186 protein-coding genes and 1 pseudogene (2 of these 187 cut by a window edge) are annotated in these 230,686 nt (G+C 31.9%); 70 read left to right on the top strand and 117 right to left on the bottom strand.

The features are described 5' to 3' along the window. Positions 1–297: the 3' end of a class I SAM-dependent methyltransferase gene (locus HSX10_RS05960; protein WP_173587288.1), read on the top strand. The gene continues 468 nt to the left of window position 1, outside the view; 297 of the gene's 765 nt are visible here — the last part of the coding sequence; its start codon lies beyond the left edge, outside the window; the stop codon is at positions 295–297. 14 nt (positions 298–311) lie between these two features. Further along, entirely contained in the window at positions 312–680 is a 369-nt protein-coding gene (locus HSX10_RS05955) for a DUF423 domain-containing protein (RefSeq protein WP_173587287.1), read from the top strand. A 151-nt stretch (positions 681–831) separates the two neighbouring features. Here HSX10_RS05955 and HSX10_RS05950 read toward each other — a convergent pair whose 3' ends face one another. The 16 genes from HSX10_RS05950 to HSX10_RS05875 form a co-directional block, all read right to left on the bottom strand. Continuing rightward, positions 832–1,188 carry a hypothetical protein gene (locus HSX10_RS05950; protein ID WP_173587286.1) on the bottom strand — a complete coding sequence of 119 codons (357 nt, stop codon included), beginning with the start codon at positions 1,186–1,188 and terminating at the stop codon, positions 832–834. A gap of 42 nt (positions 1,189–1,230) precedes the next feature. Further along, positions 1,231–2,106 carry a hypothetical protein gene (locus tag HSX10_RS05945; RefSeq protein WP_173587285.1) on the bottom strand — a complete coding sequence of 292 codons (876 nt, stop codon included), beginning with the start codon at positions 2,104–2,106 and terminating at the stop codon, positions 1,231–1,233. 155 nt (positions 2,107–2,261) lie between these two features. After that, the gene (locus HSX10_RS05940; RefSeq protein WP_173587284.1) at positions 2,262–4,340 is read right to left on the bottom strand and encodes a T9SS type A sorting domain-containing protein; all 2,079 of its coding nucleotides are present in this window, start codon (positions 4,338–4,340) and stop codon (positions 2,262–2,264) included. Between the two features lie 155 nt (positions 4,341–4,495). Further along, complete coding sequence (locus tag HSX10_RS05935) at positions 4,496–6,634, bottom strand: T9SS type A sorting domain-containing protein (protein WP_173587283.1); 2,139 nt, start codon at positions 6,632–6,634, stop codon at positions 4,496–4,498. A 106-nt stretch (positions 6,635–6,740) separates the two neighbouring features. Beyond that, entirely contained in the window at positions 6,741–7,493 is a 753-nt protein-coding gene (locus tag HSX10_RS05930) for a LytR/AlgR family response regulator transcription factor (protein WP_173587282.1), read from the bottom strand. A gap of 100 nt (positions 7,494–7,593) precedes the next feature. Then, entirely contained in the window at positions 7,594–10,506 is a 2,913-nt protein-coding gene (locus HSX10_RS05925; RefSeq protein ID WP_173587281.1) for a sensor histidine kinase, read from the bottom strand. A gap of 298 nt (positions 10,507–10,804) precedes the next feature. Further along, complete coding sequence (locus HSX10_RS05920; protein ID WP_173587280.1) at positions 10,805–11,473, bottom strand: leucine-rich repeat domain-containing protein; 669 nt, start codon at positions 11,471–11,473, stop codon at positions 10,805–10,807. Between the two features lie 95 nt (positions 11,474–11,568). Continuing rightward, on the bottom strand, positions 11,569–12,249 hold the full coding sequence (locus HSX10_RS05915) for a hypothetical protein (protein ID WP_173587279.1): 681 nt from the start codon (positions 12,247–12,249) through the stop codon (positions 11,569–11,571). Positions 12,250–12,261: 12 nt separating this feature from the next. Beyond that, complete coding sequence (locus HSX10_RS05910; RefSeq protein ID WP_173587278.1) at positions 12,262–12,600, bottom strand: hypothetical protein; 339 nt, start codon at positions 12,598–12,600, stop codon at positions 12,262–12,264. 134 nt (positions 12,601–12,734) lie between these two features. Beyond that, a complete protein-coding gene (locus HSX10_RS05905; RefSeq protein ID WP_173587277.1) occupies positions 12,735–13,193 on the bottom strand; it encodes a hypothetical protein in 459 nt (152 codons plus the stop codon). Positions 13,194–13,345: 152 nt separating this feature from the next. Next, a complete protein-coding gene (locus HSX10_RS05900) occupies positions 13,346–15,853 on the bottom strand; it encodes a LamG-like jellyroll fold domain-containing protein (protein ID WP_173587276.1) in 2,508 nt (835 codons plus the stop codon). Between the two features lie 201 nt (positions 15,854–16,054). Beyond that, positions 16,055–17,782: a leucine-rich repeat domain-containing protein gene (locus HSX10_RS05895; protein ID WP_173587275.1), complete on the bottom strand. Its 1,728-nt coding sequence runs from the start codon at positions 17,780–17,782 to the stop codon at positions 16,055–16,057. 103 nt (positions 17,783–17,885) lie between these two features. Further along, a complete protein-coding gene (locus tag HSX10_RS05890; protein ID WP_173587274.1) occupies positions 17,886–18,638 on the bottom strand; it encodes a LytR/AlgR family response regulator transcription factor in 753 nt (250 codons plus the stop codon). Positions 18,639–18,670: 32 nt separating this feature from the next. Next, positions 18,671–21,598, bottom strand: coding sequence for a sensor histidine kinase (locus HSX10_RS05885; RefSeq protein WP_173587273.1), 2,928 nt, complete (start codon positions 21,596–21,598; stop codon positions 18,671–18,673). A gap of 91 nt (positions 21,599–21,689) precedes the next feature. After that, the gene (locus HSX10_RS05880) at positions 21,690–22,670 is read right to left on the bottom strand and encodes an FAD:protein FMN transferase (protein WP_173587272.1); all 981 of its coding nucleotides are present in this window, start codon (positions 22,668–22,670) and stop codon (positions 21,690–21,692) included. A gap of 50 nt (positions 22,671–22,720) precedes the next feature. Further along, the gene (locus HSX10_RS05875; protein ID WP_173587271.1) at positions 22,721–23,098 is read right to left on the bottom strand and encodes a DUF8840 domain-containing protein; all 378 of its coding nucleotides are present in this window, start codon (positions 23,096–23,098) and stop codon (positions 22,721–22,723) included. A 283-nt stretch (positions 23,099–23,381) separates the two neighbouring features. Here HSX10_RS05875 and HSX10_RS05870 point away from each other — a divergent pair, with 283 nt between their 5' ends. Together HSX10_RS05870 and HSX10_RS05865 are read left to right on the top strand one after the other, a co-directional pair. Further along, complete coding sequence (locus HSX10_RS05870; RefSeq protein ID WP_173587270.1) at positions 23,382–24,869, top strand: PAS domain-containing sensor histidine kinase; 1,488 nt, start codon at positions 23,382–23,384, stop codon at positions 24,867–24,869. Further along, entirely contained in the window at positions 24,862–25,254 is a 393-nt protein-coding gene (locus tag HSX10_RS05865; protein ID WP_173587269.1) for a response regulator, read from the top strand. The genes HSX10_RS05870 and HSX10_RS05865 overlap by 8 nt, the downstream gene beginning before the upstream one ends. Positions 25,255–25,437: 183 nt before the next feature. On the opposite strand, the gene HSX10_RS05860 is transcribed toward HSX10_RS05865, so the two are convergent. From HSX10_RS05860 to HSX10_RS05825, 8 genes are all read right to left on the bottom strand, one after another. Then, entirely contained in the window at positions 25,438–26,652 is a 1,215-nt protein-coding gene (locus tag HSX10_RS05860; RefSeq protein ID WP_173587268.1) for a hypothetical protein, read from the bottom strand. A gap of 148 nt (positions 26,653–26,800) precedes the next feature. Beyond that, positions 26,801–28,636 carry an OmpA family protein gene (locus HSX10_RS05855; protein WP_173587267.1) on the bottom strand — a complete coding sequence of 612 codons (1,836 nt, stop codon included), beginning with the start codon at positions 28,634–28,636 and terminating at the stop codon, positions 26,801–26,803. A gap of 248 nt (positions 28,637–28,884) precedes the next feature. Further along, positions 28,885–30,192, bottom strand: coding sequence for an NADH:ubiquinone reductase (Na(+)-transporting) subunit F (gene nqrF / locus HSX10_RS05850; protein WP_173587410.1), 1,308 nt, complete (start codon positions 30,190–30,192; stop codon positions 28,885–28,887). A 4-nt stretch (positions 30,193–30,196) separates the two neighbouring features. After that, on the bottom strand, positions 30,197–30,919 hold the full coding sequence (nqrE, locus tag HSX10_RS05845; RefSeq protein ID WP_173587266.1) for an NADH:ubiquinone reductase (Na(+)-transporting) subunit E: 723 nt from the start codon (positions 30,917–30,919) through the stop codon (positions 30,197–30,199). A gap of 71 nt (positions 30,920–30,990) precedes the next feature. Next, the gene (locus tag HSX10_RS05840; protein WP_173587265.1) at positions 30,991–31,635 is read right to left on the bottom strand and encodes an NADH:ubiquinone reductase (Na(+)-transporting) subunit D; all 645 of its coding nucleotides are present in this window, start codon (positions 31,633–31,635) and stop codon (positions 30,991–30,993) included. Positions 31,636–31,638: 3 nt separating this feature from the next. Next, the gene (locus HSX10_RS05835) at positions 31,639–32,388 is read right to left on the bottom strand and encodes a Na(+)-translocating NADH-quinone reductase subunit C (RefSeq protein WP_173587264.1); all 750 of its coding nucleotides are present in this window, start codon (positions 32,386–32,388) and stop codon (positions 31,639–31,641) included. Positions 32,389–32,390: 2 nt separating this feature from the next. After that, positions 32,391–33,614 carry an NADH:ubiquinone reductase (Na(+)-transporting) subunit B gene (locus HSX10_RS05830; protein ID WP_173587263.1) on the bottom strand — a complete coding sequence of 408 codons (1,224 nt, stop codon included), beginning with the start codon at positions 33,612–33,614 and terminating at the stop codon, positions 32,391–32,393. Next, a complete protein-coding gene (locus tag HSX10_RS05825; protein WP_173587262.1) occupies positions 33,614–34,966 on the bottom strand; it encodes a Na(+)-translocating NADH-quinone reductase subunit A in 1,353 nt (450 codons plus the stop codon). Before HSX10_RS05825 ends, HSX10_RS05830 begins: the two co-directional genes overlap by 1 nt. Before the next feature lie 161 nt (positions 34,967–35,127). Between HSX10_RS05825 and HSX10_RS05820 the strand changes: the two genes are divergently transcribed. The 4 genes from HSX10_RS05820 (at position 35,128) to HSX10_RS05805 (ending at position 40,652) form a co-directional block, all read left to right on the top strand. Then, on the top strand, positions 35,128–36,384 hold the full coding sequence (locus HSX10_RS05820; protein WP_173587261.1) for a type IX secretion system plug protein: 1,257 nt from the start codon (positions 35,128–35,130) through the stop codon (positions 36,382–36,384). A gap of 156 nt (positions 36,385–36,540) precedes the next feature. Continuing rightward, complete coding sequence (gene apaG / locus HSX10_RS05815) at positions 36,541–36,927, top strand: Co2+/Mg2+ efflux facilitator ApaG/CorD (protein WP_173587260.1); 387 nt, start codon at positions 36,541–36,543, stop codon at positions 36,925–36,927. Positions 36,928–37,172: 245 nt separating this feature from the next. Beyond that, on the top strand, positions 37,173–38,801 hold the full coding sequence (gene pruA / locus HSX10_RS05810; RefSeq protein ID WP_173587259.1) for an L-glutamate gamma-semialdehyde dehydrogenase: 1,629 nt from the start codon (positions 37,173–37,175) through the stop codon (positions 38,799–38,801). Positions 38,802–38,945: 144 nt separating this feature from the next. Further along, positions 38,946–40,652, top strand: coding sequence for a T9SS type A sorting domain-containing protein (locus HSX10_RS05805; RefSeq protein ID WP_173587258.1), 1,707 nt, complete (start codon positions 38,946–38,948; stop codon positions 40,650–40,652). An 87-nt stretch (positions 40,653–40,739) separates the two neighbouring features. Here HSX10_RS05805 and HSX10_RS05800 read toward each other — a convergent pair whose 3' ends face one another. Continuing rightward, positions 40,740–41,795, bottom strand: coding sequence for an Omp28-related outer membrane protein (locus HSX10_RS05800; RefSeq protein WP_173587257.1), 1,056 nt, complete (start codon positions 41,793–41,795; stop codon positions 40,740–40,742). A 104-nt stretch (positions 41,796–41,899) separates the two neighbouring features. On the opposite strand from HSX10_RS05800, the gene HSX10_RS05795 reads away from it, so the two are divergent. From HSX10_RS05795 to HSX10_RS05780, 4 genes are all read left to right on the top strand, one after another. After that, positions 41,900–42,385 (top strand): TlpA family protein disulfide reductase, encoded by a 486-nt coding sequence (locus HSX10_RS05795; RefSeq protein WP_173587256.1) that lies wholly within the window; start codon positions 41,900–41,902, stop codon positions 42,383–42,385. A 34-nt stretch (positions 42,386–42,419) separates the two neighbouring features. Continuing rightward, positions 42,420–44,072, top strand: a complete 1,653-nt coding sequence (locus tag HSX10_RS05790) for a DUF6029 family protein (RefSeq protein ID WP_173587255.1) — start codon at positions 42,420–42,422, stop codon at positions 44,070–44,072. Between the two features lie 97 nt (positions 44,073–44,169). Then, positions 44,170–46,068, top strand: a complete 1,899-nt coding sequence (locus HSX10_RS05785; protein ID WP_173587254.1) for a T9SS type A sorting domain-containing protein — start codon at positions 44,170–44,172, stop codon at positions 46,066–46,068. Between the two features lie 107 nt (positions 46,069–46,175). Further along, entirely contained in the window at positions 46,176–46,907 is a 732-nt protein-coding gene (locus tag HSX10_RS05780; RefSeq protein ID WP_173587253.1) for a T9SS type A sorting domain-containing protein, read from the top strand. A gap of 76 nt (positions 46,908–46,983) precedes the next feature. Here HSX10_RS05780 and HSX10_RS05775 read toward each other — a convergent pair whose 3' ends face one another. Next, positions 46,984–49,551: a toxin-antitoxin system YwqK family antitoxin gene (locus HSX10_RS05775; RefSeq protein WP_173587252.1), complete on the bottom strand. Its 2,568-nt coding sequence runs from the start codon at positions 49,549–49,551 to the stop codon at positions 46,984–46,986. A gap of 188 nt (positions 49,552–49,739) precedes the next feature. Beyond that, positions 49,740–50,369, bottom strand: a complete 630-nt coding sequence (rsmG, locus tag HSX10_RS05770; RefSeq protein WP_173587251.1) for a 16S rRNA (guanine(527)-N(7))-methyltransferase RsmG — start codon at positions 50,367–50,369, stop codon at positions 49,740–49,742. A gap of 314 nt (positions 50,370–50,683) precedes the next feature. Between rsmG and HSX10_RS05765 the strand changes: the two genes are divergently transcribed. Both HSX10_RS05765 and HSX10_RS05760 read left to right on the top strand, forming a co-directional pair. Next, positions 50,684–51,784 carry a fatty acid desaturase family protein gene (locus HSX10_RS05765; protein WP_173587250.1) on the top strand — a complete coding sequence of 367 codons (1,101 nt, stop codon included), beginning with the start codon at positions 50,684–50,686 and terminating at the stop codon, positions 51,782–51,784. Positions 51,785–51,802: 18 nt separating this feature from the next. After that, positions 51,803–52,990, top strand: coding sequence for a pyridoxal phosphate-dependent aminotransferase (locus tag HSX10_RS05760; RefSeq protein WP_173587249.1), 1,188 nt, complete (start codon positions 51,803–51,805; stop codon positions 52,988–52,990). A gap of 115 nt (positions 52,991–53,105) precedes the next feature. Here the strand turns inward: HSX10_RS05760 and HSX10_RS05755 are convergent, their stop codons facing one another. The 4 genes from HSX10_RS05755 to trkA all read right to left on the bottom strand — a co-directional run bounded on the left by HSX10_RS05755 (position 53,106) and on the right by trkA (position 57,196). Continuing rightward, positions 53,106–53,360 (bottom strand): hypothetical protein, encoded by a 255-nt coding sequence (locus HSX10_RS05755; protein ID WP_173587248.1) that lies wholly within the window; start codon positions 53,358–53,360, stop codon positions 53,106–53,108. An 804-nt stretch (positions 53,361–54,164) separates the two neighbouring features. Further along, positions 54,165–54,323 (bottom strand): hypothetical protein, encoded by a 159-nt coding sequence (locus HSX10_RS05750; protein ID WP_173587247.1) that lies wholly within the window; start codon positions 54,321–54,323, stop codon positions 54,165–54,167. 12 nt (positions 54,324–54,335) lie between these two features. After that, positions 54,336–55,838, bottom strand: coding sequence for a TrkH family potassium uptake protein (locus tag HSX10_RS05745; protein WP_173587246.1), 1,503 nt, complete (start codon positions 55,836–55,838; stop codon positions 54,336–54,338). An 8-nt stretch (positions 55,839–55,846) separates the two neighbouring features. Beyond that, positions 55,847–57,196, bottom strand: a complete 1,350-nt coding sequence (gene trkA, locus HSX10_RS05740; protein ID WP_173587245.1) for a Trk system potassium transporter TrkA — start codon at positions 57,194–57,196, stop codon at positions 55,847–55,849. Between the two features lie 337 nt (positions 57,197–57,533). On the opposite strand from trkA, the gene ubiE reads away from it, so the two are divergent. Further along, positions 57,534–58,265: a bifunctional demethylmenaquinone methyltransferase/2-methoxy-6-polyprenyl-1,4-benzoquinol methylase UbiE gene (ubiE, locus tag HSX10_RS05735; RefSeq protein WP_173587409.1), complete on the top strand. Its 732-nt coding sequence runs from the start codon at positions 57,534–57,536 to the stop codon at positions 58,263–58,265. A gap of 1 nt (position 58,266) precedes the next feature. Beyond that, entirely contained in the window at positions 58,267–58,983 is a 717-nt protein-coding gene (porT, locus tag HSX10_RS05730; RefSeq protein ID WP_173587244.1) for a type IX secretion/gliding motility protein PorT/SprT, read from the top strand. On the opposite strand, the gene HSX10_RS05725 is transcribed toward porT, so the two are convergent. After that, positions 58,970–59,704, bottom strand: a complete 735-nt coding sequence (locus tag HSX10_RS05725; protein WP_173587243.1) for a TrmH family RNA methyltransferase — start codon at positions 59,702–59,704, stop codon at positions 58,970–58,972. The two genes, porT and HSX10_RS05725, sit on opposite strands and share 14 nt — an antisense overlap. A 206-nt stretch (positions 59,705–59,910) precedes the next feature. Here HSX10_RS05725 and tamL point away from each other — a divergent pair, with 206 nt between their 5' ends. From tamL to rpe, 12 genes are all read left to right on the top strand, one after another. Further along, positions 59,911–62,457, top strand: a complete 2,547-nt coding sequence (tamL, locus tag HSX10_RS05720) for a translocation and assembly module lipoprotein TamL (protein ID WP_367651253.1) — start codon at positions 59,911–59,913, stop codon at positions 62,455–62,457. Between the two features lie 206 nt (positions 62,458–62,663). Continuing rightward, on the top strand, positions 62,664–63,731 hold the full coding sequence (fbaA, locus tag HSX10_RS05715) for a class II fructose-bisphosphate aldolase (RefSeq protein ID WP_173587242.1): 1,068 nt from the start codon (positions 62,664–62,666) through the stop codon (positions 63,729–63,731). Positions 63,732–63,985: 254 nt separating this feature from the next. Next, positions 63,986–64,843, top strand: a complete 858-nt coding sequence (gene accD, locus HSX10_RS05710) for an acetyl-CoA carboxylase, carboxyltransferase subunit beta (RefSeq protein ID WP_173587241.1) — start codon at positions 63,986–63,988, stop codon at positions 64,841–64,843. A 446-nt stretch (positions 64,844–65,289) separates the two neighbouring features. Then, the gene (rpsO, locus tag HSX10_RS05705; RefSeq protein WP_173587240.1) at positions 65,290–65,559 is read left to right on the top strand and encodes a 30S ribosomal protein S15; all 270 of its coding nucleotides are present in this window, start codon (positions 65,290–65,292) and stop codon (positions 65,557–65,559) included. A gap of 193 nt (positions 65,560–65,752) precedes the next feature. After that, complete coding sequence (locus HSX10_RS05700) at positions 65,753–68,002, top strand: polyribonucleotide nucleotidyltransferase (RefSeq protein ID WP_173587239.1); 2,250 nt, start codon at positions 65,753–65,755, stop codon at positions 68,000–68,002. Between the two features lie 232 nt (positions 68,003–68,234). Then, positions 68,235–69,647: a glycosyltransferase family 2 protein gene (locus HSX10_RS05695; protein WP_173587238.1), complete on the top strand. Its 1,413-nt coding sequence runs from the start codon at positions 68,235–68,237 to the stop codon at positions 69,645–69,647. A gap of 296 nt (positions 69,648–69,943) precedes the next feature. Next, positions 69,944–70,747 carry a pyrroline-5-carboxylate reductase gene (gene proC, locus HSX10_RS05690; protein WP_173587237.1) on the top strand — a complete coding sequence of 268 codons (804 nt, stop codon included), beginning with the start codon at positions 69,944–69,946 and terminating at the stop codon, positions 70,745–70,747. Between the two features lie 97 nt (positions 70,748–70,844). Then, positions 70,845–71,624 (top strand): glutamate 5-kinase, encoded by a 780-nt coding sequence (proB, locus tag HSX10_RS05685; protein WP_173587236.1) that lies wholly within the window; start codon positions 70,845–70,847, stop codon positions 71,622–71,624. A gap of 27 nt (positions 71,625–71,651) precedes the next feature. Next, complete coding sequence (locus HSX10_RS05680; RefSeq protein WP_173587235.1) at positions 71,652–72,851, top strand: glutamate-5-semialdehyde dehydrogenase; 1,200 nt, start codon at positions 71,652–71,654, stop codon at positions 72,849–72,851. Positions 72,852–73,072: 221 nt separating this feature from the next. Continuing rightward, complete coding sequence (locus tag HSX10_RS05675; RefSeq protein ID WP_173587234.1) at positions 73,073–73,447, top strand: hypothetical protein; 375 nt, start codon at positions 73,073–73,075, stop codon at positions 73,445–73,447. A gap of 96 nt (positions 73,448–73,543) precedes the next feature. Then, positions 73,544–74,407: a sigma-70 family RNA polymerase sigma factor gene (locus HSX10_RS05670; RefSeq protein WP_173587233.1), complete on the top strand. Its 864-nt coding sequence runs from the start codon at positions 73,544–73,546 to the stop codon at positions 74,405–74,407. 393 nt (positions 74,408–74,800) lie between these two features. Beyond that, positions 74,801–75,463 (top strand): ribulose-phosphate 3-epimerase, encoded by a 663-nt coding sequence (gene rpe / locus HSX10_RS05665; RefSeq protein ID WP_173587232.1) that lies wholly within the window; start codon positions 74,801–74,803, stop codon positions 75,461–75,463. Between the two features lie 51 nt (positions 75,464–75,514). On the opposite strand, the gene HSX10_RS05660 is transcribed toward rpe, so the two are convergent. The 40 genes and pseudogenes from HSX10_RS05660 to gmd form a co-directional block, all read right to left on the bottom strand. After that, positions 75,515–75,934 (bottom strand): CBS domain-containing protein, encoded by a 420-nt coding sequence (locus HSX10_RS05660; RefSeq protein ID WP_173587231.1) that lies wholly within the window; start codon positions 75,932–75,934, stop codon positions 75,515–75,517. A 100-nt stretch (positions 75,935–76,034) separates the two neighbouring features. Beyond that, positions 76,035–78,368, bottom strand: a complete 2,334-nt coding sequence (locus tag HSX10_RS05655; protein WP_173587230.1) for a GumC family protein — start codon at positions 78,366–78,368, stop codon at positions 76,035–76,037. A gap of 1 nt (position 78,369) precedes the next feature. Next, positions 78,370–79,056: a polysaccharide biosynthesis/export family protein gene (locus HSX10_RS05650; RefSeq protein ID WP_254453203.1), complete on the bottom strand. Its 687-nt coding sequence runs from the start codon at positions 79,054–79,056 to the stop codon at positions 78,370–78,372. A gap of 161 nt (positions 79,057–79,217) precedes the next feature. Then, positions 79,218–80,324, bottom strand: a complete 1,107-nt coding sequence (locus HSX10_RS05645; RefSeq protein ID WP_173587228.1) for an MraY family glycosyltransferase — start codon at positions 80,322–80,324, stop codon at positions 79,218–79,220. Between the two features lie 91 nt (positions 80,325–80,415). Beyond that, positions 80,416–81,165 carry a glycosyltransferase family 2 protein gene (locus HSX10_RS05640; RefSeq protein ID WP_173587227.1) on the bottom strand — a complete coding sequence of 250 codons (750 nt, stop codon included), beginning with the start codon at positions 81,163–81,165 and terminating at the stop codon, positions 80,416–80,418. Positions 81,166–81,171: 6 nt separating this feature from the next. Further along, the gene (locus HSX10_RS05635) at positions 81,172–81,717 is read right to left on the bottom strand and encodes a WcaF family extracellular polysaccharide biosynthesis acetyltransferase (RefSeq protein WP_173587407.1); all 546 of its coding nucleotides are present in this window, start codon (positions 81,715–81,717) and stop codon (positions 81,172–81,174) included. Between the two features lies 1 nt (position 81,718). Beyond that, positions 81,719–82,666: a UDP-glucuronic acid decarboxylase family protein gene (locus HSX10_RS05630; RefSeq protein ID WP_173587226.1), complete on the bottom strand. Its 948-nt coding sequence runs from the start codon at positions 82,664–82,666 to the stop codon at positions 81,719–81,721. A gap of 8 nt (positions 82,667–82,674) precedes the next feature. Further along, the gene (locus HSX10_RS05625) at positions 82,675–83,814 is read right to left on the bottom strand and encodes a glycosyltransferase family 4 protein (protein WP_173587225.1); all 1,140 of its coding nucleotides are present in this window, start codon (positions 83,812–83,814) and stop codon (positions 82,675–82,677) included. Then, positions 83,807–84,802, bottom strand: a complete 996-nt coding sequence (locus HSX10_RS05620) for a glycosyltransferase family 4 protein (protein WP_173587224.1) — start codon at positions 84,800–84,802, stop codon at positions 83,807–83,809. Before HSX10_RS05620 ends, HSX10_RS05625 begins: the two co-directional genes overlap by 8 nt. Then, positions 84,786–86,069 (bottom strand): hypothetical protein, encoded by a 1,284-nt coding sequence (locus HSX10_RS05615; RefSeq protein ID WP_173587223.1) that lies wholly within the window; start codon positions 86,067–86,069, stop codon positions 84,786–84,788. Before HSX10_RS05615 ends, HSX10_RS05620 begins: the two co-directional genes overlap by 17 nt. Positions 86,070–86,074: 5 nt before the next feature. Then, entirely contained in the window at positions 86,075–87,244 is a 1,170-nt protein-coding gene (locus HSX10_RS05610; RefSeq protein WP_173587222.1) for a glycosyltransferase family 4 protein, read from the bottom strand. A 1-nt stretch (position 87,245) separates the two neighbouring features. Further along, positions 87,246–88,100, bottom strand: coding sequence for an alpha-1,2-fucosyltransferase (locus tag HSX10_RS05605; RefSeq protein WP_173587221.1), 855 nt, complete (start codon positions 88,098–88,100; stop codon positions 87,246–87,248). 10 nt (positions 88,101–88,110) lie between these two features. After that, positions 88,111–89,358, bottom strand: coding sequence for a glycosyltransferase family protein (locus tag HSX10_RS05600; protein WP_173587220.1), 1,248 nt, complete (start codon positions 89,356–89,358; stop codon positions 88,111–88,113). A gap of 14 nt (positions 89,359–89,372) precedes the next feature. Then, on the bottom strand, positions 89,373–90,644 hold the full coding sequence (locus HSX10_RS05595) for a glycosyltransferase family protein (RefSeq protein ID WP_173587219.1): 1,272 nt from the start codon (positions 90,642–90,644) through the stop codon (positions 89,373–89,375). 13 nt (positions 90,645–90,657) lie between these two features. After that, entirely contained in the window at positions 90,658–91,629 is a 972-nt protein-coding gene (locus tag HSX10_RS05590) for a sulfotransferase domain-containing protein (protein ID WP_173587218.1), read from the bottom strand. Positions 91,630–91,634: 5 nt separating this feature from the next. Then, a complete protein-coding gene (locus tag HSX10_RS05585; protein WP_173587217.1) occupies positions 91,635–92,933 on the bottom strand; it encodes a glycosyltransferase in 1,299 nt (432 codons plus the stop codon). A gap of 18 nt (positions 92,934–92,951) precedes the next feature. Beyond that, entirely contained in the window at positions 92,952–93,464 is a 513-nt protein-coding gene (locus tag HSX10_RS05580; protein WP_173587216.1) for an acyltransferase, read from the bottom strand. A 28-nt stretch (positions 93,465–93,492) separates the two neighbouring features. Continuing rightward, on the bottom strand, positions 93,493–94,437 hold the full coding sequence (locus HSX10_RS05575) for a glycosyltransferase family 2 protein (protein WP_173587215.1): 945 nt from the start codon (positions 94,435–94,437) through the stop codon (positions 93,493–93,495). An 8-nt stretch (positions 94,438–94,445) separates the two neighbouring features. Continuing rightward, entirely contained in the window at positions 94,446–95,597 is a 1,152-nt protein-coding gene (locus tag HSX10_RS05570; protein ID WP_173587214.1) for a glycosyltransferase, read from the bottom strand. After that, positions 95,594–96,484 carry a glycosyltransferase family 2 protein gene (locus HSX10_RS05565; protein ID WP_217363236.1) on the bottom strand — a complete coding sequence of 297 codons (891 nt, stop codon included), beginning with the start codon at positions 96,482–96,484 and terminating at the stop codon, positions 95,594–95,596. The genes HSX10_RS05570 and HSX10_RS05565 overlap by 4 nt, the downstream gene beginning before the upstream one ends. A 96-nt stretch (positions 96,485–96,580) precedes the next feature. After that, positions 96,581–97,513, bottom strand: a complete 933-nt coding sequence (locus HSX10_RS05560) for a hypothetical protein (RefSeq protein ID WP_173587213.1) — start codon at positions 97,511–97,513, stop codon at positions 96,581–96,583. Positions 97,514–97,522: 9 nt separating this feature from the next. After that, a pseudogene (locus tag HSX10_RS05555) lies at positions 97,523–98,970 on the bottom strand (MBOAT family O-acyltransferase). A 285-nt stretch (positions 98,971–99,255) separates the two neighbouring features. Further along, positions 99,256–100,209 carry a glycosyl transferase gene (locus HSX10_RS05550; RefSeq protein WP_173587212.1) on the bottom strand — a complete coding sequence of 318 codons (954 nt, stop codon included), beginning with the start codon at positions 100,207–100,209 and terminating at the stop codon, positions 99,256–99,258. Then, positions 100,190–101,170: a glycosyltransferase gene (locus HSX10_RS05545; protein WP_173587211.1), complete on the bottom strand. Its 981-nt coding sequence runs from the start codon at positions 101,168–101,170 to the stop codon at positions 100,190–100,192. The genes HSX10_RS05550 and HSX10_RS05545 overlap by 20 nt, the downstream gene beginning before the upstream one ends. Before the next feature lie 2 nt (positions 101,171–101,172). Next, positions 101,173–101,991 (bottom strand): hypothetical protein, encoded by an 819-nt coding sequence (locus HSX10_RS05540; RefSeq protein ID WP_173587210.1) that lies wholly within the window; start codon positions 101,989–101,991, stop codon positions 101,173–101,175. A gap of 36 nt (positions 101,992–102,027) precedes the next feature. Continuing rightward, positions 102,028–103,167, bottom strand: a complete 1,140-nt coding sequence (locus HSX10_RS05535) for a glycosyltransferase (RefSeq protein WP_173587209.1) — start codon at positions 103,165–103,167, stop codon at positions 102,028–102,030. Position 103,168: 1 nt separating this feature from the next. Further along, entirely contained in the window at positions 103,169–103,840 is a 672-nt protein-coding gene (locus tag HSX10_RS05530; RefSeq protein WP_173587208.1) for a DUF1919 domain-containing protein, read from the bottom strand. A gap of 9 nt (positions 103,841–103,849) precedes the next feature. Next, a complete protein-coding gene (locus HSX10_RS05525) occupies positions 103,850–104,749 on the bottom strand; it encodes a glycosyltransferase (RefSeq protein ID WP_173587207.1) in 900 nt (299 codons plus the stop codon). A gap of 218 nt (positions 104,750–104,967) precedes the next feature. Continuing rightward, positions 104,968–106,020 (bottom strand): glycosyltransferase, encoded by a 1,053-nt coding sequence (locus tag HSX10_RS05520; protein ID WP_173587206.1) that lies wholly within the window; start codon positions 106,018–106,020, stop codon positions 104,968–104,970. A gap of 70 nt (positions 106,021–106,090) precedes the next feature. Continuing rightward, complete coding sequence (locus HSX10_RS05515; protein ID WP_173587205.1) at positions 106,091–106,891, bottom strand: sulfotransferase; 801 nt, start codon at positions 106,889–106,891, stop codon at positions 106,091–106,093. After that, the gene (locus HSX10_RS05510; protein WP_173587204.1) at positions 106,881–108,164 is read right to left on the bottom strand and encodes an ABC transporter ATP-binding protein; all 1,284 of its coding nucleotides are present in this window, start codon (positions 108,162–108,164) and stop codon (positions 106,881–106,883) included. The genes HSX10_RS05515 and HSX10_RS05510 overlap by 11 nt, the downstream gene beginning before the upstream one ends. 22 nt (positions 108,165–108,186) lie before the next feature. Then, positions 108,187–109,047, bottom strand: a complete 861-nt coding sequence (locus tag HSX10_RS05505; RefSeq protein ID WP_173587203.1) for an ABC transporter permease — start codon at positions 109,045–109,047, stop codon at positions 108,187–108,189. 66 nt (positions 109,048–109,113) lie between these two features. Continuing rightward, the gene (cysQ, locus tag HSX10_RS05500; RefSeq protein ID WP_173587202.1) at positions 109,114–109,923 is read right to left on the bottom strand and encodes a 3'(2'),5'-bisphosphate nucleotidase CysQ; all 810 of its coding nucleotides are present in this window, start codon (positions 109,921–109,923) and stop codon (positions 109,114–109,116) included. Between the two features lies 1 nt (position 109,924). Next, entirely contained in the window at positions 109,925–110,281 is a 357-nt protein-coding gene (locus HSX10_RS05495) for a four helix bundle protein (protein ID WP_173587201.1), read from the bottom strand. A gap of 111 nt (positions 110,282–110,392) precedes the next feature. Further along, positions 110,393–111,649 (bottom strand): sulfate adenylyltransferase subunit 1, encoded by a 1,257-nt coding sequence (locus HSX10_RS05490; protein ID WP_173587200.1) that lies wholly within the window; start codon positions 111,647–111,649, stop codon positions 110,393–110,395. Positions 111,650–111,941: 292 nt separating this feature from the next. Next, positions 111,942–112,847, bottom strand: coding sequence for a sulfate adenylyltransferase subunit CysD (gene cysD / locus HSX10_RS05485; RefSeq protein WP_173587199.1), 906 nt, complete (start codon positions 112,845–112,847; stop codon positions 111,942–111,944). After that, positions 112,844–113,443 (bottom strand): adenylyl-sulfate kinase, encoded by a 600-nt coding sequence (gene cysC / locus HSX10_RS05480; RefSeq protein ID WP_173587198.1) that lies wholly within the window; start codon positions 113,441–113,443, stop codon positions 112,844–112,846. Before cysC ends, cysD begins: the two co-directional genes overlap by 4 nt. After that, on the bottom strand, positions 113,440–113,880 hold the full coding sequence (locus HSX10_RS05475; protein ID WP_173587197.1) for a DUF2061 domain-containing protein: 441 nt from the start codon (positions 113,878–113,880) through the stop codon (positions 113,440–113,442). Before HSX10_RS05475 ends, cysC begins: the two co-directional genes overlap by 4 nt. A 4-nt stretch (positions 113,881–113,884) precedes the next feature. Next, on the bottom strand, positions 113,885–114,832 hold the full coding sequence (locus HSX10_RS05470) for a GDP-L-fucose synthase family protein (protein ID WP_173587405.1): 948 nt from the start codon (positions 114,830–114,832) through the stop codon (positions 113,885–113,887). A gap of 4 nt (positions 114,833–114,836) precedes the next feature. Beyond that, positions 114,837–115,952, bottom strand: coding sequence for a GDP-mannose 4,6-dehydratase (gene gmd / locus HSX10_RS05465; protein ID WP_173587196.1), 1,116 nt, complete (start codon positions 115,950–115,952; stop codon positions 114,837–114,839). An 811-nt stretch (positions 115,953–116,763) separates the two neighbouring features. Here gmd and HSX10_RS05460 point away from each other — a divergent pair. From HSX10_RS05460 to HSX10_RS05440, 5 genes are all read left to right on the top strand, one after another. After that, a complete protein-coding gene (locus HSX10_RS05460) occupies positions 116,764–120,171 on the top strand; it encodes a T9SS type A sorting domain-containing protein (protein ID WP_173587195.1) in 3,408 nt (1,135 codons plus the stop codon). Between the two features lie 210 nt (positions 120,172–120,381). Then, positions 120,382–120,543 carry a hypothetical protein gene (locus tag HSX10_RS05455; RefSeq protein WP_173587194.1) on the top strand — a complete coding sequence of 54 codons (162 nt, stop codon included), beginning with the start codon at positions 120,382–120,384 and terminating at the stop codon, positions 120,541–120,543. A gap of 18 nt (positions 120,544–120,561) precedes the next feature. Further along, positions 120,562–121,689: a hypothetical protein gene (locus HSX10_RS05450; RefSeq protein WP_173587193.1), complete on the top strand. Its 1,128-nt coding sequence runs from the start codon at positions 120,562–120,564 to the stop codon at positions 121,687–121,689. A gap of 42 nt (positions 121,690–121,731) precedes the next feature. Next, complete coding sequence (locus tag HSX10_RS05445) at positions 121,732–122,763, top strand: nucleotidyltransferase family protein (protein ID WP_173587192.1); 1,032 nt, start codon at positions 121,732–121,734, stop codon at positions 122,761–122,763. Between the two features lie 256 nt (positions 122,764–123,019). After that, entirely contained in the window at positions 123,020–123,613 is a 594-nt protein-coding gene (locus HSX10_RS05440) for a hypothetical protein (RefSeq protein ID WP_173587191.1), read from the top strand. A 192-nt stretch (positions 123,614–123,805) separates the two neighbouring features. Here HSX10_RS05440 and HSX10_RS05435 read toward each other — a convergent pair whose 3' ends face one another. The 10 genes from HSX10_RS05435 to HSX10_RS05390 all read right to left on the bottom strand — a co-directional run bounded on the left by HSX10_RS05435 (position 123,806) and on the right by HSX10_RS05390 (position 136,757). Beyond that, a complete protein-coding gene (locus tag HSX10_RS05435; protein WP_173587190.1) occupies positions 123,806–124,663 on the bottom strand; it encodes a zinc-dependent peptidase in 858 nt (285 codons plus the stop codon). A 142-nt stretch (positions 124,664–124,805) separates the two neighbouring features. Further along, positions 124,806–126,110 carry a Glu/Leu/Phe/Val family dehydrogenase gene (locus HSX10_RS05430; RefSeq protein WP_173587189.1) on the bottom strand — a complete coding sequence of 435 codons (1,305 nt, stop codon included), beginning with the start codon at positions 126,108–126,110 and terminating at the stop codon, positions 124,806–124,808. 364 nt (positions 126,111–126,474) lie between these two features. After that, positions 126,475–127,572: a mechanosensitive ion channel family protein gene (locus HSX10_RS05425; RefSeq protein WP_173587188.1), complete on the bottom strand. Its 1,098-nt coding sequence runs from the start codon at positions 127,570–127,572 to the stop codon at positions 126,475–126,477. Between the two features lie 227 nt (positions 127,573–127,799). Next, positions 127,800–128,366 (bottom strand): TetR/AcrR family transcriptional regulator, encoded by a 567-nt coding sequence (locus tag HSX10_RS05420; protein ID WP_173587187.1) that lies wholly within the window; start codon positions 128,364–128,366, stop codon positions 127,800–127,802. Between the two features lie 46 nt (positions 128,367–128,412). After that, positions 128,413–129,831: an efflux transporter outer membrane subunit gene (locus HSX10_RS05415; protein WP_173587186.1), complete on the bottom strand. Its 1,419-nt coding sequence runs from the start codon at positions 129,829–129,831 to the stop codon at positions 128,413–128,415. A gap of 4 nt (positions 129,832–129,835) precedes the next feature. Further along, on the bottom strand, positions 129,836–132,973 hold the full coding sequence (locus tag HSX10_RS05410; protein WP_173587185.1) for an efflux RND transporter permease subunit: 3,138 nt from the start codon (positions 132,971–132,973) through the stop codon (positions 129,836–129,838). 22 nt (positions 132,974–132,995) lie between these two features. Next, positions 132,996–134,129 carry an efflux RND transporter periplasmic adaptor subunit gene (locus HSX10_RS05405; protein WP_173587184.1) on the bottom strand — a complete coding sequence of 378 codons (1,134 nt, stop codon included), beginning with the start codon at positions 134,127–134,129 and terminating at the stop codon, positions 132,996–132,998. 12 nt (positions 134,130–134,141) lie between these two features. Further along, a complete protein-coding gene (locus HSX10_RS05400; RefSeq protein WP_173587183.1) occupies positions 134,142–134,645 on the bottom strand; it encodes a GbsR/MarR family transcriptional regulator in 504 nt (167 codons plus the stop codon). Positions 134,646–134,828: 183 nt separating this feature from the next. Further along, entirely contained in the window at positions 134,829–136,142 is a 1,314-nt protein-coding gene (gene nhaA, locus HSX10_RS05395) for a Na+/H+ antiporter NhaA (protein ID WP_173587182.1), read from the bottom strand. A 210-nt stretch (positions 136,143–136,352) separates the two neighbouring features. Next, positions 136,353–136,757 (bottom strand): DoxX family protein, encoded by a 405-nt coding sequence (locus HSX10_RS05390; RefSeq protein ID WP_173587181.1) that lies wholly within the window; start codon positions 136,755–136,757, stop codon positions 136,353–136,355. Between the two features lie 248 nt (positions 136,758–137,005). Here HSX10_RS05390 and HSX10_RS05385 point away from each other — a divergent pair, with 248 nt between their 5' ends. Together HSX10_RS05385 and HSX10_RS05380 are read left to right on the top strand one after the other, a co-directional pair. Then, complete coding sequence (locus tag HSX10_RS05385) at positions 137,006–138,595, top strand: FMN-binding glutamate synthase family protein (protein WP_173587180.1); 1,590 nt, start codon at positions 137,006–137,008, stop codon at positions 138,593–138,595. Between the two features lie 275 nt (positions 138,596–138,870). Continuing rightward, positions 138,871–141,039 carry an FUSC family protein gene (locus HSX10_RS05380; protein WP_173587179.1) on the top strand — a complete coding sequence of 723 codons (2,169 nt, stop codon included), beginning with the start codon at positions 138,871–138,873 and terminating at the stop codon, positions 141,037–141,039. On the opposite strand, the gene HSX10_RS05375 is transcribed toward HSX10_RS05380, so the two are convergent. Beyond that, the gene (locus HSX10_RS05375; protein WP_173587178.1) at positions 141,036–142,040 is read right to left on the bottom strand and encodes an App1 family protein phosphatidate phosphatase; all 1,005 of its coding nucleotides are present in this window, start codon (positions 142,038–142,040) and stop codon (positions 141,036–141,038) included. The genes HSX10_RS05380 and HSX10_RS05375 overlap by 4 nt on opposite strands. Before the next feature lie 165 nt (positions 142,041–142,205). Between HSX10_RS05375 and HSX10_RS05370 the strand changes: the two genes are divergently transcribed. The 4 genes from HSX10_RS05370 to lspA all read left to right on the top strand — a co-directional run bounded on the left by HSX10_RS05370 (position 142,206) and on the right by lspA (position 147,999). Continuing rightward, the gene (locus HSX10_RS05370) at positions 142,206–144,761 is read left to right on the top strand and encodes a S9 family peptidase (protein WP_173587177.1); all 2,556 of its coding nucleotides are present in this window, start codon (positions 142,206–142,208) and stop codon (positions 144,759–144,761) included. 134 nt (positions 144,762–144,895) lie between these two features. Then, on the top strand, positions 144,896–146,449 hold the full coding sequence (locus tag HSX10_RS05365; RefSeq protein ID WP_173587176.1) for an NAD(P)/FAD-dependent oxidoreductase: 1,554 nt from the start codon (positions 144,896–144,898) through the stop codon (positions 146,447–146,449). Positions 146,450–146,590: 141 nt separating this feature from the next. Then, positions 146,591–147,484 (top strand): ACP S-malonyltransferase, encoded by an 894-nt coding sequence (gene fabD / locus HSX10_RS05360; RefSeq protein WP_173587175.1) that lies wholly within the window; start codon positions 146,591–146,593, stop codon positions 147,482–147,484. A gap of 11 nt (positions 147,485–147,495) precedes the next feature. Continuing rightward, positions 147,496–147,999, top strand: a complete 504-nt coding sequence (gene lspA / locus HSX10_RS05355) for a signal peptidase II (protein WP_217363235.1) — start codon at positions 147,496–147,498, stop codon at positions 147,997–147,999. Here lspA and HSX10_RS05350 read toward each other — a convergent pair. The 3 genes from HSX10_RS05350 to HSX10_RS05340 form a co-directional block, all read right to left on the bottom strand. After that, a complete protein-coding gene (locus HSX10_RS05350) occupies positions 147,996–148,187 on the bottom strand; it encodes a hypothetical protein (protein WP_173587174.1) in 192 nt (63 codons plus the stop codon). The genes lspA and HSX10_RS05350 overlap by 4 nt on opposite strands. Before the next feature lie 253 nt (positions 148,188–148,440). Further along, positions 148,441–149,460 (bottom strand): UDP-glucose 4-epimerase GalE, encoded by a 1,020-nt coding sequence (gene galE / locus HSX10_RS05345; protein WP_173587173.1) that lies wholly within the window; start codon positions 149,458–149,460, stop codon positions 148,441–148,443. Positions 149,461–149,547: 87 nt separating this feature from the next. Continuing rightward, positions 149,548–150,708, bottom strand: a complete 1,161-nt coding sequence (locus tag HSX10_RS05340) for a DegT/DnrJ/EryC1/StrS family aminotransferase (RefSeq protein ID WP_173587172.1) — start codon at positions 150,706–150,708, stop codon at positions 149,548–149,550. Between the two features lie 124 nt (positions 150,709–150,832). Between HSX10_RS05340 and HSX10_RS05335 the strand changes: the two genes are divergently transcribed. The 5 genes from HSX10_RS05335 (at position 150,833) to HSX10_RS05315 (ending at position 160,077) form a co-directional block, all read left to right on the top strand. After that, on the top strand, positions 150,833–152,068 hold the full coding sequence (locus HSX10_RS05335) for a 3-deoxy-D-manno-octulosonic acid transferase (RefSeq protein WP_173587171.1): 1,236 nt from the start codon (positions 150,833–150,835) through the stop codon (positions 152,066–152,068). Between the two features lie 253 nt (positions 152,069–152,321). Next, entirely contained in the window at positions 152,322–152,768 is a 447-nt protein-coding gene (locus HSX10_RS05330) for a hypothetical protein (protein ID WP_173587170.1), read from the top strand. Positions 152,769–152,876: 108 nt separating this feature from the next. After that, positions 152,877–156,170, top strand: coding sequence for a tetratricopeptide repeat protein (locus tag HSX10_RS05325; protein ID WP_173587169.1), 3,294 nt, complete (start codon positions 152,877–152,879; stop codon positions 156,168–156,170). After that, positions 156,139–158,097 carry a transglutaminase-like domain-containing protein gene (locus tag HSX10_RS05320; protein ID WP_173587168.1) on the top strand — a complete coding sequence of 653 codons (1,959 nt, stop codon included), beginning with the start codon at positions 156,139–156,141 and terminating at the stop codon, positions 158,095–158,097. Before HSX10_RS05325 ends, HSX10_RS05320 begins: the two co-directional genes overlap by 32 nt. A 15-nt stretch (positions 158,098–158,112) precedes the next feature. Next, entirely contained in the window at positions 158,113–160,077 is a 1,965-nt protein-coding gene (locus HSX10_RS05315; RefSeq protein ID WP_173587167.1) for a DUF3857 domain-containing protein, read from the top strand. Between the two features lie 5 nt (positions 160,078–160,082). Here HSX10_RS05315 and HSX10_RS05310 read toward each other — a convergent pair whose 3' ends face one another. From HSX10_RS05310 to HSX10_RS05245, 14 genes are all read right to left on the bottom strand, one after another. Next, positions 160,083–161,087, bottom strand: a complete 1,005-nt coding sequence (locus HSX10_RS05310; RefSeq protein WP_173587166.1) for a LacI family DNA-binding transcriptional regulator — start codon at positions 161,085–161,087, stop codon at positions 160,083–160,085. Between the two features lie 77 nt (positions 161,088–161,164). Next, positions 161,165–162,736, bottom strand: a complete 1,572-nt coding sequence (locus HSX10_RS05305) for a T9SS type A sorting domain-containing protein (RefSeq protein ID WP_173587165.1) — start codon at positions 162,734–162,736, stop codon at positions 161,165–161,167. Positions 162,737–163,012: 276 nt separating this feature from the next. Next, positions 163,013–165,370: an MFS transporter gene (locus HSX10_RS05300; protein ID WP_254453201.1), complete on the bottom strand. Its 2,358-nt coding sequence runs from the start codon at positions 165,368–165,370 to the stop codon at positions 163,013–163,015. Between the two features lie 5 nt (positions 165,371–165,375). Next, entirely contained in the window at positions 165,376–166,869 is a 1,494-nt protein-coding gene (locus HSX10_RS05295) for a glycoside hydrolase family 30 protein (RefSeq protein WP_173587164.1), read from the bottom strand. Positions 166,870–166,890: 21 nt separating this feature from the next. Next, a complete protein-coding gene (locus HSX10_RS05290; protein WP_173587163.1) occupies positions 166,891–168,168 on the bottom strand; it encodes a glycosyl hydrolase family 17 protein in 1,278 nt (425 codons plus the stop codon). Positions 168,169–168,182: 14 nt separating this feature from the next. Further along, positions 168,183–171,650: a 1,3-beta-D-glucan phosphorylase, GH149 family gene (locus HSX10_RS05285; protein WP_173587162.1), complete on the bottom strand. Its 3,468-nt coding sequence runs from the start codon at positions 171,648–171,650 to the stop codon at positions 168,183–168,185. A gap of 47 nt (positions 171,651–171,697) precedes the next feature. Beyond that, positions 171,698–172,513 (bottom strand): glycoside hydrolase family 16 protein, encoded by an 816-nt coding sequence (locus tag HSX10_RS05280; RefSeq protein WP_173587161.1) that lies wholly within the window; start codon positions 172,511–172,513, stop codon positions 171,698–171,700. A 30-nt stretch (positions 172,514–172,543) separates the two neighbouring features. After that, positions 172,544–174,412 (bottom strand): Ig-like domain-containing protein, encoded by a 1,869-nt coding sequence (locus HSX10_RS05275; RefSeq protein ID WP_173587160.1) that lies wholly within the window; start codon positions 174,410–174,412, stop codon positions 172,544–172,546. 21 nt (positions 174,413–174,433) lie between these two features. Beyond that, positions 174,434–177,592, bottom strand: coding sequence for a glycoside hydrolase family 2 TIM barrel-domain containing protein (locus HSX10_RS05270; protein ID WP_173587159.1), 3,159 nt, complete (start codon positions 177,590–177,592; stop codon positions 174,434–174,436). A 631-nt stretch (positions 177,593–178,223) separates the two neighbouring features. Further along, on the bottom strand, positions 178,224–179,855 hold the full coding sequence (locus tag HSX10_RS05265; protein WP_173587158.1) for a glycoside hydrolase family 16 protein: 1,632 nt from the start codon (positions 179,853–179,855) through the stop codon (positions 178,224–178,226). Positions 179,856–179,868: 13 nt separating this feature from the next. After that, positions 179,869–181,473, bottom strand: a complete 1,605-nt coding sequence (locus tag HSX10_RS05260; protein WP_173587157.1) for a hypothetical protein — start codon at positions 181,471–181,473, stop codon at positions 179,869–179,871. A 12-nt stretch (positions 181,474–181,485) separates the two neighbouring features. Beyond that, positions 181,486–182,985 (bottom strand): RagB/SusD family nutrient uptake outer membrane protein, encoded by a 1,500-nt coding sequence (locus HSX10_RS05255; protein WP_173587156.1) that lies wholly within the window; start codon positions 182,983–182,985, stop codon positions 181,486–181,488. An 18-nt stretch (positions 182,986–183,003) separates the two neighbouring features. Beyond that, positions 183,004–186,153, bottom strand: a complete 3,150-nt coding sequence (locus tag HSX10_RS05250) for a SusC/RagA family TonB-linked outer membrane protein (RefSeq protein ID WP_173587155.1) — start codon at positions 186,151–186,153, stop codon at positions 183,004–183,006. A 246-nt stretch (positions 186,154–186,399) separates the two neighbouring features. Continuing rightward, positions 186,400–189,171: a helix-turn-helix and ligand-binding sensor domain-containing protein gene (locus tag HSX10_RS05245; protein ID WP_254453200.1), complete on the bottom strand. Its 2,772-nt coding sequence runs from the start codon at positions 189,169–189,171 to the stop codon at positions 186,400–186,402. Between the two features lie 250 nt (positions 189,172–189,421). On the opposite strand from HSX10_RS05245, the gene HSX10_RS05240 reads away from it, so the two are divergent. Continuing rightward, positions 189,422–190,030 (top strand): hypothetical protein, encoded by a 609-nt coding sequence (locus HSX10_RS05240; protein ID WP_173587153.1) that lies wholly within the window; start codon positions 189,422–189,424, stop codon positions 190,028–190,030. Positions 190,031–190,071: 41 nt separating this feature from the next. Here the strand turns inward: HSX10_RS05240 and HSX10_RS05235 are convergent, their stop codons facing one another. After that, positions 190,072–191,316: an NAD(P)/FAD-dependent oxidoreductase gene (locus HSX10_RS05235; RefSeq protein WP_173587152.1), complete on the bottom strand. Its 1,245-nt coding sequence runs from the start codon at positions 191,314–191,316 to the stop codon at positions 190,072–190,074. 106 nt (positions 191,317–191,422) lie between these two features. On the opposite strand from HSX10_RS05235, the gene flxA reads away from it, so the two are divergent. The 24 genes from flxA (at position 191,423) to HSX10_RS05115 (ending at position 215,359) form a co-directional block, all read left to right on the top strand. Continuing rightward, positions 191,423–192,961 carry a flexirubin biosynthesis tyrosine ammonia-lyase FlxA gene (gene flxA, locus HSX10_RS05230; protein WP_173587151.1) on the top strand — a complete coding sequence of 513 codons (1,539 nt, stop codon included), beginning with the start codon at positions 191,423–191,425 and terminating at the stop codon, positions 192,959–192,961. 26 nt (positions 192,962–192,987) lie between these two features. After that, positions 192,988–193,719, top strand: coding sequence for a flexirubin biosynthesis SDR family reductase FlxB (flxB, locus tag HSX10_RS05225; protein ID WP_173587150.1), 732 nt, complete (start codon positions 192,988–192,990; stop codon positions 193,717–193,719). Positions 193,720–193,732: 13 nt separating this feature from the next. Then, a complete protein-coding gene (locus tag HSX10_RS05220) occupies positions 193,733–194,950 on the top strand; it encodes a beta-ketoacyl-[acyl-carrier-protein] synthase family protein (protein WP_173587149.1) in 1,218 nt (405 codons plus the stop codon). An 8-nt stretch (positions 194,951–194,958) separates the two neighbouring features. After that, positions 194,959–195,201 carry an acyl carrier protein gene (locus HSX10_RS05215; RefSeq protein ID WP_092465719.1) on the top strand — a complete coding sequence of 81 codons (243 nt, stop codon included), beginning with the start codon at positions 194,959–194,961 and terminating at the stop codon, positions 195,199–195,201. Positions 195,202–195,217: 16 nt separating this feature from the next. After that, positions 195,218–196,108, top strand: a complete 891-nt coding sequence (locus HSX10_RS05210; protein WP_173587148.1) for a lysophospholipid acyltransferase family protein — start codon at positions 195,218–195,220, stop codon at positions 196,106–196,108. Between the two features lie 6 nt (positions 196,109–196,114). Continuing rightward, on the top strand, positions 196,115–196,552 hold the full coding sequence (locus tag HSX10_RS05205) for a hotdog family protein (RefSeq protein ID WP_173587147.1): 438 nt from the start codon (positions 196,115–196,117) through the stop codon (positions 196,550–196,552). A 7-nt stretch (positions 196,553–196,559) separates the two neighbouring features. Then, entirely contained in the window at positions 196,560–197,006 is a 447-nt protein-coding gene (locus HSX10_RS05200) for an acyl-CoA thioesterase (RefSeq protein WP_173587146.1), read from the top strand. Positions 197,007–197,012: 6 nt separating this feature from the next. Next, positions 197,013–198,143, top strand: coding sequence for a beta-ketoacyl synthase N-terminal-like domain-containing protein (locus HSX10_RS05195; RefSeq protein WP_173587145.1), 1,131 nt, complete (start codon positions 197,013–197,015; stop codon positions 198,141–198,143). Further along, on the top strand, positions 198,140–198,763 hold the full coding sequence (locus HSX10_RS05190) for a 3-oxoacyl-ACP synthase (RefSeq protein ID WP_173587144.1): 624 nt from the start codon (positions 198,140–198,142) through the stop codon (positions 198,761–198,763). The genes HSX10_RS05195 and HSX10_RS05190 overlap by 4 nt, the downstream gene beginning before the upstream one ends. Next, a complete protein-coding gene (locus tag HSX10_RS05185; protein WP_173587143.1) occupies positions 198,763–199,020 on the top strand; it encodes a phosphopantetheine-binding protein in 258 nt (85 codons plus the stop codon). Before HSX10_RS05190 ends, HSX10_RS05185 begins: the two co-directional genes overlap by 1 nt. A gap of 1 nt (position 199,021) precedes the next feature. Continuing rightward, entirely contained in the window at positions 199,022–200,218 is a 1,197-nt protein-coding gene (locus HSX10_RS05180) for a beta-ketoacyl-[acyl-carrier-protein] synthase family protein (protein WP_173587142.1), read from the top strand. Next, positions 200,215–201,243, top strand: a complete 1,029-nt coding sequence (locus HSX10_RS05175; protein WP_173587141.1) for a beta-ketoacyl synthase chain length factor — start codon at positions 200,215–200,217, stop codon at positions 201,241–201,243. The genes HSX10_RS05180 and HSX10_RS05175 overlap by 4 nt, the downstream gene beginning before the upstream one ends. After that, positions 201,237–202,013: a polysaccharide deacetylase family protein gene (locus HSX10_RS05170; RefSeq protein WP_173587140.1), complete on the top strand. Its 777-nt coding sequence runs from the start codon at positions 201,237–201,239 to the stop codon at positions 202,011–202,013. Before HSX10_RS05175 ends, HSX10_RS05170 begins: the two co-directional genes overlap by 7 nt. Continuing rightward, positions 202,006–202,632, top strand: coding sequence for a flexirubin biosynthesis/transport protein LolA2 (gene lolA2, locus HSX10_RS05165; RefSeq protein WP_173587139.1), 627 nt, complete (start codon positions 202,006–202,008; stop codon positions 202,630–202,632). The genes HSX10_RS05170 and lolA2 overlap by 8 nt, the downstream gene beginning before the upstream one ends. Continuing rightward, entirely contained in the window at positions 202,610–203,242 is a 633-nt protein-coding gene (gene lolB2 / locus HSX10_RS05160) for a flexirubin biosynthesis protein LolB2 (protein WP_173587138.1), read from the top strand. Before lolA2 ends, lolB2 begins: the two co-directional genes overlap by 23 nt. A 70-nt stretch (positions 203,243–203,312) precedes the next feature. Continuing rightward, on the top strand, positions 203,313–203,915 hold the full coding sequence (locus tag HSX10_RS05155; protein WP_173587137.1) for a porin family protein: 603 nt from the start codon (positions 203,313–203,315) through the stop codon (positions 203,913–203,915). 4 nt (positions 203,916–203,919) lie between these two features. After that, the gene (locus HSX10_RS05150; protein ID WP_173587136.1) at positions 203,920–204,303 is read left to right on the top strand and encodes an ApeI family dehydratase; all 384 of its coding nucleotides are present in this window, start codon (positions 203,920–203,922) and stop codon (positions 204,301–204,303) included. 25 nt (positions 204,304–204,328) lie between these two features. Continuing rightward, positions 204,329–205,525, top strand: coding sequence for a DUF2062 domain-containing protein (locus tag HSX10_RS05145; RefSeq protein ID WP_173587135.1), 1,197 nt, complete (start codon positions 204,329–204,331; stop codon positions 205,523–205,525). After that, positions 205,518–209,192: an MMPL family transporter gene (locus HSX10_RS05140; protein WP_173587134.1), complete on the top strand. Its 3,675-nt coding sequence runs from the start codon at positions 205,518–205,520 to the stop codon at positions 209,190–209,192. Before HSX10_RS05145 ends, HSX10_RS05140 begins: the two co-directional genes overlap by 8 nt. A gap of 7 nt (positions 209,193–209,199) precedes the next feature. Next, positions 209,200–210,744 (top strand): phytoene desaturase family protein, encoded by a 1,545-nt coding sequence (locus tag HSX10_RS05135; protein WP_173587133.1) that lies wholly within the window; start codon positions 209,200–209,202, stop codon positions 210,742–210,744. A gap of 5 nt (positions 210,745–210,749) precedes the next feature. After that, a complete protein-coding gene (locus HSX10_RS05130; protein ID WP_173587132.1) occupies positions 210,750–212,417 on the top strand; it encodes a C45 family autoproteolytic acyltransferase/hydrolase in 1,668 nt (555 codons plus the stop codon). Continuing rightward, a complete protein-coding gene (flxY, locus tag HSX10_RS05125) occupies positions 212,414–213,703 on the top strand; it encodes a flexirubin biosynthesis putative acyl-CoA ligase FlxY (RefSeq protein ID WP_173587131.1) in 1,290 nt (429 codons plus the stop codon). The genes HSX10_RS05130 and flxY overlap by 4 nt, the downstream gene beginning before the upstream one ends. A 135-nt stretch (positions 213,704–213,838) precedes the next feature. Beyond that, complete coding sequence (locus HSX10_RS05120; RefSeq protein ID WP_173587130.1) at positions 213,839–214,006, top strand: hypothetical protein; 168 nt, start codon at positions 213,839–213,841, stop codon at positions 214,004–214,006. Positions 214,007–214,144: 138 nt separating this feature from the next. Then, positions 214,145–215,359: a site-specific integrase gene (locus HSX10_RS05115; protein ID WP_173587129.1), complete on the top strand. Its 1,215-nt coding sequence runs from the start codon at positions 214,145–214,147 to the stop codon at positions 215,357–215,359. Between the two features lie 4 nt (positions 215,360–215,363). Here the strand turns inward: HSX10_RS05115 and HSX10_RS05110 are convergent, their stop codons facing one another. The 3 genes from HSX10_RS05110 to HSX10_RS05100 form a co-directional block, all read right to left on the bottom strand. Next, positions 215,364–215,861: a hypothetical protein gene (locus HSX10_RS05110; RefSeq protein WP_173587128.1), complete on the bottom strand. Its 498-nt coding sequence runs from the start codon at positions 215,859–215,861 to the stop codon at positions 215,364–215,366. A gap of 161 nt (positions 215,862–216,022) precedes the next feature. After that, positions 216,023–216,439: a BfmA/BtgA family mobilization protein gene (locus HSX10_RS05105; RefSeq protein WP_173587127.1), complete on the bottom strand. Its 417-nt coding sequence runs from the start codon at positions 216,437–216,439 to the stop codon at positions 216,023–216,025. An 888-nt stretch (positions 216,440–217,327) separates the two neighbouring features. After that, positions 217,328–217,861, bottom strand: a complete 534-nt coding sequence (locus tag HSX10_RS05100; protein ID WP_173587126.1) for an RNA polymerase sigma-70 factor — start codon at positions 217,859–217,861, stop codon at positions 217,328–217,330. A 391-nt stretch (positions 217,862–218,252) separates the two neighbouring features. Between HSX10_RS05100 and HSX10_RS05095 the strand changes: the two genes are divergently transcribed. Next, a complete protein-coding gene (locus HSX10_RS05095; RefSeq protein WP_367651252.1) occupies positions 218,253–218,504 on the top strand; it encodes a helix-turn-helix domain-containing protein in 252 nt (83 codons plus the stop codon). A 306-nt stretch (positions 218,505–218,810) separates the two neighbouring features. Here HSX10_RS05095 and HSX10_RS05090 read toward each other — a convergent pair whose 3' ends face one another. The 13 genes from HSX10_RS05090 to HSX10_RS05030 form a co-directional block, all read right to left on the bottom strand. Beyond that, a complete protein-coding gene (locus HSX10_RS05090; RefSeq protein ID WP_173587125.1) occupies positions 218,811–219,512 on the bottom strand; it encodes a M48 family metallopeptidase in 702 nt (233 codons plus the stop codon). Then, on the bottom strand, positions 219,512–222,631 hold the full coding sequence (locus tag HSX10_RS05085) for a type I restriction endonuclease subunit R (protein ID WP_217363233.1): 3,120 nt from the start codon (positions 222,629–222,631) through the stop codon (positions 219,512–219,514). Before HSX10_RS05085 ends, HSX10_RS05090 begins: the two co-directional genes overlap by 1 nt. Before the next feature lie 401 nt (positions 222,632–223,032). Next, the gene (locus HSX10_RS05080) at positions 223,033–223,704 is read right to left on the bottom strand and encodes a hypothetical protein (protein ID WP_173587124.1); all 672 of its coding nucleotides are present in this window, start codon (positions 223,702–223,704) and stop codon (positions 223,033–223,035) included. Continuing rightward, complete coding sequence (locus tag HSX10_RS05075; RefSeq protein WP_173587123.1) at positions 223,694–224,050, bottom strand: hypothetical protein; 357 nt, start codon at positions 224,048–224,050, stop codon at positions 223,694–223,696. Before HSX10_RS05075 ends, HSX10_RS05080 begins: the two co-directional genes overlap by 11 nt. Beyond that, positions 224,050–224,283: a DUF2188 domain-containing protein gene (locus tag HSX10_RS05070; protein ID WP_173587122.1), complete on the bottom strand. Its 234-nt coding sequence runs from the start codon at positions 224,281–224,283 to the stop codon at positions 224,050–224,052. Before HSX10_RS05070 ends, HSX10_RS05075 begins: the two co-directional genes overlap by 1 nt. Positions 224,284–224,290: 7 nt before the next feature. Then, entirely contained in the window at positions 224,291–224,581 is a 291-nt protein-coding gene (locus HSX10_RS05065) for a hypothetical protein (protein ID WP_173587121.1), read from the bottom strand. Positions 224,582–224,598: 17 nt separating this feature from the next. Then, a complete protein-coding gene (locus HSX10_RS05060) occupies positions 224,599–225,936 on the bottom strand; it encodes a nucleotide-binding domain-containing protein (RefSeq protein ID WP_173587120.1) in 1,338 nt (445 codons plus the stop codon). Then, a complete protein-coding gene (locus tag HSX10_RS05055) occupies positions 225,933–226,448 on the bottom strand; it encodes a Pycsar system effector family protein (RefSeq protein WP_173587119.1) in 516 nt (171 codons plus the stop codon). Before HSX10_RS05055 ends, HSX10_RS05060 begins: the two co-directional genes overlap by 4 nt. A 1-nt stretch (position 226,449) precedes the next feature. Continuing rightward, positions 226,450–227,754, bottom strand: coding sequence for a restriction endonuclease subunit S (locus tag HSX10_RS05050; RefSeq protein WP_173587118.1), 1,305 nt, complete (start codon positions 227,752–227,754; stop codon positions 226,450–226,452). After that, the gene (locus HSX10_RS05045) at positions 227,747–228,097 is read right to left on the bottom strand and encodes a VacJ (protein ID WP_173587117.1); all 351 of its coding nucleotides are present in this window, start codon (positions 228,095–228,097) and stop codon (positions 227,747–227,749) included. The genes HSX10_RS05050 and HSX10_RS05045 overlap by 8 nt, the downstream gene beginning before the upstream one ends. 1 nt (position 228,098) lies before the next feature. Beyond that, positions 228,099–229,106, bottom strand: a complete 1,008-nt coding sequence (locus tag HSX10_RS05040; RefSeq protein ID WP_173587116.1) for a virulence RhuM family protein — start codon at positions 229,104–229,106, stop codon at positions 228,099–228,101. A gap of 55 nt (positions 229,107–229,161) precedes the next feature. Continuing rightward, complete coding sequence (locus HSX10_RS05035) at positions 229,162–230,676, bottom strand: type I restriction-modification system subunit M (RefSeq protein ID WP_173587115.1); 1,515 nt, start codon at positions 230,674–230,676, stop codon at positions 229,162–229,164. 1 nt (position 230,677) lies between these two features. Continuing rightward, positions 230,678–230,686, bottom strand: the final stretch of a protein-coding gene (locus tag HSX10_RS05030) for a restriction endonuclease subunit S (RefSeq protein WP_173587114.1). The gene runs 579 nt beyond the window's last position; only the last 9 of its 588 coding nucleotides appear in the window; the start codon falls outside the window, past its right edge; it ends in the stop codon at positions 230,678–230,680.

The raw sequence follows: 230,686 nt of genomic DNA, 5'->3' as shown, positions 1-230,686 counted from the left end.
GCTATGCAGGAATTATACAGAGTAATGAAACCTGGTGGCTATGGTATTTTTCAGATTCCACAAGAATTAGATAGAGCGTTTACTTTTGAAGATAATTCTATTACAGATAGAGATGAGAGAGCTAAGATTTTTGGACAATATGATCACGTTCGTGTGTACGGTCGGGATTATTTTGACAAACTACGCTCTATAGGTTTTAAAGTTGAAGAAGTAGATTATACGGCTACGCTTTCTGATGAAGATATTGAAAAATACTGTTTAGCTAAAGGTGAAATTATTCCCGTAGTTTATAAATAATACAACTTATTAAAATGACGCAACACATTATAATTGCTACAGGTGCTTTATTTGGCATGTTAGCTGTAATATTTGGTGCTTTTGGGGCCCATGCCTTAAAGAAAATTTTATCTACAGATCAATTACATAGTTTTGAAGTTGGTGTAAAATACCAAATGTATCATGCTATTTTTTTATTGGTTTTAGGGTTTAATGCAAGCAATATCACCTCTGCAACATATTGGTGTTTTACTATTGGTATTATACTATTCTCTTTTAGTATTTATGGTTTGGTTATATCTGATGCTAAAAATAAAAAACTTAGGTTTTTAGGACCAATTACTCCAATAGGAGGATTGCTTTTAGTTGTCGGTTGGTTGCTTGTATTGATTAATGCTATTTAAGCTTTCCATAAGGAAATATAATAACTGCTTTTATTTTCTGAATAAATAAAGCTGAGCCCTATAAAGACTCAGCCTTAACTAGATTCTAAATACTAAAAAAACACATGATTACTATCAGCTCTAGTTTTATTTTCCATAGCTCGTTATAACTTTAGGATATTAAATTAACAACAAGCTCTTGTTCTGCTGCACCTCCTAAACCGTCTGATGCAATCACGAGAATTGTATTTTCACCAGATATAAATTGATTATACTCAATTACGTAAGTCAAAGCGTTTAAATCTTCAATTACTAAAAGCCCATTTAAGTAAACAGCATAAACAACATCGTCATCGTCTGGATCTATAGACGCTGTCCAATTAAAAGGTATGCCTATGTTTGTTGCTGCTCCTTCTGTTAATACAAAAGCACTTGGGTTACTATTTTCTTTAGATTGATCATCATCTGCATTACAATTAAAAATTAATAGTGTTAAGCCAATTAAAAGTATAAATTTAAAAATTCTCATAAGTTTTGATGTTATTTAGGTGTTTAAATTTGGCTGTATTGTTTAATGAAAAGGACTATCACAAGACTCTGCTGTTTTAAGACAACTTGCTTTATGCTCATCTAATAATTTCCAACCTCTAAGTGTTTTTTGTCCTTCTGGACTTTGCCAATAGGCATTGTTTTTATCTTTAATATATTTACTGTAAGCGTCTGCCTCTTTTTGCATAGTAGCCAAATCTGCTTCATCTTTAGACGTTAGCGTATAGGCGATTTGTTTTTCACGCATAGCGGTTAAATAATCAGATACCATTTTACGCACATTCTCTTGAGACAGGGCCTTATATTCTGGTGCTTTTCTTGGGTCTGGTCCTGCACTATTATTTAGAGCTATATTTTTTGCTTTATTTAAAAATTTACCGAAACCTTTTTTCTTTTTTTTAGTCTTTGAAGTTGCCTCACCATCTGGCGTTGTACCTTTTAGCACATAAACTCTTCTTATATCACCAAATTCTGTACGGCTGTTAAAATGATCTATAAAAAATATATAGTTGCCAATAGCTACATAACCTTCGTTAAACACATTTTCGTAAATAATATATGTGTTGGGAAACCCAGTAAAAGTTTGTCTGTTTTTTGTAAAATCTGCTATATATTGGCTTCCTTTTTCGTCATTATCATTTTTGTCTATAATAGCTATTCCAGAGTCAATACCTTCATGATTTAATAATTTTACGATAACTTCTTGTGGCTCGTTATATTGACCAACTCTTTCTTGACTAAGATTTATTGACTGTTTCCCTTCGTTATCAGTGCCCACACCTGGATACGCAATGTAAACTGGGTTTTCGCCTTTTGCTTTAATATTTTCAAAAAATGTTTGCTGTGCAAATGTACTTGTGGTTACTAATGCAATAAAAAATAAAATAATGTACTTCATAATAAATTTGGTTTTATAATTATGACACAAAAGTGATAAGCTTTGGTAAAAGGATTTTCAACTTTTTAGTGAATGGTAAGATTTTGTAAATGAATAGCAACAAAAAAAGGAAAGCCTTGATGACTTTCCTTTTTTAGTATAAATAGAACTATGGTTTATTTCTTTATAAAGCGTTTTACGTGTTGGTTTCCATCTAAATCTATAACCTTAATGAGATAAATACCTTCTGAAAGACTAGAAACATCTACAGTTTTAGTATTGGTTTTAATCACCTCTTTTCCTAATAATGAATAGACAGAAACGTTAGCAACATTTGATTCTGTTTTGATATTTATTGTTGATTTTGTTGGATTTGGATAGATTGAAATTTCGTTATTTTGAAATACTACATCTTCTGTGTTTAAGGTGAAATTTGCACATTCTGAATCTAATTGATAAAACTCTGTTACCGCATCTTTCATTGAATTATTTAAACTAAAAGCAGGGTCATCTACAAACACACAAGTTAACATAGGCGAACCAACAGTTTCAATAAACAAATTATTGGATACATTGGTACCTGTTCTTAAATTAATATTAGTTAGCATGTTACCACTTAAATATATGTAATTGATATTTGTATTAGATGATAAATCTAAATTGTTAATGTTATGTACATATTGAGCTTCTAAATATTGTAAGCTTTCGTGGGTTGATAAATCTACATCTGTTAAACTTGTATTGCTAATATTAACTGTAGTTATTGAGCTTAAACCATTAATATTTAATGACGTTAAAGGATTATCTCCAACATGTAATCCTGTTAAATACCTATTAGCTCTAAGATCCATAATTGAGACATTGTTATAACTTAAATCTAAGTTAGTCGCATTTGCGAATGCTTGCAGTCCTGTAATATCTTGAATTCCGCTAGTGCTCAAATAAAGACCTACTGTATAATCTCTAGCTTCCGCAACTTGTATTTCTGAATCTCCATTGCTGTTTATCGATGTATTATTTAATAAACTAGTCCTTAAAGCAATATCAGGTATATTAACATTCGCTGTATCACAATTAAGTGAAAAAATAGTATAAGCATTAATATTAGTCCAGTTTGTATTACTGTAGCTCACATCATCTACCTCAATACAATATAAACCGTAGTTGTTTAGCACATTAAAATTAGCATCACTTATATTAGAATTATTACCATTTTGAATATTTAGAGTTATTAATTGATTGTTATTTGCCTCTAAACTTGTTAAAGCAGTATTACTAGAAACATCTAAATGTTCTAAATTATTATTACTAATATCTAAACCTGATATGTTTACAAATGCTTCTAAACCTGCACTATTGTCAATGTTTAGATTTGCCACATTAATTGCACCTGAATAATTTGTAGCCTCTGCAGGTTGTATTTCTGAATCTGAATTAGTATTTATTGTCGCATCACTTACCAAAGCCGCTTTTAAGTTAGCGTCTGGAATATCTACAACCAAACCTTCATTATATAATGCATTAACTTCAGCGGTAGTAATTCCGCGTTCAAAATAATATATATCATCCATTAGTCCATCGTAGCGGTCATTAGATGTTCTCGCCCCAGTTAGTGCTTCCATAGTATTTGTAGTACCTAACATACCTACTCCCTGCGATCCATCATAAGGAAGAGTTACCTGAACATCATCTTGAACTAAAACATTATCTACATATAATCTTTTGATATATTGTTGATTTGTTCCATCATTTTCCTTGTACATCATGGCAACAACATGATGCCAGTTGCCATCGCTAAAATTCTGATTAGCATATTGAAAATCTAACGTATAACCGCATGAATACCCATAATAACAATCATATGCCGTTATAAATGCTAAACTGGTATTAAAAACAGCTATAGTCCAACCTTCCTCTTGACTATTGCTGTACTGATCGAAAAGCGTTCCTAAGTCTGTAGTGTTAAACCAAAAACTAATAGCAAACTGGTTTCCATCATAACCCGATCTATTTGGCATAATACCCATACTAAAGTGTCCATTATTTAAATCTGTTGCAGAATTTGCATTCCCAAAACGATCCGTTACAAACGTTGGTGTTCCGTAACCATCATTAAGTACTAAATCATAATTAGTACCTGCTTGATTTGTAATATCGCTATTTGTAAAACTATAATGTTTGGTTGCATCTGTGGGAAACTGCGCAAATGCATAACTACTAATAAGCAGTAATAAAAAAAGTAATTTTGTTTTCATAATAAATTTGGTTTTATAATTATGACACAAAAATGATAAGGTATAGGAAAAGAATTTTCAACTTTTTAGTGAATGGTAAGATTTTGTAAATGAATAGTAATAAAAAAAGGAAAGCCTTAATGACTTTCCTTTTTTAGTATAAATAGAACTATGATTTATTCCTTTATAAATCGTTTTACATGTTGATTTCCTTCTAAATCTATAATCTTAACTAGATAAACACCGCTTGACAATCCGGAAACATCCGCTACTTTACTGTTAGATTTTAAAACTTCTTTTCCTAATATTGAATAGATAGAAATCGTTTTAATCTCTATTTGTGTTTCTATTTCTAGAGTTGCTGTTGTTGGGTTTGGGTAAAGGTTGATGCTGTTTTTATTAAAATCTAGATCTACGATGCTTAATGAAGCATCGTACTCATAAACTCCCATATCTACTATGTTATTAACAATTCTTGTATTATAATTTAAATCTGTACCAACGGTTGTTGGTAGGTAAACATTTGCTCCAGCATCTATTGCTGGCGAAGCAGAAGACAACCTAAAATCGTTAGTAGCTTCATCTACAAACAAGGGGTCCATTTGTAAAATAGCTTGTTCATCTGAAATAATAGAAAAATGATTGATATCTAAACTATTACGCACTAATGCATGGTTCGTCATAGTATTGTTATTTACACTCCCTAAAGCATTAGTTATATCTCCTAAACTATTGGTGTTGTTCCAAAAAATGGTATTGTAAATATTAATATGAAGACTGTTATTTGTAGAACCAACAGCAATAACTGGTTCATCATATGATGATGCATTACTACCTAAAAAACTGTTATTAACAAAAGTTGAATTAATTATGTTAGCTTCGTAACCACCACCTGTATCATTCCTCAACCATAAAACAGCTGTTTGCTCATTAGAATCTCCACTTGAGGTATTATTGTGGTATAAACTGTTAATACTAGTAAAATTAATAATTGTACCTCCTGATGGTCTGGCATACAAAACAGAACTTACATCAGCTAAATTATCTGAAAATGTAGAATTTTCGAAAGTAACAGTGACGTCATTTCCTCCATCTAATACAGATATAGCTCCACCAAAGGTACAGATGTTTTTGGTAACTGTACAGTTTCTTAAAACTAGTTGACCAGCACCCGGATTTACAAAAACAGCACTTCCTCGTTTACGCTCTGGCGTTGTTCCATTAGCATTACCACCTGTAATAGTAATACCATCAATTATAACATTGTCTCCAATAACATGTACAATTCTATTTTTATTATCTAATCTAGTTGCATTATTAAAAGTGATGTTGTAATCATCATCTCCATTAATATCACCAGATAAAATTGTTGGGTTTGCCACAATATCACGCTGACCTAGTAATGTTTCTGTACCATTAAAGCCACCATAAATTTTCTGATTATCATCAAGATTAAATGGTGCATTTACTGAGCCTATTTGAACATAAGTATCTCCCTTTAGCCAAAACTCTCCTCCAGGATTATTTTGTAAAGCTGTATTTAAACTTGTATAAGCATCTGCCCAACTACTTCCATCATTAGCACCTGTAGCATTCTGATCTACGAGCTTTATTTCGCTTTCGTATAAGTTTGCAACATCAATAGCAGATAGAGGTGCATTAAAATATTTCACTTCATCAAGACCATCTCCAAAAGTAATTCCACCTGTTTCATGGCTAGCAGTCCAAATTTGGCCATAATTAATCTGCTGCATAAGTAAACCAGATTCCTCTGCGCCATCTATAAATGTTCTTACGCGTAATTTACCTCCATTAACTATATATTTTTCTAATGTGACAACTATATGATGCCAATTACCATCTAATAAACTAGTTGGCGTATTAATTTCTTCATTATAAACCGAACCAGATAGCATAACTTCACTCACAAGTTTGCCAGTTGTTGTCATTTTTAAAGTTACAGCATTGCCTGTTTGGTTATAAACTTCCCAAACAGTTCTGTCTAAATTATTTGTAGTGGTTTTCATCCAAAGCGAAACACTAAAATTTGTTTGACCTGACCCTCCAGGTAAAATTGAATTATATACTGTATCTCCATTTAGAGATATGGCATTATTAGCAATCCCATTTCGGTCTGTGAGCAATGTAGAGCTTGTTCCTGTTTTTACTAAGTCCCCATTGCCTGGATTAAATGTATTTATCAGAGATCCATTATTAAATGAGTACTCTGCATATTTGTAACCCAAATTTTGAGCTGTTATGTTAAATGTGTAAAAACATAAAAGCAATAATAAAAATTGTAATCTTGTTTTCATAATAAGTTTAATTTTATAATTATGAAGTAAAAGTGCAAAAATGTAGTTAAGTGATTTTTTACTTTTTAGTGAATGGTAAGATTATAGTAATGAATGGTATGTAAATTTAAAATACACGATTAATAATTTCCATAAATTCATCCTTCCGATCACGCGCAATAGGAATACTTTTATTATTACTCATAATAACTTGAAGACCATCTTTTTTAGTGACTTCATTCATATATTTTAAATTGATAAGAAATGAACGATGTGGTTTGTAAAACAGTGGTTTATTACTCAGTTGTTCTGTAAAATGTTTTAAGGTTTTACAAATCAATTCGGTTTTACCATTTTGTAAATAGACTTTAGTATACACACCATCGGCCTCAAAAAACAAGACGTCTTCGTGAGAAACAAAACGAATTCCTTTTGGGACTTCTAAAGCTATTTTATTTAAGGCTAATTGCTGAATATTACGTTCGAGATTCTGTAGTTTTTCTTTTATAGAATTTTCTTCAAGATAGATTGATGCTTTAGCAATAGCTACTTTCATTTCGGTAACATCAATGGGTTTTAAAAGATAATCTACAGCTGATAATTTAAAGGCTTCTATGGCATAATGGCCATAAGCGGTTGTAAAAATAATTTGAAAATTAATAGCCTCAGTTTTAAAAAACTCTAAAATCTGAAGTCCAGAATGATTAGGCATTTCAATATCTAGAAATACAATATCTGGCTGTTCCTTTTTTATAACAGCCACACCATCTAATAAATTTTCAGCCTCAAAAATCGTTTCTATTTCAGAACATTCTTCTACAATTAAGGTATGCAAAATACGTCTGGCACGTTTTTCATCGTCTACAATTATTGCTTTCATGTATATATTTTATTTGTTTTTATGAGGTACATGCTATTCATTATTAATCATTTCTCTAAATATTAAAATGCTCAGCATGCTCGTTTCATAAGATAACTTATCAATGTGCTAATTCTATTATAATCGTTACTTTTGTTCCTGAGACTTCTTGTTGTTTGTTGTATACATCTTCGACCTGCAATTCTACTTTTTTATCCTGACTGCGATTTAATAAATCGATTCGTTTTTGATTTGCAGACGTCGCAAAAGATTTATGATTCCCAACCCGTTGGTTTTTTATTTTTGCTGATGCTTCTCGACCAATTCCATTGTCAATAATTTCACAAATTAAATGATTTTGATTCGCGTTTTTAATAAAATTCAACATCAATTTTTTGTTATCTTTTTTATGAAGTAAACCATGCTTCAAAGCATTCTCTACGTAGGGTTGAATAAATAAAGATGGTACAAATGTGGTTTCTAGATTTAAACTTTGATCAACGTGAATTTCAAATTTAAAATCATCATCAAAGCGATCTTTTTCAAGTTCTAAATAAAGTCTCAGGGTTTTAACCTCTTCATTTAAAGAAATTTCATTGGTTTGACTATGCTCTAAATAAGTTCTTATTAATCGCGAAAACTTTACAAGGTATTCACGTGCTAATTTTCGTTCATTTAAAATAATAAAATCCTGAATAGAATTTAAAGCATTAAAAATAAAATGCGGATTCATTTGGGATCTTAAATTCTCTAATTGCGAAAACACCAATTGTTGATTAATCTTCGCTTTTTCTAAAGCTTGATGCTGAGCCTTATTTAACCGCTCCGTTTTTCTAGAAAAATACCCCCAAACAAAACTTATTGACGCTAACAAAATAAGCGTATAGAACCACCAGCTTTTATAAAAAGGCAATCTTACTTTTAAAACCACACAAATAGGTTCTGTATACGTTTTTTGAAAGGTATTTTTCGCTCTTAGATGAAAGGTAAATTCACCAGCTGGAAGCGTGTTAAATTTCACAAAGTCTAAACCCTCTTCTACCGCAATCCAATTGTCACTGTAACCTTCTAATTTGTATTCATAATTTACAAATTTGTTAGATTGAAATCCATTGACATTAAACCCAAATCTGATTTCGCTATCGGTTTGATCTAAATCATAATTCAATTTTACATCTGTATCTTTTTCCTGAATAGCTACAGATGTAAAATACGGTTGTAGTGTTTTTCTGGCTTTGGTAATATTATTAGCATCAAACTGATATAATCCTGTATTAGATCCGAAAAAAATATCATCTCCCAAAATCTCAATTGAGTTAATATTATATGAATCGATACCATCTTCACGATTAACAGTTATAATCTTCTTAGTCTCATAATTATAATTTTGCAAGCCTTTATCAGTTGCAATCCAAAGTGAATTTTCATCTGCGGTTATTACACTAATCAAATTAGAAGCTAATCCATTTTTAACATTCAATTTATAATGTAAACTATCATTTACAAAACCATACAATCCTTCGTTGTACGTCGCAACCCACACTACATTATCTGTTGAAATTGCAATTTTAGAACCATAGACAGGTGAATTTTTATAGGTAATTTGCTTATAAGTTTTTGTTTTTAAATCGACGACACCAAAACCGTCAATAAAATTACAATAAGCTTTGGTTTTGCAGGTATTTAAAACAGAGCCATAACTTCTCATTAAGCGTAATGACTCAAATGCATCTCTTCTTTTACTGTAAAGTGACAAGGCATGAGGAAGACTTACCAAATATTGATCTTCATTAAAAACAGTTATGGACTTGGTAACAATAAGACTACTTTTTTTATTTATTTTTTCTTTAGGATTATAAAAAACAGACTCGGTTGTTGCAACCATTAACAAATCTTCAGTTAACGGATTATAACTAATTCCGTAAATATTATTCCGGAAGGATACGTTGGTTTTAGTTAGTTTATTCTCTTTTTTAAAATAGTTAAAAATTTCAAAATTAGACGTCGCCAAATACAGCTCTTCCTTATTGGTTTTTTCTATTGCATTGACACCTAGATCCTTAGGTAAATCTATTTTTTTTAAGGCTAAATTAGGCATAACATACACACCCTGTTTTAGTGTTGTTACCCAAAAATTAGTATTGCGATCTTTAATGATATCGGTTGTATAGATCCCTTTAAAATAATGCTCTAAAATAGTTAAACATTTATTTTCAATTTTAGAAACAAAAATACCATTATTGGTTAGTATCCATATGTTGTCTCCTACTTGCAAGCAACTCACAATAATGGAAAAAACTAATGCTTCGGGTAATTGAACATTTATCAAATCTCTATTTCTAAATTGATGTAAACTATTTTTCTTGTTAGGTTCTAATTGATTAAAAAAGAAAATTTTATTATCATATTTAAAGTATGTTTTTGCTCCACTATTATTTAATTCAAAAACTGTGTTAGAATAAAGCGCTTTTGTCTGTTTTAAGGTCACATCATTCGTAAAATACGTAACCTCATCTTTATTAAAATAAATACCTTCTTTACGTTCGTTTACTAATGTAAAATGATTTTGAGAAATATTCTCTAATTCATAAATTTCGTTTTTTGTTTCAATATTTATAGATCTTAACGTATTATTTGCAGTGATGAAGAGGTGATTTTTATAAATATTAAACTCAACAAGTGTGTTTATGTCTTTAAAATCTTTAAAGAGTTTGAGTTCGTTGTTTTCAACATAAAAAAATTGTCCGGAAAGATTATTACACCAAAGACGTCCTTTAGCATCTAAGGTTAATCCAAATAAAGAGCGACCGCGCTTAATAGGATTAGTGAACAATTTATAGTGTTTACCATCGTAACGGTACAATCCTTTATCTGCGGTCAACCAAATAAACCCCTGTTCATCTTCTAATATATCATAAAACTCAATATCTGGCAGGCCGTCTTTTTCAGTGAGATGAATTGAGACAGGCTGTTGTGCTGTTGCAAACCATGTTACTAACAAGAAAAACACATACTGAAAAAGCCTTAATTTCAAGAGATAAAGTTTAGGGGTGAATTTACAAATTAATCTATTGGACTTTATTTTTATTTAGTAGAAAGCGCTTTTTGACTAATGAATGGTAAAATAATCTCTTATGTGAATTATAATAAATAAACTAAACCAAGACCTATAACCATATAAAATAAGATTAGAAACAATTCTAATTTGTATTGTTTAAAATACTTCATACACTTTTAAAATAGAAAAGTTGAACGCAAATGAATCTGTCCAACTTTTCTTAATCACTTATTTTTAAAGTATTAAATAGCAACGGTGTTAATGTTGCATATATTTACAAGCAATGTGTGCTATAACTTGCATTGCTAGAAATTGACCAACCAGTAAAACCATCTGTAGCGCCAGCATCCACCTGTACACAACTTAAAGTGCTTGATCCCAATTCCATTCTCCACATATTAGCATTGTTTCCGTTTGCTATGTTTACCGAATTTGAAAAACTATTGCTACCGCCTTTTAAATCGGTTAAGTTTACCAACATGCTTACATCTAAATTTCCTAAATTATTACCTTCTAACAATAATTGTTCTAATAGTGTATTATTAGAAACATCAATCGCGGTTAGATTATTATCGAATAATTGCAAGTTTTTAAGATTAATATTATGACTAACATTAATGGTTAAAAAACTATTATTATTTGCTACTAAAGATCGTAATGCCGTTAGTTTTTGCAAGGCCGTTGTAGGTAAATCGTCAATATTAGAGCTTCCTATGCTTAAAACTGCAACTCTACTATCTTCTACTGTAACACCATCCCAAGTTGAAACATCCGTTGATGTAATATCCCAAGATAAGGTATTGTTTGTGTTGGCATTATAAATTTCAATTAGTGCATCACGATCACTTTCTAAGACGTAATTTAGTGTAGCATCATCATCACTGTTACAAGCCGTTAATAATAAAATAGCGAAGAGCAATGTTACGGGTTTAAATATTTTCATTTGTTTTAAGGTTTAGCTTATACCATTCCTCATTTTAAACAAGAAATGGTATAAAGATTTGAGTTTTAAATTTATTTGTTCTTTGTTCTAGAATATTAGTTTATGGACACCGTATTACCACAACCCGAATTTTTGCGGTACACTTGTACATTAGTAGAATCATAAGCATTACTTCCACCAGACTTCGTTATTTTTTGTAAATAAGCATCTTGATCACAGCTCCACCTGGCTGTTCCACCAGCACTAATTCTTGTTCCTGGATTACTACTTCCAGCTCTACCTACATAAATTTCATTATTCGAGTTATTACGAAGTGTTACCGTGTTTTTTAACTCTGATGCCTGATAGTTTGCCTCATTTTGTTTTATTCTTCTTTGCAAGTCTTTATACTCTGGCGTAGCCTTGATTGAATCGTTATAACGTTTTATTTCTTCGTCTCCAGCTTCTCTTGCGCGTTTAATTTTGGCGATATCTGTTTTGTCTTGGGCCGTTATTGGACTCGCTTGTTTGGCTTTCATAGCCGTGACGTAATCGTTAAATATCTTTTCAATATTTACCGTTTGAATATACTTATAGGTTGGTGATTGTCCTGTAGCTTCTAACTTTGCTTTCATGCGTCCTAAAAAACCACCTTTCTTCTTTTTCTTCTTTCCTGTGTCATCTTTTGCTTCGCTACGGTCTTTAACCATAACATATACAGCAGTGACATTTTTCACTTCTGGAACACCGTCACTTGGTATGTAACTAATCTTAAATAACAAATCGTCGATTACCATATAACCATCGAGTCATCTTTTGTAAGTGTTTTTTATGGTCATTACATTTGGGTAACTATCTACTCTATCATAATCGCCTAGTTCAGACGCTCCAAAACCACCATAACTTTCTGAAACGGGTTTAGCTTCAAAACCCACAGGTTGTCCTGTTGCCAATTTTTTTACGGTTATTGTTACCACTGGTTTTCCACTTACAATAGCTATAGTACCATCGTCATTTATAGATATGCCAGAAAAACCTTCGTAGGTTGCTGTCTCACCATTAGCCTCTAGAGCTTCGTAAAAGGTTTTTTGAGCTTGCGCTATGGTTGCTGTAAAAATTAGAGCAACCGTTATCATTATTTTTTTCATAATAGGTTAAATTTTAAGTTTATATAGTGTCAAATATCGAATATGACAGAGCTAAAAAATGAAGTAAGTTTCTGAAATGCCGTTTTTAACTTCTAAAAAATAAGGACTTCTAAAAATTTGAATTACCCCGAAATTTATTCAGAAACCGCTACAACAAACGCTTTAATTTTTTGTTGTGTCATAGCAATAACCTTCGCTTCATTTTTGCTGTAAAAATTACTATAACTAAAGTCCGTCCAATCTTCGCTATCTGCATCTGCTGCTTTTACCATAACAAAACTTTCGTTATCGTAGGTAATAACAAAAAGTCCGTAATCGTTGTAAAAAACAGGAATCCCCAACTCTTTACTTTCGTCTTTTTGATACTTATAAATTGCAGGCATACATTGAGCACAAGCCGCAATTGCTAATACCTTATCGCCTGCAAACTCTCCATATTGAAAAAGTTTAGATTTGGTTGGCTTATTGCCTATCCCCTTTTCGGCTTCTAACAAATGGTAAGTACCGTTAATGGCTTCTGTAGGAATTTCACTTTGAGAAAAAAGTACAGATGATGTAAATGCTATAATAAGGTAGGCTATAATTGTTTTCATAATTAGGTTATGTTTTAGATTTATGACACAAATATCTATGATGCTGTCGTTGGTTTAGTGTATCAGTTTCTAAAACACCACTTTCAACTTCTAAACAAAAAAATCTCGTAAGCCTTACACTTACGAGATTTCTAAAAAAACACAACTATGTATTATTCCTTGATGAAACGTTTGGTTGAAACGTTTCCGTTTACATCTTCTATTTTAATTAAGAATACTCCGTTTGGTAAACGAGAAACATCAATCTGTTTATTTTCAGTTCTAATCACTTCTTTACCTAAAATAGAATAGACGCTTGCTTGTTTGATGTTTTGAGTCATTTCTATGTTTAATATTGAATTTGTTGGATTTGGATATAGTTTGATTTCATTTTCATTTAGTTGAAAATCATTTGTACTTAAAAATGGTGCTCCAAACTCATAAACTCCCATATCTACAGTTGTATTAAAAACACGTTGGTTTCCTAATAAATCTGTGGATTCAAAAACAAAACTGTTGTCTCCTGTATCAACCGCAGGCGAACCAGAAGTTAATGTAAAGTCCCCATTTGCAGCATCCGTAAATAGAGGATTAGAGTTAGTTGTATTACTTGTATTTGTAATTACAGCATCGTTAAAATTGGCTTCATCTATAGAATTTAAAACATTTACAGATGTAGGTGGCTGTTCATATAAATCTGTTATAGAACGTGCAGTTAAACCACCAGTAGCTGTATTACCCCAAAAAATAGAATTAGCTACTGTTGTATTTACTGCCCCTGCATTTCCGTTACTTCTACTTATAGCTAACGTTGATCTACTAAAGTTATTTAAATTTTGCTCTGTACCTGTATCGCTATTACTAACAAATGTAGAATTAATGATGTCTATATTTAAAGTAGAACTGCTACTAATACTTAAATTCCTAAGCCATGCCGAACTACCAGCATAGCCTTGTGCAGTTGTACTATTCAAATTTCCTGCAATATTACCATCAAATAAACTATTGGTAATATTTATATTTGCATCAGTATCGTCACGAACAAAGCTATATATAGCTGTTGCCCATCGAGCCATATTATTAGAGAATATACAGTTTTCAATATTCAACTCACCTAATATCCCTGTTCCATTAAGATCATATTCAGCTAATAAACCTGCATTGCCGTTTCTTGAAACATTATCTTTTATAATACAATTTTTAAGGGTTAGCTTAGTAACCCCAGAATCTTTTACAATTGCACCACCACTCTCAAAAGCATCTAAATTATTATGTGCATCACTTACTGTTATACCTTCTAATAATAAATTATTTCCGTATTCCGTAATATTTATGACATGGTAACTATTATCTGCATTTCGAGTTGTGTTTGAATAGCTAGAAATAAAATCGGTTATATTTACATCATTATCTTGTAAATCTCCTGATAAAATAGTCGTATTTAAAACATGATCTGCATCAGATTCCTGAGTTTCTGTTCCATTAAACCCTCCGATAATTTTTAAATTTTCTTTGTTTACTGTAAAATAAACGCTTCTATCAAAAGCATGTGGTTTATAATTACCTGACGCAACCCAAATATGATCACCAGAGGTTGCCAAATCTAACGCTGTATTTAAATTAATATATGCATCAGACCAGCTACTACCATCATTATTTCCTGTTGCATTATAGTTAACATAAGTTGGTATTCCTGTATTCTTAAAAATAAGGGGTGCAGACCATGATGAATAACTACCATTTCCACAATCTTTTCTAACATAAACTTTATAAGTTTCTGGCGATGTTCCAGTAATAGTTGTACTTGCTCCTCCTGAAACACTTGAAACAACTGTAGCAGAAGAAAAAGGTTGAGAAACTTCATGATACGCAATATCCACAGTTTGTGTACCTGGTACATTTACATCTATATTTGTAGCTGTAATATTAGAAGTAAATAACTGATTAGTAATTCCAACACAAAAATTATAGTCACCAATAGATGTTATTTCTGCAGCTGATATCTCTCTATCATAAATTAATATATCATCAATAACGTCTCTATAACTGCTTGTAGCCGTCGGGTATGAAGATCTATTTCTTGCTAAACCAACAATACCGTTACTATCAAATCCTCTATTACTATAACTTGAGGCACTTGGATTCCCAGTCGAATCCACTAATTGCCCGTCAACATAAATTTTTGAAATTAACATATGTGTTGTAATAGCAATATGATGCCATTGATCATCACTAATATCCATAGATGTTATATTATAAACAATATAGTTAGAACCCACATTAAATCTTGAATAGTGGTTTATCTCTCCATCTTTTAAATAAATATGGTAACCTTTGTTAAAAGTTCCTCCAAGGTCATAAATTATTGTTCTTTCATTATTATCATTGGTTGCCGTCTTAATCCAAAATGACAAAGAAATATCATCATAAGAAGAGTCGTGATCTAAGTTTACTCGTTGAAAATCATCTCCATTTAACTGTAAAGCTCCATTAGCTGTACCAAATCTATCATTAACAAATAGTGAAGCTGATCCATGTTGAGAAAAATTAGCGCCATTAGCACCATCTACTAAAGACCCATTATCAAATCCATACTGAGCTATTAAATTAGTAGTAGGAAATTGGGCGAAAGAAAAACTACATATAAGTAGTAATAAATAAAATAATTTTGTTTTACTCACGAGACATTTATTGATTATGTGTTCGTTAAAAAATGTAATTTTTTTCATAATTGGTTTTTATTAAGATTTAGAAAACAAATATCTACTATGAAGCTTCATTAAAATGGGGTGAGTTTCTGAAACACCATTTTCAACTTCTAAAGCAAAAAAATCTCGTAAGCTTAACACTTACGAGATTTCTAAAAAAAACAAAACTATGTATTATTGTTTGATAAAACGTTTGGTTGAAACGTTTCCGTTTTCATCTTCTATTTTAATTAAAAATACGCCGTTTGATAAACGAGAAACATCGATCTGTTTATTTTGGGTTTTTAATACTTCTTTACCTAACATAGAATAGACAGTTGCTTGTTTGATGTTTTTAGTCATTTCTATATTTAAAATTGAATTTGTTGGGTTTGGGTGTAATGAGATTGTGTTTAGATTAAATTCATCTACGCTTAATGCTGCGCAATCTTCGCTATAACTTGCTGTTGCATCTTTCTGCCAAGTTGTTGGTGGTGTGAAGGCTGCGTCTATTTGAATGCACGTTAAATCTTGGTTGTTAAGTGCATTAAATTGAACAAAATTCGCATTGTTTCCATTTGCAACGTTTAAACTTGTTAAGGAATTGTTGTTCGCTTGTAAAACATTTAAAAAGGTGTTGTTTGATATATCTAAACTTGTAAAACTATTATCATCAATCTGTAAAGATTCTAGAGCTAAATTTGACGAGACATCTAAACTTGTTAAACCATTATTTATACCCTTTATATTTTTTAAAGCTGTATTGGATGACAGGTCTAAATTTGTTAAAGCATTAGATTGAAAGGATAGATTTTCTAAAGCAGTATTTGATGATATATCTAGATTCGTTAAACCATTAAAGTCTAAAACGACACGTACTAAAACGGTATTATTAGAGAGATCTATACTTGTGATACTATTATTATAACAACTTAAATAAACTAAAGCCGTATTAGAAGATATATCTATACTTGTTAAATTATTGTTACCAGAAGATAATACTACTAAAGCTGTATTAGATGATACATTTAAACTTGAAATACTGCTATTATCATCACACCAAAGACGGGTTAAAAGCGTGTTTGTTGAGACATCTAAACTAGACAATGCGTTAGATTGACAAAGCAATTCTAATAAAGCTGTATTTTGAGAAATATCTAAACTCGTTAATGCATTATCTCGACAATTTAAAACTGAAATATTTGTAAAGGCCTCTATACCTGTTAAATCTGAAATATTTAAACCATTAACAATTACGGCTCCCGTAAAAGCACTAGCCTCACTACACTGTATTTCTGTATCACCATTGGTGTTTATGGTAGTATTACCAACTAAGTAAGCTTTAAAGTTTGCGTCTGGGATGGTTACTGTGCAAGGTGTATAAGGTGAAAACACAATATCATCAACTCCAAAATTTTGTGAGCTTCCATTAGTTGCTGTTATATCTATTATACTAACATTAGTCCAATTTAAGTTCACTGTAACAGCATTTTGAGCAACATTCGCTGTTACAACGGCATTACCTGGACTATTAACTGGTGTAAAAGTCCAGTTAACAGTACTAGCATTAGCAGAAAAAGCTTTGAGGCTTTGAATATCTACTGCAGGAAAAAAAGCTAATCGAACAACTTGTTCAGGTTGCTGATTCATAACAGCCTTGCCTGTAGTACCTTGATTAAAAGTGCCAAGCAGAATAGGTGTACCGCTACCACTGGCAGAAAAGTTAACCTCGTAACCATTAACAATTTGCTTTGCAATAATGTTTTGATTAGATGAACCAAAACTTAGTAATGTTCCTGTCTCCCAATCAAAAGTCTGTCCATAACTCAATGCAGAAATTATAGTAAATAAAAAAAGTAATTTTGTTTTACTCACGAAACATGTATGGATTAAGTGTTCGTGAAAAAATGTAATTTTTTTCATAATAGGTTAAGAATTTTAAAGTTTATAAAAACAAATATCTTAATCCAACCTACTAAAATTGTAACTAAATTTCTGAAACAGCACTTTCAACTTCTAAAGCAAACTACCCTATATTCTGTACAATAGTTAAAAACTCTTCCTTTTTATCTTTTGAGACAGAAACCGTTTCATCATTATCCATAATAATATAGCCTCCATCTTTTTTATAATATTCTTTAATATACTTTAAGTTGATTAAGTACGAACGATGTGGTCTGTAAAACATAGGAATAGTATCTAATAATTCTTCAAAATGTTTTAATGGCTTACTGATTAACAGCTCTGAAGCATCTTGCACATGAACTTTGGTGTACATACCATCTGCCTTTAATAGGATGATATCATCAAAATTTACAAACTTGATACCGTCGGCTACTGGAAGTGCTATTTTTTTAAAATTAGACGATTTTAAACTTTTCTGAAGCTCATCTAACTTAATGTTAATATGAGATTTACCGATATTATCAATTGCTTTCTCTATGGCTTCACTAAGCTTATCTAACCGCAATGGTTTTAATAAATAATCTACAGCCGAAAGTTCAAAAGCCTTAATAGCGTATTCGCTATAAGCCGTTGTAAATATAATTTCGAAATTACGATGTGTTTCCTCCAAAAAATCAAAAATTTCTAAACCCGAATGCTCTGGCATTTCAATATCTAAAAATACAATTTGTGGTTGTTCTGCTTTTATAATTTCAACACCACTTAACAAATCTTCGGCCGTGAAAATAACAGCAACTTTTGGGCAATTCTCCTCTATTAGTATATTAAGCAATTTTCTTGCTTTAGGTTCGTCGTCTATAATTACTACTTTCATATGTGTTTATTTTATTAGAGCATGTTTAATGATTAATCTGTAGTGTATGGGATTGTAATATCAACTTGCGTACCTACAGGTATATCTTTATCAAACAGATCGGTAATAATGACACCAACTTGTTTTTCCTTTCCGTAGTTTAATAATGCTAATCGATCTTGAGTAGCTTTAGTAGCAAAAGACGGATGACTTTTACGACTTCTCGATTTAAACTTTTCGGCTTGCTCTCTACCAACACCATTATCTACAATAATACATCTCACCGTTTTCACTTTATCATTTATAAAGAAATTGATTCTTAAATTACGATCTGTTTTACGATGTAACAATCCATGTTTTAAGGCATTTTCCACATAAGGTTGAACAAGCATTGTTGGTATATTAACCTCATCTGGTTTTAAATTACCAGAAGTTGAAATGACATAATGCAGTTTATCTTCGAAACGTAATTTCTCTAATTCTAAATACATTTCTAAACAATCTATTTCTTCTTGTAAGGTGATTTTCCCTTTGGTACTATGGCTGAGGTAAGTTCTAATTAAATCGGCAAACTTTCCTAAATATTCACTAGCTAGTTTTTTTTGATTGAGCATAATATACTCTTGAATAGAATTAAGCGCATTGAATATAAAATGCGGATTCATCTGCGAGCGTAAATTTTCTAGTTTTAAAGCGATTAACTCATTATCTAAAGAGAGTTGTCTAATCTCTAATTCTTTCGCTATTTCCTTCTTTTTTAATTTCCTTTTGTAATACAAAATAATGAGACCTACAAAAGACAAACTGTAGGCTAAAATAAACCACCACTTTTTCCAATATGGCAATTTGATATTCAATTTAATACTCTTATCGTTACTCTCAGTGCCCTCAATAATCGATGTTGGCCTCACCTGAAATGTATATTCCCCAACTGGTAGGCTACTATATTTTACGGTATTCACACCTAAATCTGTAGTAATCCAGTTATTATTATAACCAACTAAACGGTATTGATACGTTTTATTTATATTGTATAAAACACCATTGACATTAAAACTAAATTGTACTGAATTCTGATTATAATCTAAATCATAATCCGTTCCTAGATCAGTCGATTTTTCATTAATCTTTATGTCGTTAAAATAAATTTCGGGTTGCGAAGTCGTTTTAAATACCTTCTCTTTATCAAAAGAAAAAATGCCCTTATTTGAAGACAATACCACGCGGTTATTTAAGACTTCGATTCCTGAAATTTTGTAAGACAAAAGACCGTCTGTCTTGGTTAAATTTTTAAAATCTTTGTTATCCGTATTAAATACTTGCAAACCTTTTGGTGTCGCTATCCAAATCGAATTTTCATCTGCCTTTAAATATTTAATCTGATCAGACAACAAGCCTTCTTTTGTAGTGTAATGCGCAATAACTTGATTATCTCTTATTGCAAAAATTCCATTTTTAAACGTCCCCACCCAAACGATACCATCTGCAGTTTCCGTAATAGAAATGGCTAAAATCTCTTTCTCTTTATAGCGTATTGTGGTTGATTTAAAATCGTTATCTAAAACTAATAAATCATCGACATACCCAATAAAAACAGTATTGCTATTCTCACTGTAGTAGGTTGTATAGATCCGCTTGTTATCAGAAAATGTTTTAACTAACTCTGCAGTATTATTCAAAAAAGCCAATCTGCTATAGGTTCCAAAAAGTGTCATCGTTTCATTAACGCGAGAAAAACTTTTCACACCAAGAAATTCATGTTTTTTTATGGTTTCTAATGTTTTGTTATTTACAAAATAACCACCATCGTCGATACTTACATAACTATATTCAATATTAGAATTATACTGTATTGCAGAGACTTTATTACCCAAGTTAGCAGATGCTTTATAAGTAGAAGCATCAACGTTTAAAAACCCTACGACTCCACTTTTAGAACCAAAAAACACAACCGAATCATTCACCTTATCAATAGCCATAATATCATTACTCTTTTCAGGTAATTTATGTTTTACAACCTCTATATTCGGTATTAAATGAATCCCGTTGGTCAATGTTGAAACCCAAAAATTTTGATCTTTATCAATGATAACGTCAGTAACGATTTCATCTTCTAATATTTGGTTTTTAAGTCTGAATTCATTTTTATCGTTTTCATAAATATAAATTCCGGTATGGGTTAACACCCACATTTTGTCCTTTATGATCTTTATCCTAATAATCCTTTTATTTTTCAGAAGTTCTAATCCTAGTGTAGCATCCGTAGTACCTGTATTTAGGTTGATACTTCTAAACATGTTTTTATACTTAAATTGTTGAGAAAAAAATAAAATCTCATTTAGTTTAAAAACTTGAGTTTGACCTTGTGCGGTAGTCATACCTTTAATGTCACGATAGTGGATGTTAAGTAAAAACTGATTGGTCTCCTTAAAATCATTATTGAATATTTTTACAGCATCAAAACTAATCAACATGTAGCCCGTATCTAGAGGCATCAATCTTGCCCCTCCATTTCCATGAAGTTCTCTTAAAAGAATTTTCTTGGTAATTAAATCAATAATATATAACGAACGACTTGTCGTAATTAAAAGTTTGTTGTCTTGTATACTGTAATTTCCCAACTGCCCTTTTAATTCCTCTTTTAAATCTATAAAGGTGAGGAGTTGGTTGTTTTCAACATAAAAGAACTGTCCTGAAATATTAGTGCACCATATACGGCCTTGTGTATCTTCAAAAAGTCCAAAAATGGATAGGCCTCGTTTTTCTGCGTTAGTATATTGGGTATACGTTTTGCCATCATAACGATATAAACCGGTATCTGCAGCTAACCAAACAAACCCTTTACTATCTTCTAAAATATTATAAAATTCAATATCTGGTAAGCCATCTTTTTCAGTAAGATGAATAGATACAGGTTCTTGGGCGCACAAAAAATGTAAGCCTAATAGCAATACAATAAAAAGTAATGTTTTCTTCAACATTTAAAAATTGTAGTTAAAACTACAATAAAATACAAATTCTAAGCCTCTAAGCTTTTAAAAGTGTGTTTTTAACTGCTGAAGGTCGTTGTTTCTATTGTGGAAAGTTATTTAAGGAAAGGGTTTCAAGTTCTTTCGCTTCATTCTCAAAAATAATAAACACTTTTAATTCTGCGTGTCGCTCTGCAAATGTCTTTACTTTATCTATTCCCATAGCCTGAAACGCCGTGGCATAAGCATCAGCAGTCATACAATCTTCAGCTAAAACAGAAACACTTAAAATATTAGTTTTAGAAGGATACCCCGTTTTTGTATCTATAATATGGGCATAACGATTACCGTTGTCATCAATTTTAAATTTACGATATGTGCCAGAAGTTGCCATGGCTTCCTCTTGTAAAACAATGACTTTTGAATACGACTGATCTCCTTCAAAATTTGGATCGTCGATACCCACTTTCCAAGGTGATTTTTTTTCAAGATTGAGACCTCTTGCTCTTAGCTCCCCCCCTATTTCTACTAAATAATCCGTAATATTTTTACTTTCTAAAAACTCACCAATAACATCCACACCATAACCTTTAGCAATAGCATTAAAATCTAAAAATGAATTTTTATTCTTTATAATTATATGGTTCTTTAATCCCATTCTATTAAAACCAACAGATTTCATAAGACTATCTATTGCTGTGCTATCTATATTTGCTATTTTTCCTTCAGGACCAAAATCCCACGCATTTACAACAGCTCCAATTGTAGGGTCAAAAGCACCTTCTGTCATTCTGTAAATTAATTTCGCTTTTTCAAACACACGTGCAAAATGAGCATCTACTTCAATAGGTTCACCTTTATTTATTCTTGAAATTTTAGATTCAGGAATGTAAGTGGACATCGATTCATTTATAACATTAAACAGACTATCAAATTGCTTTTGGTAGTTAACATCATCTTCTGAATGGTATTGAACACTATAAGAAGTTCCAAAAACAGGTCCAGATAATTTGATGTTTTCAGGTTCTGATTCACAAGAAACAAACAGTAATGCTAAACTAAATATGAATAATATTTTTTTCATTATAAATTTTAAAATCTTAATTATTGAAATTCGTTTTTTTACTTATTAGATTAATTTAAATTCATCTCAATAACCTGAATACCATTATATTCAATAAGGTATTCTTCATTTAAATGAATAGGCAAATCTTCGCCGTCAGGATTCCCTAAACCAACGCCTGCATATAACACTTTAGCATCTTTATCGAACGCGTGTTTCTTAAAAGTTTCCATCCAAACTACATCGTAATTATTAGGGTTATCAGGTAAAATAACAGCTCGTACTATTACAAAATAATACTGACCCTTTTTATCAATACACACAAATTGAGGATGACGTTTTAACTTACTATTAATTGCTATAAATTCAAAACCACGTGCTTCGAGGTCCTTGCCAACATGGTTCATGGCGAGATTATGAATTTCTTGAGGGGTTAATGGTTTACTCATAAAACAAAGATACAAAGTTGTAATTTAAAATAACCAAACCTTGCTTTTACAAATAAATAATTAAAATAAAATTCATTTTTTTAATCAAAAAAATAATGGAGAATAAGTAAGAACGAAATCTACCATACGAAACAAAGTAATTTGCTCTAAATTAATTTTAATAATACAATCTAAAGAAAAAACTTACAATAAAATTATGCTTATCGCTAAATAATTTTTAATAGAAATATTTACATAAATTATAAGCTATATTTGCTCACTAACCCCTATTAATACATTTATTTTGTCTATCCCTAATATACAAAAAAAAAGTAGCATCAATTTATTAGATTTTATTCAAGAACATGCTGCCATAGGCACATGGGAATTTGATACAACTTTATCGCAACTAAATTGGAGTACTCAAACAAAAAAAATACATGAAGTCTCATTAGATTATAAACCTAATGTTGAACTTGGACTTTCTTTCTATAAAAAAGGTTACAGCCTAAATAAAATAGAAACATTATTTACAAATTGTATTGAAAACCACAAAGATTTTGACATTGAAATTCAAATAATTACCCAAACAGGAAAAGAAAAATGGGTAAGAACAATAGGTACGCCTATAATTGAAAATAATAAATGTATTAAAATACAAGGCTTAATTCAAGATATTGATAAAAAAACAAAAAACTCTAAAGCATTAGCTATAAAAGAACAACAGCTTAGTAGAACATTTGAAACGGCTTTAGTTGGAATGGCAATAGTAGATCTAGAAGGTACTTTGATCGATGTTAACAAAAGCCTCTGTAAAACTCTTGGTTATAATAAGGATGAAATTAAAACCTTAACATTTATGGATCTAACACATCCTGATGACTTACGCCGTGATTATGCAGCTATGATGAGAATGATTAGTGGAAAACTTGATCATTATGAAGCTGAAAAACGCTATATAAATAAAAAAGGTGAAATTATTTGGGCGCAATTGTTTACAACAATTGTTAGAGATAGTAATGGGCAACCAGAGCATTTTATAGCTCAAATCAATGATCTTACATTAATAAAGAAAAGTAGTCAAAAAGTTTCTCAATTATTAGACACTACAGAAAATCAAAACAAACGTTTATTAAATTTTGCACATATTGTATCTCATAATCTAAGATCTCATTACGGTAATTTAGATATGTTATTAGATATTATAAAAATGGATTCACCTGAAACTACTAAAAATGAAATATTTCCATTAATTGAGCAAGCGGTAAATAACTTAGGTGAAACTGTAAAAAATTTAAACGAAGTCGCTGCCATAAATACTCAAAAAGATTTAAAGACAGAATCTTTAAACTTATTAGAGAATTTCAATAAAGCATTCTCTAGTATTTCTGCACTTATAATCAATTCTGAAACTAAGATTTCTATAAATATAGAACCTGAAATTTTTGTTAAAGGAATCCCGGCTTATTTAGATAGTATTTTATTAAATTTTTTAACGAATGCTATAAAGTATAAAAAAATAAATGAACCCGCTAAGATTGAGATAAACACTGAAATTGAGAATGACTTTGTTATTTTAAAAATTAAAGATTACGGTCTAGGCATAGACTTAAAAAAACATAGAGACAAGTTATTTGGAATGTACAAAACATTCCATAAACATAAAGATTCACGTGGTTTAGGACTCTTTATAACAAAAAACCAAGTTGAAGCCATTGGTGGTAAAATTGAAGTAGAGAGTATCGTAAATGAAAGCACAACTTTTTATATATATTTAAAGACATATGAATAAAATTGACGTAGCCTGTATTATAGATGATGATCCAATTTTTATTTTTGGAGCAAAAAGAATGATGCAATTATCTAATTTCTGTAATTCTTTTATGGTTTTTAAAAATGGACAAGAAGCGATTAATAATCTAAAACCCATAATGAATTCTGATGAAGCAATACCAAATGTCATATTATTGGATATAAACATGCCAATAATGGATGGGTGGCAATTTTTAGATGAATTTATTAAAATTGAATCACATAAAAGCATCACCATTTACATCGTTAGTTCTTCTATTGATCCAGTAGACTTAAATCGTGCTAAACGCTATGATAATATAAAAAACTATATTATTAAACCCATTTCATTTAAAAAGCTAGAGAGCATATTACAAGACGTATAAATTTCTTTTTAAAAAAAATATTAAATACATAAACGGTGATTTGTTATTTAAAAGATCTTTATAGCTTAATATAACTATTCGGTGACTTTTATGATATAAAAAAGAGACTGCCTTTTTAGACAGTCTCTTTTTTTTTCTTCTACTTACTCTATAATTTTTAGGTAAGCTCTAAAATCACCTATTTTAATTCACTAAGCAAAAATTATCAAATCCTACATACATTTTTCCATAATCATCAAATGGAAGATGCGAATTAGTAATCATAATATGATTAATACCATTTGTTGGAAATGATAATGCACTTGTATCTATTGTAAAAGAAGCCGTTTGCCAAGCATTTGTTGTCGTTGAAGTAATAACGACTTCACCTAAAAAAACGGTATTTGTACTTCCAAATAAATCTAGATTTGTAGGTGTTGCAATTCCTGTTGGACTGGCTGGTAATGGATTTGTGTTTGGATGATACACACCATAAACACCAACCTTTACATCATTTGAAGCGGAACACGATTCACTCATATTAGCATAGTCAAAAGATAAAGAATAGAGACCTGAACCTTGATTTATAGTCACTATAAGTTCATTAAACATACCCTCTCTGTAAAGCGCATTAGAATTTGTAGAGTTTTCTACCCAAATAGATGCAAAAACACCTGTAGATGGAGTTGGAGCTGTGAAGCAAGATTGACCGAAATTGGTAGTAGTATTATCAAATAAATCGGCAAGACTAGTTGATGATTGCCATAAGGCTTTCCAATTGGTTGCTAGATCAACATCTTCATCTATTACAGCATTTGGATCTCCTGTTGTAATTTCAAAATCACCATTTTGAATAAAACCAGGACAAGCTGTTATTTCTGGAAATCCAGGAGTACATTCACAATTTTCGCTAACAGTTCCGTCATTAACACCGTCGTTATCCGAATCACATGCAACTTCAAAGTTGAGTTGCAACGCTTCACAATCAAAATCAACAGTATTTTCAGAAACACAATTACAATCATCAGTAATAATTCCATCTAAATTACCATCACCATTAAAATCACATGGATCACCAAAGTTAACCTGTAACTCTTCACAATCGAAACCAACAGTATTATCTGGAAGACACTCACAATCATCTGTAATAGTTCCATCTGAAATACCATCACCATCAGAATCACACATATCACCAAAGTTAAGTTGCAACTCTTCGCAATCAAAATCAAGACTCTCGGCAATACATTCACAAAACTCATTAACGATTCCGTTATCAATTCCATCACCATTAGCATCACAAACATCACCTATGTTAAGCTCTAAATCGGCACAATCTACATCTCGATTATCTTCATCATAAGCACAAACTTCATCATCACTACAAGAAGACAAACATAATAGCATGAAAATACAAATCATTTTGAATGTATAATTTAGATAGGTTGATAACATTTGGCATTTGGGGTTTATATATAAATTTCTCATTTTGTTTAAGTTTTAAATCAAGGCAGCAATTAACAACTGCCTTGATTTGGTTAATGATTAATAGCAGATTAAATCAATATGATTAGAAACAAATTACTTTGAATTCTGTTCTACGGTTTACACGGTGCTCATCATCTGTACAGGGTACATTATTAGCACATTTGACATTCTTTAATTCGGTTTCACCAGCACCTCTTGCTATTAAGCGATCCTTAGAGATGCCTTGACTAGCAATATATTCTACAGTAGCATCTGCACGACGTTGTGATAGTTTTCTATTGTACTCATCAGAACCTTGACTATCGGTATGCGATGACATTTCTACTTGAATGTTAGGATTGTCTTGCATCAGTTTTACAATAAGTTCTAAATCTGGAATTGAGACTGGTAATATTTCTGACTTATCTAAATCGAAATTAATATTATCTAGTTTTATGGCTTTACCACAAGGATCGATGCACAATTCAAAATCGATAAATAAACTTTTATTTCTATCGTAAGAGCTTGTTGAAACTTCTACCTCATTAGAATAATAACCATCTTTTTTACCATTTAAAGCATAAGTAGAAGCCTGTTTAACATGAAACATAAAATCACCAACATCATTAGATAATGTATGCTTTTCTAAAGCTGCTAATTTATCTGAAAGACCAATATCTACAGCTTGTAAACCTGAATCTGCATTACATTCTACAACATTACCTTTAAGTATAAAATTTTCATCGCCATAGTAAATTACTTTCTGGATGCTATTTCCTTCCTTTTTACATTGAATAAATTCATCTTGACTTATCTTTTCATTATCTAAAGCAACATCATATAGATTTCCGCTAATAACATAATCAGCTTCTAACACATCACTAAAAACAATAACTCCAAAAGAATTGGTTGTACCACTTTCTATAATATTACCTTCTAAATCTTTTAATACAATATCAGTATTTGGAAGAATTTCTCCTGAAAATTTATCTTTAGCAGTAATTGTAATTCCACAACCACAAGTTGCACAACAATGAGGAAAATGATCTTCTTGACAAACTGGACAAACATTTTCTTCTTCATCTTCTTCTTTTTTATCCTCTTTCTTTTTTGTGAATTTATAAGTTAAACCTGCAAATGCTCCAATTGAAGAAATATCACAATCACAAGGTTTTGATCTTGATAACACCTCTCCATCAAAAGTATTAAAAGGATCACCATTAGCACCTGCTACAGAAGTAAGCGGTTGATATAAGGCAGAAACACCAGATTCACTTAATTCTTCTACACCTAAGTGGTGCATATAATAAGCACCAAGGTTAACTCCAATATTTTTAGTAATAGCGTAAGTAAATCGTATCTGACCTTTAAAAGTTAAAACACCTGAATCTTTATAACCCGCATGAAAATTTAAAGGAAAGGTATTAGAAGCTGTTGAAGTACCCATTAGAAGCGTTCTCCCACCTGTAATAGAAGCTAAACCAACACGAGTATTAAGTTCTGCTTTAAATTTACCAGATGGTAACCTGTATTGAAAATTTGGACCAATACCATAAAACATACGAGTTACTTTTTCTTCACTTAAATTAAATGAATTAATAGCAGTAAAAAGATCTGGCTCAAAAAGATTAGACGTTGGGTAATTGCTTTCTGGTTGATTTGTTATGTAATCGAAATCAGCACCAACTCCTAACCAACTCCAATAGTAATCTAAAGAAATACCTAAATCTAAACCACCATTATAATCTATATAAGGGGTATTATTTTTATAGGTTGGAAAATCATATCCTATTCTAGGACTTAATTGAAAATAATTCTTTTCTAATGTAGCTTCTACTACATTACTTTGTATGTCATCTAATATATTTTCTTGGGCAATTGTAGAAAATACATTTGCAAATACAAATAGCATGATTAATAGTTTTGATAAATTCTTCATTGCGAATGTGTTTTAAATTAAGTTATTCAGACTTATATAAAGAAGACTATAAAATTGTTACCCTTTTAAGGAATAAAATTTTTAAAATAACATAGTATAAAAGCACTTAAAACAAAGCAACAAATAATGATGCACTGCTAACTTCTAGCAAAAAGAGAACAAAGAATATCTTTTAAGAAAAAGTTTAAAACAAAAAAAGCCGATTCAAAATGAATCGGCTTTTTTAATATTATATATAAACTTTAGAATTATCCTCCAAAGTCATCAAATCTAATGTGTTCATCCGGTATTCCGAAATCTTCACCCATTTTCTGAACTGCTTTGTTCATCAATGGTGGTCCACAGAAATATAACTCAATATCTTCTGGTGCATCATGCAGGCTTAAATAGTTATCTATTACACAATTGTGAATAAACCCTACAAAACCATCTCCAGGAGCATCAATATTTTCTTTTACTTTCCAATTATCTTCTTCCATTGGTTCAGATAAAGCTAAGTAAAACTTAAAGTTAGGGAAATCTCTTTCTAACTCACGGAAGTGCTCTAAGTAAAATAATTCACGTTTAGAACGTCCACCATACCAATAAGTCACTTTTCTACCTGTTTTTAAGGTTTTGAAAAGGTGATATAAATGAGAACGCATTGGAGCCATACCAGCACCACCACCAACGTAAAGCATTTCGCTATCAGACTCATTGATGAAGAATTCACCATAAGGTCCTGAAATAACAACTTTATCACCTGGTTTTTGGTTAAAGATATAAGAAGAGGCAACACCAGGATTTACATCCATCCATCCGCCTTTTGCTCTATCGAACGGAGGACAAGCCACACGTACGTTTAGCATAATTTCGCGTCCTTCAGCTGGGTAAGAAGCCATAGAATAAGCTCTTTCAACTGTTTCAGTATTTTTCATTACTAATGGCCAAAGTTTAAACTTATCCCATTCTTCTTGAAATTTATCTGGAGTTTCATGTTCTTCAGGATGAGCTGTAATATCCATATCGGTATACTTTACTTCACATGGAGGAATTTCAATTTGAATATATCCACCTGCTTTGTAACCCATATCTTCTGGAATTTCAACAACAAACTCTTTAATGAAAGATGCAACGTTGTAGTTACGTACCACAACAGCTTCCCATTTTTTAATACCAAATACTTCTTCAGGAATGGTAATTTCCATATCCTGTTTTACCTTTACTTGGCAAGACAAACGTGCACCATGTGCCAATTCTTTTCTTGAGAAGTGAGGTGTTTCTGTTGGTAAAGCTTCTCCACCACCAGATAATACATGACATTCACATTGAATACATGTTCCACCACCACCACAAGCTGATGGTAAAAATATTTTTTGGTTTCCTAAAGTACTTAATAAAGAACCTCCAGAACTTACTTCTATTTCACGTTCACCATTAATCAAAATCTTTACAGGTCCTGATGGTGATAATTTTTGTTTTACAAATAATAATAACCCAACTAATAACATTAAAATGATTAAAAATGCTACTACGGTTACTAAAATTGTCCCTGTTGTACTTGCTGCTAATAATATCATACTACTCAATTACTTTAATTGTGTTATCAGCTAATGCTTTTGTTTCTTCTATTTTCTTTTCAGCTTCTACTGTAGTAGTAGTCACTTCTTCTTTAGCTTCATCATCACCACCAGTTAACATACCACCAAAACTCATAAAGCCGATAGCCATTAAACCTGTAATAATAAATGTAATTCCTAAACCACGTAAAGCTGGTGGCACGTTAGAATATCTAATTTTTTCACGAATTGCAGCAATTGCTAAAATAGCTAAGAACCATCCAATACCAGAACCAACACCATAAGTTGTTGCTAATCCTAAAGTAGGAATCTCTCTTGATTGCATAAATAATGAACCACCTAAAATGGCACAGTTTACAGCAATAAGTGGTAAAAATATACCTAATGAATTATATAAAGATGGTGAAAATTTCTCTACAACTATTTCTACCAATTGTACCATTGTAGCAATAGTAGCAATAAACATAATAAAAGATAAGAAACTTAAATCATAACTAGCGTATTCTTCACCTAACCAAGATAAAGCTCCTGGTTGTAATAAATACTGATCTAATAGCCAGTTTAAAGGTACAGTGATTGCAAGTACAAAAATTACTGCCGCTCCAAGACCAACAGCTGTACTTACTTTTTTAGATACAGCTAAGTAAGAACACATCCCTAAGAATGTAGCAAATACCATGTTATCTATAAAAATCGATTTGAAAAATAATTCTATATGTTCCATATATTTTGTTTTTAGTTGTTAGCATTTAATTGTCAATTTAAACCATCAACAACAAATAACCTTAAACTAATTTAGTCTTCAATTAAAGCTTTGTTTCTACTACGTTGTATCCAAATGATAATACCTACAACAATCAATGCCATTGGAGATAATAACATAAAACCGTTATTTTCATAACCGATAGCATACAATCCTGTTTTTTCAATAGGATCTCCTAAAACTTTAAATCCTAATAAAGTACCAGAACCTAAAAGCTCTCTAAAGAAACCAACGATAATAAGTATTAAACCATAACCAGCTGCATTACCAATACCATCTAAAAAGGATTGCCATGGTTTGTTTGCTAAAGCAAAAGCTTCAAAACGTCCCATAATAATACAGTTTGTAATAATCAATCCAACAAAAACAGAAAGTGTTTTACTTAACTCGTAAGCAAAAGCTTTTAAAACTTGATCAACTATAATTACTAAAGCAGCAACGACAACCAATTGAACAATAATTCTAATTTTTGAAGGAATAATGTTTCTCATTAAAGAGATCACTACATTTCCTATAGCTAAAACAGCCATTACAGACACAGCCATTACAATCGAAGCTTTTAACTCTGCTGTAATTGCTAAAGCAGAACAAATACCTAATACCTGAATAGTAATAGGGTTATTATCCGCTAATGGATCTGTGATTAACTTGGCATCTTTTTTTGATAAAAGTCCCATAAATTAATTGTTTTTTAAATTTTTAAAGTAAGGTTCGTAAAGCTTTAAATCACTTTTTATCATAGCTGAAACACCATTTCCTGTAATTGTAGCTCCTGCAATTGCATCAACCTCATTATCTGTTTTATCTAAATTTTTTGGATCTGCATTTCCTTTAGCAACATCTATACCTTTAAAAGTACCTGAATCACTTAAAAGGTGTTCACCAATAAAATCATCCATAAAAAAACGTTGCTTAATGTTAGCACCTAATCCAGGTGTTTCACCAGCATGATCAAAAAATGCACCTTGAACAACCATGTTTTCATCCATTGAAACATAAGCCCAAATAGCATCCCAAAGACCTTTACCTCTAATTGGTGCTATGTAAAATGTTTTACCATCTTTTTCACCAACAAATAAAGGCAATCTTCTTGCTTTACCTGCATTTGCATTTGCTTGTTCTTTTTTAACATCTATTAAATAAGCTTGATCATCTTCGCTTACTTTTCCGTCTTGAATAACCAATTGCTTTTGAATATATGTTTCAAATAACTCTGGTGCATCATTTGTAGAAACAAAATTCGCACTACTTTCATCATTCTCATTAACACCCATTGCATACAGAATATTCTGCTGCTTTTCTATACGTTGGTTCTCTGTAATAGTCGGTTTTAATGAAGATGCAGTAAACGCTAGTAATGAACCTACGATTAATACCATAGCTATGGCAAAAATTATAGTGTATGAATTTTTATCTGTTCTATTTTCCATCGTTATGCAGTTTTTGCTTTTAGACGTTTCATTCTTTTCTTAACATTCCCTTGAACCACATAATGGTCAATTGTTGGTGCAAACACATTCATTAATAGAATAGCTAACATTACACCTTCTGGATATGCAGGGTTAAATACACGGATCATAATAGAAAGAAATCCTATTAAGAAACCATAAATCCATTTCCCTTTATTTGTTTGTGATGCTGTTACAGGATCTGTAGCCATAAATACAGTACCAAAAGCAAAACCTCCGATAAGTAAGTGATGCCAGAATTCTGTACTCATTAATCCATAAAACTTGCTTCCTTCAGTAATTACTTCAGCACTAACAAGACCATTAAAAATTAATCCCATTACTAAAGCTCCTACAACAGAAGATAACATAATTCTCCAGCTTCCTATTTTAGCGAAGATTAAAAATACAGCTCCTACTAAAATTAAAAGTGTCGATGTTTCTCCTACCGAACCAGGAATAATTCCGCAGAACATATCCCAAACCGAATAGGCAACTTCTTTACCTTGTGCTAAAGTACCTAATATAGTTTCACCAGAAATAGCATCTACATTCTGACCTGCAGCAATCATTTGATCACGTTCTACAGCTCCATGAATCCATACTTTATCTCCTGACATCCATGTAGGATAAGCAAAGAATAAAAAGGCTCTAATGGTTAATGCTGGATTAAGAATATTCATTCCTGTTCCACCAAATACTTCTTTACCGATAACAACACCAAAGATTACAGCAACAGATAACATCCATAATGGAATATCTACTGGTACAATAAGCGGCACTAACATACCAGTTACTAAATAACCTTCTTCTACTTCATGTCCTTTAATGATGGCAAAAACAAATTCTACTGCTAAACCAACACCGTAAGAAACAATGACTAGTGGTAATACTTTCCAAAGTCCAACTACAAGATTGTCTAAAGTCCAAAATGAAGCTCCTAAAAACCCATTTGCAGATTCAATTAAACCTTGTGCTAAATAATGCTGATAACCAGCATTAAACATACCGAATATTAAACATGGAACTAAAGCCATGATTACAGTATTCATTGTACGTTTTAAATCATCAGCTGCCTTTATATGAGTACCATTATGAGTGGTTTCATTAGGCATATATAAAAACGTAAAAAGGGCGTTAAATCCAGGAATCCACTTCTTGTCTTTATTCTTTTCCTTAAAATTATGTAAATTATTTTTTAAACCCATTATCCTATTTCTTTAAGCATTAAGTCTAACCCTTCTCTAATTATTTTTTGATGCGGTTGCTTAGATACACATACAAATTCCGTTAAAGCAAAATCCTCAGGTGCAACTTCGTACATCCCTAAAGCTTCCATTTCATCTAAATCTTTATACATACAAGCTTTTAGAATCTGCATTGGATAGATATCTAAAGGAAATACTTCTTCGTAAGTTCCTGTAGTAACAAATGCACGATGTTCTCCGTTTGTATTTGTATTTAATTCGAATTTCTTTTTTGGAGTTAACCAAGAAAAGGTTAAAGCTCTAGATGTAGACACCTTATTGAAAACAGGTTTGTTCCATCCAAAAAACTCGTAATCATCACCTTCTGGAATCACAGAAATCACATTGCTGTAATAATCTAAGTTACCATCTGGTTGCACTTGTTTTCCTGACAATACGTTTCCTGAAATAAAACGAGCATTGCTGTCTTTTTCAACACCATTATCATAAACCATAGTTGCAATTTCTGCACCTAATTTAGTTTTAAAATAACGTGGTTTTTTAACAGAAGAACCCGCTAAAGCAATAATACGCTCAGCATTAAACTTCCCAGTAAGAAGTAACTCACCGATAATCACTAAATCTTGTGCATTAACAGTCCATACCGTTTCACCTTTATTAACAGGATTAACCTTGTTAATTAAAGTCCCTACATTCCCTGAAGGATGCGGTCCTGAAACCTTGTGTGTTATTGCATTTTGTAGATTAGCTAAAGGTGAACTTGACTTAGCTCCAACTGAAATATGAACTCCACCTTCTGTAAACTTAGACAACGCTGTAACAGCGGCTTGTAACTCAGCTTCTTTCCCAGCTAGAGTATAATCTAAATTTGCAGCTAAAGGTGCACTTGCATAACCTGACACAAAAATAGCTTTTGGTGTGCTATCTGCCTTAGCGATAACATCGTAAGGACGTTGCTTTATAAAAGCCCAACATCCTGAAGCTAACAAATGTGCTTTAGTTTTTTCAGCATCCGAATTTAAGTCAAACTTCCCATGATCTAGAAAAGCCTGCGCTTTGTCTGCAGTTATTTTAATAGCGTCTATTCGACGTCTTGGTCCACGTTGTATTTCCGTAATCTCACCAGAAACTGGAGAAACAAATTTCATTGCCTCATTGTCTTTATTAAAAAACAAAGTTTCACCTGCTTTAACATGCGTCCCCTCTTTGGCAACAAGTTTAGGAATAATACTATGGAAATCTTCGGGTCTAATAGTGTAAGAATTACTAATAATAGCACTCTCTGTAGCTTCCTCGGCTTGACCGATTAACCTTATATCTAAACCCTTTTTAATTCTGATGTCTTTTGACATATACTTAAAGATTAGTTGTCTAAAAATCCGTGCGAATTTACAAATTAATGCTTAAAATCCCTCTAAAATCATGTTATTTATTTATTTATAACCATTATAAATAATCCAATTACCATAAGGCACAGATTTTGATTATCTTTATGCACTTAGATTCAATTAAAATGAAAAAAAACTATTTAAGCCTTCTTATACTTTTTGTATTTCCAACAATTGTAATATCACAAGTCGCTACTGAGCTAAATCCTCCAGACTTTATAAAAACCATTACTTTTAAAAGCAATAATACCACACAAGGGCAACTGCCTATATTTAGTCTTGGTGAATCATTAACCTTAGAATTTGATGCTTTAACAGGAGATGAAGAAGATTTCTATTACGTTATTGAACATTTCAATTTTGACTGGACACCTTCAAGTTTAGTTAAATCTGAATACTTAAGTGGTATGGATAATCAACGTATTTTAGATTACGAAAATTCGTTTAACACCTATCAAATTTATTCACATTATAATTTAGAAATCCCAAACACACAAACACGTGGCTTATTAAAAAGTGGCAACTACATGATTTCAATTTATGATGATTATGATGAACTTATGTTCAGCAGAAAATTTATGATTTATGAAAGCCTAACAAATGTTGGAGTTCAAGTAAAACGCTCTAGAGATGTAAAAACTATAGCAGAGAAACAATCTGTAGATATCAAAATTACAACGAGTGGCATGAATTTAAACAACCCTCTTGAAACGATTAAAACACTAGTCATTCAAAACAACAATCTAAACACAGCGATTACAGATTTAAAACCACAATACACTCTAGGTAATGAACTCATTTACCGTTACGACACAGCTTCTTCATTTTGGTCCGGAAATGAATACAACTTTTTTGAAAACAAAGATGTTAGAGCTGCAAATATTGGTGTTCAACGTATAGAATTAAAAGATCTTTATCACAATTACCTATACACTAACATCGCTAGAAAAGACAGACCATACACTTATAACCCTGATATTAATGGTAATTTTCTCGTTACTGTTTTAGATAAAACTAACGTAGATATTGAGGCAGATTATGTGATGGTGCACTTTTCATTATTACATGATGAATTAATAGATAAAAACATATTTATCTATGGCAATTTTAATGGATACACTTTAGAACCCTTAACCCAAATGCTTTATAACATTGAAAGTAAACGTTACGAAAACATAATGCTTATGAAGCAAGGGTTCTACAACTACAAATTTGTTACGGTAGATAAAAAAACAGGAGAATTAGATGAAGGTATTATCAGCGGAAACTTTTGGCAAACAGAAAATAATTATAAAGTTTTAGTTTACTATAAAGATTTAGGTTCTCGTTACGACCGCCTTATTGGATTTGGAGAAGCAAGCTCAGTAGACATCACGAACTAAATTATGAAAATGAAAAATATTTACACTTTTAATTAGTGTTTTAGCATATTAAACCCTCATAACTGCTCTTTCTTTAAAAAATAAGAGACCTCACTTTAATTACAAGGAATCATTCAAAAATTATGTTATTTTAGCATAGATCAAACACTATAAACTATGGTACAACAAGTTACAAGCGGTATCAAAATTTCTGTAGAAACCAATTTTGAAGGCACATTTTACAAAAATTACAAAGTACATTTCGCTTTTGGTTACAAAGTAACCATCGAAAACCAGAGTAAAGATTCTGTTCAATTGCATTCTAGACATTGGAAAATACTTGATGCCTTAAATAATGAAGAAGTTATAGAAGGCGAAGGCGTTATTGGTAAAAAACCTATTTTAAAACCAGGTGAATCTCACACTTATAATTCAGGTTGTCTATTAACCTCTCCTTTTGGAGCTATGCAAGGTTATTATAACATGACAAATAACACAACATCTGATAACTTTAAAGTTTATATCCCTTCATTTAAACTAAGTGCACCTTTTGCTATAAATTAAATCTCATCCCTTTAATTTAATAGCTTAAAATATTCTTAACTCAACTTATTACACAAAACGATAAGCATTAAACTTAAGCTTTAATTTGATGAAATAAATATGTAAAATTCACATTTACAACTTTCACATAGCTATAACGTTTCAAAAAAATATTTTCTCATAAAAATTGTACATTTGTTACTTACACTTTCAAACTAAAAACAAATAGATTTCTACTTTTAGTGGAAACATAAAACAATTTAACGATGGGAAAAGGATTCTTTAATGTACCCGTAGCAGTTAACGAACCTGTTATGTCTTACGCACCTGGTTCTGCAGAACGCAAAGCAGCATCAGAGGCTTATAAATCAATGTTCAATTCTAAAGTTGAAGTTCCTCTATATATAAATGGTAAGGACGTAAAAACTGGAAATACCAGAACTATGTCACCTCCACACGATCATAAACATATTGTTGGTGAATATCACTTAGCTGAACAAAGCCATGTTGAAGATGCTATTGCTACAGCATTAGAAGCAAGAAAATCTTGGTCTCAAATGCCATGGGAACAACGTGCAGGTATTTTCTTAAAAGCTGCAGAATTAATTGCTGGTCCATACAGAGCAAAGATTAATGCCGCTACGATGATAGCTCAGTCTAAAAATATTTATCAAGCTGAAATTGATGCTGCTTGTGAGCTTATTGACTTCTTACGCTTTAATGTTCAGTTTATGTCAGACATTTACATGGAGCAACCAGAAAGTACAAGTGCTGCATGGAACAGAGTAGAATACAGACCACTAGAAGGATTTACATACGCTGTAACACCGTTTAACTTTACTGCTATTGCCGGTAACTTACCAGCTTGTATGGCTTTAATGGGAAATGTTGTGGTTTGGAAACCAAGTGATAGCCAAGTTTATTCTGCAAAAGTTATTATGGACATCTTTAAAGAAGCAGGTGTACCAGATGGTGTTATTAATGTTGTTTTTGGTGATCCGGTAATGATTACAAATACAGTATTAGCAAGTCCTGATTTTTCTGGTTTACACTTTACAGGTTCTACACATGTATTTAAAGAATTATGGAAACAAATAGGAAATAACATACACAACTACAAAACATACCCAAGAATTGTTGGTGAAACTGGAGGTAAAGATTTTATAGTTGCACATAAAACAGCCGATGCTAAACAAGTTGCAACAGCTATTGCTCGTGGTGCTTTTGAATTTCAAGGTCAAAAATGTAGTGCTGCATCTAGAGCTTATGTTCCTAAAGGAATTTGGGCAGATGTAAAAAAATATCTAATTGAAGATATGGAATCTTTCAAAATGGGATCTCCTGAAGATATGAGCAACTTTATCACCGCTGTAATCCACGAAGGTTCTTTTGATAAATTAGCGAAATATATCGATGAAGCTAAAGCTGATAGCGATGCTGAAATTATTGCTGGTGGTAATTACGATAAATCTAAAGGGTACTTTATTGAACCTACAGTTATCTTAACTACAAATCCAAAATACACAACAATGTCTACAGAGTTATTTGGCCCTGTAATTACAATATATGTATATGAAGATGATGCGTACTCAGAAACATTAAAACTGGTTGACGAAACAAGTGACTATGCTTTAACTGGCGCTATTATTTCTAGAGACAGATATGCTGTTGAAGAAGCTACAAAAGCACTTCAGAATGCTGCTGGAAACTTTTACATAAACGACAAACCAACAGGAGCTGTTGTAGGACAACAACCTTTTGGTGGTGCTAGAGCGTCTGGAACAAATGATAAAGCCGGAAGCCCTCAAAACTTATTACGTTGGGTGTCTCCTCGATTAATTAAAGAAACATTTGTAACTCCTGTAGATTATAGATATCCATTTTTAGGAGAATAACACCTAAAAATCTAAAATACAAATCCTTATCAGCAATCTGCTTTTAAGGATTTTTTTTTGTTTGAAATAGAAATGATCACCATAAATAATAATTCTTAAAGTAAACTTTGTATCTTTTCAAGATAATAACTAAAATCTACAGCTATGAAGAAACTATACATTTCTATTTTATTACTTTTTCCGTTACTTACTTTTTCACAAATAGCATTCACCTCAACTATTCCACCAGACCTATCTGCTTATGGTGAGGCCACAAGTTATCCAGGCCAAGGGGAATACGAAATATTTTTAAGCGCAGACAATATTTTAGACAAACCTATAATTATTGTTGATGGTTTAGATGCTGGTGACTTAAGAGATATTAATGGCATTTATAGTTTATTAGACTTTACAAATACTACTGGAACTCAAAATTTAGCAGATCAATTACGCGCTGAAGGTTTTGATATTGTTATTTTAAATTTCCCTGTTTACACAAGAGTTGAAGATGCTGAGATTATAGATGGAGGTTCTGATTTTATAGAACGAAATGCTATGCTTTTAACTGAATTAATTGAGATCATTAATATAGACAAAGCATCAAACAACCCCGAACAAAATGTGATTATAGGACCAAGCATGGGAGGATTGATTTCTCGTTATGCCTTAAATTACATGGAAGCAAACTCTATAGATGCTGACACAAGACTTTACATCTCTTTTGATGCACCACACAACGGAGCAAATGTCCCTATCGGATTACAACATCAGCTAAACTATTTAGCCTATAACGCATTATACCCTGTTACAGAATTAGAACCCGTTATTGAAGATTTACTTAAATCAACTGCTAGCAAACAATTACTAGTAGATCATTTTGAAGCACATTTATCTGGAAATGATTTAGTCACTTTTGACGCTTCAGCAACATTACCAGAACCACATCCCTTTAGAACTATTTTTGAAACTCATATAAATAATTTAACAGCTAGTGGCTTTCCTGAGGACGTACGTAACGTTGCCATTATCAATGGTAGTGGCAATGGAAGTCCATATTTAGCAGCAGACGGAGTAACACCTATAACAAACGGATTTGCCATAGCAGATGTAACATTACCTGTAGAAGTTCCTGTTTTAGGTACTGTAGACGTAGAAATAGAATTAAACATGACACCTGCTGCAGGATCACCACAACAAGTAAGTCGTTTTTTCGCACCGCTTTTACCTCCCTTTGTTCCTAACGTAGAAAGTATTGCCAATTCAGGAACCACAAACTTTGATGGTATCGATTCAGCTCCAGGAGGACTATTTGATTTATCTAATTTAACAGCATCCTTTGGAGGTACTGGAGGTATTGGTGAAGATTTTTTCACCGCTTTACAGATTGATAAATTTAGTTTTATACCCTCGGTTAGCGCACTAGCATTAGATATTACAGATGCTACAACAAATTACGATATCAATTGGCACTACCCTATTGATTTAGACGATAGTGAAACAACCGATAACACACCTTTTGCTAATATTTTTGCACCAGACGCTAACGAACCTCACCTTCAACTTACCGAAGCTAATGTTGCTTTTGTTTTAGCTGAAATATTAGCTGCATCCTTAAATATTCCGGATTCAGAATTATTAACAATGCAATTAGAAAAGAATCCTGTTCAAAATGAATTGGTATTACGCTCAAATTTAAATAGTACAGCAACTGTTGTAATTAGTGATTTAACAGGTAAAATAGTTTTTAATTCAACTCGAGAATTAACAAGTAGAACTGCAATTCAGGTTGATTTAACTTCAGGCTTTTATATTTTAAATGTATTAGGCCAGAACAACGGCTCGTACACCACTAAATTTATAGTAAACAAATAAAAAACTTAAATTAAAACTATAAAAAAACCTAAACAGTATATCTATAATGTTTAGGTTTTTTTATTCAAATCTAGTCTTCAAAGACTATTACTCATAAGATTTATCTTCATTTAAATGTGCAAATTGAGCATTTTTAGCATTATTATCAGCATCAACAACCATAGCAACAACACTCAAGTTTTCTGTAACATAATTTGAAGGAACTGTAATTACATATGATGTAACATATTCGGTTAAAGCACTAGTAAGAGGAATTTCATCACCTAAAACACTAGATAACGAATTTCTCAATACTTCATTGTGTTCAAAACCAGGAATTGGACTACCTGCATTATAAAAAGGACTAGAACTATCTTGATCATAATAATTTACTTGATCATAGATTATACCGTCTTCAAGTAAATAAACGACAAGCTTATCACCTTGTGAAGAACCTTCTTCATAAACCACATTAATCTGTACTGTTAATGCACCATCTACTAATTCAGAATTTAGAGCCAATGCTAAGTTAGTATCTAGACCAGCAATACTTGTAACGTCTTCAACAACATGAGGTGTAGCCCAATTTACTGATCTATTTATTTTAGCTGCAGGAAACCCTTCGATATCAAAAGCATCTTTTAATAATTGTACTTGATCAAAATGCATCGGATCTTCAAAACTATTTGCTGTTTCATGAATAGCCACAATTGCAATATTATCCGTTTCTTCCTTCAATAAACTAACCGCATTTGCAACTCTAGGACAAAAACCACACCATGTCCCCGTATAATCTTCAACAACAATCTTTCTTTTAGGGATTATAACACTAAATGCTTCTGCACTTGTAGTTACCTCTACCCCTTCTTCCATATAAACCCCATAAACCTCAAAATCTCCAATGATATCAGACGAAAAAGAAGTTCCCTCTACAGCAACACCATTAACATAAAAGGTGGTAAATTCAGTAACATCCTCTCCTTCTTCATTTATAATCTTAAAAGGAATCTCTTGATTAATTAATGAGGCTTTTCGAGCTATATTATCAACCTCAATTTGAGCCGTTGGAGTTGTTAGTGGTACATTATCCTCAGTTTTACTGCAAGAAACACTTACTAACATCATTATTATTAAAAATAATTTCGCTGCTTTTTCAAAAATCATAATCCGTATTTTATATTGTTTTGGCTAAATTAATTAATTTTTACAACTCCTATACATTTGTTAAAATTTTAACTAATATTGCATATACTCATCAAAACCTTATCATGAACAAAGTTATTTATGTATTCCTCTTAGGAATCTTCAGTATTACCACCTCAGCTCAAAACGAACTTCCTAATTTAGATTTAGAATCCATTGACGGCAAAACTGTAAATTTAAAAGATTCCCTCAATGATGATGGAGTCACCGTTATTTCACTTTGGGCCACTTGGTGCGTTCCTTGTTTAAAAGAATTAGACGCTATTAATGATATATATGACGAGTGGCAAGATGAAACTAATGTAAAACTTCTTGCTGTTTCAGTTGATGATAGCAGAACTGTAAAACGTGTAAAATCTTTAGTTAATGGCAAAGGTTGGGAATACACCGTTTTATTAGACACCAATACAGAATTAAAACGTGCACTTAATGCATCTAGCATCCCTCTCACGATTTTAGTGAAAGATAATAAAATTGTCTACAAACACTCTGGATACAGTCCTGGTGCAGAATTAGAATTGTACGAAAAAATTAAAGAACTTTCTAAATAAACCTTTGCATCATTTTATCTTTCAATTAATTACCATGAAAAAATCACTTTTTCTAATCACTATATTATTTCAAATCTATTTTATTAACGCACAAGAAACAGGCTATTTTTACGGAGGCTTAGAATCTAATTCGCAATGGCTTCAAACCGATGAAGGCATTAACTTCTTAGCTCCAGAAGATCAATTTAGAGCCAACAACTATATTCTAATGAACTACAATTTAGGCAAATTTACTGCTGGTGTTCAGTACGAATCTTACCTCCCTTCTGCTCTTTTAGGTTATGACGATTCAACTTACGGTAACCAAAACGATGTGGCAACCTATTATTTCAACTATAAAGATGAAACCTTAGATATTACTGGAGGTTATTTTTATGAGCAATTTGGAAGTGGACTAATATTAAGATCTTGGGAAGACCGCCAATTAGGCCTTAACAATGCCTTAAAAGGAATAAACGTAAAATTTAATGCTACAAAAGACTTGGGCATTAAAGCTGTTTTTGGACAACAACGTAATGGTTTTGAAGTTTCTGAAGGTACAATACAAGGTATCGATGCCGACTTAAGTCTTAGCGGAGCATTAAATATTGAATCGGTAGATATACAACTAGGTGGAAGTTATGTCGCAAGAAACCAAGATACCAATGGTAACGAAGCATTACCTACAACAGTAGCTGCTTATGGTAGTCGACTAGATTTAATCTTTAATAATTTTTACGCAGGTGTTGAAGCTATTGTTAAAGATCCAGATGTAATACTTAACGAAGGACAAATCTCTTCTAATAAATTATACGACGGAACAGCACTACAAGTCAATGCTGGGTATGCAAAAAAAGGATTAGGGATAAACGCCACATTTAGAAGGTTAGAAAATTTTAGCTTTTACGCGGACCGTTATGCAGAAGGAAACATTTACAACCAACAAGTTATCAATTATGTCCCTGGACTCACAAAACAACAAGACTACTTATTAACCAATATTTACGTTTACAACCCACAGCCAAGATTAATCATTGAATCTTTTGATCAACGCTCAGGTGAGGTTGGCACACAATTCGATTTATTTTACAGCTTCAAAAAGGGCACGTCTTTAGGTGGAAAATATGGAACAAAATTAGCCATGAATTTCTCTTATTGGGGAGGGTTAGATTCAGAATATAATATTGAAAACAGATGGTACAAAGCTAAATTTATAGGAAATGGCCATCAACTATTTAGAGATATAAATTTTGAAGTTAAAAAGAAATGGTCTAAAGAATGGAGTTCAGTCTTCACCTACCAAAATGTATTAGTAGATAAAGGTATTGTTGAAGGTGGACCATTGGGACATTCATCAATTTTAGCTAACATCGGTGTTATAGAAACCACTAAAAGATTTGATAACGGAAAAGCAGCGCGTTTTGTAGCACAACACCTTTGGAGTAAAGACGATCGCAAAAATTGGGTTGCAGGAGTTTTTGAATATAACTTCTCTACACGTTTAGCCGCATATGTAGCTGATAACTGGAATTATGGTGGTACAAATGAGATTCACTATTACAGCGTAGGCGGAAGTTACAGCAAAGGCAACACAAGATTAGGATTAAACTACGGAAGACAACGAGGAGGATTAATCTGTGTTGGTGGCGTTTGTAGATTTGTACCTGAAAACACAGGCTTAAGCGCCAATTTAACCGTCGCTTTTTAATCCCTATTCTAAAAAATAAAAACATCAACTTTTAATCTACAGAAATTTAAACACATGTAACACAAAAACCTTAATATTAATCTAATACATCAAAATCATGATCAAAAAATTACTTTATTTATTAATGCTTAGTTTATCTTTTACTCAGCTAACTACAGCACAAATTTACTTTTCTGAAGATTTTTCTTCAGGAACCATGGACAATTGGACTCTAACAGATTCTGATGGTGATAGCGACAATTGGTCTATAGCAAACCTAGAAGCTGTACAAGGTAACCATGCAACTTCTGCTTCTTGGTCATCAACCACAGGACTAGCATTAACACCAGATAACTGGATGGTATCTACAGCTATAGATCTTACAAGTGCTACAGGAAATGTTTTTCTTCAATGGAAAGCATACGGACAAGATCAATCGTGGGCTAATGAAAATTATACCGTATATGTTGCAACAGCATCTGATATTGCAACATTGGGAGCATCTACCACTTCATTTAATGAAGTTATAGGAGCAACAAATAGTGTTTACGTTGATAGAAATTTAAATGTAACCTCATTTATTGGACAAACAATTTATGTTGCGTTTAGACATCATGCTGTTACAGATCAATTTAGATTAAACATTGATGATATATATGTAAAAACAGTTAGCGATAATGACGCTGAACTTGCGAGCATCAACCTAGATCGATATGGACTTGTTAGTACAGATTATCCTTTAGAAATTGAAGTAAATAACGTAGGTGGTAATACAATTACTACACTAGATATTGAATGGACAGACGGAACGTATACAAACTCTGCAACAATAAATACTTTTATTACAGGCGGAGCATCAACTACTATTACGCATCCAGATGTTATTAATTACAGCTCTGTTGTTGAAAAAGAAATAACGGTAACAATTACAGGTGTTAATGGCGGAGCAGATTCTTATCCACTTAACAACTCTAGCTCTAAAGATTTTAACACAATGACACAATCTGGAAATAAAGCTGTTTTTATTGAGGAAGCTACAGGAACTTGGTGTGGATGGTGCCCTAGAGGTGCTGTAGGAATGGATTATATTACCGAAACATATCCTAATACTGTTGTTGGCGTAGCCGTACATAATGGAGATCCAATGACTGTTACTGAATATGATAATGCAATAGGTCTATATATTGCAGGATATCCTAGCAGTTTAGTAGACCGTAAATTAATTGATGTTGATCCAGCTCAAGCATCATTAGTAGAAGCTTACAATACACAAATCACAGAAGTTGTTCCTGTTGATTTATCATCAGAAGCAATTCTAACAGGTAGTGAATATACGATTACTGCTAACGCAAATTTTTACACCAATTTAAGCGCTGCTGATTACAGATTAGCGGTTATAATTACAGAAGATGATGTTACTGGTATAACTAGTGGCTACAACCAAACAAATTATTATTCTGGAGGAAGTAATGGAGCAATGGGCGGTTACGAAAGTTTAGCTGGCTCTGTACCTGCGGCACTAATGGCATATAACCATGTTGGTCGTGCTTTACTTGGCGGTTTTGACGGACAGGCTAATTCAGTACCAACAACAATTACCGCAGGAGAACTTGTTTCTTATGATTTCACATATACAGTACCCGCAACAAGTACAGTTGAAAACATGCATATTGTTGTGGTTTTAATTGATTCTACAGACGACAGTATTGTTAACGCGCAACAGAGTACTTTTGCTCAAGCTTTAAGTGTGCAAGAAGTTTCAGGTATTGATTCAATTAAAATATACCCAAATCCTGCAACAGACAAACTTAATATAGCTTTCCAATCAGGAAATGGTGATTACAATGTAACAGTAACTGATATGTTAGGAAGAACAGTTATTAATAATAACTACGAAGGTTTATTTGGATCTCAAAACATAGAATTACCTGTATCAGAATTAAAAGCAGGTCACTACATTATGAATATTAATAATGGAAGTGCATCATACAGTGCTAAATTTATAATTAGCAAATAAAAATAATTTCACAAAACTAAAGGGAAGCTTTAAAAAGCTTCCTTTCCTATATAACTAAAAAAAATAGGAACTTTAATTATTAACAATCAATTAAAAAATAAAATACCATGAAGAAAAAACTACTTTTTATGAGCTTATTATTAACCTCATTTGTGTCTTTTGCACAGTTTGAAGTTAGAGATTATAGTGACGACAGCCTCATTACAGAGGGACAAGTTTTAGCTTTCTCTGATGCAGGTTGCGCATATGCAGATCCTTGTAATTGGAAATTTAAAGTAACCAATACGTCTAGTGAAGATATTTATGTTAGAATATTTGTAGATGAGCTTGTTGGTACTGATGGTTCTAATTTTCAATTGTGTTTTGCGGGGGTTTGTTTAAATGATGTAACTTTAAATAGCGGATATCCTTCAACTCCTTTTTTAATAGCTCCAGGAACTACAAATAGTGCAGGAAACAATTTTTGGAACCTTAACGACAGTTCTACAACAACACCGATGAGTTGGACTTTTAGATTTCAAGCTTTTAATGCTAGTGGTACTGCTATAGGAACGCCATTAAATGTAACTTATAGTTATGACTCAAGCCTTAGCGTTGAAGAATCTCAATTATCAAAAATTAAAGTTTACCCAACTAACGTTATAAATAAACTCAATATTTCTTCTTCAGAAGACCTATCTGCAACTGTTTATGACCTTTTAGGGAGAAGTGTTAAAGAAATAAAAGTGATTTCTAATGGTGATACTATTGACTTTTCTGAATTATCTGCACAACCTTACATTGTTAAATTTACTAACGGTAATGGTAATTCTATTACAAAGAAAATAGTAAAGCAATAGTCCTTTAATATTTTAAAATAAAAAACCGTTTGAAAAACATTTCAAACGGTTTTTTATTTTCTACTAATCACACCTATTAGTATAAAGATGCAGGAGTTAGATTATCAATATAAATATTTAACCTGTCAATATATTTTAGACCATAACCTTCTTCTATATTTTCTTCTACATAAAAAAGCGTTTCATCTTTATGTCCTACTAAAGTCAATTGCACCATATCATTTTTTCGCTTTAATATAATATAAGCGACACGATTATCATATAAACTATATGCTGACAAGTAAACAGTACCAGATTCTAGTTTATAATCCTTAATAATACCGCGATGTTGTTCTTTTCCTTTTTTATCATAACGAATAACTTCTCCCTCAACATAATTTTTATTTAAAGCATATTGTAACCGCTTAAGATCAAAATCTTTATAATAAGCTATTGTTTCTGCTATCTCTCCGTCTTTAAATGTTGAAACATTTCGACCTTGCTCATCGTAAGAAATACGTTTTATTAAAATTCCCTTTTTATAAATCTCTTGTGCAGATTCTCTGCTGTAACTTACCGAAAGTATTTTTGTTCCTTCAAAAGGCTCTCCATTTTTATAAATGATACTAGAAGTCTCTTTTCCATTTTCATCATAATTAACAGACTCCCCTTCTAAGATATCATTCTTGTAGGTTTGTGTAAGTTGTAATTTCCCTAAACGATTATACCCATTAAAAACACCTTCTTTTTTATCATTTACATATTGTCCTTCTTCTAATATAATTTCGTGATTATAATTAAACTTTTTATAAGATCCATTTCGTTTTCCTTCATTTATCTCATACTTAATTCTTGATACAGCATCATACATCACACCTTTCCAAGGCAATTTATTTTTGAAATTAACCTTAGCGATAACTTCACCGTATTTATCATAAGACATAGCACAACATGAGATATCCATTTCTTCAATTAAAACAGGGTTAATAACACCATAACTTGTATCTAAACCATAATCATAACGTTTTGAAGTTTGTAAAACTCCGTTATTTTCTTCTTTCACTAATCGAACCTCGTTTGAGGTATCAAAAAACTCATATAGTTTTCCGTCTTTTTTAATATAATCGTAAGTACCGATTAGATCACCTTTATCGCTATAAAACTTACCTAGTTTTTTATCGTAATCTTCGAATGTTATATCACTTTGCTTAGCTCCATTACTATAATAACGAATCTCTCTATATTTACTATAACTACCATCTTTATAATAAGAGGTATTCTTAAAATCTACTAAACTATCCTTGCCAACTTGTTTAGTTATAAAGTTGGTACGCTCTATGAGTTCTCTATTTTTATACGTTTCAATATTATTAATCTCAGAATTATAACCTATTTCGTATCGTTTGCCATCTAAAGGTTTTGCGTATTTATTTTTATACTCAACTTTTAAAGTCCCCATAACAACACCTTCCTTGTTATAATAAATCTCTTCTTCTGTGTTCTTTTTACTGAATATAAGATTTGTATCTGGGTAATATTTAAGTTCTTCTATAAGCTCACCGTCTTTATAAGTCGATTTTCTACCATCTCTAATTTCTACTCCTGAAAATGGATAATAGTTTTTGTATGCCATTCTTGCAAGTTCCTTTCCCGTTTCATCAAAACTTACTTGAAGCACTTTAATATTGTCTTTATAGCTTGTAATCGATTTTATCTTGCCATCATTATAATGTTGTTCTTCCTTTTCGAGTTGACCATTATTGTATATTCTAGTAGACAGAACTTTGTTAAAATCTTCTTTTTTATAACCATAAGCAAAAGTAACTTCAGTACCCGTTATTGGTTTTAAATAATCGTTCTGAAGCTCATAAATTATACTTCCAAGTTCCGTTCCATCTTCTTTAAAAAAAGTTTTTTTATATTCTGGATCTGTCTGAAACCATATTCTAAGCTGACCATTGGCGTAATAATCGGTATCCCCTAGTAATTTTTCAAACGGATAATAGTTAATCTGCCTAATACGCATGGGACTGAAATAATAAAACACCTCAACCCCTTTACGAAATCCATTATTTAGAGTGTTAATTTCACCAATTACATCTCCTTTTTTATCATAATATTTGGTTCGAAAATGACCTTTTTTAAGCGTTCTGAAACTTTCGTAACGAATTCCGTTTATATCGTCCTCATATAAAACCTCTTTTACAGTATCATTTTTAACTTCGGTATAAACACGATTAGACGATTGAATATGATTTTGAGTCCCAGATTTAATAAAACCATTTTTATAAATAGCAATCAATTTCTTGTCGTCTAGAAAGGTAATAAACTCACCGTCCAATCTATTTTTTGTGTAATTACCTTGTTGGTATAGCTGACCATCTTTGTTAAACCAGCTCACTTTTCCTACCCAAAAATCCTTGTCTTCATACTGAGACAATCCGCTCATTTGTTTTTGCCCTGAAATATAATAATCTTCAATTCTAAATAAATCTCCTTCCTTTTTTACTGGTGTTCTAAAAAAAGCAGCACTATCTTTTATGGTTTGCTTCCAAGATATAGTGTAATAAATAGTGTCTTGTTGCGCTTCCAAATTTAAAGGCATAAAGAAAAGGCTGACCATAAATAGAAGTCCAGCAGTTTTAATAGAATTTGATAAAATCATTGTTGAATAATTTATAAAATGAGATAGATAGATTTTAGAAACCATATCTATTTTATTAACGCATTTTAACGTCTTAATTTTTGGCATACAAATCCTTAAACACTAAGCACAGTTTAACATCAGGTATTAAGAACTGTTATTTAGATAAAGAGGTTAACCTTTTATACAACCTAACACTATCCGCTTTATTAAGATTTAAATTTCAATGGTAAATGAATCACTTTTTTGGTTTCGAAAAATGATTCATCAAAATAATCAGAAAGCAAGAATGCTTTTACCGTTTTATATTGCTTTAACTCCTCTGTTAAATCCCCACCTTTTAAGTAAAGAACACCATTTTTTAATTCATTTTTTTGAGTTCTTGCAACTTTACCTTTAACCCAAGTTGTAAACTCTGGCATTGTAGTAACGGCTCTACTTACTATAAAATCGTAAGTTTCATCAATAGCCTCTACCCTACTATGCGTAGTTCTTATATTGGTAAGTTCTAAAGCTTCTGCAACAGCATTAATTACTTTTAGTTTTTTATTAATACTATCTACCAAATGAAATTGGCACTCAGGAAATAAAATAGCTAAAGGCACACCTGGAAATCCTCCGCCGGTTCCGACATCTAAGATTGATGTACCAGGAACAAAATCAATAACTTTTGCAATTCCTAAAGAATGTAAAACGTGTCTTAAATAAAGTTCATCAATGTCTTTTCTAGAAATCACATTAATTTTACTGTTCCAATCTTTATACAAAGCCTCTAAAGCTTCAAATTGTTGGATTTGAGTTTCGGTTAAATTGGGGAAATATTTAAGGATAAGTTCCATAGCTGTTCTTTCTGCAAAAGTACTTCTTTTAAAGTTTTGATTATTGCACTATTTTAATTTATCTCTATTTTATCACTTTAAAACATATACCATAAGCTTACTATAGCAACAATAAAAGAGAAATAATTAAACCTCACCATAGATTCATAACCTACTAAATATCAACCAATATAGTTCAATAACCCCTTCAATACACATCATTTATATTTGTAATTTTAAGTTAATCCATAACAATTGCTTTTTATTTATTAACTATCTTTGCTTTTATATAATGTATTATAATCCCTTACGTTATCATATAAAATATAGAATACATGAAACAACAAACCTTATCATTCTCTAGAACAGACTCTGCTAAGTTCTTTAGAACCCTCAACAAACGCGTTAATAATTATTTCAAAGAAAACGATATAAAAAGAACAGGTAACTGGCAATTATGGGTAAAAACCATAGTAATGTTTACAATGTTTTTAACGCCTTATTTCCTTTTACTAACTTTAAACATTCCTACTTGGGCACAGTTATTATTAACTATTGTGATGGGTATTGGAATGGCTGGTGTTGGAATGAATGTAATGCATGATGGTAATCATGGCGCATTTTCTAACAAAGAATGGATCAATAGAATCATGGGAAGCAGTATTTACATTTTAGCAGGAAATGTTTACAACTGGAAAGTACAACACAATGTTTTACATCATACATACACCAATATTCATGGTCATGATGAAGATTTAGAAGCGGGACGAATTTTACGTTTTTCTGAACATACAGAATGGAGAAAACACCATAGATTTCAACATTATTATTCTATTTTACTTTATGGACTATTAACTATAAACTGGGCAATTACAACAGATTTTCAACAGATGAAACGTTATATGAAGCGTAAATTATCTTACGGAAAATTTCCAAGTCCTGTAGCTAACTGGAGTAAACTAGTGATTTCTAAATTGATTTATATCTCAATGTGGATTGTGATACCACTTGTACTTACTGACATCGCTTGGTATAAAGTCTTAATCGGATTTTTAATTATGCACTATGTAGCAGGTTTAATCTTAAGTGTGGTTTTTCAATTAGCACACGTTATGGAAGAAGCTGAAATGCCTTTACCTGAAAAAGATGGTACAATGAAAAATACTTGGGCTATTCACCAATTAAATACAACCGTAAACTTTGGTGCTAAAAGCAAGATTATTAATTGGTATACAGGAGGATTAAATCACCAAGTAGAACATCATATATTTCCAAATATTAGCCATATCCATTATGGTAAAATTGCAGAAATTGTAAAATCTACAGCTAAAGAATTCAATTTACCTTATAAAGAATACGAAACCACAAGAAAAGCAATAGCAGCGCATTTTAAATTCTTAAAAGAAATGGGAACGCGCCCTGCAATACAAGCTTAATCCTTTATTTTATAGCATATGAACGACCAACTTTCGGATAGAATTAACAATTTAGCGACATCAGCTACATTAGCCATGGCGGCAAAAGCCAGAGAACTTCGCGCAGAAGGAAAAGATATTATTGGATTGAGTTTGGGAGAACCAGACTTTAATACTCCAGATTTTATTAAAGATGCTGCAATTGAAGCCATCAATCAAAACTACAATAGCTATACTCCTGTAGATGGTTATGTAGAATTGAAAGAAGCTATAATTACGAAGTTTAAACGCGATAATAATCTTAGTTACACCTTACCGCAAATTGTGGTTTCAACAGGTGCTAAACAATCTTTAGCGAATATCGCTTCTGTGATGATTAATGCCGGTGATGAAGTTATTTTACCTTGTCCTTACTGGGTAAGTTATAGTGATATTGTAAAGTTAAGTGATGGAGTTCCTGTAGAAGTTACAACTTCTATTGATAACGATTTTAAAATGACAGCAGAACAATTAGAAGCTGCCATTACTCCAAAAACTAAAATGATCTGGTACAGTTCTCCTTGTAACCCAAGTGGATCTGTTTATAGCAAAGAAGAATTAAGAGCTTTAGCAGATGTACTGAAAAAGTATCCTAATATTTATGTTGTTTCAGATGAAATATATGAGCATATTAATTTTAAAGGTGGTCACTTTAGTATGGCTGAATTTGAAGACATGTACGATAGAACCATTACTGTAAATGGTGTATCTAAAGCATTCGCTATGACAGGTTGGAGAATCGGTTATATTGGCGCTCCAGATTGGATCGCTAGAGCTTGTAATAAAATGCAAGGTCAAATTACTAGTGGTGCTAATTGTATTGCACAGCGCGCTGTAATTAAGGCTTTAGAAGCAGAGCCTTCTAGCATTAAATACATGGTAGATGAGTTTAAAGAAAGACGTCAACTAATCTTAAGTTTATTAAGCGAAATCGATGGTTTTAAAACGAACGAACCTGAAGGTGCTTTTTACGTATTCCCAAACATTTCTGCTTATTTCGGAAAAACAATAAAAGGAAAAACAATAAATAACGCCTCTGATTTCTCTCTATTTTTACTAGAAGAAGCTTTAGTAGCAACCGTTACTGGTGAAGCATTTGGAAATAAAGACTGTATAAGAATTTCTTATGCCGCATCTCAAGATGAAATTAAAGAAGCTATAAAACGTATTAAAACAGCATTAAGCTAAATACATTTTATTTGTAATAAAAGAAAAGCTGTAACAATTAATTGTTACAGCTTTTTTTATGAATAGCTCTCGCTAAAAATCTAAAACAGATCAATAAGAACGAGGAAACTTATATTTAAAACAAAATTAAAAGAGCAACACTCACAAATACTGCCACTTTTAAAACCATAGAAACCCTAAGGCTTTCTCTACTTATTTTTAAAGCTTTTGCACGTTGCCTTACGGCAAAAATTGATCTTCGTTTTGCTTTCTTGAAATTGTATTTAACAACACGCTTATAATTTGAATTTAACAACCCTCGCTTTGTAAAATGAGATCTCTTAGTACGCTGCTTTATAGTTCCTAAATCTTGTGCTAATTCTAATTCCATAATTGAGGGGGTTTAATATTATTTAATTAATATACAATAAATTTATCGAATTAAAAAATAAAACACACAAATACTGATAATTCATTAATAAAAACACAAAATAATTAACAATACAACTAAGCTAAATTCAACTAGGTTTAAAACCACAATGATGACCTTATTGCATCTGAATAATAGTATAATAAACAAACCATTATCAAAAACAATAGTATTGTAACAATGACAACTTTTATGAGTTCGGTTTTTCGTTCTTCTCTTAAACGCTTTCCTATGTCCTTTAATTGCTTAGTTGTTGCTTTAGGAAAATTATATTCCGTTTTTACATTCCGATCATAACCACCTAACCTATTCTTAAACCTATCGCGTTACGGAAGTAGGTTTTTATTATTTTTCATTACCGTATTCATTGTGCTTGCAGACATAACATTTAGGTTTAAAATTTTAAAAAGAATCTAGAAATAAGCCTTTTTCTACATGAAAAAAAAGGGACGTTTAACGTAAAAGACATCATATAAGAAGTCAGTTAAATTTCAAAATATTAATGTAAGAATGATGCTATTAGCATCACGATAAGAAGTTGAACTTATAGGATACAGAATGAATCCTAAGAAAAAATTACCGTTCATTCTATAATAAATATTCTTATCACCGAAACAAGTTCAGTAATAATTAAATACATAGATATGACGCAAAGTGATTTTAAATGTTACAAGATGTATTTCAAGATCTATCAAAATTAAACATCTAAAAACAGTAAAAACGAGTGGAAATATAGACTAGCTATACTTGAAGAAAAGTTGAAAATTATTTTTGCTCCTTTATTAAAACACGAATAAAAAGAACTAAACCTATAGACTTAAGAATTAAAATTAGCGGAGTAAATTCTAAGTCATTAAAAAAAAGCATCACAGAACCTGCAATTATAAATGCTGCTGCAACCAATTTAGTTTTATTAACTACCATAATTCAAATTTATTACCGATTCCTCCAAAAGAAAGGTGTTAATAATATCAGAACCGTAAACAATTCTAATCGACCAATAAGCATTAAAAATGAAGCCCACCATTTTCCTAAAGGCGGTAAAGCGGAATAGTTATCAACGGGACCAAAATCTCCTAAAGCAGGACCAACGTTTCCTAAACTAGATGCTGAGAGTCCTATTGCAGAAGCAAAATCCATATCAAACATAGAAAATACCAATGCTCCAACAATAAATGACAACATATAAAGAATAAAGAACCCTAAAACATTAAATACAATATCTTTAGAAACTGATTTCCCATTATAACGCACAGGAATTATAGCATTAGGATGCAAAGCACGCTTAAATTCTAAGAAACTGTTTTTAATTAAAATTAATTGACGCATTACTTTTACACCACCAGACGTACTTCCTGCAGAACCACCTAAAAACATCATTCCAAAAAAGAAAATAGTTAAAAACGGTGTCCACAAGGTGTAATCAGCACTCACAAAACCCGTAGTTGTAATGACACTTAACACCTGAAATAAAGCATGTCTCAAAGCACTTTCTGCACGACCAAGAACCATTGGGTGATCTATAGAAGATAATGATATATCTGCTTTAAAATAAATAAGAAGCGCTGCTATAATTGTAAATATAACAATGAATTTAGAATATAATTTAAACTCTTCATCCTCTAAAATTTTAGAAACTTTCCCTTTGAATAAATAATAGCTCAATACAAAATTAGTACCTGCCAAAAACATAAAGAAAATGATAATGTATTGTATCGCCGGATTATCATTCCAATAAGCAACACTCGCATTTTTAGTAGAAAAACCACCTGTAGACAAAGTACTCAAAGCATGGTTAATGGCATCGAAAAAAGACATCCCAGCAATCTGTAATAATATGGTTTCAGCAACTGTATACCCTACATAAATAAGCCATAAACGCTTTGCTGTATCTGTAATTCTTGGATGTAATTTATCTGCACTTGGCCCTGGTGCTTCTGCGGTAAACAGCTGCATCCCTCCTACGCCTAATAATGGTAAAATAGCAATCGCCAAAACGATAATCCCCATTCCACCAATCCAATGTGTCATACTTCTCCAAAACAGAACTCCTTTGGGTATAATCTCTATATCATTTAAAATACTTGCCCCAGTTGTAGTGTAACCAGACATGGTTTCAAAAAAAGCACTCGTAAATGAAGGAATAGCCCCTGTAAGAACATAAGGTAATGTTCCTGTAAGAGACATTACAATCCAACCAAAAGCAACAACGATATACCCTTCGCGCTTATTCATTTCCTTACGGTGATCCTTCGTTCTGTACATTGACACCACTCCGATAAGAAGCGTAACAATACCTGCTAGAAACAATTCTAAAGTAACACCATCTTTATAAATAAGACTGATTAAAGTTGCCGTAAGCATGAAGCCTCCATTAAACAATAATAGGAGTCCAAGAAAATGAAAAATGATTTTATAATTGAGTTTTATACGAGACATAATATCTTTTAAGAGAAAAAACGTTCTACTTCAGAAATGGAACGCGGCAAACAACAAACCACAACACGGTCTCCTGCTTGAATATTAAAACTACCTAATGGAATAGAGCCTTTTCCATCTCTAATAACTCCACCAATAATAGCAGATATAGGAAATTTTAAATCCTTAATAAGCTTATTGGTGATCTTAGATTTTGGTTTGACCACAAATTCTAAAAGCTCAGCATTCATATTGGTTAATTTGGTCATAGCAACCACCTCACCTTTTCTTATATATCTAAAAATATTATTTGCTGCTAATAATTTTTTATTAATTAAAGTATCAATTCCTATCGATTGAGATAATTGATAATAATCCATATTTTCTACCAAAGCAATGGTTTTCTTCACGCCTTTAGACTTTGCTAAAAGACAAGACATAATATTGGTTTCCGAATTACCTGTTACAGCAATAAAAGCATCCATATCAGAGATATTTTCTTCGTCTAATATATCTACATTTCTACCATCGCCGCAAATCACTAAAGCGTTAGGGATATCTTCAGCTAATTCTTCCGCTTTCCCTCGCTTACTCTCAACAAGTTTAACATTAAATTTACTTGAACACAAATCTTTAGCTGTCTTAAAACCAATTTGGCTTCCACCAAGAATCATAACATTCTTAATTATAACCTTAACTTTTCCTGATAATTTAAACAACTCATCATCACCACCTTTAGACGTTACAAAAACAACTTTATCGCCTTCTTTAAAAATAGTATCACCTCTAGGAATGATAGTATATTGTGTTCCTAAACGTTGAATTGCAATAGGAATAAAATTTAATTCAGGATAAATAGCAGCAGCTTCCTTAACGGATTTATCTACAAAGGTTGCAGTTCTAGACAAACGTAAACCTAACATTGTTAGCTCTCCATCTTCAAATTCATAAGTATCATTAAAACCATACTGATTTAATAATAATTCAATTTCCGATGCGGCTAAAGATTCTGGTGAAATTAACTCATCAATTCCAAATTTAGAAAACCCAACAGTCTCTTTATTCTCTATAAACTCTGTATTAGAAATACGAGCAATAGTACGTTTTGCTCCCAATTGCTTAGCTAATACACAAGCTGTAATATTAGTTGTTTCAGAAGAAGTTACTGCAATAAAAAGTGCAGCGGTATCTATACGTGCTTCTTTTAAAATTGAAATAGAAGTAGCATCACCTTTTATAGTTCTAATATCTAAATGCTCACCGGCATAACTTAAGCTATCTTTTTTAGTGTCAATTAAAGTAATTTCTTGAGACTCGTAAGATAGAAGTTTAGCTAAATGAAACCCTACTTCACCCGCACCTGCGATAATAATTTTCATCTGTTTACATTTATTGTTTTTCCAAGGTCACACGCTGTTCTTTATTAATCATATCTATGATTAATAAAATTTTGAATAGGCTCGTTTTCTTATATTTATTTGGAATAAGCACAAATATACTTATAACTTACAAGTACTTAAAGTTATTGAAGTATTTAAACTCATTGGCACTAACAAACCTTATATTATATATTTTATGTCAAAGCTAAAATTCTCTTATCTAAAAACAGAAAATTCAACTTTACTTAATTAACCATTTTTATTAATCAATTCCATTTTTTCATTTCTTCTAAAACTTTCAAATGAAAAAAATCATGTATTTTTGCCAAAAATTTTTATGGCTGAGAAAGTAAACCCATACAAGGATAGTGACCAATCTAAAAAGGTACAAGTCACTAAAATGTTCGATACTATTTCTAAAGAATACGATGGTTTAAATCGTGTTATTTCGTTTGGAATAGATATTAAGTGGAGAAATAAAGTGGTAGACTTAGTTGCAGAAACCAAGCCTAAAAACATCTTAGATATCGCTACAGGCACAGGAGATTTAGCCATTAGTTTAACTTCTACAGATGCAGAAGAAATTATTGGTTTAGATATCAGTGATGGTATGCTAGAGGTTGGACGTAAAAAAATTACTTCAAAAAAATTAGATAATATTATTTCGATGGTAATTGGTGATTCTGAAGACTTACCATTCGAAGATAATACCTTTGATGCTATTACCGTAGCTTTTGGAGTTCGAAATTTTGAACATCTAGAAAAAGGTTTAGCAGAAATATTAAGAGTTCTAAAACCTAATGGTATTTTTGTGATTCTTGAAACCTCTGTACCTACAAACCCATTATACAAAGCGGGCTATAATTTTCACACAAAACTAATTATGCCAACCATAGGAAAAATCTTTTCTAAAGATAAAGTGGCCTATAGTTATTTAAGTGAATCTGCATCACTTTTTCCATATGGAGAAGCTTTAAACAATATTTTAAGAAAAATTGGGTTTACTAATGTTATAGACCGTCCACAAACCATGGGAGTGGCTACAATTTACTCAGCATCTAAAGCATAATATGAAGCATATTCTTGTCCTTTTAGTTTTTTTATTCGCATTTCAAAGTTCTTCGGCTCAACTTTTCACTAAAGAAAGAGTAGCAAATCCGGTTGAAAATATTGATCAAAAGCTTTTAACTTGGGGTTATTTTATTGGGTTTAACCAATACGATTTTAACTTTGACTATAATGAAGATTTAAAAGATATCCTTGTTGATGAATCTTCAGGGTTTCATTTAGGTCTTATTGGTGATTTACGTATCAATGACCACTTAAATTTAAGGTTAGAGCCAGGAGTATTCTTTACGACAAGAAACTTAGTTTATGACGAAAGCTACTTTCAGGGTACCGATTATAATGATTCTGATTTGCTTAGAGAAGTAAAATCAACTTATGTTCATATCCCTTTACTTTTAAAAGTATCTACAAAACGTATTAATAATTTTAAACCTTTTATTGTTGGAGGTGTTTCAACAGCTTTAAATTTATCGAGTAATCAAGATAATCCTAACGATAATAGTTCAGGAGAATTTAGAATGATAAAAAACACGTACTTCTACGAAATTGGTTTTGGTATTGATTTCTATTTAGAATATTTTAAATTCACACCTTCTATTCGCGGTATTTTCTCAATGGATAATGAAATTGTTCAGGATGTAGACCCTAATAGTCCATGGACTGGTAATGTTGCAAAAATGCAAACCAGAGGTGTATTTATTAACTTTACATTTCAATAGTTCGTCTACTAAATTCACTTAAAAGTATTGCCGTAGCATTTGCTACATTTAAGCTTTCAGTAGCTTTTACAGCACCAAATTGAGGAATCGTCACTTTTCTATTTACTTTTGCTTCAATAGCTTCTGAAATACCGTTAGCTTCATTTCCTAAAATGATAATACCCTCCGTTGGTAAATTTGCGGTATAGATATTTTCACCTTCTAAAAACGTACCAAAAGCATCTATTTTACTAGATTGCAAATAATTTACTAAATCTACATATTGTAAATTTACACGTGTTAAAGACCCCATTGTAGCTTGCACAACTTTACTATTATAACAGTCTACAGTATTATGACTACAAACTAAATTTTTAATACCATACCAATCGCAAAGTCTAATGATAGTCCCTAAATTACCTGGATCTCTTACATCATCTAAAGCGACAACCAATCCTTTTTCTTGAGATGATATTGACTCTGGAATTTCGAAAATTGCCAAAGCAGTATTGGGGTTTTTAAGTGTTGTAATTTTTTTTAAATCGGCTTCTGAAATTTCAGAAATTAAATGATTAGGAGCTTCAAAAATAGATTGAGTTGTGTAAAGGTTTTTCAACTTATAATCAGATTTAAGAAATTCTGAAATCCCTTTTATACCTTCAACTATAAATAAACCATTTTGTTGTCTACCTTTTTTTTGACCTAAACTCTTAATTAACTTTATTTGATTCTTTGATAACATTAAAATGTCTTTACATTTGTTAGACGAAACTCTTACGAATACAAAGTAAACCTTTTTTGTTTTAATAGCGTTTCGAAATTAAAGAGACTATGCTATTTCTAACGAATAAATGGTATTATTTTTGTTTCACTAACGTTATTTAAAAAAGATAATACTTTCAAAATTTGCAAAAACTCACTTTAATATCATTTTCTAACAACAAATCTTTGTTTCGCAATACATTGCTTCTGCTATGCGTATTAATGCTAAGCTCTTCTTGTAATGTTGTAAAACGAGTTAAAAATGGTCAGCATCTTATTATCAACAACACTATTCTAGAAGATAGCATTCAGGTTTCTAACGAACGGATTAATAATATTATCATTCAAAAAACAAATTCGGGAATGCGAAAGTTTTTAGGCTTTCCTTTAAAACTTCATATTTACAATCTTGCAAGACCAAATATAGATTCTGTTTTAAATGCTAATATTTTAAGTGACTCTGCAAAAGTAAAACGAAGAATCGCCTTACTTTCTAAAAAGCAATTCTACAAACAGCTAAAAACACAACGCGATTTTAATGCTTGGTTAAAGCGAACTGGTGAAGCTCCTGTAATTTACAACGAAGACAAAACCATAAAAACAGCAACAAATCTTAGAAAATATTACTATACCAAAGGTTGGTTTAACAATACGGTAAATTATGAAGTAGAAAAAGACAGTAATAAATTAGCCAAAGTGACTTACAATGTTCACAAAAGCAAACCTTATATACTCGATTCTTTAAACCCTATTATTAGCAGTCCTGCCATAGATTCACTCTACACCAAATTTATTGCAGCTTCATTATTAAAAAAGGGAGAACAATTTGATGAACAAAATTATGAAAGCGAACGTGAGCGTATTAATACGTATTTAAGAAACGCTGGTTTTTATTATTTTGCCCAAGACTATATCCGTTATGAAATGGATACAATTAACACCAATAATAAAGTCTACACGGACTTAATTATTGGAAATAGAATAATTAGAGGGGATGATTCTACAACGACTAAGCCTTTTAAAAAATATACCATTAAAGAAGTTAACATATATACAGACGATAATTTCGAAAATCGATTTAACACTATTAAAGACACAACAACTTATAAAAATTTCAACTTATACAGTAAAGAAAAATTACGATTTAGACCAAAAGCACTCACAGATGCTGTTTTTATTAATAAAGGAGATACTTATAGTGACTTAGCAAGAAGCAGAACAGCACGCTATCTTAACGATTTACAAATGTTCAGATATCCTAATATTGATTTTGTAGAAAATGCAACAGACTCTACTCTAACCGCCAACATATTTTTAGAACCTAAAAACAAATACGCTCTAAGTTTTGATTCTGATATTAATCAAAGTAACATTCAATCTATTGGGTTTTCATTTAGTTCTGGATTAAAAATAAGAAACATTTTTAGAGGTGCAGAAACTTTAGAAATAACAGGAATTGCTGCAATTGGAGCCTCTAAAAGTAGAAGCTCTACTGAAACCTCTTTTTTTGATATCAACGAATTTGGTGGTAATATCCGTTTAACAATCCCTAGATTGTTCAGCCCTTTTAATACTGAAAAAATTACTCCTAAGTATATGTCGCCAAGCACAGCGATAAACCTTTCTGCAACCAGTCAGCAAAATATAGGATTAGATAAACAGTCTATATCAGGAGTTTTTAGCTACAATTGGTATCCTTCTAACACGGTTACAAATACATTAGAATTGTTCAATATCAATTTTGTAAAAAACCTGAATACTGATAACTATTTTGGAGTTTATCAGAATTCATTTGGAAGATTAAACGCTATAGCTAGAGCAATTGACTACATAGATGATGACGGCACATTATCAGATAATTCTTTACCTAACGAATATGAACCTGCTGATATTTTTATTTCTGATGTTTTAACAGGAAATACGTCACTAACATCAAGTGATGATGATTATGTTACGATAAACAATATTGAAGAACGAAAAGAACGACTTACAGAAAATAACCTTATTTTTTCTACAAGTTTTGACTATAAAAAAGACCGAAGAAAAAACATATTTGATAACGACTTTTCAGTTTTTAAATGGCGTATTGAACTTGCAGGAAACTTAATGTCTAACATTTCTAATATTGCCGGATTATCTAAAAACGACGATGATAACTACGAAATATTTGGAGTCGCTTTTTCACAATATATTAAAACTGAAATCGATTATATTAAATATATAGATTTAGGTAGACAAAATGTATTTGCGTTCCGTAGTTATGCCGGTATTGCAATTCCATACGGAAACTCTAATAATATTCCTTTTGCAGAAAGTTTCTTTGCCGGAGGACCAAATGACAACAGAGCATGGACTGCTTACGACCTTGGCCCAGGAAGTTCTAATAACACTAATGAATTTAACGAAGCAAACTTTAAACTTCATTTAAGTGCTGAGCAACGCTTTAGTTTATTCGGTAATTTTCAGGGAGCTGTTTTTGTAGATGCCGGTAACATCTGGAATGTTCTAGACAACGTTACAGAAGAGGCTTCTACATTAACTAATCTTAGTTCTTTAAAAGATATTGCCATAGGTTCTGGTATTGGCTTACGTTACGATTTTGATTTCTTTGTACTACGTTTTGATGTTGGTTTTAAAACTCACGATCCTTCACAAGATGTCGGAAATCGTTGGTTTAGAGATTATAACTTCGGAAATGCAACTTATAATATAGGGGTTAACTATCCATTTTAAATTCTCCTGAAGCAAAAATCTCCTTAATTCTTTTTTAATTTATTTTTCTAAAAATTAAGAGTAACTAAATCAATTCTATCACTTTAGTTTTCAAACCGATACTAACAAACCGACTACAACGTTTTCGGTATTTTATAACCGATTTGACTATATAAATATTCAAAATTTATGTACTTTTGGTAACACAAATTATCAATTCTATAATTATGAGTCATAATATCAAACCTGGCGTTGCCACAGGAAAAGAAGTTCAAAATATTTTCAACCACGCTAAAGAAAAAGGTTATGCTTTACCCGCTGTAAATGTAACGGGGTCTAACACAATTAACGCGGTATTAGAAACAGCTAAATCATTAAATGCACCTGTTATTATTCAATTCTCAAACGGAGGAGCACAATTTAATGCAGGAAAAAGCTTAAGTAATGAAGGTCAAAAAGCAGCTATTGCAGGTTCTGTAGCAGGTGCTAAGCACATTCACCTTATGGCTGAAGCTTACGGAGTGCCAGTAATTTTACACACAGATCATTGTGCTAAAAAATTATTACCTTGGATTGACGGTTTATTAGATGCTAGTGAACAGTTTTTTAAAGAAACTGGTAAGCCTTTATACAGTTCTCATATGATTGATTTATCTGAAGAACCAATCGAAGAAAACATTGCAACTTGTAAAAAATATCTTGAGCGTATGAGCAAAATGGGTATGACACTAGAAATTGAATTAGGTATTACAGGTGGTGAAGAAGATGGTGTAGATAATTCTGATGTAGATGATTCTAAATTATACACGCAACCAGAAGAAGTAGCTTACGCTTACGAAGAATTAAGTAAAGTTAGTGATCAATTTACTATTGCAGCTGCTTTTGGTAATGTTCACGGTGTTTACAAACCAGGAAACGTTAAGTTAACGCCAAAAATATTAAGAAACTCTCAAGACTTTTTATCTAAAAAACATAATTTACCACACAATCATATTGATTTTGTATTCCACGGTGGATCAGGTTCTACGACAGAAGAAATCAAAGAAGCAATTACTTACGGTGTAATTAAAATGAATATTGATACTGATATGCAATATGCATTTTTAACTGGTGTTAGAGATTACATTCAAGACAATAAAGACTTCTTACAAAGTCAGATTGGTAACCCAGAAGGTACTGAAGTTCCTAACAAAAAATACTACGATCCACGTGTTTGGTTACGTAAAGGAGAAGACGCTTTTGTTGCTAGATTGAAAAAAGCTTTTGAAGATTTAAACAATGTTAACACACTTTAGTTAGCATAATTATAATACTTTTTTAAACCCGTTAAAACTTAAAATCAGAGTTTTAACGGGTTTTTATTGCCACAAATCTCTGCTTTTTAGAGATACCTACTTCTATTTTTGAGTTATATTTAATAAAATAGTAATTTTGCACACTTAGTTTAGTAACTAACTACTAAATCAAATTACAGATTTAAGATTGATAAAATCTAAAATCATAAACCTGTCTTAAGCGTCGCTTAGGATTAAAAAAATCGTAAATTAATATGGCTTGGTTTAAGAGAAAAGAAAAAGGTATTCATACCTCAACTGAAGAAAAGAAAGATACACCTAAAGGCCTTTGGTATAAATCTCCTACAGGAAAAATTATAGATACTAAAGAATTAGAACAAAATTTCTATGTGAGTCCAGAAGACGGTTATCATGTTAGAATTGGAAGTAATGAATATTTTCAAATTCTATTTGATGACAATAAGTACACAGAGTTAGATGCAAATTTAACGTCTAAGGACCCACTAAAGTTTGAAGACACAAAAAAATATCCAGACCGTTTAAAAGCAGCTCAAGAAAAAACAAATCTTAAAGATGCTGTACGCACAGGAGTTGGAAAATCTAACGGACAAGACTTGGTTATAGCATGCATGGATTTTGCTTTTATTGGCGGTTCTATGGGAAGTGTTGTAGGTGAAAAAATTGCTAGAGCAGCTGCTTATGCTTTAAAAAACGAAACACCTTTAATGATTATTAGTAAATCTGGTGGTGCACGTATGATGGAAGCAGCACTTTCGTTAATGCAATTAGCTAAAACCTCAGTTAAATTAGCACAACTTGCAGATGCAGGGATCCCTTATATCTCACTATGTACAGATCCAACAACAGGCGGTACCACGGCATCATTTGCAATGCTTGGAGATATTAATATTGCTGAACCTGGTGCTTTAATAGGCTTTGCGGGCCCAAGAATTGTAAGAGATACAACAGGTAAAGAATTACCTGAAGGTTTTCAAACTTCAGAATTTTTATTAGAACATGGCTTCTTAGACTTTATTACACATCGTAGAGATCTTAAGAAGCAGGTTAACTTGTATATCGATTTAATTAAAAATCAACCCGTACGAGCTTAATATAATATAACAAAGAAAAGAGCCTTTCAAAATAAATTTTGAAAGGCTCTTTTTAATTTATGACTCACCTAAATTATTAATTTTATTTTTTTTGATAAAAAACCCTCTCCTTCTATCAATTTTAAGCGTAACATCTATTTTACTAATTAAAAATTGAATCTTATTTTAACAGCATCTTTATTATAGCCAAACGAATAATACATACAAAATATCGTAAATAGCAGATAAACGTCTAAGGAGATAAAACACTTTAACATCTCTACATTAATAAATATTAATTTACAGAAAGTGATGAGCTATTAGAGAAATCTTAATGATGTGATTAATTATAGAATTAAGACTATCAAAAAGTTACTGAAAAAATCTCAAATCACAAAAAAGTAGTATATTTGCAGTTCGAAAGAAATGCTTTCGTGTACATAAAAATCATTTACAAAAATATTAGCATGTATTTAAATCAAAAAGGAAAAGAAGAACTTTTCACAAAGCACGGTAAAAACGCAAAAGATACTGGTTCTGCAGAAGGACAGATTGCATTGTTTACAGCAAGAATTAATCACTTAACTGAACACTTAAAAAAGAATCGTAAAGATTATAATACTGAGCGTTCGTTAGTAAAATTAGTTGGTAAACGCCGTTCTTTATTAGATTACTTAACTAAGAAAGATGTCTTAAGATATCGTGCGATAGTTAAAGAATTAGGATTAAGAAAATAATCTCAATAAGAAAGCCACGCATTTAGCGTGGCTTTTTATTTTTTATATAACTCAAACGTAAGAGTTTAACAATCGTAAAAAAATAGCATAAAAACTCTAAAACGATTTTAGAGTTGCGGTTTTTCATTGGTCAACAACAGCAACAACTACACAACAACACAACGACCTTTGTTTAATTAGAATTAAGAAAAATATGAAACCACAAGTTTTTAAAGAGGTTATAGACCTTGGAGATGGTAGAGAAATTTCTATCGAAACTGGAAAATTAGCAAAACAAGCTCACGGTAGCGTTGTTGTGCAATCTGGAAAATGTATGTTATTATGTACAGTTGTTTCCAATTACAAACAAGCAGATGTTGACTTTTTACCTTTAACGGTAGATTACAGAGAAAAATTTGCTGCAGCTGGTCGTTACCCTGGAGGATTCTTTAAAAGAGAAGCAAGACCAAGTGACGGTGAAGTTTTAACAATGCGTTTAGTAGACCGTGTTTTACGTCCATTATTCCCAAAAGATTATCACGCAGAAACGCAAGTGATGATTCAATTAATGTCTCATGACGAGAACGTTATGCCTGAAGCTATGGCTGGTTTAGCGGCGAGTGCTGCAATACAATTATCAGATTTCCCTTTTGAATGTCCAATCTCTGAAGCTAGAGTTGCACGTGTAAATGGTGAATTCGTTATTAACCCAACTCGTGCACAATTAGCAGAATCTGATCTAGAAATGATGATTGGAGCTTCAGCGGATTCAGTAATGATGGTTGAAGGTGAAATGGATGAGATTTCTGAGGAAGAGATGGCAGATGCTATCAAATTTGCTCACGAAGCGATTAAAGTTCAAATTGCTGCTCAAATCCGTTTAGCGGAAGCTTTCGGTAAAAAAGAAACTCGTGAATACACGACTGCTGAAGTAAACGAAGATTTACAAAAAAGAATACACGAATTAGCTTACGATAAATGTTACGCTATTGCTAAGAAGGGAACTTCTAAAGTAGAGCGTACTAATGCATTTGCTGAAGTAAAAGAAGAAGTTAAAGCTTCATTTACTGAAGAAGAAATGGCAGAATTTGGTCATTTAGTTGGTGGTTATTATAGCAAAGCTGAAAAAGAAGCTGTTCGTGAATTAACATTAAGCGAAGGTTTACGCTTAGACGGAAGAAAGACTGATGAAATTAGACCAATTTGGTGTGAGGTAGATTACTTACCTTCTACGCATGGTTCTTCAATCTTTTCTCGTGGAGAAACTCAAGCTTTAGCAACAGTAACTTTAGGAACTTCTAGAGATGCTAACAAAATAGATATGCCATCTTACGAAGGTGAGGAGAATTTCTATTTACATTATAACTTCCCTCCTTTTTGTACAGGTGAAGCTAGACCATTAAGAGGAACATCTCGTAGAGAAGTTGGTCATGGTAACTTAGCGCAACGTGCATTAAAAGGAATGATTCCTGCAGATTGTCCTTACACAGTACGTGTAGTATCTGAAGTCTTAGAATCTAACGGTTCTTCTTCTATGGCAACAGTTTGTGCTGGTACAATGGCAATGATGGATGCTGGTGTTAAAATGAAAAGACCTGTTTCTGGTATCGCAATGGGATTAATTTCTGATGGTGATCGCTACGCTGTATTATCTGATATTTTAGGAGATGAAGATCACTTAGGTGATATGGATTTTAAAGTAACGGGGACTACTGAAGGTATTACCGCTTGCCAAATGGATATTAAAATTAAAGGATTAAGCTACGAAATTTTAGTGAATGCACTAAAACAAGCTCGTGCTGGCCGTTTACATATCTTAGGTAAAATTACAGATACAATTGCTGCTCCTGCAGAAAGCGTTAAAGATCACGCGCCTACTATGGTTACGCGTCGTGTACCTAACGAATTTATTGGTGCTTTAATTGGACCTGGAGGAAAAGTAATTCAAGAAATGCAAAAAGAAACTGAGACAACTATCGTTATTAACGAAGATCCAGTGACTGAAGAAGGTATTGTTGAAATATTAGGTGTTGGAAGTAAAGGTATTGATGCTGTTATGGCAAAAATAGATTCTTTATTATTCAAACCAACTGTAGGTAGCGTTTACGAAGTAAAAGTTATTAAAATGTTAGATTTCGGTGCCGTTGTAGAATATATGGATGCACCAGGAAACGAAGTTTTATTACATGTATCTGAGCTAGCTTGGGAACGTACTGAAAATGTAAGTGACGTTGTTAATATGGGTGACGTTTTTGATGTGAAGTATTTTGGACAAGATCCAAGAACTCGTAAAGAAAAAGTATCTCGTAAAGCAATTTTACCAAAACCTGAAGGTTATGTAGCAAGACCACCAAGAGATGATAAACGTTCTGGTGGACGTGATAACAACAGAGGAAGAGATAATCGCGGACGTGATAACAGACGTGATGATCGTAAACCTAGAGAAGACAAGAAAGAAGATTAATTCTAATTTCGATTGTTAATATTATAACCCTAAATGGAAATTCCATTTAGGGTTTATTTTTGCTCTAAAACCAATACAAACAACTGAATTACAAATATAAAACTCTTATTATAATACCTAAATGAGTTTTTAAAAAAACAGCTCAATATGTTAAATAAAATTAAAATTAAGTCTGAAATGTAATCCTTAACGTACATCTTATATCAATTAATCCAACGAATTAATAATTTATATGAGATCGAAAGAAATACCTTCAACAAACTTATCTAGAACAAAAAAGTTTACTAATAAATTTCTCAACAGTGAACCAAAAACTCAGAATTTTCATAATAAAATTGTATTATTTAGTACCTTCTTATTAATAAGTATGGGTATTTATTTCTTTTATGTCTTTTTTAATGATTTTGAAAAATTCAATGCTAATCAAAGAAGTTCAACTTTAGGGTATATTTTTATGACCATTGCACTTGGGTTATTTATCTACAAAGGACTTTTTTTTACCTATACAATATACAACTACATAAAATACAAACCTGTAGCATCAGTTTCGGATAAAGAATTACCAACAGTTACCATTATTGTACCTGCATATAATGAAGGGAAACAAGTTTGGGATACCTTAATGAGTTTAGCAGAAAGTAACTACCCTAAAAATAAAATGCAAATATTATCAATTGATGATGGTAGTAAAGATGATACTTGGGATTGGATGCTAGATGCTAAGAATAAATTAGGTGATCGTTTAGATATCTTTCAACAACCAGAAAATAAAGGAAAACGTCATGCACTATATAGAGGATTTAATATTGGAAATGGAGAGGTATTTATAACTGTAGACAGTGATTCTATTGTAACTGAAGATACACTTAGAAATTTAGTAAGTCCGTTTACCAAAGATGAAAAATGTGGAGCCGTTGCCGGTAACATTAGAGTCTTAAATAATAAGAAAGAAATGCTTCCAAAGATGTTGGATGTGAGTTTTGTAATGAGTTTTGAATTTGTTCGTTCTGCAGAAAGCAACTTAAACTCTGTTTTATGTACTCCAGGAGCATTAGCAGCTTACAGAAGATCAGCGGTATTTAATTGCTTACCTGAGTGGATTAATCAAACCTTTATGGGGCAACCTTCAGATATTGGTGAAGATAGAGCAATGACAAATATGATTTTAAAACAAGGAAAGCATGTCTTGTTTCAAAAAGACGCTGTAGCCTACACTAATGTACCTGAAGAATATTTAGGCCTATATAAAATGTTTATTAGATGGGGAAGAAGTAATGTGAGAGAAAATATTTCAATGGCTAAATATGTTTTTACCAACTTTAGAGAGGGTAGTAAATTTGGCAGCCGTATACTTTTTATTAGTCAAGCTTCAAGAATTATAATGAGTTATCCTTTTGTGATATTTATGATGTTCTTTGTATTAACACATCCCTTATTATTTTTAGGATCTACATTATTAAGTATTTTGGTGTTTTCTACATTTTCTGCACTTTTCTTTGGTCATCGTTATGAGATAAAAGAAGCGATTTGGGCTTATACTTACAGTATTGTTTTCACCTTTGCCCTATTTTGGATCACACCATACTCAATTGCAACAGCAAGTAGAAGAGGTTGGTTAACGCGTGAAATAGCAGTAGAAAAATAAATTACTTCATAAAACTTATATTTATAAGCCTATAAAAATCTAGAATTTTTATAGGCTTGTTTTTTATAACTTCCTTTTTGTCACCGACACACTGTCACTTTTAAGACAATCTCTTTTTTACTAATTATGAGATTTTGAACAATTCATCATTATAAGTTAAAAAACCACAACAATAGTTATAAAATCCTTAGGATATCAAAAATCTTTAAATGATAATTTCATTTTGGCACTATCGCACAGTAATTGCGGCTATTAACACAACTGACATTACTGTCAGTTAATATATAAAACAAATTATGAGAGTATTAGTAATCGGAGCCGGGAATATGGGCTTAACATATTCAGAAGGTATGGCAGCATCGCCATTACTTAGCAGACACAAACTTAGAATATATGATACCGATCCACAAAAAATAGAAAGCTTGAACAAAGATTCAAGATTCAACGTATTTGACAATTTAGAAGATTGCTTACCAAAAGCAGACCTTGTATTTATAGCTGTAAAACCATATCACAGCGAAGATTTATTTAAAGTAATGAAACCGATGATTAACGATAGTCAAATATTTGTATCGTTAATGGCTGGTGTTACCATAAATACGATTCAGAAAGGATTAAATATTAAAAAAGTAATAAGAACAATGCCTAATTTACCTGCCCAAGTTGGGAAAGGAATCACCTCTTATACAGAATCAAAAGAGGTATCCAAGGTAGAACTTATTATGGTAAGAAATCTATTAGATACCACAGGAACTTCAATACATGTAAATACTGAAAAATTTATTGATGCCTCTACAGGAATTTCGGGGAGTGGACCTGCTTATGTATTTTATTTTATGCAATCCATGTTAGAAGCGGCTTTAAAAATGGGCTTTTCTGATGATGATTCTAAAAAATTGGTGAGCAGCACGTTTGAAGGGGCTATTGAACTCTTCAATCAAAATAACATTTCACCAAAATCATGGATAGATAAAGTAGCCTCTAAAGGAGGAACCACACAAGCTGCCATAGATTCTATGGACGATAACAATGTAAAGCAACTGATAGAAGATGCAGCTTATGCAGCATTTGATCGCGCAGTAGAATTAGGAAAAGAATAATAAAACAAATTGAAAATTAATTAGGTGAAGATAATAACCTATTAAAAAATATAATTATTACACTTCAGAATTTTATTCTGATACATAATACAAAACAATGAATGACGATTTAAAACGGGTGGTTGTAAAAGTAGGAACCAACGTATTAACAAATAAAGACAATAGAATTTTAGGACCAGTACTTCGTGAATTGGTGAGGCAAATCGCGGTACTAAATGAAGAAGATATCAAGGTGATTCTTGTATCTTCTGGATCGGCAATGGCTGGTATGGAAATACTAGGCAAAACAAACATTAAAGACAAGTCGATAAGAAGGCAAGTATATTCGGCGGTGGGGCAACCAAGAATGATGAGACACTATTACAGTTTGTTTCATGATTACGGCATGAGATGTGCACAAGTATTAGCCACCAAACGAGATTTTGACATCGGAAAGCATCGTGAAAACATGATTAATTGTTACGAAGGTTTACTTAAAGAAGGCGTTACTCCTATCGCAAACGAAGATGATGCGGTTTCACTGACCATGTCAATGTTTTCAGATAATGATGAATTAGCAAGCTTAATAGCAGAGCTTGTAGATGCAGACCGTTTAATTATATTATCAGATACCGACGGCCTTTACAACGGGCATCCAGATGATGATGATTCAAAACTTTTAAACACTGTAGTCACAAATCAAAACGTAGAGAAATATGTTCAAGATTCTGATAAAAAAGAAGGTGAAGGTCGCGGTGGTATGGCGTCTAAATTAAAGATAGCCAAAGGAACTGCGAACAAAAACATCCCTACTTACATTGCTAATGGAAAAAAAGCGAATGTAATTGTAGATATTATTAATGATAAGGAAGTAGGAACTAAATTTATTTGTGCCTAAATACACTTCGAATTAAAACACAATAACATGAAACTTTTAAATACAGATATAAAAAATAACGTCTTAAAATCTATGCTTCAGATTTTAGAACGGGAACGAAAAACAATCATAGAAGCTAATAAGAAAGATCTAGATGCATTTGAAAGAGAAGACCAAGCGCTTTACGATCGTTTAATTGTTAACGATAAAAAGGTAGACGAAATGATGGCTGCTGTTAAAGCCGTAATGCTTCAAGAAGATCCTGTTGGAAAAGAAATCACTAACAGAACCTTAGATAACAAATTAAACATTGTAAATACTACAGCACCATTTGGTACAATTCTTATTATATATGAATCACGACCAGATGTTACTATTGAAGCCGCTGTTTTAGCATTTAAAGCCAACAATAAAATTTTATTAAAAGGTGGAAAAGAAGCTTTAAATAGCAATCTTGCTCTAGAAAAATGTTGGCACGAAGCTTTAGAACAAAACGAATTATCTAAAGACTGGATAAAGCTGTTGCATTTAAAACGTGAAGAAACGCAAGAATTCCTAAAAAACCCAACGGAACCTTTAGATTTAATTGTACCACGAGGCGGAGAACGTTTAATCAATTTCGTAAAAACGCATGCAACATGTGCCGTTTTAATAAGTGGTCGTGGCAACAACTTTTTGTATGTTTCCGAACAAGCAGATTGGAGCAAAGCAGTTAATGTAATCATTAATGCTAAAACAGATAAGATTTCGGGATGTAATGCTTTAGACAAAGTGTTGATCAATAAAAATTTACCCGATTACGAAACAAAAGTAAAAATGCTTCAACAAAAATTAGAACAATATAAAGTTGAAGTGCTTGTAGATAAGAAAATAGCTCGAATTTTAACAGACAAGGAGATAGTTACAAATGAAGATGTTTGGCATGAAGAGTTTTTAGCCTTAAAAATACTTATTGGTGAGGTAGAATCTTTAGATGAAGCAATTAGTGCTATTAATAAATATTCAGGAAAACATTCTGCTGCAATTATTACAGAAGATAAAACTGAAGCCTTAAACTTTATGCATAATGTAGATAGCGCTGCTGTTTACCATAACGCCTCTACCCGCTTTACAGATGGAGGACAAATGGGCGTTGGAGCAGAATTAGCTATAAGTACAGATAAACTACACCACCGTGGTCCTTTAGGCCTAAACCAATTGGTAACCAATAAATATTATGTCTATGGTGATGGACAAGTTAGAGTTTAAATAACGAATTAAATAGCTTACAAAAAGCATCTATACTGTAGCAAACCAAAGCTGATTTTTCACTCAGTTTTGGTTTGTTTTTTTTAGGCTAAAACCATAGCCGAAAACCTACAACGAAACACAACAACTAATAGATTATCAAATACTTAATATCAAAAATAGAATCATAACTCATATCGATTAATTTGGATTATACATAAATTTTCCTTATACTATAAGCTATGATTATACAAGACAAAATTAAATACACCGACGAATTAAGCAACTCAATAACTTATCTTGAAAATTTAGGGTATTCAAATATTAAGGCCGATTTAGAAGGCTATGAATCTCCAAAATCTTATCACAAAAAAGGAAGTAAAATAAGCGTTACTCCAGATATAGTTGCCGAAAAAGAGGGTCGAAAACATATTTTTGATTTAAGTTTAAAATCAGAAAAACCAAGATTACTAAAATCAAAATGGTTATTTCTAAGTACCTTAAGTAAAATAAAATCTTACAGATTTCGCTTAATAACCACAAGAGGACATTATAAATTCTCTAATGAAACTATTGATGCTATAAACCTTGACAATATAAAACTTTTAAAGATTTAAAAGTTTTTCATATAATTGTGTAACATTTAATTGCTTTTGTACGTATAATAAGAGCAACATGTTGTTGTAGTTAAATTGCACAAATCATAAAATCATATGAGACAGCTTAAAATTACCAAGCAGGTAACTAATAGGGAAACGGCATCCTTAGATAAATATTTACAAGAAATTGGTAAAGTAGATCTTATTACAGCTGATGAAGAAGTAGAATTAGCTCAGCGTATTAAAGCCGGAGATCAAATTGCTTTAGAAAAATTAACTAAAGCAAACTTACGTTTTGTGGTATCTGTTGCTAAGCAATACCAAAATCAAGGTTTAACATTACCAGATTTAATTAATGAAGGTAATTTAGGGTTAATCAAAGCAGCGCAACGTTTTGATGAAACACGTGGTTTTAAATTTATCTCTTATGCGGTTTGGTGGATTCGTCAATCGATTCTACAAGCATTAGCAGAACAATCTCGTATTGTACGTTTACCATTAAACAAAATTGGTTCTATTAATAAAATTAATAAGACGTTTGCTTTTTTAGAGCAAAGTCACGAGCGTCCACCTTCTCCTGAGGAAATCGCTAAGGAATTAGACATGACGATTAACGATGTTAAAGAGTCTATGAAAAATTCTGGTCGTCACGTCAGTATGGATGCACCTTTAGTTGAAGGTGAAGATTCTAACTTATATGATGTATTGCGAAGTGGAGAATCACCAAATCCTGATAGAGATTTATTACATGATTCTTTACGTACTGAAATTGAACGCGCTTTAGAAACGTTAACACCTCGTGAAGCAGATGTCATTCGTTTATATTTTGGTTTAGGAAACCAACACCCAATGACTTTAGAAGAAATTGGAGAAACTTTCGATTTAACTCGTGAACGTGTAAGACAAATTAAAGAAAAAGCAATCAGACGTTTAAAACATACGTCTAGAAGTAAAATATTAAAAACATATTTAGGCTAGTCACAATTTTTACTTAATGACATAAAAATATGTAAGCATAACGTAAACAACACGACTAACCCAACTAAGGTAACAACAGTTACAACATAACTGTTCGTTTTTTGATTGATGAAAGAACCCACGGCTGATTACCGTGGGTTCACTTTTTTTAATACCTTCCACCCCCTCACCTACCTCACCTACCTCACCTACCTCACCAAATCACCCCCTCACCAAATCACCATATCACCATATCACCATATCACCAAATCATCAAATCACCACCCCACCATATCACCAAATCACCACCCCACCAAATCACCATATCACCCCTTCACCTACCCCACCAAATCCCCCCTCCCCATCTCACCATTTTTAATTACATTTGCCTAAACATAAAAACAACTGAATACAATGGCTTCAAAATTAATTGCACCCTCAATGTTAGCTGCCGATTTTGGCAATCTACAACGCGATACTGAAATGGTAAATAACAGTGATGCAGACTGGTTTCATATCGATGTAATGGATGGTCACTTTGTACCCAACATATCATACGGAATGCCTGTAATTGCAGCAATTAAAAAGCACGCTACAAAACCTTTAGACGTGCATTTAATGATTGAAAAGCCAGAGCGTTATATTGAAGAATTCGCAAAAGTTGGAGCAGATATTATTACTGTGCATTATGAATCAACTGTTCACTTGCATAGAACACTAAGACAGATTAAGGATGCGGGGTGTAAAGCAGGAATTGTACTCAATATAACAACTCCTCTTACCGTTTTAGAAGATATTTTACCTGAATGTTACATGATATTATTAATGTCTATAAATCCTGGTTTTGGAGGACAAAAATTTGAAGACATTACTTATAAGCGTGTTAAAAATCTTCGTAAAATGATTAATGAACAAGGTTTAGATACACGTATTGAAATTGACGGTGGAGTCACAGATCTAAATATTGAGAAATTAGTAGAAGCTGGTGCAGATACATTTGTAGCCGGAAGTCACGTATTTAAAAGTAGTGATCCTATCAAAACAATTAAAAACCTAAAGGATTTAGCTAATTCTTAAAATTAGCTGATTCTTAAAACAATAAAAATGCGCATAACGCGCATTTTTATTTTATAATTGTTCTAATAAATAGTTAATCAAATCGGTTGTGGTAACAATCCCTACTAACAAACCGTTATCAATGACGGGTACGGCATGAAACTCTTTACTTGCTAATAATTTAGCAACATCTTTAATTGAAGCATCTGAAGTTACAGTCACTACATTTTTAATCATCACTTGGTCAATAGTAAACATATTATAAACTAAAGAATCCACATCAGTATCTGTATCCTCTACAGCATCAGCAAAACTGATTCTTAATAAATCGGTATAACTTAACATACCAACCACAACACCTTCTCTAACCACAGGTATGTGTCTTATTTTATGTCTTTTAAATAAGCGTTCTGCCATCTCAAGATCATCTTCTCTATTAAGAGCAATGATATTTGTTGACATTATTTTTGAAATTGGATCTATAGTTCTCATAATCATTAGTTTTATAATTCACTATTAAAAGTAATTTATAATGCCTATAAAAACCATGACAAATATCACATAATTTTAAAAACAGAAAACGTATTGACTATTATTTCTTATCAGTATAGCCATAATTATAGCCATAGTTATAACCATAACCATAAGACTTATTGGTGTCTACACTATTAAGAACATAAGCCACATTCTTTAACTTACCAGATTCAAATAGATCTTTAGAATAGTTTAATAATTTCTTCTCTGTATAATTAGCACGTGCTAAATAAATAGTAGCATCTGCTAGCTGAGAGATCAACATGGTATCAGTAACTAAAATGGTAGGTGCTGTATCTACAATAATATAATCATATTTAAGTTTAGCTTCATCAATAAGCTTTTTAAAGCGACCATTAGTTAATAAATGAGCAGGATTTGGTGGAATATTACCAGATAAAATAATATCGTGATTAGGATGTTTCTCAAAACCTTTAATTATTGCAGCTTCCCAATGAAAATCCCCATCATGTAAATAATTCGATAAACCAGGCTTGTTTTTATCGGCATGAATATGAGTGTGAATTTGAGGATTTCTTAAATCAGCTCCAATTAACAACACTTTTTTATTAATACTCGATAATGCCAAAGACAAATTAATACTGACATAAGTTTTACCTTCGCCTTTAATCGTAGATGTACAGTAAATAACTTTAGCAGCCTCTCCGGCTTTAACAGGTAATATATAATTAACATTAGAACTCAAAATCCTAAAAGCTTCGGCCTGTACAGAGCGGTCATTGGGATCATTAAAAATAAGATTGTCATTTTTCACCTTAGGGATCTCACCAACAATAGGCACCTTGGGGCTGATATTCAGTAAGTCTTCTCGTCCTTTTATTTTGGTATCTAAAAACATCAATAAATAAATGATACCAAAGGGTATAATCAAACCAGCAGCCATAGCTTGCATGTAAATACTCTTTGAATTTGGAGAAATAGGATTCCAATTAGAAATCGCATACTCTACAACCTTAATAGAAGGTTCGGTAATCGCTAAATTAATAGCAGCTTCTTCTCGTTTTTGAAGTAAAAACAAATATAGGGTTTGTTTAATTTCGCGCTGTCTCGTAATATCAGTTATGACCTTCTCCTTTTCCGGTAAATTATACACCTGAGAAGCAAATTTTCGGTTCTCTCGCAACAATTGCATCTTAGAAGCTTCCAATTGCTTTCTATAAGATGAAATGGATACAAAAATATTAGATTTTAAATCTTTTAATTTAGTAGTTAATGCTATAACGCTAGGGTTATTTTCACCACCACTTGTCAAGAAATTATTACGTTCTAAAACAATCGTATTATAATTATCAATTAAACTATTAATACTTGCATTAGAAACACCGATATTCTCTGGGAGTAATTCTGAAGTTCCACTAGGACGTTCTATGGTCTCTTTAAGCAAATTAGAAATAATGAGTTGATTTTCAATAGCAAAAAGCTCCTGCTCAGAAGCAGTACGCTGACTTAAACTTAATGTTACACCTGATTCAAGTGAAATTATATCATTTTTTTGCTTATAATCCTTTATTCCTGACTCTATGGAATCTAATTCTTCGGCTAATAAACCAAAGCGTTCGTCTATAAAGTCTATGGTTCGTCTCGATATCTCTTGGCGGTCATTAATACCATCCTCATTAAAGACTTCAATTAAAGTATTAATAACGCGTTCATTCTTTTCTTTACTCTGACTTGTAAAACTTAACTCAAGCAAATCACTCTTACCTAATACATTAACACCAATCCCGCCTTTAATCCCACCAGCAACCGCTGATACAGGTGAAAAATTCACAATATAAACTTTATCCTCAGCAGTATTAATATCAAAATGATTAGGGAGACTCAACTCAAAGGGTAAGTTGTGATTGGTTTTTGTAGTATCAAAATCAGGAAATACTAAAACTTGATCACTATCATCCACTGTCACTTCAAAGGCTGAAGGCTTCACTTCAATACGGTAAGAGGATCCTTTAAAAATACTATCGTTACTTATGGTTTTAAGAAGGTAAAATGGCAATTGACTTACCTCGGTTGTAATAACACTTCCTTCAACATAAAAACGCATCGTTAAATCTAGCTTATCTACAACAGCCTCACTGATACGCAAAGATTTAAGAATTTCTATCTCATTTTCTAAATTAATATTAGAACGATTAAAAACAAAGGCAGCTGAAGGCAATTCTAAACCTTTAGTTTTATTAAGTATTTTAATTTTAGCGCTAGAATTATAAACTTTTGGTGTATATCTTAAATACAAATAAGCACCTAATAGTGCTAAAATGATCCCCAATACAAACCAATACCAGTAAGTCAAATACTTACGGATCTGAACTTTTATATTTTCACCCTGATCAACAGAATAAACAAATTGATCTTGTTGTATTTGACTCATACTATCTAGTGATTATAATAACTGTTGATAATAAAATAGAAAAAAGAGATAATAAACTGGGTATATTAGTTATAAAGCCAGCACTTTTCACTTTTGGACCACTCGGGTTAACAATGATAACATCATTAGGTTTAACATAGCCAAATTCACCATCTAACCAATCTGAAGAGGTTAAATCAACATGTCCAATTTTACGTAGTCCGTCTTCTTCTCTAATCACGGTAATGTCTTCACGCTTTCCTGTAATAGCCAAATCTCCTGCATTAGCCAAAGCTTGTAATAACGTAATATTTTGCTCTGTAAAATTATAAGTACCAGGGTTATTAACTTCTCCTAAAACCATTACTTTAGCATTAATCACACGCACATTTACAGAAGGGTTTTTTAAATGCCCTTCAGCTTCTAATTTCTCTTTTAAAAAATCAGAAAACTCTATAGGCGTCATCCCTTTTACAGAAATCAAACCTAAAACCGGAAAATTAATGGTTGAGTTTTCAGATACCAAATAGCCATCTAAAAGCATGAGTTCTACACTCTGCCCTCCTCCGCTAGTCACTTCATTATAGGGAATTGTAGATTCAGGGACTAAGGCACTCACATTAATACGCAGAATATCATTCGGTTGAATGGTAGTACTCGTATATTTAATTTCGGTATTATGATGTTGATCGACATCTTGTAAATACAAAATTTCTTTTTTAGTGGAACACGAAAAAACCAATAGTAAACAACAAATAAATATTAGATTTTTAAACATCATACATAAATTAAAATAAGAAAGCAAATATAAGCGCAATAACGATATTCACAAAGGAATAGTCTTTTAGACCTTAAGAATTAAACAGGTCTTTAATTTTTATTTAATCTTTTACCTTTCATCCAATCATAAATAAAATATAAGGAATACAGAATAGTACCCGAAAGTAGTAATATAACTAATTGTAAATTAATATCCACAGCAGTAATATAAAAGCTTATTAAAATAAGAATACTATTAATTAAAACAATAATGGCTGTTGTTTGCCTGTGTGAAAAACCTAAACTTAAAAAACGATGGTGTAAATGATTTCTATCAGCTGTAAAAGGACTTTTCTTATGAATAACTAAGCGAATAAAGAAAATACGTAACGTATCTAATAAAGGAAAAAACAAAAAGGCTAAAACAAGTATGGGTGAAGCATTATGATAAATTGCTACTGTTGTTAACTCAGAATTATTAATAAATCGCACTGCGAATACAGCGATAATAAAACCTAAAATCATAGACCCTGTATCTCCCATAAACATTTTATTACGCCTAGAAAAATTCAAAAACAAAAACGGAATCAATGCTCCAATAACAGCTGCGGCTAGCACAACCATACTAATATCATCATAGGTATAAAAAACAGAAGCAAAACTAATAATGGCTAATAGGGCTAAAGTTCCTGCTAAACCATCAATCCCATCAATTAAATTAAAGGCATTAATCACTAATATATATACAAAAAGCGTAAATACAACAGAAACCCAATACGGCATAATAGTAACACCAAGAATTCCTGACATACCTATAATTCGTGTATCTGTAAATATAATTAATAATAAGGCCGCCAATAATTGCCCTATAAATTTCTTACGGGGAGATAAAATAAGAATATCATCTTTTAATCCTAAAAAAAATAAGATAGTAATCCCCCCCAATATTAACAAAAGAATTTTAGTATCTAAAACAGCTCCTAAAATTGTAATTGTAACAACGATACTCAAAAACATCCCTATACCTCCTAAATTTGGTACACTTCCAGAATGGCTACTTCGCCCTCCTGATGAGTCCATTAAATTTTTAGATTTTGCCACATTAATGATGGCGGGGTAGCTTGTACTGGAAACAAAAAAGGATATGCATACAGCCAATAAAAAAAGCCAACCGATGTAGTTTTCGGGATTGAAATTTTCTAGTAATTCTTTTACCATTTGTGTGATTTCTGATTGATTTGGGGGCAAATATCAGTTAAAAAATTCAAACTAATATTATTTAATTATAATGATATACTCAAGTTTATTATTAGGCTTTAAACTGCTTAAGCTTACTCACATTTTTAAGAAGAACCGTAAGCCAATTTCCGATATGATTCGTTTTAATAGCACGATAATCTTCTTTAGATTTCTGTAAAATATTTTTTAAATTTTTATTACTTGCACCACCAATGCGCATTTTAACTATGGTTTTTGGCAAGTAAAAAAAGCTCAAATTTTCTTGCCGAAAGATACGCAAAATAAAATCATAATCTGCTGCTATCTTATATTTTAGATCAAATAACCCATATTTATCATAGATACTTTTCTTCAAATATAAAGTCGGATGTGCAGGCATCCAACCTTGCTTTAATAAATTAGAGACAAAAGGTTGACTTATCCAATTTCTAATAACCTTATCGGTGTTCTCTAAAGCCACATAATGCAAATCACCATAAACCCCATCAACTTGATGGGTATTAAAAGCGGCTACAATAGTGCTTATAACATCATTATCAGCGAGAAAATCGTCCGAATGCACAAATCCTACAATAGCTCCTGTAGCCTTTGCTATCCCCTTATTTAAAGCATCATAAATACCCTTATCAGGTTCAGAACTCAATATAATATTCGGATATTCCTTTGCTGTTGCATGCAATAATTCTAATGTTTCCGCATTAGAACCACCATCTACAATAATATATTCAATATTAGGGTAAGATTGATGTAATACAGACGCCATGCAAGCTTCAATAGTCTTTTCACTATTATAAGTGGCGGTAATTATAGATACTTTCATTTGAGTTTAATTGAATTGACGCGATTTCACTTTTACAGCAGGATTCCCTTGGTAAATACTATAAGACTCCAGATCAGTTGTCGCAACAGAACACACACTTAATACAGCATGGCTTTCTAACGTTACCCCAGGAGTAACAATAGATTTAGCACCAACCCAACTCCCTTCTCTTAACGTAATCGGAGTTACAAACAGATCAAAACGAGTCGATTTATAATTATGATTTCCACAAAGCAATAAGGCGCCCTGAGAAACACAAACATGGTCTTCTATCGTGACCTGAGCTAAATTATCAATCCACACCGACTCTCCTATCCAGCAATGATTACCAATAGTGAGTAACCAAGGATATTTGATACTTACCCCTGGCTTTATAACAACTCCAGTACCTATTTGAGCTCCAAAAAGTTTTAAAAAAAAGACTTTTAAACTCGAAATAGGATTTAAAGGATTTATAAAAAATAATACGTTAATAAAATACCAACACAAGATTTTAAGTCGACGCCCAGGCTGATACCAATCATTGTTATAAGATGATAAATCCGTTTTCAATTTACTGTTCTGCTTTAAGTAAGTTATCGAAATAACCAATGGTTTTTATTAAACCTTCTTCTAAATGAATCTTAGGCTCCCAACCATTCAATTCCTTATTTGCCAAATCAATAACTGGCTTACGTTGTAAAGGATCATCTTGTGGTAATGGCATATGAATAATCTTAGAAGTAGAGTTTGTTAATTCAATAACTTTACTTGCCAATTCCATCATCGTAAATTCTACGGGGTTACCAATATTTACAGGGCCTGTAAAACCATCACGACTATTCATCATTCTTGTAGTTCCTTCTACTAAATCATCTACATATTGAAAAGATCGTGTTTGCGATCCATCTCCAAACATGGTAATATTCTCCCCTTTTAAGGCTTGAACAATAAAATTAGAAACCACACGACCATCATTAGGATTCATATTGGGACCGTAAGTATTAAAAATTCTAATAATTTTAATAGCCACATCATTCTGCAAATGATAATCCATAAACAAGGTTTCCGCACAACGTTTTCCTTCGTCATAACAAGAACGTAGACCTATAGGGTTAACATTTCCCCAATACGTTTCGGGTTGTGGGTGTACTGCTGGATCTCCATAAACTTCACTTGTAGAAGCTTGTAGAATTTTAGCTTTAACACGCTTAGCTAAACCTAACATATTGATAGCGCCCATTACCGATGTTTTAATCGTTTTTATAGGATTATACTGATAATGAACAGGTGAAGCCGGACAAGCCATATTATAGATCTCATCAACTTCAATCATAAACGGTTCTGTAACATCATGACGTACCAATTCAAAATAATGATGATCCATTAAATGTTCAATGTTCTTTTTACTCCCCGTAAAATAATTATCTAAACAGATCACTTCATTACCTTCGTTTAATAAACGCTCGCACAAGTGTGACCCTACAAAACCGGCGCCTCCGGTGATTAATATTCTTTTCATTGTACTTTTTATTTAAATAATTTTTTAGTATCGATTACAAGTTGTGGTTTTTGAGTGAATGCCGCTGCAAAATCATAAGCCGATTTAGACCATTTATGAAAATGATCGGCATCCATCTCAGAGAAATAATTCAATTGTTTTACAAACATATCTGATTTAGACAAAGATATAGCATATCCTAGATATTTTTCTTCAAGATCTAACCAAGGGGTTTGATCTGAAATTAATACGGGACAGCCATTTTGCCAAGACTCCATTATAACATGTCCAAAATTTTCATGCATAGTGGGTAATAATAAAATATGTTGATCTTTTAAAACAGCATGAAGTTGATTATTAGGAATAGCACCTAAATAATTCACTTCAACATGTTTTGGCATTTTCTCAATAAAGGCTTCACAAGTATCCCAATAATCCTGCTCGTCTACAGGACCAATGATTGAAAATTTAATATGATGTGAGACATCGGTATAAGATAGATAGTCTAAAGCTTTCAATAAATTTTTCTTTAAAGCAATCCTAGATAGAAAAAAGACATTCAAACGGTTGGCTTGTTTTTCTTTAAAACTAAAAGGAGTCATTTTAGAAGATAAATTTGAAGCGATTCTTATATCCAAATCATGACCAAATTGTTGTTCTATTTCTTGTTGTTCTAAATGAGAAGTGGCATGCCAAATCAACCTTTTATGTAAACCTTTTAGCTTAAATAGGCTAATAAACAATTTCTTTTTAAAAGGCTTAATAGCTAAAGCACCTTTACCAACCATGCCTCTAGGCGCTAAAACACACTTTAATGAAGAGTTTCGCATCACCCACAAAGGAAGTAAGGTGAATTGTATTGAAAATAAAGAATTAAAATACACATACTGGTAAGCTTCCTCTTTTAATAAATTTCTGTAAAAGTTTCTATTCTGATGATTTTCATCTAAATAAATAACCTTATAATTCGCCCTAACCTGCCATCTATTAAATTCTAAATCAGCATACGGTAATGCCTCTCCCAAATCTTTATTGGAAGTCACTATAGAAATATCAAAAGTATCATGGAGGTGAAAAATAATATTATTAACCGATTGAATAGGACCTCCTGCTTTATAGCCCGGCAAAAACCAATCAATAAAAATTAATATTTTTTCGTTCTTAAGCATCTGCAACCTCCTTATAAATATTTAAATAATCTTTGGCTATTTTATTAATATGAAAGCGTTTAATATTGAGTTGCCCTTTTTGTATCAATTCATCTTGTAAGGCCTCATCTAAAACAATCGTTTTCACAGCAGTATGGATCTCCTTAACATTATAAGGGTCTACAAGATAAGCACTATCGCCTGCAATTTCTTTCATCGCACCAATATGAGAGGTGATAACAGGCCGACCAATGGCCTGCGCTTCTATTATGGGCATCCCAAAACCCTCATAGGTTGACGCAAACAAAACCAAATCACAGGATTTGTATGCTTCAATAATAGCTGAATAAGGAATTTGAAACATGCATTTATAATTTAACTGATAACGTTTTAAAAGCCCCAATTGATCTGCGGTTAATTGACCTATGATCGTTAATTGACAGGGAATACCGTTTAAAGCCTCAAAAATACGCTCTAAATTTTTATTAACCTTCGTTCCTATCAATAAAATATGAGGACAAATGGTGTTTTTTTCTTTTGGAAAATAAACCAATTGCGAGTTTACAGGGTTATAAACAACCTTAATTTTATGTGCCGCAAACGGAATAACCTGAGATAATTCTAACCTTGTAAATTCTGAAATTACAGTAATACGTTTTACAAATAGAGCAGGTAAAGTAAACCAAACGAGTTTTAGGTAAAAACGTTTAAGAACAGAGCCTTTTAAAACAGAACGAACATCATGTACGGTTAATACAGAGGTCTTACCAGTAACTAAAGCCATGTAATTGACATCTCCTGTAATATGATTAACTTGAGTAGCGGACCTGTTTTTAAAACTAAATATATTTTTAAGAACAACTAGAGGACTCCCACCAGAAAACGGAAGCACTTCACTATATACAGAGACCTCGTCTTTAAGTCGTTCTTGTAGCACACCAAACAACTCTTCAATACTGTTGTATTGAGGTAAGCGTTTCCTGAAAATATAATTAACGTTTAGTCTCATGAGAAAAATTCCAATTCAAATAATTTTTAGCATACCAAAAGAAAAAGAAAATCACAATTAACGATTTTATTAAGTGGTTTAAAACCACAACAAGTTCTGTTTCGGCTTTAATAACTTGTAAAAAAGCAATGGGTAAAAAACTGATAAAAACAATATTATTTAAAACAATCTTAAACAACTTAGACCATATTCTAGTCAAGAAAAAACCCCAAAGCCCCATAAATAAGATGCCTCCAATTTTGCCAAAATTACCATAAGCTTCACCTATAATACTAATTCCCATGGAGGTACCATCTGATAAACTTAATCCTGTGAACTTTCTAAAATTTTCTCGTCCTCCAGCCACAGCTTTGTTTGGGTTTAAAAATCGGGGTAAAACAGAGGAAAAAAGAGCAGTACTCACTGTTTCTCCATTTAAATAGGGTTGGTATTTTGGAATGTTATAAATCACAGCACTAATAATCCACCCTTGGTTGAGCCTAACATTAGTCCCAGTTTCACCTTGTTCGGCTTCTTCTGTTACATCTCCAGACACAAGTGACTCAGCCATTAAAGTCACAAACAATTCAACTTTATTACCAGAATAACCTTGCCAAATTTGACTTCTGTAAGCTCTTTTTATAGTTTGCAATGTTGTTAATGATAGTGCAGCTATTAGAAATGTAATGAATATAAAAGCTAATGAAGGCTTATTTTTAATAGCCCAAAACATATAGAAAAAAACAGACCATAATATTAAATCATGGAACATCCCCTTAGCCAATGCTATAGCAAAAAGATAAACTATAGCACCATAAAAGACTTTTTTTAATAAAGCATCCTTAGAAAAAAATAAGATAATGGCTCCCGCAAATTTAAAATTAGAGAGTATAAACGCAAAGAACCCTAAAGCACCTGGTAAAAAACCACCTACTAAATCGAAAACGACACCAATACCAAAAATCATTAAACCATATTGAGAATAATGTTCTAAATGAGATATTGGGACTTTAAAATTCGCACTTTTCTTTACCCCTTTAAGAATAACAACCATAAATAACAAATAAGCAGGGACAACAAAACCCATATAGGTTTCCTGATCTACATACATATAGTACTTATAGTGACCAGAAGGACTTGCATATTCTATTATAGGACCAATAATCCACTGTAGTCCTGCTATTAAAGTCATCAACTCTAAGATAGGCACACTTTCTCCTAAGCGCTTAACGAATAGAATTCCCAAATAAACAACAGCAATACAGCCTATAAGAGTCCATCCTCCCATTTAATTCAACCTTCTTTTAAATTATGTTCTAAAGCTTCAACAATAGCTTTAAAATTCCATTGCGTAATATCTTTTTTGGCCTGGTGTCCCATAAGCTTTAAATCGGCTATTGAGATCGTACGAAACACCTCTAATAACGTGGCCTCATCATTAGAATCAAAAACATAACCATTAGAACCTTCCTTTACAACATCTGAAGCACAACCTACTTTAGTGCTAGATATAACTGGTCGAGAAGAGGCCATAGCTTCATTGATCGCTAAGCCCCAAGTTTCCCCAGGACCTTTTGAAGGCAAACAAAATACATTTCCTAAACGGTACAAAATAGGCATTTTACTCTGATTTTGGAAAGGTATCATTTTTATATGAGAATCATTTTTAGATAGTGATTTTAAATTCGCTTCTAAAGGGCCATGACCAACCAGTAACAACTTTAAAGGGTGCCTTAAAGTTTTATTGGCTTTTTGAACGGCTTTCAATAAAAAATCAGGTTGCTTTTTAGATTCAAATTTACCGGCAAATAAAATCACTAAATCATCAGGTTGATAACCTAATGCTTTTCGCCATACTAAGGCTTGGTCTTCATAGTGTTTAGATTCAGAATCATTAAAGCGCGCATTATCGATCGCATGTGGCGCCAATATCAATTGATGTTCTTTTAAGCCTACAGATTTAAAATAAGCCTTGTTTTGAGAACCCACATAAAAGGCTTTATCTATAAATCGATAGATATAAGTTAAATAATATTTTCGTAATAGTTGTTTAAGTCCTGGGGTATCATCGAGCAAAGTAGAATCGCCTCGAAACCAAACGGGGATTTTACCCTTAAAAAACTGCATCGCTTTAAAGTGGCTCTTTAAATACCAACCAAATATTAAAATAGCATCGGGTTGCCAGTCATTAATTTTAGTGTTTAATTCCGGGCAATCGATCCCATTTTTATGATGCGTTCCTGGATCTTTAGATATATTTTCTATAAACTCATAAGCATACCCTTCCAATAAAGGAATATCCCATTTAATAGTTTTACCAAACGTTTTATCTTTAACTTCTCCTGCGGCTTGAGACCAAGTGTAAAAGACTTTTACGTCTACATTTTGTCTCTGAGCGAGTAATTTAAACCAAGGCGCATAATATTGTATCGGATGCGTAGTAACTATTGCTATTTTTTTCAAACTAAGATATAACCTTTATGTTTTTAATAAGTAAATCCGGCCAACAATTGGCTTCAGGATATACACCTTCATATTTCAAAGTATTAATTTTTTCAGGTCTACATTCCTTCACCCAAGTTTCCGGATGATGTATAACGGCAGCATCAGAAATAAAACCAGCCCAATAGCTATAACTACTTCCTTTAGTAGTAACTAAAATTTCACTTCTTGATAATACAATTAAATCTATTAAATCATTAACGGTTTTAAACAATGAAACGTTTGGTAATTCTAAAATACTCAATAACTCATTTTCATGACCATCAGAAAATATCACAACTTCTAAATTATTACCATTTATTTTTCGTAAATCATTTATTACATCGATGTAATAAGTTAAATCTAAAACAGAACCATTTGTGATAAAATCACCTCTTCTAATATGAACTCCTATTATTGGGCTTTTTATTTGTTCTAGAGTTTTTAAATGTTTTTCCTCAATCATCTCAAAAAAAGATGTAATAATTTCATTTCTATAATTTGCAAGTAAAGGGATATCTGTAATTAAAGGTGTGGATTCAAATTTATAATACTGATTCTCTTTAATTTTATCATCGTCTATAGAATGTATTATTGGTGCTTTAAAAAATTTTATTTTTTTTAAGAACGGCATACTTGGAGTGATAAAAAAATTTCTATACCATCGTTTAGCCTTTTCTCTTCTTAAGACACTTCCTATTGGAACGTGTACCCAACTTTTTACAAATAAATCTGCATCATTTTCTTTACACCAAACAAAAGCTTTAGCCCAAGTTATAATTTTATTACAAAGTCCATATCTTGGAAACTTTAAATATAATTCCGCCTTATTACTCATTATCTTTACTTTATTTTTTATTTATAACCTCGTCCATAGCTTCTGCCAATACTTTTGCAGATTGCTTTGAAGAATATTGATCTAAAGACTGTAATTCTGGCGCCCATGATGCAACATTTTGAAACGGATTTAAAACGGTTACCATTTTTGCTACAATTTTAGATTTGGTATCACCTTCATTATAAGGCACAAAATACGCATCGGCTTTAACATCTTGAATAACGTTTACCGCAGAACTTTCGGCATGTAAAACCGTAAATAAAGGACGTTCACTTAATAAACACTGAAAGGTTTTTGAAGCCGTATAATGTTGTTCTGTGCTTCCAAATAACAGCACACGATCGGCTTGCGATAAATAGTTTAAAATATGTAAAAAAGGTTGACGCTCTCTTTGTTCTATTACAATACCTTCTAAACCATAATCTGCAGCATAGGCTGTAATACGTTTAGCAGGATAAGGTCCTGTTCCTATAAAAAACAACTTAATGTCGGCATCCCAATTCCCTTGATCTTTTAATGTTTTAATCGCCTTAAAAAAACAATCCATAAACAAATGTGAATTAGGAAGAAAAGCCCCTGCATAAATCCAAGGTTTACAATGCTCAATACCATCCCAGGGCATTTTTAAATCGTCTAGTTTTAATTTATGATCGTTAGGATCAAACCCATAAGGCATTCCTGCATGTACAGGAGGTGTTTTAAAATTACGCTCAATGACTGGCCAATAATAAGGTGTCGAAACGCCTGTAATAAACGCTGCTTTTTTTACGGCGTAAGGTTCTAATGTTCGGGCAACAGTCTGACTTAATTTTGCGCGGTTATCATTCTGATTGGTGATATCACGCACCCAAGGATCTATATAATCAATCCCATAAGGAATTCCCGTTTTATCATGTATCATACGCCCCAAAATAGCGGTGTAAAACGATGGGATTGGAATCCAAATACAATCTATTTTGCGCTCTTTACATATCTGCAATGCTTTTGCTTTTAGAAATGGAAAGGCTCTTAATCCAATATCGCCTATGATTCGCGGTTTTGAAACTTTGTAGGCTTTGGTGTAAATGACCTCTATATCTTCTGAAGCTGTTTTAGCAATATGAGGATCTGGAGTTTCCTCATAATATTTAGAATCAACTGTTAGTAGTAATGGTTTCCATCCAAATTCCTTTAAGTAATTACCTATTAATCGTGGTCGCTGAACACCAGCTAAATTAGCAGGAACCCAATGTGGATATATAATGAGTACTGTTTTCACAACATTATTTTTTTTTATAGAATTTGACTCCAAAGTTCTTGAATTTTTATTTGTTCTGAATCCCAACTCAAATGCTTACCTTTTTGAAATCTTAGGGCTTTATTTGCGCTAATATCATCTTTTTCTTTATAAAGCTGAAGTAATGTTTCTGAAATTTCAACTTCAGATTGTGCACTCAATATGCCTAATTCAGGATAATCTGTAATAAATTGCTCTTGAGCTTTTGTATTTGTTGCAAGAATATACAATCCGGCTTGAGCATAAGTGATAATTTTATTGGTTAAACAGATTTGCCGGTTTAAATCTCTAGAATTAAATTCTAACGCCAATCCAATATCAAATTGACTTAATGTTGCATGCAATTCTTTTTGCCCCAAAGGACCCTTAATAATTAAGCTTAAATTAGTGTTTTCTAATTTTTTACGAATTTTTGATATTTCTATGGTATCAAAATTAGAATCCAATTCTCCTATAAGTGTTAAACTAATTTTTATATTAGGATGTGATTCGGATATGATATCTAAAGCATTAAATAATTCTTCTAACCCGCGTCCAAAACTAATCTTTTGGCTAAACCAAACCAATTTTAAAGCCGTTTCTTTTTGGTTTAAATCATGTTCTGAATCAGATACCAAACTGAACTCATGAGCATTAAACCCATTTAACACAACAGCATGACTAGCATGGCCCTTAATGAGATCTAAAGTATATTGAGCAATAAGCGGACTAGCAAATGTTATACTTTTAGCTCCTGGTAATAAGGATTTCATCAAAAATTCAGTACGCTTTTTAGCCACATCACTATCTGTTGAAACAATTTCTCCTGGATGATAATCTTCTACGTCGAAAACAAAAGGCACGTTCCACAACGCACTTAACTCATGAGCAGGATATAAAGCTCCCATATTATGAGCACAAATAAGATCGGGTTGATCTTTTATTTTTTGAGAGAGATGGTAGAGCTGAAGCGACCGTCTATTATTTGCTAAAGCGTTTAATTTTAAATATTTTGGAAGAAAACCGGAGGCTTTTTTAGCCAATTTTTCTGTAACGCCTAAAAAAATCCATTTTAGCTTATTTGAAGGAATAGCTTCAATCTCTACGATGTTTAAATAACTTTTGTCGTTATTATTAATTTTTAATAATTGATCTTTTAACTGAATACTTTTAGCGTCACTCCAATTATGAAGTTTAAACATCATTATGGTAACACCATATTGGAATTGTAAAGCCAACTGCACCTCTTTTACAAGACGCGGATTGGTGGCTAAGTTACTAGTTGTCAAAAACAATATACGTTTATACGCCATTCTTATATAATAAATCTATGTTAGTTTCATTTTCATCATCAAAGGCATATATGTCACATAAATTCAATATTTCTCTTATTTCATCAATTTCCTTTGAATTCAAATGCTTTCTCCAATTATTTAATTGATTCCCAGATAATATAGTTTTTTTGGAATCACCAATAGTTGTACGACTTGCTTGCTTTATATTTTTATTTTTAAACGTAATATCTAACCAATCACTTAATCTATTTATTTCAAAGTTTGTATTTATAATTAAATTTTCATAAGACACCGTTAGCCATTTAACATTATTATTTTTATGATTAAGACACAACTGATGATTAAGAGCCCATTCAAAAGCTAGTCTTGTATGCGGAGCATTTACTTTTTTCAATGCTTCCCCAAACTTTAAAACATATGCCTTAGTACTTTTATCCCTAGGCAAATGGTATTTACAATCCTTTAGCACCCAAGCCCAACCAGGATGATTAAGTTGACTAGCAACAGTGGCATAAGGGCTTCTTACAAAGAAAATAGGCTTTAATTCAAAGTTATTTACTAAATAGGGCAACATTAAATTGCCTCTAATAATTTTAAAAACATTTATTTTTGAGCGCAGAGATTGCCAATAATTATTTACAGAATATGGTTTAAAGCTAATGATTCTTTGATTAAACAAATTCTCAAAGAATAAAAACGCTTTGTTATCCTTTGTCTTTTCTTCTATATAATTATTCCATTCAAATTTTAATACTTTCAATTCTTTAAAAAAATTGGGGTATAACGGTTCATAAATTATCGTGGAATCTTGATTTCGAGCAATGAACTCCATCAAAAAGGTAGACCCGCCTCGGGGTGAAGCAAAAATAATAATATTTTGAGAAGCCTTAGAGAATTTTCTCTTAATAAGAAATGGATATTTATAAATGTAAAACCCAAGATAATTTACAATTTTTAATAATTTTTTAGTTTTACTCATTCGTATTATTTTGTATAATTAAACAGTTCTTTAAACTTTACTTCTATAATTTCTGCGACTTGATTCATAGAATGTGTTTTTTTAATCGCCTTAGAATATTTACCGATAAGGTTAGGAGATTCAATAATTTGATAAATTTGATTTTTTAGATCTTCATCATCTTCATTTTTAAATAATAAGCCATCCATATCATGTTGAATAAGATCTTTCATGGCCACGTAATCAGAAGCAATTACAGGTATTTTTCTTGTGGCAGCTTCTAAAATGACTAATGGAGCTACTTCATTTGAAATTGAAGGTAAAATTAATACATCCATTCCATTCAAATATGAGGCTACTTCTTCTTGTTTTAAGGCTTCATTCCAAATAATATTAGTTTTAGACTGAGCCCATTGTTTATGGTCGTCATAATAAGTTTGTTCACCGCCTGATGGATTTGTAATAATATGTAATTCTGCATTAGGGTTTGAAAGCGCGTTCCAAGCGTCTCTTAAAATATGAAGCCCTTTTGATGAATGTGTACGCCCTATAAACACAAATTTTATAAGCTTAGGATCAAATTGAGTTTTATGAAATGCCTTAAAAAACACAGGACTAATCCCTTGTGGTATTAGTTGGGCTTTAGTAACTCCGTTTGCTTCAAATGCTTTTTGAATCCATGGTGCGATAGAAAAAATAACATCCGCATATTGGTTGATTCTTTTTAGTTCAGAAAAGCGGTGTTTGGCCTGATAAAATGCCGCTGGCAATTTATTTTCAATGGGATTAAAATGTGTAGCTTTATGGATAATTGGTCCTAAAATCTTAGACAAATGAACGGAATATCCCTTTTGCTTTAAATTACAACTCAAACATCTTGATTCAATAACTTCACCATTACAATTAGCCTTTCCGTATAATCGCATATCTCCATTAATACAGAATAAACTTCCTAAATGTGGCGTAAATACCGTTCTAATTCCTAGTGCTTTAGCTTCTTTTAAATGATAACTATTTATAGCACGACCAAAAGAATGAAAGTGTATGAGGTCTGGTTGTAATTCTAATAATTTAACTTTAAAAGCTTCTATACCTCGAGGTGGCATTAAACCATTTAATTCTTCTGCAATAGCATGTTTAGGAATGTCAAATACATGGATAGGAATCCCTTCATAAGAATAATCCTTAAGCCCCTCTGAAGAGGTTATTAAAACACTTACATCATGGCCTTTAGCTTTAAAATAGTTGCATAAATTTAAAACATACACTTCTGTCCCAGCACGATGTGTTGGAAAAAATGACTCTAATGTAAAAAGAATTTTCATTTTAGTGAATTAATACATTTATATAGTTGACAAATTAACTAAACTATTAGCTTTTAAACTTTTATACACAACACAGTTTGCCCCTATTATACAATTATCTCCTATATTAACATTTTTAAGAATAACCACATTTGAGCCTATCCAACAATTATCTCCTATTTCTACGCTTCCTATAGAGTATGGTTGATTTTTTATAAGCAAGGCTTTATTTTTATAACCATGATTATGGTCATAGATTTTAACATCCTCACCTATAATGGTATTACTACCAATAGCTACACGACCTAAAGCATTAATAGAAAGGCCTTTATTTGTAAAAAAACCATCTTTTATTTCTACACTAGAATTTTTACCTAATCGAAATACGGCATGTTCTCTAAGTTGAACATCATCTCCAAAGGTAATCTTAGCATTTTCAGGATGTAATTGAATATCTAAATTTTTAGCTTTAAAATTTTTACCAACTGTAACACAGTCTTTATAAAGTAGCGATAATTTAAACCTTGAATAAAAGAATTTGATTTCATTCAAACGATAATAAATTGATCGGATTTTTTTATTAACGTTCATAATTTGAGGCATATGGATTTTTACAAAAATCTAATAGTAATGGATCAACTCCAGATCCTGTAGTATAAAAGAAATCACGTTTGTTAACGGCTTTATAAAAATGGAATAATTTTAATTTTAACCTTTTCTTTATCTTAAATACAGTCATTATTTTTCCTAAAAATAGCTGGTTTTTAATAAGATAATTAGCCATTCCAATCCGCATCAATTCTTTAGCCATAGCTTTCTCAGATGCATCTAACGGACAGTCTTCATTGTCAATTATGACAATACTACTTTCAAAGGTATTTAAGACTCCCTGAATTGAATATAACTTTGAAGATGCTTGATCTGGAGTTCTTCGCCACCAAGAAACCTGTTGATTAATCAACAAAACATTATTTTTAAAAGCCAACATTCTTTTAGAGTAAGTATCGCCTGAGATTACATCTGTTGGAAATCCATTTAAGGCTTTTAACGCTTTTGTTCGAATTAAAGTATCAGGAAATCCATTAACTAAAATAGGACTCCCTAAAAACTCATATCTAAAAGCTTCCTTTGGTGTTAACTCATAAGGATATACCATATTATCCCAATGTGGTCTTGCACATGCCATGGCCGAATTAGGAAATGCATCAAGCATTTTCACCATAAATTCTAATCCATGCGGATAAAATATATCATCGCCGTCAATCCAAATTATATACTCTCCTTTAGCTTCAAAAAGCGTTTTATTCCGGTTAGGATATTCTCTTAAATTGGTTTCATTACGCCAAGCACGAATTCTAGGGTCTTTGTATTCTTTAACAATATCCCATGTGTTATCCGTTGAGCAATCATCAGAAATTAAATATTCGAAATCAGTAAAACTTTGTGCTAATACACTTTCTATGGATTTCCTTACATACTTAGATGAATTATAGGTAATGGTCGCTATGGTTACTTTCGGGTTCATAATATTAATTAATGTGAGCGTAGAATTGATTTAAACTTTAATACGTTTACTTCTTGAGAAAATTCATTTAAAACTTTACGAAAAGCACTATCCTTAACAGACTGTACTTGTTCCTTTCTTAAGGATAGAAAATGATTCATTTGTAAGGTTAAATCCGCTACCGTGCCATCAAAATAAAGAGCCTCTTTTTTATCTTCCAAAATTTCTTTAGTAGCCCCTTGATTATTTGCGATAACAAAACAATTATAAGCGACAGCTTCTACCGTTGTTCTTCCAAAAGCCTCTCTATCAGAAGCCATAATAAAGCAATGGGCTTGCTTATAATATTTCTCTGGATAAGCTTGATATCCTAATAACTCAATTTTATCCTCTAATCTTTGTTCTTTAATATACAACTCAATACTTTCAAATTCATTACCATTACCAACTATTAATAGTTTCACAGTATCAGTTTCATTCATCTTTAAAAAAGCGTTGATAACTTTCCAAATACCTTTCCTTTTTGTGAGTTGACCAACAAAAATAAAGTTAATACAATTTGTAGGTTTAATTAAGGATTTGTGAAGATTTAGCAATGTGTTTTTATTATAAATTCCATTATAATTTATATAGGTGTTTTTAATATTATAATGTTTTTTATAATGCCGCTCTAAATCCTTAGAAATACATACAACATATTTAGATTTTTGTAATAAAATTTTAAAAATTGAATTAAAATCTTGTTTAAACCCATGGTCCAAACTCCCAAATTCTCTTAAATACCAAATATGTTTTGTTTTTAAAAATAGTGATAATAGAGCACCAAAGTTAGTAGTGGATGTATTTGTTATTATATAATCTGGGTAGAACTCTTTTTTGAGCTTCTTAGAAAATTTATAGGCTAAAAATATATTTTTCACAAAGCGTTGGATCTTAAATTTCAATAATCTAAGCTGTTTTAATTTAGGCCATGACGACGATTCTAGAGAACTGGTATTTACTCTATGTCCTGAAACTAAAAAATTAATATGAGAGGATTCTAATTGTTTGGAAAGTTGGCCTAATTCGGGAAGTATTACTAAAACTTCAATCCCTTCTTTTAATAAACCTATAATTAAGCCTAACATGGATTTAGAAGCACCTGTTAATTCGGAATCATGAGAAATAAAAAGTAATTTCATGACAGAATAATTCTTTTAAGAGCACCAAATGATTTTCTATTCCATTTATATTTTGGTTCTGTTAGTAAGCTTGAAATAATTACTTTTACTCTTTTACTCTTTGAATCATTTGAAACTATTTGTGCTTTTAATAGGTTAGACCATTTGTCTTTAATTAACCATTCATCACAAATTCTGTGTATATGTTGAAACTTTGAGTCTAGCAATATGCGATTGATATACTTTATTTTATTTTCAAAAAAGCCCTCTGGCTGAGATACTGTTTTAGATTCATCATGTAATCTAAAAAAAACTAAATCATTTTTAATATAGCGAACATTTGGATACACTGACAAATATCGTATAATCATATCTGTATCAAATGAGTAATGTAGTGACTCATCAAGACCACCAACAGCCTCAATATTTTCTCTTAACAACCATAGACCTGGCTGAACAAAAACGGTACCTTCTTCCCAAAACATTAATCCCCTTGGAGATAAATTAGATAACTGTTCGGGTTCTTGATAAACACCATCTTCAAAATAGGTGGTTCTGCCTGCCACAGCAGAGGTGTTTGGTTCAGAAAATGCTTTGGCTATATTTAGTAACGCATTAGGAGCTAAATAATCATCAGAATTTAACCAATTAAAAATTTCGCCAGTACAACGTTTTAAACCTTTATTAATGGCATTAGCTTGTCCTTTATCTGGTTCGCTGACCCAATAGGTAAGGTGTTCTTCATATTTCTTAATAACCTCAACTGTATTATCCGTACTCCCTCCATCCATGATAATGAATTCTAGGTTAGGGTAATTCTGGTCTAATACAGACTTAATGGTCTCTTCTATGTATTGCCCTTGATTATAGGTAGGGGTAACTATGGATATTTTTTTAAAATCCTTCAATAAATGTTCAATTTAGATAAATAATTAATTATTAGATAATAGCTTGTCACTTTATGGTAAAATTATCTATAAATTAGGATTAAGACAAGTTTAAACTTATCTATTAAATTTTTCCTCATTTAGAATTTCAATTAATTTATTATTAAATAATTTTACACCATTTTGATTTAAGTGATCGGGATCATAAAAATGTAATGAATCATTTAATATAAGTTTCTCATTAAAATTAAAATATTTCATATGAGCACTCATCACGGAATCAAATTCACGAATATTAGTATATCTACTGTAATTTGATGGTGCTATAGGAACATAAACTAAAATAACCGAAATTTTATTTTTTTCTAATAATCTGAGACACTCATTAAACGCATCCAGTTGTGTCGAATCAAATTTAATTTCCTTTCTCAATAACGTTTTGGTTTTATAGTATGCTAATTCTTTCTCTACAAAACCACCTTTAACGTAATTATCGTCTCCTTTAACTAGGGATTCTTTAAAATTTTTACGCCAATCAAATATATCACGTAAAAATGCATAAATCAATGTGTTATACACTTTAAGATGATTAACAGAAAGTGCCATTTTTACACTATTTAAGTCATTTTTTTCATTGCTTATAATATCTAAAGATGACTCCACACCATCTCCCATAAAGGTGTTAGGATAGACGTCATAAATCACCAGTTTTGGACTTAATCTAGTCAAATGTCTTTTCAACAAAGTTATAGTTTGTAAAGGCGTTTGTGCACTTGACCCCAAATTAAATGTCTTTAATCCTGAGGCATTAAAAATTCTATTATCAAAACCACGATACGTGTGAGATGAACCTAGGAAAAGTATATCAATATTTTCATAGTCCTTAACATCTTGTAATCTAGTATAAGTATGACCATAAGAACCTTTAACATAATTTAAGTTTGGCGTCAAGTAACTCGGCATAAAAGTACCCCAAATAAAAAGAATAATTATGTAAGTAACAGCAGAAAACAATAAGAAGCTAAAGAATTTTTTGATAAAAACAGTCATAGTTTTACATTAAAATTGAAAGTATATAAATGGTGTTTCGGCTGTTTGCATAAACATACCTATTAAGAAAACAATAAAAGAGTAAAAAAACCATCTAAAGTACCATTTCCATTTCAATCCAATTTTTTCAATCGCATATTGGTTCTCTCTACCAAACCATTCTAAAATGATAAAAAACAAAATTAATAAAATTATAGTGCGATAATTGTAGTAAATAGCCATTGTATAGAATGATTGTGGGTCTTTAAATATATCTAATATATATTGCAAAGCATGTTCTACATTTTCTGCTCTAAAAAAGACCCAAGAAAGCACGGTCATTGAAAATGTTATAAGAATTAAAAAAAACTCTTTTGGAGTGGGTAAATATTTATCTTTAGCAACAACAGCCAAATTATTCCTATTGTTATTAGTAAGTAAGAGAGGTAGAAAATAAATGGCATTTAATAACCCCCAAATAATAAATGTCCAATTTGCTCCGTGCCAAAAACCACTAACAATGAAAATAATAAATGTATTTCTTACTTTCATCAAAATTCCTCCACGACTACCGCCTAAAGGAATATAAACATAATCTCTGAACCAAGTGGTTAGTGAAATATGCCACCTTCTCCAAAATTCAGCTATATCTCTAGAAAAATAAGGGAATGCAAAGTTTTGCTTGAGATTAAACCCGAAAAGACGAGATGTTCCTATTGCAATATCCGAGTATCCAGAAAAATCACCGTAAATTTGAAACGCAAAAAATATAGCTCCTAAAACTAATGTACTACCAGTATAGTTATCTGAATTATTAAAAATTAAATTGGCATATTCTGCACAATTATCAGCAATTACGACCTTTTTAAATAATCCCCAAAGAATTTGACGTAAACCATCAATTACTTTTATACTATCAAATGATCGCTTTTTTTGAATTGAGGCAATAAACTAGTAGCACGTTCTATTGGACCAGCAACCAATTGTGGAAAGAAACTTACAAAGGCAGAAAAAGCAATAAAGTCTTTAGTGGGGTTTAACTTCTTTTTATAAACATCAATGGTATAACTTAAAGTTTGAAAAGTATAAAAACTAATCCCTACTGGTAATATAATATTTAATGTATTAGACTGTATGGGGTGCCCAAAAAAGCTAAAGGCATGTACAAAATTCTCTACAAAAAAATTATAATATTTAAAAAAACCTAAAAAGCCTATATTCACTGCTATACTGGTCCACAGTAATAGTTTACGTTTTGATGTCTTTTCTTCTTTTTGAAGTCGTCTACCTATACTGTAATCTACCAAAATACTAAATACAATCAAGAATAAAAATCTCCAATCCCACCAACCGTAAAAAACAAAACTAGAGATAACAATCAATAAATTTTGTGTTTTTAGATTTTTTTCAGGAATTAACCAATAAATAATAAAAACAATTGGTAGAAAAATAGTAAAGTCTATGGAATTAAAAAGCATTTGTTATGTTTATTCTGTAATGGTGATTTTATAATATCACCCCTTTTCGTTTATATTTTCTAATATCAATGAGTTTTAATTTAAACTCATTGAATAATTTCCCAATATATTATATTGGGATAGAGATAGGGGTTACTATGGATATTTTGGGGTATGTTTTCAAATTCTTTTATATAATATTTTCAACTTAAGTTAAGTGTTATTTTAATAATTTATAGTAATAGCGATAATCAAGGAACTAAATTTTCTAATTACAATAAATAATTTAATTTATAATTATAGATTCTATTTGTTTTTTTTAAATAATTTACCAAAATAAAATTTCCAATTAGGTCGATTATAAAATGCCCATAAAGGTTTTAAAAAAAACTCATAAAATTCTTTATTATTTTTCAATTCATTATTGACTTGAATTGGAAAATCTAATTGTTTTGATTTAAGAAATCTTACTGGATTGTTTATTTGTCCTGTATGCGTCGCATCAGAATCAAATCCAATATTCTTTATTAAATTTCTATTTGGAAAAATACTGTATTGATTATTATTTAATTGATGATAAATAAATTGATAATCCCACCAAGTAACCCGATCTTTAGAAAAACTAACAGTTTTGTCAAATATTGTTTTCCAATATATCCACCAATTAATATCCAAATCAAAAGTTCCATTTTTTAATTTATCATATAAAAAATATAATTTATTTCTTTTCCCTTCCCAAGAGGTCATATCAAAATCAACTTCTTCAAACCGGTCTCTCCAAGTGGCCCATCCCCACATGTTCATAATATTTGAGTAAAAATAACTATTAGGAACTCCCTCAAATCCTAAATTACATCCACTAATAGAAATTACTCTTCTATCATCTCTATAATTTTCTAACATTTCTTGACTGAATTTAAAAAAGTCGATACTTGGAATAATATCGTCTTCTAGAATAATTCCCATTTCAACATGATTAAAAAACCAAGACATTGCTGATATGGGGCCTCTAGAACATCCTAAATTTTTTTCATTAGAAAAAAATTTAACATCACATTCCCAGTCTATCAATTCATTATAAAGTGTTATAACCTTTTTAGTTTTCCTAATATCATCTAAATTATTTTGCCTTGGTCCATCACTATATATATATATCGTGCTAGGAAGAGCTAATTTAATCGCTTCGACTTGTTTACTAATATATTGTGGCCTATTAAAGCAAATAATTAAGATAGGAGTATTAAATATATCTTTTTTCAAAAATCTCTAATAATTTAGGGTTAGTTTTTTTATGAGACGCCAAATTTTGAGCATTTAAATCACCAAATCTTTGGGCTAATATTAATTGATTATCTTTATTTAAGGATTTAAATTTATACTGTCTTAAATAATTTAAAAAAACATAAAAAACATCTAAGTTTGATATATTCCTAGGACTTTGTTTTTTAGGAAAAACTTGCTGATGGGAAACAATTGCTCCAGAAGCCATTCCATAAATCAATCTATTTATGTATTCAAATGTAGACTTGTTAGACTCTATATTATGATTTAATATTAACTTTTCACTAACTCCAACTTTATAACCCTTTTTAATAACATTTAAAGCAATTTGAACATCACCCCCACTACTTAAACTTTTACCTTTTCTATCACTTAATGAGTACAAACCTGAATCAACCTTATCTAAATAATCTAAGATTATTTTCTTTTCTATTAATTGTCCAGTTCCTTGCGGATAATTCTCATTCCACACTTCTGAATTCTGAATTATTTCTCCAATTACATGACGTTCTTGAAAAATCTTTTTTTGTTTAATTACCCAACTATTAACATTTTTATCTTCGAAACAAACATTAATATTACCCGCACCCCAACACTTAACTTTTGGGTAATTCAATATTAATTCAACCGATTCAATTAAATAATTATTATTTGGTTCATTATCATCATCAAAAAAAACTAACCAATCTCCTTTTGCCGAATTAATTCCGGAAATCCTGGCAGCTGTAAGCCCAGGTTTTCTTTCAATGACGTGTGAGAAAGGAATCTTAACATTTGAAAAATCAAAATTAGCTTCAATTTTATTTTTTGAATTATTATCAACTACGATCCATTCAACACTGATGTTATTAGTTTTTTTTAATTTTGAAACAGAGCTAATCAGCCGATCAAAAACCGCTCTATTGGGATTATATGTACATGTGATTATTGATAAATTCATAATTAACTATTTAACATCCAACTATATTCCGTATCCAGTAAATAATTCTTTACTAGCTCTGGATCCTTGATTTCATCGAAGATATTTTTATGCGCAATTTTTTTTTGTTGAATACTTACTTCATCAAATAATTGTACTCCAAGATATTCACAAATTAAACCATATGAAACAGTTGGATCTTTTTCAATATGATCTTCATAAAATAATTCTAAGTAATCTAATCCTTTAGACTTTATTAAATTTTCAATGTGTTGGTATTGATTTTCAAAACGTTTAAAAACCTCTAATAAATCACCTTTGAAGTCACCATACGTAACTTTTTCTGGGTTAAAATTAATTTTATTTATTTTTAATTTGTCTTCATTTTTAAAATGAAATTGTTTGTTTTCAATTCCTCTTGCAATAGAAAACACTTGTTTAAAATAGTTTCTTCTTTTTAGAATCACAAACTTTTTAAATCCCAATTTCACCAATTTATCTAAATATAATTCAAAGTCCATATTTAAAAAATCTTTCCCCAAATGAGCTTCGTTAATAGCTTTAGTTTCAAAACCATAAAACACCTCTTTAGTTCTAGAATATCGATTAATCAAAATTTGGAACATATCACTTTCATACTTTACATCAAAAGGTTTTTTCTTACCTAACTTAATAATCTGAAATAACTCATTATCCCATTTTATGTTTTTATTCTGATTTAAAAGTTCACTAACAACAGTACTACCACATCTCCCAAAATGAAACATTGCCACCCCTTTTGGTTTAGATTTACAATTTCGATAAAAAGATTGTATTATTTTATATTTTAGTTTCTTTATCATTGTATAAATTTATTTAAAACAAAGCCAAACCATGATTTAATCTAAAATAGTTTTCAATAATTCCTGCCCTGGATGATTCGAATATTTATTTGTGGCCACCTCAAAAGCAACCTTACCCATAGTTTCCCAACTTTTAAAATTATTAAAAGCGGTTTCTAAAGTGACCTTTAGCTCATTTACATTTGGGGTTTTAGAGATAAAACCATTAATATTATGTTCTATCCATTCTGAATGACCTGCGACATCTGTAACTACACAAGTTCTACCACACAACATAGCCTCAACAACTACTAAAGGCATCCCTTCATAATGTGATGATAAAACTAATAACTGATTATCTTTCCAAATACTTCTTACATCCTTTTCATATCCTGAAAATATAATTTGTGCTTCTAAATCAAGATATTTAGTTAACTGTTTTAGATAGAATTCATCTTCACCAGTACCATAAAATGTTAACTGAAAATTAAATTTACTTTTTAATTTAGATAAGGCTCTTAATAAAATGTCATGCCCTTTTTGTGCACATTGTAACCTGCCTACAGTTGCTAATTTCATTATTGTAGTTACGGGAAATGGTATTTTTTCAACTTTAGTTAAATTAACAGGGTTTAAAACTACTTTGCTATTTTTTAAACTTTTAGCTAAAAGAATATCTGCCATCTCTTTATTACGTTCACTAACAAATAAGACTTTTTTTGCATTTTGATAAATTTTGTTAGCTAGCAAAAACTTATCCTCTGGAATTGCTCCATATTCCCTATTCTGATGAGATAAAATTATATATGGAATTGAGTTTTGCAGTAATAAATTATATAAGTCAGGAAAATGTAAAATACTGGTAAAAGCGCCTTCATTAATGAAGAGAATGTCTGGATTACGATCAATTATATCTTCAAAATTATTAATCCTTTTATTTTCTGAAGCTTTATTCATCAATTTCCCTAAACCACGTTGCCAAACACTTGGGTATATCGTTCTGTTATTACGAGTTAAGATTTCTACACCATATTTTTCTTGTAGTATTTTTAATTTTTCAGGTAATTCATCCCACAATTTATAAGAGACTAATACTTCATGATTAGATTCTACTGCTTGAATAGCCATATTATACCACAATTCCTCACTTCCTCCCCAAGGATAGCCTTCCATTATTGAAATAATTCCAATTTTCATATTACTCTAACCAATTTTGAATATTAAAATCTTTACTAACATGATATCTCTCGTTATATATATCTCCAACAACTTCTTCCTTTCTATAAGCTGTAATTTGTACTGCTGAAGATATATGTTTTAGTTTCTTAGCTGTAAATAATACTTTTTTATCGTATGGTAAGTTATCGAATTCTTCCATTAATTCTAAAGTCATTCGATCTCGATCTGTACAGGCTATGAAAATATTATCCCAATGAATTCGTTTAGCTCTTCTTTCCCATTTAGATCGAGCCTCTTCTTCTGTTTTGTAATGTAAAAAATGAATTTCAATTTTATTATCTAATATGCCTATGGGATAAGCATATTTTTCAGTTCTAAAAAGATTGGCTTCCTTGTATTTAGATGTATTCTTAAATGATAAAGGGCATTCCATATAATATTTTAGTTTATTCAAAAATTCTATATAATCTTCTGCATAAAAAAAAAGCCCTATGGTGGGCGATTGATAAGGTATATTTAAATCTTCATAAACAGATCCTCCCCAACAGTTAGCAGAAATTATAGTAAAGTTATCTACCTTAAAATCATCTATATAATTTTTATGTTCCTCTTTTAATTTCGCGATTTTTTTAGCTTCTTGTTGTTTTTTATAATGATAATATCTGAATCTAATAGATTTTAAAAGCCTCATATTATATTTTTATTTTAGTAATAAACCAATCCTATAATTTAAACGATCTTTAGTACCTCCGTACTTTAACGAGTCCAATAAAGCTTTTAATTTATCAAAGAAGTTTTTACTGTTTTTTATTTTAAAGACATAAAAATCTATAACTAACCGCCTATAACCATCAGTAGTTTTTTTAGGTATTTTGATACCCCGCTTTAATCTACGTTGTAAAGCTTCATAAAAAACAATAAAATAATCTTCTTTAGCTAACCGCTTATTAGGTCCTGTAGAAATTCCGTCTTTACCATCTGTTCTTAAATACCGGTATAAATACAACGGTTTCTCTAAAAATATAAGATCACCTTGCTCTTCCAATTTGAAATACAAATCTTGGTCTACTGCACGTTTTAAATTTTTTCGGATTCCCTTGGTCTTTAAATATGCTTCACGTTTAAAAGTAGCAAAGTGATTTACTAATGGTGAACCAAATAACGAGTCTAAATACGACGCACCTTGAGGTATAGCTCCAATCAGATCATTAATTTTAACAATCTCTAAATCTTCATTACAAAGGTAACTCTGAGAGTAAATTAAACTAGCATTAGGGTTCTTACGGTGTAATAACAACAGATCTTCAAGTGCCGTTTTTGTAAGCTTATCATCACCATCTAAAAACCCACAGACACTACCTGTTGCTAATTCAACACACCGCGCTTTAGTAAAACCGCAACCCATATTTTTAGTATTGGTATAGCATGTTATCCTTTTATCTGTATTCTCAGCATTGAAAGAGTCAAATCCACCATCAGTAGAACAATCGTCTACAATAATAATCTCCCAATTATCATGTGTTTGTTCCTTAACACTTTGAACAGCATCTTTTAGGTAATCCCCATTGTTATAATTTGCTATTAGTATAGAAAATAACATTTTTTAAGCTTTTACTTTATTAAAAAAATTCTTTCGATTAAGACCTAATCTATTATTAGGTGAACACAGCTATATCCTCGTGCAGAAATGAAAAATAAAATTAATGAATGAAATACATCATCTTAAATAACATCAATTCCTTTTAAAATTCTATAAGATTGATGCTAGGAAAAGAAATAATACAATTTTGATTTCTAATAGTTAGCCTTCTTTTATATTTATGAATTATCAATTATATCTTGAATTATACTTATATGTTTTTCTATATTAAAATTTGATTCAATTCTTTTTCTCGCTTTAGTCCCCATTTGTTTAGCCAACTGTGGATTGTCTAATAATTTAATCATGTATTCTGCCATAGAATGATAATCATGCTCATTTACTAAAAATCCAGTTTCTCCATGTATTACTACATCAGGAATTCCGGCATGAATTGTAGATATGACTGGCAAATTAGCAGCTCCAGATTCTAAGACAGCTAAAGGTGTTCCTTCCATATCTCCATTTTTAGCTGTAATTGAATGCTGAACAAAAGCTATAGAATTTTCAAATAAATTAGATAAATCTTCAGGAGAAATTGCTCCTGGTAAATTTACAGAGTCATTTAACCCCAAGGCATTAATTAAATTGTTACAAACATCGAATAGTTCCCCATCTCCTGCAATAGTCAATTTTGCAGAAGGATGTTTTTTAAGAACTTCATTGAAAGCTAAAATAGTATAATAAGGGGCTTTTTTATCTGTGAATCTCCCTACAGCGATAAAATGATTAGATATTTTATTTTGAACTCTTTCAAAAAATATTGGATTTGGACCATAGTGATTTAAAATTAATTTGTCTTCCGGACACCCTAATTTTAAAAGTTGATTATACATAACTTTTGAAACAGCAATTATTTTTGTCGCATTAAAAAACATGTAGTTATACTCACGCTTATATTTACTTAAAACACTATAAACGGAAGCATCGAAACCATGAAAATGAGTAATTAACTTTATATTTAATTTAGCACAAATAGGAGCCAATTTAGCACCCGTAATTCCGTATTCGGCCAATACAACATCTATTTTTTTATGCTTTAAATAATACTCCAAAAAAACTACATTGTCTAACTTGTTGCCTATTTTTCTTTCATAAATAAAACTAGGTAGTAGTCTGTATAACTTGTTTCTGTAATTATGGGTATAATAATATTTTAGTAAAGCCCCCTCTTTTTCCGATTCTTTTGGCACAAAATCATCATATAAATACTCAACCTTACCTTGTAACATCTTCCTATGCATTTGAATAAAAGTTTCAGAATATGCATTTTTATTCGGAGAAATTATAACAATTTTTTTATTATGTAAGTTCATTAAATTGCTTATTAATTTCAATTACTGCTTTTTTATTTTTTTTGGTTAACAAATAATTTTCATTTTTAAAATTATTCATTAAACCTGCTTTAAATATGGTAGAAAACTTTACCTTATTTAGATTAAACCCCCATTCAGTTAATTTTTGGAAAACAAGTTCATCTGCATCGATTAGTTTATTGTAATTAACGAATACCACATTCTCATTACCCCTTAAACGTTTCAATATCTGTATATTATACTCAACCCAAACAGCAACATAATGGTTATAATCTTTAATATATTCTCTTTTTTTCGGTCGATTACAAATATAGTTTAACAGAAAATTTCTGCCCTTACGCATAACCGGTATTTTTTGTTGCCTTTTCATTAATGAATTAACAACACTAGTCACGTCTCTATAAACAACTAAAAATTTTGGGTTATCAATAATCTCTAAATAATATTTTAAAAAAAGACATGTTCTTGGCTCTTTCCAACCCCATTGTTCTCTTTTTAAACTTTTCTCACTAATAATACCTCGAATTTCATCTAGATGATCATCTTTCAAAATAATATTATCTATTTTATCTAAACTCTCATGCCCCGATGGATCTGAATTAATTTCATTTAAAACCTTTTTATGAAAGTTTAAAAAATCTAAATCTTCATAGTAGCCTTTAATATTATATTGACTAGCCGCATGCAACTCGTCACCTAAATTTAAACCGCAAGCATTAATCCATTGGGATACTAAAGAGGTCCCCGATCTATGCATTCCTACAATTAATAGTATATTATTTTTCATCTAAAACTTCCCACTTATGATCTATAATAACACCTTGTTTTACTATTGGGATACGTCCAGTTCCAAAATAATCCCCTGATTCTACTTTAAACAAAAAACAACTTTCTAATTCATCAAAAAGTACCTTATCAATCTGATCTCTAGCTCTCAAACTTAGAGTATATTCTCCAGGAAGTAAAGGTATGTTTTCAAAAATACAGTTGGCTACTATTTCATTATTTATATTTTGAAATAAATCAGCACTATGAAAATTATTTAGAGTTGACACAATATTTCCAAAACCATCAATTATTTGAATTCTTATTTCTAAATTATTTACGACTTGTAAAGATTCTAATTTTAAAGAAAATATAGTATAACCTCCCAAAATAGCATTAGTAATTTCTAATCCCTCCTTATTTAAAAGCTTAATTTCAGAAAACACCAATTTAGAATTACCTGCTCTTTGTTTAATATCTTTTAAACTTGAATGATTTTCTTTAATGTCTTTTCTTAAATAATAATTTATTGAATCATCTACATCTCCACTAAAAACAGTTGTTCCATTTTGCATAACCAACCCCCTATTACACAGGGCCTTAACAGATGCCATATTATGACTCACAAACAAAACAGTTCGTTTCCCTCCTTTTGAGACATCTTTCATTTTTTCAATAGCTTTTTTCTGAAATTCGGCATCACCTACGGCTAAAACCTCATCTACTATAAGTATTTCAGGCTCTAAATGAGCAGCTACAGCAAACGCTAACCGCACATACATACCTGAAGAATAACGCTTAACAGGCGTATCTATATAACGTTCACAGCCTGCAAACTCAACAATTTCATCAAACTTAGAACGAATTTCTTGTTTATTCATTCCCATGATAGCACCATTAAGAAACACATTCTCACGTCCTGTTAATTCGGGGTGAAATCCTGTACCCACCTCTAATAAAGATGCTATACGTCCGCGAGCTTTAATACTTCCTGTTGTTGGTCTGGTTACACGACTTAATAATTTTAATAATGTTGATTTCCCTGCGCCATTCTTTCCTATAATACCAAGAACATCTCCTGGTTTTACTTCAAAATTGATATCTTTTAAAGCCCACACATAATCAGACTCGCCTTTATTAGCTCTATCATTAGCTTCTCCAATTTCTAAGTAAGGATCTTCCTTACCTCTAACGGTATGCCACCAACGATTTAAATCGTGAGCAAAGGAGCCTGTCCCTACAGTACCTAAACGATACTGTTTACTTAAGTTTTCTATTTTTATAGCTGGTTTCATCTTAAATATTTATCTCAAATTATTAAACAGTATCCATGAAGCTTTTTTCCACACGGTTAAATACAATTACACCAACAGTCATTAAAAATAACATTATCAATGTACTGTAACCTAAGTACCCCCAACTAAATGTCCCCGTACCTGTAAAAGCATATCTAAACGCTTCTATAATTGGTGTCATTGGGTTTGCTAAAATAAACTTCTGATATTGCGAATCAACAAATGATAGCGGATAAATAACAACAGTACCATACATCATTAATTGAACTGCAAAAGTCAATAAAAATGTAAAATCACGATATTTTGTTGTTAAAGAAGAAATAATCATACCAGCACCTAAAGCCAAACCTGCCATCATAATGATTAAAAGAGGTACTGTTAGAATGTGTAAATTGGGTTGTAAAACAAAATCTATACTTCCATTAAAATAGTAATAAAACCAAATCACTAGAAATAAACAAAACTGAACACCAAACTTCAATAATTGAGATATAATTAAAGACAATGGAGTAATTAACCTTGGAAAATAAACTTTACCAAAAATACCTGCATTACTTCTAAACGTATTAGATGTTAAAGTTAAACTCCCTGAAAAATATTGCCACATTAAATTCCCTGAAAGATAGAACAACATTGGTGGCATACCATCAACGGGGATTTTAGCAACATTATTAAAAATAAGAAGTTGCATTATAGACGTTATAATAGGCTGAAGTATAAACCACAATGGCCCCAATACTGTTTGTTTATATACCGCTACAAAATCGCGACGAACAAATAAAGTCAACAAATCTCGGTACCGCCATACCTCTTTTAAATTAAGATCTAACAGCCTTGTTTTAGGCTCTATAACTAAGTCGTAATCTTCTGGTATTGTACTCATTTTTTATAATTGCAATTTGTATTTTAAAACAATAGTTTACAATAAGTTAATAATTGCAAACTTTTTTTACTTCACCAAAAACCAATGGTTCAATAAGGCTTCTCTATTATAGAGCATCGTTTGCTTCGTATCCCAATCGATAACGTCAAAACCAGCGTGTTCACAAATGGCTTGTCCGGCTGCCGTATCCCATTCCATGGTAGGGGCAAATCTAGGGTAGCAATCGGCGGTGCCTTCGGCTACCATACACAACTTTAAGGAACTGCCTTTTGATATTAAGTTCACAGCTCCATGTGTTTTGCGCAGCTCATTAACATAGTCTTCTGTTTCTGCAGACATATGCGAACGACTAGCCACAACAGTAAAAGTTTGATCTTCACGTTGCATCGGTAATTTTTGACTTTCCGCTATAAAATTACCAATGTTATAAGCATCAAGATTCACGGTGATTTTAAAAGCACCTAAATCAGTACTCGAAAAATAAAGCTCACCAGATACCGGGACAAAAACAACACCTAAAACTGTTTTCTGATTTTCTATTAAAGCAATATTAACGGTAAATTCACCATTACGCTTTATAAATTCTTTAGTCCCATCAATAGGATCTACAATCCATAACTGATGCCAATCTTTACGTTCGGAATAAGGTATTGCTTTACCTTCTTCAGATAACACTGGGATATTCGTTTGGTCTAAATAACGGACAATAACATGATGTGAAGCGATATCCGCTTTGGTTAAAGGTGAATCATCCCCTTTAAATTCCACACCAAAATCATCGGTATTGTATATCTCTAGAATAGACTTCCCTGCTTCTAAGGCAGCTTCTATGGCTATATGTAAAAGCTTTGGTAACACAGTATGTCCTTGATTCATTTTAGTCATTTATTTTTTTAGTTAAAGCCTGCTTTAAACGGTATAACATTTTTTGAATGCTATTAATATTATTTTTTAGTGTATCAGGAAATGCAACATAACCAATACGCTCAGCAATAATCAATTGAGTCTCAACCTCAGATAAAGATCCTGATGCAATATTCAAAAACCGAATAAAATCTTTTGTTGACCCTCGACTTGAACCCTCTGCAATATTTGAAGGTAATGAAACCGCCGCTCTTCTAAGCTGCGAAGTTAACCCATAATTCTCAGAAGAAGGAAAGTCTTTCGTTAAGCTATAGATTTCTTCTACTAAATCTAAACTTAGTTTATAAACCTCTAAATCTTTATGAGTCATATGCTAATATTTTAAAATTCCTATTCTAAAGATTCACCACTTCACCCCTTCACCACTTCACCAAATCACCATATCACCAAATCACCATATCACCATATCACCACCTCACCATCAAACAATCATCCCAGCACCAATAGTCTCATTAGTCTGCTCATCAATGATAATAATACTCCCAGTTTGACGGTTCTTTTTATAAGCATCAAAAAACAAAGGCTTCGCGGTTCTTATAGATAAGCGTGCAATATCATTCATTTCAACTTTATCAATACCTTCAATACGATGTAACGTATTAATATCTATTTTATATTTTAATTCCTTAACCATACCAACAGTTTCGTTTGTGGTATGCTTAATCACCACTTTAGTACGAGCATGAATAGGAGTACTACTCATCCATGACACTAAAACTTCAATATCTTGGCTAACTTCAGGAACATTATTTTCGCGTACAATCATATCGCCACGACTGTTATCAATTTCATCCTCTAGAGTCATGGTCACAGACATGGGCGCAAAAGCTTCGGCAATCTGTTCACCATTAAGCTCAATAGTCTTAATGGTCGTTACAAACCCTGAAGGCAGTGATTTTACTTTATCACCTGGTTTAAAAACCCCACCATCAATACGACCTGCAAAACCGCGATAATCTTGGTGTTCTATGGTGTGAGGACGAATGACAGATTGAATCGGGAAACGACAATCAACAAGGTTATGGTCACTAGAAATATGTACGGTTTCTAAATGGTACATTAGAGTACTACCATCGTACCAATCCATATGTTCAGATCGGTTAACGACGTTATCTCCATTTAAAGCTGAAATAGGAATAAACTGAATATCTTTTATATCTAATTTTGAAGAAAAAGCCTTAAAGTCTGCCACAATCTTAGTGTACACCTCTTCGCTATAATCGACTAAATCCATTTTATTTACACAAACAATAGCATGCGGTATACGTAATAAGGAAGCGATAAAAGCATGACGATGCGTTTGCTCTAACATCCCCTTACGGGCGTCAACTAAGATAATAGCTAAGTTAGCGGTTGATGCGCCAGTGACCATATTACGCGTATACTGAATATGACCTGGAGTATCTGCAATGATAAATTTACGCTTTGGTGTTGCAAAATAACGGTAAGCCACATCAATGGTAATCCCTTGCTCACGTTCGGACTTTAAACCATCAGTTAATAAGGATAAATCCACATAATCAAAACCTTTACTTTTACTAGAGGCCTCAACAGCATCTAATTGATCTTGAAAAATTGATTTACTATCGTAAAGTAAGCGCCCAATTAAGGTACTCTTTCCATCATCTACACTTCCTGCTGTTGTAAAACGTAATAATTCTATATCTTGATAATCCATTTTTTATGTCTTTATGGGCGTTAGGTCTATTATTGTTGACTTTAAGCCCTCTAATCTATTCTCTTTATTTTAATATACTGACACAGAGCAAACACGAAGTTAAACAGAGACAAAACAATTAACCTTATGAAAATAATGACGAGTTGACTAAGCGGTAATTAGCAGTCCTCAACCTTCCTTTTTTTATCAAGATTCTTTTCTCTATTGTCTCTTATCTATGGTCTATTTTCGTCGTTCTTTTCTCTATTCTCTATTCTCTTTTATCTATTCTCTAGACTCTAGACTCTAACCTCTAAAAATACCCCTGCTTCTTACGATCTTCCATAGCAGTTTCGGCACGTTTATCATCGGCACGACCACCACGTTCTGTGGTACGTGTTGTGGCTATTTCTTCGATAATTTTATCCAAATCATCGGCCGTAGATGCTACAGCACCAGTAATTGGCATATCGCCACATGTACGGTAACGAATAGTCATATTCACAACCTCTTCACCTTCTTTTAATTTTATAAATTCAGAATTCGCCAAAATCACACCATCTCTAACAACACAATCACGTTGATGAGAAAAGTATAAGGATGGTAAATCAATATTTTCTAATTTAATATATTCCCAAACGTCCATTTCTGTCCAGTTAGAAATTGGAAACACTCTAAAATGTTCGCCATAATTTTTACGTCCATTGAACAAATTCCAAAGTTCTGGGCGTTGATTTTTGGGATCCCATTGTCCAAACTCATCTCTATGAGAAAAGAAACGTTCTTTAGCACGTGCTTTTTCTTCATCACGTCTTGCACCTCCCATAGCCGCATCGACCTTATGAGCTTCAAGCGTATCTAAAAGCGAAACAATTTGAAGGGAGTTACGAGAAGCATCGGCTCCTGTTTCTTCTTTGGCACGGCCTTTATCAATAGCTTCTTGTACAGAACCAACAATAAGAGTGACCCCTAATTTTTCAACCAATGCATCTCTAAAAGCTATGGTTTCAGGGAAATTATGCCCCGTATCAATATGAATTAAGGGAAAAGGAATCTTTGCCGGAAAAAAGGCTTTCTTCGCTAAATGGGTTAATAAGATAGAATCTTTACCTCCTGAAAATAATAACACAGGATTTTCAAACTGAGCAGCGATCTCTCTAATAACAAAGATAGCTTCAGATTCTAATTCTCTTAAGTGATTTATAATATAATTGCTCATGCTTCAATTTTTAATTTTTCAATAATAACGTCTAATATACTCTTTACGGAGGTCTCAATGGGTTGATGATCTGTAATAATTTCAATATCGGCATGAATTGGGGCTTCGTAAGGTGCTGAAATCCCAGTCATGTTTTGTATTTCGCCGGCGCGTGCTTTTTTATAAAGTCCTTTTACATCCCTACGCTCACATTCTTCTAATGAGGTGTTCACGTAAATTTCTATAAAATTCTCAGCACCAACAATGGTCTTAATATTTGCTCTATCCTTAATATAGGGAGAAACAAAAGCAGCTAAAGTAACGACACCAGCGTTTACCATTAAGTTACCAACTTCTGCAATTCTTCTAATGTTTTCAGTACGATCTTCTGGCGCAAAACTGAGATCTTTATTAATACCATTTCTAATATTATCGCCATCTAATACGTAAGTACTAACGCCTAACCTGTTCAATTCAACCTCAACTAAATTGGCTATAGTGGATTTCCCTGAACCAGACAATCCTGTAAACCATAACAGATAAGATTTGTGCTTATGAAGGTGCTCACGATCTGCTTTGGTGACTTTATAATGATGTATAACGGTGTTGTCGCTCATAATTTTCTACGTTCTCTCAATTCTTGTAATCTTTTTTTTCTGACACGCTGATCTAATCCAAAATTAATACGGTACCAAATTTTTTCATGTCCAAAATACAACAGCATTTTAGTCACCACTTCGGCTCCCCCTATTTTCAAACCGGTTAATGGGTTTCCTGAAATAAGCCACCCAAGCAACATCGTATCAATGGTTCCTACACCACGCCAAGAAAATGTTTTGAGGATATGTCTTTGGTTTGAAGATTTAATTTTAGACTTAAACCACAGACGCTCATGACCGTAGTACAATAACATTTTTGTAATCAATTCTAAACCTCCAATTTTTAAACCAATGGTAATATCATCAGAAATAAACCAAGACAGCAAAAGCGTATCTAGAGTTCCTAGTATACGCCATGTAATGGTTTTTGCGATATGCCTTTTGCTTAATTTCAAACAATTACAATTTTACTTTTTTATAATCTTCCTGATGTAAATTAAACCATTCATAAGCGTTTTCAATTCCTGCTTGCAAAGAATATTGAGGTGCCCAACCTAAAGCTCTTAACTTAGAACTGTCCATCAGTTTTCGTGGTGTACCATCGGGCTTTGTACTATCCCAAACAATTTCACCGGTATGCCCAACAATACTTTGAATAGTTTCGGCTAAAGTTTTTATAGTAACGTCAGATCCGGTACCTACATTGTATAAATGCTCAGGTAATACATGTTCTACGGCAAATAAAACCGCTTGTGCTAAATCATCAACATGTAAAAACTCGCGCATGGGTGTACCACTACCCCAAAGCCCAACAGAATCATTTTCAGCTTTTGCCTCATGAAACTTACGAATCATAGCCGGCATAACATGAGAACTTTCTAAATCAAAATTATCATGAGGACCATATAAATTTGTTGGCATTAGACTTACAAAGTCCTTCCCAAATTGCTTTCTTATAGCTTCACAAGCTTTTACACCGGCGATTTTTGCGATAGCATACCACTCGTTAGTTGGCTCTAAACTATCAGTAAGCAAATAATCTTCCTTTAATGGTTGAGGCGCAAATTTAGGATAGATACAAGAACTACCTAAAAAGATAAATTTCTCGATATCTAACTTATGTGCTGCATCAATAAGGTTATTTTGGATCTGCAAATTCTCCATTAAAAATGGATAAGGATAGCTATTATTAGCTAAAATACCTCCTACTTTTGCTGCAGCATCAATGATAACGTTTGGTTTTTCTTCTGATATAAAATCTGTTACGGCCTGCTGATTTCTTAAATCGAGTTCTGCACTAGTTCTACCGATAAGGTTGTTATATCCCTTAGCTGTTAACGCTCTCCATATGGCAGAACCCACCATACCACGGTGACCTGCAATATATATTTTTGAAGTCTTAGTCATAGGATTACTCAAAATAATTCATGGTTTTATACCCGCCTTTTTCAAGATATTGTTGCTGCTTCATAAGTTTTATATCACTCTGCATCATATCTTTAATAAGGTCATTTAAATCATACTGACATACCCAACCTAATTTTTCTTTCGCTTTGGTAGCATCACCGATTAACAATTCAACCTCTGTAGGTCTAAAATAACGAGGATCTACAGCTAAAACTTCTTTACCTATTTCTAACTGATATTCAGGGTTGTTACATTTAGTAACATAAGCTTTTTCATGTTCGCCTTCGCCTTTAAATTCTAACTCCACACCGATCTCTGCAAAACTCATATGTACAAAATCACGTATTCTTGTCGTTTTACCAGTGGCAATCACCCAGTCTTCAGCTTCTTCAGCTTGAAGAATCATCCACATCATACGAACATAATCTTTAGCATGTCCCCAATCACGTTGCGCATCTAAATTACCTAAATAAAATTTATCTTGTAAGCCTAAGGCAATTCGAGATACGGCTCTTGTAATTTTACGAGTTACAAAAGTCTCGCCTCTAATTGGGGATTCATGATTAAATAAAATACCATTACAAGCATACATACCATAAGCCTCACGGTAATTCACGGTAATCCAATACGCATACATTTTTGCGACGGCATACGGTGAACGTGGGTAAAAAGGAGTGGTTTCTGATTGTGGCACTTCTTGTACTTTACCATACAACTCAGAAGTTGATGCTTGATAAATTCGGGTTTTTTGTTCTAAGCCTAATAAACGAACAGCATCTAAAATACGAAGCGTTCCTAAACCATCGGCATTCCCTGTATATTCTGGAACTTCAAAAGACACTGCAACATGACTCATGGCGGCTAAATTATAAATCTCATCAGGCTGAATTTCTTTTATTAAACGAATAAGATTCGTACTATCCGTCATATCGCCATAATGCAAAAAGAAATTTTTATGATCAACATGCGGATCTTGATACAAATGATCAATTCTATCAGTATTAAATAATGAAGAACGACGTTTTAGCCCATGGACCTCATAGCCTTTTTTCAATAAAAACTCACTTAAATAGGCTCCATCCTGGCCCGTAACTCCTGTTATAAATGCTACTTTACTCATAAAATCAAATTAAACCACTAAGGCCTATTAATTAAAATAAAAAAACAAATTTAAAATAATTGAATAACTATACTAGTGAATTTAAAGAATATAAAATCCAATATTTAGCTATTCCTAAGAAAACACAAGGCTACTGCTCTATCAATACAGTAAAATAAAAAACACCTTTTTTTCTTTTCACAAGAAAACACAAAACCCTTCAAATTTGTCATTCTGAGGTAACGAAGAATCTCTTAAATAAAAAAAAATGTAATTCCTGCAAAAGCAGGAATCCACTAAAACAAAATAATCCCTCCAATAAACGACCACATTTATTTTAGACCAAATCAACCCCCTCACCATCTCACCAATTCACCAATTCACCAATTCACCAATTCCCCCCTAAAGACACTCCATAGATACTCCATAGATACTCCGTACATACTCCGTACCCAGTCCGTAGTAATACAACAAAGAACCACCCACTTTGTCATTCCTGCAAAAGCAGGAATCATCTCACCACCTCACCAATTCACCACCTCACCCCTTCACCACCTCACCACCTCACCCCCTCACCACCTCACCCAAATATTTATGTAAGATAATTAACACAACTACAACCAATTGATAATAAAACACTTAAAAAAATAACATTAACTTATTTTATATATATATATTTGTACATTAATAATGAATGTATTTTATAAAACATGACATTAGTCATATAAAAACAAATTAAATAACCTTTAATACAGCAGTGTTCTTTTTTCCCCAGAAAAATTCACAATGCTTTCTTGCCTTTTATAATTTTCACCCCAAATAAATACCTACTATGAAAAACCTTTACCCCTTATTAATTGCATTATGCTTGAGTTACACTAGCTTTGCTCAAACCACTGCAGATGCATGGATAAATGAAATACATTACGATAACTCTGGATCTGACATAGCAGAAGGTGTAGAAATTGTTATTGCTGATATCACAAACTACCCTTTAGATAATTGGTCTATTGTTTTATACAATGGAAGTAATGGAGAATCCTACGGTACAATAAACTACAGCGAACTATCCACAGTAACAAGTAGTGTTTCTGGTTTTACAATAGGATGGGAAGCTAAATCAGATATTCAAAACGGTGCTCCAGATGGTTTAGCTCTCGTTTACAATGGAACTACAGTCGTACAATTCCTTTCTTACGAAGGTATTATTACAGCCACAGATGGAGCTGCTACAGGATTAACTTCCATTGACATAGGTGTACAAGAAACAAATACGAATGAAACACCGGCTGGAACATCGCTACAATTAATAGATACAGGACTTCAATATTCACATTTCTCATGGCAACCTGATGTAACTGCTACGGCAGGTACTATAAACACAGGGCAAACGTTTCAACTTCCTTGCTATCCTTTACTCCAAGCATCAGACTATAACACTACTACACCTATTGGAACAACAACAGCGACTTTAAATTGGACTATAGGAGATGGAGATAATGTTTTAGTGGTGGTAAAAGAAGGGGCTGACGTTGACACAGATCCTACATCAGGAGCAAGCTATACAGGTAATACCATTTTCTCATCAGGAGATGAAATAGGAACAGAAAATTACGTCGTATATAGCGGCGCTTCTGCTTCATCGGTAAGCATAACGGGATTAAGCGAAGCGACAACATACCATGTAGCTATTTATGAGTATAACACTACAGACACTTGTTATAACCTTCGTGAATTAACAGGTAGTTTTACAACAAACTGTACAACACCTACAAATGTTTCAGCTCTAAGTGCCATAGGTGGTGACACCACAATTGATTTAAATTGGACCAATGGAACCTGTTTTGACGAAATTCTCATAGTCGCAAAAGCACTCACTGCGGTTACGGTAACACCAACAGGAGATGGTTCTGCCTACGCTGCAAATGCCTCTTTTGGAGCTGGAACAGATTTAAGCTTAGGCTTAGGAGAATACGTAGTTTACAAAGGCACTGAGACTTCAATAACTGTAACAGGATTAACCAATAGCACTGTATATCATTTTAAAGTGTTTACACGCAAAGGTTCAACATGGAGCGCTGGTGTTAGTGCTAATACTACACCAGATTCAGTAGCCTGGTCTAACAGCATTATGATTACCGAAATAATGATAAACCCTACAGAATCCACTGATGTAAATGGCGAATATTTTGAAGTCTACAACACTACTGATACTCCTATAGACATGAATGGATGGATAATATTAGATACCCATACAGATAACCACACTATAAACACGAGCATCATTGTGCCAGCCTACGGCTTTGCTGTATTTGGACGAAATGCAACTACAACTGAAAACAGCAATGTAACCGTAAACTACCAATATAGTAATATTGCAATTTCAAATTTTGCTGATGAAATCATTCTACTAAATGCTAACGGCACAGGTATTGATCGCGTAGATTATGGAACAGATGCAACTTGGCCAGACCCTACCACAGGTGGGACTGCAATGATATATACAGGTAGCGATATAGAAGATAATAATGAGGGCTCACTTTGGACTTTTGCGACAGTGTCTGAAGGTATTGATGTAGATTTCGGATCTCCGGGTAGTAATGGTACTGACCAGATTGTATCCTATTTAGTATTTGTAAATGACGCATGGAATACAACACCATCTGCTTTAACATCAACAAGAACTGGGCTCATTAAAAGTAATGAAAACACAAGTTTCACTTTAACGAGCTCCTATCTTTTAGACGAACTCTATATTGAAGAAGGTGCTAGTCTAACGATTGATGAAAATGCTACACTAAAATTAAATAAATTAATCTTAGAGTCAACCTCAAACTCTTATTCGAGTTTAATATTAGATGGATTACTATTAGACCTTGATGGCTTCTTGTTAAGCAATATAGCATATAAACGTTTCGTAAACTCTAATGATTTAGGAAACGACCTAATATCAACACCGCTATTTGGTCAAACTTGGTCAGATTTTTTAAGCTCAGGTACCAATGCTGATGATTTATTCGACAATGGCGCAACAGCACCAACAACTTATGCATTTGCACCTTTTGACAAAGCAGCCGATGATTATGTCAACTACAACTCAGACACTTCGTTAACCATAGAAAGTGGAAAAGGCTTCAGGGCTGCTACAGATAGTGGTACAACATTAACCTTTACAGGTAGTGTTTTAAATACCGATGTTACAATGAATATTGAATACACTGGAGCAGTTCACCCCGACTGGAATTTAATAGGAAACCCATATCCTTCATATATGAACATAGATAACTTTTTAAACTATGAAATTAGTGGAGGAATAAAAAACATAGATCTTTTAGAAGATGCTTCAGGAGTCTATGGTTATGATGGAGATGCAGCTGATGGGTACAATATTATCACCTTAGCGAATTCAGCAGGTCAATTAATGACTCCTGGGCAAGGTTTTCTAATTGCTGCAGATCTTAATTATGTTGCTAGTCATGATATTACATTTACGCCAAGTATGAGAACTACGGGAAACTCGGATGACTTCATACTAGGTCGTAATGCAAATCCATTAACCTTTTTAAAGCTTAATGCTAGCACCAGCAACAAGTCTTACAGAACTGAGTTTTATTTTAACGCAAATTCTACTCAAGGCTTAGATCCTGGCTACGATGGTAAAGTTTTAGGAAATGTAGGTTCTAGTTTTGCATTATATTCGCATTTGGCTCAAGATAACACAGGAATGCCTATAGCACTTCAATCCTTAAACTCAACAGATTTAACCAATGTTACGATTCCTCTTGGCGTGAATACAAACCAAGGAGAACAATTAGTATTTAGCATTGCAGAGTCTACGCTACCAACTACTGTTAATGTGTACTTAGAAGATAACGTAGCTAACGTTTCTACTCTATTAAACACTAGCGATTATATAATAACACCTAGCTCTAATTTATTAGGTACAGGGAGATTCTACCTTAGAATAACAGAAGGAATATTATCTACGATAGACAATTCTTTAACAGAACTGAATATTTACACAAACAAAACCGAGAAAAAAGTTGTTATTTCAGGGCAATTATTAGAACAAACCACTGCAGCTATCTATGATATTCAAGGTCGTTTAGTGATGACATCTCAATTGGAAACAACTGAATATTCACAATCTATAGATACTCATTCTCTAAGCCAAGGAATTTACATTGTACAATTGCAGAATACAACACAAAAGAAAACACAAAAAATAATTATCCATTAACAAGAGAACACTATTGAACTCATTTTAATAACTTTACAATAATTGTAGATTATTAGAATGAGTTCATAATATTAGAAAAAGAAGAAAGATGACTTAATAACGATCTAGTTTTATATAAAAAACTAGAACACAATCTAAACCTTTTGATAATATCAGTATATTAACTAAATTATTTTATTATTTTTGAACCGAAAATCTAGGGCTAGAACCATGAAAAAAGAAAACAATACAGATAAAATCACACGTAAGGAAGCCATTTCAAAAATGGGTAAATATGCTGCATTAACAGCCGTAGGAACCTTTGTGATTTTAAACCCACTGAAAGCACAAACATCCTCTGCTCCAGATCCTGGAGGAGATCCTTTTTCTTAATAAGTTATACTTTCTATTTTGAATACAGCATTAGCACCGGTAGAACAACTACTTATAGGTGATTTTTGGGTATTGTGGTATGCCAAATCGAATACTTACAGCATTGTCACTACTGAATTTAAACTGCTCTTAGATGAATATTTAGTTTCTGAATCTAAAACTCAATTCTTAAATTCCCTTTGTTTTGAAGAGGATAAAGAACTTCAAAATAAAATTACAAAAAAGGTATTTAGCTACCTACAAAGCTGTAATAGCCCATACACCATACCTACAAATTTAAACTCAGCAAGCTTAGATAAAACAAAACGCTACATTTCAAAACAATACACGTTTAAAAACAAAACCGTTCAAGTTAACTACTGCTCAGAATTGGTTTTAAAAACCATCCACCCTTCAATTGCACATTACTGTAATATCTCAAAATCTAAAGTTGATGTATTTTTTGATGTTTACTTAAAAGAGAATCATCTACACCTTTTTAAAAATGAGGAATTAATTTCTTATGTTCCTAAAAAGGACTATCATTATATCCAAGGTAAATTTATCATGCAATTACTTTGTGAACTTCATAATAAAACCGAAGACGATTGGATAGGTTCGTTACATGGATCTACAATTACTGACGAAAAGAATTCAATACTATTTGTTGGAAAATCTGGCAAAGGAAAAAGTACTTTATGTGCTTTATTAGCTAATGCGGGTTTAAAACTTTTAGCAGATGACGTTTCACCTTTACATTCTAAAGATCAAAACATCTATTACAATCCATCTGCAATATCTATAAAACAAGGTACTTTTAAGTTACTTGAACCACTGGTTGAAAACTTTAAAAACTTGCCAATTGTCAATTTTAATAAAACAAAAGGGGATTTAAAATATCTACCAACAATTAAGCCTAAACAAAACAATTATCCTTGTCGTGCTATTATTTTAGTGAATTACAAGTCTGAATCTGAAACATTATTAGAACCGGTTTCAATAAAAACTATACTAGAAACAATTATTGAAGATTCATGGTTATCACCAAACCCAAAACATGCAGAACAATTTTTAAATTGGCTAAAAGACTTAGAACTTTATCAATTAACGTATAGCGATACAACCAGCGTAATTAAAGAAGTCTCAAATTTATTTAAAGAACTCTAAAATAATTTTTAATAGTTTACCTTAGTATCGAGATATTAATCTATGACTAATTCAGCGATAACAATTCACTATATTACAGATATTCTAAGTTTTAACTCTTCAACAAAAGCATTAGAAAAAACAATCAGCTCCCCAACTTTTAATTGGGATAACATCGTAATTGAAGGCAGCAAACACCTAGTTTTACCTGCTATTTATTGTCGGCTAAAAGCTAAAAAACTGCTCCACACCTTACCTACAGATTTAGTGGATTACTTAGAAGAAATCACCAACATTAATAGAGCTAGAAATACAAGAATATTAAACCAAGTTCATACCATAACTCAAGTTTTAAACACTCATAATATAGACCATGTTTTTTTAAAAGGCACAGCGCTATTAGCCTCAGATTGCTACGAAGATAATGGAGAACGCATGGTTGGGGATATTGATATTTTAATAGAAAAATCTAGAGTGCTTGATGCTTTAAACCTTCTAAAAAACTCAGGATACAACAGAACGTCGGGGTTTGCTTATGACAAAAAAGACTTTAGACACCTTGACCGTTTAATTAATGAGAATGAACTTGCCGCTATAGAATTACATACAGAGCTCTTAAACAAAAAGCATTGGTCCTTAATGGAAATGCCTTCTATTCTTAAGAAGAAAAGATTTTATAATAACATAGCGATTCCAGATAAGAAAGATTTAAGCACGCACCTTTTACTCAGTTGGCAGTTAAATGACCATGGTCACTATTACAATACAGCTAGTTTAAAATCAATTTATGACTTAATTGTCATAGAAACACACCAAGAGCAAGACAACATTAAAACTTTATTAAAATTGAAATATGGTCAATCGTATTTAGAATTGGCAAAGTATTATTTTGAAGAATTTGCTAGAATTCCTTCGAATAATTATATGCGATTTAGAAAGTTTTCTTTTAAAACTAAAGAATCTTTTAAGCTTATAAACACAATAAGTTACCTCTTTAAATATAGTACCTTTTTTATATCAGAACGCCTATATTTAATTTTGACAAATTACAGTTACACAAAACATATTCTAAAAAAAATCCGAAATAAGAATTAAGCTATTGGATTAACAAAAAAACAGACTCAGTTTATCTATATATTTCAATTAATAAAACAAAAATAAGAAGCTAATATTTATGAAATTAGCAAACCAAATAGATATACAGCATAAATAACACAAAAAGAAACAGTTATATTAAAATAAATCTCAATTTAACCTGTTTTAATTGGTTTTTGACTATTATTACAATAAGTTTACAGCTATATTTGTTTTATAATCCTTAAAGTTTACCTTTGGATAAAATTTTTTTAGTATGAAAAAAATAATTTTGGGAGTATTATTCCTTGCTTTTTGTTTATCGTCTTTTGCACAAAGGAGAGGCAATTATGATGAATGGTTATTAAGCGTTGGAGTTAATGCTATGAATGATTTAGCATCTCGCTCACCTTTTTATAAACCAGGAGATTGGGGCTTTAGAAATCCTATTTCTGCAGCAGTAGAATATCGTTTTGTTGATAATGCTGATTGGACTGATAATTTTGCAATTGAAGGAGCTATTACTGTAAATGGTTTTACTGGAGATAATGAATATATAGCTCCTATAAAAGATTACAATTACTTATCTCTAGACGCTCATGCTAAATATTATTTTAAAGAACTTCTTTTTGGCCGTGGTAGAGATATGAGTTGGTTTAATGCATATGCAAATGTTGGCTTAGGTTATTTCCATGTGGAAAAAACCAACATGTCTGCAAACCTTGGTGCTGGCCTTTTATTTTGGCTAGACAGAGCACAAATGTTTGGAGTAAGAGTACAAACAATTGCTAAATTTGGACTTAATAACACACATCTTAGTTACGATAACAACCATTACCAATATCATTTACAAGCTGTAATTAGATTGTAAATTTCTATAATACAATAACAAAAAAAAGACTCACATTTGTGGGTCTTTTTTTGTTCGTTATTTATCCTATTAGAGTAACCAGATCACAATATTAAGCGTAGTCTAAACATCTAAAAAAACAGTTAAATAGATTGCTATTAAAACGTATAGATTAAGCACAATCTAAATCCCTTACAAGAATAAAATACTACATTAATATCCTGCAAACTTAAAATTGAGCATCTGCTTAATATATTTATAGAGATTTGGAAATTGTGTTTTAAATTCTAAAGGTGTTTCAATAAAATTCTCCAACAATACCGCAAAAAACTCATACTGGTTTGTATAAGCATAAGTTCTAAAATACTTAGAAGCTATTAACCGTTGCCTTACATTTTCATTGTTCTGTAAATAGTCTGTTAAATTTTTAAAACCGCTATTAAAAATCAAACTACTAACATCATTATTTTTTGAAGCATTTAAATGTACTGCATGGCCAAATTCATGGATACCAAGATTAAGATTATCATCACCTATTTTATAACCGTGTTTAAAATCTTCCCATGAAAACACAATAACTTTATGTTGTGGATTAATTTCACCTTTATGAAAAGTGCCATTAATTTCTGAATAATACGTTTTTGGATAAATAATAACAGTCTCTATAAGTTCTAAAAGGTAGTTTTTAAACCCAAAGGTTAGCATAATAGCCGTGGCAGCAATGTTAACTTTCATTTGCTCTGTAACGACCAATTTTTCATTCCCAATAAATTCTTTATCCTTTATAAAACTTGCAACTCGATGCTTAAAATACAATTGCTCTTTAGCATCTAACCTATTGAAAAAAGTACTTTCTTTTCTTAATATAGCATCTTGTAAAGGACTTAATTTCTGTGGCCTTAAATACACATGTGAGAAAACAGGTTTCTTATAAATTGACACATAATAAAATTGAAAGATCAATAGCAATCGATATAAAATAAAAAGCGCAATTATAAAAACCCCTATAGGAACTAAATAATTAGAAATCATTTCCGATTCAAAAATCTCTTGTTCAGTTTTAAATTCCATCTAAAGGCTTTATTTGTCAGTATAGTAAATCTATGATAATTAATTCGTTTTCAAAAAAAATACCGTTCAACAAAAATGCTGAACGGTATAAAATAAGTTAAATAAAAACACGAACAACGGTATAAGTTGTCGTTATTAATTTTTAAGGAAAAATTCCACGTTGTACGTAGGCTTTTTCAATACGTTGAATTGCAATACAAAAAGCTGCTGTTCTTAAATCAACATCTTCATTTTCAGAATAATTATAAACGCGATCAAACGACCCTTTTAATTTTTTACGCAGTTTCTCCATCACCTCATCAAGATGCCAAATCTCACCACTTCTGTTTTGTAACCATTCGTAATAACTACCAATAACACCACCTGAATTACATAAAATATCTGGAATAATAGTAATTCCTCTTTCTAACAATATTTTTTCACCTTCAACATTGGTAGGTCCATTAGCACCTTCAGCAATTAATTTGGCTTTTATTTTTGAAGCATTATCTTTTGTAATTTGATTTCCTAATGCAGCAGGAACACAGATATCACAATCAATAGCGAAAAAAGCATCTTTCTCAATTAATTCAGAATTAGGGAAATTAGCAACTGCTCCCCCTTTCTCTTGGGTATAATTAAAAAGATGTTCTACATCTATTCCATCTTGATTATGAATACTTCCAGACGCATCTTGAACGCCTACTAATTTTGCTCCATCTTGTTCTAAGAAAACAGAAGCCCAATAGCCAACATTACCAAAACCTTGAACGATAAATCTTTTACCATTTAAGTCCATGTTATTTTTATCTGCCCAAAATTTAATGGTTAAATACACACCAAATCCAGTAGCTCTATCTCGTCCTTCTAATCCTCCACTACCATCGGGTTTACCGGTAACAACATGTTGGTTGGCACTACGCTGTGCAGGTGGCCTTGTACTCATGTAGGTGTCTGCAATCCATGCCATAGTTTGGCTATTAGTATTAACATCTGGCGCAGGTATATCGTGCTCGGGACCTATATTATCTGCTAAAGCATAAGTGAACCGTCTTGTAATGCGTTCTAATTCTGATTGCGAATACAATGAAGGATCAATTTTAATTCCTCCTTTAGCACCACCGTAAGGCAATCCTGCCAAAGAGGTCTTCCAGGTCATCCACATCGCTAATGCTCTTGCAGCATCTAAATCTACTGTGGCATGATAACGCAATCCGCCTTTATAAGGTCCTAAAGCACCATTATGTTGAACACGGTAACCCGTAAAAACCTCAACGTCTCCATTGTCCATTTTTACAGGGAAATTGACTAAAATTTCATTGTTAGTGATACTTAATATTTTTCTAATATTGGGGTGTAAATCGATATGATCTGCAGCATGATTAAATTGCTCCATAACATTATCCATCATTCCTTTTAAAGGCACCTTCTTCTTTTTAATCTCTAATACTTTTTTTGAATTTCCCATTTATGCGTATCATTTTTTTAGAATTACATATAATTTCGGCGCAAAAATAACAATTTATTAATTGTAAAGCATTTTTTTATAAAATAAGTAATGAAGTTTTAACTTACTTTTTATTTTGAAATTAAATTCAAAGTGTTATTTACCTACTTTATCACATTATATAAGGCTCTTTGTATCTTAAACACAAATGAATTTATTTCGTATAATTACAGTAGAGTCATCTAAATCTTTTAAACTTTAAAGCATTCAGATTTCATATCAGCATTATACGGCATAAAAGAAGTTATATAAACGAATTAACCAACGGGCATATTTCAACCTTTTTGATGAAATAAAAACACTCTTGTAGAATACTATAAACTTCTTATTTGTTTTCTGGATTATTAGCATTTGCCATATAGATAGTTCGGGTGGGAAAAGCCAATCCTACACCCTCTTCATCAAAACGTTTTTTAGCACTTTCATAAACATCACATTTTAAAGTAAAAGAATGACCAAAACTCGAAGACCATGCCCATGCTCTAATCGTTATTGAGGAATCATTGAATTTTGTTAAGGCTGTTTTTACAATAGGTAAGCCATCCTTTTTTTCTAATTCAGTTCTATTATCGTAAATCAAAGGATGATTTTCACATTCTTCTTGAAGAATTTTCTTAGCCAATTCAATATTACTATCATAAGTAATACCTAATTCTACATGCTCGCAACATTTAAGTTCACCTAAATCGTAATTAATCAATTTTTCTTTATTAATAACAGCATTAGGAATAACAATCATCTTGTTTTCAAAATTTCTAATCACAGTATGCCGCAGGGTGATATCTGTTACAGTACCAACCATAGTGTCTGTTATTTTAATAACATCACCAATTTTAAAGGGCTTAAATAACACAATAAAAAGACCACCAACCAAATTAGACAAAGCCTCTTGAGAAGCAACACCAGCAATCAAAGCCAATACACCTGCCCCACCTAAAGCTGTTTGAGCCACACTTTTTAAAGAAGGAAATGCCATGAGCCCAAACAATAAGCCAATAAAGCAAATAACAAAAACACTTACATATCTTAAAAACTTATAGGTTGTGGGATCAAAATCATCTGTAATTTTCTGATCAATTCTATGTTTAAACCATAGATTACAGAGTGTAGCCGTTATGATTGTAACTACAGTAACAATACCAATATAACTGGCTGTCTTAAAATACCCAACCAATAGTTTATCCTTATCTCTATCTACAAAAACAGCACTTAATGCAATTACTCCTAAAACTAACCACAGAAGGTTAAGCGTCATCTTTACCATTTTCATGGATCTTACAGGAGCATCAGATAAGCGATTTGTTTCTTTTTTTATTAACCACTTGATAAAAAATTTTGTTAAAAACCGAAGTATAAATACTGACAAAATTACAAGAGTCACATATATTAAAAGTGATTTATAATTTGCTATAAATTCTACCATATTGTATCTTTTATTAAAAAATGAATCAATTATATTTCCCTAAATCTATAAATTATTTTGAATAATTCAATCAAGAAAAACCCTTAAATAAAACATATTAAAAAGGACTCCTAATGATTAAAGAATATAATTAAAGTTTTGAGAATAACAGAAATCTTATGACTAAATATTTCTTTAACAAAAAATGCTGTTATCATAAATAACAGCATTTTTGAACCGCTTTATTTTTAAATAAAGCTTGTATCTTTTAAAATCCCTCTCAGATTATAAACCACAAGATGATCTACAATTTGAGTTACTGTAAATTCATGAGATAACTCTTGATTTAATAATAAAACATCAATTTTATAGATATTTAATAAACAGAATAATTTAAGATCAACTTCAGGGATAATAACACCTGTTTTTTGAGCTTCTTTTAGTAAATCTAGTACAATCGTGTAAGTAATATAATCGCGCTCTACTTGATATTTTTTAAAAGCTTTAGGGTAGTACTTTTTTAACTCTAAGTAAAACGTTGTGGAATTCGACGATAATTGCCGAATTCCATAACGATACAATAAAATAATTTTCTTTAATGGAGATATATCACGTTTCAAGATTTTATCAAAAACAGCATGATGAATCTTAAAAATTGAATCGATACTTTTTTCTACTAAATCATCTTTGCTTTTACAATGTACATACAATGTCTTTTTAGAAATACCCAGATGACGACTAACATCATCCATGGTGATACTTTTTACACCATAACTTTTAAAAATAGGAACTATATTTCTTAATATATCTTCCATAACATGATTTAATAATATGCCTTAAAAATAATTATATTTTAATGTATTACTTCCAACCACCTCCAAGTGCTTCATACAAATCTACAATAGAAACCAATTGTTGTAATTGGCTATCTATAATATTAAGTTCTGCACTTAAGGCACTCTGTCTTGCTGTTAATAGATCTAAATAATTTGCATAACCATTTTTAAGTAGTTCTTCAGAATTTGTTTCCGCAGTTCTTAAGGCTTCAACTTCATTCTTTCTAAACTCAAATTTTTTCGTTTCAGATTCATATGAAAATAAGGCATTAGAAACTTCACTACCAGCGACCAATAAAGTCTTCTTAAAATTCAATAATGAACGTTCTTGGTTGGCTAGTGCGACTTCTTTTTGAGTTTTTAACTTCCTTTGATTTAATAAAGGCTGTGTTAACCCTCCAACTACAGTTGCAAATAAAGAATTTACATTAAATAAATTATCTAATTCTAAACTCTGTAAACCACCTGAAGCTGTTAAAGTTAATGAAGGATAAAAACTACTATTAGCAACATTGGTTAACTCAAAGTTTTTAATCAAAGCATATTCCGCAGCCATTACATCGGGTCTATTTCTTAATAATGTTGCCGGAACACCTAACTTAATATCTTGATCTATTTTCTGAGTTTCTAAGCTACTTCTTTCAAATTCTTGAGGCGCTCTACCTAACAGAATACTTAATGTGTTTTCTGTTTTATAAATGGCAGTCTCAATATCTACCTCTAAAGCTTTAGCACTATTATATTGTGCGACATTCTGATCTACGGCCACCTGAGTCACCTGACCAGCATCCTTTAAAGCTTTAATAGTTTCTACACCACTCTCTCTAGTTGCAATGGTCTGTTTTGTAACTTCTAATTGTGCATCTAAAGCCAATAAATTATAATAGGTATTGGCTATACTAGAAATCAATTGCGTTTTTACCGCTTGATGACTTGCTACATTTTGTAAATAATCAGCTTGAGAAGCTCTTTTATTACTTCTTATTTTACCCCAAATATCAGCTTCCCAAGATAAGTTTGCAGTAACATCGTAAGTATCTAAACCACCACTAAATATGGAGCCAAATTGGCTATTTTCAGAATATTCTTGACGTGTATAATTAGGACCTACACTTAAAGTAGGCATATAACCTGCCTTACCTTGTTTTGCATAAGCTTCTGCAGCTATCATTTGCTGAATAGCGATACGAATGTCCATGTTATTTTGCAGACCTTCTTCTATGTATTGTTGAAGATATTGATCTGTAAATAAGTCTTTCCAAGAGACATCTGCGATAGAAATACTATCCGTCGGAAGATTCTCTGTTCTATAAAGTGCTTCCGTTTCGATATCCAATTCTGGCCTAGCATAATCTTTTGCGACAAAGCAACTTTGAAAAGTTAGTCCAACAACAAATATTATAGCACCTCTATTAAAATTTCTATGTTTTAAAATTGATTTCATCATTTTATTCTTCAATAGTTTGTATTGCTGGCTTACTAGAAATTTTTTCTTGTAACCACTGAAATAATATAAATAAGATTGGAATTACAAATACTCCGATAATAGTACCTATTAATAATCCACCAACAGCACCTGTCCCTATAGATTTGTTTCCTTCCGATCCAACACCTTGTGCTAAGACTAATGGCATTAATCCTAAGATAAAGGCAAATGAGGTCATTAAGATTGGACGTAAACGAGATTTAGCTCCTATGATGGCTGCATCTACAATACTCTCACCTGCTTTACGTCTTTGTAGTGCAAACTCTACAATCAGAATTGCATTCTTAGCCAGTAAACCAATCAGCATTATTAAGGCAATTTGGAAATAAATATTGTTTTCTAACCCTAAGAATTTTGTACTAATATAAGCCCCAAATACCCCAAACGGTAATGATAACACAACCGCAAATGGTAATAAATAACTTTCATATTGCGCACTTAATAAAAAGTATACAAATACTATACTTAAGATAAATATAAATGTAGTTTGGTTACCTGCACTTACCTCTTCACGTGTTAAACCTGAATAAGCAACCGTATAATTACTTGGTAATTTAGCAACTTCTTCTTCAATAACTCTAATGGCATCACCGGTACTAAACCCATCATTGGTTGCACCTGTAATACTTGTAGAATTTAATAAGTTAAAACGTGTTACAGATTGCGGCCCGTAAACTCTTTTTAAATTTACAAACTGCGTAATTGGTGTCATTTCTCCAGTATCTGTTCTTACATACATACTATTTAATGCACTTTCATCTGCTCTGTCTTCTGGTAAAGCTTGAATATAGACTCTAAACTGTTTTCCGAATTTAGAAAAATCTGATGCATAAATTCCACCGATATAACCTTGTAAAGTTGAAAAGATACTTGTTACTGAAACTCCTTTTTCTTTAGCTAAAGGCACATTAACTTCCATTTCGTATTGCGGATAGCTTGTTTTGAAAGAAGACTGTGCGTACTTAATTTCTGGGTGACTCATTAAAGCCATAGAGAAATCTTTATTCGCTTTATCTAAATCTGAAAATTCACCCCCAAATTTATCTAATAAATTCACCTCAAAACCAGCCGAATTACCAAACCCACGTATACTTGGTGGCGAAAAGAAAATAATATTAGCTTCAGGAACACTTGCTGCTAAACCAAACAATTTCCCTGTAATTGCTGCTGAAGAAAGAGAAGCATCTTCACGCTCACCCCAATCTTCTAATTTAATAATACCCATGCCGTAGTTAGACCCAGTACCATTAATTAAACTTCGTCCTTTAATGAAGTTTACACCAACAATACCTTCCATACCTTCAATTTTAGAATATAATTTTCTTGCTACAGCATCTGTTCTATCTAAAGAAGCACCTGCTGGCAATTCTATATTCGCAAAAATGATACCTCTATCTTCATTAGGTACAAATCCTGTAGGCGTTGTATTTGCAGCCCAATAAATACCTACGACAGCAATAATTAATAGTATTGCTGAAATAAATTTTCTCTTGTATAAAACGTGTAAAGACCTACCATATCTCTCAACAGTAGCATTAAAACCGCGATTAAATAAAGCGTAAAAACGTTTTAAAGGACTTTTCCCTTTAATCTCTTCATCGTCTTTATGAGGTTTTAATAACAATGCACACAACGCCGGACTTAATGTTAAGGCGTTTACTGCAGATATTAAAATAGCAATAATTAAAGTCACACCAAACTGCTCGTAAAATACACCTGTTGGACCTGTTACAAAAGTTACCGGAATAAATACCGCTGCCATGACTAAAGTAATTGAGATAATGGCTCCAGAAATTTCATTCATTGCGGTTAAAGTTGCTTTTTTAGGATTCTTTTCGCCTTCATCTAATTTAGCATGAACCGCCTCTACAACAACTATGGCATCATCGACCACAATACCAATGGCGAGTACTAATGCGAATAACGTTAATAAGTTGATAGAGTATCCAAAAACATTCAAGAAAAAGAACGTACCGATAATAGAAACGGGTACAGCAATTGCCGGAATTAATGTAGAACGGAAATCTTGTAAAAAGATAAATACCACTAAGAACACTAATACAAAGGCTTCTAATAAGGTATGAATTACTTTTTCTATCGATGCATTTAAGAATAAACTTGTATCGTATGGTACAAAAACACCTAATCCCTCTGGTAAATCTTTTTCTACAGCAGATAAGGTTGTTTTTATGTTTTCAATAATCTCTTGTGCATTAGAACCTTTAGTTTGAAAAATCCCCATAAATACTGCTGGGTGGCCTAAACTCATCGCATTTGCAGCATAAGATTGTGCATCTAACTCTATAGTTGCAACATCTTTTAGTCTTAAAAACTCACCGTTTCCTAAGGCTTTAATTACAATATCACTGTATTGCGCTTCTTCCTTAAAACGCCCACTATAGGTTAAAGTATACGAAAATGATTCTCCATTATTCTGACCTAATGAACCCGCTGCTGCTTCTAAATTTTGTTCTGCTAAAGCAGCCGTAATATCTGAAGGAATTAAGTTGTAAGCGGCTAATTTTTCTGGCTTTAACCAAATGCGCATGGCATAATCTTGTTGTGAGAATACACTAACATCACCTACACCACTAATACGTTGCATAGCAGGAATAACATTAATCTTTAAGTAATTCTGAATAAACGTAGCATCATAATCCTCGCTTTCAGAATACATGGAAACAAACATTAAAGCACTTGTTTCTACTTTTTGCGTCGTAACACCGGTCTGCGTTACCTCTTGTGGTAGTAATGGCGTGGCTCTAGCGACACGGTTTTGTACGTTTACAGCAGCAATATCAGCGTCCATATCTTGGTCGAAATAAACGGTAATTTCTGCTGTTCCTGTATTTGATGCTGTAGAAGTAATATAAGTCATTCCTTCTACTCCATTAATTTGCTCTTCTATAGGAATGATAACACTCTCTAAAACAGTTTCGGCATTTGCACCGGTGTAACTTGCTGTTACTTTAATTGTAGGGGGCGCAATATCTGGATATTCCTCTATTGGTAAACTCCCGATACTAATAGCACCAAGTAACACTATAATGATAGAGATTACTGTTGAAAGTACTGGCCTTTCAATAAATGTTTTTAACATAATAAAAATGTTTGGTGATTAATTAATTTCTAAATAAAGTTGCAATAGGCTTAATAGCTTCTTCAAAAGGCTTGTCTTGAGGACTAATAACCATTCCGGGTCTTAATTTACCAACTCCAGAAACAATGATTTTCTCTTTAGCAGTTACACCAGATTCTATAACGTACAAGTTATCTACAGTTGCTTTTACTTTTACTATCGAAGTTGTTACTTTATTCTCTTCTCCTAGTTTAAACACCATTACATTACCTTGTTGCTCATAAGTAGCATCTTGTGGCACCACTATAGCATTTTCATAAACCAATGGTATTTGAATTTTACCACTATTACCATTCGTAACTAATTGATTAGGGTTATCAAAAACAGCTCTAAAACTTACCGTACCTGTACTTTGATTTATTTGACCAGAACTTGTTTCGATCTTACCTTTCTCTTCATAAGTACTACCATTAGCCAATATTAAATTTACAGGTGCAAAATTTGCAATCTTTTCTTTTACGTTTTTGCCTTCTGCATTTTGTAAAAAATCTAAATATTGTGTTTCATTTAAACTAAAAAAAGCATACACCTTACTAATATCGCTAACCGTTGTTAATGGTGTTGGATCACTTGGGCTAATTAAAGCACCTTCTCTAAAATTAATTTGACCAACATAGCCGTTAACAGGACTTTTAATCGTTGCATAACCAATATTTGCAGAAACACCGCTGTAATTCGCTTTTGCTTGTGCTAAGTTAGCTTTTGCTGTTTCTAATTGTACGGCACTAATAATGTTTTTTTCTACAAGCGGAATTAATTTATCGACCTCAACTTGCGCTACATTAATACGAGCTTTTGCTGCACCAGCATCTTGACTTAAAGACTGTGTTTCTAATCTAAATAACACTTGTCCTTTACGTACTTTTTCACCTTCATCTACTAATACACTCTTAACATACCCTGAAGTTTTTGCTCTAACATCACTGTTTACGATACCTTCAATAGTAGTTGGGTATTCTTGATAACCTGTAACTGTTTTAGTTTCTAATTGCGAAACAGGTATAGATGGAGGTGGTGCTTGTACTGCCGCAGCACCTTGTCCTTCTTTGTCGCCACAGCTTAAAACAAGGAAAAATACACCTAGTGCTAATATTGAGTATAAATTATTTTTTTTCATTTTTTTATATATTTAAAGGGTAAAATGGTTCGTTATTATTTTATTTTTTAATTCTTTAATTGATGTCGTTGCCCCATCTAAAAATTCGATGTAATCGTTATGAAAATTTAAGTCAAACTTTTCTTCATTATCAGCTTTTGCTTTTTCATTAATGGTTTCTTTATAACTTCTAATTTCTAAGTGCAATCCTTTAATATCATTCCATTCATCAACCATATTATCTATATGCTGAAGGATAGAGTCTTTATTTATAATAAAGTATTTTTTACGATCACCTGTTTTAGTGAAATAAACAATCTTATTTAAATCTTGAAGATGGTTTAAATGTGTAGAAATAGTACTCTTACTTGCACACAAAATTTTAACCATATCTTCAAAAGTCACTCCTTTTTTACCTGTTAATATTATAAAAGATAAAATGCGTGCCGCAACAGGAGCTAGTTGTTCTCTCGTTTCTAAATGAACCCCTAGTTTTTCAACTAAAGCCATTTTTTCTTTGCAGATATTTTGTTTCATTGTTTTTAAAATTTACTACTGTGAAATACAAATTTAATATCTCTCCACAGTAAACCGGTCGCAAAAATACCACTTAGTTCGGAAGTAACCGAACCAAACGAAGTTAAGGATTTGTTAAAAATTTAAACAAAAAAAGCCTATGTAAATTACATAGGCTTAAAATATTATGATTTTAAATTTTAATTAAACGGCTTCAATTACTTTTTTCTTAGAGGATAGATGCAGTATAACATACCCTATAATTGCAGAAATAAAGGAACCGATAAGAATACCGATTTTAGCAGAATCTATATACTCTGGTGAAGATTCAAAGGCTAAACTGGCAATAAAAATAGCCATCGTAAAGCCAATACCAGCCAAAAATGAAACACCAATAATTTGCACAAACTTAATATCACTTGGTACTTCAATGATTTTAATCTTTTTAGCAATAAATACAATTAGTGTAATCCCAATACTCTTACCTAAAATTAAACTAACAATAATATTAATAACTAGCATAGTATCTAATGCTTCTGAACCACTGAGTAATACACCTGCGTTTGCAAGTGCAAAAGTTGGGATTATAAAATAAGCAACCCAACCATGCAGTCTGTGTTCTAAATGCTGTAAAGGAGACTGAAATTTAGACGACCAATCACCTAAATCGTCAATAATATGAAGCTGTTCTGATGAAAGAATAGGAGTTTTAAGCACACTAGCCTTTTTTAATCTATTAAAAACACTTTCTAATTGCTCTAAAAAAGTAGCTGTTTTAATCTTTTGTCTAATAGGTACAGAAAACGCTAGTAGAATACCCGCAATAGTTGGATGAAGACCTGCTTTTAAAAACAAGAACCAAACAGCTATCCCGAAAAAGAACAATAGAAAACGAGAATAAATACCTTTATAAGAAAGAAAGTATAAAACGGCCAATAATGCTACTGCAATTAACAATAAGGTAATTTTAATACTACCACTATAAAATAATGCGATAACTAAAACGGCTCCAATATCATCTACAATTGCAAATGCCGTTAAAAAGACTTTAAGGCTTAAAGGCACACGATTTCCTAATACATTTAAAATTGCTAACGAAAATGCAATATCAGTAGCCATTGGGATACCCCAACCTTTTGCTGTTTCTGGATTTTGATTAATCATTAAAAAGAAAAGAACAGGAACTAACATTCCACCTATAGCACCAACTAAAGGAAATGCGATTTTTTTAGGTGAATTTAATTCTCCAATAACCAACTCTCTTTTTATTTCTAACCCAATAAGGAAAAAGAAAATAGCCATTAAACCATCATTAATCCATAAAATCAATGGTTTTTTAAACTCAAAACTTTGAGTAACAATACCGACATCATATTGCCATAAATCTCTATAAACATCTCCAAAAGGGGAGTTAGCCCAAACTAGTGCAATAATAGTAGCTAACAGTAATAAAATACCACTAAAACTCTCTAGTTTTACGAATTTTTGAAATGGGGTGAGAAATATTCTTTTAATCATATATAATTGATTTGATGTATAAAATGGTTAATTTTAAAGATAAGATATCGTAAGATCAAAAATGAATATTAATTATTCATTTTTAAAAACAAACACCTTAAAATACAATAAACTTTTGAAAGAAAAAAGACTTTCATTATTAGGAAACATGACAACTAATTAAGTCACAACACGATCATTTCGAAAGTTCTAAATAAAAAGATTCTAAATTTATTTTTTTCGTTTCAAAAACCTATCGACAGAATACTTACCTGGTCCTGCTAGAAATAAGGTTAAATAACCTATGCCGTAAAGAAGTGCTTTTTCCATTACTCCAAATCCATCTGAAAGGTGAACTAAAAAAATAGCAACAAACATAGTAACAATAAGTGGTATTAAAGCCCAACGTGTCAATAATCCTAATGCTAAAAGAAGACTACAGATCACTTCTGCAAAAACAGCTAAAACTAGTGAAGGCAACATACCAACGCCAAAAGGATCTGCAAATTTAATTTCTTCACCACTAAAAAGTGAACTCCATTTACCTATACCGTGACCAAAGCACATCGCTAAACCTAGAAAAACTCTAAGTATTAAAAGTCCGGCATCTGTTAAATTACTATTTAATGTTTTCATCTCTAAATTGATTTACAAATATACAGCTAGTTAAAATCAGTAGAAACACTAAAAGATTAAACTATTGTTAAAAATACTTTTCAAGAAATATCATAAAAATTCAGTTTTATCCCTAAATAAATTCAAAATAGAACTCATATTATTTAATAATTCTTAAAAAACAATAAGCAAGAAACCACAAACTTTATAATTTTAATTTATTATTCGAAAGTGTAATCCTATCTTCGCCCTTTCTTAAAATTAAAACTATGAAAGTACGTGAGTATTTTATACTAATTTCGATAGTGCTTACACTGTCTCTGATAGCTATTGCTCAAATTTGGCCACCTGCATTATGGTTTTTCATAATCATAGGTCCTTTAATTATTTTAGGTGTTTTTGATATTTTTCAAACTTCACATACCATAAGACGAAATTTCCCTTTATTAGGAAGGTTTAGATACATATTAGAATCTATACGTCCTGAGATCATGCAGTATTTTGTTGAAACAGATACAGAAGGAAGACCTCTAAACCGTATTCTAAGATCTTTAATATATAGAAGAGCAAAAGGCGAAAATGACACAGAACCTTTTGGAACACAAATGGACCTCTACCATTCTGGTTACGAATGGCTAGAACACTCCATGTACGCAAAAACAAACCCTAAAGATATTGGCGAATTTCCACGTTTAATAATTGGAGGAAAAGATTGTAAACAACCTTACTCTTCTAGTTTATTAAATATCTCAGCTATGAGTTTTGGATCTTTAAGTAAAAATGCTGTATTAGCATTAAACAAAGGTGCCAAAATGGGGAATTTTGCACATAATACTGGTGAAGGTGCCATAAGTGATTACCATTTGGAACACGGTGGAGATTTAATCTGGCAGATTGGTACTGGTTATTTTGGTTGCCGAAAAGATGATGGAACTTTTAATGAAGTGACCTTTAAAAAGAATGCACTAAGACCGCAGGTTAAAATGATAGAGATTAAATTATCTCAAGGTGCAAAACCTGGCCATGGTGGAATTTTACCTGCATCTAAGAATACTGAAGAAATCGCAAAAATAAGACACGTACAACCCGGTATTGCAGTACACTCACCTCCGTCGCATTCTGCATTTTCTGATCCAATTCAGTTTATGCATTTTATTAAAAAACTTAGAGAGCTTTCTGACGGAAAACCGGTTGGTTTTAAATTATGTTTAGGAAGAAAACAAGAGTTTATGGACTTTTGTGAAGCGATGATTTTCACAGGAATTCGTCCTGATTTTATCACCGTAGATGGTGGTGAAGGAGGAACAGGAGCTGCACCAGTTGAGTTTTCTAATTCTATGGGAATGCCTTTAAGAGAAGGATTGATCTTTGTACATGATACACTTGTTGGTTTTGGACTAAGAAAAGATATTAAAGTTATTGTTGCAGGAAAAATAATTACAGGTTTCCATATGGCCAGAGCACTTGCATTAGGTGCAGATGGCTGTAACAGTGCACGTGCCATGATGCTTTCTATTGGGTGTATACAAGCTTTACAGTGTAACACAAATACATGTCCGGTTGGTGTAGCAACTCAAAATGCATCTTTAGTAAAAGGATTGGTTGTTGAAGATAAAGCACCAAGAGCAAAACGTTACCACGAAGCTACGATTCATAGTTTCTTAGAGCTAGTCGCTGCTGCAGGACTTAGTAATCCGCAAGAATTAGAAAGAGATCACATAAGTAAGCGTGTAGGACTTTACAATGTAAAAACTTATGCAGAAATTTACCCTAATATTGAAGAAGGTTCTTTACTTAATATAGATACGATCCCTGAAGACTATAAAAAGTTTTTTCACTTGACTCGTATTATGAAATAATATTGAGATCAATAACAATAGATATAAATGCCTTCAGAAATGAAGGCATTTTTTTTTAATCCTTTTTGAAGAAAATAAAGTAAATTAGAGCAATCAAATTTGTTTATTAACTTATAATTACATTTAAATACTTAGAGCTTTTTTAAAACCTTTTTCAGATTTCAAATTGTATCTTTATGGCTAATCATTAAATTATTAAAATCATTTTAAATTTAATATCAAAACATCTCAAAGAATTATTAGAATTCTTTAAAAGTACTAGCTTTACAAAAGCAATGTTAGTTGGTATTGCAGTATCTACGCCGGTTATTTTAGGTATAGCGACTCAACAAGTTGAAATTGGTTTATCGCTTTGTTTTGGCGCAATTTGGTGTTCTCCTAGTGACACAAGCGGTAGCTTAAAAAACAAACAAATAGGCATACTCTTTTCTTCTTTTTTAGTCGTTATTGTTAGCTTTATTGGAGGCTATTTAAACATTTCAAATTTTTTATTATTCCCAATTTTAGGATTCCTAACATTTTGTATTGCATTCATTTCTATATATGGATTTAGAGCTTCTTTAATCAGTTTTTCGGGATTATTAGCACTGATTTTAAGTTTTGCACATATTTCTAAACATCTAGAAGTATACCAATATGCTTTATTAATTGGTGGTGGTGGATTATGGTATTTGTCATTATCTACAGTATGGCATTATATAAACCCTAAAGCACAAACCAAAGAAATATTAACAGAAACCTTCTTACTTACCGCTGAGTTTTTAAACATAAGACGACAACTTATTGGAGAACAACCAGACCGTGTTAATTTACAAAAACAACTAATTACCTTACAAAGTGAATTAACAGAACACCACGATACTTTACGTGAAATTTTAATTATATCTCGAAAAAACTCAGGAAAATCTAACTATCAAAACAAGCGATTATTAGTCTTTGTTCTTTTAGTCGAAATACTAGAAACAGCAATTGCAAACCCTGTAAATTATCATAAAATGGATGCCCTTTTCGCTGAACATCCTGAATTAAAAACTGATTTCCAAAAGTTAATTGAAGAACTATCGCGTCAGTTATCTGTTATTGCTCAAAATGATAAATCACAACAATTCCCTTCTAACAATATTCTTACAGAAAAATTTAAAACACTTAAAGAAGATGTAATAAAGCTTAAAAGTGAAAATCGTCCCGAAAACTACGAACGCTATTTAATGCTTCAAAACCTACTAGACTATCAAAATAAACAGATTGAAAAACTAAAAAAAATAAAATGGTTATTAGGTAATCCTGTACTTACAACTGAAGATCTCGTTAATAATGATAAATTAAAACGTTTTATTGTTTCCCCAGATTACGACCCTAAATTAGTACTCGAAAACCTAAGCTTTAAATCTACAATCTTCAAGCATTCATTACGATTAGCAGTTACTGTAATGTTGGGTTATGCCATTGGTTTACTATTCGATTTTCAGAATCCATATTGGATAATGTTAACCATAATCGTAATAATGAGACCAAGTTATGGACTTACAAAAAAACGTTCTAAAGACAGAACGATTGGTACATTAATTGGCGCAGCATTAGCAAGTGTTCTCGTCTTTTTAATTAAAGACCCCTATATTTTTGGAACCTTAGCCGTAGTTTCTTTAATTATAGCTTTTTCAATGGTTCAAAAAAATTACAAAGCTACTGCTACATTTATAACACTCAGCGTTATTTTTATTTATGCCATTTTAAAACCTAATGTTTTACAAGTCATTCAGTTTAGAGTTATTGATACCATAATTGGAGCTGTACTTTCTTTTATAACAATGCGATGGTTATGGCCTGCTTGGTCATTTATGGAAATAGGAGAAAACATTAAAGATGCCTTAAAAGCAAACATGACTTTCTTTGAATCGATAAGTAAATTTTATAAGAATAAAGGACCAATACCAACAAGCTTAAAAGTAAATAGAAAGGAAGCCTTTGTACAAATGTCTAATCTAAGCTCTACGTTTCAGCGCATGGCTCAAGAACCTCAGTCTAAACAAACCCATATCGATGATATTTACGAACTGGTAGTTCTTAACCACAGTTTTTTATCGTCTTTAGCTTCCATTTATACTTACATACAAAATCACAATACAACAAAAGCTTCTGAAGATTTTATATCAATATCAGACAGAATTGAGAGCAATATAAATACAACTTATAAGAATTTAAACCTGATTAATTTTGAAGTTTTAAGACCTAAAAAAGAATCTCAAAAAGCAAAACCTGCTCCATTTAATTTCTCTGTAGAGCATTTTACAAATATTGCAATCTCTCAATCTAATAATGAAAGTACGCATAGAGAAGTACATCTCATTTGGGAGCAATTATATTGGCTTTTTTCTCTAAGTGAAAAAATGCTTAAATTAACATCTAAGTATAAAACCGATAATTTTACACCATATTATTTTTAAGAGATAAAACCATGTTTTTTAGCATGAGCAATAGCTTGCTCACTACTTTCTACCATTAAGACTTGTGTGGTTTTATAGTTTTCTAAAAGTCCTTTAACACGGATCATTCTTTTTTTATGCTTAACACTGCGTAAGTAAATAGCTAAGATTCTATCCGGAAATTCTTCTGCAATCTCTATATAAATATCAGGATCGTGCTCACCGCTATCTCCTATTAATATAAAAGGCAAATCTGGATAGGTCTTTAAAAGGTTAAGAATTTCTTTTTGTTTTTGAGGTTTTTCATCTTGAGGTTTCCTTTTCAAAAAATTACTAAAACTTCGTAATAAAATTGGCCCTTTCGGAAAATCATTCTGTCTTAAAAAGAGTTCTAAGTAACGGTATAAATTCCAAGGACTATGACTTACATAAAAAATAGGATTTGCATTTTTCCCTGAAACTCCACGATGTAATTTATGATAAAATTCAGCAGATCCCTCTAAAGGAATTCTATTTTTAGCATGCTTAAATATTGAGTTATAAATGACGCGCCATTTTAAAATAGAGACAACTCCTGTATGCAATATAGTATCATCAATATCGCTAGCAACACCAAATTCTGCTTTAGTAGAAGGAATTAATAATTCACCAGGGAACTTATTCTTATTCTGAATTGTTCTTTTCAGCGTAACGTCATTATAAGAAAGTTCAAAGGATAACCAACCTTCTTCGTTGGTTAATTCACTTAAGTTTTCTAAAGTTTCTTCTGCAATAAAATATCCATTTTCATCTGTAGTAACCTTTATAATTTTATTATTGGGCAACTTTAAATCTAAACTAACATGCTTAATTTCATCGGTTTCAAAACGTTTCCAAGTATTCACTATAAGATGCCAAATATGTTGATTTTCTAAATCAATAGATTCATCCTCTAAAGCTCTACCTCTAGCGTAAAAGTGACAATTTGTTCCATAGCTCTGAAACGCTATAATCTGTAAAGGGTCTTTTTTTAACCAGCTCAACTCTATTGTGTTTTTAAAGGTTTGAAGATACTAAAATCATACTATAAGAAAAATGCTAATGAGATTAATTCGTTAGGCTAATGTTAAATCTTTTTAAACTTCATATTATTCAAAGTATTTTAGTCAGATATAGAAAATATCACACCTAAAACCAACCCACTAAGCATGCAAAGATTACTACTTCTACTACTTTTAAGCTTGTCAATTACTTCAATAAATGCACAGCAGAACGAACAAGAAAACACAACACCTACACCAAATTACAGAGCGGCAGCAAAATTCTCTCCAAACAACTTAGGGAAGTTAGTACACTCTACATCAGTAAGACCACATTGGTTAAAAAACGGCAATCAATTTTGGTACCAATACAAAACCACAGAAGGTTCTAAATACTTCATTGTTGATGCTGATAAAAAAAGCAAAAAAGAACTTTTTGACAATGAAAAAATGGCAAAGTGGTTAACTGAGATCACTAAAGATCCTTATGATGCACAGCATTTACCAAAGTTTAATTTCGAATTTGTAAAAAATGAAACAGCTATTCGTTTTTATGTTACTTCAACTGAAAAAATAGATGAAGATAAAAAAGACGAAGATTTAGATGAAGAAAAAGAGGATACTATAGAAACCGACTCTACAAAAACAGATAAAAAGGAAAAAAGAAAAACGAAGAAGGCTAAAAAAGTTAATAAAGTATATCATTTTGAATATCGTTTGGGTAGTAATAGCTTAACTGTTTTAGATAACAAAAAGAAGGAAAAAGAAGATTGGAAAAAATGGGCAAATATTGCACCAGACAGTTCTGTAGTTTTATTTTCTAAACATTACAATCTATATTGGATGGACAAAGAAAACTTTCTTAAAGCTGTAAAAAACGAAAAAGATTCAACTATTGTAGAAAATCAATGGACAAAAGATGGTGAGGAAAATTACGGTTTTGGAGGAAGCAGTCGTGGCCAAAACAATGAAGAGAAATTAAAGAATAAAGATAAACGTAAATCTGTACGTGGTATTTGGTCTCATGATTCTAAAAAGTTTGTTTTTCAAAGAACCGATTCTAGGCATATCAATGACCTATGGGTAATTAATACAACCTCTAGCAAGCGTCCTACTTTAGAAACCTACAAATATCATATGCCTGGCGAAGATGAATATTACAAAACAGAACTTCATGTTTTCGATATCCCTTCTAAAAGTAACATCTTAGTGCAACTCGATACGGTAAAACAACAAAGTGTTCAGGTGTATAGAGAACCAAGAAAAAAATCGAGTTACGATGATGATTTTACACCATCATTACTGCTATCTAAAAAAGGAAAAATCTATTACAATACTATAAGTAGAGACCGTAAAAAACTTGACATCTGTGTCGCAGACATCAATACAGGTGAAACTAAAGTTTTAATCGAAGAACGTTTTAATACCTATATAGAATCGCGTCCTTTAGTATTACTCAATAACGAAACTGAAATGCTACATTGGGCAGAACGTTCAGGTTGGGCACATTACTATTTATATGATACTGAAGGAAATTTAAAAAACGAAATCACCTCTGGTTCTTATCATGTTGAAAATGCTATTGGTGTAGATGAAAAAAGTAGAACACTTTACTTTAATGCACATGGCATTCCTAAAGATCAAGATCCGTATTACGAACATCTTTATAAAATTAATTTGAACGGAACAGGACTTAAAGCTTTAAATCCTGGTGACTATAATTCTAGTACAGACATGGCAGATTTTAACGGCTATTTTGTAAGTAATTATTCTAGAGTGAACACAGTTCCTAAATCAGAATTAAGATCGAATACCGGAAAACTAATCATGGAATTAGAAGAAGCGGACTTATCGCAACTTATGGCGGCGGGTTATCAATTTCCAGAGACTTTTAAGATGAAAGCAGACGATGGTATTACAGATATTTATGGTGTAATGTATAAACCTTTCGATTTTGATGACACTAAATCTTATCCTCTTTTAGAATACGTATATCCAGGTCCACAAACCGAAGCGGTTAACAAATCTTTTTCAGTTCGTATGGATCGTTTAGATCGTATGGCTCAAGTTGGTTTTATCGTGGTAACTACAGGGAATCGTGGTGGACATCCAGACCGTTCTAAATGGTATCATAATTATGGTTATGGAAACTTAAGAGATTACGGTTTAGCAGATAAAAGACATATTGCAGAACAATTAGCAGACAAACATGACTTTATTGATATTAATAAAGTAGGAATCTATGGCCATTCTGGTGGTGGATTCATGTCTACAGCTGCCATGTTAGTATATCCAGATTTCTTTAAAGCTGCAGTCTCTTCAGCAGGAAATCACGATAATAATATTTATAATAGCTGGTGGAGTGAAACACATCATGGTGTCCAGGAAGAAATGGATGAGGATGGAAATGTGAAGTACAAATACCTAATTGACACTAACCAATCTTTAGCAGAAAACCTTAAAGGGAATCTAATGCTAATTACAGGAGACGTTGATAATAATGTACACCCAGGAGGAACCATTCGTATGGCAAATGCTTTAATAAAAGCAAATAAGCGTTTCGATTTTATGCTAATGCCAGGACAACGTCATAGTTTTGGAGATATGACGGAATATTCATTTTGGTTAAGAGCAGATCATTTTAGTAAATACTTTCTTAATACCGAAGCAAAAAGTGTAGATATTACAGAAATGAACAGAGACCAGCCCAAAACAAAATCTTAATTTTATTTATTATAATTAATAAAGAGCCACGTTAAATAATGTGGCTTTTTTTATGCTTTACATTCAAATACGAATAGTTTAACTTATTACTATATAAAAGTTTTGAAAACATTTCTTTTCTTTAATTTTGCAACATGATAAAAGCCTTACAACTACGCATCAATTTACATCAAGAAGGACAACCAGACGGTTTGCTTAATAAAGCAGCTTACGATCTAGGCATAAAATCTTCTGAAATTACTGGAGTCAAGATTTTAAGAAAATCTATTGATGCACGTAAGCGAAATATTATGTTTAATTATAAGGTAGAGGTTTACATCAATGAACCAATGCCAGAAACTTCCGATTATCATTTTGATTATAAAGATGTTTCTAATGCAAAACCTGTGCATATTATTGGTTTTGGACCCGCAGGAATGTATGCCGCATTGCGTTGTATAGAATTAGGTTTTAAACCTATTGTTTTAGAACGCGGTAAAAATGTACAAGATCGTCGTCGTGATTTAAAAGCCATTAATCAAGATCATTTTGTAGATGAAGATTCTAATTACTGCTTTGGAGAAGGCGGAGCCGGAACTTATAGTGATGGTAAATTATATACCAGAAGTTTAAAACGAGGTGATGTCCGTAGAATTTTTGAAAACTTGGTTTATCATGGTGCAACGGATCAAATTCTAGTTGATGCACATCCACATATTGGGACTAATAAATTACCGAAAGTCGTTCAGAATATCAGAGAGAATATCATCAAATTTGGTGGCGAAGTTCATTTTGAAACTCGTGTTACCGATTTCACAATTAAGAATGATAAAATTGTTGCCATTCAACTTTTAAACGGAACAGAATTAGATACTGAAAAAGTGATTTTAGCCACAGGACATTCGGCTAGAGATATTTTCTATTTATTAAATGACAAGAAAATTAAATTGGAAGCTAAATCTTTTGCGATGGGAGTTCGTGTAGAGCATCCTCAAGAAATTATTGATGGCATTCAATATCACTGTGAAGGCAAACAACGTGATGAGTTATTACCTGCCGCATCTTACAGTTTAGTACAGCAAGTAAATGACAGAGGTGTTTATTCCTTCTGTATGTGTCCTGGTGGATTTATAGTTCCAGCAGCAACGGCAAACGGAGAAGTGGTTGTTAATGGCATGTCGCCTTCAAAACGAAATAATAAATTTGCAAACTCAGGGATTGTAACAGAAATTAATGCTGACAAAGATCTTTACAAATACGAACATTTTGGGCCTTTGAAAGCGCTTGAATATCAAAAAGATTTAGAACGTTTAGCGTTTACATCAGGAGGTCGAAGACAATCTGCACCAGCACAAAGACTAACCGATTTTGTAGAAGGTAAATTATCATCCAGCTTAAACGAAACCTCATACCAACCGGGATTAAAATCGGCACCTTTACATTCGTTATTACCAAAAATAATTGGTGGTTCTTTACGAAAAGGATTTAAAGCTTTTGGCGAAAAAATGAAAGGTTATTATACGGAAGAAGCTAATATTATTGGTGTAGAATCGCGTACCTCATCGCCTGTAAGTATCCCAAGAACAGAAACTTTAGAACATCCTGAAATCACTAATTTATTTCCTTGTGGAGAAGGTGGTGGTTATGCTGGTGGTATTGTTTCTGCTGCAATGGATGGAGAGCGTTGTGCAGAAGCCGCTTGTGTGTAATTATTATTTCTAGATTTAATTAATATAAACCTATTATTCATTGGTATAAAATAATTAGATACTAAGATGTTAAGACCAATGTTGTCTTTCTTCTTTTTCAAGATATTATTCCTATTTTTACAACTTCAAAAATCAAAAAAAATGAACGCATATATATTTCCAGGTCAAGGTGCTCAATTCTCAGGAATGGGATTAGATCTTTACGAAAATTCACCTTTAGCACAAGAATTATTTGAGAAAGCTAATAAAATTTTAGGCTTTCATATTACAGATATTATGTTTGAAGGATCTGCTGAAGACTTAAAAGAAACAAAGGTTACACAACCTGCTATTTTTTTACATTCAGTAATTTTAGCAAAAACACTTGGTGACAGCTTTAAGCCAGATATGGTTGCTGGTCATTCTCTTGGAGAATTTTCTGCTCTAGTTGCCGCTGGTGCTTTAACTTTTGAAGACGGATTAAAATTAGTTTCTCAAAGAGCCCAAGCGATGCAAAAAGCTTGTGAATTACAACCTAGTACAATGGCTGCCGTTTTAGGATTAGAAGATGCTGTTGTAGAAGACGTTTGTAAAACTATTGAAGGAATTGTTGTTCCTGCTAATTATAATTGCCCAGGACAACTAGTAATTTCGGGAGAAATTGAAGCTATAAATAAAGCTTGCGAAGCTTTAAAAGAAGCTGGAGCTAGACGTGCTTTAGTACTACCGGTTGGTGGAGCTTTTCATTCGCCTTTAATGGAACCAGCTCGTGAAGAATTAGCCGCTGCCATAGAAAACACAACATTTAGTAAACCAAATTGCCCAATATATCAAAACGTTACGGCTTCTGCCATTACAGATGAAAACGAAATTAAAGCTAATCTAATTTCTCAATTAACTGCACCTGTACGCTGGACGCAATCTGTACAACAAATGATTACTGATGGCGCTACTCTTTTCACTGAAGTTGGACCAGGTAAAGTTTTACAAGGCTTGGTGAAGAAAATAAATCGAGAAGCACAAACAGCAGCAGCTACTTTTGAAGCCAACGCTTAAATCTAAAGATTTTGAATAGGAATTTATTTATTACACTCCTTATTATATTTAACATTGCCATTGACCAAATATCAAAGGTGATTGTGAGAACCACAATGATTAAAGGTGGAAAAGGACAAATCAACGTTATAAAAGACTATTTTCAACTTATTTGGGTTGAAAATAAAGGTGCCTTTTTAGGTATGGGTAGCGACATGAACCCAACTTTAAGATTGGTTTTCTTATTAGTCTTACCAACGCTTGTATTAGGTTATGTTATCTATTACATTCTTAAGACAAAAGAATTAGACCGCATGAGCCTTATTGCTTTTTGTTGTATTGTAGGAGGAGGCATAGCCAATGTCTTCGACCGTATTGCATTCGGCGAAGTCACTGATTTTTTCTATATAAACTTAGGTGGTATTTTTAGAACAGGAATCTTTAATGTTGCTGACCTTTCGGTAACCACAGGTATGATTATACTACTTTTTAGTGGTATATTAAACAACAAGAAAAAAGAAAAGGCTGTTAATTAACGTGCCAATTGGCAGTCTTCACAATCTTTAATTTCTCCGTAATAAGTTTCACGATACTTGTGAAGTGTTCTGTAAGGGATACTTAAAAATTGTTTTTTGATGTAAGTGACATTAGTTTGTAATGCACCCATTTTTTTCGTGAAACGACCTTCAATTTTGGTCTCTCTTTTAATACTAATCAATTTCATGTTATTCAATTATCATTCCGTGCAAAGAAACGGTTTTAGATAACCAACTCCAAGAAATCAATGTTAAATACTGATTAACAAGCTATTGTATTACGACATCAGAGGTTAGAGTCAATAAACTTAGCATATTCTTAGTTTACTTTAAACTCCATTACACATTCGATAATTGAAAAAAGTACTAAAAAGTAAAATCCATTACTCATTTGAGTAATGGATTTTAAAATTTCATCTCTTAAAAAAACAAAATAGAAGCTTATTTCGCTCTAATTTTTTGTTCCCATTTCCAAGCTGCAGACATCGCATCATCTAATGTTAATTCTGTTTTCCAACCTAATACATTATTGGCTTTAGACGTTTCAGCATAAGCAGCTGTAACATCTCCTTCTCTTCGATCTACAATCTTGTAATTTAAAGCTTTACCAGAAACACGTTCAAAAGATTGAACGGCTTCTAAAACAGTACTTCCTGTTCCTGTACCAAGATTAAAAAACTCATAATTAGATTCATTTTTCACATCTAATAAACGTTGTAAAGCCAAAACATGTGCTTTTGCTAAATCCACCACATGAATATAATCTCTAACACAAGTTCCGTCTGAAGTTAGGTAATCTCCACCAAACACAGAAAGTTGTTCTCGCATACCAATAGCTGTTTGCGTAATATATGGCACTAAGTTTTGAGGAACTCCTAGTGGTAATTCTCCTATTTCTGTTGTAGGATGCGCACCTATAGGATTAAAATAACGTAAAGCAATTGCTTTAATATCCTTATTAACACGACATGTATCTCTTATAATTTCTTCACCAATCTGCTTTGTATTTCCATAAGGTGATTCCGCTGGTTTTACAGGAGCATTTTCAGTAATTGGTAACTCATCAGCTTGTCCGTAAACCGTACAAGACGAACTAAAAATAAAATTTTTATGACTTAAGCCTTTCAATTCCTGAAGCAAATAAATTAATGTTGTTATGTTATTTTCATAATACATTAAGGGTTCTGCAACACTTTCACCTACAGCTTTATTGGCTGCAAAATGAATCATTCCTGCAATATCATTATGACGTTTAAAAAAATCTTGAACGTCAGACTTCACCTTTAAATCCAACTTTTCAAAAATTGGTTTTTTATTGGTAATTGCGGTTATCCCGTCTAACACATCAATAGTAGAGTTAGACAAATTATCTATAATAACTACTTCATAGCCTTCATTCTGTAATTCTACAACGGTATGAGAGCCAATAAAGCCTAAACCGCCTGTCACTAAAATTTTCATGTGCTTTTATATATTACTTTTGAAAGTTACATGCTATTATATCAATCACATTTAAGTGATAAACTATTTAACACGCTTATTTCTTAATTATTTATTTGTCGCTATAAAATTTAAAACTGTACTTGTAATAAATTCAATTTGATCATCTTCTAATTCGGTATGCATTGGTAAAGAAATTACCGACTTAACTAACTGATTTGTTACTGTAAAATCAGCTTCATTATAACGCTCATCTAAGTAAGCTTTTTGTCTATGCAATGGAATTGGGTAATATACACCACAAGGGATATTCTGCGCTTGTAAATGCGATACCAAAGCATCTCTATCTACATCTTTTAAATTTAATGTATACTGATGAAACACATGGCAATCACAAGTCTCACAAATCCCACCACACTCTGTTAATCCAGTAGGTGTAACAATATTTGGATGATTTTTAAAAGCCTCATTATATTTTATAGCAGTACTTCTTCTTGCGGCATTATAAGTATCTAAATGTGGTAATTTAGCATCTAAAACTGCGGCTTGAATTGAATCTAAACGAGAATTTACACCAACTACATCATGATGATAACGTTCGTACATACCATGATTTACAATACCTCTAATGCTATGTGCTAATTCGTCGTCGTTTGTAAAAATTGCACCACCATCTCCATAACATCCTAAGTTTTTAGAAGGAAAAAATGATGTTGAAGCTGCATGACCTATTGCACCTGTTTTGGTTTTAGAACCATCTTTATGGGTATATTCTGCTCCAATACCCTGCGCATTATCTTCAATAACATATAAATTATGTTCTTTGGCTAAATCCATAATTGCATCCATATCGGCTGGTAAACCAAATAAATGTACAGGTACAATTGCTTTTGTTTTTGGTGTAATGGCTTTTTTAATTGCTTCTACATCAATATTAAAAGTTACAGGATCTACATCTACTAAAACTGGAGTTAATTGTAATAATGCAATAACTTCAACGGTTGCTGCAAATGTGAAATCTGCTGTAATTACCTCGTCACCTGGCTTTAAACCCAAACCCATCATTGCAATCTGTAACGCATCGGTACCGTTTGCACATGGAATAACGTGTTTAACACCTAGATAGTCTTCAAGATTTTTTTGAAACTGATGAACTTTTGGCCCATTAATAAAAGCGGCACTATCCATTACTTCTTGAATAGAAGGATCTATTATATCTTTAATTTTGGCATATTGACTTTGTAAGTCAACCATTTGTATTTTTTTCATTCTGAAGATTACATTTTAATGTGTAAATAAACAAGCTAAAAGCTCTAAGCGAAAATACGAAATTGTAAGCGCTATAGCAACGTAATTAATTGAAAGAAATGTATTTTAGCATAAATCTTTTCTTTTGAAACTACTCTACTCTATAGGAATTTATATTGCAAGTTTTATTATTCAATGCTTATCATTATTCAATTCTAAATTGAAGCAAGGTGTTGTTGGTCGAAAAAACACCTTCTTAAAGCTTAAAAATGCGATTAACCCTGAAAATAAAACATTTTGGTTTCACTGCGCATCATTAGGAGAATACGAACAAGGCTTACCTGTTTTTGAAGCTTTAAAAGTGAAGCATCCGGATTATAAAGTAGTCTTATCTTTTTTCTCACCATCGGGTTATGAAATTCGAAAAAACTCTAAAATTGCAGATGTTGTGGTTTACCTTCCGCTTGACACTTCTGCAAATGCTAAACATTTTTTAGACTTAGTTAATCCTGATTACATACTATTTGTGAAGTATGAAATCTGGCCAAATTTCTTAAACGAAGTAAAAAAACGCAACTTAAATGCTATTCTTATTTCTGCTGTATTCAGAAAAGATCAAGCATTCTTTAAATGGTATGGCAGCTACATAAAATCTGCATTATTTGCCTTTAAACATATTTTTACTCAAAATGAAAATTCGAAAACATTACTTGAAAGCATTAATTATAATTCAGTTTCCGTTTCTGGAGATACTAGATTTGACAGAGTTTCTAACCAGCTAAAAGTTGATAATTCGGTTTCGTTTATTGAAAGGTTTAAAAATGATCATTTATGTGTCGTTTTTGGTAGTAGTTGGCCAGAAGACGACAAATTATATTTAGACTATATTAATGAAACAACAAATTCTGAAGTGAAATTTATTATAGCACCCCATAATATGAAACCGAGCTATATTTCTTCTTTAAAATCACAATTAAAAGTAAAGACTATTTGTTTTTCAGAATTAAAACCCGAAGATAATTTAGCAAATTTCAACGTATTTATTCTTGATACTATTGGCTATCTAAGCAAAGTTTATAGCTATGCAGATATTGCTTATGTTGGTGGTGGAGCTGGCACAACAGGACTTCACAATATATTAGAACCAGCTGTTTTTGGCATTCCGATTCTTATTGGTGAAAATTACGAGAAATTCCCAGAAGCTAAAGCACTTATTGACTTAAGAGGTGTAACTAGTTTAGAAAATTCTACTGTTTTTGGCTCTACACTCAATGCTTTATTAACAGATGATGTTTTAAGAAAAACACAAGGGCAGATTACGAAATCTTATATAGAATCTAACAAAGGTGCTGTGCATAAAATTATGGCGTATTTGAATTGATTATGAATCGAATTCTTCTACTTAAAATTTATAAAAATTGCAGACCTTCATGAATCTCACAAGAGAATTATTATAGATAAATAGGTTTATAATTTTAGTATTAAAAAAATAATTAACGTTACCAACATCCAAATTCATAATTACATCCGTATGTATGAATGATATATGTCGAATTAATCTATAAAACCAATTAATAATTCGCATTAATTATTATTTTCGTATTTTAACATTAATTAACATAAAAACTATTAAAATGAAAAGAGTTGTATTAAGTTTAGCACTAGTTGCTGTTTTAGGGTTATCATTTACATCTTGTAGAGATACAAAAGAAAAAACTGAAGACAAAATTGATAACGCAATGGATGAAGCAGGTGATGCTATTGATGAAGCAGGTGATGCTATCGATGAAGCTGTAGACGATGCTGCAGAATCTTCTAGCGAAGCTATAGATGATGTTACTGAAGCTGCAAGTGATGCTGCTGATAGTATTGAAGAAGGAGCTGAATCTATGTCTGATGACGTAAATGAAACGATTAGCGATGCTAAAAAAACTGGAAGTGATGCTCTTGAAAACGCTAAACAAACAGGTAGTGATGCTGTTGATAAAGCAAAAGAAGCTGGAAATACAGCTGTAGAAGATGCTAAAAAAGCTGGTACTGACGCTAAAACTAAAGCGGCTGATAAAATTAAAGGTCTATAATAAGCTTAGACTTATAAAAGAAAAAAGCCTGATGAAAATCAGGCTTTTTTTTGTGCTTTTAACTTAGGTATTGTTATATTGCTTCCATTAATAATAAGCTCTATCTCAATGAAAAACATCTACCTAATTACCTTTTTACTTTTCAACTTAACCTTAATTTCTCAAGAAAAAATCCCCTATGTCAATTATGACGACATCTCAGCTGAAGTTTTAAAATTCGCAGAAAACAAAGACTATGATTCTCTCATAGAATCTCTAAATAAGATAAACAAAAATGACTCTACATACGCTAGTGTTTTAACTTCGAAATCTTATTATTTAATTCAACAAAAAAATTACAAAGAGGCCATTAACGTAACAAACGAAGGTCTATCTCTAGACAATGATAGTGGCATTAACTTATTTTTCTACATCAATAAAGGTGTTGCTCTGGAGCAATTAGAAAAATACCAAGAAGCATTATCGTTATATAATGAGGCTCTTCAACTATTCCCTGCCAATCATAAATTATGGTTCAATAAGGCTTCCGTTTATGAAAAACTCAATGATATTCCTAAGGCTATTGAAGCCTATAAAAAAGTAATTTCAATAAGCCCACTTTATAGAAATGCACATTTAAATTTAGGGAATTTATGTTACGAACAAAATCTAACAACTCAGGCTTTAATGGCTTACAACATGGCAATATTAGTTGAGCCAGACTCTGAGCGTGCATTTGCACTATTAAAATACCTCAACGAAATTATTTCGAGTAAAAATGAAAATGAAAGAAATGAAGATTTAACTATTTCTGAAGATGATGATGCTTTTGAAAATATAGATCTTATTCTTGATAATAGAATTGCTTTAAACGGAAAATACAAAGTTGATAATGAAATTGATATCGCATTGGTAAAACAAAACCACGCCATGTTAGAACAGCTTGATAATTTTGAAGGTAATGGTGGTTTTTGGGATCTTCACTATGTACCCGTTTTTAAATGGATTAAAGAAAATGAACAATTCGATAATTTTATATACACATTAGCATATTCCATTAAAAATGAAAAATATAAAAAACTCGTCACAAAAAAAGAGGATGATATTACCAACTTCTTAAGCCTTTTAATTACAAAATTATATGATGTAATGGCTCCACAGCAAGTAACACTAAATGGTGAATCAAAAATTATCACTAATTATTACTCTAATCTCATCCTTCAAGCCCAAGGACAAATGGATGGTGAATTATCAATTGGAGAATGGATTTTTTACGATGAAAACGGAAAAATATCAGGAAAAGGAAATTATAATAATAAGGGAGAACGCGAAGGAAACTGGTCTTGGTATCACGAAAATGGAAAATTAAAAGAAACTGCCGTTTATGCTAAAGACATCCTAAATGGTGAAAACAAATCTTGGTACGACAATGGTCAACTTTATTATGACACTAACTTTAAAGATGGTGAATTTGATGGAGAATACACTTATTACCTTGCTACAGGAGCATTAAAACAGAAAAAATATTTTAAGAATAATGTATTAGATGGTAAATACTTGGAATACTTCGATGTTGGAGAAAAAATCCTTGAATTTGATATCGATTACGTCAATGACGAAGCTCAGAATAACACTCTAGAATTTTTTGCAAATGGAAATACTTATTCTAATATCCAATTTAAAAATGGAGAACGTAATGGCATAGAAACTCAATACTATATCAATAAACAAAAATCATTAGAAGCCACTTATGTCAATAGTGTTCTTAATGGCCCTTACACAATGTACCATTCTAATGGACAAATAAATCAAAAAGGGCAATATAAAGATGGTGTTCTTAATGGTTTATGGAAAATTTATTATAGAAACGGAAATATAGAAACGGAAATTGAATATGACGAAGGTAATCAAACCGGCACTTCTAAAAATTACGATAAGGACGGTACATTACACTATGAGTTTGATTATAAACGTGGTGAATTTATTGGATATAGATATTATGACAAAACAGGAAATATAATAACTGAAAACAGAAAAAAAGGAGGTGAATTCTATTTTAAAGGACTCCACGCCAACGGAAACATAATGTCTGAAGGAAATTACGACATTAAAGGTGGAAAAATGGGAAATTGGAAATTCTTTAAAGAAAATGGAACACGCTCCGAAGAAGGAGAATACAAAGACAACCTCCCGATTGGCATTCACAAAACGTATTACATAAGTGGCAATACTGAAAGTATTTCTGAATATAAAGACGGAAATTTAATGGGGTATTTTAAAGCATTTCATGACAATGGAAAACTACAAACCCAAGGATGGAATAAAGATGGTTACCGCAACGGCGAATGGAGATATTACAATACCGATGGTAATCTTATAGATATTAGTTTTTATCACAATGATCAATACCATGGTAAACAACAAGAATTTGGTGTAAATGGCGATCTAACGAGAGAAACATTTTATACCTATGGAAAATTAACAAAGGAAATTATCTACAATCATAAAAACGAAATCAATCAGACTATAGATTATAAATCAGAAAACACTAGAACTCTAACTGTAAACAATTATAATGGTAACAAAGAGATGGAGATTGACTATGTAAATGGAGTTAAACATGGTAATTATAAAAGTTATGCCCTTGATGGAACCGTATATGCAACGGGGTCTTATTTAAATAATTCGATTGACGGCGAATGGACTTGGTATTTCCCTGATGGAAGTGTAAGATATACAGAAACCTATGTTAACGGAAATGAGAATGGTAAATCGTATCGTTACTTTGAAAACGGGCAGATTGATGATGATATGACTTACGATTATGGCATTAAAAATGGTGAATGGCTTACCTATCATGAAGATGGTATTATTTATAAAAAAACAAACTATCTAAATGGAGACCTACATGGACGTAACGAATTTTACAGCCCTAAAGGAAAATTACAACTTATAAGATTTTATGATTATGGCACGCTTATAGGTTATTCTTATTTAGATTCATCTGGCAAAGAAAAAGAAATGATTCCTTTAGTTAATGAAACAGGGAAAATTGAAGCCTATTTTGACAATGGAAAACCATCGAGAACAATGGAATACCTTAACGGTCAACTTACAGGTTCATATTTAGCATATTATTATTCTGGTGCTTTAGAAAATGAATTATTCTATATAAATGATGAGTCTCATGGTGCAGATATAGAATACTATGAAAATGGTACCGTTAAGAGAAAAATAAATTACAATCACGGAGAAGTACAAGGTCTACTTGTATCTAATTACCAAAATGGTAACTTAAAAGAATCTGCTAATTATATCACAGGAGATTTACATGGTGAGCGTAAATATTACAATGAAGCAGGTCAATTAACTAAAACAGATTACTATTTCAATGATTCAATCTATAAATCAGAAACAAAATAAAACGAAGCAATTCAGTTTTATAATTTTATTAGTAAGCTCTTTTTTGTTTGCTCAAGCACAGCATTCAGAGGAATTTAAGATCTTAAAAGATAAATACCCAGAATCTACTTTTGTTAGGTTAATGGATGAAATAAATATTTCTATCAAATTAAAAGATAATGAAGTAGAAATAAAACAACATTTCATTGAAGAAGACCTTTATTTAGATGATACAGCTACATATGGTTCTAAAAAATCATTAGACTTTTCTTCATTTTTTGAACTAGAATCTGTGGAGGCAACATCTTATCAATTTAAAGATGGAAAATACAAATCTTATAAGGTTGAAAATTTTATTGAAAAAGATGAAATGGGTGATTCTTTTCATGACGATACAAAATCACTTAATTTCATCTACTCAAACTTAGCCCAAGGTGGTAAAACAAAATTAGAGTATACCGAAATTGTAAAAAACCCAAGATTCTTAAGTCCTATTTATTTTGGCAACTTCTACCCTATTAAAACAAAAAAAGTCACCTTAGTTGCTGATAAAGAATTCAACTTTAAATTTCTAGAATTTAATACTGAAGGTTATGATATTAATTTTAAAAAAGAAGAGAAACGCAGTTCAAACATCTATACTTGGGAAATTAAAAATGTGAACGAAATTAAATATGAGAGCAATGTTCCAACGTATAAAAAAGTACTGCCACACATCGTTCCTATTATCACGTCTTACAATAATGAAAACAAAAAAGTAAAAATATTAGACAATGTATCTGACTTATACAACTGGTACTTTTCTATGGTTAAAGATATTAATCAGCAACCAACAGATAAATCTCTAGTATCGCTAGTTAAAGAGATTACAAAAGACAGTAAAACGGATTTAGATAAGGTAAGAGCCATATACTATTGGACGCAACAAAACATAAAATATATTGCTTTTGAATACGCCTTAGGAGGCTTTATTCCAAGAGAAGCTAATGATGTATTCAATAAAAAATATGGAGATTGTAAAGACAATTCTAGCATACTTTTCGAAATGCTTAAAACCGCAGGATTAAAAGGTAATTTAACTTGGATAGGAACCAGAGCTATTCCTTACACATACACAGAACTACCAACACCAATGGTAGACAATCATATGATTCTTACGTATTCTGAGAATGGAAAAACTTACTTTTTAGATGCTACGGGCCGTTATTTAGCTTTAGAAATGCCTTCTTCATTTATTCAAGGAAAAGAAGCTTTGATAGGAGATGGTGAAGGTAAATTTAAAATTGAAACGGTGCCTGTTATGTCACCAAAAACAAATGCTTATACAGAAAATTCTACACTAACAATAAACGAGAATCAACTCTTAGGAAAGGGCGAAAACACCCTATCTGGTTATTATAAAATTGACTTCTTTAATCAATTAGAATACAATAATTCTGAAAAAGAACTAAAAGCCTATTATACTGTAAAGTTAAGAAAGGGGAATAATAAGTTTATAATTAATGATTTTAAAGAAACTAATAAGTATAGCTACGATGAAGATTTTAAGATCAACTATGATTATACAATTAGTGATTACGTGAAACAACTTGATGACGAAATTTACGTGAATCTAAACCTGAATAGAACTCTTACAAATTATAAAACTGAAGATGATAGAGAGAATGAAATTGAGGTAGACTACAAATGTGAGTATACCTTTAATAACATTTTAGAAGTCCCAGAAAATTATAGTATTGATTATATCCCTGAAAATTTTGAACTAAAAAATGATTACTTCAGCTGTCTAATTACATACCAATTAGAAGACCATAAAATCACCTATAATCAGCAGTTAATAATGGATTACATAACGTTAACCCCCGAAGAACAAAAAATAGTTAATACTGCTATTAAAAAAGTTGAAAAGCAATATAAAGAAACAGTCGTTTTAAAAAAATCGCACTAAACTAAAAACCACATCATGAAATCAATCAAATTAAGTTTACTTGCCTACTTCTTAATAATAACTACAGCATATAGCCAAGCTTTTTACGAAAGCTATGATTGGGACAAAACACCACAATACAATTCAAATAATTATGCTAACGAAAATTTAGTTGCAGCTAAAGATAAAATCACAACAGAATTTTATTTCACGACAGACCAACAGTTTGTAGAGTTTTATTTAGAACACAAAGCTTACTATCTTAATTCTGAAGAAGCAATAGAGGATTATAACAAAATTTATTTACCATACGATTCAGACTCAGAATTAATGGTAAGTAAAGCTAGAGTAATCACGCCGTCCGGTAAAATAATAGACCTAGACGATTCTAAAATATTAACAGCAACTGATGACGAAACAGAACGAACCTATAAGTATTTTGCTTTTGAAGGTATTGAAAAAGGAAGCTTTATAGAATACATGTATGTCGTAAAACGAAGCCCATCTTACAGTGGTAAGCGTGTAAGTTTTCAGAATGAATATATAAACAAAAATGTTGAATTTGACCTTTACGCTCCTTCTAACTTAATTTTTAAATTTAAGAGTTATAATGGATTGAAAGATATTGAAACGGACACTATAATTGAAACCAAAAATCATTGGTCTTTAAAACTCTCTGAAGTAAAAAAATTAGATAACGAAACACAAGCGCTTTATTCTGCTAACCGACAATTTATAATTTATGCCTTAGACAGCAATACGGCCAATAATACTAAAGATATTACTTCATATAGTTCAGTTGCTCAAAACTTGTATGACTTCTATCATGCAGAACTCTCTAAAAAAACTAAAAAAGCACTTATTAATCTTATTAAAGACCTAAAAATTAAAGACGATGCTGATTTTGATACAAAAATTAAAACTATAGAAAATTACATTAAAACAACAATCTATGCTGCAGAATATAGTAGTGCCAAATTATCCGATTTAGAAACTATTATAAAAGATAAAGTAGCAAGTGATAAAGGCTTATTAAAACTATATATCGCTTTATTTAATGAGCTGAATATAAAACAAGATATGGTGATAACTTGTAGTAGAGAATTTATGCGTTTTGACAAAGATTTTGAAGCTAATATTTACCTACAAGACATCCTTATATACTTTCCTAAGACAAAAAAGTATTTAGCGCCTAATGAAAATGATTCGCGTTACGGTTTTCCTCCTGGTTACTTAACCGATACTTATGGCCTTTTTATTAAACAAGTTAAAGTTGGTGATTTTGTTTCTGCTGTAGGAAAAATTAAAACTATAAAACCTGTTGATGCATCACTATCTAAAGACAACATGGTTATTGGTGTTAATTTTGACACAGAAGATATCTCAACAACAAACATAACATTGAGTAGAGCAATGTCTGGATACTACGGCATGTTTATTCATCCTTTTATAAATTTAGTTAAGCCAGAATTAAAAAAAGAGTTAGTAGAAGGGTTTGCTAAAAACTTAAATGAAAGTGTCACTATTAATGATTCTAAAATAGATAATGACAACCCTGATTTATTCGGAATAAAGCCTATTATTTTTAATGTCGATTTTACATCAGATGCTTTTGTAGAAAAAGCAGGTAATAAGTACTTATTTAACGTTGGCGCATTAATAGGATCTCAAATGGAACTTTATCAAGAAAGCGAAAGAGTTTTACCATTAGAAAATGAATTTAAACGTACTTACGAAAGAACAATAAACATTACGATCCCTAAAGGATATACCATTGCAAACTTAGAAGATATTAACTTTGATAATGAATATATTGAAAAAGGAAAAACAATATTAAGTTTTAAATCTTTTTACGAATTAAATGATAATGTTCTTAAAATCACAGCAGATGAATATTACAAAACCAATCACATACCTGTAGCTATTTACGAAGACTACAGACGCGTAATTAATAGCGCAGCTGATTTTAATAAAGTAACCTTAGTCTTAGTAAAAGAATAACATAATTACTTAACAGACTCACTTAATTTAAGTTCACTTGGCACCATAATAGTTTGCAATTCTAAATCTTCATTATTGATATTATCTATCAATAATTTAGTAGATATTTCTCCTATTTTGTGTGCCTTCTGATGTATAATTGAAATTTTAGGACTCGATAATACTTGAGTATGCTCATAACCAAAACCAACAACAGATAAATCTTCAGGTATTTTTATACCCAATTTTTTAGCCATATTAATGGCAACAATTCCAGTAACATGATCAATAGACAATATAGCGTCTATTGAAGGGTTCGCTTTTAAATATTTACATATTTTTTCTTCAATATCCATATCAAGCGCATTATCTAAATTTAGAATATTAACGTCAAGATTATGATCTTTAAGAGCCTTAGCATACCCCTCAATTCTTAGTTTCCCTACGCTTAATTCTTCTATATTACTAACCATAAGAATATGCTTCCTTTTATCATTAACAATTAAATGCTCAGTAGCGTCATATACAGATTGAAAATCATCTACAATGACTTTATTACATTCTATATCATCTACAATCCTATCAAACATTAATACAGGTTTTTTACTATTTATAGTAGAGACTATATGATCAATTTCTCCCTTTACTTGACTCTCTCTTGCTACAGCTATAATAAAGCCATCAACACTTCCATTAGCAAGTAACTCTAAACTTCGTTTTTCCTTATGTAAAGTTTCATTTGAAAGACAAACAATAATATCATAACCACTTCGGGTCGCCTCCATTTCTATACCATGCAATACTTCAGCAAAAAAAGGATTTGTAACTGTTGGAAGAATAACACCGATCGTTTTTGACTTATTTGTTTTTAATTGTTGCGCTATTCTATTTGGTTTATAGTTTAGTTTAGTCGCTAATTCCTTGACACGTACTCTTGTTTTTTCACTAATTTCATGGCTATCATTTAGTGCCTTTGAAACTGTTGAAACCGATATATTTAAAAGTGCTGCTAATTCTTTAAGTGTTGTCATTATTTAAGCTTTTTCGTTAAAATAAAAAAGAGCGTATAATATACGCTCTTTAATATTAGTATTAACAATTATTTAAACTAGTTTTTTACCAGTTTTATTGTTTTAGTTCCATTTGCTGATATAATCTTAGCAAGATAAATTCCTTCATTTAATTCTGAAGCATTAATTACAACCTCAGCAGAATTAGGATTTAAAGATAGAACTTGTTTACCTAAGATATCAAAAACTTGCACTAAACTAATGTTTTGATTGTTAGTTTTTACATTCCAAACTGAATTTGTTGGGTTTGGATATACACTAACATTTCCTAATTCAAATTCGTCTGTACTTAATACCGTTGGTGCTCTATATACATATAGGTTATCATACCAAACTTTACTAGGAAGGTTAGAAGTGATTCCAAACTCTTTAAAACCAGTAAAAGTTGTTAAATCAACAGGGATATCAATTGACATCCAACTACCAGCTACTAAAGCAGGAGAAGAACCAGCATTTAAATTAATTTCGAATGCTGCACCACCTGGTTGGTTTACAAGTTTCAAATTAAAAACAGAAGAAACTAAATCAGTACCAGCTTCAATGTATACATCAACATGTAAATTAGTACCAGCAGCAGTATTAAAAGTACTAGCATCTACAGCTGTGTCTAATACAATTCCTTGACAAGCATTATTTAAGTATTTTTGAGTTGGGTTACCAAAAATCATAACTTCTTGAACCGAAGAAAATCCACACCAACCTGCATCAAAAGTACTTGCAACATCCGTATAAGCATCACTGTACAACGAAATAACATCCCAATCATTTCTAGCTATTGGATCTGCTGCTGCTGAAGGAGGTCCTTCAAAAATAAACGAAACAGTATAGGTTTCTGTAAACATTCCATTTTGTGAAACAACCACAACCGTTGCATCACCTGGAAGTACAGTAGCTTGAGTTATAGTTACAGATGTTGCTGTTGCATCTGTTGAAGTCGCAGCAGTAATTTGAGGAATATCTGTTATTCCAGGAGCTAAACCATAAGTGTAATCAAAAACACCAGAATTAAAACCACTAATTGTAGAAGCATCAATTTGTAAATCACTTAAAGTAGCGTCTGATCCAGGTGCCGTTGGATTTTTCCAAAAATATAAGTTATCTACATAAATACCTTCAGTAGTTCCATTACCATTGTCAAACTTAAATTGAATAGTATTTGATATGTCTCCAGTAATTCCTGATACAGGAATATCAACGCTTGTCCATGTGCCTGATCCTGCATTTGTTATTGGATGAGCAATTTCTACTCCTGAACTAATTACAAATACATTAGGATTAAATGTCCCATTTATCCAAATATCTACATGTAAATATTCCATAGCTGAAATATTTTGAGCACTTCCAAACTGAACTCCTTGATAATTAAAACTTGGATATGCTAACACTAAGTTACCTGTACCAGGGTCAAAAGCAGTATTTGCTACACCAAAACCAGATTGTCCCCAATTTGGATTAAAATCTGTTCCCGAAACATCTGTATACGCATCACTGAATATAGAAATCACATCTGCGGTCTCTCTTGCTGGAGGAGTTCCCGCATTATCTGTTGGCGTTTGGGCGAACCCAAATGTTACTGCCAATAGCATAAATAAAAAAGTAAATTTTTTCATAATCATTGTTTTTGTTTATTTGTTAATTTTTGTTGAAAATACTATTTAAATAGGTTATTTTTATGATATTAATAAAATTACGCAATATTTTTTAAGTATTACACAATTTTAACACTACTTAAAATATACAAATAGGCACCTATTTCTATTACAAAGTATAAATACATAACATTCTTAAAATCAGTATTTTACATAATATTTTTATAAGCTCTATTTCCCCTAATAATTAGTTTGTAGTGGTAAAGTAGTGGTAATAATTAACTGAAGTTAAAACAATTACACTTTGCGCTTTTCTTTTTTATTCCAAATCCCCCAAGAGGCACCAACATCTCCTTCCGTTCCTATTTTCCATGACTCATCAAAAGAAGAAAAATGAAAAATATCAATGCCTTCTTTTTTGGCCCATTCTTGAGTTTGCACAAAATACTTCATTGCATTTACTTGCGACGGATGAGCATCTTCTACCGTTTGTCCTTGACTTGGCCATCCTGTTTCTGTTATAATAACTTTTTTATCTTTAGCTACTATTTGTGTAATTGCATACATCTGTCTTAAATGTTGAAAAGCATCTTCTATACTATAACCTTCCCAAAAAGGATAACAGTTTGCTAAAACTACATCTACAGCATCTACTAATCTGGGATGTTTGTAATATTCGTAATAAGTATCGGCATAACCTATTTGTACATTATTAAAACCGGATAACTCTTTTCTAACCCTATTTATATATGTTATTAATTCATCTTCCGAAATTTCATTACGAAGTAAAACTTCATTCCCTACAACTACAATATCTACATAACCTTCTTTTGCCAATGTAACAAGACGTTTAATCTCCCTTTCATTTCTATCTTTATCATTACTAATCCATGCACCAACCATAGATTTTAAACCTTTATTATGTGCTACTTTAGGTATTAATTCATTTCCTTCTGTACAAGAAAAAGAGCGTATCCAAGTTGTATATGGTGTAATAATACCCATACGTCTTTTAATTTGAGACTCCGATAAAATATCATCCGTATTTTGTCCTTCTACATAAGGACTAAAACACAAACCATGTAACTTATGATTTAATGTATTTCGATAAAGCGATTTAAGATCCTCAACCGTTTTATCTGTAAAATCAATTGCTTTATAAGCTTTTAAGTGTATTTTATTATTTAAAATAGACGCCATATTATCCCCATTAACTTCATAAGGAGAAACAAAAGCATTTATTTTCTTTTTAATCTTTCTGTTATTTAACTCTTGTTTAATTTCTAGTGAACGCTCTTCTGTAAGATCATAATCTCTCATTACATACATTGCAATAGCGGTACCCAATATAGGAAGTGCCGAAAAGAAAAATCGTAAACCTTCCACTGCTCCTTCAGGTTGTGTTAGCGCATCTGGTGTAAAATCTACTAAATACATTATTAAACCACTTAAGCCTCCTGCAATAGCAAATCCGAATTTTACCATCCACCAATATATAGCTCCAAAAATCCCTTCACGTCTATGCCCAAAATTTAGCTCATCTAAGTCACAAACATCAGCCGTCATCGACATCATAATTGTAAACAATCCTCCAATACCAAAAGAAAAGAAAGGCAAGGCAATTAAAAACAAGTACGGTTTTCCAGGAACAAAAAGAAACCAAAGTAATATATAACCAACAATAGATATACCTTGAGAAATCAAAAAAGCATTTTTCTTCCCTAAAGTTTTAGATAACTTAGCTACCACAGGAATAACCATAAAGGTCGTAACCAAAGCACCAACACTACCAAACAACGTAGGCCAAATCCATGCTTTTCCTGCATCACCATCAAACAAATAATAAACAATTATAAAAAATGAAAATGCAGCAACAGTGTTAAAAGCATTATATATAAAAAAGGTAGAAATACATAACTTTCTAAATTGCACTATTCTAAAAGCTTCTTTAAATCCTGTAACGATTTGATTTAGACTACTACCAATGTTTCTTATAGTCAATGGCACTAAACTATCGTCATGAAGCGTTGATTCATCTTTAATAAATAAAGCAGGAACCATTGCTAAAAGTGCACAAATAACAGCTACCCAAATAGCTAAAGTTCTAGTTGCCACATCACCAGATTCAAACCATGCAGGATCATACATAACCACCCATAACCAAGGTGCTAAAACCCAAGCCCATTGTCCTATCCACTGAGAAACAGCCATAATACTTGTACGTTCATGAAAGTCATCACTCATTTCGTAACCCATTGCTACGTAAGGAACACTAAATATGGTTAATCCTAAGTAAAAAATTAAGGACCAAATAAGGTAGTACCAAAAATTATAATCGAGAGTATTTTCTCTATGTAATTGCCACATAAAGGCAAAAGAAATCCCCATTATTATTGCTCCTATAAACACATAATGACGTCTTCTTCCCCATCTAGATTTTGTATTATCCGAAATAAACCCCATTATAGGATCTGTAATAGAATCGAAAATACGCGGTAAAAAATACAAAACTCCCCACATCCAAGTAGGAAAACCGAGATCCTTTACCAAAACTACCATGAAAATACCTAAAGCCGCAGGAAACATTTGATTTGCCAACATACCCAATCCAAAGGCAATCTTTTTACCCATTGAAACTTTTTTGGTTACTTCCATAGTTTCTAATTTTTATTTGGTATAATAATAGTTTGAATAGCTTGTTTACTAATAGAAATTGCTACAGTTTCATCACCAAGAGTTAAATCGAAACTTTTAGCTGTAAAACCTTCATTAAAAAGCACCACTGCTATAGAGCCATCCGGATTTTTAGCTGCAGTTACCTTTAAAGCTTTATCCCTATTTTCTACTCCAAGTATTACAGATCCTGGTCGGATATATTTACTAAAATGAGCCATAGTATAATATAGAGGTGTAAAGTAAACCTCATCTTTTTCAGGGTCTACAATAACTGGTGCTACACACCAATTTTCAAACCAGTTTGGCCCACCTTTGGTATCTAAAACCATATTCCAATCTACCCAACCGTCAACCCAATTGTTTAGACAACCAATAATATCTCTTGCATATCTATTAACAGGTGCGTATTTAGGGTGTAAATGTTTATCTTCTGCTGATGCCCAATCCCAACCCCAATCTGTGGCTTCTTTTTTCCAGTACCATGCATCATCTTGCCATTTAGGAATTTCAGAATCTACACAACCTTCCGTTTCTATTAGATACTTATTTGGTGCTTTTTTATGCGCATACTGTAACGTTTCTGGTAGAACTTCATTAGTACTCTCATACCAATGTATTGCCGTTCCTGCAAAATATTTTGAGGAAGCTTCATCTTTAAACATTTCGTCTACCCATTCATTTAAACCTCCTCTATTTTGATCGTACCCTAAAATGTTTACATCTCCAAAACCATCGGCCTCTAATTTTGGCCCTAAATGATTCGCTACAAAATCCGTTTCTTCAGCTGGAGTAAAATGCATACTCTCCCAATTATTCCCATTTCCGTGTGGTTCATTAACAGGAGTTAAACCCCAAATATTAATACCTTCTGCTTTATATGCTTCAAGATATTTTGAAAAATATAACGCAAATGTATCGTAGTATTCTGGCAGTAATTTTCCACCAACAAATGCTTTATTATCTTTCATCCATGGTGGTGATGTCCAAGGAGATGCAATTATATTAAAACCATCTTTTGAAATTGCTTGCGCTTCTTTTATCATTGGAATTAAATCCTCACGATCTTCTTCAATACTGAAACTCTTCATTTCTAAATCTTCCGGCTCTGGAGCGTATGTGTAATTGCTTAACGCAAAATCACAAGATGCTATATGTGTTCTTGTTAATGAATAACGTGCACCATCTTCCGCAAAGTAAGCTTGTAAAATAGTATCTCTATTTTTTTTGCTCAACTTATTTAATAGGTAAGCAGAGGACTCTGTAAACGAACCTCCAAAACCAGTAATAGTTTGAAAGGTTTGTTCTGGTAGAATTTTAACTATTGTAGATGTATCTGCTTTTATGAAATTCTCAACTTTAGTTAATTTATTACCACTAGCTGATGTTTCGTAAACTTCCACCTCTAATTCTTTTACCGTTTGACTACAACTCATCGTAATTAGTATCAAACCATAAATACCATATTTTAATGTTTTCATAGTATTATTACTTTAAATTTATTATTCGTTCTTGGAAGGTGGTACTAAAACAGTTTTCATTAAACTGTCTTTATTACCTTCATATGTTTTTGTTATAGGATTACCATTTCTGGTTAAACCATTAAATACTCCTTGATCTACCAAATCCCAAATTGTGTATTTTGCTTTGCCTGAAATAGTAAAAAGTCCAAAATGGTTTTCAGAGCCATTTGGATGTGTTGCATCTTTCCATTGCTCATTAAAAGCTTCAAAATAAAAACAAGATATACCTGCTTTATTCGTCCAATCTCTCATCTGATTATAATATAAACTTTGCTTGTATTCATCTGTTGCTTTAGAGCCATTAGCCCCATAAAACCCTTTAGAAGTGGTTGCCCAACCTGTTTCTCCTATATGTATTGGTTTATTTACTCCTAAACTTCTCATGTAATTAGCAACACTGTCATATTGTTGCTTTGCAAACGTAATGGCACGCTCCATAGCTGCATCAACTTTTTCTTCTTTTGAAAGCTGCTCTTCCTCCATTGGAACTCTCCAAAATGCAGGATTATAGTGTGTATTATGATAAGGATAAGTATGCATAGAAATATAATCTACCGTTTTAGCAAGTTTTGCTAAATCTTCAGTATGATAGCTAGCGTCACCACCTCCCCAAGAGGTAAAATCGTCTGAACTTGTAATCCATATATCTTTTGAAAGCTTCCCTGTTGCCTTTAATTCTTGTAAATGATTTACCCATTTTAAAATAATATGAGGCTCTACATAATAACTTGTTGCCCATTTTATCATGGCTTCATTACCAACTGCTATTACTTTAACAATATCTGGATATTGATTGGCCAATGCTACAGCACGTGCTATTTCAGACTTGTTATTAGGACTTTCTATATTATGATCTACTGGCTGATCGGTCCATGCATTTACGCAATCAATCCAAGCACCTAGCATTACATACATTTCAAAATTTGGATCCTCTACTTTAAGTTCTGAAATGGCCTTTAAAACATTAGAAGCATGCGGAAATGACTCTTGTACATTATAGGTTCTAATAATTTTAATTCCCATAGCAGCCAATATTTTCATATCCTCTTTTAATTCCTCTATAGATGGTTGTACCGTTCTTGATTGCGCTCTATACCCTCCATATGAAATTGCCAAGTAATTGGAATTGCCTAATATATCTTTAGCTGTCATTTCTTTTTTTATTTGAATTATAGCTTCTGTATTTTTTTTATTTTCATTGCAAGACATAGTAAACAAAACAACAATGGAAAGCAATATGATTATATTTTTTTTCATTGGTAATACTTATACTATTTTAAACAATCCGAATTAATACTTACGTTAATTTGAATGACCTCACCTACACGATTAAATACAGAGGTACTAGTAACTACATCAAGACTTAAGTTATGAAACACTTTAACCGTTTCATCTTTAAAAGTAACTTCAACGCAATTTTGATCTGCTATTTTATAGATAATTGGAACTTGACAATAGGTATATGCCAACTCGTTTTCTTGTAATGAGATACTCTTTTTTTGGTGCTCTAGATTGATATAATGAAAAGTTTTATCTTCCTCTAAAAACTCATTTTTACGCAATAAACATGGGTTAAAATAAAGTTTTCCTTCTTCAACAAAAGCGCCTAATTCCGCAAAACGACTAAGTACATCTTCTTTTACTTGACCTGTCATACCTGGTTGTTGTGCTCCTTTTCCTGCAGGAGTATGCGAATAAGGATCTGTTGGAAAAGCTCCATATAACTGTGGAGATTTATGCACTCCTATACCTTCATTAATTTCGTAATAATGCTCTAATAATCTTCCAATTATATCTTTATTTTCTTTATTATCAATAGCTATTAAACAACATTCAAGAGTTGCTAATTGTAACTTAGAAACCATATGCCAATATATAGAACCTAAACCTTCATAGCCATAAAAAGTACCTGATCGGCCTGTAAAAGCTTTATGATTAAAAACACCTTCAAAGATTTGTAGTATGCTTTTTTCTTCTTTATTCGCTAAATCCTCATATTGTGTATGCTCTAATTTTTGAAGTCCAAGTTTAAGGTCTTTAGCATTTTTAAAATTGCCATTAAAATGATAATTTCCATTTTCATCTTGTTCAATAATTTGGGTATTACCAACCTCTACTAATTGCTGTAACAGTTTTGAATTTCGGACACTAGAAGATGGTACTATATTTCGTTCCATAAAACCTTTAAGTTTTTTATTTGGATATAAAATATAACTGTATTGATCCTCTCTAAAAAGTTTACTATTTTTAAGACTATCTAATACTTCTAAACTCTCTTTTGAAGACAAATACCCAGAACTTAAAACAGCTACTTGGCCTTCTAACATTTCATCTAAATAAGCTATAGACACACTATTATCTGCATTAAGCGTCATTAAATTATAAGCATGATATAGATTATCTGCTCTTTTATTTGCTTTAATAGAGTGTTCTAGAAACTCTAAACTTACTTGAACAAATTCTTTTATATCTTGGATTGCTAACTCTGTTTTTCTACCAGAAAAAGCTTGATTATATATTTCACTTCTATAGTTACTAGCAGCTTGCCCTAGTTGGTCCATAATTTGTTTACGAACCGAATCTGAAATAGTACCTGAAAGTACATTTTGATTGGTTTTAAATGTATCTGTAACCGCATTAAAAAACACGAGTAACTCATTAGAAACTTCTACTGATTCTGTTTCTACTTTAGAAAATACAGAGTCAAAAAACTTTAAAAAACGTCTTAAATAATACAGGGTTACCATGGAAACACCATTACCAACTAAAGCATTATTAGCATCATTCCACTCTGGACGTTGTGTATTCATCCAAATACCTCCTTCTGGAATAAAATTAGATAGCTTTGCTAAGGCTGTTGCTAATATTTTTTCAATAAAATTTGCTTTTACAATAAATCTATTTTCATCTCTTAAAAGTGCACCATCTGCACCTATTTGTGCTCTTTCTTCTCTAATACTTGCATCCAATTTTACATCAAACTCAATAGTGTCTTTTGGATTTTTAAGTATATCCTCATATGCTTTTATTTTATAAGGTACATTAGCATATACAAATAAGTCTTTATTAAAAAAGCTTTCTAATTTTCCTGGTTTATAGTTTTCAATAAACTCCAAAAATTTAAGTAAATAAATAATTTGATGATCTCCCCAATACCCGATGTAAGACCAAGGATCATCAGGCTCAATAGTTTCCCAATCAAAGCCCTCTTTTGTTACTCTATAAGGATTATACCCATCAAAAGTAGTAGCATTTAAGAATTTATGAATCATACTCTCCATAAATTCAGGATAGGAATGTGCTAAAGCTTCCCAGTTTTGAAAGATATCTCTCCAATTCCCTTCATAATCTAATATTTTAGAACCGTCTACCTCACTTTGTGTATTTATAGAAAACTTATTCCATGGTCGACTAGGATCTCCATGACGACGGCTAAATTTTAATGGTAAATACTCTAAACACAAACGTCTAAAGTTTTTGTTTTCGGATTTATAACCAATATCTTGAAGTAAAGACAGCGAAAATGTATTTGGCAATGCTTCTACTATATCTTCAGCTATTCTAGAAACTTTTCTATTTGCTTTAGCTAAGTAATTTTTAAAATCCCATTTTTCAATCTTATAGCTATCATCAAAAATACCGCCACGCATTATATTAAAAAGCGTGTTAGCAAAATGTCTAGTATCTCTATAATTATCAGATGTTAATTGTAAACCATCCGTGGCTGCGTTTAGCGCAATTAATTTTTCGGTTCCTAAAGCGATATCTTTTTTAACGGTTTTTAAGATATCCTTATTAGACTTAATGCTATTGGATAATTCAACTACCGCCGATTGATTTTTATTAACATTAGCTACCATTGCCCATTGTTTAGCTTCTTTTGAAACCAAACTAACTTCTGCATTAATAAAATAAGCACCTTTTTCTGCTTTTACATCTTCTTCTTGATGTATTGGTTGAAATTTCCTAAAATTATTAAGTTGCAAAGAAGACAGTAAATATTTTGGATTATCAAAACCTGTAGACCAAACAATATTTGCTTTTAACGCTTCACTTGGTTCTGCTTTATCTACAATAATTGCACTTAAAGCAAAAATACCTAAACCTGTTTCCGTTAGTAACTCACTTCTTTTATAAGCATCTACCAAATTACTACTTCCATTTTGTAAGTCGCTACCAACACCATATGGTAAAATATTTTGAATCCCATCTAAAACCGAAACACTAACTTCTGTTTCTGCATTATTAATTAGTTTAGACGTTTTTACAAAACCATATTTATCACTTGAAGCCCATTGGTATCTATAGGTTATTTCTAAATCTAAATTCTCTTCTTCAAAAATTATTGCGTTACCGTAAACACTTTTGTATAGGTTACGTTTTACAACATAATTATCTTCAAAACGAATTGAAAATGGTTCCCAAATATAGGTTTCTCCATTTTTAGTGACCTGAAAAATAGATTTAGGACCAGTAATTTCTGAAGACTCTGTTATTTTATCGTCTGAATAATAAGGAAATAAAGCAAACTCAGAATTTTTTCTTCCTGCTGTTAATCCTCCATTGCTAGAAATAAACATCCAATGGTTAGAATCACTTACCATACTCATAAAAAACGGACGCATTTCATCATTATTAGAAATTTTGAAATAGCTCTCGTTATCTATAATAACAGATTCTAAATTGACTTCTTTATTTATTTTTGATTTATTAGTAAATGTGGTAGTATTATTGGTCATTGGTAATAAAATTTGTAATTGTATTATAATTTAAAAGCGAAATTGAATTAATCTGCAGAATACACTCTAACGTAATCTACAAGCATTTCTTGAGGAAAAACGGTTGCATCATTTGGTGAACCAACATAACCTCCACCTACAGCAACATTTATAATGATATAAAACGGATGATTAAAAACCCAATCGCCAGTAACATCTGTAGGTTTAATTTGATTGTATAACACATCATCTACATAAAAATTAATATAATTTTCTCCCCACTCAACACCAAAAATGTGAAAGCCAGTATCAAATCTGTCATTTTCTAGTTCATAAGATTTGGTTATAGATTCTCCTCCTGAATATTCTGGACCATGAACCGTTCCATTTATTAAAGTAGGTTCCTGACCTCTATTTTCCATAATATCTATTTCTCCTATTTGAGGCCAAGATTGTGTACCACCAGCATCTTCTCCTAAAAGCCAAAATGCTGGCCAAATACCTTGTCCCCAAGGCAACTGGATACGTGCTTCAAAGCGTCCATAAGTTTGCTCAAATTTGCCACTAGTTAGTAATCTTGCTGAAGTATATCCAGAACCCATATAAGATTCTTGTCTTGCAATAATTTTTAATACACCATCTTCTACAATAACATTTTCAGAACGATCTGTATAATATTGCAACTCGTTATTTCCCCATCCATTAGAACCTGTTCCTATATTGTAATCCCATATATTAGAATCTGGAGCACCATTAATATCAAAATTATCTTCCATAACCAAATTATCAAAATTGGTTACGGTTTGCGTTTCATCAGTATCGCAAGCTATCAGTAACACCATTGCTAATGCTAAAAAAGAGCTTATATATTTTAGTTTTTTCATGAGTATTGTTTAAAAATTAAAGAATAGTATTTAGTTATAGAAATAGATATTATCTAAATAGACATCTCCATTTCCATCAAATTTAAGCTGTATAATATTTGCTAAATCTACTGGTGAAAAATCTGCTAAAGGAATATCTAAAGTTACCCAACCACTTGTTGGTGCCGCTAATGCTTTAGCAGCTTCCACGGGACCATCACTAATTAAATATGCATTTAATGCAGATGAATTAACGGTATAATAATCTAGATGTAGATATGTCATTCCTGAAACATCTTGCGTACTACCTAATTGAAGACCTTGGTAGTTTAAATCTGTATATTTCAATGTATTATTACCTGCAATACTTTCTTCTGTTACTACCGTATTTTGGCCCCAATTAGGATTTAACTCTGAACCTGCAACGTTAGTATATGCATCACTAAATACAGAGATAACATTAGCCTCATCTATTGTAGGTGTTGGAGCAGCAGTGGTAGGCTCCGAAGAAATTTCATAAAAATAAATATTATCCACATAAATATCTGTTATTGTAGCATCTGAAACAAAGACAACCTGCGCTAAATTAGCTCTACTAGTCAATCCTGTAAATTCTGAAATAGGAACATCAATACTCACCCAATTGCCATCTGACAATGTTGTATTAGTTAAAGTGATTTCACCAGCAGTATCATTCTCTCCTCCAAAATCATCATCTACTCCAATATCTTGTAATTTTACAGTTAAAAAATCTCCTGCCTCTACCGCTCCTTGCACTTGAATATCTACATGAAAGTGCGTCATCTGAGAAACATCTATTGTTGGTACATCTTCAGAAAACTGAATACCTACGAAATTTAACTCCGAATATTTTATAATTTCATCTCCATTAACATTGATATCATTTTGACCTAAGGTAGTTTGATAAGGTGCCCAATAACCATTGTAATAATCTACAGGCTCACTAGTATATGCATCACTAAAAATAGAAATAACATTTTCTGGATTTTGTGTAGGTATTGGGGCTGCTGTAAATTGACCTTCGGAAGTAATAGTTAATGAACCTAAAGCATCTACATCATTTGAAGTTGCAGAAACTACAGCTGTACCTGCTCCAATTACAGAAACAACTCCCAACTCACTAACTGTAGCGACACTTGTATCTGACGAAGTGAAATTAAAATAACCTGGAGCAATTGTAACCGTTTGATCTGCACCTGTACTTAAGTTTACAGTATTTTGCATTGAAGTTATTGGTAGATCAACACCCGAAAATGTATTCACTACAATATCCTCTCCTCCAAAAATAGAAGGTCTATATTGTGCTATAGTACCTAATTTCTCAAACTGTAATTCATCTATCCAAAAGGTATAACCATTATTATTTTCAGGACCTTCAGCATACCAAAACAAACCACTTTCTTGTGTTAATTTGGAAGCATCAGGAATAGCAATAATATACTTTTTCCAATTGGTAGCTAAATTAAGACCAGATAAGGTTACTAAAAATTTATTTTCGTCAAAATCTTGACCAAAACCAATTTCGTTAATTGTACCTGCTTGACTAGATTTAGCCCAAAAGGTTAAAGCATCATAACCAGATAAATCTCTTCCACCATTATCGTCTCTAAAAATAGCACCTGCATACGAACCATCCGAGTCTCCATAATTAGGGACATCAAAACGCATGGAAGCAGAACCACTATAAGTATCCTCAGTATCTACCGTAAAGGCATCGTTATCCGAACCACCAAAAGGATAGTACTCCAGCCCACTACTAAATCCGTCAATAAAAATTTCTGGATCATTAGTAAAACCAACTTCAGAAGCCTCCTCTGAAATATCTCTTTCACAACTTACTACAGTGGCTAAAACCAACACAAAAAGCATTGTGATTTTTGAATTAATATATGTTTTCATTTTCATAATATTTTGTGTTAATTATTTTCCAATATTAATATGTATGTAGGTTCTAATTTCCCATTCATTACCGTTATCAAAACCTATATTACTAATGGTTGGATCTAAATATTCTCCAGCAGCCTGATTTGGTAAGTATCGAGGAGAGTACTCATCTAAAGATCTCCAAGTACCACGAATACCAATTCGGGTATCTGGTAAAATAAACCAATCTGGTTTTCCTACTGAAGTTGATAGATCTAACATTAACTGTAATGGATAGGTAAGGTTATAATCACGATGGTAATCAAAAGGCCCCCAATCGTTAATTTTAACTTGAGCAGTAGCTTTAATTTTTTTATAGATAGCTCTAACATCTCCACCAAAACGTTTTATTAAACGATTCCCATTGGTATCATCAGCACCACCACTACCATTTGCTTGGCCATTACCATAGTAGAAATTACCTATAAATCCTAAATCTGGATTTAACTTAGAAACCACTCTTGCACTAGCTTCCCATAAATCTTCAGCAGGTGCTGCATTAGCTAAGGCAAAAGAATTTCTATTATCATCAAAAACAATAGCAGCATCTTGAGTCGTTGGAAGGTGACGATATACAAAACCAGCACTAACCGCTAGTTTAGCATCTTCCGTCATATCACTATCCCAATCGTACATCCAAGTTCCTGGTGTTGGATCCCATGTTAAAAGAAGCTCTCCTGCAGTAGTTTTTCTATTACTTCTAACAGCAAAAGGATCATCTTCTATATTTCTTAATGGCACACCAACCGTTTGACCAAAGCTATTAGTAAAACTATAATCATTAGGGATAGCACCAACAATTGGTTTTTGCCATAAAAAATTAGGTGCTATTTGAAGATTACCTAAAGAATAAGTAAAACCAGCTAAAACATTAGTTTGATTTCCACTTCCAGAATCTTTTAGTTTCCATCCCGTAAAGGTCTGCGTTTGATCGGCCCCACCATTTGCAACTAACCCCATAGCTGCGGCTTGAGCATAGACATTAAAAACTCCTTTAGAATAGGTTAATTTTACTTTACCACCCCAATTATCTTTAGAACTAATTTCATCAACTACAGCTATATCATTTGAAATCACATTGAATTCTCTTCCATTTAAAGGTTCACCAGCCCAAATACCACCTAATTCAATACCAACATCACCTACTTGTCTTTTAGCATGAAATGTAACACGACGTGTTTTAGGCAAAGGAATAGCAATAGAAGTTGCTGCTTTAGATGCATCTGCTATATCTTCATGATAAATAGCAGTAACATCGTATTTACCTAAAGTTCTACTATATTTTAACAATACAGCAGGATTTGCGCCCCACCATAATTGCGGACCAAATGCAGCTTTTAAACCACTTAGTCCTTTTTTACCATCTAATTCAAAACCTGAAGTTTCTCCATTATAAATATCGAAATTAGGTCCGTAATTAGATTCTGGATATAAGCCAAAGAAATCACCTTCGTAACCCCAATGGTAATGCCCTTTTCTGTAAAACCCTCTTAAATCAAAATCTTTAGCATTCCACTCATAGGAAGCATTATAGACCTGTACTCTATTGTTATCTGTAATTTCTACATCCCCTTCGTCTGTACTAACAGTAATTGGATAGCCTCTATTTTCATAAAATATTTCATCAATTGGATTTTGAGCAACATTTCCTAGAATGTTAAAATTAACTTCAGCTCTCATATTAGCGGAAGGATTTCCTTGCACACCAACATAATAAGATTCCATATGATCAAAACCTAATTGATTAGGATACGTACTTGCATCCGGATCTTCATCATCTGGTGTTGTAATTAAGCTTCCTCCAGTATTATAGGTAGTAAACTCTGCTCTTAAATTACTAATTCTAATTTTACTTTCGCTTCCACCTCCATTTAGAGCGGCTTTATCACCACGAGCTCTTAAAACGGCATCCATAAGCTGAATATTATTAAAATAATTATCTACAAAATCTAAAGAAACTCCTTCTTCATAAGGGTTTATTTGATGAACTTCTTTTAATGCATAATAAGCAGCTCTTGGGTATAATTCGTAAAGGCCTCTAGAATTGGTTGGTCCTTTTGCACAAATCCCAAACCATTCTTCATTCATATTATTTTCACCCGCCTGTAAATCTATATCGTAACCACCGTTAGACCAAGATGCATTATTATCATGCACTTCTAGGTTTTTAGTTTGTCCATATTTCCACCAACCATCACTAAATTGAAACGTAAAACCTCCAATAGAATTTTCAGCCTTACCTAAACCTGCTGCATTTTCATAAATATCTTTCCAGTTATTTACCAAATAATAGGCTTGCGTTTTTTGGTCTTCCTGGTTTTCAATAGCATTAAAAGCATCTGCTCCAAATTCTGTAAATAAAAGAGGTTTGTTTAATTTTTCTTTTACCGCAGTAAAAGCATCTGTAAAAGTTACTCCACGATACATATTAGTACCTAAAATGTCAATATCTTGACACTCTTCTGCTATAATATCTAAAAAAAGAAGATCCCCATTACATATGGCCATTGGGTGATTTTTATCAATACTTTTCATTTTTACAACCGCTTCATTAAAAACATTATACATGCTTCTAGCACGTTTTGTAGATTCACGGTCTTCAATCGGTATATCTTCTGTTTCTGCACCTCCCCAAAACAGGCCATAATTATTTTCGTTGCCTAATAAAAACAATAATAAACCAGGAGTATCTTTATACTCTTGTGTCATTTCTGTTACTTCTTTTAGAAGCATTTCTCTAGTTGCTGGATCAGAATATTCTGTATTTACAACCCAAGCACCATTAATAGTTAATCCATAACGACCGAAGGAATGATTTAACATGGTATAAATACCATATTTTTCGTAGATATATTGAATCCATTTTGGTTGTACCCCAGTATATTGTCTAATAACATTGACTCCCATATTTTTTAGAAGTCCCATTTCGGCATCTAATGCTGCCTTTATAACATCGTCAGATTGTTTCCATAAACTATAGTTATAATTATTACCAATTGGAATATAATCCCAATTCATACCATTAATCATAAAATCTTCTCCATTTACAACTAATCGCATGCCGTCATCACTATTCACAACCTCAACCTTATCTGCTTGGCCATATATTGGACATAGAATGATTAAGAATATTAACTTTAGAAAGCTTTTTTCCATAATTCTCATAATAGTATTATATAAAGATTATCATTTTTATAAATTTAAAACTTATAATTATCAAATTATGAAATTATAACCATACAAAAAACATACATCACAAAAAAAAGACATAAATAAAGCCAATATCACCGTTCCTATGTTTAATTAATCGATATATCTTCATTAATCGATTAGAGAAACAAGAAATACCAATATCACTACAAAACACCTATTCTTGTGTTTTGTATAGGTAATGTATAGGTATTGTATGGTTTATTAAATAAAGATTATATAACCTTATCCACAATACTTATAGATTACATACGCTTTTAAACGAAAACGATATTGTATGTTCTTGAATAATTAAATAAATTGACTACTAAAGCTATAAGGTTAGCATATACTAGCTATATCTTCTCTATAGTCAAATTCTATTTAAAACGTTGAAAAAAAACACTACAATTTAACATCTATAAAAAACAATGTTGTTGTATTAAATCACATAACTAAAGAGGATTTAATTATTATGCAGTGTATGTTTTTTAAACTAATGTATTTAAAAAATTACAACAAAAAAAGGCTAAACTTATCTGTTCAGCCTTTTCTAAAGAATTACAATTTGGATTATACTTCTAATAAAAACTTTGTATTATTGGTATACTCTTACATAATCAATTTCCATACTATCTTCTGTAAAATCAGAAGCTACAGTTCCTCCTAATGTTCCACCCATAGCAACATTTAAGATTAAGAAAAAGTCATTGTTAAATGGTAGGTCTGCAGAATTTACTACTGTATGAAATACAGTATCATCTACTAAAAATATAAGTTCTTCAGGTGTCCACTCAACAGTATAATTATGAAATTCTGAAGTAGAAGTTGACAATTGTGTACTGCCCGAATCTCCAGCACCTGGAGACACAGCTGGATGATGCACAGTAGACAAAACAGTATTTTTATCTTGTCCTTTTTGCTCCATAATGTCTATTTCTCCTGAAGCAGGCCATGTGTTAGTTTGGTAATCTGCACCAAGCATCCAAATTGCTGGCCATGTACCAAGAGAAGCTGGTAATTTAGCTCTCACTTCTACTCTACCATAGGTAAAATCATATAAACCTTCTGATTTTAATCTTGAAGAAGTATAACCTGCCCCATCTACTTTAGCTGTGATTTTTAAGAAACCATCTTCTACAATAACATTGTCTGCATCATCTGTATAAGATTGCAGTTCTTGATTTCCCCAACCATTATCTCCTGTACCTAAATCGTAAGTCCAGTTTGTTGCATCTGGTGCTCCATCTACATCAAATTCGTCAGACCAAATTAAACTATCGTAAATACTAGTAAACGAATCATCTACATCTTCACCGTCTGTCGTTAAGACAAACCACCAGTCAAAATCTCCATTTCCATCTGTTGCCTTTAAGGTAATTTCATTAGGCGTAGATCTATCAAATATTTGATATCTATGATTACCACCTATATAATATGAGATAAAAGCTGTGTCACTTAAACTGATTGTTTCTACACCACCTGGTGCAATTAAAGTCCATTCTGCTGTGTAATCACTGTATGGTACATTTTCTACATCTGCTCCGTTAACAGTTCCTCCTGTAGCTATTTCATTAACTAATCCATCACGTCCAAAAATAGTTCCTGATGTATCTGTTGTAGGATCGTCATTTGTGTTATCTGTAATATGCGTGAATGTTCCATCTTCATTAAAAATAAAACGATCATCGTACATACCAACACCTGCTTTTTCATCAGCTCCAGCTGAATACCATTCAGAGACTACGGTTCCACCAACTGGTCCTAAACCAAAGTGACCTGCAGATTCTGATTTCATTCTCCAAACATTAGTTCCATCACCAACTAATTTATCAATTAATTCTTGTGGTGGTGAATAGTTTGCAAAAACTTCTACCGTAATAGATGTTGTAATTGACACTCCACCTGTACCATAAGCAATAACATTTACGGTATAAGTATTTATTCCTAAATCACTAAATGATGTTTCTAATAAACCGGTAGGTGAATTAGACTCTACACCACTAATAATATATTTATAACTTAGTGCGTTATCTGCAATTGCAGTTAAATTAACAATACCAGATCCATCTCCGTAAGGATTTGCAGTATCTTGCCCAAAAATCTCTGCAGACACCACCAAATTACTTGGCGTTATAATCTCTCCGAATTCTGCATCATCCTCTTGGCAAGCCACAAGTACAAACAAAAAACTAAGACAACTTAATAAAGTATATTTTATATTTTTCATGTTTCTTTAAATTTTAGTTTATTGTAATATCATCAACGTAGATTGTGTAGTCTGATGACCCATCACCTGCTGTTCCGTTATCCATAATTAATACAAGATTATACCAATCTACTGAAGTATCAATTCCTGCAAAATCAAACGTTAAAGTTTCCCATTGGTTAGCAATAGTAGTTGTTGCAGTAATCTCTGATGTCTCAATCGTGTTTGGCCATGCTGTATTGTCTTCCATTTTTAATAATAAATTTAAGCCTACTCGAGGAGACCATACTTTAACTGTAATTACAGAAGTACCAATAACTTGAAAAGGTGTTGGAACTGTTATTTTAGAACCTGCCCAAGTTTGACCTGCTCCTTTTATTACTTCTGCTACCATAGCAGATGAGTTACCATTTAAATCTGGATTACCTGCAACAGATATAGAACCACCATCAAAACTACTTAAAGTAAAATTTAGTCCTGATTCTTCTTCAAAATTAATTGGTGAAACTGCCGGTACAGTCTCATCACTTTCTTTGTATAGATATAAATTATCTACAAAAATTGCTCCTCCATTTGGTACACCTTCTAATTTAAACTGAATAAGAGCACTAAAATCTAATAATGAATTTTGATCTGTAAAAGCCGACAAAGGAATATCGAAAGACGTCCATTGTTGAGCTGTAAGTTCTAATTCGTAAGCCGTTTCATTTGATGTATCATTAGGACCAGCTGTGATTGGTGATATACTTGCATTATTTTCATCTGCTGTCCAAACATCAATATGTAAATATTCCATTTGAGATGCATCAATTGCTCCTGCTAAATCAATTCCTTGATAATTTAAATCTGAATATAGAAGCATATCATCTCCTGCTAAATCAAATAAATTATAGATTGTTGACTGACCCCAATTTGGATTAAAATCTACACCTTCAATATCAGTGTAAAAACCGCTAAAAACCGAAATTACATCTTCTTCTAATCGAGATGGTTGATCTGGTGCAGAACTTAATGGTTGTACAATTTCTACAGCTTCGAAATCTTCAGTATAACTTAAAGTTGCAATTGCACCACTAAAAGCTTCAACATTTATGGTATAAATACCAGCTTGTTGATACGTATACGAAATAACATCACCACTATTAAATATTGTTGGCTCTGCTGTTTCATCTTCACCAAATGACACTGCGTAATAGGTTGCAAAATCTGCTTCAGCTACAATATTTACGGCTTTAGAAATTGCAGGATCATTAGTTATAGTTACAACTAAGTTCTCTGGAGCTTGAAAAGATACAACCACAGCCTCTGTGAATACAGTACTTAATCCATTTAAATTAGAAGCTATAATAGTAAACTCATAATTTCCTTCTGCATAAGTATGCTCAATACTACTGCCAGGTTGAATAGAATTAGAAAGCTCTGATCCATCTCCAAAATCAAAAACATAGCCTGTAACTCCGTTCCCCGAAGGTGTAATAGTTACTAAACCTGTATTGTCTTGTGTTACCATTACTAAAGCTGAAATATCTGTTGGTGCTTCTAGCCCATCTGTAAATGATGTATCTACATTATCTTCAGTACAGCCGTAAAAAACCATTACTAAAAGACATAATCTTAATGTGTGTTTTAATATTTTCATAAGTTTTATTTTTTAGTATCCGTCGTTTTGAGATAAACGAGAAATATCAATTTCTCTCTGAGGAATTGGAAAAAGTCCATTTGTAGCAGAATTATAACCTAAGCTACTTAATACACTATTTGCTTGCCCTGTTCTAACTAAATCGAAAAAACGATCACCTTCCATTCCTAATTCTAAACGTCTTTCATCCCAAACAGATTGAACCGTTGCAACAACACTATGATCTTGATCTCCAAAAGCTCTTGCACGCACCATATCTAAATAAGTTTGTGCTAATCCTTGGCTACCAGATGTTCCTCTTAAATTTGCTTCTGCAGCCATTAATAAGACTTCAGAATAACGAATAGTACGTTGATTGTTGTCGTAATTTAATTCAACCTGTCCACTTGTTTGTCCTTTTCTTGGTAAATATTTTTTATTATATAAACCTGTATTTTTGTAAGGAGCTACTTGGTAAGTTACATTTAAACTTGGATTATCATTAGCATAAGCTTCAACATCAAAAGTTGTAGCCTCTTTTCTTTGATCTCCATCTTCATAAGCAGCAGCTAAATCTTGAGTTGGTAAATTAGTACTCCAACCTGAATTATAAGGCATCGCAGCTGCACCATTAAACCCTCTAACTCCACATTGCTGAACAGCATAGTTTCCTTGACCTCTAGTTTGTCCACCCCAATTATAGTAAGGCTGACCATTAGAATATTGTACTTCGTAAACAGACTCAGTTCCATTTTCACCTTCTGGCAAAAAGATATCATCCATATTTGGTACTAAACTAAAAGGACCATCTACAACACTTTGAAGTACAGGAATTGCTTCATCAAATTTTTCTTGATATAAGTACACTTTTCCTAACAATGCTTGAGCAGCATATTTAGTAATTCTCCCTTGTTGAGATTGTGCTGTTGGTAATGCATCAATGGCAAGTAATAAATCTACTTCGATCTGTGCATATACATCAGCCTTAGGAGACCTTTGTAAAGTCCCAAAATCTGTAAGGCCTAATTTATGATCCGTGAATAAAACAACATCACCAAACATTTTAACCAAATTGAAATAATAGAAAGCTCTTAGAAAGTGAACCTCTCCATATAAAGCTTCTTTACCATCAAAATCTACAACATTACCTAAAAGGTTAACGTCTTTGTAGTCTATTAGATAGTTTGTTCTATTAACACCCTCATAAGCAGATGTCCATAAATCTTCTATTGTAGTATTATTTGCTAAAATTTGATAGTCGTCTACTTGTTGTAACGATATTGCATCAGAAGCATTTTCACCACCTGATACAGAATTATCAGAAGCCATATCTCCAAGAACAATAACTTGATTTAACCACTGTGTTGGAGTATAACAACTCACAGCCATTGCTTGGTAATCACTTTCTGTTTGCAAATAATCTACTTCAGTCACTTGATACTCGTCGTGCGGATCAAAATCAACCACGTCTGAACACCCCATAAAGAGTGAAAGTATGATGACTAATCCAATATTATTTTTTATATTTTTCATACTAATATATTTTGGATATTAAAATTTAAGGTCTAAGCCCATTAAAAAAGTTCTTGCTTGCGGATAAGCACCTCTATCAATACCTGTATCTAAAATACCCCCTGATATCTCTGGATCATAACCTGTATATTCCGTAAGTGTCAATAAGTTTTTAGCCTGAGCATAGACTCTTATTTTACCGAAAAACTTACTTACTTTTTCTGGTAATGTATAACCTAAGATTAAACTTTTTATTTTTATAAAGCTTCCATCTTCTACATATCTGTCAGATGGTCTAATATTACTATTAGTATCTTCAAAAGTGTAACGTGGATTGCTAGCATCATTAGTAGATCCTTCTCCTGTCCATCGATTTAAAATACTTCTATCTTTGTTAGTAAATTGTGCATTACGCTCGTAAGCTCTAAAGATATCATTACCAACAGAAGCATAAGTAAACATACTTAAATCGAAATTTTTATATTCAAAACCTAAGTTCCATCCTAAAGTAAATGTCGGGAATGGATCTCCTATATCCGTTTTATCATCATCATCAATAACACCATCATTATTTGTATCTACAAAACGAATATCACCTGGTAATGCGCCAGATTGTGTTGCGTGTGCATTAATTTCGGCTTGATTTTGAAATAATCCGTCTGTTTGATAACCGTAAAAATAACCTGGAGTATAACCTTTTTGGAAACGTGTAACATCGTGTGGCTGACCATTAAAATAAGATCCACCAGAAACAAATGCTGTACCATCACTATTAGTTTCTGTAACTTCATTTTTAGAAGTAGTAAAAGTCACAGATGTATTAATTTTAAAATCTTCTGACCCAAAATTATTATAACCTAAAGTTAAATCAATCCCTTTACTCTCTGTACTACCTATGTTTGATGTTACAGGCTCTGAGGTCCCAGCATAAAGTGGTGGTGCATCTGTAAATAATAATCCATCAACAGATTTATTAAAATAATCTAAAGTAAGCGTAAATTGATTATTAAGAAAAGTAGCATCAAAACCAATATTATATTGTGTTTGCTCTTCCCAACTTAATGTTGGATTACTAAATGAGTTTACAGTAGCTCCTGAAACAAATTCATCTCCAAATGTATATCCATTACTGTTTGCTGTAGAATTATAACTTGGTCCTCCAATAGTAATACCTACATATTGTGGATCTACGTTTTCATTACCAACAGTACCGTAACTACCTCTTATTTTTAAGAAATTAATAGGATCGAAATTGAAGAAATCTTCATTAGTAACAACCCAACCTAAAGAACCTGCATAAAAGTTAGCAAATTTATTATCATCACCGAAAGCTATAGAACCATCACGTCTTGCAGAGAATGACGCTAAATACGTACCATTGTAATCATAATTTACTCTACTGAAATAAGACATGTTTCTACGTTCTAAATCTTGATAACTATAACCTGTGTAAGCATCTGTGTTTAAAGAAGTATTAATACCCGTAGCAGCACTTATATCTGCCCATTCCCAAGAATTATCTCTAACATCTTGTCTTGTTGTACCAAAACCATATCCTGTAGATTTACTAGTAGATATACCTAAAACTACATCGAAATTATGCATGTCATTTAAACTAAAACTATAACTAGCAAAGTTTTCAAAGGTATAATTAAAACTAGATACGGTACTCTCTGTTACACTATTATGAAATGAAGGAATTGTACTTACAGTACCATCTCCATTTTCCACTTCTTGTGTCTTTACTGTTCCATCAGAATTGTAATCACTTGAAACGTTATTTGGACCATAATATGCTAAAGGTGTAAAGCTTTTCCCTACCTGATCCCATTTTGTATAACCAAAACGAGAAGTTACTTTAAGGTTTTCAAGCACATCATATTGTAGTTCAAACTTACCATATAATTTATTTCCGTTACTTTCATTATGAGTATCTTGTAATCTCTGAACGGGATTAAATATTTCTGATAATAACAAGTTACTGTATCCATAAGTCGCAAAATCATTTGGATCTGTATTATATACTGAAACCGTAGGATCGAAGTTTACTGCATTACCTAGAATTGAGTTAAATGAATTTTCTAATATTGATTTACTTTTTATGTTAGCATAACTTGTATTTAAAATAAACTTTAATTTAGAAGTTAATTGAAAATCTATATTAGCTGTAAAGTTTAATCTATTAAAATTAGATTTATCATCACCACCAACAATACCCCCTTGACTTAAATAACCTGTAGATAAAAAGTAGCTTAATTTTTCTGAACCACCTCTAGCAGATAAAGCATAAGATGTAATACTTGCATCTTCAAAAATCTCATCTTGCCAATCTGTACCAACACCTAATGAAGAAATATCTTGAAAAATTATATCACCACCAGCAACAGTACTACCTTCATTAATTAAAGCAGCATATTCTGAAGCATTTAATAATCCGATTTTCCTATCCACAGATTGAATACCAGTATAAGTATTGAATGAAAAAGATACTTTCTCATTCTTTCTACCAGACTTAGTTGTCACGACAATTACACCGTTACCACCTTTAACACCATAAATAGCAGTTGAAGCAGCATCTTTTAAAATATTTAATGATTCAATGTCTGCTGAATTAATAGAGTTTAAATCATCCAAACTTTGAGGTATACCATCAATAATAACGACAGGGTCTGTACCAGAGAATGAAGGGATACCACGCACCAAAACTGTTGGCTTACTTCCTGGTGAACCACTTTGTACAACCGAAACCCCTGAAGCATTACCTTGAAGTGCTTCCTCTACCCTTGTTGGGTTAAGTTTTTCAATAGATTCTGACTTAACAGTTGAAATAGCACCAGAAACGTTAGTGACCTTCTGTGTACCATAACCTATAACAACAACCTCACTAAGAGACTCCGTGTCTTCTACTAGAGATATAGTTAATGGTTTGTCATTAATAATAGTTATTTCTTGAGGTACAAAACCTATATAAGAAATTACTATTATAGAATTCAACGATAAATCTGTTAACACAAAATTACCATCGAAATCTGTTGTTGTTCCTTTTGATGTATTCTTAAGGATAATGTTTACCCCCGGAAGTGGTTGCCCTGAAGCACCTTCAGTAACCGTTCCCGTTACATCTACATTTTGCCCATTTACTGCCATTGTTAAAATGAAAGCAAAGAGCGCGAAAAGTTTTATTTTCATAGTTCTTAGTTTATATCATGCAAATTATAACATTTTCTTAACGTTATCTTAAAACTAAACACTACAAAAAACATACAAACTAAAAAAAAGCAGATAAAAATACAGATATCATATTAAATACACTCTTATTTTAAGGTATCTCTATTCTGTTTCATTAAAAATACGATTCGCAATCATTCCTCGAAATAACTAATAAACAAGAAATGTATAGGCATTGTATAGGTTAAAAAAAATATTGTATAGGTGCTATAACTCAATAATATAGCTAGATAAACTATCATCATGGCTTAACTCTAGTTTTTTACGCAAACGATAGCGTTTGACCTCAACACTTTTATGAGAGATATTAAGAAGTGGTGCAATTTCTTTTGAAGAAAGGTTTAAACGCAGATAAGCACAGAGTCTTAAATCACTTGCCGTAATAGAAGGATGAAGAGTCTTTATTTTTTTCATGAAGTCTTTATCAACATTATTAAAAGCTTCTTCAAACAATTTCCAATCACCTGTATTATTTATACTTTTATTAATACGCTTAACAACCTTGCTAACATCGGCAAGCGATTTAGTTTCACTTAACTCATCCTTAATATTACTTAACAACTCATTTCGTTTTACTAAGTTCATAGTTGCCATACCAAGCTCCCTATTTTTATTTTCAATATCTAATTGTAGATTTTTATTTTTAAATTGAATAAGCTGTCTTTGATTTCCTAATTGTTCTAACTCTAGCTCTCTTTCCTTTTTTTCAATTACTTTAATTTGTTTTCTTTCGTAATGTTTTTTGTTATAGAAATATAAAATATACAAAAACAGAAACAATAAAATAACATATAATATTATAGCTATCAAACTGAAATACCAAGGCCTATTAATCGTAAAACTGTAAGACATTATATTATTAGACAGTATTCCATCTGTAATCGCTCTTGCTTCAAATGTGTATTCTCCATGAGGCAAATTTTTATAAAATGTTTCTGGAGAAATTCCCCAATCACTCCAGTGATCATAAAAACCAATTAATCTAGATTGATATTTTGAAGTCGAAAGTTTATTATAATTGGTAACACTATAATTAAAGCGAATATTATTAAACTTATTTTTTAGCGGATCGGGATTAACTAGATCTAACTCAGTAAGCTCATCGGGTAAAGCTCCATATCTAACACTATTCATATGGACCTTTAGCGATTTCTCAACTAACTTATTTAAATCAACATTTAAAAACCCTTCAGTAGTTCCTATTAAATAATCATTATCACTTAAATACAAGATATTTTCGTAACCAGATTTAGTTTTACGAACATCATTTGAAAGTGTTACAACATTAATTTTTGGCTCTGTTGATAATTTACCAGGCTCCACAAAAATCATTTCACTTTCAGAAAAACCCCAAAGTTTTTTTCCTTTCCTGTCATTAAATAGTTTACCTGAAACATATTTTTCATCACTAAATAAACTACTCAATATGGAATCTTTTAAAAAAGACTCTGCATTGTTATCGTAATTAAATACCCCCGATTTATTACTATATAAAACTTCATTTTGATATTTTACAATTCCTGACTTAACACCTTTTTTAATTGGTAGTTTTTTATAATCAATAACCTTACTAAAAGTATTGTCAAGTGTAATTTTATAAATACCCTTATGTTCATGGCTTACTAACAATTGATTTGAGTCAACAAATTCAAAATATCTAGAAGAGATATTAAAGCCATTTATTTTATTTCTAAAACGCCAAGTATTATTATACTTTTCTAAAATCGTCAATCCTTTATAATTACCTTGAATCAAAAGATTAGGATGCCCTTCAATTTCTTTTATACACCAACTCCCTAACTCGCTAGATATTCTTTCTGCCCTAGTATTATTTATTAAAAAAGTACCTTTATCATGACCACAAAATAAGGTTCCATTTATAACCGACAAATTCCATACCTGTCCTTTTGTTCCCTCTATCTGTTTAAATTTTACATCAGAATCATTAGGCTGATAAAAAAGTCCTTGATTTGTTCCTAAATAAAGAAAATCATCTGTTTTAGCAGCTGTATAAATTGTACCCAGAACACCTAAATTATCTATATAAACTTTAAAAGCTGAATTTAAATTAACAATATTAATTCCATTATCTAAACCGAGCCAAACACTTCCAAAGTTATCTTCATAAACAGAAAGTATCGTATTATTACTTAAACCATTAGACTTATCTATTTTTAATATTTTTTTTCCATCTTTATCTAATTGAATAATTCCATTAGCTATAGTTCCTAACAAAAAACTTCCATCTTTTAACCGGATACTGTTATAGATACTTAATTGAGATAATAAATTATTAGATTCTATGACCCATTTACTGACTTTACCATTTTGAAATTTATAAAATCCATTTTCTTTGGTTTGCAAAAGTAAGTTTGCGTCTGAGTTGAAGATATTAACTAATATATTACCATTTAATAACACCTCTGGAATTATTAAAACCTTCTTTCCGTTTTCTATCTTAAAAATACCTAATTCGGTTTCTTGAAAATAAATACTTCCATCAACTTTAAATATTTTATTGATTCTAAATTCAGAATCAACAATATCAAAACTATCCTCTAGAATATTGTAGATATAAATCCGCTCTAAAGATTGAAATAAAATATAACCTTCAACATCAATAATCCCCCAAAACTCCTCATCTTCTTTTATTGAAAAATTTCGATCATCCACTAAAGAAGTATACAACATCACCCCCAACTTATCCCTAGTCCAATAGCCAAAATCCATAAAGCCACCAGAATAAATCTTATCACCTACAAATTTTACCGACCTCAATATACCATCATTAGGAGAATTGTAAAGTTTCCAGGAAGCGCCTTTATATTCTAACAAGCCTTTGTTATTAGCAACATAAATAAAATCATCATTAGACTGTGTTATAGCCCAATTTTGATCTTCCGCATCATAATCTTGAGGTGTAAATATTTGAATTGGTGGAATTTCTTGTGCATAACATTTTACACTAAAAAATAGCATCACAAATAAAAAACAAAGATTGATTATAAGTTTCTGAAAATTGCACATAAAATTGTTATTGTAGTAATATTATTGCTAAAGTAGCGAATTTATGATTATTCAATAAATACTTAAAATAAAGCTTGAGCCAATAAAAGTATGCTATTTATCCTAGAACCAATAAACCACACACATTGCATTACATTAAAAAAAAGTAATCTTGATTAAAAATTTTATATACATTTGACTCATAACCAATCACAAATATATTATGAAAAACAAATTATCTCTAGTAATTATTTTATTGCTTTCAACAACAATTTACGCTCAAAAAATGAAAGTTGCAGAAGGCAATTTTGATTTTTTCAAAGGACAATCTGAAATTAATGTTGAGTTTGACTACAGTAACTTAACAATACTAAAAGATGAACTAACTAACGATGAATACGTAAAAGCACATTCTGAAGATTTAGAAAAAAAAGGAAAAGGTAAAGGAAAAGCCTGGAAAAAAAGTTGGGAAGCTAGTAAAGAACTTATTTATGCTCCTAAATTTTTAGAGCTTATGAATAGAGATTTATACGAAGATGAAGGGATCTCTTTTGAAGAAGATCTTACAGAAGCAAAATACACTTTAATTTTAGAGGTTGTATGGATATATCCAGGATGGAACGCAGCAGTAATGAGACAACCTGCTAAATTAACCACAGTAATAAAATTTGTTGAAACAGCAAACAGAGACAATGTATTATTAAAAATCACTAGTGAGAACGCACCTGGAAATAGATTTGGAGGGACATTCAGTAACGAAGATCGTATAGGTGAAGGTTTTGCGAAAACAGGAAAAAGTTTATCTAAATTAATTATGAAAAAAGCATTCTAAATTTAACTTAGAATATCTTATTATGAAGCGAGTAATTATAATTACTCGCTTTTTTCATTTTCCATGTCTATAATATGGGCCACGGCTTTAACAAGTCTATGGTGATTTTTCACAAAAGGATTAGTCTCATCCCATACATAACCGGCCAAAACTGAGCAAATCTGCTTTTTAATCTCAGGATTTTCAGGCTTATGAAAAAACAATTTCTGAAGATTCCCTGTATACCATTCGTTTACATAAGTTTCAAAAACACGAACTCCATTCTTCATATAATCAGAATATTCTACTTCCCAATCTACAGTTTCATTTTGAAGTGTTTTAGTAATCAATTTAGCAGCTAACAATGCCGATTCTGTAGCAAAAGTAACTCCCGATGAAAATACAGGGTCTAAAAACTCTGCACTATTTCCTGTTAAAACATACCCATTACCATAAAGTTGTTTTACCGATTTTGAATAATTAGAAATCTCAACAGGGTTAAATTGAAAATCAACACCTTCAAAACGTTCTCTATAATAATTAGAGAGTTTCAACATTTCTTTTAATTTCTCTGAAGAAGTCCCTTTAAACAATTCTAAAAATTCATTAGAACCAACATAACCTATGCTTGTTACTCCATTAGAAAACGGAATAACCCATAACCAGGTTCTTAGACTTATAACATCAAAAGTTATACGAGTTCCTTCCCAACCTTCAGGACGATTTACATCCTTTACATGTGTAAATATTGACGATTGATCAAGAAGTTCTGATTTTTTTTCTAAATCTAAAAGACGTGGTAAAACACGTCCATAACCACTAGAATCAACAATATACTTAGCTTTAACAACCTTAGACTCACCCGATTTATTTTTTATCGTAGTTTCTGAAGAACCGTCAGTATTAAAATTAACAGCAATAACCTCTTCTTCAAATACAATATCAACACCTCTGGTTAAAAGCTCGTCAGTTAAAGTTTTATCGAAATCTGCTCTAGGCACTTGCCATGTCCAATTCCAACCTTCAGTATGCTTTTTACTAAAATCAAAATTACAAACCTCATCACCTCTTATAAATCGAGCACCAGCTTTCACTTCATAATTTCGTTTCTTCAAACAATCTAATAGACCCACTTCTTCAAAATGATCCATACATCGTGGAAGTAAACTTTCTCCAATTACAAACCTTGGAAATTTATTTTTTTCAACCACTTTTACCTTCAATCCTTTTTCATGTAAATAAGACGCAGCAACGCAACCTGATGGACCTGCCCCTATAATTAATACATCAACATTTTCAACACTCATAGTCTTAATAGTATAAAATCATTTATTATTATAAATTTGCAACCCAAAATAACTTCATTTTTTGTAATTTAACTATTATTTTCATTAAATATTACCAACCATATAGATGCTAAAATTAACTGGAAGTTTAAGTGTTAACGATTTTTATAAAATCATTTTCAACAACAACCCTATACAACTAGACAAAAGTGTTTTTCAAACTATTGAGAATAGCTTCAATTTTTTAAAAACTTTTTCCGAAAACAAAACTATATATGGTGTAAACACCGGTTTTGGCCCAATGGCTCAGTATAAAATTGCTGACACAGATCGGATACAACTTCAATATAACTTAATACGAAGTCATGCTTCCGGAACCGGAAATCCAATTCATCCACAATACGTAAAAGCGGCTATGCTTGCAAGGCTTAATACTTTGTCTTTAGGTAATTCTGGCGTGCATAAATCGGTTGTAGAACTTATGAGCGAATTAATTAATCGTAATATAATTCCTCTAATTTATGAACATGGTGGTGTTGGAGCTAGTGGTGATTTAGTACAATTAGCACATTTAGCTTTGGTTTTAATTGGTGAAGGAGAAGTATTCTACAAAGATGAACTAAGACCTACAAAAGAGGTTTTTGAAATTGAAAACTTAAACCCAATAACTGTAGTTTTAAGAGAAGGTATTGCTTTAATGAATGGTACTTCTGTAATGACTGGTATTGGTATTGTAAATACAATAAATACGAGACAGTTATTAAATTGGACCGTACTTTGTTCTTCTGCTATTAATGAAATTGTAGAAGCCTACGACGATCATTTATCCGCAGAACTAAATCATGCTAAAAGACATAAAGGGCAGCACAAAATCGCTGAGCAAATGCGTGCTAATCTAAGCGACAGCAAGCTTACCCGAAAACGTGAAGATTACTTGTATAATAAAGAACAAGATGTCACTATTTTTGAAGAAAAAGTACAAGAATATTACTCTTTACGATGTGTTCCTCAAATATTAGGACCTGTTTTAGACACTCTAGATAGTGTTGAAAATATTTTAATTGAAGAAGTAAATTCTGCAAACGACAATCCTATTGTTAATGTAGAAAAGCAAAATGTTTATCACGGTGGAAACTTCCATGGAGATTATGTATCCTTAGAAATGGATAAATTAAAATTAGTGGTTACAAAAATGAGTATGTTGGCAGAACGTCAACTAAATTATTTACTAAACCCTAGCCTTAACAATATTCTTCCTGCCTTTGTTAACCTTGGAACTTTAGGATTAAATTTCGGAATGCAAGGCGTACAATTTACAGCAACCTCAACTACTGCAGAAAATCAAACATTATCTAACCCTATGTATGTGCATAGTATCCCTAACAATAATGACAATCAAGATGTGGTGAGTATGGGAACTAATGCTGCTTTAATTACTAAAAAGGTAATTGAAAATGCTTATGAAGTTGTTGCCATAGAAATGATAACCATTATACAAGCTATTGAATATTTAGAAATACAGGACAAAGTATCTTCAAAAACTAAAAAAATGTATGATGCCATTAGAAATTTAGTTCCTGCATTTAAAGAAGATGTTATAATGTATCCTTATGTTAATAAAGTGAAAGGCTTTATCATGAATCATGAAAACAGCATAGTAAAATAAACCTCAATTAAGAAAATAGATATATAATGAAGTGCGCATTAATAACAGGTGGCTCTAGAGGCATAGGAAAATCAATTTGTATACAATTAGCAAAAGATTCGGATTATCATATTTTAATCAATTACCAAAGTAATAAAGATGCGGCATTAGACACCTTAGAAGCTGTAAAAGAAGCTGGTGGAACAGGTGAATTGCTACCTTTTAATGTTGTAAACATAGAAGAAGTACAATCAGCATTAGACAATTGGCAAAACCATAATAAAGATGCTATTATAGAGGTTATCGTTAACAATGCAGGCATCACAAAAGATGGCCTTTTTATGTGGATGAAACCCGAAGATTGGAACAACGTTATTAACACGAGTCTTAATGGCTTTTTTAATGTTACCAATCATTTAATCCAAAAAATGCTCGTTCAAAAATATGGTAGAATTATAAATTTAGTTTCGTTGTCTGGCCTAAAAGGTACGCCTGGCCAAACTAATTATTCTGCTGCAAAAGGCGCTGTTATTGCTGCAACGAAAGCTTTAGCTCAAGAAATAGCAAAACGAAATATTACAGTAAATGCTGTTGCTCCTGGATTTATTAAAACAGATATGACTAGTGATTTAAATGAAAAGGAACTTAAAAAAATGGTTCCAGCAAATCGTTTTGGAGATCCTGAAGAAGTCGCACATTTAGTATCCTTTTTAGCATCAAAAAAAGCATCTTATATAACAGGAGAAGTAATTAATATTAATGGAGGTGTTTACTCTTAAATAAAATTATATAATGAGTAGAGTTGTAATAACAGGCATGGGCATATATTCATGCATTGGTGAGAATTTAGAAGAAGTAAAAACATCGTTATACAACGGAACTTCTGGTATCGTTTTCGATGAAAAACGCAAATCTTTTGGTTACCGATCTTGCTTAACAGGCATGGTAAAAGAACCACAATTAAAAAAATTATTAACCAGAAGACAACGCATTAGCTTAGGTGAAGAAGGTACTTATGCCTACATGGCAACGATAGAAGCCTTAAAAAACGCCAATATTACACAAGACTTTTTAGACACCAATGAAGTTGGTATTCTTTACGGAAATGATAGTACAGCTAAGTCTGTAATTGAAGCCGTAGATATTATTAGAGAGAAAAAAGATACGACTTTAGTAGGCTCTGGTTCTATTTTTAAAGGAATGAATTCTACGATTACAATGAATTTGTCTACCATTTTTAAATTAAAAGGTATCAATTTCACTATTAGTGCAGCCTGTGCAAGTGGTTCTCATGCTATTGGTATGGCTTATCAACTTATAAAAAGTGGACTTCAAGATTGTATTATTTGTGGTGGTGCACAAGAAATTAACGAACTCGCTATGGGTAGTTTTGATGGTCTAGGTGTGTTTTCTGCAAATGAAGAACAACCAGGCAAAGCCTCTAAACCTTTCGACAAAAATAGAGATGGCCTCATTCCTAGTGGTGGTGGTGCAACACTTGTTTTAGAAAGTTATGAATCTGCTGTAAAACGTGGTGCTCCAATTTTAGGAGAAGTTATAGGATATGGATTTTCTTCTAACGGCGAACATATTTCAACACCCAATGTAGATGGACCAGCTAGAGCCATGAAAAAAGCAATAGATCAAGCTAATATTTCAATAGATAGTATTGACTATGTAAATGCACACGCAACCTCAACTCCTGTTGGAGATACCAATGAAGCCAAAGCTATATTTGATGTGTTTGGAGAAAACGGCCCCTATGTAAGTTCTACAAAATCAATGACAGGTCACGAGTGTTGGATGGCCGGAGCAAGTGAAGTTATCTACTCTATGCTTATGATGCAAAACTCCTTTATAGCTCCAAATATTAATTTAGAAAATCCGGATGAAGATGCTGCTAAATTAAATTTAGTAAGCAAAACCATAGATAAAAAAATTGATGTATTTTTGTCGAATTCTTTTGGATTTGGAGGAACAAATTCAGCCCTAATAATAAAAAAACTATAGTACCTGTTATGAATAAAGAAGTTATTATTGAAAAGATAAACGACTTTCTTATAGATGAATTTGAAGTTGAAGCAGAAGATCTTTCACCTGAAGCTAATTTAAAAGAAGCCCTAGAATTAGACAGCCTAGATTTTGTTGATCTTGTAGTTGCTGTTGAAGCTAATTTTGGTGTAAAACTAGTAGGTGAAGATTTTATTAATATTCTTACACTACAAGATTTCTATGACCTTATTGAGAATAAATTAAGCTAAATTTCTATAAAATTGAATGGCTACGGAATGGCAAGGAAAGTCTAGAGGTTCTGTTTTAGGGTATAAAATCTTTGTGTTTTGTATCAAAAAACTAGGCTTACGCACGGCCTATTTTGTGCTGATTTTTGTAGCTTTCTATTTTTGTTTTTTCGCAAAAGACAGTACCAAATCCATTTATTACTACTTTAGAAAAAGACGTCAATATTCCCGATTAAAAAGCCTTATTAGCATCTATAAAAGCTATTTTGTTTTCGGACAAACGATTATAGATAAAATTGCTATTTCTTCAGGTCTGAGAAATAAATTTACTTACGAATTTGATGGGATTGATCATCTCGATACCATTTTAAAATCGAAAAAAGGAGGTATTTTAATTAGTGCACATGTTGGTAATTTTGAAATTGCCGAATACTTTTTAAATGAATTAGAATTAGAAGAAGACGTTACAATTAGCTTATTAACAACAGATACAGAACATGGAGACATTAAAGCTTATTTAGAAAGTGTCACCACAAAATCTAACATTAAATTTATAATCATTCAAGACGATTTATCGCATATCTTTGAAATAAACGCAGCATTATCTCGAAATGAAATAATATGCATTACCGGAGATCGTTATGTAAAACCTTCAAAATCGTTATCACATAATTTATTAGGCCAAGAATCCCTTTTTCCTGCTGGCCCTTTTCTATTAGGATCACGATTAAAAGTACCTGTGATTTTTGTTTATGTGATGAAAGAAACCACAAAGCATTATCATCTTTATGCCAGAACAGCAAAAGTAAAACAACGCGATCATATGGCTTTACTAGAATCATATACAGAAAACTTAGAATGGATACTAAATAAATATCCATTACAATGGTTTAATTATTTTGATTTCTGGAACGATTTAAAAGACTAAAAAATCATGAATTTACTTAAAGAGCCTATTACGGATCAAAATATCATTCTAAAATTAATTCCGCAGCGCGCACCAATTATTATGGTAGATGCGTTATTATACTTTGATGATTCTAAAGTAATTTCAGGCTTAACCGTTACAAGTGATAATATGTTTGTTCAAAATGGTTTTTTTACAGAACCTGGACTCATTGAGCATATGGCACAAACCGTAGCACTTTATACAGGTTATCATTTTTATATAAAAAACACACCAGCTCCAGAAGGTTATATAGGAGCCATAAAAGGTGTAACTATTGAGAAATTACCAAAAGTAAATATGCAACTAGAAACTGAAGTTGAAATTTTACATGAAATCATGGGAGTTACCCTAGTAAAAGGCACTACAAAACTAAATGGCGAAGTGATTGTAACAGCTCAGATGAAAACAGTCTTAAAAAACTAAATTTCAAATGAATTCTAAAAAACGAAATAATACTTCAGAAACAAACTTAAAAGTTACACACCAAATTAGAGTACGCTTTAATGAAACGGATGCTTTAGGTATTGTTTGGCATGGTTACTATCTGAATTATTTTGAAGATGGACGCGAAGCTTTTGGAAGAAAACACGGAATATCATATTTAGATACCAAAGCAGAAGGTTATGTGTCTCCTATTATAAAATCGGGTTGCGAGCATAAATTACCGCTGCGTTATGGAGATATTGCTACGATAGAAACGACTTATATAAATACACCTGCCGCAAAAATTATCTTTAGATATAAAATTTTAAATGCAGAAGGGCAAACGGTTTGCACAGGAGAAACTATTCAAGTTTTTGTAGATGATAATAATGATTTATCACTAACACTTCCACCTTTTTTTGAAGCTTGGAAAGCAAAAAATAATCTTTTATAAATTAATATGAAAGACATCTTCATCTCTGCAGATACAATTATTTCCCCTCTTGGATTTACTTCAGAAGCTAACGTTACTGAAATCGCAAAAGAGCGCTCAGGGATTACTTTGCATAATGATATCAGTAACTCACCATGTTATGCTTCTATTATAAATGATAAAAAATTAAATGAAGCTTTCAACACATTAGGTAACCCTGATATATATACCAAACTAGAGAAAATAATGATTCTATCATTGCATAACACTATTTCTCAAGCAGCATTTTCAATTTCAGACAAAACAGCTTTAATCATAGCCACCACAAAAGGCAATGTTGATGCTTTAAATAATAATTTTAAACCAGAACGCGCTTACCTACCTGTTTTAGGTAAAAAAATTAAAGATTTCTTTGGTTTTAAAACCGAACCAATAATTATATCTAACGCCTGTGTTTCGGGAATTTTAGCTATTGCTGTTGCTAAAAGATTCATTCAAAATGAATATTATGACAATGCTTTTGTTGTTGGAGGAGATATTGTTTCAAAATTTACATTATCGGGCTTTCAATCGTTTCAGGCCATAAGTGATAAACCTTGCAAACCGTTTTCAAACCAAAGAACCGGAATTAGTATTGGGGAAGCTGCAGCTTCAGTAGCTATTTCAAATAAAAACACAGAAAAAGAAGCCATTCAAATTATAGGAGACGGAAGTTGTAATGATGCTAATCATATCTCAGGACCTTCAAGAACTGGTGAAGGCTTATATTTAAGTATACTTTCTGCTTTAATAGAAGCCAAATTAGAACCCGAAAATATCGATTACATTTCTGCTCACGGAACTGCTACCGCATTTAATGACGAGATGGAAGCCATTGCTTTTAATCGTGCAAAATTAGAACATGTACCTTTAAACAGTTTAAAAGGGTATTACGGACATACGTTAGGCGCATCAGGATTATTAGAAACCATTATTGGTATGTATTCCATTAAAAATAATACACTTTACAGCTCATTAGGTTTTGATGAATTGGGAGTTTCTATGCCTTTAAACATCATTCAAAACACAACCAAAACGAAGGTTAACACCTTTCTAAAAACGGCTTCTGGATTTGGTGGTTGTAATACAGCTGTACTTTTAAAAAAAATAATGCTTTGAAAAAAAACCTGAATATCATCGCATATTGTCGTATAAAAAACCATTCTATTTCTGTAAATGGAAAGGAAGTTATTACTAAAGATTCTCAACTTACTTTTCCTGAATTTGCAAAGCTGGTCTATAAAGAAAAAGACATCGCTTATCCTAAGTTTTTTAAAATGGATAATTTGTCTAAATTGGGATTTCTGGCTTCTGAATTTCTTTTTGAAAATGCAGAATTAAATCAGACTACTAAAGAGAACATAGGCATTGTACTTTCAAATAAATCAGCAAGTTTAGATACCGACAGAAAGTATCAAGAAACCATTAATGATAAAGATAACTATTTTCCGAGTCCTGCTGTATTTGTTTATACCTTAGCCAATATTATGATTGGTGAAATTAGCATTAGACATCAAATAAAGGGAGAAAATGTATTTTTTGTTTCAGATAAATTTAATGAAACACTTTTAGAACAATATGCTTCAAGTTTAATTCAAAATGAAAAAAGCAGTCATGTTTTATGTGGTTGGGTAGATGTAGATAATGACAAATATGATGCTTTTATGTACCTTGTTGCAGAAGAAGAATCAGAGAACTATTCAAAAGAAATTATTAAAAAAATATATAAAGAAAATTAATGGATGCGTTAAAAAAAGAACTTAAAGAAAGTATTATTGAGCAATTAAATCTAGAAGATTTTAGTGTTGAAGATATTGCTGATGATGATGCTTTATTTGGAGACGGTTTAGGATTAGATTCCATAGATGCTCTAGAACTTATTGTAATGCTAGATAAAGATTATGGCATAAAATTAACCGATCCAAACGAAGGTAAAGCCGTATTTGTTTCTGTTGAAGTTTTAGCTAAATACATTACAGAACACCGTACTAAATAATATGTCGCAAAATCGTGTTGCTATAACCGGAATGGGAATTATGTCTTCTATAGGAAACTCTGTAGAAGAGAATTTGCACGCACTTTTAAATAATAAAAAAGGCATTGCACCTATTGTAAATATAGAAACACGACATAAAAATGAAATTAAGGTTGGTGAAGTTTTACAAACGAATGCAGAACTCTCTAAAATACTTAATTTACCAGAAGAGCATAATTATTCTAGGACTGCTTTATTAGGTTGTATTGCTGCTAAACAAGCCGTAAAACAAGCCAATATTAGAGATATTGAAGCCTTTAAAACTGGTTTAATATCATCTACAAGTGTTGGCGGTATGGATTTGACAGAAAAACATTTTCAAAATTACAACGCAGAAAGCAGACGGTTAATTAATAGTCATCATGCGGTAGATAGCACCGAAAAAATCGCTGAACTTTTAGGAATTACAGATTTCACTTCAACCATTAGCACCGCGTGTTCATCAGCGGCGAATGCTATAATGTTAGGTGCTAGATTAATAAAATCTGGGCAGCTAGACCGCGTTATTGTTGGAGGAACAGATGGTTTAGCAAAATTTACCATCAACGGATTTAAAACACTAATGATTCTATCGGATACCGATTGTACACCTTTCGATGCGAACAGAAAAGGTTTAAATTTAGGGGAAGCAGCGGCGTATTTAGTATTAGAATCTGATACTGTTGTAAAACAAGAAAATAAAACCGTTTTAGGTTATTTAGCAGGTTATGGTAATGCCAATGATGCTTTTCATCAAACGGCTTCGTCTGAAAACGGTGAAGGTGCTTTTTTAGCGATGTCTAAAGCATTAAAGATTGCAGAACTAAATCCGATAGACATCAATTATATTAACGCACACGGTACTGCTACACCTAACAATGATTTATCGGAAGGCAAAGCCATAAAACGTATCTATGGAGATTCGGTTCCTGATTTCAGTTCTACTAAAGCCTTTACTGGGCATACATTAGCTGCCGCAGGAGCGATAGAAGCTGTTTACTCTATTTTAGCCCTTCAGAATGACGTGATGTTCCCTAATCTCAATTTTAAAACAGCGATTCCTGAACTCAGTATGGTTCCCATAACCGAAGTCACAAAAAAACCTTTAAACTACGTTCTTTCTAATTCATTTGGTTTTGGTGGAAATTGTTCAACCCTTATATTTTCTAAAGGCCTATGAAACCCTGTTATATAAATAGTGCGGTTTCAATTTCTGCACAAGACACTTTAAATGATTCTATTTTTTTAGAGCACATTCTTTCTTTTGAAGGGAAGTTGGCTCGGGCAATTCATCCCAATTATAAGTTATTTATAAGTCCAATTGCAAGCAGACGAATGGCTACTGGTGTGAAAATGGGAGTTGCAGCAGCGAAGAAAGCACTAGAGTTAGCAAAATTAGAAACACCTGATGCTATTATTACAGGCACAGGAATTGGTTGTATAGAAGATTCTGAAAAATTCTTAAATGCTATACTCGATAACGACGAACAGTATTTAACACCAACATCCTTTATCCAATCTACCCATAATACGGTAGGTGCTCAAATTGCATTAACCTTAAAATGTAAGGGCTACAATGTAACTTATGTACAAGGTGCTGCTTCTTTTGAATCTGCTATACTTGATGCACAATTAATGCTTCATGAAAATGAAGCAAACACAATTTTAGTTGGTGGCACAGATGAATTAGGGAAATTTCTTATCAACGACATTATTCTTGCTGAAGAAGCAGAAGAACATCCCATATTAACACCTTTTGGAGAAGGTGCTCACTTTTTTACCTTATCATCTTTAAAGCAAAATAACAGTTTCTGTGTTCTTAAAGGGCTTAAGATTTTTAATAAAGCCACAACAGAAACTATTCAAACTAAAGTAGAAGCTTTCTTAAAAGAAAATCATTTAATACCTGAAGATATTGATGCTATAATCCTCGGGAAAAACGGAGATGCTTTTGATATTTTATATCAATCACTTCAAGATTCTATATTTAAATATACACCACAACTACATTACAAACATCTTTGTGGTGAGTTTTTTACAGCTTCGGCATTTGGCTTTTGGGCAGCAACAATCATTATTAAGCAACAATATATCCCCGATGTTTTAAAGCTTAATTCTATAGATAAATCTGGCTATAAAAATGTACTGCTTTACAACCAACTTAAAGGACAACAACATAGTTTTACCTTACTAAGCTCATGTTAAACTTCAAAAATATAAATGTTTTAACATTCATTCTTTTTCTTGGCTTGCTACTATTAAGTCAGTTTTTTAACATATCTATTTTCTTTTTTATAGTTCTCTTTTTAGCATGGCTTACGCTAACAAGTATTGGTAGTTTTACTATCGGTTGGAACTATCATTTAAAAGCCTTCAATTCAAAAAAAAATCACACAAAAAATCAAGTTGCCATTACTTTTGATGATGGTCCAAATGCAGAATTCACACCAAAAATTCTAGAATTATTAAAAGCTCATCATGCAAAAGCTACGTTTTTCTGTATCGGTAAACATGCCGAACAACAGCCTGAATTGGTACAGCAAATTACAGAAGAAGGTCACACTATTGGAAATCACACCTATACGCATTCTGATTTTTTTGATTTCTATAATAAACAAAATGTAATTGCTGAAATTAAAAATACAAATACCACTATTTCTTCAATTATAAATAAAAAAATGAAATTGTTTCGTCCACCATATGGTGTTACAAATCCTGCCATAACTAAAGCCATAAAACACACCAAACACCACGTTATAGGCTGGAATATTCGGTCTTTAGATACGATAAAAAAAGACGAAGAAGATATCTTTAACCGAATTACTAAAAACATCAAACCTGGTGCTGTTATTTTATTGCACGACTCACAAGAAATCACAGTACGAGTTTTGGAACAATTGTTGTTATTTTTGCAAAAGAACAATTATCAATCCGTAACAATAGATACCTTATTTAATATTGAAGCTTATGCGTAATATTTACACTTTACTTTTTTTATGTATTGGAATTCAGATTTCTAATGCTCAAAAGTCACTTACAACAGAAGAGATAAGCACTTTTAAATCAGCAGTAGAAAAACTAGATAGTAATACCCAAACCATTGTTAGTGATTTTGTACAATATAAACACCTTAGCTTTTTAAGTAATGATGTTGAAACACAAGGAAAACTTGCTTTTAAAGTTCCTGGATTAGTAAAGTGGGAATACACATCGCCTTATAAATACATTGTTATTTTTAAAGATGACAAACTATTTATTGATGACGAAGGCGATAAAAGTAAAATTGACATTGGCTCTAACAAAATGTTTAAAGGTCTAAACAGTCTTATTACAAATAGTGTAAAAGGAAATATGTTTGATGAGAATGCCTTTGAAATTTCTTATTTTAAAGTTGATGATTTTTATTTAGTGAAATTTATTCCGAAAGATGAAAACATGCTTCAATTCATTGCTAAATTCGAATTAAAATTCGATATAAAAACTAGCGATGTTACAGAAGTAAAAATGATTGAACCTTCAGAAGATTACACAAAAATTATTTTTAAGAATAAAACAAGAAACACAACTTTAGATGAAGCGGTTTTTAATAATTAATCTATTTATTCTTTGTCTTTTCTCCTCTTGTGCAATTTCTACAGTAAAAGGGCTTTCGGAATATGATGCTGAGGTTACAGAATTTTCAAATCCATATTTTGCAAATGCAGATATAGATTATGTGTATAAAACTAAAATCAAAGCTTATAATAATGATTTTGGTGGTATTTTAATTATCAAAAAAATTAAAGAAAACAATCATCGTATTGTGTTTACCACCAATTTTGGAAATAAAATATTTGATTTTGAATTGATTAATAATGAAATGAAAACACATTTTATTATGAAAGAATTAGATCGAAAAATTATAATTAACACGCTTAAAAGAGATTTTCAAACGTTAACTCAAGAGCACAATAAAATTAATAAAGCTTTTTCTGATGATGAAGGACATCTTATTTTTCAATCTAAAGCAGAAAAACGATTTAATCATTACATAGTTAATCAGCAAACAAAGAAACTTACACAAATTATAAATACAAATCATTCAAAAGAAAAAGTTATCTTATCCTTTTCTAACATTAAAAATTCTATTGCTGAAAATATTAACATTCAGCACCTAACAGCACCCATAGAAATTAATATAAGTTATTTAAGCCCACAAGAATAAACACTTTATTACTTCTTAATTATAAGATATTTCTGCATTTTTGTAACTTATTCCGTCAATCAAAACCGCTATGAAACAACTAACAATCATTCTAATTACATTATTCTCTTTCACATTTATTAATGCTCAAGTAGAAATTAAACCTGGTATAAAAGGCGGTATGAATATCGCTGGCTTAAGTAACCTAGAAGAAAACGGAGGTGTACGTAGCGAAAAACTAACTAGCTTTCATATTGGTGGAACTTTATCATTTAAATTTGCAAAATTTTACACCTTACAACCCGAAATTCTTTACTCTAAACAAGGAAGTGATTACAGAGTTACAGGATCTACAGAAACCTACACAACAGAACTTAATTATTTATCAATACCTGTAAACAACAAATTTTATATTAAAGGAAGTGGTATTAATTTTCAGATCGCACCTGTAATCGACATTTTATTAAGCCATAAAAACATCTACAAACCACAATCTGTAGATATCGCTTTTGCTGCAGCTGTAGGTTATGATATTAGTAATGGATTAGTTATGTCTATAGGTTACAAACAAGGATTAACTGATTTATTTGGTAGAAATGTAGATGATGGTTATGGCTATGAAACTACAGAGGTTAGTGAGTTAATTTTAAACAATGTTATTCAACTAAGTGTTGGTTATCAATTTAAATTATAAGCAAATGCTGATTAAGGATTTTTACACTAAATTAACAACTTCTATTGTTGATACAAACACAATTCATGTTACTATTAACCTGAATAAAGATCACGATGTGTTTAACGGTCATTTCCCTGGAAATCCAGTAACACCTGGCGTTTGTATGGTTCAGACTATTAAAGAAATCACGCAAGATTATGTCAATAGCCCTTTATTTTTACAAAATATTTCTAACATAAAATTCACAGCATTAATTAACCCAAATGTAAACGCAGAACTCATTTTAGAGCTTTCTATTATAGAAGAAAACGACACGGTTAAGATTAAAAATAGCACTAAATTTACAGATGGTACTGTTGCTTTAAAATGCAATGGTACATTTATAAAAAACAAAGAATTAGTTTAATCTTACGCCTAATTCTAACAACAAAATGAAGGATATTACCACACATCATAAACTAAGCAGCTTAAAATGTTGTGTAATTATACCAACCTTTAACAATCCTAAAACGTTGCAACGCGTTATCAATGGCGTTTTAAATTATACAGAAAATATTATCATCGTTAATGATGGTTCTACTGATAATACATCAAAAATTTTAGAAAGCTTTTATGAATTAGAACAGATTCATTTTGAAGAAAATAAAGGAAAAGGAAAAGCTCTACGTACCGCTTTTAAACATGCCGAGAATTTAGGGTATCACTATGCAATAACTATAGATTCTGATGGACAACATTTCCCTGAAGATATACCTCAATTTATAGAAGCATTAGAAAGTTCTGAGGATAAAAATTTACTACTTATTGGCGCAAGGAATATGAGCCAAGAAAGTGTTCCTAAAAAAAGTAGTTTTGGAAACAAGTTTTCTAATTTTTGGTATTGGGCAGAAACCGGAATTAAACTGCAAGACACACAATCTGGATTTAGACTCTACCCTATTCAACATTTAAAAAATTTAAAATTTTATACTTCAAAATTCGAATTTGAAATAGAAGTCATTGTAAAAGCTGCTTGGTCTGGTACTAGCGTTAAAAATATTCCAATTCAAGTTTTATATGATGAAGATGAGCGTGTTTCTCACTTTAGACCTTTTAAAGATTTTACACGAATAAGTATCCTAAACACATGGCTCGTTATACTTACTTTACTTTATATAAAACCTCGTGATTTTTTCAGGAAATTAAAAAAAAAAGGGTTTAAGCGTTTTATAACTGAAGATGTTATTGGCAGTAAGGATTCTCCTCAAAAAAAAGCACTATCTATAGCTTTGGGTATTTTTATTGGTATCACACCTCTATGGGGAGTTCAAACTGTGACCGTTATTTTTTTAGCTTTGATATTTAAACTAAATAAAACTATTGCTTTTGCTTTTTCAAACATTAGTCTTCCCCCTTTTATTCCCTTTATTATCTTTACAAGCTTTCAGTTAGGAAACTTTATTCTAGGTGAAAATGTAACGTTTCATATTACTGAAATTGTAGCTGATTTTGAAGTTTTAAAACATCTTAAATCTTATATCGTCGGAAGTTTAGCTTTAGCATCACTATCAGCAATATTTATTGGAATTTTAAGCTATTTACTTTTTTTCTTTTTTGAAAATAAAAATGTAATCCCAACTAATGGATAATATATTTTACAGTACATACAACTATTTTAATTCTAAAAAATGGCTTGGTTTAAGCATTTTAGGAATCTTGCTATTGACTTTAGTTTTTGTGGCTTCTAAAATTGAATTTGAAGAAGACATCACTAAACTAATACCTAGTAATGCAGAAAATTCAGAACTACAAAAGGTTTTAAAAAACGTCAACTTTACGGATAAAATTATTGTAAACATCACTAAAAGCAAAGATGGCTCTGTTGAAGATTTAACCCAGTATGCATCGCAATTTATTGACAGTATCAATGCGTCTTCAAGTCCATATATAAAACAAATTCAAGGACAGATTGATGATAAAGAAATTCAGAAAACAGCCAGTTTTATATATGATAATTTACCGCTTTTTCTAAATGAAGCAGATTATAGAACTATTGCGAACAAAATTGAGAAAGATAGTATTGATGCTATTACACTAAAAAACTATAAAACGCTAATTTCACCTTCGGGCATTGTTGCTAAAGATTTTATCTTAAAAGATCCTTTAGGATTATCATTCATTGCTTTAAAGAAATTACAAGAATTGAGTTTCGGTGAAGATTTTTCGCTACAAAACGGTTTCTTAGTTAGTAAAGACAAACAGCATATTCTCTTATTTATCACACCTGCTTTAGGTTCTAACGAAACCGCTGAAAACACACAATTTGTAAAAAATCTTTACGATACTAATGAGAAATTAAACCTCACTTTTAAAGATAAAGTTAATGCTGAATATTTTGGAGGAACTTTAATTGCTGTAGCTAATGCCAATCAAATAAAAAGCGACATTCAGCTTACGGTTGGAATTGCTTTAACGGTTCTTTTACTCATATTTATACTTTTCTATAAAAAATTAACAGTCCCAATTATCTTATTTGTACCTACGATATTTGGTGGACTTTTAGCCATTGCTTTACTCTTCTTAATCCGCGAAAAAATATCTGCCATTTCTTTGGGGATTGGCTCAGTACTTCTCGGTGTTACACTCGATTATTCCTTACACATCCTTACCCATATTAGAAGTAATAACAATGTAAAAAACCTCTATCAAGAGATTTCAAAACCTATTTTAATGAGTAGTCTAACTACGGCTTTAGCGTTTTTGTGTTTGTTATTTATCAACTCACAAGCTTTACAAGATTTAGGGATTTTTGCAGCCGTAAGCGTTATTGGTTCGTCTTGTTTTGCTTTACTTTTTATTCCTCAAATCTATAAAGAGCAAACAAAAACGATTAAAAAAAACACTGCTTTAGACAAAATAGCCTCTTACAATATTCATAAAAACAAATGGGTAATCATAGGCTTATTCTTATTGTGCTTTGGTAGCTTATTCACTTATAACACCGTTATTTTTAATAATGATCTAAGTGAAATGAATTACATGCCAAAAGATATCGAGGCTGCAGAATTAAACTTAGATAAACTTATTAATAGCACCTCAAAATCTGTATACATTGCTGCTTATGGTGATTCTGAAGAAAAGACACTTCAAATTAATGACGCCATTTTAACGAAGCTTCAAAATTTAAAAACCGAAGGCCAACTTATTAACTTTAGTTCTATCAGTACATTTGTACATTCTAAAAAACAACAAAACCAACAAATTGAACGTTGGCAATCTTTTTGGAATAAAAATACTATTGAAAACACAAAACAACAGATTATAGAAAGCGGAATTGCTTTAGGTTTTAAACCCGAAACTTTCAACTCTTTTTATACGCTTTTAAACACCAAATTTAAACCTCTAGAAAGTAAAGATTACAAAGCAATAAACATCTTTTCTGTGGATGATTATATTGCTACTAAAGATAATTACACCACTATTACAAACTTGGTAAAAGTAGACCAAGCAGATGCTGTAATGGATGCTTTTAAAGCGGATTCTCAAACGTTAGTGATTGATAGAAAACAAATGAATGAGACCTTATTAGGGAATCTAAAAAACGATTTTAATAGTTTAATTGGGTATTCACTAATTGCAGTCATTCTTATTCTTTTACTTTTTTACAGAAGCCTTTCTTTAACTTTAGTAACGGGAATTCCTATTTGTTTAACTTGGTTATTAACCATTGGAATAATGGGATTATTTCATTTAGAATTCAATATTTTCAACATTATCATTTCAACTTTTATTTTCGGGTTAGGGATTGACTATGGCATTTTTATGACCAACGGTTTATTACACGAATATAGAACGGGTGAGAAATCTTTAACCACACATAAAACGTCTATTTTACTTTCGGTAATCACTACCATTTTAGGTGTTGGTGTTTTAATTTTTGCCAAACATCCTGCATTATATTCTATATCTTTGGTATGTTTAATTGGCATTACATCTGCCGTTCTTGTTGCATTTGCTATTCAACCTTTATTGTTCAAATTATTTATTGGTAGTAAGACCAAACGACCAATATCATTACGATTATTAATTCATTCTATCATCTCATTTACCTATTTTGGTTTAGGCGGTATTTTATTATCTCTGTTTAGTGTTACCATTTTAAAAATCATTCCACTTCCTAAGAAAACAAAGATGAAATGGTTTCATGTATGCATTTCAAAATTCATGAAATCCGTATTGTACACACATCTTTTTCTAGTAAAAAAAGTGATTAATGAACCGAAAGAGGATTTAAAAAAACAAGCCATAATTATAGCAAACCACACGTCGTTCTTAGACATTTTAGCCATTGGAATGTTACACCCAAAAATTATTTTCTTAGTAAATGATTGGGTTTACAATTCGCCTGTATTTGGAAAAGCCGTACAATTAGCTGGCTTCTATCCAGTATCTAGCGGTATTGAAAATGGATTAGACCATTTAAAGAAAAAAGTAGAACAAGGTTACACTTTAATGGCTTTCCCTGAAGGCACACGCTCTAAAACCCATAAAATAAAGCGTTTTCATAAAGGCGCATTTTATTTAGCAGAACAATTTAATTTAGATATTGTACCTGTACTTATTCACGGTAATTCTGAAGTGATTCCTAAAGGCGAATCTATGATTAGAGATGGTCATATTACTCTAAAAATAATGGATAGAATTACACCAAACGATTCTAGATTCAGCAATAATTATTCGCAGCGGGCTAAACAAATTGGCGCTTATTTTAGAACTGAATTTAGCACCTTCAGAAAAGAAAGAGAAGGTGCAACTTATTTTTATAAAACACTTTTAGACGATTATAGATATAAAGGAGATTTACTTTACAAATGCGTTAAAAACGATATTAAAATTAACAAAGATATTTATTTAAAGGTGCTACATACGGTTGGTGTAAAAGATACCATTTTACATTTGTCAGACGATGCAGGTCAGCTCGATTTCTTATTAGCTTTAGATGGTGTAGATCGAAAAATCGTTTCTTATATTAAGAATATTGAAAATAGAATTATTGTCAAAAACAGCTTTATCACCAATTCTCGAAATATTACTTGTCTAGATTCTATAGAAGAGACATTCGCTTTTAAACCAAATACTTTAATCATAAATAATATTGATATTACAGAAACACAACTAAAATCGATGCTACATCCTAACTTAAATTATATTATATTTTTGAAAGAAAACAGTTCTAAATTCGCTATAAACAAAATAGACTTAGGCTTGGTTAGCGCTTACGAAACAGAAAATATAACTATCTTATCAAAACAGTAAAAAAAATATGAAATCTCATTACGACGTTGTTATAATAGGAAGTGGTTTAGGAGGTTTAGTTTCTGCCAATATATTAGCAAAAGAAGGCTATAGTGTATGTGTTTTAGAAAAAAACAATCAGTATGGTGGTAACTTACAGACCTTTGTTCGCGATAAAACTATTTTTGACACAGGAGTCCATTACATCGGTGGCTTAAACGAAGGACAAAATCTATATCAATACTTTAAGTATCTCGATATTATAGACGACTTAAATCTAAAAAAGCTAGATGAGAATGGCTTTGATGTCGTTACTTTTGAAGGCGACGACAATGAATACAAACACGCGCAAGGTTATGATAAATTCATTAAAAATTTACTAATTGAATTTCCTGATGAAGAAAAAGCCATTATAACCTATTGTGATAAACTTCAGGATATTTGTAATCAATTTCCTTTATACGGATTGAAGCACGGCAAGCCTTACTATGAAAACACAGATATTTTCAGCTTAAAAGCAAAAGATTATATCGACTCTATAACAGATAATAAAAAATTACGCGCTGTCCTTGCTGGCACCAATTACCTATATGCTGGTGATGCCAATCGCACACCTTTTTACGTGCATGCGCTAACCGTCAATTCATATATAGAAAGTGCTTACCGTTGTGTAAATGGAGGTAGTCAAATTTCTAAATTATTAATTAGACGTTTAAAGGAAAATGGTGGTGATGCTTTTAAGCATCATGAGGTGGTTAAATTTGGATTCGAAGACAAGAACATCAGTTCTGTTTTCACCAAAAACGGTAAAGAAATTAAAGGAGATCTATTCATTTCTAATATAGAACCAAAGCTGACTATAAAATTAGTTGGTGAAGATAAATTTAGAAAAGTTTACACTAAACGCATTAATAATATCGAAAGTATCATCGCTGGTTTTAGCCTTTATATTGTTTTAAAACCAAATACTTTTAAATATCAAAACAAAAATATTTACCACATAAAAGATCCTAACAAGATTTGGGACGGACAAGATTACACTACAGAAACTTGGCCTGAGGGCTATATGGCATCTATGGGGATCAATAAAAAAACAGATGTTTATGGAGAAAGCTTAACTGTAATGACCTATATGCGTTACGAAGAAGTAGAACCATGGGAAAACACATTTAATACTGTAGCAAATAAGAATGAACGCGGACAAACCTATGAAGAGTTTAAAGCTGAAAAAGCTGAAAAACTTATTCAAGAATTAGAAAAAAAATATCCAAATATTAGAGACTGCATTCAAGAAACATATACCTCAACACCATTATCTTATCGCGATTATATTGGCTCTAATAGAGGCTCTATTTATGGCTATGTAAAAGATGCTAATAATCCTTTAGCGTCCTTTATTTCACCACGTACAAAAATTAAAAATTTATTACTTACAGGACAAAGTTTAAACATGCATGGCATTTTAGGAGTTACCATTAGCGCCGTACTCACCTGTTCTGAAATTATTGGTATGGAACCCTTATTAGAAAAAATATTAGATGCTAATAAAATCGAAGAAAGCATCGATAATTAAATGCTATGAAGATTAACTTAAGCATATATTACGGGCTTTTACTTCTTCTTTTTGTAAGTCTAACCTCGTGCGGAATTTCAAAATCATTACATGATGTTCCCGATGTAAGTGCTTATAATTCGGTAATTCCAGAACGCGTTAAAACTTCTGATTCTAGCTTCACCCTAGGAAATAATCACCTAAGCAAAAACCAACAAGGTTTATGGGAACTTTATGTTGAAGGAAATCCTTATCAGAGAGGTTTAATTACAGGAAGTCTTACTCAAGAATTATTCCATAAACAGGAAAGTATTTTTGTTTCTAAAATAGACAAATTTGTACCTTCTAAAACTAAACAAGCTTTATTAAGACGCTTTTTGGCTTGGTATAATAGAAAACTATATCTTAATGTTCCATTAGAATATAAAACAGAAATTCTAGGCCTTTCTAAATATGCTTCCCCTGACTATAATTACATTGCAGATCCTTATTTAAGAGTCCTTTATTTTCATGGCGCACATGATATTGGACATGCCTTACAAGATTTAGCCTTAGTTGGCTGCTCTTCATTTGCTGCTTGGGATGACAAAACCGAGGATGGAAGTCTTATAATAGGTCGGAATTTAGATTTTTATGCCGGCGATGATTTTGCTGAAGAAAAAATTGTATCCTTTACCAATCCAACAGAAGGCAATAAATTTATGTCGGTAACTTGGGCCGGAATGTTAGGTGTTCTTTCTGGTATGAATGAACATGGTTTAACCGTGACCATAAATGCAGGAAAATCTAAAATTCCGCTCATAGCAAAAACACCTATCTCTATTTTAAATCGTGAAATTTTACAATACGCTTCAAATATTAAGGAAGCCATTGCTATTGCAAAAAAACGTCAAGTATTTGTTTCCGAATCTATTTTAGTGGGAAGTGCTGAAGATAGAAAAGCTGTAATAATTGAAGTGTCACCTCATAATTTTGGTGTGTATGACGTTCAAAATTCAAATCAATTGATATGCTCTAACCATTTTCAAAGTGAAGCTTATGCAAATGATAAAAATAATTTAAAACATATAGAAGAAAGTCATTCGCAATACCGCTACGAACGCATGGAAGAACTTTTGGACCAAAACCCAAAATTGACACCAGAAATAGCCGTAGATATTTTAAGAAATAAAGAAGGCTTACACAACAAAGCTATTGGCTATGGCAATGAAAAAGCTTTAAATCAACTATTAGCACATCATTCAGTCGTTTTCAAACCCGAACAACGTTTAGTTTGGGTATCTTCAAACCCTTATCAATTAGGCGAATTTGTCGCATACGATTTAAATGAAATATTTAAAACCCCCACAAAAACTGCTCTTGCAAATACGGCTTTAAATATTGAGGAAGACCCTTTTCAATACACAGAAGCTTATAAAAATTATCAAAGCTATAGACATCTTAGACATGAAGTACTCACAGCAATTGATAATAATGACACTATAGATTTAGAAAAGCTTTTACAGTTAGAAAAATTAAATCTAGAATACTGGGAATCCTATTATATCGTTGGCACTTACTATTATAAAAAAGGATATTACACAGCAGCTTTAGAGGCTTTCAAAATCGCTAAAACAAAAGAAATTACTACTGTTCCTGACGAAGAACAAGTAGATAAATACATTAAAAAATTAAAAAGAAAGTTAGAATTATGATTCCTGAAATAGAATATGCTTCCAAAGCTAAAATAAATAACTTTCAAGTTGAAAAACTAAAGGTTCTTTTACAGTATTTAAATACAAATTCTGCTTTTTATAAGCGTTTATTTAGCACTCATAAAATTGATATTTCAACTATTAATTCGCTTGAAGATTTAGCTGTAATTCCAACGACCACAAAAGACGATTTACAGCAATATAATGACGATTTTATTTGTGTCCCAAAAAACAAAATTGTGGATTATGTAACGACTTCGGGTACTTTGGGAGATCCTGTGCTTTTTGGACTCACCGATAACGATTTAGACCGTTTAGCTTATAACGAAGCTATCTCTTTTGCTTGTGCAGGCGTTGGACAAGATGATGTAATTCAGCTTATGACCACAATAGACCGACGCTTTATGGCAGGGTTAGCTTATTTTTTAGGCGCAAGAAAACTTGGTGCCGGAATCATTAGGGTTGGTAATGGTATTCCGGAACTACAATGGGATTCTATTTTAAAATTTAAACCCACCTATATTATCGCAGTACCTTCCTTTTTATTAAAATTGATAGAATATGCCAAACAACATCACATAGACCTCAACAACTCAGGAATAAAAGGAGCAATTTGTATTGGTGAACCTTTAAGGGCTCAAGATTTTTCGTTAAACACCTTATCTAAAAAAATAAAAGAAAGCTGGAATATAGAATTGTATTCTACTTACGCTTCTACCGAAATGAATACGGCTTTTACGGAATGTGAGCAACAAAAAGGAGGACACCAACACCCCGAATTAATTATTACAGAAATATTAGATGATAACAACCAACCTGTAGCCAAAGGAGAGTCTGGCGAACTTACCATTACCACCTTAGGTGTAGAAGGTATGCCTCTACTTAGATTTAAAACAGGAGATATTGTAAAAGCACATTATGAAAAATGTGAGTGTGGCAGAAACACCATGCGACTAGGACCGGTGATTGGCAGAAAAAAACAAATGATAAAATATAAAGGCACAACTTTATATCCGCCAGCAATGCATAATATTTTAAATGATTTTAACGAAGTAGAAGCCTTTGTTATAGAACTTTCTCACAATTCCATAGGAACAGATGAAATACTCATTAAAATAGCGGTAAATACACCTACAGAAAGCTTATTACAAAGTATAAAAAATCATTTTAGAGCAAAGCTACGCGTATTGCCAAAAATTGAATTTAGCGACAAAAAGGAAATTCAGAAATTACAATTCCCAAAAATGAGTAGAAAACCAGTAATGGTTATTGATAAGCGGAAGTGATTTTAAATATTAAGCTAAGGCTTACCTAAAAATAAGAATATATTGATAAAGCAATTCAAAGTACTGAATTGCTTTTTTATTTTAGATATCTATCATAAGATAGCATCTCAAAACCTATTTAAACGCAAAAACCTCTTGAAAATCAAACGATTAACAAGAGGTTTAGTACTGAAGACGGGACTTGAACCCGTACGTCCTAATGGACATTGGATTTTAAGTCCACTCACACACGCGCCAAATAAACCAAAACTAACTCATTACCAATTAGTTAATGTATTTTTAATTTTATTTAATATAGATTAACATCAAGTAGAACTAACAAATGTTGTACCTATGTTGTACCTGTAATCAGCAATAAAATCGGTATATTTACTATTGTAAAAAGCAAAATGTTGTACCCGTTTTGCAATCTTCATCATTTTTTAATGAATTTATTGTACCATGACCTCAAATGCAAAAATAGTTTTAAGAAAAAAACAGAATAAACAAGGTTTGTATCCTTTGGCAATTCGAATTACAAAAAACAGACGGTCCACCTATCACTATCTAGGGCATTATATAGATCTAAAATATTGGAATGAAAAAGATATTCGTGTAAAAAAATCACACCCAAACGCAGCAAACCTGAATAATCTGTTGGTAAAAAAATTATCAGAGGCTAATAAGACACTAATGAATTTGCAAGCTGAAAAACAAGACATATCAGCAAATCGTATTAAGGATAAATTATACAAAGGCTCAAATGGCTCGACCTTTTTTGAAATCGCAAAAGCATTTTTAGATGAACTTGAAGCCAATAAAAAATTAGCCCGATTTTACTCAGATAAAGTAAGAGTAAATCATGTGTTGAATTTTTCAAAATCGAATCAGCTTTCCTTTCAAGAAATTGATGAAAAGTTTTTAAGGAATTTTAAAACTCATTTAAAAACCAAACATGGCTTATCTGAAAGGTCAATAGTGAATAACCTTGTTGTCATAAGAACCATATATAACAGAGCTATCAAATTAGGAATTGTCGATAGAAAATTATACCCATTCGGGTCGGGTGGAATTCAAATTAAATTTCCTGAAAGTCAAAAATCCGGATTAAATAAGAACGAACTTATTGCCTTAGAACGTGTTGAAGGTTTAACCGAAAACGAAATTCACGCACGAAACATTTGGCTTTTCAGTTTCTATCTTGCCGGAATAAGAGTAGCTGACGTACTCAAAATTAGGTGGTCTGATATTTCTGATAATAGACTTAACTATCGTATGAATAAAAACTCAAAATTATTATCACTAAAGATTCCTGAGAAAGCTCTTCCTATTTTAGAACATTACTCAATACATAAACAAGACGATAATGATTTTATTTTTCCAGAGATGAAAATGATTAACATTCAATCGTCACAGGATGTCTTTAGAAAAATTAACGCGGCTACAACAATGTTAAATAAGTATTTAGCAAGAGTTGCAGAAAAAGCTAAAATAAATAAGAAAGTTACAATGCATATTGCTCGCCATAGCTTTGGCACTATATCTGAGGATAAAATCCCTATTAAGATGCTTCAAAAACTTTATAGACATTCGTCTATAACAACTACGATAAATTACCAAGCGAATTTTATGCATAAAGATGCTGATGAAGCTTTAGAGAACGTTATAAATTTTTGATACATTATAAAGGTATATCATAATCTTTAACATTGTTGTTCTTTAAATTATCTACATAGCCAGAAAATGGACTAGTATATTTTTCCTTTATGATGAAACCTTTTTCAACATAATCTTTAGCGCTCTCTTTCCAGTTTTGAATATTTAGACCTCTGCTCAATTTCCAATTTTTGGTTTGATAATAGGCATAGAATTTTTTTCCTTCCATAGCTGGCCAATTGTTTTCTTTAAAAAAACTTAAAACTTCTAATTCATTTTTTGGCCTTGCCAGTTTATTAAAGTTTTCTTTTGTTTTATGTTTATAAGAAGATACCATATTTTGGCCTGGTTCTGGGACGCAATTAGCCAAATTTTGGCCTGGTTGGCCGCAAAAAATGGCCATCTTAATTTTAGAACCTCTAGCTGGATGATATGATGGATAATATTTTAAATAGCCCCAATCATTTAGATCTCTCAGATAATTGTGATAGGTCGTTTTAGATCTGAATTTTGCTTTTTCCATAATCGACTCCCTGTTTATGGTTATTGTCTTCTTGAAAAATTCCCGATTCCATTTCTGAAAGAATGCCAGGTACAATGTTATGTGACCCTGTTTAATTCTAGTGTCCTTATTGAAGGATTCAAAAATTGCGTTTAGCTGAATAATATAGTTTATCCTTTCCATTACTCATTATCATTGCTATTCAAATATTTCTTTTCTCGAAAGCGGACTTCATTCTTTTCCTCTTTAATCTCTTTTGCTAAAATCAATTTCTTTTTAGGTGGTTCTGCTGCTTGAAAAAGAGCTTGCATCATCGCTGCGGTCGGTTTGGTCTGCGACTTTTCGATATCCTTCATAATAGCAATCATTCCGTTCATTCGTTTTTTGATTAGTACAGAGATTCTATTTTCCAAAGTTTCCATTCGAGGCCCTAAACGCTCCGTCGGTGAAATTCCATTTTCATTAAAAAATTCCATCATCAATAGTAATGTCATCGATTGCGATTTTGATAGCATTTTACTAAATTTTCTAAACTCAATAGCCACAGACCTTTTAATCTTTAATGTCTCAAACTTCTCTTTTTCAAATCTCTTATCCATATTTTTAGTAAAATAATTGCCTCTTTACGGCGGTTTCCGAATGTTTTTAGTAAAAAGCAGAATTATATCTTAAATTTTAAAAAGCTATAAACTCTTCTAAGCCCTGTAAACACTATGTTTATTCAAAAATCGAATATATGTAACATCGCGCAGCGTGTTACCCTCTTGCTTTTCGATTCCTTCATTTTATTTCAGGATCTTCAAACTTTTCAACTAAGGCTGAAAAGCAATACTTCGACTTCTAACTCCATCATATTTTTTAGTAATAAAGTGAAGTTAATTATTTATAAACAACTGACAATCATTTAAATAAACTAATTTTTAAAATCATTTTAGATGACTTTATTTGATGTAATTTGACAAACTTTTTCCTTCTAAAGACACCTACTTATTATATCTTGAGCGTTTTCCTTTTCTTTTGGTATTGAATTCTATGTGCTTTGATGATTACCAAGTTTATTTTATAGCAAAATGATACAGATTAGCGTCCAATTCAATTTCAGTCACTTACTTCCCATAGCTCCATCGCCGTTACCTTTTCGGTAACCGACGCTAAAATTGTGAACGAGTAAGAACTTATAAAAGTGAGTGAGCGAACGGTTATGCAGTTCGTCTCGAGCAGAATTTTAAACTTTGTGTAGAAAAAGGTTGGGGTAATCATTTTGCTGAGCGAACGCTGTCGCTTTTTCTGCGACTGTGTTCAAGATATTGTAGTGAACCTCTTTTCTCGTAATGAAGCTTTTCGCGAAATGCAGTGGAATGGGGTGGAACGGATTGTAATTACTATACTAATCTGATATTGTGAACGGTGTATAAAAGCTATCCGGTCTTATATGAGAATATTTCGATGTTATGGTTTAACTTCAAACCGTCTTAGAATTTTAAAAATTAAAAGCTGTTTAGTAAGCTTCCAAGAGAGTGTCTTAATTTTTTGTAAGCAATCCGTTTCTGAGATTTAACCGTATTAATCGTTATGGATAGTTCTTCAGCTATTTCATTATTGGTATATTCATTTAGGCTAAACCTTAAAATCTGTTCACATTTATTGGGTAGTGTTTTTATTGCACTATCCAAATTTGCATAAATATCAACAATTGCCAATTCACTTAAAAAATGTTCGTTGGTTTGAATTTTATCAAAGTCAGTATCTAGAGTTCTTATTGTGCCTTTATGGTGTTTACTGCGTAAAAAATCTAATGATTTGTTTTTAACAGAAGTATACAAAAACCCTTTAATGGCATTATAGTTTGGATACGACACTTTACGTTCCCAAGTTTTAATAAACACGTCTTGAACGACATCCTTGGACGTATCTAAATCTTTTAAATATCGATTGGCAAATAGACATAGAGAGGGGTATAAGTCATTAAAAAGTGTCTTATATGATTCTTTACTTATGAAATGTAATTCATCCTTGGACATATTTCATAGTGCTTAAGTGAAGTTATTAGTAATTCCCTAATTAACTGTGAGTACCATGCGACATAGTTATAGTTTGTTGGCATTAGCTTACCAAACATTAAGTGAAACACCTCCAAATTTAAGGACGTTCAGAAAACCATGAAGCGCAGTACTCACCTTATCTAGATAGAGGTACTGGTGTACCTTACAATGACAAGAGAGTCCACGCCCAGGACGTGAGCCAATCTACTTATCATCTCTAGTTTAAAAATTACCAGTTTTCTATTCAGAGACTCTAAGCGATGACTTCAAGTATTTTATATTCGAAGAATCGCAAATTTAATAATTCAACTGCTAATATAATAAATTAATTTAAAAATACGGTCGAACGCCCGAATTATTTTGTTGTTCAATGATTTTCTTTGTTAGGATGACCAATATAAATTTTAAAATATGTAGCTATATAACTAAAGAGTGGTTACATCCTTGGTTAAATGAAGGCAAGTCACAAAATGCTTTTGCCATCAAACATAATATCGACGAAAGTACCGTTAGAAAAATTAAGAATAAGAATGAATATCGGGTACCTGTTGAAACTCTTTACCGTATTTGTGAAGCTCGTGGCATTACATTATCAGATTTTTTCAGAGATATAGATTGCTGAACTTTAGAGTGATTTATGAGTAGCTTCGCGAAATTCCCGACTAAGAATAAACATCCTAAACCTATAAAATTGAAATTGTTATTTCTCTGTATAGCTAGCATCAATATGATTTCCAGAAACTAAAAGGTTGATTATGTCTTTGTCATTCTGAATTTTAAAACTTTGTAGATTAAAACGGTTTATTATTTTTTTAAGCGAATGCCGTCACTTTTTATGCGACTGGGTTCAAGATTGTTGTAGTGAACCGCTTTTCTCGGAATGAAGCTTTTCGCAGAAAGTAGAGGAATTGCGTGGAACGATTTGTTTTTAAGCCAACCTCTGTTCTAATTTATCTTTCCATTTCTCCCAAGTAGGCATAACTGTTGTTAAAGTATTATAGAACTTTTTATTATGATTTGACACTACTAAATGAGTCATTTCGTGTATCAAAACATATTCAATACACTTTGAGGATGCTTTGATGACTTCTGGATTTATTATGATTTTATCTATAGTATTACAACTTCCCCAACGTTTGGCCATTCTTCTAATTTCAATCTTTGGCATTTTGAAATCATATTCTTTAAATTTTGAATAAGCTTCTAAAGCAAGGGTATTAAATTTTTTTTCAGCGTGTTGATAATACCATTGTGCTAAAAGCTTTTTGACTGTTTCTTGTTTTATTTCACCTTTACACATTACTTCTAATTTACCCGATTTGAGTTTTACTTGATTTAATGATCCTGAGGTTACTTTTAATAAATAAGATTTTCCTAAATAGTAATGTGTCTCACCTGAAACGTATTGTCGTTCGGGTGTTCGTGGTAAAAACTGTTCAAAGTATTGCTGTTGCTTAATAATCCAACTTGCTCGTTTTTCTACTTTCTGATCGATGTCTTGAATTGAACTGTCTTCAGGCGCAATTATATGTACTGAACTATCTGGATGCACTTCTATAGCTAGTGTTTTACGACCAGACCTCTGAAGTTCAAAGAAAATTTCTTTGGTACCGTATTGTATACTTCGCATTAAAAATTATTTTTTGCTACTCTTAAACACTTAATTAGAATTGCGTCTATTTCATCGAAACTTATTTCTACACCTAATTGACTTCTTTTGCTTATTAAGTAATCTTCAATTTGGTTTTCCATTCTATTTTGAATATCGACGTTCTTTTTCCAATCGGTTATAATTAGATTATTAACGATTTCTTCAATCTCAACACCAGCTTCTGCGACTTTCTTTTTACTAATTTCTTTGTCTAGTTTTGTGTTAAGCACTTCATTTAAAGCTCCGTAAAAAGCACGTGCACGAGGATTGTTTTGTAAGTTATCAGGAATTCCATCTTGATAACCACTCGCCAAATCATCTCGCGTTTGTTGTATTGCTTCTAGATACTCTTTTTCAGTAAGTCTACCGTCGTAAAAACTTTTAATAGTTTCTTCAATCAGTTGCGAGAACTTCTTGTAGAAGGCCTCGTCTTTTTCCATATTCTCAGTAATCACCTTCTTCATTTGATGTGCTATGAAATCTGCTTTTGACGCTGGCGTTTTACCATAAGTCTCTAAAGCTTCTTCTACCATATTTTTATCAAATATGTTAACATCTGTTGTAAGTACCTGTACTTCATCTGCATCTATATACGTATCTAAAAGTTTACGAACTCTTGGTTCGTATTCTTTGTATGACACTTTTTCAGCATACCTGAATTGTACTGATAGACGTAAGCTTTGAAATTTCTTTAATTCGCTTTTATAAAACCCTATTTGTTCTGTATTAAACTCCATATAAAAGTCATCTGAAGCTAGCGCAGTTTGTAATATTCTTGCAAACGCAGAAACTCGTTCGTAGAATTGATCGCGCACATCTTTTTCTGCAATATGTCTCTCTAAAGCTTCAATGTCATTTTTGTTATAAATACCATTAAATATATCCCAGACCTCAGCGTGACGTATGGGCACTTTTCTTATTTCATCTTTGACATCTACTACCGTATTTTTTAAATCTTCTTCATCAAAATCTTCTAAAGCACTGTACTCTGTTAATGCTTCATCTAGCTTTCCTAAAACACCTACATAATCTATAATGTGACCATATTCTTTTCCTTCGAATAATCTATTTACACGTGCAATTGCTTGTAATAAATTATGACCTTTAAGTGGTTTTGCTAAGTATAATACTGTATTTCTAGGTGCATCAAAACCGGTCAGTAATTTACTTACCACAATTATCAATTCAACCTCATTACTATTTTCTTTGAAACGGTCAATGACATTTGTTTCATAAGCCTCTTGATCGTTATATCGTTCTAGAATTTGCTTCCAATACTTTTGTGATTCACTTGTTGTTTCAGACCAAACATCATCATTATTTTGTCTACCATCTGGTGGTGTAAAAACCACTCTCGTGTTTATTTTAAGATCTGGATCTGTCTGTGCTTCAAAATATTTTTGATATTTAATAGCGGTATCAATTTTAGGAACTGCAAGTTGTGCTTTAAAACCTGTTCCTTTCCAGTTTTCACTAAAATGCTTTGAAATATCATATGCAATTTCTTCAATGACATTGTCGGACTCATATATTTTAGCAATGGTAGCAAACTTCTTTTTTAAATCTTTTCTAGCTTCTTCATTTAAAGATGCTGCTAAGCGCTCAAAACCTTTATCGATTTGCTTTTTATTAATGGTCAATTTTGCAGATCTTCCTTCATATAATAATGGTAATACAGCACCATCTTTTACAGCCTGGTCTATGGTGTATTTGTGAATAAATCCACCAAATTTCTTAGACGTACTCTTTTGAGATTTCATCAAAGGTGTTCCAGTAAAACCTATATATGACGCATTAGGAACAATGCGTTTCATATTAGCGTGAGCCGAACCGTATTGACTACGATGACTTTCATCTACCAAGACAAAAATATTTTGAGACTCGTCTTTGAACGAAGCTCTTTTAGTAGCAATTTCAAATTTATCAATGATGGTAGTAATGATTTCATTGCCTTTATCTTGTAAAAGCTCTACTAAGTCATTACCACTTCTTGCTTTTTTAACGTGTTTACCACAGTTGACAAACGTTTTAAAGATTTGTTTATCCAAACTTATCCTATCTGTTACTATAATAACTCTTGGCGATTCTATAGATGTATCTAGCGCTAATGCTTTAGATAACATTACCATTGTTAAAGATTTACCACTTCCTGTCGTGTGCCATATCACACCACCTTGACGGTTTCCTTCCTTGTTTTTAGTTTTTACACGTTGTATGGTTTCTTGTACCGCGAAGTACTGCTGATAACGACATATTTTTTTATCTGGACCATCAAATACAATGTACTTATATGTTAAATCTAAAAGACGTTTTGTACCACATAAAGCAAATATGCCTTTGTCTTGTTCAGTTACTAAGCGATCTTCAGCTTGTGTAGTATTTGTTTTCTTTTTTAAAAGTTTAGAGACTTCTTTTTCTACATCTTCTTTCCAAATTGACCAAAACTTTGCAGGTGTTCCCGTTGCACCATATTTTACTTCGTTTGGATGTACCGCTAATAATAATTGTGCATAATGGAACAGTCTAGGTATGCCTTCTTTTTCTTTTTGGTTGCGTATGTTTTGAGAGATAGCTTCATCTATGGAATCATTTTTATCACGACGTTTGTTTTCTATAACTACAAATGGAATTCCGTTTACAAAAAGCACAATATCTGGACGCCGTTTTCCTTTACCACCCTCTACTTCAAACTCTTCGGTTACGTGGAATACATTATTTTCTGGATTTTGCCAATCTATGTATTTTATGGTGTATGCTTTACGATCTCCTTGTACGGTTTCATTAAAACTTTTACCAAGCGTTATCAAATCATAGACGCGCTCGTTGGTTTGCACTAAACCCTCATTAGGCACATTTTTAAGCGCATTAATAGCGCCCTGAATACTTCCTGTTGAGAATTTATAGGATTCTCCTTTATATTCAAACTCATTAATCTTTGACAGCTGTTTGGCTAAAATATCATCTAGTATGACATTCGTGAACATCTCACTTCGCGCTTTAAAAGCATCCTCAGGTGATACGTATTGCCAACCCATTTTTTGAAGCAATGCTAAAGCTGGTTTTTGCGAATCGTTGTATTCTGTGTAGTTTACTGTCATAATTTTAAACTAATTATTTTTTGCTTTTGGGAATTATATATGTTTTTGGGGAACTATTTTATTTTTTAGGGAATAGAAATCTGTGTACATATTTTTCGTTTTCATTACAAAACCTCCTAAAACCCTTATAAAACGATACAAATTCATAATAGCATTCATTGAAACATTATTTATAGTATTAACTCCCTTATTAGTTTATGGGGAAACTTTATTACTTTTTGGGGAACTTTTTTAAGCACCTTTTAAAACATCTGTTATATTATTTAAATCAAGAATCACATAAGTGTTCATTTCACTACGTGCTTCAAAAGCGTTGTTGAAGGACAAATATTGTCAACTGATTTTTTTTAGTAGTTCTAAAGCTGGTTATTGCTAATCGTCGTATTCGCTATAGTTTACTTTCATAATTCATTAGTTTCTAAAAATCGTACTCTAGCATTGTTCCATTCTATAATTGTTTCATATTTATAATCCTCTTTATCGTAATAAAAAACCTTTATTTTAAAATAAGTTTGATTAGGATGACCTGAAGTATTACCACTTAATTGTATATATCCGTCTTTTTTTATGGGAATATCTTGATCCCATTCTTCAAAAGTAAAATCCCCTTCTCCCTCTAAAGTTTCAAAACCACTATAGAATGCCATCTCTCCGCGATTATCTAGCTTGATATGAATTGTATAATCTGTCCCGTTATAACCACTACCATTAGACCATAAATGTGGCTTTACAGTCATTCTTACTCGTTTTTCAAAAAGTTTATTAAGCTTAACAAGTTCATTAATTTGATCTTGTTGACCTTGAATCTGTAGTTGTTGAGATTCATCTCTTTTGAATAAATCTTTAAACGCTTTTATCGCCGCAATAATACCAACTAGACCACCAATTGCAGCTATCCATAAACCCCAATACTCAATTCCAGTAAGAGGCTCTGCAATTGTCTTTATAGTCGCGCTATCTGGTAATAAAAACTCCTGCTTTAAGTCTAACCTCAATGTATCTTGCACAGACATAATGGTATCTTTAACAATCCCAATTTTAGTATTTTTTAATATGATGATTTTATCCTGCATCGGCTCCTAATTTTTGAAATTCTACTCTTGAGCCATCACCAAATTCTAATATCATTAGGTTATTGGTGAAATGCCAGATTTTCAGGTTTTGATATGTTAGATTTTCTTCAGTCGATATTAAATGATGTAAACTAATATCTGAAATCAAGTCTGGATAATTTATTATTTCCGGAACACCATGCCACTCATAAATAATTTCTGAACCATCGTCTGTCCATCTATAAACTGTAAACATAGAAATGCCTGTATGATGCTGTTCATCATAAACCCTAACATTAAAATCTGTAATTACACCATTGTGTTCGTGCCTCCAAATACCATATAACTGTTCTAACGAAATATTCATTAGTTTTTATCTTTAGGTGGATTAGGGTCATTACCATGACTGTCTGGGTTTTGTATTCTCCCATTACGTTTATGAGGTATTAATTCTGAACCTTCAGACCTACTTTTTTGTCTGCTCCAATCCATTGCTTCTTTTTTTGTTTCAAAATGTTTTGAAGCTCTTTCTGCTTTTTCTCTTTTTGAGTCCCAACCACCATCAGGGTTAGCAACTACGTGTCTTTCTTTTCTTGGCATATCTATTTTAATTTAAGTTTGCTCTTTCAATAGCAAGCGCTTGGTTGTATTCTTTTTCACTCTTATACTTATACAGTTCTGTGATTTTAACTTTATTTGACGATAAATTATCGTATTCGCAAAGAACTTTTAGGTACACCTCATTTTTTAAATTTAGATTTACCACAACATCTTTTAGTTTATCCATCCTTCCTTTTAAAGTCTTGTGGCATTGTAAAAAAAGCTGTTGCATATCACTATTAAACTCTAAACGTTGTGGCCCAGTTAAATTTTTTATAATATTAAATTCTTTTTCCATAAAATTTTTCTAAATTTTTAATTCAACAAACTATTTATATCTATTTCGCTATCCAATTTATCATCAACATATACTGGGAATTTCAATATAATGTTATCTGAATGTTCTCGTTTAATAGAACATTTTAAGTAATGATTACCATGATAGCCAGCATGTGCAATACAATGACTTTTATTTACAAATTTTTTCTCAAAATCATGATTTTCGTCTTTTGCCTTTTTTGCTTCAGACCCATAATTATATGCTTCCCAAGTAATTGTTTCATAATGCTTTCTGTGATATGGGGAATTATTAAACATTAATTGATACTTGATCAGCCTACCTTTAAGAATCGCATAATTATTTTCAAAATATTGTGAACTATTATACTCTTGGTCTGGTTTATAAACTGTTGTCATTAATGTGAATGGATTATCGAATATTTCCAGTTTACCACTGCCATTTTGTTTATAAAATGAAAAACTATTTAAATACTTTTTCCAGTCAAAATCGAATTGGCGATAATTGAAAACTGGTGATTGAATAATATAACGGTCATCTACATACTCCCCATTTTTTTTAACTCTTGGCGTAGAAATATACTCTTCTTTCATTTCAATTGCATCCACTAAATTTTTACCAATTCTAATGGAATTTACAGAAGCTTTGTGCTGAAGTTTCGCAGCTAAATCAGTATGAAGACTTGTTGTTGTTAATTCATTACAGTTAGTAATGCCATAGTGTGACCACATTACTTCTTCATCTGAGCCATAATCAATACCTACTCTAATTTTAATTGGGTCTAAGCCATAGCTAACAAAAGCAGAAGATAAATCCTCGGACACTGCCTGACACAAAACGCTTGCTGCATTTAATGCATTAATAATACTATCGTTAGAATTTGAATCTTTTCTAACAAATTGGACAAAAGCAGCGTCACCCTGTAAACGATGTACATGACCACCAAAATGACTTACAACATTTATACAAAGTGTTAATAAGGTATCTTTGATTAATCTCACTTCTTCTAACGAATATTTTAAAGCTAATCTTGTAGAACCTTTTATATCAATAAACATTGAAACGCAATGATGTTTTAGCATTTGATTTTCAGCCAAATATTCAAAATCTGGATGATTGCCGATAGTAACATTATCAAATGAATATTTATTTGGTCCAAAGTACTTTTGCAACTGATTAGAATCGAACTCCAAAATAGTTTTAGAATTTGGCTCTATGTTAGTTGGTACTGATGAGAACGTTTTTGTGCTTTCATTTAATAATACATAAGGCGAACTCCAACCTTTTTGAAGTGTTTGACCAGATCTACTTAAAACACTTTCTAAACCGGATTTATAATTTTTAAATAAGCTCATACTACTTTGATTATTATAATTGATAACAATAGGATTAACTGCACAAAAACCAACCTAATTGCCCAACTAATTCTGAAATATTTTATTTTAAGACCTTTAGATATGGCAAAAATTTGTTTTGCCATATCTTTACAAATCTTTTTATTTTTTTGTTGTTTATACTGTTTTAAAAAGACCTCTTCATCCATATCTGCTATGGAATTGAAAAACACTAGAGAATGGTATTTTTTACTACTTGAATTGTTTGTTTTTAAAAACGGAAATACTGCCGCAATTGTAAATGCAATGCTTACTAAACCAATAATTAAAATGATAATTAGCAAACCTATTGTCCAGCTTTTATCCTCTGAATTATCAAATTCAACTATTGTTTTAAAACTTGTAATGATAAAACCGAATATAAAAGCGCTAAAAGCTAATAAAAAGTTCCCTTTACTATTTGCGCCCTCAATGTAATGGTCAAACCTATCCAATACATATCTTGAGTTTTCTATTTCTTTAAATTCTTCCATGTTAATGTGTATTTACCCGTTTCTCACCAGTCAATAACTGCTGCATTAATCCTTGTTTTTGTTTTTTTAAAGCTTTAAGAGCTTCTTTTAAACTAGAAAACTCTTCATCCATTGTTTGCATTAGACCAACTATCTTGTGTTGTTCCTTTAATGATGGATATGTCATTTTGAAAGTTGAAATTTGTTTTTGCGATATCATTGGGACACCAGTACTGCCTGTCTCGGACATTATTAGTTTTTGGCTGAAATCTGAACACAAAAAATAATAAATATACTTTACAGAAATATCATCCCTTTTAGGTCTTAAAATTGCCATACTTGGATTAATAGTTGCTTTACCTAAGTCGTTCTCAATTACTGCTATTTTTCCAAGAGAACCTCTTTGAACAATAAGAAGATCATTTATTTTAATCATAATTTCTGGTGACTCTTCGTACTTTTCTAGTGATAAATGTGTCGGGTCACTCAAGTTTAATAATTGATTTTTTATATGCTTGGCTCCGATAACTAATGGTCCTTCATCTCTCAAGTCTTCTTTTTTGTAACCTTTCCATCCAACTCTTCCTTGAATTGTGAAAATGTCACCTAACTTTGAAGTTTGCCATTTTTCTTTAAACTCAGGAAACCGTTTCTTTCCAGTCAACAACTGTTGCATCAACCCATTTTTTAGCTCGTGTTTTTCTGTTATTAGCTTTTCTTGAGCAGCTATGGCTTTGTCCCAAGTGTTTAGAATTCTGGCTATTTTTTGTTGTTCTGGAAGTGGTGGAATTGCAATCGTAAAATTATTAATATCCTTTGCTGAAATATGTGGTATACCTGAGCTTGTCTTTACTGAGTCAACATACCTAATGAAATTATTACTAGAAATCCAATGAAAAAGAAATGATTGTGACATTGTACTCTTAGTACGTAATCTTGCTACTCGCTGAACTAGTAAAAGTGGCAAAAATGCTTCGTCAACTAAACTATAATTTCTACCAACTAAAGAACCGTCCATAGAAATTACAATATCTCCATTTTGTAGTAAATATTTATCTAGATTTAGATTATTAGAATTTTCCCAAAACATCTCATTCTTTTCACCAAAGCGTAAATTACCTCTAGTTATATTTATCCCTCTGCACAATCTAGTTCCTTTACCTTGCTGATTAAACTCATCACTTTTGAAAGCAAAACCATTCAACTGATTAATAAAATCTCTTATACTAGTATAAACCCAATCCTTAGGAATCCATCCTAACTTAGTTTGTTTATATCCTTCATTATCCTTTACCAAAATATCCTCACTTTGTGTATTCTTATTCATAATCTTGGGTATAAAGCGGTTCGTCGGTAAGGTCTGTTACAATGCTAGATCTATAAAAACTGAACCACTCTGTAAAAAGTTTCCAGCTTAGTTTTGGGTAGTCAGCTTCATCTGTCCATTGCCCAAAGAGTTCGTTGATAAATATCTTTTTCCAGTAATTTTTTAGTTCGCTTTTGGGATCGTCCAGAAAGAGTTCTTCTTCTTGCAAATAGCTATTGTATTCACTTATATCGTCTGCATTGGTTTCTGGCAAATCTGGTGTTAGCGCGTTGCTCCAATCGTAAAACGGTTGTTTTGGTACAACTAATAACACACTGCGGTTAATGGTAGGATATATGGTCATGTTATTTTTTGTTTTTAATTTTTTGTTCTAAAGACTTTAAATCTTCTAAGTCTATACGATCTGCTTCTTCTGCATCCTGTTTTTTTCGTTTTTGATCATACAACTCATATTGTGCACGTACTTTCTTTTCCATTTGTTTATGACTTACCTTACCAGGACTATCTAAAACTTGAAGCTCATTAAATTCTATAATTTTATCTAAATTATTTTGCCAATAACGCATTGTAAGATCTTGTTTGTTTTTAGCACGTAGCTCAGCGGTTTCTAAAAAGATAACCACCAGTCTGTTTAGGCTATCTAACTCATCTTCTGTTAAATAATTTTTAGCAACAGTAATATCCTGTTTTCTAACCACACCGCCTTTCCATGTAGAAAGACCCATGTTTAATTTATTGGCATCAGCACGTTTTACAATGAGCGCTGCTGCTGTTTGATTTGTGGTCGCATAGAGCAACTTGTTTTGCGCTTCTGCAAAAAACATTTGTGTTGCTTTATCTGTTGGATCATAATCGCTACTTAAACTAAATAGATCTCGTACTTTTTGATAAAAGCGTTTTTCGGAAGCCCGTATACCTCGAATACGTTCTAATAACTCATCGAAATAATCTGGGCGCCCATCTGGATTTTTTAAGCGCTCATCATCCATTACAAAACCTTTAACAATAAACTCGCTTAAATTTCTAGTTGCCCATTGCCTAAACTGAACACCACGTTTACTACGTACCCGATAACCAATTGCCAATATCATGTTTAAGGCATAAAAAGCAACCTTATATTCTTTGCCATCTACTGCAGTTGTTAAGTAATCCTTAACAACTGAATTCTCTATTAACTCCTTGTCTTCCAGTATACTTTTGATATGCATACTTATGTTCGGGACAGAGGTGTCAAAAAGTTCTGAAAGTTGTTTTTGATTCATCCAGACGTTGCCATCTCGCGCAAATAATGCTACGGAACTTTTTCCATCTTGTGTGGTGTAAATTATAATGTTGTTTTCGTCTTGACTCATAATAATTCTGTTTTGAGCTGTCAAGGATTATTTGACTACCTATATTTTTTCGCTACTAATACCCTAATTCCTTTAAATGTTTGTTCATTTCTGCACGCACTTCCACTAATTCAGCTTCTAGCTCTATAATATTTTGTTGTACTTGTGCTATATCTACTGGCTCTTCTTCTTCAAAAGTGTCTACATAACGCGGTATGTTTAAGTTGAAATCATTCTCAACTACTTCTGCAGGCTTTACTACTGAGCTGTATTTTTCGATTGTTTTAAAATCCTTGTAGGTGTTAACGATTCTATCTATGTCTTGAGCACGCAATACATTCTGCTTTTTACCATCATCAAACTCTTTGCTCGCATCTATGAATATAATGTCTTTAGTCGTTTTTGCTTTATTAAAAATTAGAATTGCTGCAGGAATACCTGTACCATAAAATAGGTTAGTTGGTAAGCCAATTACTGCTTCTAGTAAATTTTCTTCAATTAGTTTTTGACGAATTTTTTGCTCTGCACTTCCACGAAATAAAACACCGTGCGGAACAATAACACCTACTTTACCTGTAGGCAACGTTGTTTCTATCATATGCAGAATAAAAGCATAATCCCCCTTAGATTTAGGTGGTACACCACGAAGAAAACGCTTGTAACGATCTGCTTCTGCATTCTCGTGCCCCCATTTGTCAAGGCTAAACGGTGGATTTGCCACTACGATATCAAATTTCATTAAGGCATCACCTTCTTTTAGCATTGGATTATTAATGGTGTCACACCATTCAATTTGTGCTGAATCCATACTATGCAAGAAGCAGTTCATTTTACTTAATGCCCAGGTATCTCCATTGCTTTCTTGACCATAAATAGCAAAATTATTTGTTGGGTTGCCTTGTACATCTTTTGTTTCTTCTGCTACTTTAATCAACAATGAACCAGACCCACATGTTGGATCAAAGATGCGATCACCTTCTTTTGGTGATACTAGTTTAGCTAATAAGCTAGACACTTCTTTTGGTGTAAAAAATTCTCCACCTTTTTTACCTGCTCCAGATGCAAATTTTTCTAAGAGGTACATATATGCTTCTCCAAGAATATCTTGTTTACCTTCCCATAGCGAAGGACGGAAGTCTAACTCAGGCTTAGCAAAATCATTAATCAAATTTTTAAGACGACGATTACGGTCTTTTGTTTGTCCTAATTTATCAGAATTAAAACTGATGTTTCTAAACACACCGTCCAACTTTTCAAGATTGCTCTCTTCAATTTTCGCGAATATTTTATCAATTTTCTCACCTATATCTGTGTCATTTCTGTGTTCGTAGATATAATCAAAAGAGCAGTCGTCCGGAAGAACAAATCTTTCTCGCTTTAGTTTTCTTTGGATTAACTCTTCATCATCTCCATAGCGCTCTTTAAGTTCGTTATAGTGATCTTTCCAAACATCACTTAAGTACTTGATAAACATAAATACTAAGATGTAGTTTTTGTATTCTGACGAATCAAAAGCTCCTCTAAAGGTGTCACAAGCATTCCATAATGCTGCATTAATTTGATCTTGACTAGGCTTTATTTTGTTTGACATTTTATAATAT

Source organism: Winogradskyella undariae (genome assembly GCF_013285155.1).
In the GTDB taxonomy this organism is placed as follows: Bacteria; Bacteroidota; Bacteroidia; order Flavobacteriales; family Flavobacteriaceae; genus Winogradskyella; species Winogradskyella undariae.
Note: the sequence above shows the minus strand (reverse complement) of the source record. Positions and strands in the feature narration are given on the sequence as shown.

What these genes read in the sequence shown, in the direction of transcription:
- HSX10_RS05560 (WP_173587213.1), bottom strand. Translation starts at nt 97,513, where the DNA reads ATGACTGTTTTTATCAAAAAATTCTTTAGCTTCTTATTGTTTTCTGCT.
- HSX10_RS05660 (WP_173587231.1), bottom strand. Translation starts at nt 75,934, where the DNA reads ATGAGAACTATAGATCCAATTTCAAAAATAATGTCAACAAATATCATT.
- cysD (WP_173587199.1), bottom strand. Translation starts at nt 112,847, where the DNA reads ATGAGCAATTATATTATAAATCACTTAAGAGAATTAGAATCTGAAGCT.
- HSX10_RS05205 (WP_173587147.1), top strand. Translation starts at nt 196,115, where the DNA reads ATGAATTTACTTAAAGAGCCTATTACGGATCAAAATATCATTCTAAAA.
- cysQ (WP_173587202.1), bottom strand. Translation starts at nt 109,923, where the DNA reads ATGAATCAAGGACATACTGTGTTACCAAAGCTTTTACATATAGCCATA.
- HSX10_RS05840 (WP_173587265.1), bottom strand. Translation starts at nt 31,635, where the DNA reads ATGGGACTTTTATCAAAAAAAGATGCCAAGTTAATCACAGATCCATTA.
- HSX10_RS05170 (WP_173587140.1), top strand. Translation starts at nt 201,237, where the DNA reads ATGTTAAACTTCAAAAATATAAATGTTTTAACATTCATTCTTTTTCTT.
- HSX10_RS05835 (WP_173587264.1), bottom strand. Translation starts at nt 32,388, where the DNA reads ATGGAAAATAGAACAGATAAAAATTCATACACTATAATTTTTGCCATA.
- HSX10_RS05100 (WP_173587126.1), bottom strand. Translation starts at nt 217,861, where the DNA reads ATGTCCAAGGATGAATTACATTTCATAAGTAAAGAATCATATAAGACA.
- HSX10_RS05150 (WP_173587136.1), top strand. Translation starts at nt 203,920, where the DNA reads ATGCTGATTAAGGATTTTTACACTAAATTAACAACTTCTATTGTTGAT.
- HSX10_RS05910 (WP_173587278.1), bottom strand. Translation starts at nt 12,600, where the DNA reads ATGAAAAAAATAATGATAACGGTTGCTCTAATTTTTACAGCAACCATA.
- HSX10_RS05195 (WP_173587145.1), top strand. Translation starts at nt 197,013, where the DNA reads ATGAAAGACATCTTCATCTCTGCAGATACAATTATTTCCCCTCTTGGA.
- HSX10_RS05605 (WP_173587221.1), bottom strand. Translation starts at nt 88,100, where the DNA reads ATGAGTAATAAGGCGGAATTATATTTAAAGTTTCCAAGATATGGACTT.
- gmd (WP_173587196.1), bottom strand. Translation starts at nt 115,952, where the DNA reads ATGAGTAAAGTAGCATTTATAACAGGAGTTACGGGCCAGGATGGAGCC.
- HSX10_RS05330 (WP_173587170.1), top strand. Translation starts at nt 152,322, where the DNA reads ATGAAAAGAGTTGTATTAAGTTTAGCACTAGTTGCTGTTTTAGGGTTA.
- HSX10_RS05750 (WP_173587247.1), bottom strand. Translation starts at nt 54,323, where the DNA reads ATGGTAGTTAATAAAACTAAATTGGTTGCAGCAGCATTTATAATTGCA.
- HSX10_RS05895 (WP_173587275.1), bottom strand. Translation starts at nt 17,782, where the DNA reads ATGAAAAAAATTACATTTTTTCACGAACACTTAATCCATACATGTTTC.
- HSX10_RS05320 (WP_173587168.1), top strand. Translation starts at nt 156,139, where the DNA reads ATGATTCAATCTATAAATCAGAAACAAAATAAAACGAAGCAATTCAGT.
- HSX10_RS05930 (WP_173587282.1), bottom strand. Translation starts at nt 7,493, where the DNA reads ATGAAAGCAATAATTGTAGACGATGAAAAACGTGCCAGACGTATTTTG.
- HSX10_RS05935 (WP_173587283.1), bottom strand. Translation starts at nt 6,634, where the DNA reads ATGAAAACAAGATTACAATTTTTATTATTGCTTTTATGTTTTTACACA.
- HSX10_RS05250 (WP_173587155.1), bottom strand. Translation starts at nt 186,153, where the DNA reads ATGAAAATAAAACTTTTCGCGCTCTTTGCTTTCATTTTAACAATGGCA.
- HSX10_RS05830 (WP_173587263.1), bottom strand. Translation starts at nt 33,614, where the DNA reads ATGGGTTTAAAAAATAATTTACATAATTTTAAGGAAAAGAATAAAGAC.
- HSX10_RS05490 (WP_173587200.1), bottom strand. Translation starts at nt 111,649, where the DNA reads ATGGATTATCAAGATATAGAATTATTACGTTTTACAACAGCAGGAAGT.
- HSX10_RS05440 (WP_173587191.1), top strand. Translation starts at nt 123,020, where the DNA reads ATGAAAAAAATAATTTTGGGAGTATTATTCCTTGCTTTTTGTTTATCG.
- HSX10_RS05040 (WP_173587116.1), bottom strand. Translation starts at nt 229,106, where the DNA reads ATGAGTCAAGACGAAAACAACATTATAATTTACACCACACAAGATGGA.
- HSX10_RS05470 (WP_173587405.1), bottom strand. Translation starts at nt 114,832, where the DNA reads ATGACTAAGACTTCAAAAATATATATTGCAGGTCACCGTGGTATGGTG.
- HSX10_RS05340 (WP_173587172.1), bottom strand. Translation starts at nt 150,708, where the DNA reads ATGAAAAAAATACAAATGGTTGACTTACAAAGTCAATATGCCAAAATT.
- HSX10_RS05795 (WP_173587256.1), top strand. Translation starts at nt 41,900, where the DNA reads ATGAACAAAGTTATTTATGTATTCCTCTTAGGAATCTTCAGTATTACC.
- HSX10_RS05270 (WP_173587159.1), bottom strand. Translation starts at nt 177,592, where the DNA reads ATGGAAAAAAGCTTTCTAAAGTTAATATTCTTAATCATTCTATGTCCA.
- galE (WP_173587173.1), bottom strand. Translation starts at nt 149,460, where the DNA reads ATGAAAATTTTAGTGACAGGCGGTTTAGGCTTTATTGGCTCTCATACC.
- HSX10_RS05090 (WP_173587125.1), bottom strand. Translation starts at nt 219,512, where the DNA reads ATGCGAAGTATACAATACGGTACCAAAGAAATTTTCTTTGAACTTCAG.
- HSX10_RS05780 (WP_173587253.1), top strand. Translation starts at nt 46,176, where the DNA reads ATGAAGAAAAAACTACTTTTTATGAGCTTATTATTAACCTCATTTGTG.
- HSX10_RS05695 (WP_173587238.1), top strand. Translation starts at nt 68,235, where the DNA reads ATGAGATCGAAAGAAATACCTTCAACAAACTTATCTAGAACAAAAAAG.
- HSX10_RS05285 (WP_173587162.1), bottom strand. Translation starts at nt 171,650, where the DNA reads ATGACCAATAATACTACCACATTTACTAATAAATCAAAAATAAATAAA.
- HSX10_RS05140 (WP_173587134.1), top strand. Translation starts at nt 205,518, where the DNA reads ATGGATAATATATTTTACAGTACATACAACTATTTTAATTCTAAAAAA.
- HSX10_RS05680 (WP_173587235.1), top strand. Translation starts at nt 71,652, where the DNA reads ATGAAACTTTTAAATACAGATATAAAAAATAACGTCTTAAAATCTATG.
- HSX10_RS05460 (WP_173587195.1), top strand. Translation starts at nt 116,764, where the DNA reads ATGAAAAACCTTTACCCCTTATTAATTGCATTATGCTTGAGTTACACT.
- HSX10_RS05145 (WP_173587135.1), top strand. Translation starts at nt 204,329, where the DNA reads ATGAAGGATATTACCACACATCATAAACTAAGCAGCTTAAAATGTTGT.
- HSX10_RS05865 (WP_173587269.1), top strand. Translation starts at nt 24,862, where the DNA reads ATGAATAAAATTGACGTAGCCTGTATTATAGATGATGATCCAATTTTT.
- HSX10_RS05630 (WP_173587226.1), bottom strand. Translation starts at nt 82,666, where the DNA reads ATGAAAAGAATATTAATCACCGGAGGCGCCGGTTTTGTAGGGTCACAC.
- HSX10_RS05590 (WP_173587218.1), bottom strand. Translation starts at nt 91,629, where the DNA reads ATGAGTAAAACTAAAAAATTATTAAAAATTGTAAATTATCTTGGGTTT.
- HSX10_RS05520 (WP_173587206.1), bottom strand. Translation starts at nt 106,020, where the DNA reads ATGTTACAAGGTAAGGTTGAGTATTTATATGATGATTTTGTGCCAAAA.
- HSX10_RS05060 (WP_173587120.1), bottom strand. Translation starts at nt 225,936, where the DNA reads ATGAGCTTATTTAAAAATTATAAATCCGGTTTAGAAAGTGTTTTAAGT.
- HSX10_RS05380 (WP_173587179.1), top strand. Translation starts at nt 138,871, where the DNA reads ATGTTAGTTGGTATTGCAGTATCTACGCCGGTTATTTTAGGTATAGCG.
- HSX10_RS05415 (WP_173587186.1), bottom strand. Translation starts at nt 129,831, where the DNA reads ATGAAATCAATTTTAAAACATAGAAATTTTAATAGAGGTGCTATAATA.
- HSX10_RS05855 (WP_173587267.1), bottom strand. Translation starts at nt 28,636, where the DNA reads ATGAAGAATTTATCAAAACTATTAATCATGCTATTTGTATTTGCAAAT.
- HSX10_RS05700 (WP_173587239.1), top strand. Translation starts at nt 65,753, where the DNA reads ATGAAACCACAAGTTTTTAAAGAGGTTATAGACCTTGGAGATGGTAGA.
- HSX10_RS05295 (WP_173587164.1), bottom strand. Translation starts at nt 166,869, where the DNA reads ATGAAAACATTAAAATATGGTATTTATGGTTTGATACTAATTACGATG.
- HSX10_RS05300 (WP_254453201.1), bottom strand. Translation starts at nt 165,370, where the DNA reads ATGGAAGTAACCAAAAAAGTTTCAATGGGTAAAAAGATTGCCTTTGGA.
- HSX10_RS05825 (WP_173587262.1), bottom strand. Translation starts at nt 34,966, where the DNA reads ATGTCAAAAGACATCAGAATTAAAAAGGGTTTAGATATAAGGTTAATC.
- HSX10_RS05135 (WP_173587133.1), top strand. Translation starts at nt 209,200, where the DNA reads ATGAAATCTCATTACGACGTTGTTATAATAGGAAGTGGTTTAGGAGGT.
- fabD (WP_173587175.1), top strand. Translation starts at nt 146,591, where the DNA reads ATGAACGCATATATATTTCCAGGTCAAGGTGCTCAATTCTCAGGAATG.
- pruA (WP_173587259.1), top strand. Translation starts at nt 37,173, where the DNA reads ATGGGAAAAGGATTCTTTAATGTACCCGTAGCAGTTAACGAACCTGTT.
- HSX10_RS05235 (WP_173587152.1), bottom strand. Translation starts at nt 191,316, where the DNA reads ATGAGTGTTGAAAATGTTGATGTATTAATTATAGGGGCAGGTCCATCA.
- lolB2 (WP_173587138.1), top strand. Translation starts at nt 202,610, where the DNA reads ATGAAGCGGTTTTTAATAATTAATCTATTTATTCTTTGTCTTTTCTCC.
- HSX10_RS05445 (WP_173587192.1), top strand. Translation starts at nt 121,732, where the DNA reads ATGACTAATTCAGCGATAACAATTCACTATATTACAGATATTCTAAGT.
- HSX10_RS05400 (WP_173587183.1), bottom strand. Translation starts at nt 134,645, where the DNA reads ATGAAACAAAATATCTGCAAAGAAAAAATGGCTTTAGTTGAAAAACTA.
- HSX10_RS05045 (WP_173587117.1), bottom strand. Translation starts at nt 228,097, where the DNA reads ATGACCATATATCCTACCATTAACCGCAGTGTGTTATTAGTTGTACCA.
- HSX10_RS05085 (WP_217363233.1), bottom strand. Translation starts at nt 222,631, where the DNA reads ATGACAGTAAACTACACAGAATACAACGATTCGCAAAAACCAGCTTTA.
- HSX10_RS05915 (WP_173587279.1), bottom strand. Translation starts at nt 12,249, where the DNA reads ATGGTAATCGACGATTTGTTATTTAAGATTAGTTACATACCAAGTGAC.
- HSX10_RS05755 (WP_173587248.1), bottom strand. Translation starts at nt 53,360, where the DNA reads ATGGAATTAGAATTAGCACAAGATTTAGGAACTATAAAGCAGCGTACT.
- flxB (WP_173587150.1), top strand. Translation starts at nt 192,988, where the DNA reads ATGAAGTGCGCATTAATAACAGGTGGCTCTAGAGGCATAGGAAAATCA.
- porT (WP_173587244.1), top strand. Translation starts at nt 58,267, where the DNA reads ATGAAGCATATTCTTGTCCTTTTAGTTTTTTTATTCGCATTTCAAAGT.
- HSX10_RS05110 (WP_173587128.1), bottom strand. Translation starts at nt 215,861, where the DNA reads ATGGAAAAAGCAAAATTCAGATCTAAAACGACCTATCACAATTATCTG.
- HSX10_RS05805 (WP_173587258.1), top strand. Translation starts at nt 38,946, where the DNA reads ATGAAGAAACTATACATTTCTATTTTATTACTTTTTCCGTTACTTACT.
- HSX10_RS05410 (WP_173587185.1), bottom strand. Translation starts at nt 132,973, where the DNA reads ATGTTAAAAACATTTATTGAAAGGCCAGTACTTTCAACAGTAATCTCT.
- HSX10_RS05535 (WP_173587209.1), bottom strand. Translation starts at nt 103,167, where the DNA reads ATGAAAATTGGAATTATTTCAATAATGGAAGGCTATCCTTGGGGAGGA.
- rpe (WP_173587232.1), top strand. Translation starts at nt 74,801, where the DNA reads ATGGCTTCAAAATTAATTGCACCCTCAATGTTAGCTGCCGATTTTGGC.
- HSX10_RS05645 (WP_173587228.1), bottom strand. Translation starts at nt 80,324, where the DNA reads ATGGTAAAAGAATTACTAGAAAATTTCAATCCCGAAAACTACATCGGT.
- HSX10_RS05260 (WP_173587157.1), bottom strand. Translation starts at nt 181,473, where the DNA reads ATGAAAATATTAAAACACACATTAAGATTATGTCTTTTAGTAATGGTT.
- HSX10_RS05670 (WP_173587233.1), top strand. Translation starts at nt 73,544, where the DNA reads ATGAGACAGCTTAAAATTACCAAGCAGGTAACTAATAGGGAAACGGCA.
- nhaA (WP_173587182.1), bottom strand. Translation starts at nt 136,142, where the DNA reads ATGATTAAAAGAATATTTCTCACCCCATTTCAAAAATTCGTAAAACTA.
- HSX10_RS05350 (WP_173587174.1), bottom strand. Translation starts at nt 148,187, where the DNA reads ATGAAATTGATTAGTATTAAAAGAGAGACCAAAATTGAAGGTCGTTTC.
- HSX10_RS05420 (WP_173587187.1), bottom strand. Translation starts at nt 128,366, where the DNA reads ATGGAAGATATATTAAGAAATATAGTTCCTATTTTTAAAAGTTATGGT.
- HSX10_RS05890 (WP_173587274.1), bottom strand. Translation starts at nt 18,638, where the DNA reads ATGAAAGTAGTAATTATAGACGACGAACCTAAAGCAAGAAAATTGCTT.
- HSX10_RS05175 (WP_173587141.1), top strand. Translation starts at nt 200,215, where the DNA reads ATGAAACCCTGTTATATAAATAGTGCGGTTTCAATTTCTGCACAAGAC.
- HSX10_RS05640 (WP_173587227.1), bottom strand. Translation starts at nt 81,165, where the DNA reads ATGAAAGTATCTATAATTACCGCCACTTATAATAGTGAAAAGACTATT.
- proB (WP_173587236.1), top strand. Translation starts at nt 70,845, where the DNA reads ATGAATGACGATTTAAAACGGGTGGTTGTAAAAGTAGGAACCAACGTA.
- HSX10_RS05315 (WP_173587167.1), top strand. Translation starts at nt 158,113, where the DNA reads ATGAAATCAATCAAATTAAGTTTACTTGCCTACTTCTTAATAATAACT.
- lolA2 (WP_173587139.1), top strand. Translation starts at nt 202,006, where the DNA reads ATGCGTAATATTTACACTTTACTTTTTTTATGTATTGGAATTCAGATT.
- cysC (WP_173587198.1), bottom strand. Translation starts at nt 113,443, where the DNA reads ATGAGCGACAACACCGTTATACATCATTATAAAGTCACCAAAGCAGAT.
- HSX10_RS05775 (WP_173587252.1), bottom strand. Translation starts at nt 49,551, where the DNA reads ATGATTTTATCAAATTCTATTAAAACTGCTGGACTTCTATTTATGGTC.
- HSX10_RS05955 (WP_173587287.1), top strand. Translation starts at nt 312, where the DNA reads ATGACGCAACACATTATAATTGCTACAGGTGCTTTATTTGGCATGTTA.
- HSX10_RS05115 (WP_173587129.1), top strand. Translation starts at nt 214,145, where the DNA reads ATGACCTCAAATGCAAAAATAGTTTTAAGAAAAAAACAGAATAAACAA.
- HSX10_RS05625 (WP_173587225.1), bottom strand. Translation starts at nt 83,814, where the DNA reads ATGCTTAAGAACGAAAAAATATTAATTTTTATTGATTGGTTTTTGCCG.
- HSX10_RS05905 (WP_173587277.1), bottom strand. Translation starts at nt 13,193, where the DNA reads ATGAAAACAATTATAGCCTACCTTATTATAGCATTTACATCATCTGTA.
- HSX10_RS05945 (WP_173587285.1), bottom strand. Translation starts at nt 2,106, where the DNA reads ATGAAGTACATTATTTTATTTTTTATTGCATTAGTAACCACAAGTACA.
- HSX10_RS05510 (WP_173587204.1), bottom strand. Translation starts at nt 108,164, where the DNA reads ATGAAACCAGCTATAAAAATAGAAAACTTAAGTAAACAGTATCGTTTA.
- HSX10_RS05920 (WP_173587280.1), bottom strand. Translation starts at nt 11,473, where the DNA reads ATGAAAATATTTAAACCCGTAACATTGCTCTTCGCTATTTTATTATTA.
- HSX10_RS05305 (WP_173587165.1), bottom strand. Translation starts at nt 162,736, where the DNA reads ATGAAAAAATTTACTTTTTTATTTATGCTATTGGCAGTAACATTTGGG.
- HSX10_RS05515 (WP_173587205.1), bottom strand. Translation starts at nt 106,891, where the DNA reads ATGAAAAATAATATACTATTAATTGTAGGAATGCATAGATCGGGGACC.
- HSX10_RS05050 (WP_173587118.1), bottom strand. Translation starts at nt 227,754, where the DNA reads ATGAATAAGAATACACAAAGTGAGGATATTTTGGTAAAGGATAATGAA.
- HSX10_RS05950 (WP_173587286.1), bottom strand. Translation starts at nt 1,188, where the DNA reads ATGAGAATTTTTAAATTTATACTTTTAATTGGCTTAACACTATTAATT.
- fbaA (WP_173587242.1), top strand. Translation starts at nt 62,664, where the DNA reads ATGAGTCATAATATCAAACCTGGCGTTGCCACAGGAAAAGAAGTTCAA.
- HSX10_RS05095 (WP_367651252.1), top strand. Translation starts at nt 218,253, where the DNA reads ATGATTTTCTTTGTTAGGATGACCAATATAAATTTTAAAATATGTAGC.
- HSX10_RS05180 (WP_173587142.1), top strand. Translation starts at nt 199,022, where the DNA reads ATGTCGCAAAATCGTGTTGCTATAACCGGAATGGGAATTATGTCTTCT.
- HSX10_RS05200 (WP_173587146.1), top strand. Translation starts at nt 196,560, where the DNA reads ATGAATTCTAAAAAACGAAATAATACTTCAGAAACAAACTTAAAAGTT.
- HSX10_RS05885 (WP_173587273.1), bottom strand. Translation starts at nt 21,598, where the DNA reads ATGTTGAAGAAAACATTACTTTTTATTGTATTGCTATTAGGCTTACAT.
- HSX10_RS05065 (WP_173587121.1), bottom strand. Translation starts at nt 224,581, where the DNA reads ATGGAAAAAGAATTTAATATTATAAAAAATTTAACTGGGCCACAACGT.
- HSX10_RS05155 (WP_173587137.1), top strand. Translation starts at nt 203,313, where the DNA reads ATGAAACAACTAACAATCATTCTAATTACATTATTCTCTTTCACATTT.
- HSX10_RS05875 (WP_173587271.1), bottom strand. Translation starts at nt 23,098, where the DNA reads ATGAGTAAACCATTAACCCCTCAAGAAATTCATAATCTCGCCATGAAC.
- proC (WP_173587237.1), top strand. Translation starts at nt 69,944, where the DNA reads ATGAGAGTATTAGTAATCGGAGCCGGGAATATGGGCTTAACATATTCA.
- HSX10_RS05070 (WP_173587122.1), bottom strand. Translation starts at nt 224,283, where the DNA reads ATGCCAAGAAAAGAAAGACACGTAGTTGCTAACCCTGATGGTGGTTGG.
- HSX10_RS05880 (WP_173587272.1), bottom strand. Translation starts at nt 22,670, where the DNA reads ATGAAAAAAATATTATTCATATTTAGTTTAGCATTACTGTTTGTTTCT.
- HSX10_RS05275 (WP_173587160.1), bottom strand. Translation starts at nt 174,412, where the DNA reads ATGAAAACATATATTAATTCAAAAATCACAATGCTTTTTGTGTTGGTT.
- HSX10_RS05615 (WP_173587223.1), bottom strand. Translation starts at nt 86,069, where the DNA reads ATGGGAGGATGGACTCTTATAGGCTGTATTGCTGTTGTTTATTTGGGA.
- HSX10_RS05525 (WP_173587207.1), bottom strand. Translation starts at nt 104,749, where the DNA reads ATGTTATTTTCTATACTAATAGCAAATTATAACAATGGGGATTACCTA.
- HSX10_RS05505 (WP_173587203.1), bottom strand. Translation starts at nt 109,047, where the DNA reads ATGAGTACAATACCAGAAGATTACGACTTAGTTATAGAGCCTAAAACA.
- HSX10_RS05675 (WP_173587234.1), top strand. Translation starts at nt 73,073, where the DNA reads ATGATTATACAAGACAAAATTAAATACACCGACGAATTAAGCAACTCA.
- HSX10_RS05765 (WP_173587250.1), top strand. Translation starts at nt 50,684, where the DNA reads ATGAAACAACAAACCTTATCATTCTCTAGAACAGACTCTGCTAAGTTC.
- HSX10_RS05265 (WP_173587158.1), bottom strand. Translation starts at nt 179,855, where the DNA reads ATGAAAAATATAAAATATACTTTATTAAGTTGTCTTAGTTTTTTGTTT.
- HSX10_RS05080 (WP_173587124.1), bottom strand. Translation starts at nt 223,704, where the DNA reads ATGCAGGATAAAATCATCATATTAAAAAATACTAAAATTGGGATTGTT.
- flxY (WP_173587131.1), top strand. Translation starts at nt 212,414, where the DNA reads ATGATTCCTGAAATAGAATATGCTTCCAAAGCTAAAATAAATAACTTT.
- flxA (WP_173587151.1), top strand. Translation starts at nt 191,423, where the DNA reads ATGCTAAAATTAACTGGAAGTTTAAGTGTTAACGATTTTTATAAAATC.
- HSX10_RS05455 (WP_173587194.1), top strand. Translation starts at nt 120,382, where the DNA reads ATGAAAAAAGAAAACAATACAGATAAAATCACACGTAAGGAAGCCATT.
- HSX10_RS05800 (WP_173587257.1), bottom strand. Translation starts at nt 41,795, where the DNA reads ATGATTTTTGAAAAAGCAGCGAAATTATTTTTAATAATAATGATGTTA.
- HSX10_RS05130 (WP_173587132.1), top strand. Translation starts at nt 210,750, where the DNA reads ATGAAGATTAACTTAAGCATATATTACGGGCTTTTACTTCTTCTTTTT.
- HSX10_RS05495 (WP_173587201.1), bottom strand. Translation starts at nt 110,281, where the DNA reads ATGACTCATAAAGATTTAGAGGTTTATAAACTAAGTTTAGATTTAGTA.
- HSX10_RS05745 (WP_173587246.1), bottom strand. Translation starts at nt 55,838, where the DNA reads ATGTCTCGTATAAAACTCAATTATAAAATCATTTTTCATTTTCTTGGA.
- HSX10_RS05435 (WP_173587190.1), bottom strand. Translation starts at nt 124,663, where the DNA reads ATGGAATTTAAAACTGAACAAGAGATTTTTGAATCGGAAATGATTTCT.
- HSX10_RS05365 (WP_173587176.1), top strand. Translation starts at nt 144,896, where the DNA reads ATGATAAAAGCCTTACAACTACGCATCAATTTACATCAAGAAGGACAA.
- HSX10_RS05570 (WP_173587214.1), bottom strand. Translation starts at nt 95,597, where the DNA reads ATGAAATTACTTTTTATTTCTCATGATTCCGAATTAACAGGTGCTTCT.
- accD (WP_173587241.1), top strand. Translation starts at nt 63,986, where the DNA reads ATGGCTTGGTTTAAGAGAAAAGAAAAAGGTATTCATACCTCAACTGAA.
- HSX10_RS05220 (WP_173587149.1), top strand. Translation starts at nt 193,733, where the DNA reads ATGAGTAGAGTTGTAATAACAGGCATGGGCATATATTCATGCATTGGT.
- HSX10_RS05210 (WP_173587148.1), top strand. Translation starts at nt 195,218, where the DNA reads ATGGCTACGGAATGGCAAGGAAAGTCTAGAGGTTCTGTTTTAGGGTAT.
- HSX10_RS05430 (WP_173587189.1), bottom strand. Translation starts at nt 126,110, where the DNA reads ATGGGAAATTCAAAAAAAGTATTAGAGATTAAAAAGAAGAAGGTGCCT.
- HSX10_RS05575 (WP_173587215.1), bottom strand. Translation starts at nt 94,437, where the DNA reads ATGAACCCGAAAGTAACCATAGCGACCATTACCTATAATTCATCTAAG.
- HSX10_RS05405 (WP_173587184.1), bottom strand. Translation starts at nt 134,129, where the DNA reads ATGAAAAAAAATAATTTATACTCAATATTAGCACTAGGTGTATTTTTC.
- HSX10_RS05940 (WP_173587284.1), bottom strand. Translation starts at nt 4,340, where the DNA reads ATGAAAACAAAATTACTTTTTTTATTACTGCTTATTAGTAGTTATGCA.
- HSX10_RS05530 (WP_173587208.1), bottom strand. Translation starts at nt 103,840, where the DNA reads ATGAGGCTTTTAAAATCTATTAGATTCAGATATTATCATTATAAAAAA.
- HSX10_RS05240 (WP_173587153.1), top strand. Translation starts at nt 189,422, where the DNA reads ATGAAAAACAAATTATCTCTAGTAATTATTTTATTGCTTTCAACAACA.
- HSX10_RS05245 (WP_254453200.1), bottom strand. Translation starts at nt 189,171, where the DNA reads ATGCTATTTTTTAGTGTAAAATGTTATGCACAAGAAATTCCACCAATT.
- HSX10_RS05035 (WP_173587115.1), bottom strand. Translation starts at nt 230,676, where the DNA reads ATGTCAAACAAAATAAAGCCTAGTCAAGATCAAATTAATGCAGCATTA.
- HSX10_RS05725 (WP_173587243.1), bottom strand. Translation starts at nt 59,704, where the DNA reads ATGTTATCAAAGAATCAAATAAAGTTAATTAAGAGTTTAGGTCAAAAA.
- HSX10_RS05280 (WP_173587161.1), bottom strand. Translation starts at nt 172,513, where the DNA reads ATGAAAAAACTAAAATATATAAGCTCTTTTTTAGCATTAGCAATGGTG.
- HSX10_RS05215 (WP_092465719.1), top strand. Translation starts at nt 194,959, where the DNA reads ATGAATAAAGAAGTTATTATTGAAAAGATAAACGACTTTCTTATAGAT.
- HSX10_RS05655 (WP_173587230.1), bottom strand. Translation starts at nt 78,368, where the DNA reads ATGAGTCAAATACAACAAGATCAATTTGTTTATTCTGTTGATCAGGGT.
- HSX10_RS05585 (WP_173587217.1), bottom strand. Translation starts at nt 92,933, where the DNA reads ATGAAAATTCTTTTTACATTAGAGTCATTTTTTCCAACACATCGTGCT.
- HSX10_RS05620 (WP_173587224.1), bottom strand. Translation starts at nt 84,802, where the DNA reads ATGAGACTAAACGTTAATTATATTTTCAGGAAACGCTTACCTCAATAC.
- HSX10_RS05310 (WP_173587166.1), bottom strand. Translation starts at nt 161,087, where the DNA reads ATGACAACACTTAAAGAATTAGCAGCACTTTTAAATATATCGGTTTCA.
- trkA (WP_173587245.1), bottom strand. Translation starts at nt 57,196, where the DNA reads ATGAAAATTATTATCGCAGGTGCGGGTGAAGTAGGGTTTCATTTAGCT.
- HSX10_RS05545 (WP_173587211.1), bottom strand. Translation starts at nt 101,170, where the DNA reads ATGAATTTATCAATAATCACATGTACATATAATCCCAATAGAGCGGTT.
- HSX10_RS05385 (WP_173587180.1), top strand. Translation starts at nt 137,006, where the DNA reads ATGAAAGTACGTGAGTATTTTATACTAATTTCGATAGTGCTTACACTG.
- HSX10_RS05785 (WP_173587254.1), top strand. Translation starts at nt 44,170, where the DNA reads ATGATCAAAAAATTACTTTATTTATTAATGCTTAGTTTATCTTTTACT.
- HSX10_RS05325 (WP_173587169.1), top strand. Translation starts at nt 152,877, where the DNA reads ATGAAAAACATCTACCTAATTACCTTTTTACTTTTCAACTTAACCTTA.
- rpsO (WP_173587240.1), top strand. Translation starts at nt 65,290, where the DNA reads ATGTATTTAAATCAAAAAGGAAAAGAAGAACTTTTCACAAAGCACGGT.
- HSX10_RS05185 (WP_173587143.1), top strand. Translation starts at nt 198,763, where the DNA reads ATGGATGCGTTAAAAAAAGAACTTAAAGAAAGTATTATTGAGCAATTA.
- HSX10_RS05790 (WP_173587255.1), top strand. Translation starts at nt 42,420, where the DNA reads ATGAAAAAATCACTTTTTCTAATCACTATATTATTTCAAATCTATTTT.
- HSX10_RS05075 (WP_173587123.1), bottom strand. Translation starts at nt 224,050, where the DNA reads ATGAATATTTCGTTAGAACAGTTATATGGTATTTGGAGGCACGAACAC.
- HSX10_RS05055 (WP_173587119.1), bottom strand. Translation starts at nt 226,448, where the DNA reads ATGGAAGAATTTAAAGAAATAGAAAACTCAAGATATGTATTGGATAGG.
- HSX10_RS05105 (WP_173587127.1), bottom strand. Translation starts at nt 216,439, where the DNA reads ATGGATAAGAGATTTGAAAAAGAGAAGTTTGAGACATTAAAGATTAAA.
- HSX10_RS05860 (WP_173587268.1), bottom strand. Translation starts at nt 26,652, where the DNA reads ATGATTTGTATTTTCATGCTATTATGTTTGTCTTCTTGTAGTGATGAT.
- HSX10_RS05760 (WP_173587249.1), top strand. Translation starts at nt 51,803, where the DNA reads ATGAACGACCAACTTTCGGATAGAATTAACAATTTAGCGACATCAGCT.
- HSX10_RS05540 (WP_173587210.1), bottom strand. Translation starts at nt 101,991, where the DNA reads ATGATAAAGAAACTAAAATATAAAATAATACAATCTTTTTATCGAAAT.
- HSX10_RS05425 (WP_173587188.1), bottom strand. Translation starts at nt 127,572, where the DNA reads ATGGTAGAATTTATAGCAAATTATAAATCACTTTTAATATATGTGACT.
- rsmG (WP_173587251.1), bottom strand. Translation starts at nt 50,369, where the DNA reads ATGGAACTTATCCTTAAATATTTCCCCAATTTAACCGAAACTCAAATC.
- nqrE (WP_173587266.1), bottom strand. Translation starts at nt 30,919, where the DNA reads ATGGAACATATAGAATTATTTTTCAAATCGATTTTTATAGATAACATG.
- HSX10_RS05820 (WP_173587261.1), top strand. Translation starts at nt 35,128, where the DNA reads ATGAAAAAAAACTATTTAAGCCTTCTTATACTTTTTGTATTTCCAACA.
- HSX10_RS05370 (WP_173587177.1), top strand. Translation starts at nt 142,206, where the DNA reads ATGCAAAGATTACTACTTCTACTACTTTTAAGCTTGTCAATTACTTCA.
- HSX10_RS05255 (WP_173587156.1), bottom strand. Translation starts at nt 182,985, where the DNA reads ATGAAAAATATAAAAAATAATATTGGATTAGTCATCATACTTTCACTC.
- HSX10_RS05290 (WP_173587163.1), bottom strand. Translation starts at nt 168,168, where the DNA reads ATGAAAAAAAATATAATCATATTGCTTTCCATTGTTGTTTTGTTTACT.
- apaG (WP_173587260.1), top strand. Translation starts at nt 36,541, where the DNA reads ATGGTACAACAAGTTACAAGCGGTATCAAAATTTCTGTAGAAACCAAT.
- ubiE (WP_173587409.1), top strand. Translation starts at nt 57,534, where the DNA reads ATGGCTGAGAAAGTAAACCCATACAAGGATAGTGACCAATCTAAAAAG.
- HSX10_RS05390 (WP_173587181.1), bottom strand. Translation starts at nt 136,757, where the DNA reads ATGAAAACATTAAATAGTAATTTAACAGATGCCGGACTTTTAATACTT.